Here is a 230686-nt window from a genome sequence, read left to right on the forward strand (position 1 = left end):
TATGCGGGCCTCGCCTATGTGAACCAGCATGCGGGACAGGAGACGCTCGCCGCGCTGCCGGCACCGCTCAGCCTGCTGGGCACCGAGCACTTCATTGGCTCGCTCGCGTACCGGCTGGGGATCGTGAACTTCCAGTTCAACTACTCCTATAACCGCCCGAAGGACGCGCCGGCGAGATCGCTGGCCGCGCGACTCGGCACGGCGCACTCACTCAGCATCGCCGAGCTGGGCGCGACGATCCAGGTGACGGCGGCCGACGTGATCCAGATCGCGGGCGTCGAGCGCGACGTGCGCGGCGCGCACGACAACACGCCGGGCATCGAGATCGGTGCTGAACACTCGCTGTCCAAACGGACGAGCGTCTACATGCGCGCGGGTTACATGAAGAACAACGGCGCCGCGACGGTCAGCTGGCCGGGCGTTACCGTGACCGAGGGTGGCACGAACCAGGTGATGGCGACGGTGGGGATGACGCATCGCTTCTGAGTTTCTGGTTGAGCACATCGTGAGCGGACGGCATCCGGTGGGTCCCGTTGCGGGAATCGCCGGATGTCGGCGTGTCTGTCATATGCACCGGAACACGAGCGACATGTGCCGCCACGCACTGCGCAGCAGTATCTACCAGGCTCGCGAACCGGAGAACGGCGCCAGAGAGTGAGCGCGTTTTGTTCCGACTCGCCAGCGCATCTCTCATCCAGCGTCTTCTGGATTGAGCCGCGATGTCAGCACGTGATCAGCCCACGATCCATTGATCTTCAGATACGAGCGGGCGAGCCCTTCGTACTGGAAACCTGTTCGTTCCAGCAGGCGCGCACTGCGCGTGTTCTCCGGACGATAGTTCGCCATGACGCGATGCAGCTTCAGATGCTGGAAGACATGATCGAGTGCACACGTCAGCGCTTCATGCATCAATCCCTGACCTTCCATGTGCTTCGCGATTGAAAAGCCCAGATGACACGCCTGAAACGGTCCGCGAACGATATTCGTGAAGTTGCAGTCGCCGAGGATCTCGTCGCTCCCGCTGTGACAGATCAGCAGGAAAAGCGCGCTGCCCGAAGCGTTGTGCTGCGCCATCGAGCGCAGTCGACTGGCGATTGCCCCGGTTTCGAAGAAGCTGTCGGGTCGCGACGGCTCCCAAGGCTGGAGGTGCGCGCGGTTTTCCTGGTAGTAGCGCTGCAGGTGTGCGGCATGGCGATCGCTCGCAGGCCGAAGCTGCAGACGTGCGGTGAAGAGGCCGTCGGCCGGAAAGTCTGATGTCGGTACGTTCATACTCTTGTGCTCAGGCTGACCTGGGGCGCTGAGTATAGCGGGATATCGTCGGACGAATATCCGCATATCCGGCGGTGTTTAACCCCATGCAGCGTTCTGCAACACGATGCGATAGCCGTCGGGATCTTCGAACGTCATGCCATGGTGGTCCCAGTAGGGATTTTCGGATCTGACCGGCGTAACGCCGAGCGCGTGCAGGCCTGCGACGGCCGCGTTCCACTCATCCCGGTCCGGCAGGTAGAGCACGAGTAGATGCTCCGTTGTCGGGGCATCGTCCACCATCACGTCGTGCTGATGCGTGAACTCGATGTGCCACTGGCAACCCGGCCGGCCGACGATGACGCCGTCGAAGCCATCGTGATCCTCGAAGTGCGCCAGCACGTCGAAACCCAGCCCGGCGGTATAAAAGTCGGCCACGCGTTCGATGTCGTTGGTGGGGCGGGCTACCCGCAGGATGGGTTGCGACATTTCATGGTCCCCTGGTGGATACAGGTATGCGGGTTTGTAAACGCAGCATATCGTGCGAAGCGTATTTCTGCGGATAACCCCGGTGTACTCGCGGGCATTCGTCTGACCTCGGGGTGCGCCACGCGAGCGCTTTAAGCGGCTTGAGTCGCGACTTTGACGGATATCGACTAGACATCCACGCATCCATTTTCGGCGTACTCTCGTAGATGAAGTAAGCACTCGAGCAGCGCAAGGCCGCTCTGCGCCTGTAGCCCGGGTGCGTACTTTCACGCTTGAAGGAAGGACGCCATGATTAGCAGCCAGAAGAGCATGTTTCTTGCAGGTCTGGTTCTCAGCGCGCTTGCGATTACCGTCTCTGTGCTGCGTTCGGGCAAGGCCGAGCTTTCGGCGAGCCAATCCAGCTTCGAGCACTATGGCGCTTCGACTTCAGGAGCGGTCGACGAAGCGCCGGCGCCTTCTGTCAGATCAGGTCCGGTTTCCGCAGACAATAGCGCGGACACCGACGTTGCTCAGGTGCTTCAGGCGGTGCGGGACAATCTGCAACGCAACGATCCCGTTTCCGCAAAGCAGCTGCTTGACGCGGTGCACGCGCTTCACAAAGACAACGAACAGGTATTGGCGCTTCAGCGGTCACTGGAGACGCTCGAAAGCAAGGCGAAACACGCGGTGCCTGTTGCACAGACGGACTGGCCCGAGAGGAAACTGGAGTCGAACCGGTCTGCATCCCGGTCGATGGCGATGGCCGGTCATTCACGTGAGCGCGCGGCGCCAGTGCGCGAACACGCGACCAGCCCTGAACGTGGCGCGCCGGCTACAGGTGCGGGCCAGGTGAAGATGGGGCTTACCGACGCCGCGCATGTCGACGCCGCGATTCCGGCGTCGGGAGGTGGCGAGCGGGTTGCGATCGCGTTGCCCGCAGCGTCAACCGTAGCCGACGCGCCCGCAGCGTCCCCAGTTGTCGAAAGGGCGCAGCCGCAGGTCGAAACCGCACAGGTCGCGCAGCCAGATCCGGTAGCGGCCGATACCGATCGAGGGCCGAAGACCCGCGCGCAGGTACGTGCGGAGCTGGACCGTGCGCGCACGAATGGCGGTCTTCCGCGCTTTGGCAATCCCGACCCGAAGGGGCCAGGGGGCGCGCCGAGCACCACCGTCCTGACGACGATGCCCAGCCGGTAGCGCTCAGGCGAAAGTCACGACTGGTTGCGTCTCGCCGGTGGCGCAGGAGGCGCTTTGGGGGCGACGGCGGGCGCGGGCGTGACGGGTGGGACAGGCGTAACAGGCGTAACACCTGACCCATCGGGTGATGTACCAGACGGCGCCGCACTCGCATCGGCTGGAACGGTGATCTCCTTTGGCGACGCCGGCGGCCTGCTCGTGCTTTGGGCCGAGAACATCCATCGCTCCACATTCAACGCGCGTCTGTCGATAGGCGGTGGCGCCGCACCGTCAGCCGCTCTGGCGGCGAGCACGGCTGCCGCCGGTTGGGGTCCCGCTGTTTTTCTTTGCTGCTCCTGCTGGACAAGTTCGGCGTATGAAACGAGCGCGGTCTGCGCGTCGTGGAAGCTCGACGGTACATCGGCAACGGCCGCGGCCATCTGTACGACGCCTGTAGCGGCAATCGTCGCGGGTGTATCCGTGCGCGGCCTGTCGAGCGATATCGTCGATGCGAAATTGCCAATCGGGTTCAGGCCGGGTCCGGACATCGTCCTGCGGCACAGATGTGGCAACTGCCATTTATCGCATGCGTAGCGCAGCACGCTGGTGTGATCGTAGACGGTGTGATCGACGCCCACGCCTACCCACGGCGACACGAGAATCGCAGGAACGCGCACGCCCAGGTGGTCGAATGCGTAGTTGGCGGTGTTGTCATCGGGCGGGGTCGCGGTGGGCGGCTGGACGTGATCGTAGAAGCCGCCGTGTTCGTCGTAGGTGACGATGAGCAGCGTCGATTCCCACAACGGCTGGTTTGCACGGATCGCGTTGTACACATCGGCGATCAGCTGCTCGCCGGCCGCGATACCCGCCGGTGAATGCTGATCGTTTTCGACACCGTCCACGCCCTTGAAATAGCACGGCTCGATAAACGCATATGACGGGAAAGCGTCGGCCTGACCTTTGCAGTCCGTGAAGAAAGCGGCCATGCCCTGATAGTGGCTCGTGAAGAGACGCGCCTTCAGGGTGTTCAGCACGATCGATTGCGGAACGCCGCCGTGGTAGATCTTCCACGAAATGTTTTTGGTGTCGAGCTGGTCATAAAGCGTGGGCTGACCATAGCGGCCAAAAAACATCCTCACCGTATCGAATGCACCGTCGGGCATCAGCACGTCGCCGAGCGTCGTTCCACTGTGCACGAAGAGACGGTTCGGCCACGTCGGTCCGGGCATCGACGAAAACCAGCGGTCGCACACCACGAAGTTCTTCGCCAACGTGTGCAGTGCGGACAGTTCGCCATCCTTGAAGTACGCCATGATCTGGTCGCCATCTGGGACCGGTGCATCGGGACTCATCCGTCGATACTCATCGACGAAATGCGCCATGCCGTCCTTGACCTGCGCCTGCACATTGTCAAACTCATGCGGCACCTTGAAGTCATTGCGGACGAACTGCGCGGCGATGGGTTGCTGCGTGAACGTGACGTTGTTTTTTGCGTCGAGGTTCGTGCCGGGGCTGGACGGGTCGACGCCATCGATCGCGTGATTGAACGACTCCCGTAGCGCGCCGAGCATATGATCGAACGAACGGTTCTCTAGCATCAGCACGACAACATGTTTGATCGGGTCGGTTGGCGAGCCGGCCGTCGACGCGTTCATCGTCGGTACTTCGGCTGCATGGACGCCGGTCGCCTTACCGTTGCCGGAGGTGGCGCCTGTCGTGGCGGTGGAGATCGTGTCGCGCAGGACCATCCGTCCACTGCGACTTTGCGTTTTCAACTGAAAGCGTCTGGCCGCTTTCGGGTCGTGCGCAAAGAATTGCTGGTTCCGCCCCAGGACCGGATCGAAGAATCCGATATATCCGCCCGGGTTCACGCTGAACGAAACGAGGCCAGTGCCGCAGAAGTCGTTGCGCGCGCCGGCTTCTTCGCCGGCAGTGAAGTAATGCGGCAACACGAAGTTGGAGACCGACACCCCATCTATCTCATAGCATTGCGACTGCACGGCGTCGCACATTTCGAAGAAGTGGTAGACGGTGCGATCGGGCGCATCAGGATTGGGGCCTTGCACCAGCAGATTGCATTGCGGATCACCAATCAGTTCCAGCGCTTCGTGCGATAGCGTGGTCGACCATTCATCGCCCAGTGACTTGCAGAGATCGAGAAACACAAAGCCATACGGGATGCCGGACAGATTGCGAGCGTGGTAGCCGAGCGCATCGTTGGAGTCGGCCGAGTCGAGCACGTAAAGAATCGCATCGCCCCGCAGCTCGCTCAGCTGTTGAAGGTCGGCGCTCGCGCCCGTCGGTCCCTCGACGCGTAGCCGGCCGCCGAACGCCCAATACGGCTCGAAGTCTTCGGCGACCTGGCGGTTGATCGCGCGAACAACGCGATGCATTTCCCGTTCTGCGATGCTGCTCGTGCGATTGACGACAGAGATCTGGAACATGGGGCGCTCCGATGTTGTGCCTTGAGTCTGTGCCTCGAGTCGCGACGTTGACGGTAATGGCACGCCGCGCGGGTGTACGACCGTTCGATGTCTTCGGCCTCTTCTGAAGACGAATCACAAGGTCGAAGATTAAGCGCCACGGGAAGCGTTGATCAAGTTCTGTCGTTCAATACGTCAGATATCGCACGGAGTCCGGCTTGCGGTATGCGGCATGAATTAAGAAGGTCAGGATTAAAAAGGCGGCGCGCGGATAGCGTCATTCCAGCTTATGCATGAGCTGAAATCCCTCGGGCCAGGCGCCCAGGTCGCTGTTCGCGTTGCCCAATGCACGACGGCGAGACACCCAAGACTGTGCGCGACGATGAGCGTGTCCTTTCCGTGGGGCGCTACCTGTTGTTCTATCGCCGATATCCACTCGTCACAAACGACGCGATCCCAATCGTCGACCGTGAGACGCTCCCACGCTGGATGAGACGCCTGCCACACGCTCTGCCAATGCGTGGGCCCCGAGTTGCCGATACCGGGTACGACGAGGACGGGGTAATCCATAAGCGAAATCTCCAGGAGTCAGCGGATAAGTGGTGTTCATCAGTGTAAAAGTCCGCGAACTCGGGCAACATCGTTAAACAAATGAATTGACGGTCGCCCACCGACGAATCGACGGAAACTTGAGGCTCTTTCAAATGAAACCTAAGCAGATCGTGCTGGATCGCCTGGACTGGCGAATTGTGGAGGCACTTCAGCGCAATGCCCGCGTCACCAACACGGAGCTCGGCAAGCAGATCGGGCTTTCACAACCGGCTGTCACCGCGCGTATCAGAAGACTCGAAGAGCAGGGCGTCATCGAGGGCTACGCGGCGCGGATCAATCCAGGACTCGTCGGGCGAGGTATTGCGGCGTTCGTCCGGATACGGACCAGCCATGCTGAAATCAAACACTGCCTGAGCGCGTTCGAAGCAATGCCCGAAGTGATCGAGGCCCATCGGATTACGGGCGAAGACTGCTTCATCGTTCGGATTGTGGTCGAAGAGATGACGCAGCTTGAAGCGGCGATCGATGCGCTAGCCCGATTCGGGCCTGTGACGACTTCGGTTGTTCTGGCGAGTTATCCGCCTAAGGCGATTTGCTGAGTGGGGTCTGGAGGGGTTGCTTCGGGCGGGGCGTTCAGGGATTGATCGAGGGCTGGAAGGTCGTCAATCCGTCGCGGCTTCAGATTCCGCCCACAGATCGTCTATCGAAAGCTTTGAAAACTTGCAGGTTTCGTCCGTGCCCGGCACCGGACGCTCGCGGATTTTAAAAGTTGCGCTACACTTGAAACCATCCTATAACCATCCATATGGATGGTAACAAGAGGTAATCGATGAAAAAACTAGCAGCAACGGATCTGTCTCGACCCAAGGGCGGCGACACCGAAAAGATCACGATCAACCTCGGCCCGGTCGATCTTGGGCAGATCGATCTGCTGGTCGAAGAAGGCTTTTATTCGAACCGTACCGACCTGATTCGCACCGCGATCCGTAACCAGCTTGCGCTGCATGCGCAGGTCGTCCACGAAACGGTGACGCGCCGCGCGCTTGTGCTCGGGTTGCAGCACTTCTCGAAGCTGGATCTCGAAGCCGTGCGCGCGGCGCACGAACGTCTGAACATTCAGGTGCTCGGACTGGCCAGTATCGCCGCGGATGTCCCGGCGGAACTGGCCGCGGCGACGATCGAAAGCGTCGTCGTGCTGGGTGCCTTTCACGCTTCTCCCGCCGTCAAGGCGGCGCTGGCCGGAAAAATCCGCTAGCGTCCCCGACGGCCCACCGACAGTCTGCCGATCAACCGGATCACGACAATGAAACTGAAGGAAGGTTTTCTGCACGCGATGCATGATGCGATGACGTTGCTGCGCAGCCACGGCGTTGCTGAAGCGACGGAGGCGATCCAGCGCGCGTTGCGGGGTGAAACAGCAGAAGCGGCCCATACAGCCGATGCGACGGTTCGCCGGAACAGCGAAGCGCGGCACACGATTTTTCCGTTCGCCGATGTTTTCGGCGCCGGTAATGCTGCCGGCGCCGCGGATGCGAAGTCAAGGACAGACACGAAGGACGAATCCGCGACGCGGGAATCACGGCACGCCCGTGAAACGCGCACTGAAGCGGAAGACCGCGGACACTTCAGCACCTATATGTATGCGAATGCTGCCGGCCGCCGTCGATACCGGCTGTATGTGCCTTCCGGCACCGCGGGCGATCCGCTTCCGCTGATCGTGATGCTCCACGGTTGCACGCAGGACGCGGACGATTTCGCCGCAGGCACGCAGATGAATGCGCTGGCCGAACGCCAGCGATGCCTCGTCGCGTATCCGGTGCAGCCGCGGCAGGCCAATCCGTCGAAATGCTGGAACTGGTTCAGGCCGGACGACCAGCATCGCGAGCGCGGCGAGCCGTCGTTGATCGCGGGCATCACGCGCGAAATCGTCGCCACGCACAATGTCGATCCAGCGCGCGTGTATATCGCCGGCATGTCGGCGGGCGGCGCGATGGCGGCGATCATGGTCGATGCGTATCCCGAACTCTATGCCGCCGCCGGCGTGCATTCCGGGCTGCCCGCCGGCGCCGCGCACGACCTGCCATCCGCGCTCGCCGCGATGAAAGGCGGCCGACGCACCGGCGCCGGACGGCGCGCCGCAAAAGAGATGCATGCTGTACACGCGCCTGCGGCACAACGACCGCTTATCGTCTTCCACGGCGACGCGGATGCGACGGTCCACGTCGTGAACGGTCAACGGATCCTGCATGGGTTCGAGCCGCGTCCGGACGCATCAGCCCAACGCACGTCGATACCCGGACGACGCGCCTCGACGGTGACGCGGCTCGTATCGAATGACGGTATCGACGCGGAATTGTGGACGGTGCATGGCGCGCCGCACGCCTGGTCAGGAGGCAGTTCGCTCGGCAGTTACACGGACCCGGACGGGCCCGACGCCAGCGCGGAAATGCTGCGCTTTTTTCTCGATCATCCGCAACGTCATTGATCTTCGACTTCCCGCTGCCATCCACGCGCGATGATAAGCAGGCGATAGACCTATCCGCGCTTGATGAACGCGGAACGCGGCAGCGGAATACGGCGGGCGCCGGCAACGCGTCATCCGCCATGCGTGCCCGCTTGCGATCAGGATTTTCTGGCGTCCCTGTCCGCGTTGGCCCGGTTGCCAGCAGCCTCGTGGGTGGCGGGAGAGGGGTGATGGCCCGCGGCTTCGTGAACAGCATGGTTGTGACTGCCGCCCTGCGGATGCTGTGCGACCTCATGCGGGCCGTGGTCGTGTTCATGCCCATGTTCGTGCATTGCATCGTGATGCCCGGCTTGATGATGCTGTTCGCGCATGGCGACTGACTCACGATGTTCTTCATGACGCACCGCTTCGCGATGATGTTCGTCGCGCGCATACCGGTCGGGTAAATGACCATTGTGATGCGCCATCACCTCACGCAGATGCGCCCTGCGACGGAACACGTCCTGACGATGATCGCCATGCGCGTAGAACTGCCGGTGACGCATGCCGTCGGAACCGGTGATCCAGATATACGTGCTGCCGTTGATGTACAGCACGTCACGGTCGACGACAGCCGCGATATACACATCGTAGCGCGCGGGCACGTACGTCTCGCGTACGACCGGTTGCGCAACTACGACGGGCGGGCGCGGACGCGGAGGCGGCGCGACGACGACGGTCGTGGGTGCCGGTTGCGGCGCCGGCTGGACAACCACTTGCGCGCTTCGTGGGGTGGTGACGCATCCGGCCAGCGTGATGGAAAACGCGATTGCAGCAACAGCGCAGGCTAGCCTCGAATTGTTCAAACCGTGCTCCGACGTCAGATTGAAGGGATGTCGTGGATAACGGATCAAACGGGGCTTTACTTGAATTGCGTGTGACGGACGGGCAGTTGCACCACCGTCGCGTTACCGGCGTTACCGGCGTTACCGGCGTCGCCGCCGGCCGCGGGAATCGCCGGCAACAACTTCCCCTGCACCAACAGGCTGACTGTCTTCACGATAAAGATCCCGATCACGACATTGGCGATCACGAACAGCACGGGTGCGAGCCATTCCACCGGGCCGGTGGCGCCGCGTTCGACCATCCGCATCGCCATCGTCGGCAGGGCGCCGACGCCGAAGCTGAAACCCCACCAGGACGGCGTGATCGACTGCGTGCGGATCCATGGCACGAGCCGCAGCAGCAACAACGCCTGAAAGAGACCGTAGCCGAGCAGGATCTGCGCGAAGAGGTCAGGTGTGCCGGTGGTCAGGCTCATCCACGCGATGCCGCCGACGACCGGCGGCGCGAGCTGGATGCCGAGCGTCGGCCGCAGCGCGTCGGGCAATGGATCGTGAACCGCGGCGCGGAGCAGGATCAGCGATTCCAGCGCGAGCCACGACAGCATGCCCGCCCCGAAGAACAGCATGCCGGCCTGCGGCCAGCCGAAGGCCGCGAAGCCGGCGCCGGCGACGAAGCCCGGCGCAACGGTTGGCAGATAGATCGCGGGCGTCACCAGTTCAGGCGGACGTCCGCCCTGCCACAAGCGGCCTTGCAGAAAGACGCCCAGCGCAAGCTGGGCGACGACCGCGACGCCGAACAGGGCGAGCGCGACGGGACGGTCGTAGCTGATGAGTGCAATCGCTGCCAGCATGCTCGACACCGGCCCGAGCGCCGCAAACGAAGATTGCACCGGATGCCGCATTTCAGCTTGCGCTTCGGCGCGATGCAGCAGCCACTTGCGCGCATACGTCAGCAGAATGACGAGCCACGTCGCAATCGCGGCGAACGTCAGCACATCGACAACGGCTTCGGGAACCGGCCAGAGCCGGGCTGCCACGCGCCACGCGTTGACGAGCGCGAGCGATCCGACTGCAATGCCGAAAAAAGCGACTGGCATGGGACCACGCTGGATTTTCATGTTGACCTCCTGAAGTTGCATCGCGTGCCAGCTTTGCTGCACTGGCACATCGTGAGAGGCACTTTAGGGGGCGGGATGAAAACCGTGAATGCCGCCTGGGCGCAACAAGATGCTCATTCGGCTCATCTGCCGCTCTGCAAACCCTTTTCCTTTTGCGGTTTTGACCTCATGCTAGAAGTTCTGCACCGCTCCGGAGAGCCACTATGGACGAGCAGCAGGAACATCGCGGTTTCACGATCACCGTCAGCACGCGCGATGATCGCGCCGGTGGTGCGTTTGTGACGTTGCTGATCGAGCGCGCATCGACGCCCGGACATGACGCGCGCAGTGCGGCGCCTCGTTCCGAGCCGGAGCATTACCGCTCGGTGCGCGCGGGGCCGGCTGCGGTAGGCGAAGCGATGGACCGCGCGCGGCGTGCCATCGACGACGCGCTCGGCGAACCCGATCCGCTTGGCGACTGAAGCATCACCGGCGGCCCGGTGGACCCATCTTCACCGCGCCCGCGCCTCGCGCTCATGAAAACACATCAAAACAACAGGACGCTGCCATGCAGTTCGACTACAAGACATTTCATATCGATTGCCGTGCCCGGCACGACGAAGATGGTCATTACGTCGCGCGGGCGAAGATCACGGTGCCGGCCGTGGGAGCAGGGCGCGTCACGACGCACGATTCCGGCGATATCGATTCCTTCGTGAACGAGTCCGACGCCATTTCCTGCGCAAAGGCGTGGGCCATCGAATGGTGTGACGAAAACTGGGACTGAGCCGGGCGCGGCGGTTCCGCGCACATGACGATGGAGACCGACATGCCGCGTGAAGCCAGAACGGAACAGGAACTGCTCGCCCTCGTGACCGCAGCGCTCGAAGCGAATCCGGATACGACCGGCTGGAGCCCGACCGCCATCCAGGAGCAGGAGGAAGATTCCGAAGGCTGCAACTGGGATATCCACTATCTGCGCGGCAACAGCGAAGCTGCCGAGGTGAAGGACGTCGTGATGCCTGTCGCCGCCCGCATCATCAACACGCTGCGCAGTCGCTACAGCCTGCTTTAGCGTCGTACGCGCAACGCCTTGTGGGGAGCGCGCCTCGCGATCATCCGCAATGATCGCTTCGCCGGAAAGAGGAGTCCCTCCAGCCGCGTCCGGCTGGAGGGACTCCTCTTTCAATTTCGGGCATGACGAACGTCCTAGAGGTAGGCTCCGCCGATGCGACCTTCGAAGATGCCGATATTGATGTCCCAGTCGTCCACGGTACCCGTGGACGTGCCGTCGACACCAACGCGCACTGCGCGGCCTCCGGTCAGAAGTTTCATCTGGTCTGCGGTGAGGGTGGCTTCGTGGCGGGTGTCTTCGACGGTGGGCGTGAGGTCCTTGATGACGACAGAGGCTTTCATGGCAGTTCTCCTGAGGGTGGATGAGCACGGCGGTGTGCTCGTCCCTCGTTCTGCAAGGGATATGCCACTGGGTCGACGCGTGCGGAAGCATCCGTATCGCGCGCTGTGAGCTGCGTACGAACGTGCGGTGGAAGGGCTGAGGGCCGGTGCTTCGATTGCGGACTCGCGCACGTGCGCCGTCCGCTGCGCGCAATGTGTCGGCGCGAGCCGGACAGGTGGCCGGATGCTGTTGGTTGCGTCGCGCGTCGTATTCCCGGCGGCGCGCATGCGGGCAGGCGCTATTTGCGCAGCACGGAAGGCGACGCTGCGACGCCGCCGGTATCGGATTCAGTCAGTGGCGCCTGCCGGGCAGCGGGAAACCCCGGCGGCCAGTCGATGACACGCGGCGCGTCGGGTGCCGGCCGGGCGATGTGATGCGCGCCGATGCGCGTGCCGCCGACGATGGCGGCCATGGCCTGCCTGTCGAGTTCGACGCTTTCGGTCAGATCGGTGACGACGAGGAGAGTCATGTCGGTCCCAGAGAATCCAGTTATTCCTGGAAAGCGAAGCGCGACAGTCGATGCAATCGACTGTCGCCCGATGGTTGCCGATGCGGATAAGGCATCGCACAACCAGTATAGGAAATTCGCCTCTACCCCGTATGCTGCGCTCTGTTTTTTAACCGGCCGTAGCAGGAGCCCCCGGGCTGTCTGCTACGGCGCGGGTTCAAACTGTGGCGTTGTTGCTGGCCCACTGCGTCGGATTCACTTCGAACCCGAGCGGGCCGAGGTTCGCACCGAGCACGCCGATATGGTTCAGCGCTTCGACGTTGACGTATTGCAGTTGCTGGATGCTCTGGTTCACATTGACGTTCACGGTGGGGCTCGCAACCGGGCCCTTGCCTTGCAGCCAGGGGTTGCTGCCGATGCCCGTGCCGCCGCGCACGGCCGACATGGCGCGACGGTCGAGGTCGCGGGTCTGGGACAGATCCTGAATCATGATGGATGACATGGTGGTTCTCCAAAGGTGTCGAGAAAAGGGAGGCAGGCGCAGAGCCCGCATCGGACCGGTGGGTCGTCGCGGTGCGCCTGCCAGCGCTTTACTTCACGTTGACCGTGTTGCTGGCGTACACCGTCGGGTTCACGTTCGAGGTGACGTGGTCGAGGAACGCCGAGCCGTTGCCGGTTTCGACTTGCACATTCATCAGCGTCGCGATCGACTGATCGGCGTTGACGTGCTTGCTTGCATCGATCGTGATCGGCGAGAAGTTGAAGTAGTTGCTCGTCGGGAAGACGTAGCCGCCGCGAACGGCACGCATGGCCTTGCTGTCGAGTTGTTCGGTGAGCGACAGGTCTTTGATGATCAGCGTTTTCATTTCGGGTCTCCTGAGAGAAAAAGAAGTCTTGCAGCCGGGTTCGAGCATCTTGTTTGCTCGGGGGACACTAACGCACAGGCTGTGCCAGTCCTTGACTCGCGCGCTGAAAAAATCGCGCAATGCCTGCTGGGCAAGGCGCAACGCGAATTCCGCTGGATCCATGGAGCGGATGCGAAGCGCGCAGATCGGCGGACGATGGTGGACAGCGGCCAACTACGCCCGCTACGGAGTTGGCCGCTTTGCGACACACACGCTGTGCGTGCGTCGCGGGGCAATCCTGGTTTGCGAAAGATTCACGTGCGGGCTAGTATCGAAACAGCACATGTAACTGGTTACGACAGGTTTTTCTCCGGCCTCTTCGCGGTTCCGTGCCGCTCCTGCCGGCCCTACGGGAGCTCGTCGCTTCGCACATATGGCTAGCCTTGCGCATGTGATTCGCGATTTCCAGAGCGGCGGACTGACGCGCGATGAGTTCATCGCCCAGCTCGATAGCACGCTGACGACGGATGGCCTGAGTCCCGCGCGGCTGATGGAAGTCCTCAGTGAGGCGCACGCCCGGTCGCCGCTGCCTGCGGATCTTCATGTGGAAGTGCGTCGCAGGATCGAGCAGCTGCCGGTCTCGAATCTCGCCGGCGGCGAGGAAACCCGTTTGCAGACGCGCGTGGACGCGCCATCGCTTGCATCGTCGGGCATGAGCACGCCAGGGCCGCTCCCGGGCCACGACCAGATCAAGGGCACCGGCGACACGCTCAATAACCGCTTCGTGCTCGAAGAGTGTCTGGGTGTCGGCGGAATGGGCACCGTCTACAAGGCGCTCGATCTGCGCAAGCTCGAAGCCTCGGATCGCAAGCCGTATCTCGCGATCAAGGTGCTCAACGTCCAGTTCCGCGGTAATCCGAAATCGCTGATTGCGCTGCAGCGCGAGGCGCGCAAGGCGCAGGTGCTCGCGCACCGGAACATCGTGACGGTCTACGATTTCGACCGCGACGGCGCGATCGTGTATCTGACGATGGAGTACCTGTCGGGCAGGGCGCTCAGCCAGATTCTGCGAACCGAGGATTTTCACGGCATGCCCGTGCGCGCCGCGCTGCCGATTGTGCGCGGCATGTGCGGCGCGCTCGCGTACGCACATGAACGCGGCTTCGTCCACTGCGATTTCAAACCCGCCAACGTGTTTCTGACCGACACCGGCGAAGTGAAGGTGATCGACTTCGGCATCGCGCGCGTGTTCCAGCGTCCCGAAGAGGAAAGCGACGCGACGGTCTTCGATCCGGGCACGCTCGGCGCGCTCACGCCCGCCTATGCGAGTCCGGAAATGCTCGAGCATCGCGAGCCCGACCCGCGTGACGATATCTACGCACTCGGCTGCATCACCTATGAACTGCTGACAGGCCGTCATCCGTTCGACCGTCAGTCGGCGACCCAGGCGCGCAGTTCGGGCCGCAAGCCGGAGCGGCCCGAGAATCTCGGCACGCGGCAATGGCGTGCGCTGCGCTCGGCGCTCTCGTTCGACCGCACTACGCGGATGCCGACCGTCGCGCGTTTCGTCGAGGAATTCGGCGCCGAGGAGAAAGTCGCCGCGAAATCGGGCCCGCGGATGAAGGCAGGTGTCGCGGCCGGGCTGGCTGTGCTGGTCGCTGCGGGCGCGGGTGTGGCGGTGTACCGGGCGTCTTCGGGTGGACATGGCGAAGCGGTGACGACAGGTGGGGTTGCGTCGCCGGTTGCACCTCTCGCGTCGGTTGCTTCTTCAGAGCCTGTTGCGCCTGTATCCGCTGCTTCCGTGACTTCGGTTACCGAGGCCGCGTCTTCCCCTCCGCCGCCGCCCGCTGTGCCTGTCCCGGCGCCGAAGCCCACGCTATCGATGTCGGCTGTGACGCCCTTGCTCGTGCAGGTGCCGTGTTCGGCGCTCGTCGCCTCTGCAACTGATCACACGTTGCATGTGCAGGGATTCGTGCCGCAGCGTTATGGCGTCGCGCAGCTGAAAAGCACGTTAGGTGCGGTGCCGGGCGTCGATACGCTGAACCTCGATGTCCAGTCGCTCGCCGACGACAAATGCGACGAGATGAAGACGCTCGCGCCCTACTGGGTGAAGAACTGGCAGACGGGTCGCGCGACGTCGCTGCATGTGCGTCCAGCCGGAGGACAACTCAGCGAAGGCGATCCACTCATCGTCGATGTGACGACACCGGGCTACGACTCATACGTCAATCTCGACTACTACCAGCTGGACGGCAACGTCGTGCACATGGTGCCGGGCCCGCGCGCGAAGGACAATCAGGCGCCGCCGCACTATGCCGCGACCATCGGTGGCGGAGGTGACTGGGTCATCTCGAAGCCGTTCGGATCTGAACTGGTTGTGCTGACGATCACGCCTGTTCCGCTCTTCGACAAACTGCGGCCGGAAAGCGAATCGCGCGCCGACTATCTGCACGCACTCGATACGCGGCTGTCGCAGATCGCAGGCAAATACGGCCGCGACCGCATCGCCGTCGACATCGCGCAGATCACGACGAAGACCCGCGCGCATTGAGCGGGGCATTGATCGCTGCTGCGCGTCCTTTCGCTGACTTTAGCCAGCGCGAACGCAACACTCACTTGAGATCTTTAGCGACGCGGAACCCATCCTGCGACTGACGCACGCTTGCGCTGTACTTGAAGCGTGTCGACGTGAGCATATAGTTCGCGCCTTCGCGCCACGACCCGCCGCGGATCACGCGCATGTTGCAGCCGGGTGCGTCCCACGTGCGGCCATCGGAGGGCGCGCCCTGATAGGAGTTATGCCAGCAGTCGCTGACCCATTCCCAGACGCTGCCGTTCATGTCGTGCAACCCATACGGGTTTGCCGCGAATGTACCGACGTTCTCCGGTCCTTCCTTGTGCCACGGGTCGCCGCACTCCTTGCAGTTCGCCATGCCCTTGCTCATCCTGTCGCCCCACCAGTATTGCGTCGATGTGCCACCACGGTCGGCGTATTCCCACTCCGCCTCGGTGGGCAGACGGTACGGTTTGCCCGTGGTCTTCGCCAGCCACTTCACATACAACTGCGCGTCGTCCCAGCTCAGATCGCGCGCCGGCGCGGTTTTCGACGGATTGTTGTCGCTTGAGAGTGCGGGGCAGGCTTTCGCATCGACACATGCATTCCATTGCTCGACCGTGACCTCGTATTTGCCGATCGCGAAGGGCGCTTCGATCGTCACGTGATGAACGGGCTTTTCTGAGGGATCGTCGGTGCTGCTGCCCATCGCGAACGAGCCCGGCGACAGTGAAACCATCGTCGGGCAGGCCGCGCAGTCCTTGCTTTCGCCGTTGTTGGTCACGCGGCCGATGGTCTTTTCAGGCGTGGGGGCGGGCGCTGGCGCGGCCGGCGTGATCGCCCTGGCAGGTGACGCTGCTGCAGCTGCGGGCGCCGGTGTGGGTGCAGCCATCGTGCGCGGTTTCTCCGGCGGCAGGGGCGGCACGGCGGACGCCGGCGCGGCATGCGTGGCTTCGGGCGCGGGTTGCGCCTTTGGCGCGGCGGCGCGCAAACGCTCGATGCGTGCGTGCGCGAGCGTCGCGAAGCGGCCGTTTGGATAGGCCTTCAAATAGGCTTCGTAATCGCTGGGGTAGGTGCTGTCCTTGATGGAATCCCAGAACGTCAGTTCGTATTGTTCGCTGCTGTCTTTCGGCAGAATGCCGCGACTGTGCAGCGTGACGACGGCTTCACTGTTCGCTGTGACGAAGGGTGTTGATCCCGCATCGTTGCGCGCGGAAGCAGCAAACGCAAAGCCGCCTTCAACCGACGACGCTACCCATGGCCGCTGTTCGCCGTGCGTATCCGCACGAACGTTCGCAGCGACACGCGCAAAGAGCAGGCGCGCATCCTGTGTGGGCGTATCGGCCAGCGCCTGCAACAACGCATGCGTATAGACGCCGCCGTGCACACCATCCGCCGCGAACCCGCCAGGCGCGGTCGCGTACGCAATCAGTGTTTGCACGGGAAGGGCAGGAAGCGCGGTGGTGCCCGGATTCGCAGCATCGAAAGGATTGTTCAGACAGGTATCCAGAACGACAAGATTGAGTTTGTGCGGACGTGGCGCGGACATTGCCGCAAGCGCGTCGGCCAGGTTGACGCCATCCGTCACCAGCGATGCGGGCAAGCGTGCATCGACGCCCGACGGCATCAGCATCGTGTCGTTCGCCACCTGAAAACCGTGTCCGGCGAAATAGAACACGCCGGTCCCGCCACGCTGTAAACGCCGTGCAAATTCGGCCAGTGCCAGCTTCATGTCGAGTGGCGTCGCGTTGGTTCGCGTGATCACCTCGAAGCCGAGCGAGGCGAGCCTGTCGCTCACATTTTTCGCATCGCGGGTCGCGTTCGTTAGCGCCAGACCGGGATAAGCGCCGTTGCCGATGACCAGCGCCACGCCGCGACCAGCCTTGATTTCGTCGGGAAAATTGACCTGTACGGCCGCGGTAGCCTGTGGAAATCCGGTCGTGGCGAAAGCGTCGATCCATTGTGCCTGGAGGGTACCGACCACGCATACGAGCAGGAGTTTTCGCCACATTTTCAAATCCTGTTTGTTCTGGACCGAACTCAGGTTTCCGATGACCGGCGCTCCGGTATCGGCCGCTGCCACGCATGGCGCGGCAGTGTCTCCGCACGACCCCGCCTGCGTATTGATGTATGCCGGCCGTTATAAACAACGATAGCACGCAGTTCACGCGTCAGAACGTTAACGAGAGTGGCGTATCTTTTTGGCAAGTTCCGTCCTAAGCTAATCCATAAAGCAGACAACAGGGATCGGGGTTTTTTACCGGTCGTTCCGACACGCACGTGTGCACACGCCTCGCCAGAGCGCGTGAGCAGGCTCTTTTTTGCACAGCAGGGGCGACCCGGACAATTCTTCGGGAGAATGCGCAATGCCAAAAAGAATAAAGCTGGGTGCGCTGTATGCTTTGACCTCGCTGTTCCTCGCGAATGCGCCCGCGCTAGCGGCTTCGACGCCGTCGCCGCCCGGCGCCGAGGAATACATCATCTGGCCCGCCGACGGCACCGTGATTCATGGCGGCAAGCTGTGGGTACGCATGGGGTTGCGCAATATGGGCGTTTGTCCCAAGGGCGTCAACATCGCGAACACCGGGCACCATCATCTGCTGATCGACACCGACCTGCCGCCGATGGATCAGGAAATCCCATCGGATCGCAATCACCTGCATTTCGGCGCGGGCGAGACGGACGCGCGTATTGAACTGCCGCCGGGCAAGCACACGCTGCAGCTGCTGCTCGGCGACTACAACCACGTGCCGCACAGTCCGCCGGTGTATTCGAAGAAGATCACCATCATCGTGCAGTAAGAACGCGCGGCCGCTTCGGCCTGTCAGGACGGAGAGCACCATCCATGAACAAGATCATCGCTGTCGCTGCGTTCGTTGCGCTGACATCCGTTGCGACCGCATCGGCTTTTGCGGGCATGACGCCATCGCCCGCCGGCGCGTATGCCTATATCGGCTATCCGAACGACGGCCAGGTTGTGCCGGCCAACAAACCGTTTCGCGTGTGGTTCGGGCTGCGCTATATGGGCGTCGCCCCTAAAGGCGTCAAGTATCCGAATACCGGCCACCACCATCTGCTGATCGACACCGATCTGCCGCCGATGGATCAGGAGATTCCATCCGATCGCAATCATCTGCATTTCGGTGCGGGCCAGACGGAGACGACGATCGAACTGACCCCCGGCAAGCACACGCTGCAACTGCTGATGGGCGACGACATGCATATTCCGCACACTCCGCCGGTGTATTCGAAGAAGATCACAGTCATCGCGAAGTGATGGGACGTGATGGGACGTGATGCGACGTGACGTGACGTGATGCGACAAGGCCCGGCATGACGCTGCTTTGGCGGGTTGCGGCCATCCCTTTGTTGCGGCGCATTGCTTAGGTTCAGCGCTAAAGACATCGCGCTCAAGCAGATGTCTTTAGCCACCCAACACTATCCGGTGTGTTGTCTGCCCCGAGCCATCACCTTCTGCCTGCCCATCTCATCCTCTGTGCGGTTCGCCCTGAGCGATACAAGCCGCACACCCCAGTGTTTTCAGGGCTCCGCAGGTTTTCTTCGATAAAGATCACGTGCCTGGCACAGCCCATGCATTAGTGACACCCGAGCAGACAAGATGCTCGAAACCAATCGCAAGACCTGACCTTTTCCTCTTTGGAGACCTATCATGACAACGCTGATGATCAAAGACCTCTCGAACGCTCAAGACCTCGACAGCAAGAAGATGAGCGCCGTGCGCGGTGGCTTCGCACCGTTCCCGTCGAACAACTTCGTCAACATCATGCCGATCACGTTCGATTACAGCAAGACGGCCAACGTCAAGCAACTCAACGAGAACCAGCTCGGCTCGCAGATCGCTACCGGCAACGGCTCGGCTTTCCTTGACAACGTCAAGACGTATTCGGATCCGTATATCGAAAGCAAGAACACCGTCAACATGTAAAGCGTGACGGGGAGACCACCACGGAGGCCTCGACGCCTCCGCGGAAACAAGCCGGCTGCGCCATCGCGCACGCCGGCCCTCATGAAAAACAGCCTGCATCCAATCGTTCTTTCTTTAAACATCGCCGCACCGCACCTACCCCCGCGCCGACCGCCAGCCACACTTCGATTAAAGAAGCTGTGCAGGACGTGCTTTGCCTGATGACGCGCGCTCGAATGCTGTGCCGCCGGATTCACCGGAGACTATCGTGTCAGCGTTGCTTCATTTCCCTGTCCGTCGCAACTGGCGCATCGCGTCAGCGAACCGCCACGTAGCGGACGATGGAGCGGGCGCCGGACGCCTTCCTGCCGCTACGCGTGCATCCCGGATGACGAACGCATCCACCACGATCAGGACATTGAGCGCAGTGGCGCTGTGCGCCGTGCTGCTATCCGCGTGCGTCGATGTCAGCATGCCGGACTACAAGCGTCCGGACACACCCGCGAAAGCATCGTGGTCGGACAAGACCGGCTCCATCGTGTCGCCCGCCGATACGATCGATCCCGACTGGTGGAAGACTTTCCAGGACCCCTACCTGAATACGCTCATCGCGAAAGCGATCGCCGGCAACTTCGATATCAAGGTACTGGCTGCGCGCATTGATGTGGCCGGCGCGCAGATCGCCGAAGCGCAGGCCGGTGCACTGCCGACCATGGACCTCGGCGCAGGCGCGAATTTCCAGAAGATCACGGGGCAGCCGTTTACCCATCAGTACAACCTTGGCACCCAGGTGAACTGGGACATCGACATCTGGGGCAAGGTGGAAAAGGGCGTGCAGGCGCAGAAAGCCGAATTTCACGCAACCGAAGCCGACTGGCGCGCGGGCTATCTGGAACTGGTGTCGAACGTATCCAGCACGTACTTCCAGATCCTGCAGTTCGACGATCAGATCGAACAGCAGCAGAAGACACTCGCCACCAACCGGCAGATACTGTCGATCTATGAGGGCATGAGCCGCAACGGTATCGTGCCGAAGACACAGGTGCTGCGTCAGCAGGCGGAAATCAATCGTCTGACTAACGAGCTGCTGGAACTGCGCCGCTCGCGCGACGTAGCGAATAACGCGCTCTCGACGCTGCTGGGCGTTCCTGCCGGCGAATTCAGATTGCCCACGGGCCATCTTCAGCAACGTGTGCAGTTGCCGCCGGTGCCCGCGGGCCTGCCTGCGCAATTGCTGTCGCGCCGGCCCGATGTGGTTGCATCCGAATTCCGCGTGCTGGAAGCGTACAACCTCGTCGGCGAGGCCAAGCTCGCGCAGTTGCCGACGATCAGCCTGACCGGCCATGGCGGCACCGCCAGCTTCGCGCTGACCGATCTGCTGAAGTCGTTCACGTACGGCTTCATGCCGAGCATCAACATTCCGCTGCTCGATCCAGGCGTGCGGGCGCACGTGAAAACCACGCAGGCGCAGACGACGGTAGCCGAACAGCAGTATCGGAGCACCGTCATGGCCGCGTTCCAGGAAACGGAAAGCGCGCTCGTCAATCTCAACTCGCACCGTCAGCAGCGTGTCGAACTGCTACAGGAGGTGTCGCGCCTGCAGATCGTCGCCGACCAGATCGAAGCGCAGTTGAGGGAAGGTGTGGTGTCGCAGCTCGAAGTGTTCGAGACCGAGCGCTCGCTGCTGCTGGCGCAGCAGGACCTGCTTGCCAATCATCAGCAGATTCTGTCGGACACGGTGCTGCTCTACAAGGCGCTTGGCGGCGGCTGGCCGAGTGTGGACGTGCAGTTGCAGGTGAAGGGCCAATGAGCCGGCTGATCGGCGCACAACGCGCGGTGTGTGTTTGCTCGCCGCTGTCATCTCGCCGTGCCGGACAATTGACTACCGCCATGCGTGACTTACAATCTTTAAGTGATCGCGGCTTACGCGGTCGGGCCGAACACGGTTTATCCGCCGCCCTTCCCAGCGGCGCGCCTCTGACGCAATTGCGGCAGCGGGTAAACGCTTAGTGATCCAGACCATGACTCCAGGCGAAGCCCAGATTGCCGAGGTGCGCACGACACTGGACCAGGCGTTCGATGTGGTGCTGTCGCCCGTGTCGCATCCGGCGCTCGGCGCGATCCGGATCATCGACAGCCTGTTTGCCATCGGCCGCAGCGAACCCCCGTTTGCCGATTACCCGCGCGAGTTGCTCACCCGGCTGTCACGCCGTCACGCCCGCATCTTCACTGAGCATGGCCTCGTGTATGTAGCGGATCTCGACAGCAAGAACGGCACGACCCTCAACGGCAAGAACGTGCGGCAGACGCCGGGCCGCGTGCGCGCCGGCGACGAACTGTGTTTCGGCGGCGAGCTGTCCTATCGCGTCGGCATCGAGCCGCGCGCCCGAATCGTTGCCGCAGCGCAGGCGCCGCAGCCTGCCGGCCTCACGCTCGTGCCGGAGCGCGGCGACCTTGGTTTGCTACCCGTCGATGTGCGCGCGTTCCCGTTCCTGATCAGCAAGGCCGACGACGTCTTTGCGCGCTACAAGGAGCGCTATCCGCATCAGGTCAATTACATTTCGCGGCGGCACGCGCACATTTTCGTGAGAGCGGGCGACCTGTACGTCGAGGATCTGGGCAGCACGAACGGCACGTTCGTCAACGGCAAGCGGCTTGACGAGTCGGCGCATGCGTTGCAGGAGGGCGACGTCCTTGCATTTGGCGGCGATCACTTCGTCTACCGGGTGGAACTGCAGCAGACACCCGAATTCGAGCCGACCGTGACCCAGATGATTTCAGCCCCGCCGATCGATGACGTCGACGCTGACAAAACCACCTTCGTCGGCGCCGCGCATTCGTTCCTCGACATTTTCTGCGTCGACCAGGCGCGGCTGCGCGAAGACGAAGTCAACGAAGCGGCGCAACCGGACGCCGACGACACGAAGCGCGACACGCACGCGCATCACGCGCAACGGCGCTGGCGCGTGCTGGCTTCCGAGCTGTCGAGCGCGTTCTCAGGCGGCGAGCGTCTCGCGACGCGGCGCGCCGCATGGTGGGGACTGGCGGGCGTCGTCGTGGTGATGGGCATCGGCGTCGCACTGTATTTGAGGGGCGCATCGGAACGCGAACTGAAGAATCTGCTCGCGTCGGGCGACTATGAGCAGGCATTGACCGTCGCGAACGACGACGTCAAAAGCCACCCGGCGGACGCGCATCTGAAGGCGCTCGCCAGCGAGGCATTGCTGAAGGCGAAGCTGCCGGACTGGCTCGCCGCGCTGCAAAAGCGCGAATTCGATCGCGCGGACACACTGCTCGGCGACATGAAGTCGCTGAGCGCCGCAAATCCGGACGGCGCGTCACTCGTCGGCGAACTGAAGTGGGTGGGCGATCTCGAACGCTTCGTGGTCGGCCGCGGCGGCCCGGATGCGCCCATTCGCATCTATGCAGACGAATCCAGAATCAGCGATCTGCTGAAGCGTTGGGAAGACGATGCGCGCAGCCATCAGCGTGCGCTCGACCGGATCGCGTCCTACGTGCCCGCGTTCGCCGAGCCTTACGCACGGGCGTTGAGCCATCTGCGCAGGCTGCAAAGCGACGATTCCGCGTATCTGGCGGCCATCGACCGTCTGAACACGACGATCAACACCGAGCTCGCGCGCGACAAACCCGACGTGCTGCCGCCTGTACTCGACGACTATGCGCAGCGCTATCCGCGTCTGGCGGGTCTCGATCGCGTGCGCGAGGACCTGCGCCAGTACACCGAACTGCTGAACGACGCAGTCGCGCGAAAGCTCACCCTGTTGCTCGCGTCGCTCAAGCACGCGCATTTCACGACGCCCCCGTTCCAGGCGCAATTCGAGCGGCTTGCGGCGAGCCGTCTGCCGTCCACGGATGTGATCGAGCGACACGATGCGGTATCGGCAGCATGGCAGCACGGCGACGGGCTGCAGGCGCTGGCCGGTTTGCAGGCGATGCCCGCGGGCCCGTGGTCTGATGTACTGGCAGCTGAGCGGGCGCACAAGAAGGCTGTGCTGGACCAGTTCGCCGATCTGCAGAAATCCCGCGGCACGAAGGGCTATGACGAGCGGCTGTTGTCGTTCTACGCCGCGCTGGATCCGACGGAAGACGCCTGGTACATGCATGCGATCGAAGCGGACGTGTCCGCGATGCGCGACAAGGCGCTCGCGCGCGCACAGGATCTGTTGACCCGTGCGCAAGGCGAGTGGCGCCAGTATCGGGCGAACGGGGCGATCGGCGGCACACAGCGGCTCGAGTCGGGTATTTCGGGTGGCTTTCGCAGCCAGGCGCATCTTCTTTCCGACGCGCAGTCGCTCGCGCAGCAGGGCATGCGCATCTACACGCAGCTGAAGGCCGATCATCCGTCCGACTGGGACGCGCTCGTCGCCGACATCAACGCCGAAGCGGATATGCAGCGCCGCTCGTTGCAGGAACTGCGCATGGTGCTCGAACCTGAACTGTTGAAGTCGAAGCTGGCACTCATTGGAGGCGACAGCGGTGAAACGCGACAGTCACCCTAAGCCGCTGTCCGAGGCGCTGGAGGACCACAGCGCCGAAGGCATCGCGATCCTGATGGCCGAACCCGTCAAGCTCGCCCGCGCGCTGATTCTGGCGATGGCGGGGCTGGTCGTCGTCGGGCTTCTCTGGTCGTTCGTCGGCCGCGCTGATGTGATCGTGAGCGCACCGGGCACGCTCTCGCCGGAATCGGACGTGCGGCGCTTCTACGCACCCATCGATGGCGAACTCGCCGACGTTTACATCGCGGAAGGTCAGCCCGTTTCGAAAGGCGACGTGCTCGCGCGGCTCAATGCGCGAGGGGCCATCGAAGCGGCCAGCAACGCGCTTCAGGCGCAACTGAAGCTTGAAGATGCCGAGCGCGAATGGAAGCAGTTTCCCGAGAAAAAGGCGCTGATGCAACGTAAGGTGGCGGCGTTGAAAGAGCAGGTCGACGTGGAAGCGCGTCAGCACGAAACGCGCGTGGCCGAAGGCACCACGAAGCTGGCCGAAGGCCAGAAAGCCGAACTCGACGAAGCGCGCAGCATCCTCGACAACGCACGGCGTTCGCGCGATGCGGCGCGCCAGGAGCTGGACAGCTATTCGCGCCTGTTTGCCCAGCCAGGTGGTGGCGGCATCGCGGAGCTTCAGGTCGAATCGAAGCGGACCGCCTATCTGGCGGCAGAAAACGCGTATCGCGTCGCGCAGTCGAAACTCGCTGAACTGGACTTCCGCCTGAGCCACGAATATACGCAGGCGCATGCGCAACTCGAAACGAGCGGGCAGGAAACCACCAATCTGCAGATCCAGTACGACGCCGCGGTGCGCGAAATCACGACCACCGAAGACAAGTTGCGGTTGCAACTACAAACGGCGCGTCTCGTGGCCGACGCCGCCGCGCGCATCCGCTTCGAGAATATCGACAAGGACAATTTCCTGCTGATTCTCGCGCCTGCTTCGGGTGTGATTACCGAGGTCACATCGACGCAGCCGGGCGACAAGATTCAGGCGAACGCACCACTCGGTGGCATCGCGCCTAAAGATGCGCGCCAGGTGCTGAAGATCGAAATCCCCGAGCACGATCGCGCGTTTCTGCACGAAGGCCTGCCGGTGAAGATGAAATTCAACGCGTTTCCGTATCAACGTTACGGGCTGATCAGCGGCACGCTCGCCTACATTTCGCCGGCGACGAAACCCTCGGCGGTGGACAAGCAGCCCGTCTACGAAGGCCGCGTCACGCTGGACAAGAACTACTACCAGATCGCCGACACGCGCTATCCATTGCGCTATGGCATGACGGCGAATGCGGAGATCGTCGTGCGTGAACGTCGGCTGATCGACCTGGGCCTTGATCCGTTCCGGCAGATCGCGGGCTGATCGCGGACTGATCGAAGTGGGAAGTCGCAGTACCGAGAAGAACCGAAGGTCGTGCGTTCGATGCGCGGCCCAACCTGAGGAGCGGATGAGATGACCGCGATAGTGCGAATCGATGAAGAAGTCGTGGACGTCGCCGAATTCATTCGGTTGCTGAAACTGACTGGCCAGTTCGAAAGCCTGATCGAACAGCTCGTGCGCGACAAGCTCACCGTGCATGCGGCGAAGAAGCAGGGCATTACCGTATCGGCCGACGAAATCCAGCAGCGCGCCGACCAGTTTCGCCGCGTGCGCGGCCTGCATCGCGCCACCGATATGAACCAGTACCTCGACGCGCTCAATGTGAGTCTCGACGAGTTCGAAGCGTTCATCACCGACGGGCTATATCAGGAGAAGATGCTCGACCAGGTCGGCAACGAAGCCGCGATCGAAGAATATTTCTCGCTGAATTCTCCGAAGTTCGACGCGATCGAAGTAAGCCACATCGTGCTTGACAGCGAAGGCAAGGCGAAGGAAATGATCTCGTATCTGCACGACGATCCCGGCAGCTTTGCGGAGATGGCGCGTGAACACTCGATCGCGGATACGCGCGAAGCGGGCGGCGTGATCGGCAAGGTGCTGCGAGGCTCGCTCAAGCCCGATATCGAGGCGAAGATTTTCAACGCACAGGTAGGCGATCTGCTTGGGCCGTTCCCTTCGCCTGACCGCTCCTGCTACGAAATTTTCGCGGTGACGGCGAAATATCCTGCGACGCTCGATGCGGATGTCGCCGCTGAAGTGCGGCGTCTGCTGCGCGAAGGCTGGCTGATTGCGCGGTCGCAGGAACACGTGATCGAGGCCCGCTAGGCACATGGACGCGCCCCAGACCACGCCTTCGGCGGCAGAGTTCCTGTCGACGGTCGAGATACTCTCGCCCTTCTCGCGCGAGGAACTTGAACGTCTTGCGGAGCACGCGCAGGCCCGCTTCTATTCGTTTGGCGAGACCGTGTGCAACGCGGGCGAGCCGGCGGAAGGCCTCTTTGTGATCCGTTCTGGTTCGGTGCGCATCTTTACCGAGGAGCACGGTAAGGAAATCAGCATGGGCGTACGCAAGGCGGGCGAAATCTTTGCCGATATCGCGATGCTGCGCGCGTACATGCATGAATCGTCGGTGCGTGCATCGGCTAAAACCGAATTGCTGTTTATCCCGCGCGGTGCGATCGAACCGGTGATCGCGGGTAATCAGGCGGCGATGGCGTTTATCGCGAGCTATGTGGCGATCAGTTCCGCGGGCGGCTTCGTCGCGCAGCTCTTCGATCTGCGCGGCAAGCTGAACAAGGCTGAACTCGAAGAATATGTGCGCAGCGTCGGTGTAAAGCGGGTCGCCGCCGGCAAGGAAATCCTCAAGCAGGACGCGCGCGATGACCGGCGTCTTTACGTCGTGCGGCAAGGCGAAGTGCGGATCGTACGCAACGAGGACGGCAACGACTACACGCTCGCGACGCTCAAGGAAGGCGAGATCTTCGGCGAGAAGGCCTGCCTGATGCGTCAGGAACAGATGGCATCGGTGGTGGCGACGACCGATACGCGCCTGCTCGTGATCCCTGAACGCACGGTCCACTTCATTCTCGAGCGCAATCCGAAACTGCGCGAGGTGCTCGACGAACGGATTCGTTATAGCGATCGCGAACTGCAACGCCAGAAGCGCATCGAGCAGCGCCGCAAGCTGCCGATGATGCTCGATCTTCACACGAAGCCCGAGTTCGGTGAAAAGGTCATCAAGCGCTTTGCGCTCGTCGAGCAGGCGGAGGAAATGGATTGTGGCGCGGCGTGCCTCGCGATGGTGTGCCGCCACTACAGCATCCCGATGACGCTCGGCAAACTGCGCGAACTGGCCAATGTGACGACGCAGGGCGCGACGCTCGATAGTCTCGCTCGCGCCGGTGAATCGCTTGGCTTTACTGCTCGCGGCGTGCAATGCACGTTCGATTCGCTGCGCGGCTTCGACCTGCCGTTTATCGTGCACTGGGAGGGGTATCACTACGTTGTCGTGTACGGGCTCTCGAAAGACTACGTGTGGGTCGCCGATCCCGCACTCGGCTTCAGAAAGCTGACTGTCGAAGACTTCGAGCGCGGCTGGAGCGGCACGTGCCTCGTGTTCACGCCCGGTCCGAATCTCGTGCAGATATCGGCGTCACGTTCGCCGTGGATACGTTTCGTCGGTTATCTCACGCCGTACAAGAAGATTCTCGCGCACCTGTTTCTTGCCACCTTTGTGATTCAGGTGCTGGGCGTGATTCCGCCGCTCATCATCCAGAACATTCTCGATGGCGTGATCGTGCATCAGAATGTGAGCCTGCTGCACCTGCTGATCGTCGGCCTCATTATCTCGAACGTGTTTTCGCAACTGATGTCGACGATCCGTGCGTACCTGGCGAATTTCATGGTTCGCAACATGGACTTCGCGATGATGTCGCAGTTCTTCAAGCACACGATGTCGCTACCGTTTTCATTCTTCGCGAAGCGCAAGACCGGCGATATCTTCGCGCGCTTCCAGGAGAACCAGACAATCCGCGCATTCCTGACCGAGTCGACGGTGACCACCGCGCTGAATCTGCTGATGGTGTTCATCTACTTCTCGATCATGTTCTTCTACAACGTGAAGATGACGCTGGTGCTGATCGCGTTCGTGATTCCGATCATGGCGCTCACCGCCATTGCCACGCCGAAGATCAAGAACTATGCGCGCGAATCATTCACCGCGTCGACGGATTCGAAGTCGTTCCTGATGGAAGCGCTCGCGGGCGTCGAAACGGTCAAGGGCATGGGCATCGAGCGGCCGGTTCGCCTGCGCTGGGAAAAGAAATACGCCAGGGCGCTGGAAGTGCAGTATCGGGCACACGCCTTCAGCATTCTCGTGGGCCTTGGCAGTCAGCTGCTGAATGCGGCGACGACGATTGCGATCCTGTGGGTGGGCGCGAATCTCGTGCTCGCGCGCGAAATGACGATCGGCCAGCTGATCGCGTTTAACGCCTTCATGGGCAGCGTGTTGAGCCCGTTGATGGGTCTCGTCGGCCTGTGGAGCATGCTGAACGATGCGGGCGTCGCGATGGAACGGCTTGGCGATGTGCTCGATATCGAGCCGGAGCAAAAGCCGCAGGACCTTGCCTCGCGCGTGATGCTGCCGGACCTGCAGGGCGAAATCAGCCTGAACGGCGTGTATTTCCGCTACGGCGACAGCGAAAGCGCCTACGTGCTGGAGAACATCAGTTTCGATATCAAGCCGGGCGAACTGGTGGCCATCGTCGGGCGCAGCGGGTCGGGCAAGACGACGCTTGCAAAGCTGCTGGTCGGTTTCTACGCGCCTTCCGAAGGCAGGATGTCGGTGGATGGCTACGACCTCAACGTGGTCGACAAGGCGTATTACCGCGCGCAGATCGGCTATGTGATGCAGAGCAATCTGCTGTTTTCCGGCACGATCGCAGAAAACATCGCGAGTGGCGACGATACGCCGGACCGTCGTCGTATCGAGGAAGTCGCGAAAATGGCCGACGCCCATGCGTTCATCGCCAGGATGCCGCTTGGCTATGAGCAGATCGTCGGCGAACGGGGTATCGGTTTGTCGGGCGGACAGATCCAGCGGCTGTGCATTGCGCGCGCGCTGTATCACGACCCGCGTCTGCTGGTTTTCGACGAAGCGACGTCAGCGCTCGATTCGCAGTCGGAGAGCAATATCCTCGGCAACATGCACGATATCCTGAAGGGGCGCACGGCGGTCATCATCGCGCACCGGCTCAGCACGATCATGCGCGCGGACAAGATTCTCGTGCTGTACGAAGGCGCGATTGTCGAACAGGGGCGTCACGAGGAACTCGTGCAACGCAAAGGTATGTACTACCAGCTCGTTCAAAAACAGTTGAGTGCGTGATGCAGATACTCGACCAGCCCGAAGAAGACAGCAGCCCCGCGATCTCGTATGCCGCATTGATCGAGAAGATCGAAATCCTGCGCTCGACGCTGCGGTGGTCGTCGCGGCTCGAACGGGCGGATATCGAGAAGCTGTTGCGGCAGGCCAACACCTTGCGAGACGAGGTCATGCAGCTGTCGCACAAGGAGCGCTTCGTGCAGGCCGCGGTCGCCGAACCGGTGCGCGTCGACCAGTCACGCCAGGCGCGACGTCAGGCTCTGCTTGAACGCAGCTTTATTTTCGAAGGCACGTTCGGCGATAACCCGCGTCTGCTGGAAGCGCTCGAAATCGCGGAGAAAGCGGCGCCGACGGATTTGCCCGTGCTGATCGATGGCGAAAGCGGTACAGGCAAGGAACTGATGGCGAAGGTCATCCACGCAAATGGCAGCCGCGCCGACAAGCCGTATATCTCGGTGAACTGCGGCGCGATTCCGGACAACCTGCTGGAATCGGAACTGTTCGGCCACCGACGCGGTGCGTTCACGGGTGCTTCGAGCGATCGCAAGGGCAAGTTCGAGAGCGCGCATACCGGCACGATCTTCCTCGACGAAATCGGCGAGTTGCCGCTGGCGGGCCAGGTGAAGCTGCTGCGTGTGCTCGAAGCGCACGAGATCCAGCGCGTCGGCTCGGATGAAACGATCGCGGTCGATACGCGCATCGTCGCGGCGACCAATCGCAATCTGCGGCAGTTGAGCGAAGAGGGCAAGTTTCGCGAGGATCTGTTTTACCGGCTGAGTGTGATTCACGTGACGTTGCCGCCGCTGCGTGAGCGGCGCGACGAAATTCCGCTGCTGTTCTCCTGGTTTGGCGACGAAGCAGCGGGCGTGCTCAAACGACGCCCGGTCCGCCTGACGCCGCGACTGCGTGATTTTCTGTTGAACTACGCGTATCCGGGCAACATCCGTGAGCTGCGCAACGTGATGTACCGCGTCTCGTGCCTTGCGGGTGAAACGGCGGATATCGAACATCTGCCGGTCGATATGCGGCCCGCAGCGACGACGTCAGCGGCACACGGCAGCGCCGCGCCGCGTACGTCCGTGAACGATGGTGCGAGTGTGGCGAACCTGATGTCGCTCAGCGACGCGAAGCGGGCCGCCAGCGATGAGGCCGAGAAAGCGTTTCTCGAACGCGGCCTTCACGAAGTGGGCGGCACGGTGGCGGAACTGGCGCGGCGCGTCGATATGAACCGTTCGCACCTGCAGATGCTGTTAAAGAAACACGGCCTGCATTCGAAGGATTTTCGCAATCACGGCGGGAAAGACAACCGGAATGATGGCGACGAGAAGGAGGCGGGGAACGTCTGAGGCGTCGTCAACGCAAACGCGAACGCAGACGCGAACGCGCTGGAAAAGCAGTCAGGGTGCCGGATTCAACAGCGTTTTATCCGACGCAGCCGGATCTTCAGCCTGCACCACCACCGCCGTGATGTTGTCGCGGCCGCCGCGTGCAAGCGCAATCTCGACCAGCTCATCGGAAGCGTGCAGGCAATCGACCGACTCGAGCGCCACCAGGATTTCCTGATCGGTGACTTCGTTGCAGAGGCCGTCGCTGCATAGCAGGAAGATGTCGCCATCGGCGACCTCAATGACGGCTTCGTCGAGGTCGAGCTGGTCCATCGCGCCGACCGCACGCGTAATCATGTGCTGCGCAGGATGATTGCGCGCTTCCTCATCGGTGATATGGCCCATCAGGCGCAGTTCCTCGACCTGGCTGTGATCGCGCGTCAGTTGTCGCAACTGGCCCGCCCGCAGCAGATAGATGCGGCTGTCGCCCGCCCACAGATAACCGCAGAAACGGTCGCATGCGAGCAGCACGACGACTGTGCTGCCAATGCGTTGTACGTGCCGTCGCGCTGCTTCTTCCCGTAGCTGTGTGTTCGCCACCTGCAGGCGTGCGCGTGCTTCCGCGATAAAGCGCTTCATGCTCGCGGGCGGGGAGAGCTGGCTTAATGTATCGATGACGAGCTGGCTCGCGAGATCGCCCACTGCGTGTCCGCCCATCCCGTCGGCGACGGCCCAGCGTCCGAGCCCGGACTGATCGAGGCAGGCATCTTCGTTGATCTCACGGACGCGTCCCACATCGGAACGCGCCGATGACGTCCATCGAAACTGGCTTCTGCAGGTCACGACATTTACACCGCATTGTTTTTGCTGCGAGCGTCGGGAGAAACAGTGATGTTCGAATTCGAGCCGGTGTTGTTGACGTCGACCGACTGGAACGTATTGATCATCTGGTTAGCATAGAAGCTGTTCGAGATCTCGTACAGGTTAACGGTCGGGCCGAAGCTCGGCGTTTCGCGAACGTAGGGCTGGATCCAGCCGTACACCCACGGCGCACCGCCGCCGCCCCGAATCGCTGCCATGGCCTTGCGATCGAGCGCGAGATTCAACGAGAGGTCATTCACCGTGATGGAAGCCATGTTGGGTCTCCGGTTGGCCGTCTGGCACGGCCGGGTCAAAAGAAGTCTAAGCCCTTAGGCGCAAGGGTCATGCCAACACTTCACCGGTGCAACGTGCATCGCGTAAGCCATTGATTGTTTGAAGGTTAACTGTGTGCTCGCGCACACGGCGCCTGCATTTACCCCTCTATTCGTTGGCTTCACCCCAACAGACGCCCACCCGGACCGGTGGTCGACCCAACACCTCGAATCAGCGCGCCGGCTCTTCGGAGCCGCGTCAAAGTGGCGGTCGTGCGCCAACAGATCGAACCGGAATCTGTCGGTTATCTGCGCACATACCGGCCAGTCTGCAGCAAGCAAAGCGCAAGAAAATATATACAAATCAATGAGTTAATAAACATGGCCCGGTTGATGCGAAACACCTGGCAGAAGTGTTGGCCATCGGATGCAAGCGCCGCTTGCAGCAACCAGACGAAATCGGGGCAGCCATGAACAGCAACCAGCAACCGGCGAAGAGCGAAGGGTGGGGAAAGGACCCCATCGTCGTGTCGATGTCGCCTGACCTTCCGCTCAAGACCTATAACGAACTTCCGCTTGGCGCGCATCTCGTTACCGAACGCCGCGGCTATGAACATCACGGCATCTACGTCGGCGAAGGAATGGTTGTTCACTACGCGGGTTTTGCCTCGTCGGCACATCGCGGGCCGGTTGAAGAAGTCACGCTTGAGCACTTCGCCGCCGGGCACGCGGTCATGGTGCGTCCTTATCCGCACGCCCGCTACGGCAGCGAAGAAGCCGTGCGCCGCGCACGCTCCCGCCTCGGCGAAAACCGTTATCGCCTGCTGACCAACAACTGCGAACACTTCTGTGCGTGGTGCCTGCTTGGCAAGAGCCATAGCGAACAGGTGCAGACCTGCCTCACGCATCCGCGTGCCGGCGTGCGCGCACTGGTGTGCCTCGTCAAGGCATTTGTCGAAGGTGGAAGAAACGATGCGTATCTCGCGGCCCACGCTGCCTGACGCAGTCCCGGATACGCTGTAAGGAGACCATCATGAACGCCGCAGAAAAATCGTTGCACTGGGCCGTCGACAAATGGCTGGCGCCGACGCCCGCGATGCCCGCCCGTGTTACGCGCTTTTGTCACGGCGGCGCTGAGCGGCGCCGCTATGTGTGCGTCGAGGCGTTACGCCCGGGCGGTCTGCTGTCGATCTTCTTCTTTCGCCACGCCGACGGTTCATGGAACGTTTTCCCGCCTGCCGACGCCCGTCCTGCCATGGACGGCCACCGGCTGGCGGCGTGAAGGCCGCTGCGGGACGCCGTTGGCAGCGGCTGGCAGCCCGACTGCAAGGCGGCTTAGGGTGTGTGACACTGGCGGCTAGCGTACATACGCCTCGCGCCTTCGCGTGAGAGCGTGACACGGTAAAGGAAACGGCATCGCTACCATGAGAAAGGTCGCTGTCCACGCGCTGATTGTGCTTGCCGCCGGCGGCGCCATGCTCGCACCCGCGCTGTGTCGCGCCTACGAACTCGATTCGCAACTCGACTGCAAATCGAACCCGCACGACTACATCTCACAGCTCCTCAACAGCCAGTACATCGAACCCGAGCCCATGCGCGTCGAGGCCAACTCGATCAACGCCTTTCGACCCATCCGCGGCAGCAACCTGACGGCGTTCGGCTTTCGCGTCTACGCCGTGCTCGGCTATGAACGCAACGACGCGATATTCAGGAAGGGAAGCGGCGAGCCGATCAGCAATTCGGCCTATGGCGCAGTCGTCAATGGTCCCGCTGAGACTGTGGAGTCGCGTGTGCGGGCAACGGGCAGCACTGCGATCGTCAAACAGGTGGTTCCCCTGCTGATTACCGCGGTTCTGTGTGACGGGCAATAGGCTGGCTTCTGCAGTGGGCTCAATGCCCGGCGCCTGTCATCGGAATGCAGCTCAATACGAGCGTACTGCCCGCGCCGGCCTCGGGGCTTACCTCGGCCGTGTGCCGCTCAGCGCTACCGCACGACCATTCGGCAAGGAAGTTTTTCTGGCAACCCACCGCAGGCTCGCCGATGCGTGAGCGGTCAACGACGTAATCGCATGCATCCCGGTTGTTGCAATGAAGGGCGAGATCACCGGTCGCGTTGCCTCGCCGCACGCCGCAGTTTTCGCCGTATGTGCCTGACAGTATCCTGATCGTCTCCGCATGGGAGGTCGCGCATGCGCACACCAGGATCATCGTCGCAATCGTCCCGGGTCTCATGATTTCGACGCTCCGTCCGCAACCGGACCCTGTTTCAGCCGATGATCAATCTGCGCGACCTGGCGCATCGGCGCTTGCGTAACCCCGGTGATCCGCGCAAGCACAGTCGCCACGATCCGGTCGCAGTGCGCGCCACCGAATTCGAAGGCGTCGCGTGCGGCGACATCGACTTCCTGCGCCAGCGCGTCGCGCAACAGGTGTTTTGCGCGGAAGTGCCGGCTGCGCACTGTCGCTTCCGGAATGTCGAGACAGTGGGCCGTCTCCTCGATACTCATCTCTTCCACCGAACGCAGCACGAACACGATGCGAAACGCCTCCGGCAATGTATCGAGCTTACGCTCGATCAGTGCGCGCATCTCGGCGCGCGCGAGGGCTGTATCCGGGGAGGGGATCGCGTTTGAGTCTGCGTGTGCGGCCATGGCGTCAAGATCGGGTTCAGTGTTCGCATCAAACATCGGAATCACCTTCTGGCGGCGGGCAGCCCGGCGCAAACGTCCAAAGCACTCGTTGAGCACGAGGCGGGAGAGCCAGGTGGACAGCGTGGACTCGCCACGAAACTGCGCAATCGAACGGTAGGCCGAAAGATAGGCCTCCTGCAGCGCGTCCTCGGCTTCCGCGTCGTTGCGCAGTGTCGCCCGCGCCAGGCGATACAGGCGCCGGTTATGCCGGCGCATCAGCAACTCGAACGCGGAGCGATCGCCCGCGACGACACGCGCGACGATCGACAGTTCGTCGTCCGTGCGAGGTGTTTTTGCTACGTCAGGGGCATTCATCGGATGAGCCTCGTCGAGGTTGTGTCATCGCACGACCAGTGTGCCACGCATGGCCGGATGGAAGGTGCACAGATACGGATAGCTGCCGGCCTTGCGCGCGACGTAATGCCATGAGGCGTTCGGCGCGATGCTGGACGAATCGAACGCTTTCGAGGTTGCGCTTGCCGTGTGCGCAAACAGATCCTTGTTAACCCAGACGATCTGGTCGCCACGGTTCACGGTCAGCGCGGGCGGGTTGAATCGCATCTGCTCGATGGCGATCACGTATGTTTCCGCACGAGCATCTGCGATTGCGCCCGTCGCCATCGCGAAACCCATGACGCATGCGCGGAGTGCGCGACGAACATCCGCAGGTGCTGCACGCCTTCGGGGACCACGCGGTTTCACGTGACGTTCAGGCACCGCTCTTCTCCAGCGAAGCCTGCAATGCTTTCGCATGCTCGAGGTGCGCGACGAATGCCGGCCTGACCTTCACCAAGAGCGCCTTCAATTCAGCGTTCTGCGCGTCCGGGATTAACGTCTTGTCGAGCGCCTGCAGCACATTCTCGTGATATGTGACCTCATGATCGATATAGGCACGGTCGAATTGCGCTCCCTTGAGTGTGCGGAGATTCGTGAGATTCGCGTCGCCGCCCTGTTTGAGGCTCTGGCTCGTGGCGTTGTCTTCCGGCGTCACGCCGAGCTTGTGAACGAGATCGACAGCCGCCTTGTTGACGCCACTGTGATCGGCGATCATCAGTTGCGCAAACGCCTTGACGTCCTTCGATTTCGTTCGCGATTCCGCAAGCCGGCCGGCGTCGATGTCGACCTGATTGGCTGTCACAACGATCGCCGCGATCTGTGGATCGGTCGGGCCGGCGTTCTGCGCGCGAACGGTTGCGCTGGCCAGCGCCAGTGCACCGCAGAGTACTGCGCTGATGAATTTCATGGGCCATCTCCTGTTCGAGAGCGGCGGGCCGGAGTCGACCCGCGCGCGTCGGGTCTCTTTCGACCTTCGACAGGCAATTGGATGTCGCGTGTGTGCGCGCTGTTCCCGTTTCCCGTACGCGCGCGCTTCGCTTCGACGACGGCGCCGGCTACTGCTCGATGCCGCCCGATCGACGCACAGGCGGGAAGTGGCGCTTCCCGGGTTTCAGGCGTAGACGACGGAAGCGCTCTTTCTTCTGCTCTTCCTCGAAGTGTGCAATCGACGGCTTGACGAGATCGCTGCGCGACACAATGCCCACAAGACGCCGGCTTTCAAGATCCGTCACCACGGCCAGCCGTTCGAGACCGTGCACCGCGAGCCGCGTCGCGACAACGCGGCACGTCTCGTCGGCCAGTGCGAATACCGCTGAATGATCACGAAGTGCGTCGGCGAGCTTCAGGTCGAGCGTGTTGCCCGGTTCATTGTCGCGAAGCTGTTCGAGCATCGCGCGGTCCACCACGCCCAGCACGGCATCGTTCTGCACGACGGGATACGCACGTCGCGCCTGCGTCGCACCGAACCACGTGAGGAGCGCATCGCGCACGGTCAGGCTCGCATCGATGGCGTCCACCGTGCGCGTCATCACTTCGTCGACGTAATGGCGTTCGAGCGGATCGACGCCGTACTCACGATAGATGTGGTAACCGCGACGCGCGATTTTCTCGGTCATGATCGAGCGCTTCATGACGACGGTGGCGAAGCCGTGCGCGATCAGCGTGGCCGCGAGCAAAGGCAGCAATGCGTTGCTGTCGTGCGTGAGGCCGAATGCGAACATGATGGCGGTCAGCGGTGCGCCCAGCGTCGCGCCGAGCGTGGCGGCCATGCAGACGAGCGGCCACAGTGCCGGCTCGCCGCCCGGCAGCCAGTGCGCGAGCACGGTGCCCAGGCCCGCGCCCAGCATCAGGAGTGGCGCGAGCACGCCGCCCGACGTGCCCGAGCCGAGTGCGACGACCCAGATGACCGCTTTCACCACGAGAATCGCAATCGCGACCTGCAACACGATGTGCTGGTGCAACAGATCGCCGATCACGTCGTAACCGACGCCCAGCGCGCGCGGCTCGATCAGCCCGCCAATGCCCACGACAAGACCGCCGATCGCCGGCCACCACATCCAGTGAATGGGCAGGCGGCCGAACAGGTCCTCGGTCTTGTAGAGCGCCGCCGACAGACCCGATGCCAGCGCCCCGGACAGCAGGCCCGCGATCACGCATGAGACGAGCGACCAGGCGTCCGGCGGCGCGGTCACGAGCGGAAAGAGCGGCCCGGTGCCGAAGAACACGGCGCGAGCAAAGCCTGCGACAGCGCACGCGAGCGCCACCGGCAGAAAGCTGCGCGGACGCCATTCGAACAGCAGCAGCTCGACGGCAAGCAGCACGGCCGCGACCGGCGTACCGAACACGGCGGTCATGCCCGCTGCAGCGCCGGCCACCAGCAGCGTCTTGCGTTCTGCTGACGTTACCTTGACGCACTGCGCAATCAGCGAACCGAGCGCACCACCGGTCATGATGATCGGTCCTTCCGCGCCGAACGGACCGCCACTGCCGATCACGATGCCCGACGATAGCGGTTTCAGCACGGCTACTTTCGGCGACATGCGGCTCTTGCCGAAGAGAATCGCCTCGATGGCTTCCGGGATGCCGTGACCGCGGATTTTCTCCGAGCCGAAGCGCGCCATCAGCCCGACGATGAGGCCGCCCGCTGCCGGAATCACCACGACCCACGCGCCGAGCGTATTGAGTGCCGGGGAGCGATCGGCGAACGAAAAGCTGCCGAAGAAGAACAGGTTCGTGAACAGATGAATCAGGCTGAGCAGCGCGAACGCGGCGAGCGTGCTGAGTGCACCGATTCCCGCTGCAAGCGCGGAAATACCGGGCAGCCGCGCATTGATCGAGAAGTCGCGCTTGTGCGTATCGTGGTTCATGACGGGTTACAAATCGATCTGTGGAATCGTGAACGCGCCCTTGAGCGACTTGAGTTCGGCACGATGCAGTTCCGCGAGCCGCGCGAGCACTTTCTCGCCCGCTTTCAGCAGATGCACTTCGACCTGACGCCGGTCAGTCTCGCTGATCTTGCGCGTCACCAGTTCCAGCGCCTCGCAACGCGAGACCAGCGCGACCACGCCGTGATGCTGCGCCTGCAACCGCTCGGCCAGTTCGCCGACAGTCGCCCACTCGCGATCCGGGTAGCCCTTGATGTGCAAAAGCAGCAGGTATTGCAGCGGCGTGATGCCTTCGCCCTGCGCGGCCTGCTCGGAAAAGCGCTCGAAGCGCCGCATCTGGTAACGAAATTCCGACAGCTGTTCGAAGTCTGCTTTCGCCAACCCGCGTGTGATGACTTTCATCCGTGATCCGCCATTGATGAAGACAGGTTAAACGGCGAATATATCACAAGGTGATACATATTTCGTCGTTAGACAATCATGCAACCTGTCTTTGCTGGGCCTGGGTCTGCCGGTACAGGCCGGAGATCAGGTCTGCCTGCGTGATGATGCCCGCGAGCTGGCGCCTGGCGTCGAGCACGGGAATGTGATGGTGGCCGTAATCCGCGAAGAGGGGCACCAGTTCGACGATCGGCGTCGCGGCCTCGATCGAGCAGACATCGGTGCTCATCACCGTATCGACTGTCGCATCGGGGTTGGGCGTGCCGGTGAACCAGCGCGCGGACAGGCTTTCCGTCGGGCTCTTTCGCGCGCCCGTCGGGTTGCCCGCCAGGTCCGCGCGGGTGACGATGCCGACCACCTGTCGCGCTGCGTCCGTGACCGGCAATGCCTTGATGCCTTGCCGCTTCAGCAGGTTCGACGCAGCTTTGACCGTGGTAGTGGGCGAGATGCTGATCACGCTCTTCGACATCACGTCGGCGCAGAGGGTCTCGCTGAAGGTGCGTGCATAGGTGCGCATCTCGGCTTCGCGCAGCAGCGATTCCAGATCGTCCGGATCGATCGCGAGCAGCTCGCCGCGGCGGTTGAGCACGGCCTCGATGTCCGCTCGGGTGACGCCGCCGCGCGTCTGTTCGCTGGCTGTAGCCGCGTCGGTGCCCGAACGGATGTGGACGACATGTGCTGCGTGCGGATAGCGATGACCCGTGATGGCGTGATAGACGAGCGCGGCCGAGAGCAGCGCCGCCGACTGCATGGCAATCGGCGCCAGCACGAAGCCGTAGCCGAGCGCGTGCACGGCCGGACCGCCGAGCACCGCGGTCAGCGCAACCGCGCCCGAAGGCGGATGCACGCAGCGCAGCGCGAACATCGCGCAGATCGCAAGCGAGACTGCGAGCGCAGAGGCGACGACCGGGTCCGCGATCCACTGCGCGCACAGCACGCCAACCGTCGCCGACACGAGATTGCCGCCGATGATCGACCACGGCTGCGCCAGCGGGCTGGAGGGCACGGCGAACAGCAGCACGGCAGACGCGCCCATCGGCGCGACCAGCAGCGGATTGCTGCCGACCGGACCGAGCAGCAGATGCATGACCGTGCCGGTGAAGCCGATCCCGAGCAGTGCGCCGACGCAAGCGCGCATACGCTCTTCCCAGCGGACGGTGAGATTACCAGGCGTAAAGCGGGCAAGCCAGGACAGTGTGCGAACGAGTATCGAGCGGAGCAAGGTCGGTTTGGTCAGAAGAAAGCGACGCCAGTTAAAAGAGTCGTCACCTTAAATGAAAGCTGGAATTAAGGGAAAGAACTTGTTCTCATGAATGTATGCGATCGTGATATAAATCGACGATTGCCGGAGAGGGCTGCCGGTCTGGATACCGCCGTGAAAGCGCGTCCGCGCGCGTAAGAGCGCCATCTGGAGTGCCCAAGCCAGGTCCAGTTACATCTCACGAGGTGATATAAGTACTCGTGGAAAACCCCATGAGAATCCGGGTTTTCGCGCACTGCGTCACCGGTTTTTTTGCCGCCGTTTTCTGCGCCGCTTCCCTATACTTCAGCAACACGGCCAGCACGCAGCACGACCTGACACTCCTGCAAGATTCGGGCTCGCGCGGCACAACCGGAACGACAATCCGTACCCACGCGGGCAAAGCGCGCAGCGCTGCGCGGCTTCTGCCGGCGCAGGCGTACGTCTGGAGGGAGACGTGGGACTGCCAGCATCCGCTGCACCGGCCCCCGGGCATGTCGGCGCGCCGAGTCCGCATAGGCCGGCGCTGTTCGCCCTTTCGCTCGCTGCGCTCGGCGTCGTGTACGGCGACATTGGCACGAGTCCGCTGTATACGCTGAAAACCGTTTTCGACCCGGCCAACGGACTTCCGCTCGACGCGGGCAACGTCATCGGTATCGTCTCGCTGATCTTCTGGTCGCTGACGGTGGTGGTTTCGCTGAAATACGTGGCGCTGATCCTTCGCGCCAACAATCACGGCGAAGGCGGAATCATGGCGCTGCTGGCGCTCGCCGCTTCTTCGGTGGCAACGCGGCCGCGTCTGCGTCATACGCTGCTCGCGATCGGTGTGATGGGCGCGGCGCTTTTTTACGGTGACGGCGTAATCACACCCGCGATCTCGGTGCTGAGCGCCGTGGAAGGGCTCGAAGTCGCGACGCCGCTGCTGAAGCCTTACGTCATCCCCGTCACGCTGGTTGCGCTGATTGCGCTCTTCGTGATGCAAAAGCACGGCACGGCGGGCATCGGCGCGGTGTTCGGCCCGGTGATGGTCGTGTGGTTCGCGGTGCTCGCCGGTTCGGGTGTCGTCAACATCATGGACGCGCCGCACATCCTGTACGCGCTCGATCCGCTCGCGGGCCTCGCGTTCTGCCTGCATCATGAATGGCTCGCGTTCGTCGCGCTCGGCGCCGTCGTACTCTCGCTGACCGGCGCCGAGGCGCTCTATGCGGACATGGGCCACTTCGGCAAGCGTCCGATCCGGCTCACGTGGTTCGCCCTTGTGTTTCCGGCGCTCGCGCTGAATTACCTTGGGCAGGGCGCGTTGCTGCTCGCCAGTCCTTCGGCACTGGAAAATCCGTTCTATCTGCTGTTTCCGCAATGGGCGTTGTATCCGATGGTCGTGCTGTCGACCGTCGCGACCGTCATCGCGTCGCAGGCCGTGATTTCCGGCACGTACTCGATGACCAAGCAGGCGATGCAGCTCGGGTTCCTGCCGCGCATGAACGTCGTCTATACGTCGGCGAAAGAGATCGGGCAGATCTACGTGCCCGGGATCAACTGGAGCTTGCTGATCGCGGTGGTGGCCGCCGTGCTCGGCTTCGGTTCATCGACGGCGCTTGGCTCGGCTTACGGCATCGCGGTTACTGGCACGATGCTGATCACGACAGTGCTGACGTTTTTCGTCGTGCGCTATGCATGGCATTACAACTGGTTTCTGTGCGTGTTCGCGACGGTGTTTTTCTTCATCATCGATGCGACGTTCTTCTCCGCCAACCTGCTGAAGATCGCGCAGGGCGGCTGGTTCCCGCTGGTCATCGGGATGTTGATGTTCACCGTCATGGCAACGTGGGGACGGGGCTGGGAAATGATGCTGGTCGAAGCGCGGATTCGCGCGGGCACGACGCCGCTGAAATCGTTCCTCGCCTCGTTGCTCGCGCGTTCGCCTGTGCGCGTGGGCGGTACCGCGATTTTCATGTCGACGGATCCGAACGTCGTGCCGCATGCGTTGCTGAACAACCTCGAACACAATCGCGTGCTGCATGAGCGGGTGGTGTTTCTGACCGTGAAGAACGCGGAGATTCCGTGGGTGGCGGAGAGCGCGCGCGTATCGCTGCATCCGCTCGAATCCGGCTGCTATCAGCTGACCATCACGTACGGCTTCAAGGACGAAGTCGACCTGCCACGCGCGCTCGAAGCCTGCAGGTCGGCAGGACTCGATTTCGAGCCTGCGCAGACGTCGTATTTCCTGAGTCGCGCGACGCTCGTGCCGAAGCGTGGCCAGGGCATGGCGCTGTGGCGCGAGCGGCTGTTCGCGGTGATGTTGCATAACGTCGGCAATGTGGCCGCGTATCTGAAGCTGCCGACCAACCGCGTGATCGAACTGGGCGCGCGCGTCGAAATATGTGACCCGAATGGGCCAGATCCGGCGCATTAGATGAGGTGCGAGCGAAAAATCGGCCAGTACGGCATTCTGACGCGATGACCCGTACCGCTGACGTTTCGACATCCCGCCGCTCGACCTGGCTGCTTGCCGCGACGTTCACCGTGCTTCTGGTCGTTATGGCCCTGGCGCTGGCGTTCTGGATGCTATTGCGGGCAAGCCTGCCGCAACTCGATGGCGCGCACGCTTCCTCTTCTCCGCTGCTTTCCGCGCCCGTGACGATCGCGCGCGATGCGCTCGGTGTGCCGACGCTGCGCGGCAACGCGCGTACCGACGTCGCGTATGCGACCGGCTTCGTGCACGCGCAGGACCGCTACTTCCAGATGGATCTGTTGCGTCGCGTCGCTGCGGGCGAGATGTCCGCGCTGGTCGGGCCGGCCGCGCTCGAACTCGATCGCCGCAACCGGCTGCACCGGTTTCGCGAGCGCGCACGGAGCACTTTCGATTCACTGCCCGCAGGCGAGCGCCAGTTGATCGAACGCTACGTGGCCGGCGTCAACGACGGGCTCGCATCGCTTTCAGCGCGACCGTTCGAGTATGTCGTGCTGCGCACGCGTCCGGCACCGTGGCGTGCGGAAGACACGTTGCTGGTGGTCTACGCGATGTACTTCGATCTTCAATCGCAGGAGGTGCGGCGGATCCTGTCGCGCGCGGCGTTGCGCGACCTGTTGCGCGACCCTGTACCAGACGGTCTGCTCGCATTCCTGCTGCCGAAGCAAAGCCACTGGGACGCACCGTTCGATGATGCCGTGCCCGCGCATGACGAACCCCCAACGCCGCCCGCACTACGTCCGGACTGGCTGGCGGCCGCATCGTCGCCAACGACGCTGGCGCGTGCTGAAGACGCATCGCTGACCGCCACGGATGCGATGGTGGGCAGCAATGGCTGGGTCGTCGATGGCGCGCACAGCATGCATGGCGGCGCGCTACTCGCGAGCGACATGCACCTTGGCCTCTCGCTGCCGAACATCTGGTACCGGCTTTCGCTCGCGTGGCCGGGCGCGCACGGAAAGCCGGCGCATATCACGGGCGTGAGCCTGCCCGGTGCACCGCTCGTGATCGCGGGCAGCAACGGACAGATCGCATGGGGCTTCACCAACAGCTACGGCCATTTCATTGATCTGATCGAGTTGCAGCGCGATCCCGCCGATCCGTCGCGATATCGCGCGACCGGCGGCACGTGGGAGCGCGCGGTTGTCCATCATGAATCGATCGAGGTCAACGGCGGGGCAGCGGTCGATCTGCCGGTGGGCGAGACGCGCTGGGGACCGCTGATCGTCGTCGGGTCGCGCGCGTACGCGCTGCGCTGGGTCGCGCATGACCCTCAGGCGGTCAACCTGAACCTGCAGCATCTCGAAGACACCGCGAATGTCGCAGACGCACTGCACGTCGCGCAGACGAGCGGCATTCCCACGCAGAACTTCATGGTCGCCGATGCGAAAGGCACGATCGGCTGGACGCTGGCCGGCCCGTTGCCGGAGCGGGATGCCGGGGCGCCGGGTCCAGACGGCGCGCCAGAAGACGATCTCCCGTTCGATTCATCGACGTATCGCGGCTGGCAGACGTATCTGCCGCCGCAGGCGTATCCATCGCGCGTCGATCCGCCGCTGGGCCGGCTGTGGACCGCGAACAACCGCACGCTGCCGCTGGCTGAAGCCGCGCGCATCGGCGATTCCGGCGCTGACGTCGGCGCGCGCGCCTCGCAGATTCGCGATGATCTGCTCGCCCTGTCGCATGCGGGTGAACGCGACATGCTGTCGATCCAGACCGACGACCGCGCGTTATGGATGGGCCGCTGGCGCGACATCGCGCTCGCTGCGCTCGATGCCGACGCGTTGAAGGACCACCCGCAACGCACGACCTTTCGTCGGCAGATCGAACAGTGGAACGGCCGTGCGGATACCGATGCGATCGGCTACCGTCTGCTGCGCGCTTTCTATTTCTCGTTGTACGACGCGTGGTTTGGCCCGCTCGACGTGCGGCTCGCGGCGATCGATCCGCAACTGGGCTATCGCGTCGCGAGCTCACGCTACGACGCGGTGATGGAATCGCTCGCCACGCATCGTGCATGGGTGCCGGCGGGTTTCGCCGACTGGCGCGCGTTCATGCTCGACCGCGTCGACCACGCCATTGCGCAGCTGCCGCCGGGCACGACGCTCGACACCGCGAACTGGGGCGAGCGCAATCGCGCGGCGATCGGGCATCCGTTGGCGAGGAGCGTGCCGTCATGGCTCCCGTGGATGCGTGGCTGGCTCAGCGCGCCGCGTGATCCGTTGCCGGGCGACATCAACATGCCGCGCGTGCAGTCGCCGAACTTCGGTGCATCGGAGCGGATGATCGTGTCGCCGGGGCGCGAGCAGGACGGCATCTTCGAGATGCCGGGCGGACAGTCAGGTCATCCGTTGTCGCCGTATTTCCTCACGGGGCACAGAGCGTGGGTGCGGGGGGACGCGACACCGTTCCTGCCGGGTGCAACGGTGCATCGTCTGGAACTGACGCCCGCCGCTCGCTGAGTGTCGAACGCAGGGAGCCGAAAGCCCAAAGCGTTTAACCGGGTTTGCCGTCCGCACGCGGCCGGCAAAGCGGCAACGCCGCACCGGGGCGTGGCAAAGATGCTGCAATGCAAAATGCGCGGGTATCCCGGCGTGTTGTCGCCGCTAAGGACTTCATCTACTTGTTCATGTCTTCCTTCGACTGCATGCTTTTGGCGTCGCGCCGTGTGTCGCGGCATGTGTCGACCGCGAGGAAATGCGACATCGTGTCCCGCCCGCCCGAAACAACGCGCGTTAGCAGCAGAATCCGTATCGCGTCCATGCTGCTTTGCACGAGCCTTGTTGTGTGTGCCACCGGATCGGTTGCGCAGGCAACGGGTGAGCCCAGATCGATCGTGCTCCTCAACTGCTCGCTGATCGACGACAATGCCGCCTATAACGATGCCGACACGACCCGCGTCCAGCAGACTCGCATTGGCATGATCAGCGATCAACTCCGCGACGAACTGCGCGAACGCGGGCTATACCACGTCGCGGACAACGCGCCTGCCGCCGATATGATCGCGTCGCTTCAATCGACGCAGGACCTCAACGCGTGCAACGGATGCGAACGTGAAGTGGGCCGCAAGCTGAACGTCGATCGCGTCGGTGTGTGCTGGGTGCAGAAGATCAGCAACCTGATCCTGAACATCAATCTGCGTGTCGAGGATGTGACGAACGGCACGACCGTGTTCCAGCGCTCCGTCGATATTCGTGGCAATACGGATCTGTCGTGGCAGCGCGGCGTGAAATCGCTGGTCGATCTGCTTGCTGCGGAAGGTCAGTAGCGGATAACCGCTGTCGCTGTTGCCCCGTCCATTTGCCCAGATCGAAGCCGGCGCCGAATTCGGGAAATTCTCCTGCCCGCATTGATTGCCAGACAAAGGGCCAATGGGCTAAGTTGAGTATCGGGCTTCCGTTAAGTAAAACCCGAAGTAAAACCGGAGCAAAACCCGAAAGCCCGCACGTCAATAGAATGCCGGAGACAATCATGCGTTTTAGACAAACGGCGGCACATCTCGCGCTTTTATCCGCCATTGGGGCGACCGCAATGGCCGCGGGCACCGCGCTGGCCGCCACGCCGATGGCTTATGTGACGAGCGAGACGGCTGGCGTCGGCGTCATCGATCTGGACCAGATGACGCTTCTGAACACCATCTCACTCGGCGACGATGGTCCCCGAGGACTCAGTCTGACCGCTGACGGCAGGCATCTGCTCGTCGCGAACAAGAAAACAGGCGATCTCGTGGAAATCGATACGTCGACGGGCAAGGTCGTGCGGCGAGCGAAGATCGGCAAGAATCCCGAGTTCGTGCGCGTGCATCGCGGCTACGCGTATGTGACATACGAGCCCGGCGAAAGCAGCGGGCCGCCGGGGCCGCCGGCAGCGTCAGGTACGCCGGGTGCATCGGGACCGCCGGAGCAGCACGGGCAGGGCGGCAAGGATGACGACGAAGGCAACTCGCCGCCCGCCGAAATCGCGATCGTCGATCTGAAGACCCTGAAGGTGATCCGCTCGGTGAAGAGCGGTCACGAAACTGAAGGCGTCGAGTTCTCGCCGGACGGCAAGCTGCTGCTCGTGACGAATGAAGGCGACGATACGGTGTCCGTGTATCGCGTCGGCAGCGGCGCGGCGGTGCGTACCGTAAAGTTGGACAAGGGCTCGCGGCCACGCGGCATTCGCGCGTCGCCGGATGGGAAGCAGTATGTCGTCACGCTGGAGAACACCAACAAGTTTGTCGTGCTCGATGCGGGTGACCTGAAGACGGTGAAGACCGTCGACACGAAGCTCGGTCCGTACGGCGTCGCGTTCGATCCGTCGGGCAAGCATCTGCTGGTGGCCGCTGCACGCGACAAGACGCTCCAGGTGTTCGATGCAAAGACTTACGAGCATGTCAGCGATGCAGCAGTGGGTCAGCGTTGCTGGCACTTCAGCTTTACGCCTGACGGCTCGAAGGTGCTGCTTGCGTGCGGCCGTTCGAATGCGGTGTACGTGCTCGATGCTTCGAACTATCAGACGATCAAACAGATTGGCGAGTTGCCGCTTGCATGGGGCATCGTGACCTATCCGGCCAGTCCGGGTTCGATCGAATCGCATTGAGCGCGGGCAGGGCAGCAGGCTCACGCCACGTTCGCCACTCGCGCATAAAGCTAAAGGACGCGACAACCGTCGCGGCCTTTAGCATTCGTTCAACTACTTCCACGCATACCGCATCCCGACCCAGAAGCCGCGCGGCGCGCCGAGTCCGAGAAACTGCTCGTTGACCGGATTCGCCCCGTCGAACGTATGATTCGGCCCGTTGAAGAAATTCTCGCCGACGATGCCGAACGTCGAGTACTTCTTGTCAAGCAGGTTCTTGATGCTGCCGAATATCTGCAACTGCTTCGTGACGTTGTACGTCGTATCGAGGTCGATCAGGAAATAGCCGGGAATCTTGCCGTTCACGTCCTGATTGTTTTCGTCGCCGCGGGCGAAGATGCTGCCGCGATACGACAGGTTGGTGCCGATGTTCCACTTCGCGAACGGCGAATAGTCGATCCGCAGCTTGACGGTGTTCGCCGGAATGCCTGGAATTTTGTCGCCCGATTTGACCGTGATGTTGCCGTTGGCATCCGCGCTGGAGTTGCTCGCGCTGTTTTCCGTCCACGTCGAACGATAGGTCGCATCGACATAGCTATAGCTCGCCGTGAACCCGACCGGGCCGTATTGCGTGCGTCCCGCCAGTTCAAGCCCTTGCCTGCGCGTCTTGCCGACGTTCTGGAAAAAGCCGAGCGTGCTTGCCGCGCCGTTGCTGCTGACGAACTGGATGTCGTCGTTAAGCGTCGTGCTGTAGATCGCGGCGCTCCATGTCGTCGCGCTGCCGATGTGGCCCCGTGCGCCGATTTCGAATGTCTTCGAGACCACAGGTTTGAGGTCGGGGTCCGCGACGAAGTCGTTCGGCAGCGAGCAGGGCGCGGCGGGATCGGCGCAGGCGAGTTCGATCGCCGTCGGTGAACGCATGCCTTCGTTATACGTCGCGTACGCGGTGAAGTACGAGGTCGGATTCCAGTTGATGCCGACAGCCGGGTTGAAGCGCGAAAACGTGTGGCTGCCGTCGAGCAGCGGCTGGATGCCACTCTCGTCGCCGATCACGGCTTTCGACCAGTTATAGCGCCCGGCCAGCGTCATCGACCACTGCTCGGTAAACGTCAGCGTGTTCTCGAAGTAGACGCCGAAAGTCTGGTTGCGCGTCTTCGCATCCGTCTGCGGCTGAAAACCGCCGATGCCGATCGTCGCGCGTGAGTCAGTGAAAAACGCATTCTGCGATTGCTGTGTGAAATGCGAGTTCGCAAAGTCTGCGGCGGCACCGAGCACGAGCTGGTTGTCCATACCGGCCAGCCGGTTCAGCAGTGTAAGTTGCAGGCTGCCGCCGTAGCTGTCGGTGATGATCACCGACTGGTCGTTGGTCGCCTGAATCGTATCGACGTTGCCCTGATCGTCGACACTGCCGAAGTCGTTGTTGACGTTGCTGCTGGTGTTCGTGTTGCGATAGTGCCGGTAGTACAGGTTGCCCGTGAGTTCGACGTTCGGTGTGAAGTAATGCTCGCCGGAAAGCGTCAGGTACCCGACGCTGTTTTTGTTCGTATCCGGATACGTGTACGCCTGGCTGCGGTTAAAGAGGAACGATTTAGGAAGGGTCTGCGAGCCGTTCAGCGTATTGTCGGCGCCGCCCATTGAGAGCGAAATCGTATTGTCAGAGTCGTGATAGCGCAGTTTGCCGAACGCCTGGCGCAACTGGCTCGAATTGTGATCGGCCCAGCCGTTATCGTTCGTGACGTTAGCCGTGAAGTAGTAGTCGAGGTTGGAGCCAATCGCGCCACCCTGTTCGATCTGCGCGATCTTGCGGCCAAATGAGCCGAAGCTGACTTCTGCGTTGCCGCCAGGGTTCGTGTTGCCGTTCTTCGTCGTAATCGCGATGGCGCCGCCCAGCGTGTTCAACCCGAAGCTCGGGTTCGAGCCGGGAATCAGCTGGATCGTGTTGATGGCGGCCTGCGGAATCAGATCCCAGTTGACCACGTCGCCGAAGGGTTCGTTGATGCGCACGCCGTCGAGAAACACCGATAACCCCTGTGGCGTGCCGAGCAGCGGCGAGGCGGTGAACCCGCGATAGCTGATATCGGCCTGCGACGGGTTGCCCTGCGCATCGGTGATGTTGACGCCCGGCAGGTTCGCCGCGAAGTAACCGGCGAGGGTGACGGGATGCTGCTTTTCGATGTCGCGTCCGCGCACGGTCTGCACATTTGCCGGTACGCGTTCGAGCGGCGTGCCGACACCCACGAGCGGTGTGGTGCCGATCACGATAATCGGCGGCAGTTCTTTCACGGCCGCTTCGGTGGCGGATGAAGCAGGAGCGGAGGGCGTGGCCTCCTGCGCCCAGGCTGCGACCGTGACGCTTGCGAGGGCGCCGCCAAAGCACAGACGCAGCGCAGCACGGGGTTTGAACCGATGCGCCCGGTATGGCTTGTGCGGCATGCTCGTCATCGTTGTCTCCTGCCGGTGCATTCGCTATCGTTGCCGGTATCGTGTTTCGTGTTTCATGCGGCTCGGGCGCTAGCGCGAGACACAGGCTCGGAACCGTACAGATAGCGTCGCACAGGGCGATCGCGAATGCCCCGGGAAGTTCTCCCGATCGTGCTGGGAAGCGTTCCCAAATGCCATTTCCGTTGCGCGCGCATGCAGTTGCATGCGGGTTCGATGAGTAGAATAGGTTTGTGATGTCACCCGATCCCCTCCCTCCCTCCGCTGCACGCAACGGCGCTTCGCCTCACTCGACGGTGCGGCGCGATCTGGCGTGCGTCGCGCTGATCACTGCTGTCGCGGCGGCGCTTTGCGCGATCTTCGATTTCGGCGAACTGTTCTATCGCTGGACGCGCAGTGCTGAACGCTTCCAGCTGGACGAACTGCCGCCCACATTATTCGTGCTGGCGAGCGGCCTCGCGTGGTTCGCGTGGCGGCGCTACCGCGAATCGCAACGCGAGTTGATTCGAGGCCGGGCGCTGGAAGAAGAAGCCGAACGGCTCCTCGCCGATAACCGCCGGCTTGCGAGTCAGGGCATCGATACGCAGGAAAACGAGCGGCGTCATCTTGCACGCGAACTGCACGACGAACTCGGGCAGTACCTGAACGCGATTTCACTCGACGCGGCCCGTATCCGCGATCTGTCGGCGAAGCGCGAACCGGAGATCCACCGGGTGTCGCTGACGCTGATGCAAAGCGCGCATCACGTGTATCGCGAGATCGGCGGCATGATCCGCAAGCTGCGTCCCATTGGACTCGATGAATTCGGCCTGCCGGGTGCACTGGAACATTGCGTCGAGGGCTGGCGCGAACGGCTGCCGGGCGCGTCGTTCACATTGACGGTAGAAGGGGATTTCTCCGCACTCACCGACGCGCAGAACATCACGCTCTACCGTCTGGTGCAGGAGGGGCTGACCAACGTCTCGAAGTTCGCGCGCAATGCACGGGTGGAGATCTATCTGGTGCGCACGGTGGGCGAGGCCGGCGAGATTGTCGTGACGATGGCCGACGACGGTCCGGGCGTCGATCTGTCGATTCCGCGCAAGGGCCTGGGCCTGATCGGCATGCGCGAGCGCGTCGAGGCGCTCGGCGGCGAGTTTCACATCGCGAGCCAGCCAGCAGGCGGCTTTCTGTTTTGCGCGCGTGTGCCCGCTCAGGCGAGCCGCGTTGAGCCGAATGGGCCAGGCGTTCCTGCGGGCGCAGCGGCGAATTCAGAAAAGTGAAGGCCGAGGCGGTTCGCCATCTGCGCGAGCTGCACGCCATTGTCCGCGCCGAATTTTTGCCGGATCACCGACTGGTGATTGGCAACCGTCTTCTGGCTCAAGCCCAGCCGTTCGGCGATGCTCGGCAGCGTGTAGCCCTGTACGAGCAGCCGCAGCACCTCGAATTCGCGGGCGGATAGCTGCCGTCCGGGCGGCCCTTCCTGGAACGTCGTACGCAACGCAAGCGCCTGCGAAACATCGGCGCTCAGATAACACACGCGTTTAGCCACCGACCTTACCGCTTCCACGAGCACATCCGGCGCGCTCGCCTTCGTCACATAACCGCGTGCGCCGGCATCGAGCGCGCGACGCACGAAAAGCGTCTCCTCATGCACGCTGAAGATCAGCACGTGCGCATCGGGTTCGCGTGCGAGCATGCGCCGCATCGCCTCGATGCCACTGGCGCCGGGCAGCGCAAGGTCCATCACGACGACATCCGGCTGCAACGCGCAGAAGCGCTGATAGGCCTGCGCGGCGTCGCCGGCCTCGCCCGCAACCTGCACATCGGGACTGAGTTCGAGCAGCCGGCGATAACCTTCGCGGACCACAGCGTGATCGTCCACCAGCAGGACGGAGATGGGGGCGGTCGTCATATGCGCTCTCCTCGACGGATCGGGCGGTCCGGTGGGGGGCCATCGCCTGCCAAAGCGGGTTGTCCTGCGGGTTGTCCCGCGAGCTGCCGTGAATTGGCGTCGTTGCGGAACAGCACGGGCTGTTCGTTCGTGCGATCGTCCGGCGCGCGCCTTGCCGCAGCACGCACGATCCGCACGACACGCTCGTGCTCCGGCGACTTGTCGCAGACGGGATCGGCGTTCGCCGGGTCGCCCGTCAGCAGATATGCCTGACATCGGCAACCGCCCAGGTCGCGCTCTTTTTCATCACAACTGCGGCAAGGCTCCTTCATCCAGCCAAAACCGCGAAAGCGGTTGAAGGCGTCGCTGTCGTACCAGATCTCGCGCAACGGCATTTCGGTGACAGCTGGAAACGTGAGACCCGGCAGCGAGCGCGCGGCATGACAGGGCAGTGCCACACCATCCGGCGCGATGCCGAGAAATACCGAGCCCCAGCCATTCATGCAGCGCTTCGGGCGCGTCTCGAAGTAGTCGGGCACAACAAAGTAAATCGTGCAGCGGTCGCCGATTTCTTTTCGATAGCGGTTCACGACCGCTTCGGCTTCCTGCAACTGCTCCGCGGTGGGCATCAATTGCGCGCGGTTCGTATGCGCCCAGCCGTAGTACTGCGTGTTCGCGAGTTCCAGGTATTCGGCGCCCATCGCGAGCGCCATGTCGATGATTTTATCGACGTGGGGTAGATTGAATCGATGCAGCACGCAGTTGAGCACCATTGGAAAGCCGTGCGACTTGATCGATGCGGCCACACGCTTCTTCAGATCGAACGTGCGCGTGCTGCTGAGGAAGTCATTGAGTTCCTGGGTCGAGTCCTGAAACGACAGCTGGATGTGATCGAGTCCCGCCGCCTTCAATGCATCGAGGCGCGCGTCGGTCAGACCGACGCCCGACGTGATCAGATTCGTATAGAAGCCGAGTTGCCGCGCTTCGCCGACCAGCACTTCGAGGTCGTCGCGCAATAACGGCTCACCACCGGAAAACCCGAGCTGCGCTGCGCCGAGCGCACGGGCCTGACGCAGCACATCGATCCACTGCGCGGTGTCGAGTTCGTTGTGGTGATCCGTGTAGTTCGTCGGGTTGTAGCAGAACACGCAGTGCAGCGGACAGCGATAGGTCAGCTCCGCCAGCAGCCACAGCGGCGGCGAGACCGCAGGTGCGCCCGCTTCGGATAGTGTTGCGGTCTGCGCGATCGTGTCGGGACGGGAAAGGTCGGTCATGCTGTCTATTCCAGCCAGCCACGCGTCTGCGCGTGGTCGACGAAGGTCTGCACTTCGGGTGCGAGGCCGGTTGCGTTGAACGCCTGCTCAAGGTCGGCGACGAGCGTCGGCAGATCACGCGTGCCGTCGCAACGCAGCAGGATCTGTGCGGCGCTCGGGTTGAGTTTCACCATGCCCTCGGGGTAAAGCAGCACGTGCGCATCCTGTGCCGGCTCCCATTGCAGGCGAAACAGTTTTTTCAGCCGCGGATGCCACGCGTTACCCGTGGCCTGCATGTCGTTCGCTGAGGAGGCGTTGTCGTTCATGTCGGGAAGGCCTTTTCGATGGCATCCAGCATGCTCCACAGGATGTCGAGCTTGAATTGCAGAATCTCCAGCGCACGTTCCTGCTGTTCGCGCGTCTTGAAGTAATCGAGCGTGACCGCAAGACCGTGCTCCACGTCGCGCTGCGCGAGCGAGATGCGCGAGCGGAAATACGTGAGGCCAGCGGGCTCGATCCACGGATAGTGTTCAGGCCACGTCGCGAGCCGGTCGCGATGAATCTGCGGCGCAAAGATTTCAGTCAGCGACGAACACACCGCTTCCTGCCACGGCGCGCGTCGCGCGAAATTCACGTATGCGTCCACCGCAAAACGCACGCCAGGTGTGACGTGTTCGAGCGACCAGAGTTCGTCGCGCGTGAGGCCGACTGCGTCGCCGAGACGTGCCCAGGTTTCGATACCGCCTTCGTCTTCGCCATAGCCGTCGTGATCGAGAATGCGCAGCACCCACCGCCGACGCGTTTCGCGATCCGGGCAGTTCGACATGATCGCGGCGTCTTTTAGCGGAATGTTGATCTGGTAGTAGAAGCGGTTCGCGACCCAGCCGCGAATCTGTTCATGCGAACAGCCGCCACCGTTCATCTTCACGTTGAACGGATGATGGATGTGATAACCCGCGCCTTTCGCGCGCAGCTGCGCTTCGAATTCCTCGCGCGACCAGGCGGGTTTCGCGTTGGCGTCGTGCGTGGCGTCAACGTTTCTGCTGGAAGGGAAGGGCACTGTATTCACGGGCAGGTCTCCATCAATCGGTTCACGTGTCATGCGTCAGAGTTCGAATGCCATGCCATCGAAGGCGACTTCGATGCCGTGTTCGGCCAGCACGCGACGCTCGGGTCCATCCTCGACAAGAATCGGATTCGTGTTGTTGATGTGGATCAGCACCTTGCGCACGTTGGGGGTAACGATCGAATCGAGCACGTCGATCATGCCGCCCGCGCCGCTCTGCGCGAGATGCCCCATGTCCGCAGCGGTTTTCTTCGAAAGACCGAGCTGGATCATTTCGTCATTGGTCCAGCAGGTGCCATCGATCAGCAGCAGATCGGCGCTACGCATCGCCGCCAGCACATGCGGCTCGATCGCGCCGAGGCCCGGCGCATAGAACGCGCGCTTGCCCGTTTGCAAATCGACGAAGGAGAGACCGATGTTGTCGCCAGGCTGCGGCGCCTCGCGATGCGGCGAATACGGCGGTGCCTTGCTCGACAGCGCGAGCGCTTCGATGCGTACACCGGGCAGCGCCGGAATCGAGAACCCGTCGCCTTCGAAAGGCACGCTGTGTCGCTCGACGCCGCAGTAATGCGACAGGATCGACGTCACCGGGAAACCCGTGCTCAGGTCCTGCCAGACGACATCGGTCGTATAGAGCGGCAACGGCGTATCGCGCTCGCGCAGCATCAGGAGGCCGGTGACGTGATCGATCTGCGCGTCCATCGTCAGCACCGCGGCGATGCCGCTGTCGCGTGCGCGGCGCGCCGGTTGCAGTTCACGATGCGCGGCAATCTGCGCGAGGATATCCGGCGACGCGTTGACGAGCAGCCAGTCCTCGCCATTCGCGCTGACGATGATCGACGACTGCGTGCGTGGCGTCGCCTTCAACGTGCCACGACGCACGCCGTCGCAATTGCGGCAGTTGCAGTTCCATTGCGGAAAGCCGCCGCCCGCCGACGAACCCAGTACGCGGATTTTCATCGGGCGCCTCCATGCTGCGGCAATGCACCTGAACGCATATAACGAGCCCTCATGGCAGCATCCTCGCAATCAATCCATCGCGGTCGATCAGCTGATGCTTGAGCACACCTGCGATATGCAGTGCAATCAGCGCGATCATGGTCCATGCGCAGATTCCATGAATGCCGAAGAAGAAGCTGCGCAGGCCTTTATCGTCCCAGCCCCACTCCGGTAGCAGGATGCCCCAGAAACGCGTGCCGTATGAATTGAACGATGAGCCGAGATAACCGCTTAGCGGCATCACGATCATCCCCACGTATAAAAGAACCTGCGTAATGCGCGCGGCGGCGCGTTGCCACGCTCGCATCGGCGGCAGGGCCGGTCGTCCGACGGCCCTGCGCACCCCCATGCGGATCAGCACCAGCAGGAAAACTGTCATCCCCAGCGACTTGTGGAAGTTGATCAGCGTCGCCTTGAAAGGCAGACCTTTCGGCAGGCCGACCATATACAGACCGACGCCCAGCATCGCGATGATGATGAGGCCGATCAGCCAGTGCAGCGCGATCAGCGACGGCGCAAAGCGCGGCCCGTGTGCACGGAGATTCCGTGTTGCACCTGGCGAATGCGCAGTGTTCATGCCTGCCTCCATTTGTTCTTCTTGGACGTCGCCTTGACGAACGCGTCGCCCACTTTCTGTTTGTTCCTGTCGCGCGTCGGGTGCTATCGGGTTTTACCCAGGGCCCGGCCGTTCCACCTGATCGTCGTCGACGCTACCGGACGATCAACAGTTCGCCCCTGCCATCCACCGCCAGATCGCCCGCATAGCGCCGCGGTAATGCTGCGCTGCGCAACGCCGTCGAAAACGGCGCGATCTCCTGCGCGAACGAACGCACCAGCAGTGACCAGAAAACATCGAAGCCGCGTCCGCCCTCGGTGAACGTCGGCGGCAGCTGCGCGGGCGTTTGCATCAGCAGCAGGGTCCCGCGCCGCATCCCATAACCGCAGTGCGCGCCCGTGTGCCCTGCAATGCCCACGGTACCCGCCACCATCCGCGACGCCGCGCATTCGCCCGCATCGCCGCCGACCAGCACGAGGCCGCGCCGCATGCGGTCGGCAAGGCGCGCGCCCGCATTACCATGGATCGTCAGCGTGCCGCCCGTCATGCCTTCCATGTCGCCCGGCAGCGCGCCCGCAGCGAAGTCGCCGCTGTGGCCCGTTACCGTCAGGCGCCCGCCGCTCATCTCGCAGCCGGTAAAGCGGCCCGCATCGCCTTCGATACGCACTAGGCCGCCGTTCATCCGGAACCCGGTGTAATCGCCGCACGAACCGTGCAAGGTCAGGGCGCCTTCCGCGAGATGCGCGCCGACATGGTCGAGCCAGCACGCGTCGCCTTCGATTTCCAGCGCGACGTGTTCGCTGTCCGCGCGCGCGAGGTCGAACAGATCGCCGACCACGCAGGTTTCGTTGCCGGCGGGCAACCGGATGCGGGCAACTTCCGCGACCGGCAACGCGGCGAGCGCCACGGGCAGCAGGCGCGCGGCATCGACCCGAAAACCCGGCGCGTGCTTTACGCGCAGCGTGGTCGTGGTCGCGCTCATGCGGGGCTCCGCCCGGCGGCCGTCGCCAGTTCGCGCAGATGAAAGTGATAGGGGCCGAGCTTGCCGCCGTAGTTGCCCGCCGAAATCCGCAGCACGCCGGCAGCGCGGCCGCGCGCGGTGGCGGCTGCGATGCCGGCCGCCATCGCCGCGCCGACGTCGCTGTCGGTCAGGCCGTCGATCACGATCTCCATCACGCAACCCACTTCCGCCGTCAGCTCGCTTTTTTTCGCGAGGCCGGTGAGGGTGGGGCAGAACGCGTCGTTGGTCGATGCCGTTGCGCCCGCGTATTTCGAGCCGATCTTCGAGCCGGAGCGCACCACGCCACCTGGAAACGGCATGATCACGTTCGGCAGCGCCCGCATCGCGGCGGCGGCGGCTTCGGCGGCGGCGAGCGCGGTGTCGATGTCAGTGCCGAGCAGCAGCAGATTGCCGCCGCCGACCGCCTTCACCGTCACCGTCGTTTCCTCGCAGACGAACTCGCCATCCATCACCGGCACGCGCCAGTAGCGCGTGTTGCCGATCATCTTCGAAATCTGCCAGCCGTCGCCGAAGAAACGCAGATTCTTGCCGAGCGCAGCGGCGTCCGAGAGCGGCGCGCGGCTCGTAGCGGGGTCGATGCCGCTATAGATCGCGGTAGTCGGGCACGTCAGCACACACTGGCCGACGCGCCGTTCAATCTGTTTTGCCAGTTCCTTCGACGACACCGCGAACAGCAGCACCGCGATACCGGGCCGTCCGTCCGGCGTTTCGCCGCCGGTCAGTTCACGCTCGATGGCGGCCTCGCAGCCGCATCCGATCACTGAAGTTGCGAATCCGGTCAGCGATTGTGCTGCGTACTTCGCCCAGACCGCAGTGTGCGCGGTGATGACCAGCCGCGTCGCCTTCATCGGGAACGCTTCCGCGAAGGTGTCGTCGATCAGGGTGCCGTTGATCTCCATGGGCGTTGAGGTCGAAGCGGTCGTCATGGGTTCACCGCCGTCAGGCATTCGACAGGCAGCAGGCGGCCACCGCGACAGCACGCGCAGATTTCGTCGTCGCTGATCGCGGCGTGCGCGAAATTGCCGACGAGGTTCGCGTCGCTATACGCGCGCAGCGTCTTTTCGATGCCGCGATCGAATTCGGGCGACACGTAGTGAATGCCGCCTGTCGGTGTAGCCACTAACGTGCCGTCGCGCGCGACAATCTGGCCGTCCTTGAACACATAGGCGGGCGACGAAAACATCCGCTCGCGATCCGCCGCGTCGCGATAGACGGCGATATCCGCCGCCGCGCCTTCGCCCAGATGGCCGCGATCCTTCAGGCCCAGCAGACGCGCCGGACCGGCCCGCGTGATGATCGCGATTTCGTAGAGCGACAGTTCGCGTGTGAGCTCGGGCAGTGAACTCGCCACCTGCGCCTCAGGATGCAGCTTTGCGATCTGTTCGTCGCGAAAGCCTTTATCCATCAGAAGCCGGATCAGATGAGGGTAGCTCGTGAACGGGCCGCCGTTCGGATGGTCGGTGGTCATCGAAACGCGCCACGGGTCGTCGATCAGGAGAAAGATCTCCAGCCCGATGATCCATTGCAGTGCATTCACATAACTCTGCTCGCGATAGCGGAACGGCACGATGCCGCAGCCCGCATCGCATTCGATATCGCCGACGATCCACTTGCGCGGTGAAGCGAGCGGCGCGTTTTTGAACTGCATCATCGTGTCGCCGGAAGCGGTGACGGTCTGCCCGAAAATGATCTGACCCACGTCGATCGATACGTTGGGGCGCGCGTTCACGGCTTCTGCGATGGCACGTGCGCCGGAGGAAAACCTGCGCGGGCCTTCGATGCCATAGCTGTGGAACTGGATGTGCGTCAGGTGGATGGGCAGGCCGTCGGCGGCGTCCATCGTGGCGATCGTGGAAGCGATATTGCCCGGCACGCCGAGATTGCTCGCATGCACATGCAGCGGATGCGGCACGCGCAGTTCGGTCAACGCGCGCGACAGGGTGCGCAGCACGTCGCGCGGCGTGATGCCATAGTGCACGTGCGCTTCGTCGACATCGAGCGAGCGCTGGTTGAACTTGAACGCCGAGATGCCGCCCGGATTCACCACTTTCACGCCGAGCGCCTTGCTCGCGTGCAAGGTCCAGCCGACGTAATCGCGCAGACGCTCGAAATCATCGCGCGCGGCGAGCATTTGCAGCAGCAGTTCATCGTTGCCGAGCATCACGTAGGCACCGTGATCGATGATCGGCGTGTCGCCCATTTCCAGATGCGTGTGACGCGCATTCGAAGGCATCATCGCCGGCTCGAACGCTGCGGTGTAGCCCATTTCAGCGTATCGATAGCCCGTCGCGAGCGTGCCTGGTGCGCAAACGCCGCACGACGGCATGCGCAGATAGCGGCCCTCGGTGTCCGTTGCCGATTCGTAACCGGCATCGCGGATCGGGTCGTTGCGATGATCTTCCGGCAGCAGCAGTCGCGACAGGTTCGTTTTGCCGCCGCCGATGTGTGAGTGCAGATCGATGCCGCCCGCCATCACGATCATGCCGGTGGCGTCGTAATCGTGATCGACCGTCGCGCCGGAAGTGGGTTGCGCGACGATGCGGCCGTCGCGGATATAGAGGTCGCGTCGTTCGCCGTCGACGCCGTTCGCCGGATCGTAGACGATGCCGCCGGTTAGCCGCGTGAGGCTCATGGCGCGCTCCGCTTGACGTCGTTCAGGCCTTCCGCAAGACGCGCGGCGATCGTGGCGACTGTCGGCAGACCGGCGTCGCGGGCGGCGAAGAGCGGCACGACGACGGTGCTGTCGGTGCGGAACAGGTGGCCGCCGCTGTCGATGCCTGGCGTCGCCACAGGAACAAAGACCGTCGGTCCGCGACGGGCGCTGCCGACTGTTGCGGCCGTTGCTGGATGGCCCAGCACGATGGCGGGTACATCGGGATCGAGCGTGTCCGGCAGCGGCTGCGGTGAAAAGCTCGATATCCACAGCAACGCGTCGATCTCCCGATCTGCGAGCAGCGACCCGGTGCGAAAGCGCGTGGGGTCGTATTCGAGCGACGGCTGTTCCGCGAGACGTCCCGGCATCCCGACGCGTATGCGCAAGGGGAAGCCCGATAGCCACGTGATCGTCTGATTGACGCTCAGCGCGCCATCGTCGCCGCCGAGCGGCAGGCCGCCGGCGCGCGAGGTCCGGTTAACGGCCTTGATGATGCGGTTCAGCGCTTCGATGAGCAACGCAGCATGCGGCCCGGGCAACGCGCCGGGTTCATACACGAACACGGTGTAACGCGCGGCGTGAATGGCTTCGTTGAGCGTCGCCAGTTCGCGCGCGGTGCCGCTGCCGTCGTGTAGCGCTTCGACGCTGCGGCCCTCCAGCAATGCTGACCATAGCGCGAGCAGGTCGAACAGATCCGCATTGCCGAGGACGGATGCGCTGACATGATCGCCCGTGTTCACCGCTGGATCGATTTCACAGGCGACGAATTTCAGCGTGCGTGCCGGGACGTCGCTGTCCGTCGCGCCGAACGCGCGCTCGTAAAAGCGCGGATATCGGGCGGACGGCTGGCACGCGAACACCACAACCAGATCAGCGCGTGCCCGTACTTCGGAGAGTGTCGTAAAGAACGCGCCGCGATCCTGCAGCGCAAGCGTCGACGCCACGAGTGCGTCGCCATGCAGATGATCGACGATCGCGCCGCACCCGGCAGCGAGTGCATATAGCGCCCGTGCGCCCGCGATATCGGTGGCCATGCCGCCGAACAGCGGCCTGCGCGCACCCGACAGAATATCGACGGCACGCGCGAGCGCAGTGTCGAGGTCGGTTTCCTGTCCATCGATCGACGCCTTGCAGCTCGCGTCGGCTGCGCCGTACAGCGTGAGCGCCCCGGCAAGCCGGGGACAATGGGTGGCGGGCGCGCTCAGGCTGCCGTCGCTGTTCACGCCTGCCGTGATGTCATCGCAGAGCAGCGGGCAGAAAGGGCAGGTCCAGTCGGACGTGACGGACGCGGACGCGCCCGTCTGGCCGGCACTCGACGGATGGGTGGACGAACGGTGCATGGTGGCGTTTTCAGCAAGGACCGTGCCGGTTTGCGTGCGCTGCGGCGCCGCATGCGGTTCGCAGTATCGCGTGTCGAACGGATCCGCGCGAGATGCGGATCACGGGCCGTTCACATTTCGGCATCGACGATCGTCTGCCGTAACGTGCCCTGTGCAAGGGCGCGCAGAAGCAGCACGTCCGCACAGCACAGTATGTGCTTCGTTCTGAAACACTGTGTCACCCGATTGCTGCGCGCTGCAACACCCCGCCTTGCCAACGCATTACACCTGGATTGTTCCGTGCCCGCGTGGCACGGATATTGTGTCGTGCAGAGGCGCTGGGCCCAGAGCGGCGTGACGCGCGGATCTACGCGCCATACACGCCCCGGATCTCACCTGCATGGATGACCTCCCGTGACCAAGCTATTTGTGTACGAGTACCTGACCGGCGGCGGCATCGATCCGGACCTGGCCGGCGAGGGGAGTCTCGCTGACCTGAGCGCGCTGATCGTCGAAGGCCGCGCAATGCGCGATGCGCTTGTCGCCGATCTGCGCGAACTCGAAGGCGTGCACGTGACGTTCGCGAGTTCGCGCTTCGAGCACATCGATGCGTCAGTCGCGCATTGCCGCGCGGCGCCTGGCGAAACCATGAGCCACTTTGTTGCGCGTGTGGCCCGCGAGCACGATTACGCGTGGGTGATCGCGCCGGAATGCGATGGCTTGCTGCGTCAGTTGCACGATGCCGTGGGCGCGGCGCGCTGGCTTGGCTGCACGGAGCAGGCGATCGACATCGCGTCGAGCAAGCGCGCGACGGCGGCCTGTCTCGCGGCGCATGGCATCGCTGTGACACCCGCGTTCGCCCCTGAACACGAACACGCTGCGCCATCGGAAGGAAGCGGCTGGGTCGTCAAGCCGGATGACGGCGCGGGTGGCCTCGATACGTTTCTCTTCGACCGCTTCGACGACGCCTGCGCCGAATATCACGCACGCGTCGCATCCGGGCGCAACCCGGTGCTTCAGGCGTGGGTCGAGGGCGAACCGCTCAGCCTCTCGCTGATCTGCGGCGAGGACCGTGCCGAACTCATCAGCATCAACCGGCAGCAGATCGGCATACCCGATATGCCTTCACCCGGTCACGCTGAACGCGTGATCGAGTTCAGCGGCGTACAGGTCGACCAGATCGATCGTCGAGGCGAGCAGGGTCGTGCACTCGATGCGCTGGCGCAACGTGTTGTCGCCGCGTTGCCGGGCTTGCGTGGCTTCGTGGGGATCGACCTCGTGTGGCATCCGCAGCGCGGTCCTGTCGTGATTGAGGTTAATCCGCGTCTGACGGCGGCCTATGCGGGGCTGTCGGCGCGGCTCGGGCGCAATCTCGCGGGCTGGCTGCTGGAATCGCATGGCGTGACGGTGAGGTCTGCCGGCGTTGACGCGGCGTCCGTTTCGGCGCGCCATGCCGGGATGGGCGAGCGCAGGGTCGCGTCATGAACGGCGTGCACATCCCTTCGCCCGTTCACGCGCCGACCTTTGGCTGGGATGTAGGCGGCGCGCACGTGAAGGTGTCGATGATCGACACATCGGGTGCGTTGTGCGATGTCGCGCAATGGGCGTGTCCGCTGTGGCAGGGGCTCGATCACCTGGAGCGCGCGATCGATCACGTTTTCACACGCTGGCCCGACGCGGGCGCTGCTGCTGCGCAGCACGCATTGACGATGACGGGCGAAATGGTCGATCTGTTCGCCGATCGCGCAACCGGCGTACGTGCATTGACCCGCGCGCTCGCGGCACGTCTCGGCCCGCAGACGCGCTTTTTTGCAGGCGCCGAGGGCTGGCTGGACGCCGCCGCCTGCGCGGGCCAGTGGCGCGCGGTGGCCTCGGCGAACTGGCTGGCGACGGCGCAATGGCTCGCGACGCGCGTGCCCGACGCAGTACTCATCGATATCGGCAGCACGACCACGGACATCATTCCTGTCGTCGGCGGCCGGGTGGCGGCGCAAGGCGCAAACGATGCCGCGCGGCTCGTCAGCGGTGAACTGGTCTATCAGGGCGTGGTGCGCACGCCGCTATGCGGCGTCGCGCACCAGATCCTGTTTCGCGACCAGACGACAAACGTCATGAACGAATGGTTTGCTACCACCGCCGACGTCTACCGGTTGACGGGTGAACTGTGGCCCGCGCACGACCAGCACCCGAGCGCGGATAACGGCCCGAAGACCGAAGCGGCCAGCCGCGTGCGGATCGCGAGGATGATCGGCCGTGACGCCGCCGACGCCACCGAAACCGAATGGCGGCGCTTCGCGCAGCGCTGGCGTCACGAGCAGCTCTCGACCATCGCGACGAACCTCGCGCGCGTGCGGGTTGCGCACCCGGCCCTGGCGGCAGCGCCACTCGTCGGCGCGGGATGCGGACGTTTTCTCGCGACGGCGCTCGCGCAGCAGGACGGGCGCGGATATATCGATTTCGCCGTGCTGGCCGGCGTGCCGCCTGCGAACGCTGAACTGGCCGAATGGGTCGCGACGTGCGCGCCGAGCGTCGCGGTAGCACTGCTGGCGCACTCGGGGGCGCGCGTGGAGGCCGCCCAGACTGCGTGAAACGGGATTGCGGGACACAACACGGAGCGCGTCGGCCCGAAGCAGAAAAGGAGCCGTCGATGGCGTCAACCTGGAGCGAGGGTATCGGTCATGTGGGTGGTGAAAATCGGCGGAAGCCTCAGTCACGACCCGCTGCTGCGCGAATGGTTGACGCAGCTCTGGGAGCTCGGCGGCGGGCGCGTGGTGATCGTGCCGGGCGGCGGCGATTTCGCCGACCAGGTCCGCCAGTATCAGAGCGAGTGGCACTTCGACGACCTCGCGGCTCACAACATGTGCCTTCTGGCGATGACACAATACGCGATCCTGATGCAGGGCGTTTTGCCCGAACTGGTCCTGGCCGCCAACGAGGAGCGCATCCGCCGCGCGCTGCGTGACGGGCAGGTCGCCGTGTGGGTGCCGACCGGCCTGATGCGCGACACGCCCGACGCGACGACCAACTGGGACACCACATCGGACAGCCTCGCCGCGTGGCTTTCGACGACGCTCAACGCCGAGCGCCTGATCGTCGTGAAATCGTGTGAGGTGGAGGCGGGCACGCCTTTGGCCTCGCTGAGCCTGGATGGCGTGCTCGACGCGCGCTTCGTGAACTACGTCAGCGACGCAAACTATGTCGTCGAGCTGTTGAACCGGCGCGATGTGGCGCTGATGCGCGACCGGTTACTGCACGTACCGGCCGCGTAGGCAGAGCAATGTTCAGCGGTCTGCGGGGCTTGACGCGCGTTGTCACATCACATGCGTTTCGCGCGGCGCATGATGCAGCGCCTCGGCCCACCGCGCGACGTAGCCGGGATCGAGCCGGGCCGAGCGTCCTTCGGCACACAAGGCCGTGCGAAAACCCGCGATATCCGGCTTGAGCGCGTGAATCTGCGCGAGCTGCGCCCAGCCGAGCGAACCTGCGACGCCCGTCATTGCGCCGCGCGCGGCGATCACGGAAAGGCAGCGCGCCAGCGTCGCCATGTCGACGCGGTCGAATAGCGTGCGGCCGTCCTTGCTCGCCGTATCGAACACGATGCCCGCGAAGCCCAGCCCGGCCGCATAGTCGGAGAGCGCCGCATCGACGCCTTCATCGCAGAGCAGCACTGGCACCACCGTCGCGGGCAGGCTCGCAAGATGCGCAAGGCACGCGCGCGCCGACGATCCCGCCGTGACGCCTACCTTCACATAATCGACGCCGGTGTCGCTCACGCCAATCACGCGTGCGGCGATGTCGTCGAGCGCGTCGTTCGGCACGTCGCCGATCGCCGCGCTGATCGGCTTCACCGGATAGTGCGCGCGCAGTGCCCGCACGATGCGCGCAATTTCGTCGACCGGTACGCCACCGAGCGCGCCATCGCGCGGTTCTTTCAGATCGATGAGTTCGGCGCCGGCCTGCGCGGCGTCGAATGCTTCGTCATAGGAGCGGACGCTCGCGAGCAGTGCGGTCATGGAAGTCTCCAGAAAAGGGCGGCTTTGCTGCAACGCGTCAGGCGGCGCGTGACGTATTCGATGACGGGTTCGGCGACGGGTCCGACGAGGCTTTCGATGATGCAGCCGGCGACGTGCCCGCCTGTGCGCGATAACGCGCGATTGCGTCCATCAGCCAGCCCCACGCGACGCGTTCAGCGTCGCCCGCGGTTTTGTCGATGGCGATCTTCAGATAGGCGACTTCGTTGTCCACTTTCGCGGCAGGCAGCATGAAAAGCCGGCTGACGAGAATCGCGCCTTCAACGACTGCTGCCTGGGCGCGATTGAAGCCGGGAAACGGCGCGTGCATTTCCTGGTGCACGCAACGCATGTGCAACGCAGGGCGCTCGCCATCGTCGCGCACTTCGTCGAGTTCGAGTTCCGTGTGCGCAAGCGCGCCGTCGAGTCGCACGCTTGCCACGCGCGTAGCGGGCGATGTGGGCCAGTCAAACGCATAGCCTGTGACGCAGCCGGCGAAGACGCGCACGTCGTTCGTGAAATTGATGACAGCGGCGCGGGTGGCGAGGATGTTGTCGAGCGTGGTGGAAGGTCTGAACGGCGCGAGGATTGCGCGTCCATTTTCAAAACGCACACCCATCGGCGCAATGTGAGGCCGGCCGTCGCGCGCCACAGTCGTAACGATCGTTTCGTAAATCATGGCGAGGAACGCTGAACGTTGCGGCGTACTACGAGCCGGCGGGGTTGCCAGCGCTCTGCTGGCTGGAGCATTGCCGCACGGCAGCCGCGCGAAGGCGGCGCGTGCGGGATTAACGGGTTGCGATATACATCGTGATTTCGAAACCAAAACGCATATCGGTGTAACTCGGTGTCGTCCACTGCATAGTCATCCTCCAAGGTTGGTTGGGGCTTTCGCCGCCGACACATCGAGCCGCGCCGGAACGGATCAGCACCGGAAATCACGCAAGCGCCGTGCCAGAAGCAGCACAGTGAAGCGGACACTGGAACCTCGCTGCGAACGCCACGGGTTGCACGGATTACTGTCGCAGAAACGCAGCAAAGTGTTTCACCATCATACGAGTTTCTGGCAGTTGTGCACGCACTGATCTCAACGTGAGCCAAAGAATCGCTTAGGGATGGCAAAGAAATTCGTGAATTCCCTTCGACGAGGGGCGCGCCTACATTGCGGACATGGACGCAGGCTGACAGCCGCCGCCCCTTCTGCTTCGCCTGGCGCGTATCCAACCACCGAGGACATTTCATGAACGACTTCAGCAAGGCCGCCATCGAGCCCGCATCGCACGAACGCAATAGAGCGGATCCGCGTTCCCGCTATGCGGCCGGTGTCATGAAGTATCGCGAGATGGGCTACTGGCAACCGGATTACACACCGAAAGATACCGACGTTATCGCGCTCTTTCGCATTACGCCGCAACCGGGTGTCGAACCGGAAGAAGCCGCGGCCGCTGTGGCCGGCGAATCGTCGACGGCGACATGGACAGTCGTCTGGACCGACCGGCTTACTGCGTGCGACATGTATCGCGCGAAAGCGTATCGGGTCGAACCGGTGCCTGCGTCGAGCGCAGCGGAGCCGCAGTTCTTCGCTTATATCGCTTACGAACTCGATCTGTTCGAGGAAGGCTCGGTCGCGAATCTCACTGCATCGATCATCGGCAATGTGTTCGGCTTCAAGCCGCTGAAAGCGTTGAGGCTCGAAGACATGCGCATTCCGGTGGCCTATCTGAAGACGTTTCAGGGACCGCCGACGGGCATCGTCGTCGAGCGCGAGCGGCTCGACAAGTACGGGCGTCCGCTGCTTGGCGCGACCGTCAAGCCGAAGCTTGGGCTGTCGGGCAAAAACTACGGGCGCGTCGTTTACGAAGGGCTTAAAGGCGGGCTCGATTTTCTGAAAGATGACGAGAACATCAACTCGCAGGCCTTCATGCACTGGCGCGACCGGTTTCTGTTCTCGATGGAAGCGGTGAACCGCGCGCAGGCCGAAACCGGCGAAGTGAAGGGCCATTACCTGAACGTGACGGCCGGCACGATGGAAGACATGTACGAACGCGCTGAATTCGCGAAGCAGCTGGGCTCGTGCATCGTGATGATCGACCTGGTGATCGGCTGGACGGCGATCCAGTCGATGTCGAAATGGGCACGCAGGAACGACATGATCCTGCATCTGCATCGCGCGGGGCATGGCACGTACACGCGCCAACGCAATCATGGCATCTCGTTTCGCGTGATCGCGAAGTGGCTGCGCATGGCGGGCGTGGATCATGCTCACGCGGGTACGGCGGTCGGCAAGCTCGAAGGCGATCCGCTTTCCGTGCAGGGCTATTACAACGTGTGCCGTGCGTCGCATAACGAGGTCGATCTGTCGCGCGGGATTTTCTTCGACCAGCCCTGGGCCGGTTTGCGCAAGGTGATGCCGGTGGCGTCGGGCGGCATTCACGCGGGACAGATGCACCAGTTGATCGATCTGTTTGGCGACGACGCGATTCTTCAGTTCGGCGGCGGCACGATCGGGCATCCAGCGGGCATTCAGGCGGGCGCGGTGGCGAATCGCGTGGCGCTCGAAGCGATCGTGAAAGCGCGCAATGAAGGGCGCGACATCGTCAACGAAGGGCCGGAACTGCTCGAAGCCGCCGCGCGCTGGTGCACGCCGCTCAAGCAGGCGCTCGATACGTGGCGCGACGTGACGTTCAACTATGCGTCGACCGATACACCCGATTTCGCTGCTACGCCGACTGCGGCTTAAGCATCACTCATCGCTGGTTCGAACGAAGAGGTCCACCATGCGCATCACTCAAGGCACATTCTCATTTCTGCCGGAATTGACCGACGAGGAAATCGGCCTGCAGATCGACTACGCATTACGCGAGGGTTGGGCATGCTCCGTCGAATACACCGACGACCCGCATCCGCGCAACACGTACTGGGAAATGTGGGGCTTGCCGATGTTCGATCTTCACGACGCCGCGGGCGTGTTGCAGGAGGTGAACGCGTGCCGCAAATCGTATCCGCAGCACTACATCAAGATCAACGCGTTCGATTCGGTGCGCGGCTTCGAGACGATGCGCATGTCGTTCATCGTCAACCGGCCGGCGGTTGAGCCGGGCTTCCGTCTCGATCGACAGGAAGCGCAGGGGCGGGTGCAGCGCTACAGCATGAGGAGCTACGCGTCGGATCGTCCTTCGGGCGAGCGCTACGTGGATTCGCAGTGAATTTCGACGCGTGCATGCAACAGGGAGATCACCGATGACCGTCGAAGCTGAACTCGATCTGCCGGCTGCGGTGGCCAATGAGGTGGGCAATGAGGCGCCCAATGAGCTGCCTCGCACCAGCCCGCCAGCAACGCATGCCACGGTCGACCTTGTTGGTCTCTTTCGCGATTCGGGCATCGGCGACGTGCTCGCCGAACTCGATCGGGATCTGGTCGGGCTTGTGCCGGTGAAAACCCGCATTCGCGAGATTGCCGCGCATCTGCTGGTCGAACGTGCGCGCGAAACGCTTGGCATCGCAAGCGGTGCGCCGACACTGCATATGTGTTTCTCCGGCAATCCGGGCACCGGCAAGACAACTGTTGCGCTGCGCATGGCCGAAGTGTTGCATCGTCTCGGCTATATTCGCCGCAATCATCTGGTTTCGGTAACGCGCGACGATCTCGTCGGCCAGTACATTGGCCATACCGCGCCTAAAACGCGTGACGTGCTCAAGCGCGCAATGGGCGGCGTGCTGTTCATCGACGAAGCGTACTACCTGTATCGCCCCGAAAACGAGCGCGACTACGGTCAGGAAGCTATCGAGATCCTGCTGCAGACGATGGAAAACCAGCGTGGCGACCTCGTGGTGATTCTCGCGGGCTATGAATCGCGAATGGAGACCTTCTTTCAGAGCAATCCCGGTTTCCGGTCGCGGATTGCGCATCACATTACGTTTCCCGACTACGACGCCGCGGAACTGCTCGACATCGCCGAACGCATGCTGGCGACGATGCATTACCGCCTCGACGGCGCGTCACGCCTTGCCTTCAGCGAATACCTGGATCGCCGCATTCATCAGCCGAACTTCGCAAACGCGCGCTCGGTGCGCAATGCGCTGGACCGATCGCGACTGCGTCAGGCGAACCGTCTCTTTGCGGATGCGCTCAAAGGGGGCGCGCCCGCGGATGCCGTTGCGCTAACGCTGCTAACCGCCGCGGATATCCGCGCAAGCCGCGTATTTAACGGAGCAGTGCACGCACCGCCCGAGCCGACCTGATTCGTTTCCCGAGGAGATTGCCATGCAGGACGGACGCACCACGCTTTCGAAGTTCCTCATCGACACGCTCGACCGCAAGCCATCTCTTGTATCGGCGGCGGGCCTGTCGGCGTTGTTGATCGATGTTGCGGCATCGATCAAGACGATCTCCGCAGCACTCACCAAAGGCGCGCTAGGCGGAAACTACGGCTCGGCGGAAACCGTCAACACGCATGGCGAGGAACAGAAGAAGCTCGACCTCACCACTAACGACATCTTCCTGCAGCACTGCGAGTGGGACGGTTTGCTCGCGGGCATGGTGTCGGAGGAAATGGAAGAGGTCTACGCGATTCCAGAAGCGTATCCGCGCGGCGAGTATCTGCTCGCGTTCGATCCACTCGATGGTTCATCGAATATCGACATCAACGGTGTGGTGGGGTCGATTTTTTCCGTGCTGCGGGTTAAAGACGGACGACGCGACGCCTTGATAACCGGGAGCGAATTCCTGCGCCCCGGCTATGAACAGGTCGCAGCGGGCTATGCGATCTACGGACCCTCGACGATGCTGGTGCTTTCCGTTGGCAACGGCACGCATGGCTTCACGCTGGAACGTGACGTCGGCAACTTCGTCCTGACGCATTCCGATATCCGCATTCCCGAAGATACCTGCGAGTTCGCGATCAACGCATCGAACGAACGTTTCTGGGAGCCACCCGTGCGTCGTTATGTACAGGAGTGCAAGGACGGCCGCAGCGGTTGCCGCACGCGCGATTTCAACATGCGCTGGATTGCATCGATGGTCGCGGAGGTGCATCGCATTCTGATGCGTGGCGGTGTTTTCATGTATCCGCGCGATTTCAAAACGCCCGCGATGGAAGGGCGGCTGCGTTTGCTGTATGAAGCCAGCCCGATGAGTTTTCTCGTCGAGCAGGCGGGCGGGCAGGCCATCACCGGACGCGAGCGGATTCTCGATGTCGTCCCGCAGAAACTGCATCAGCGCGTGCCGGTGATTCTCGGCTCGAAGAACGAAGTGGCGCGCATTGGCCGCTATCACAGCGAATACGATCGCGGCGAAGACAAGCCATTCACGTCGCCGCTCTTCAACGAACGCTCGCTGTTTCTGCCGGAAACGCCTGCATAACGCGTTCTTCAACGGGCTTGAGCATCATACGGGCAGATAGCAGACTCAGGGAGACGCGCATGTCAGTCAGACACCCGATCATTGCCGTGACCGGTTCGAGCGGCGCAGGCACGACCACGGTCATGAAGAGCTTCACGCATATTTTCCGGAGGGAGCGCATCAATGCACAGATCGTTGAGGGCGATGCGTTTCATCGCTATGACCGCAAAGGCATGCGCGAAGCGCTCAAGCAAAGCGAGCGCGACGGTGAGCTCAATTTCAGTCACTTCGGTCCAGCGGCTAACCTGCTCGAAGAACTCGAACAGCTGTTCGCGAGTTACGGCGAGGCGGGTAACGGCAAGTTCCGCCGCTACGTTCACGACGACGCGGAAGCGGCGGCATGCAATCAGGACGCGGGTACCTTCACGCCGTGGATGGATGTTCCCGAGAAAACGGACCTGATGTTCTACGAAGGCCTGCACGGCGCGGCGGTTACGGAGAAAGTCGACGTCGCGCGGCATGCGGACCTGCTGGTCGGCGTTGTGCCGATCATCAACCTCGAATGGATCCAGAAGCTGCATCGCGACCAGACGATGCGCGGCTATTCGCACGAAGCGGTCGTCGACACGATCCTGCGGCGCATGCCGGATTACGTGAACTACATCTGTCCGCAGTTTTCGCGCACACACGTGAATTTTCAGCGCGTGCCGACCGTCGATACGTCGAATCCCTTTACTGCACGTGAGATTCCGAACGCCGACGAAAGCTTTGTCGTGATCCGTTTCGCGCGGCCTAAAGGCATCGACTTTCCGTATCTGCTAACGATGCTGCACGACTCGTTTATGTCACGCCCGAATGTGATCGTCGTGCCCGGCGGCAAGATGGGGCTTGCGATGCAGCTTATTTTCACGCCGATGATCCTGCAGCTGATCGATCGCCGCGCGCGCGCCTGACGAACCCGTTTCCGATCGACCTCAAGGAGTCTGTGATGGCTTTCATCGCCTTGCGTCAACTGCTGGATCACGCCGCGGAGCACAGCTACGGCGTGCCCGCATTCAACGTCAACAACATGGAGCAGATTCAGGCGATCATGCAGGCCGCCGATGCGACCCGCAGCCCGGTGATCCTGCAGGCGTCGGCAGGCGCGCGCAAATACGCGGGAGAGCCGTACCTGCGCCATCTCGTGCTGGCCGCGATCGAAGCGCATCCGGATCTGCCCGTCGTGCTGCATCAGGATCATGGGGCGAGTCCGTCGGTATGCCAGCAGGCGATCCGTTCTGGATTTACCTCGGTGATGATGGACGGCTCGCTGTTGCCGGACCAGAAAACGCCGGCCGCGTATGAGTACAACGTCGAGGTGAGCCGCCGCGTGGTGGAGGCGGCGCATGCGGTCGGCGTGTCGGTCGAAGGCGAGCTCGGCTGTCTCGGTTCGCTTGAAACCGGTGAGGCTGGCGAAGAAGATGGCGTAGGCGCGCAAGGCAAACTCACGCGCGAGGACCTGCTGACCGATCCGGAACAGGCGCACGCGTTTGTGGAAGCAACCGGTGTTGACGCTCTCGCCATTGCGATTGGCACGTCGCACGGCGCGTACAAGTTCAGTCGTCAGCCGACCGGCGATATTCTCGCGATCGACCGCATCGTCGAGATTCACAAGCGGCTGCCGGACACGCATCTGGTGATGCATGGGTCGTCGTCGGTGCCGCAGGAATGGCTCGCGACGATCCGCGAATACGGCGGCGACATTCCCGCGACATGGGGCGTGCCCGTCGAAGAGATCCAGCGTGGCATCGCAAACGGTGTCCGAAAGGTGAATATCGACACGGATATCCGTCTCGCGATGACGGGTGCAATGCGCCGGGCGCTGGCATCGGCACGCACGGAATTCGATCCACGGCACGCGTTGAAAGCGGCGACCGTGGCGGCACGTGAGCTCTGCATTGAACGCTTTCAGGCGTTCGGTTGTGCGGGGCAGGCGGATCGCATCAAGCCGCTGACACTCGATGCAATGGCGCGGCGGTATCACTGAGCGCGCCAGCCAGCAGACGCTTTCATGTTTTTCACGAGGAGGGTGCGCCAGATGCGTGATGAACTTGCCGGCGTGAACGAATTCGCGGCTGGGCGTATGCTGGCGGATCAAGACGGCGGCTATTGAAGTCGCCGGTTTCAGGAGCGCACGATGGCTACCGAATCTCCCGCTGGTGAACTGGGCACACAGGCGCCCGCGTTTTCCCTGCCCGCTACCGACGGACGCACGCTTTCACTCGACGACGTTCGCGGCGAGCGCGGCCTCGTGGTGGTGTTCATGTGCAACCACTGTCCGTATGTGCGGGGTGCGCTGCCGCATCTTGTACGGGACGCACGCGAGCTGGCTGAGATCGGCGTCAACGTGGTCGGAATCAGTTCGAACGACGGGTTGACCTATCCGGAAGATTCGTTTGAGCACATGGTGGAATTCGCAGCGGAATGGAAGCTTCCGTTTCCTTACCTGTACGACGAAACCCAGCAGATTGCGCACGCATACGACGCGGTGTGTACGCCCGAATGCTACGGCTTTGATGCGGACCTGACGCTGCGCTATCGCGGGCGAGTCGACGCGTCGCGGAGCGCGCCCGTCCCTGATGCCCGACGCGATCTGTTCGAGGCGATGCGGCAAATCGCAAAAGTGGGCGTCGTATCGGATCAACAGTATCCGGCGATGGGCTGTTCGATCAAATGGAAAATGGCGCCATGACCTTCACCGTTTCTTAAGCGTCACGCCCGGCGCGTGCCAAGCGCTCAGATCTTCTTCAGGGCGGTCAACCTCGCAGCCCCAGTCCAGCGCCGTGTCCTGATCAAAGCGCTTTCCCAGTTGCCACGCAATTTCCGCGCGCGCCAGCTGCACGCCCATATAAAACGCGTGACCGCCGTCGGCTTCGAGCTTAAGCCCTGGGTAAAGCGCATACGGATCTTGAGCCGTTTGATGCCCGTCCCGGTTATAGACGTGAATGCCATCCGCCGCGACCTGTACACGAAAATTCGGATCGCGCACCGCGCTCGCCACCTCGTCGATTTCGTGCGCGTCATACGGAAACGGTCGCTTTGCGTGTAGCGCGGAAAGGTCACCAGAGATGCCCTTGGGCAGCACCTGCGCTTCACGCGCCGCGTGCATCACACGTCGCGCGACGTCCGCTTCGCGTATCGCGCGCCGCGCGTGCAGGCTGACCGATGTCGTCAATACCGCGCTCACGCGCAACTCCGCGGCCATGCCCAGCAGCACCGCATTGATCCCGCTCGTATCCGCTTCGGTGAGTTCTGTGACGTTGCCGATGCCCATCATGATGCCGATCTGCGGATAACGCTCGCGCAACCCGACATAGCGCGCGATCGATGCCGCGAGCCCAAACGGAATCGGATCGAGAATCGGATCGGCGAGGAACGCGCGGCCGCGCTGGCTCATCGCATCGATTGCCGCATCGAGCGATGCGGGATCGCGCGGCTCACGTGCGACCAGAATGGGCGTTGAAGGCACTTCATCGGCGATCCACAGCGTATCGAGGTTCAGACTCATCAGATAGTCGGCGCCCGCACGGCCGCCACGCACGAGTTCGTCGGTCTGCATCGAATCGACGCTCACGCGATAGCCCTGTTCCTTCAGCATCCGCACAGCGTCGTCGAGATGGGGGAAGGGCGTCTCAGGCAGGCAGCCGATATCGATCACGTCCGCGCCCTGATCCGCATAGAGCCGCGCGCGGGCCGCGATGCCGTCGAGATCGAGCCGCGGCGCATCGACGATTTCCGCGAAGATCTCCGTCTCATAGTGCGACAGATCGAAGTGCTGTGCTTCGCGCCCAAAGAACTGCGGCAGATCTTTCACCTCGTCAGGGCCGCGTTCGACCGGTACGCCGTAATGTGCGCGCAACGCATCGAGGTCGCCGCGACATCGCCCCGGCACGATCATCCGGCTCGCGGAGAGCGGGGTCTGCACACGACGCAGAATCAGGTCGGTTGTCATCAAACCCGCGACCTGTAGCCCGATTTCGCGGATTTCCCACGTGAACGGCGTGGGCGCCATGCCTTCCAGCACCTGCTTCAGGCTTTTCTCGGCCAGTCTGCCGGTCAGGAAGACGATGTGGTCCATGCAAGCTTAAGGTTGGTCAGCCGTTCTTCGAGCGCCGCCTTGAGTTCATCGAGCGAGCGCGCCACCGTCGTGAACTCGATCCGCGCGAGCCGCTCCACATTCTCGAGTTCGATCGTGCGTGGGCGCACCTCGACCCATTCGTGCGGCGTCTGCGTAATGACACTCGGTGCCGTATCGCATGCGAAAACAATGCCTGGTACACATTGCTTGCCGGCCTGCGCGAAGAGGTTCGTCGGCAACGTATCCGAAATGCCGAACGCACATTTGGCGACCGTGTTGCTCGTTGCGGGCGCAATGATGACCGTGTGGTATTCGCCGTTATAGATCATGCCGACGGGCACGCTGCTCGCGCTGTTATCACGTACCACACGAAAATGCTCACGCAGCTTCGGAATCGTCCAGCCATAGAGCGGCAGCACTTCCTCGCCGGCCGCTGACAAAAACAGGTCCACGCCCGGCAGTTTCCGGGCGAGGTCGATCGATTCTTCGAGCATGTGACCCGAGCCGGTCACGCACCACGCGAACCGCGCGTCGGGCTTGAACTCGTCGAGCCGGCGAGCGGGCACGGGTGCATTCATGTGTCGGCGGGAGGCGGCGAGCCGTCGTGAGACAGACGGATGTGCAGTCTGTGCATCTTCCGGTACAGCGTGTTACGGCTGATGCCAAGACCTTTCGCGACGTTGCTGACATTCCAGCGATGCTCGTCAAGGAGTGCCAGCACCGTTTCGCGCTCTTTCAGCTGGATTGCGTTGAGCGTGGAGATGTCCGCCTCGTCGGCAAGGTGGAAGGGCGCGGCGGCGTTCGATACCCCCGACCCGCGCGCCACGCTGGCGGCGCCTGTTATACCTGCGGTGCCCGTCGCGCCGGATGCACCGCGGCCGATATCCACCGGCAGGTGCGCACAACGAATTTCCGCGCCGTCGCACAACGCCATGGCCATCTGCAGAACATGGCGCAGTTGCCGGATATTGCCCGGCCACGCATAGCTCAGCAGTGCACGCTCAGCTTCTGCGCTGAGCGCTGGCGGATCGTCTGCTTCGCTTTCCAGAATATGATGGATGAGCGCAAGCGCATCCGCGCGATCGCGCAGCGCCGGAAGGTTAATCTCGATGCCGTTCAACCGGTAATACAGGTCTTCGCGGAACTGGCCGTTTTGCACGAGTTCCATCAGATTGCGGTGGCTGGCGCTAATCAGCTGGAAATCGACCTTGACGGTGACTTCCGCGCCAAGCGGTGTGACTTCCTGCTCCTCGATCACGCGCAGCAGCCGCGCCTGAAGCGCCATCGGCATATCGCCGATTTCGTCGAGAAACAGCGTGCCGCTGTTCGCCTGCACGATCTTGCCGCGTCGTCCCTCACGCTGCGCGCCGGTGAACGCGCCCGCGCGATAGCCGAACAGTTCGCTTTCGATCAGGTTCTCCGGCAGCGACGCGCAATTCACTGCGACAAACGCGCCCGCGCTATTCGGGCTGATGCTGTGCAATGCAGTCGCGAACACTTCCTTGCCGGTTCCTGTCTGCCCGCGCAGGATGATCGGAATCTTTCGCTGGATCACGCGCGCGGCGAGCTGGATCTGCGAAGCGATGCCGGGATCGCCGAACTCCAGATGCGAGAGTTTGTCGAGACGGCTGGTCTGGTCGCGGGCGTCGCTTATATTGCGCGTATCGCGGGCATTGCGGTTATCCCTGCTATCGCGCTTGATGCTCCTGCTGCGTGCCGCGGACGAAAAATCGCGCGCGGTCGGATCGGTCATCAGGATGCGCGTCGCCGTGTCCGTGGCGTCGCGCGGCGTCTGCGCGATCAGGAAGAAGCGGTTGTTGGCGTTCGCGCTGTACACGGTCACCGGATGGAACGAACCGCGAATGCTGCGCGCGATCATGTCTTCGAGCGACGAGTTGAACGCTTCCTCGATGCGTTTGCCGACCAGTTCCGCGTGCGAGCGGAAATCGAGCTGGAAGAGGGCGCTGCGGCTCGCGGCGAGTACGACGCCTTCATCGCTGACAGCGAGCTTGCCCGCGTGCAGCGTGCCGACGAACTCGGGGCGGCTATGAAAGTGGATCATGTGCGCGCGACGGTAACGCGCGTCGATCAGGCGGTTTTCGATCATCTGCCGCGACATGCCGACGAGCACCAGCGAATGCTGCTGCAACAGCTTCGAGTGGCTCGTGACATCGAGCACACCCGCCACCACGCCGCGATCGTCGAAGATCGGCGCAGCGGAGCACGTCAGCGACGTGTAACGCGGATAGAAGTGTTCATGCTGGTAAACCGCGATGCATTCGCGTTCGGCAAGACAGGTGCCCATGCCGTTCGTGCCCGCTTCGCGCTCGCTCCACAATGCACCGACGCGCAGACCATCCGCGGCAACGGCTTCGCCGAACGGCACCGACGACACCTGATGCACGATCACGCCTTCCGCATCCACGAGCACGACGGCCAGTTCGGGATCGGCGAGCTGCTGATACAGCGTGGTCATCTCGAGCTTCGAGCAGGCGATCAGGTCGCTCGCGGCTTCGCGTCGCGCGGCCAGTTCCTGCTGCGTGAGAATGGGCGGCATCACGAAATGCGCGGGATCGAGCCTGAATTCGTTCAGGCAGCGCGTCCATGACTGGGCCACCGAGGCGCTGGTGGGCCGCGTCGCCAACTGGTTGTTGACGGTACTGAGTACTTCCCTGACATGCGCATTGATGTCTGCAAGCGACGACATGGGGCGTTGTCTCCGTGGCGTCCGGCGCATGCACCACAAGGTTCGTGGCGCCTCCCCGGCGCGTATCTGTGTATGTTTCCCCTTGCGTTGCGCTTTCTGGAAGCGCGCATACGCCTGAATCAGGCCCATCCTGTCATGCGACAACCGGTGGAGTGTGACGTTTGCAGCCGCTGTCTGCAAACATCACACTCCACCCTTTCAAAACTCTACAACCGATAGCGCCCGTATTCAATAAATAGTCACGTCAGATACGCATCTGCGCCCTGAATTTGCTTTGCTGTGCAACACCCTTTCGGAAGACGGACGATCCAGCGATACGCGCCCTATCCGGCGCACTATGTTCGCGTCACGCCCGAAGGCCGCCTGGTCTGCCGGAACGCGCAGACTGTCACACGCTAAAGGACACACCATGGACCGTTTCGACGCGATTCGCCATAGCGGTTTTTCCGCAGTTTCCCCGGTTTCCGATGCGGCGGTGCAGCATGCCGCATTCAGTTTTTCCGCGACTGACGCGCGCCCGGCGCCGCTCGATATGGTCTATATCGAGGGATTCACGGGCCAGACCGTGATCGGCATCGACAAATCGGAATTGCATGCGCCTCAGCCTGTTCGCATGAGTCTCACGATTGGCGTTCCGTCGATTCGCGCGTGTGTGACCGATCGTATCGAAGACACCATCGACTATGCGGCGGTACGCGTAGCGTTGCACGGCCTGCTCAAATCGCACGGCGTGCAGTTGCTTGAAGCGCTCGCGGAAAAGGTCGCGCAGCTGGTGATCGCGGATTTCGGCGCGCACTGGGTGCGGGTTTCGCTCGCGAAACCCGCTAAATTCGACGACGTCGAATCAGTGGGCGTGCTGATCGAGCGCCGGCGCGAAGAAGCGTATACCGCTCACGCGACGTGGGCTTCGCTTGGCGAAGGGCTGATTCCTGACTGAATGCATTGCGACGCGCAACAAGGACGCGGTGCGGAAAGCGCCGCGCCGGTTTGCTGACCGCCCAGCCCAAGGCGATCTATTTCGCAGGCGCGGCGGCGCCCGCGGCTGCAGTCTTGCTGACGCCACAGGCGCGATACGCCTCGGCCTGCAACGTGAGGAATTTCTTCGACTGTGCTTTCGCACGATCGACGCGGAATTCCCCGCCGCCTTCACCGCCGAGCGTCGCGTATTTCGCAAACGTCGATTGCTCGACGAAATCGTCGTAGGGCAGCACGGCGGCGATATGGTCGATGGCACATGAGCATTTGTAGACGTTGGCGAAGTCGTGCCCGTTGTCGTCCATGCAAGTGAGCACGTATTCGACACGTCCCTGCGTGGGATAGTCGTGGCCTTGTGCGGGATTGCCGGCAGTGGCAGGCGCATCCTGCGCGAGCGACACAGTCGGGGCCAGCGCGCAACACGCAAGAACCAGCAGCGCGCGACATCGTGAAGTCATGCCGGAACCTCGTTGTCAATGCATCGATCTGCGTTCGCGACGGCAAGGCTCGATGCGCACCTCGCCGTCGCTACCTCGCGTCGCGAGTCAGTCAACGAGTTAGTTAGGCGCGAACGGGTGCGCCACGGTGGCCTTCTTCGCGACAACCTCCGCCGCGCTCGGCTCTCCGGCTATCGCGCGCTGGATGGCTTCGCGTGTTGCCTTGTAGTTGAACTCCTGAATCTTCTTGTCGTCGTCGGCCTGCCAGTGGATGAAGACGCCGACGCAGAGAAACAGGTCATCGGCTTCGTCCTTCGGGATCGTGCCGTCTTCGACGCTATCCGCCACCGCCAATGCGACGGCGTGCTGTGCCGGCCCGAACATCTGAACGGCCTGTTTCGCGCCCTTGATCGTTACCTTGTTGAAGAGGATGGTGTTCGGCTTGGTAAGCAGGTTCGGCGCGACGACAGCCAGCAACGACGTGAAGCCGTCCTTGTTGTTGGTGAGCGCGTGGCAGAACGCAGTCTCGGCAGCAGAACCTCGCGGTCCGATCAGCAGATCGATGTGAGCGACCTCGTTGCCTTCGCCGACCAGCGACTCTCCTACCATGACGCGGTTGATCTTGGCCATGCTGTTCCTCCGGTGATTGTGTACGGGTGTGTCGGACTGCGTTCACTCGCGAAGCCGCGACTACGGCCGCGCAAGACGTGGATGAGCGGATAGCTAAGCGTGGTGTTCCTAACATGTTCCGTGCCAATGCAGGTCCGAGTGCCTGACGCCGCGCGTCACGGGTTCGTTTCAGACGCCGTTTAGCACACCGCCGACGAAGAGCGTCGCGACCGTCAGATCGGCGCTCGTGCCCGGATTGATGCCGCGCGCCTTGAGTTCGGCGTCCCATCGTGCGATTCCGCTCCCGGGCGTTCCGTCGATCCCGCTTTCCGGATCCGCCAGTGAGGCGCGCCACAGCGCGTGCTGCCGCTGTGCTTCGCGCGTGACACTTTGCGCCACCGTCTCACCGTGCTTGCGCACTATGTGCGAATCGGGCCTGCGGCCCAGGTACGTGAGGAAGACGTCGAGCGTGATGATGGCCGGCGGCGTTTCGCGTGACCATTTGCTTAGCGTGGTGATGTATGTGTCGAATACATCGCAAAAGCCTTCGGCATATTGACGCGCGATGCTGTCGCGCGCGGCGGCAAGTTTCATTGCAGCGCGCAGGTCGACCGTGGGTTCGCCGTGGACGGTCTGCTCCGGCGCGTCGCCGAGGCCGCCCGGGTTGGCGAGTGCGATGGCGCGGTATGCGGTGCGGGCGTCTTCGATATCGAGCCTGGACAGCGCGCTTTCCGTCGCGGCGCGCCATGCTGCTGCGTCTGGAGGATCACGTAGCGTGTCGAGCGCGGCTGCGAGCGGCGCGACCAGCAGCACGATTCCCAGATTCGTATTGCAGCCCACGCTTTCACGCGTCAGTGTGACCGCGTCGAGAATGCGTTGGCCGATTGCTGCACTGCGCCTGAAAAGTGCGTTCGCGGCCGCGTCCGCGCTCGCGATGAACTGCGCGGACGTCATGCCGTGTCCCGCACTTTCCACGCTGACGTTGCCCGGTTTCGCCGTTTCGACATCGAGCCGGCAGGCGCGCAGGAAGGCCGCGCGTGCGCGTGCGAGCGTGGTGCTGTCAGCCGCCTGCATGGCCGCCACCGACTAGCGGCGCAGGCGCAATCGACGCAGCGCGTGAAGCGGCGAGCTTGCGGTCGAGCAGATCGGCGACCAGCGCGTCGGCGATATCGAGTGACGTGACCGATTGCAGGCCGCGCCACGCGGCGACGCCGTTAACTTCGAGCACGAGCGGCCGGGCTGCATCGTCAGGATCGGGAATCAGGTCGACGCCTGCGTAGTCGAGGCCGAGCGCTTCGGTGGCGCGCACGGCGCTGTCGGCGAGGGTGTCGTCGAGCGCGGCAGGTTCGCATGCGGCGCCCTGCGCGAAGTTGTGAATCCAGCCCTTGCCGCCGACGCGCCGCATCGCCGCCACCGCGCGCCCACCGACGACAAGCACGCGCCAGTCGAAGCCACGCCTTCCGCCGTCGACATAGCGCTGCAGATACGCGACATGCTGATACGTACGCAGCGACGGTAGCGGCTTGAGCATGCTGGTGGCCGAGGCTGCTGTCCGAGCGCTGGCGCCGAGCCGGCGCAGGCCTTTGCCCTGCGAGCCGAATAGCGGTTTGAGCACGACCTGACGGCCGAGAGCGGCTTCGCGCATCAGCACGCGCTGCGCGTATGCGGTCGATTCGCCCGCCCACGTCGGCGGCGTTGGCACGCCGTAGCGGTTGAGCAGGAAGCTCGTCATCGATTTGTCGACGCTGCGCTCGATCGCGCGCGCGTCGTTGTAGACGGGCACACCGCATTCGCGCAACGCATGCAGGATGCCGAGGCGCAGTGTCACCTGTTCGAACGTGCCGCCCGCGATGCCGCGCACGAATACCGCATCGGGCAGCGCATGGCCGAAGCCGGGCAGGGCAAGGCCGTACGGCGCCCACGTCGTATCGATGCGGCAGTCGGCAAGATCGACGCAACGGGCTTCGACACCGCGCGCGCGAAACGCGCGCTTCAGCCGCGCGGTGTGCCAGCCGGTTTCGTCAGTCATGATCGCGACGCGCAGGCCATCCGATGGCGTCATAGCGCGCGTATCGAGCCTTTCGTCGCCACTCACGGCGCGCTCCCCGCGCCCCATTGGGCCTGCAGCAACGCAGCATCGACGCGTCCGCCGTGATACGTCGCGCCGCTTTCGAGGCTGCTGACCCACACCTCGGCGGGCGCAAAGAGCGCTGCATCGATCTGGTAGAAGTCATAGTTGAACGACGCGAAGATGTCGGCGAATGGACGCCCGTAATCGCGTGCATTCGACGAAGGCAGTTCCGCCGCCAGCCGGCGCGCGACAGCGTCCTGCTTCACCGTGAGATGAACGCGGCCGCCGTACAGGATCGCATCGTTGGTGCGGCCCATCGCCTGAATGCCTTCGGGCGCGGGCGGCGGCAAGGGCGCAGAGCCGCTCCCCTCGACGATTTCGCGCAGATCGACGCCGAGCACATGTGTCTTGTGCAGCGCAACTTCGACCACGCGTGCGACGACCTGCACCGTCCCCGCGACAGAGTGTGTCGGCGTGATGACCAGCGTCAGCCGGTCGGGTGCGAGGCCGCAGTCACGCACGATCTTGTCGATGACGATGTGCGGCGGCATGCGGTCCACTTCGAGCACCAGTGCGCCGCAGTCGTGATGGTCGCGATAGTCGAGTTCCGTGAACAGGTCTTCCTTGCCCGCGAGCGCACGGGCAGGGCCTGAGCCGAGCGAAAAGAACTTCTTGCCGCCGGTTTGTTCCTTCGTCGCCGAGAGGCTCCAGCCCGCGTATTGACTGCCGAGGCAGGCCAGCACCGGCGACGAGGTCCGCACGTCGATCGTGACGGGCCACAACGGGTCCGCCTCCGCGCTCATGCGGGTCGTGACGTGCCCAAGGCCTCCCATGCAGATGCGGGCGACCAGCACGCCCGCGTCGATGCTGCCCGGCGCCGCCACGCCCGCATCGACGATGACGGTGCCTTCGTCGGTGCGCGAATGCGCGATACGCAGCTGCGCCGCTTCGTCGATGAGCTGGGCGACGAGCGGCGCGCTGAGTGCGTTCACGCTCAGCGCGGGCAATGGTGCGGTGCCGGGGGAACTAGCCGGGGATGGCGTCATGGTGGGACTCGTCGCTGATTTCGATGCGGTGCAGAAGACGCTCACGTTCGCGTTCCAGCGCGTCCGGCACGTCCTCCACGGAAGGTGCGGTCACGACGAGCGTGCAGACCGGCTGACCCGTTTCGATGCGCGTGCCGGGCTGCGGGACGTCGTGACAGACGGAGTCGTCGAGGCATGCATCGCTGAATGCCTGCGTGACCGTGAAGTCGTACGGCGCGAACAGTACACGCTGCCCGGCGCGGCGCCGCGGCGCCGTCTGGCGGCGCATGGCGTCGGGGAGCTTGCCGTTCAGGCACGCGTCGATGTGGCAGGCGATCAGGCCGCGCGGCCATTGCTCAGGCCATACGGTTTCGTAAAGCGCCATCGTCGATGACGGACGCGCGTTGATTTCGAGCACCTGAAACGACTCGCCATCGAGCAGGAAGTCGATACTGTTCAGGCCCGTCAGCCCCGTGCGCGAAACGATTGCGTCGATCGCCGCGTGGAGTTTATCCACGACGCCATCAGGCAGATCGACAGGACCGATCGATCCCGCATGCACGAAGGGCAGATTGCCTGCTTTCACCGTGAGTTGTCTCGCGAACCCGATCACGACGGCATCCTGATGCGCAGCGATAAAAAGCGCCGACATCGACTGCCCGGGGTCAACGCGCTGAAAATAGACTTGCGGAGCGGCCTCGTTCTGCCCCCACGTATCAAGAGACTCGATATGCGTGCCGCCGCAACCCGCTGCGTACTTGACGAGCCAGCCAGCCGGATCGAAAGCAGGCCGCGCGAACGACACCGCCGGATGCGCGATATCGAGCTCATCGAGCAGCGCGAAGAAGCGTTGCGGATCGCGCACCGCGGTCGTCGCGTCTTCGCTGTTGCCGATCCAGCGAGGCAGATGCGGTGTGCGATAGAGGTCTTCCACAAGCGGCTCCAGTCCGCTGCCGGCGATCCACCCCAGCATGTGGGGAATGTGCCCCACGCGCTCCAGTGCATCCAGGATCCGTTCGCGATCGATCTTCAGCGCGCCGCTGCCCTCGCCCACGTCGAACCAGAATCGGGCGTAGTGCAGCGTATCGCGATCCCCGAACAGATCGAGTGCGACGACGTTCAGCCCCGCACGCGCGGCCGATTGCGCCAGCATCCTCGCCGACTGGCCCACCACCGCAACGTACGGCGCGCGCGACGACGCGGGCTGTGCGGACTTCACCGATGACCTCAGCGATGACATGGACGACGTCCCACCGTCACGCGCTGCCGGAGGTGATCGCGCGGGCTTCGTCGAACGCCTCGGGGAAGCCGAGATAGACGGGTTTGCCGCCGGTGCGCATCCGCAGGAAGAGGCGATGCTCGACCTGATATTTGACGTTGCCGATCGCGAGCGCGCCGATCCCGATTGCATCGTGGCGCGCGGCGCCGGCGAGCGGTTTGCCGTCGTCCATCACGTTGACGCCCGCGATGCCTTCCGGCGGCACGGCGTTGACGTCGGCGGCGATCAGCAGATGTTTTGCGTGCGCGAGATCCGCGGATGTCATCAACTGCACGCCCGCCGCGGCCGTTGCGAATATGATCTCCGCACGCGCAAGCGCAGCGTGCAGTTCGTCGGGCGAGCCGGCGGCCACGCCCGAGGTCGCGATATCGAAACGGCGATTGATTTCGTCGCTCACCTGCGTGGCGCGCGCGCGGCTTGTGTGGCTCGCGATCTGCACGTCCGCGCCGAGCGACGCTGCCATCGCTGCCGCAACGCGGCCCACCGCGCCCGTGCCGCCGAGTATCAGCACGCGTTTGCCGCCGAATTCGGCCTTGTGTTCCTTCTTCAGATGAGATTCGACCAGCGCGACAAGCGCCGCTGCTGTCGTGTAGGCACCGCTCGGGTCGGCGAAGACGGACACCTCGAACGGCGGCACCATGGCCTGGCGCGCGAGATCGAGCATATCGGCGGCGAGCATCACGTCGCGGCCGCCGATGAAGACGCCCGTGCGCGAGACGCCCTTCGGGCCGCGCGAAAAGATCGCGTCCTGGGTCAGCTGGACGACGCTTTCCTCGCCGACGTTGCAGTAGGGCACGACGATCTGATAACCGGCGTCGGCGGCCATGTTCACGTCGAACGGGCTCATCTGCGGCGTTGCCGTGAACATGTGCAGGATGTAGGGCCTTTCAGTGGCTTCGGGCATGGGCGTAGGCTCATTTCAGGTTGGCGTCACGCGGGTGGCGGGACGACGGAACAGGTTGGGCGCGGCGCCAGCAGCGCGCGTGAGGCGCACGTGGGCAGGGCCTGTGTCATTGCGCATCGATCCCGCATTGCTGCAGATCGACGGCGCGCAGCGAGGCGCCGCGATTGCGGCCCGTGACAATCGAACAGGCGATGCCGGACTTGCCGCGGCTCGCGTCCTGCGCAGCGGCGAGTGCGCGCGCCGCTTCTTCGGTGTTGCGCACGAATGCAAACCCGGTCGGTCCCCACGATGTCTGGCCGATGCCGGCCGTCTGCCGGGCGGCGACGGCTTCGAGCGTCGCGGCGACGGTCGGGCTCGAAAACACACCGCCCTGCACGGGCGCGAAGTATTCGCCGATCGTCTGCTGCATTTCGGTGATGCCGTCGGCGAACGCGTCAAAATCGCTTTCCGCGATGCCGGGCAGAATGCGCAACAGCACCAGATGACACAGATGCGCGGCAAGTGCCTGCGGAAAAGGCGCGAGCGATGCGAGGCCGCGTTTTTCAGCGTCGCCGTGCAGGCCTTCGCGGGTTGTATCGTCGACGAGCAGGATGCGCCACGCGTCGGGAAACGGTTGACGGAAGAGCAGCGGTGGCACGTCGGTATGAAAGTGGCCGCTGCCTTCCCCCGGATGCGCCGGTCCGCCATCGACAAGAAAGCCGCCATGGTCGAAGCCGAGCATGCCGATGCCCGAGCGTGCGCCGCGCCCGAGAATGCGTGCAATTTCCGCGCTGCCCGACGATCTGCCGGCGAGACGCGCGTAAGCCGTGCCGATCGCCAGCGCGAGCTGCGTGCCCGAGCCGAGACCTGTATGCGCACGCGGCGCGTGCTGCACGTCGATTGAGACCGGCGGCCCGCTCCACGTGGCGCAGAGCGCTTCCACGTAGCCTTCGACGCGCGCGCGTTCCGCATCGCTGCGCGTGCCGTCGACGCGCAGTGCGTCCGCCAGCCGCATCGTGATTCGGGTGCCGCGCTCGTCGATGGTGAGGCCCACGCTGCCGAACGCGCGGCCGAGCGAGCCGTTCGGGTCGAGGAAGCCCAGGTGCAGGCGCGCGGGCGCGTCGACCGTCACGGCCGATAGCGGGGCAAGGCTACCGGAATGGATCTGCATCGCGAGGGTTCCTCGTTCGCGGACGCTGGCCCGGCATGGATCGGCGTCAAAAGGCATCAAGGTCGTCGAAGACCCGCGCCAGGCGTGGGTCACGGCGCATGCCACCTGTCACGCGGGTGGCACGCCGGAGAGTGCAAGGCAAGAGCCGTACCAGACGCGTTCCTGCGCAGGCTCAACCGGCCGGCGTTCAGCCCTTCGGCGCGTCGTACTTGATGTAGCGAAAGCGCTGGTCGTCGGCAGGCGTGCCTTCGAGCGGGCCGCCTTCCCGACCGGGCTGCCACTGGATCACTTCCTCGATTTTCGTCGCGAGCGCGAAGTCCTTATCGGTGATGCCTTTCGCCGAATGCGTCTTCAGCTTCACGATGACAAACGCATACGAGACGGTCAGATCCGGGTGATGCCAGGCGGCTTCGGCAAGGTGGCCCACGGTATTCACCACCATCAGCGTGCCTTTCCAGCTCTCGGTCTTGAACTTGCGACGCAGCCAGCCTTCTTCCAGATACCAGTGCTGCAGCGGACCCTGCAGACGCTGCTGGATTTCCTCGTCGGAATACACGTGTTCAGCTTGAGTCATGGTGGCGGTCTCCGTCTGGTCTTCACGTTGAATCCAGTAAAGCTGCAAGCAATGCGCCAGTATTCCGAAAGCTTAGGCGGCTTCGATGGCGTTTTCCATGATGCGCCATGGATGCGGAAACCGGGCCGCCGCATCAGGCCCGCACGGCTGCGACGCGCGGGTCATGCTGCGTCGCGTCATGACAGCATGCGCACGCGGCCGGGTCGTGGCGCATCACGTATCGCGGATTTGACACAGTATGTGTCGCAATCCGAAGGATCATGTGTCGCACGCGCGGAGCCGTTGTGTCATTTCCCGTCGGGAAGCCAGCGCCGCGTGCCATGTCCCTTTCCGGCATGGAATATGCAAACGCTCTTCGGGAGCAAGAACCTGGCAATGAATCAGGCGAAGCACGGTCGTTACCCGCATTCGAGACAGGCGCACTCGGTGCAACACGGTAGCGCGGTCATTGACGAATCGGACGGCTTCATCAATCTGGAGGAGACATGAACGTACGCACCCTGGTTCTCGGACTGGCGGTGGTGGCGGCGACGGCACTGAATTCATTTGTTGCACAGGCCGATTCGCAGCTCGACACGCTGATCAAGAACCCCTCGAACTGGGCGGCACAGGCGGGCGATTACTCGAATCACCGCTACAGTCCACTCAAGCAGATCAACGAAAGCAATGTGGGCAAACTGCAGGTTGCCTGGACGATGTCGACTGGCGTATTGCGCGGTCATGAAGGCTCACCGCTCGTCATCGGCGACACGATGTACATCCACTCACCGTTTCCTAACAAGGTCATTGCCATCAACCTGAAGGACCAGACGTTCATCTGGCAATACGAACCGAAGCAGGACGCGCAGGTGATTTCGGTGATGTGCTGTGACACGGTCAACCGCGGCCTGGCTTACGGCGACGGCAAGATCTTTCTCCAGCAGGCCGATACAAAACTCGTCGCGCTGAATGCAAAGACAGGCGAAGTAGTCTGGACCGCGCAGAACGGCAATCCGAAAGCAGGTGAAACCAACACCAACGCGCCGCACGTATTCGGCGACAAGGTGCTCACCGGCATCTCGGGTGGCGAGTTCGGCGTACGCGGACGTCTGATCGCTTATGACATCAAGACGGGCAAGGAAGTCTGGAAGGCCTACAGCACCGGTCCCGACGCAGAAATGTTGATGGACCCCGACAAGACGATGACGTGGACGGACGGCAAGATGGTGCCGATCGGCGCGGATTCGTCGCTGAAAAGCTGGAGTGGCGACCAGTGGAAATCCGGCGGTGGCACGACGTGGGGCTGGTACGCGTGGGATCCCAAGCTCAACCTTGTCTACTATGGCACCGGTAATCCGGGTACATGGAACCCGACGCAACGTCCCGGTGACAACAAATGGTCGATGTCGATTTTCGCGCGCGATCTGAACACCGGTAAGGCGAAGTGGGTGTACCAGATGACCCCGCACGACGAATGGGACTATGACGGCGTCAACGAAATGATTCTTGTCGACCTGCCGATCGGCGGCAAGACGACACCGGCGATTGTCCACTTCGACCGTAACGGCTTTGGGTACACATTGAATCGTGTAACCGGACAACTGCTTGTCGCCGACAAATACGACCCGGCGGTGAACTGGGCCGATAGCGTCGATGTGAAGTCGGGTCTGCCGGTGCGCAATGCCACCTACTCGACGCAGAAAGCCGGTCCGGATCACAACGTCAAGGGCATCTGCCCGGCAGCGCTCGGTTCTAAAGACCAGCAGCCGGCGGCCTTCGATCCCGCCTCGAAACTCTTCCTCGTACCGACGAATCACGTCTGCATGGACTATGAGCCGTTCCAGGTGGAATACGTATCCGGTCAACCGTTCGTAGGCGCCACGCTGTCGATGTATCCAGGCCCGAACGAAAACGGCGCGATGGGCAACTTCATCGCGTGGGATGCGGCGAAGGGCAAGATCGCATGGTCGAAGAAGGAGAAATTCTCGGTATGGTCCGGCGCGCTCGCGACCGCAGGCGGCATCGCGTTCTACGGCACGCTCGAAGGCTATATCAAGGCCGTGCGGATCCAGGACGGCAAGGAACTGTGGAGGTTCAAGACGCCATCCGGAATCATCGGCAACGTCTTCACGTATGAGTACCAGGGCAAGCAGTTCGTCGGCGTCTATTCCGGCATCGGCGGCTGGGCGGGCATCGGCATGGCAGCGGGTCTCGAGAAGCCGACGGAAGGCCTGGGCGCAGTCGGTGGCTATCGCGAACTGGCGAAGTACACGGCGCTGGGCGGAACACTCTTCGTGTTCGCCATTCCCGGCGGCAAAGGCTGATTTTCCGGCCGTATGAAGTCAAGGAGACGCACGTCGCGCGTGGACCGCGCGGCGGCGTCCCGTCAGCGGCATGACTATTGCTGCAGGAAAGGTATTTTCGTTTCGCGATGCGTGGCGCAAAGCGTCATGTGAGCGGAACCCATAAACTGATGGAGACGAACGCATGAAAGGCCGATCACTCTTGCCGCTCGCGATAGCACTCGTTGTGCTGCCCTCATCATTTGCCCAGACCAGCGGTGGACAGATGAAGCCGGTGACCTACAAGGTCGTCGATGGCAACAAGGTCGATACCGAGACCCTGCAGGGATGGAAGACGTGGCGCGCGCTTGCGTGCGAGCGCTGTCATGGCGCGAAGCAGGAGGGGCTGGTCGGTCCCTCACTCGTCGATGCGTTCAAGACGCTCGACAAGAACGAATTTCACCGCACGGTATTCGGCGGACGCGTGGATAAGGGCATGCCCGATTTCAGCTCCAGCACGATGATGCAGAAGAACTGGGAAAACCTGTATGCGTATCTGAAAGGGCGCTCCGACGGCAAGATCAATCCCGGCGATCTGCAGGCCCTTGATGCAAAATGAGGCGACACGCGACGCAACGCGCGCGTGGAGTGTGTGCTGTTTCGTATCCTGCATCGTGCGCCGCGCGTCCCGTTCTTCCGGAGGTATCGATGTCTGATCGCAAGCTGACTCTCGCGACGCTCGTCCGCGTCGCCGTGTTGTGCTGTGCCGGTTCGGGGATGCACGCCGCGTACGCCGATCCTCCGCTGCCGAATAACGACGGCAACGACGGTGTACTGCGCGTCTGCGCGGATCCTAACAACATGCCGCTGTCGAACAACAAGGGCGAGGGCTACGAAAACCAGATCGCCAGCCAGATGGCGAGCGATTTCGGCTACAAGCTCGAATACACGTATTTTCCGCAGCGCATGGGCTTCGTGCGGCGCACGCTGCGCGACAAGGTGCCCGACACGGAGAACTTCAAGTGCGATCTGATCATCGGCGTACCGAAGGGTTATGACATGACGGCGACGACGCGTCCGTATCTGCACTCCACGTACGCGATGGTGTTTACGAAGCGCCCCGATCTGGCGAGTATCAACACGCCCACTGACCTGTTAAAGCTGCCGCCCGAAACACTCCACAAGCTGCGCCTCGGCATCTTCTCGCAGACGCCGGCCGTCGACTGGCTGCTCAGCAATAACCTGATTGAGCAGGCGGTGTCGTATCAGGCGCAGAGCGGCGACCCGGCTGCGTTTCCCGGCGAAATGATCGAACACGACCTGGCGTCGGGGACTGTCGATGTCGTCTTTCTGTGGGGACCGATTGCGGGGTATTTCGCAAAACGCGCCGGCGACAAGGTCAAGCTCGTGCCATTCCCGCCGACGCCCGGCATCCGCTTCGATTTCGAAATCTCGATGGGCACCCGTTACGGCGAGAAAACGTGGACGACGAAGGTCGATCAGTGGATTGGTCACAATCAGGCAAAGATCGACAAAATCCTCACGAGTTACGAAGTGCCGCTATTGCCGGTCGCGAGCGCGCCGACCGCTGCTGCGCAATGAGCCGCCGCATGCGGCACGCGATGCGCGTCGCGTGCGGCCTCCTCGTCGCATATGTGTGCCTGGGCGGCGCGGCGTTCGCGGCGAGCACCGCCACGAACGCCACCACCCCAGACGACATCGCGCCCGCGGAGAAGCTCATTTTCATGACGACGCATATGACCGGCATCGAGGCGCAGACGGAACTCGATTACGCGTTCAGTCTGTCCGGCCCGCCAGCGAAGATCAACGATACGGTTCGCGTGCTCGTTGTCAGTCCGGGCAACGCGAAGAGCGACGCGCACATCACCGATCGCAGCGGTAACGTGAACGTCTCCGGTGAAGGCCTGCCGTGCAATCCCGTAATCCTCTATTTTCTCGAGCGTGATATCGCCGAGATGGAGCAGCTCACCGGCGGCCAGCGCCGTTATTTCCAGCGCCGCGTGCGTCTCGCGCTCGCAGCCGGTCCGCCGATCACGCCGGTTGTGACCGAGGTTGGCGGAAAACCGGTCAAGGCGCAGAAGATCGTGATCCAGCCCTACCTCGACGACCCTAACGCAGCGCGTTTTGCGCAATACACGGGCAAGCGCTACACGTTCATCATCGCCGACGAAACGGTGCCGGGTCGCGTCATGTCGATTCGCACCGAGGTGCCGGGCGCAAACAACGATTTTGCGCATCCGTTGCAGACAGAGACCCTGAGTTTCACCGGCGCGCTGCACAGCCTCGCCGCGCCGTCGAAGCCCGGTCAACCCGCGCCGGTTAAATCGCCACAGGCGCCGCGTGCGAGTCGCTAGACATGAACTTCATCCGCTCACTGACACTGCGCCAGTTGCAGATTTTCGTGGTCGCGAGCCGCTATCCGAGTTTTGCGCGCGCGGCCGAGGAACTGCATCTGACGCAACCCGCCGTATCGATGCAGATCCGGCAGCTCGAGGATGTGGTCGGCCTGCCGCTGTTCGAGCGCGTCGCACGCAAGCTTGCGCTGACCGAGGCCGGTGAGCGTTTCTCGCATCACGCGAGCCGCATCATCGGCGAGATCAAGGATGCCGAAGATGCGATGACGTCGCTGACGCAGGCCGATAGCGGCTCGATTGCGGTGAGCATCGTGAGTTCGGCGACCTATTTCGCGCCGAAGCTGCTGGCGCTTTATTCGCAGCAGTATCCGAAAGTGGACGTGCACTTTTCAGTGGGCAATCGCGAAACGCTGCTGCGCCTGTTGCAGGACAACGCAACCGATCTCGCGATCATGGGCCGGCCGCCGCCTGAACTCGGCACGACCGCCGAGCCGATGGCGTATCACCCGCACGTGATCATCGCGCCGCTGTCGCATCCGTTGCGCGATGCGCGTCGCTTCGATCTGCAGGAGCTGGCGGGCGATACGTTTCTGCTGCGCGAGCCGGGCTCCGGCACGCGTGCCGTCGTCGAGCACACGTTTCGCCAGCATCTCTTCGTGCCGGCGCGCACGGTCACACTCGGCAGCAATGAAACGATCAAGCAGGCGGTGATGGCCGGGATGGGCGTGAGCCTTATTTCGCTGCACACGCTTGCGCTCGAACTGCGCACCGGCGAAATCGCCTTGCTGGATGTGAATGGCACGCCGATCGAACGGACGTGGCAACTCGTGCATTCGCGCTCGAAGCAGTTATCGCCGACCTGTCTCGCGTTTCGACGGTTTTTGCTCGAGCACGCGGAGCCGTTTCTCGAGAAGGAATACGCGCAGTTTGCGTTCAGGCCGCCGAAGCGCGCCGCTGAGCGGATACTCGAAGGAACGGTGCCGGTCGATCCGAGCCGTACAAAATGAACGGTGCGCTCCGGCGTGTGATCGCGGCGGCCGCCTGGCTGGGCTTCGCTTTCGCGCTGCTCACGACAGCGGCGCACGAGGCCGAGGCGGCTCAGGCAGCTCAGGCGGTGAGCGCGCTGAAAGTGCGGGAAATCGCGCCGGGCCTCTATGTACATCGGGGCCACGATGACGTCGCTACGCGTGCGAACAAAGGCGACATCGCGAATATTGGCTTTGTCGTCGGCACACGCTGCGTGGCGGTGATCGATACCGGCGGAACGGCGCAGGAAGGCCGCGCGCTGCGCGCCGCGATCCGCGCGGTGACTCCGCTGCCCATCTGCTACGTGATCAACACGCATATGCATCCGGATCACATTTTCGGCAACGTTGCGTTCGAGCGCGATCATCCGCAGTTCGTCGGCAGCGCGACGCTCGGTGAAGCGGAAATGTCTCATGCGGAGAGTTATCTGCGCGTGCTGCATCGCGAACTCGGCGCACTCGCTGACGGCAGCACCATCGTGCCGCCCACGCTGCCGTTTAGCGGCAGCATGACGCTCGATATCGGAAATCGTGTGCTGAAGTTACAGACGTGGAAAACAGCCCATACGAACAACGACCTGACGGTCTACGATGAGAGTAGTGGCACGCTTTGGCTCGCCGATCTGCTGTTTGTGCAGTGCATTCCGGTGATCGATGGCAGCGTGGTGGGCTGGCTCGCCGATATCGCGACGATCCGTCAGATGAATCCGCGTCGCGTGGTGCCGGGGCACGGGCCGATCGATACGCCGTGGCGCCCCGCGCTCGACGCCGAAGAAGCGTATCTCGCCGGTCTGGTCCGCGATGTGCGTGCAGCGATCAGGCAGGGCACGACGATGCAGCAGGCGATCGAGACGATAGGGCTCGATCAGCGAAGCAAATGGCGGTTGTTCGATATCTACCACCAGCGCAACGTGAGCGCCGCGTACGTCGAACTGGAGTGGGAACAGTAGGGCAAGGAAGCACGGAGGGACATCATGAAAACGACAACGCGAACCGCGATGAACGGTTTGCTGGCGGTGCTGGCGGCGCTTGCCATGCATGCGGTCTACGCTGTGCAACCGGGCGACGATCCCAACAAGGTGGCCCGCTGGCTCGATTTCAAGGAAGGCACGTTCAAGGATCGCCCGATCGATACGCATGGCGACGCCGTGATCAAGTTTGATGCACCCGCCCGCGCTGCCGATGCAGCCGTCGTGCCGATCGCGATCACCGCGCAGTTTCCACAGACGCCGACGCACTACATCAAGAAGATCTACATGTTCATCGACGAAAACCCGGAGCCGTATCTGGGGTGGTTCGAGTTCACGCCGGAGTCCGGGCTCGCGAGCCTGGAAACGCGTGTGCGTGTCGAGGATTACACGTATATGCGTGTGATCGCCGAAACGAACGATGGACATCTCTATAGCGCGGTGCGGTTTATCAAGGCATCGGGTGGCTGTTCGGCACCGGCGGGCAAGGACGATGCTGTCGCCGAAGCGAGCGCCGGTGCCGTCCGGCTGCAACCGGAAGGGCAGTCGACGCCCGGCAAGCCGCAACTCGTGCAGCTGATGGTCCGGCACCCGAATCGCACCGGCATGGCGATGAATCAGATAACGCGGCTGTATTCCTCCGCGTACTTCGTGCGCAAGGTGGCGGTGACGTACGTGGACAAACCCGTGATGACCGCGAACGTGAATTTTTCGATCAGCGAGAATCCGAACTTCCGCTTTTACTTCGTGCCGCGTGATGGCGGCCTGTTGAAGGCGCACATCGAGGACACGAAGAATAAACAGTTCGACAGCCAGGTCGCAATCGGCCCGCATCCGGCCGTGCAGCAGACGTCTGCGACGACGCCCTGATGGTTAAAGGGTCGTTTCGGGGGCGCGCCTGGGTGCTGGGGTGCGCAGTGCTCGTGGCCGCGCGCATTGCGCAAGCCGCGGCGGCTGACGCGTTGCCCGCGCAACCGGCGCTTTCGCTGGTGGTTCCAGCGCCGGTACAGGTCGCCCAGGGCGTCTACGTCATGCAAGGCAACGGCGACGCGGTTGCGCCTGCGAATCGCGGCATCGTCGCGAATAATGGCTTTATCGTCGGATCGGGCGGCGTGACAGTGATCGACACGGGTTCGTCGTATCGCTACGGCCGCGCGATGATCGAGGCGATCCACACGATCACACCGTTGCCGATCCAGCTCGTGATCATCACGCATCAGGCGCCGGAATTCGTGTTCGGCGCAGCGGCGTTTCGTGACCGCGATATCCCGATCCTCGCGCATCAGCGCGCGGCCGAACTGATCCGCGATCGGTGCGCGATCTGTCTGAAGAACCTGCGTCACACGCTCGGCGAGGAAGAGATGGCAGGCTCGCGTGTGACAGTGCCGGATCGCACGGTCGATGGCACGACGGCGATTGATTCCGGCGGTCGTGCACTCCAGTTGCTGCATTTCGGCCCGGCCAGCACGCCAGGCGATCTCGCGGTGCTCGATACGTCGACGGGCGTGCTATTCGCGGGCGGGCTCGTCAGCATCGGGCGAATTCCCGAATTGCGCAACGAAAGCATTCCCGGCTGGCTCGCTGCGCTCGATCAACTCGCGGTGCTCGATACGCGTCTTGTCGTGCCGGGTTTTGGGCCGCCCGTGCAGCGACAGGACATCATGCAGACGGGCGCCTATCTGCGCGAGCTGGATGCGGGCGTGCGCCGTGCCTATGCTTCGGGCGTGGGGCTGACGGAGGCGATGCGGACCGTCCAGGCACCGTCGTTCACGCGATACCGGCTCTATGCGATTGCGCAGCCGGCGAACGTCCAGCGGCTGTATCTTCAACTTGAAAAGCCGTGACGTCGCGAAACGTTGATGCAGAAAAGGCGTAACGTCGCGGCTGCGGCAAGCGGTTTTAACTGACTAACCACGGAGACAGGATCATGGCAAAACTCGTCGTACTGTACAAAAACCCGACCGACAAAGCGGCGTTCGACGCGTATTACGAATCCACCCACGTGCCGATCGCGAAGAAAGTGCCCGGGCTGAAGAAATACGAAATCAGCACGGGGCCGGTCAAATTACTCGGGGGAGAGTCGCCGTACCACCTCGTTGCCCTGCTGGAGTTCGCTTCGACCGATGCCCTGATGCAGGGGCTCGGCTCGCCCGAAGGCAAGGCCGCCGCGGGCGATCTCGCCAACTTCGCGCAGGCCGGTGCGGAACTGCTGGTGATCGACACGAAGGAAGTCTGAACTGGGCGCGTCAACGCGCTTCCAGCGAAGGCCACCGTCACGCGCTATCCTGCGAAGTCGACGTGTGGCCGGTTCTTTCTGAAGGGGTTCCCAGGCTGCTGCGGCTGGCGATTCCCGGCCCATAAGCGGCCCATGAGCGGCACCTAAGGCGAGCACGCAGCCACTGTCGGCAGGTTGGAAAACTGTATAAATATACAGTATAGTGTGCGATCGAAGCCCGTCTTGCCGGACCTCCGCCGAGGCGGCACGCACTTCCATTCGCGCGGCGGCGCACGCTGGCCGCGACACTGGCTAAACTCATTCAGACGGACAGATAAATTGTCATCTAATGGTACGAACCGCGGAACGATCCGCATCCGCGGCGCCCGTCAGCACAATCTCAAGAACCTCGACCTCGACCTGCATACCGGCGAAATGACCGTCGTGACCGGGCCGTCCGGTTCAGGCAAGTCGAGCCTCGTGTTCGATACGTTGTATGCCGAAGGGCAGCGGCGCTACGTCGAAACCTTCAGCGCGTACGCGCGGCAGTTTCTCGACCGCATGGACCGGCCGCAGGTGGACCGCGTCGACGGCGTGCCGCCGGCGATTGCCATCGACCAGACCAATCCGGTCCGCAGTTCGCGCTCGACGGTCGGCACGATGACCGAACTCAACGACCATCTGAAGCTGCTCTATGCGCGCGCGGCCGGACTGTACGACCGCAAGACCGCGCAGCCGGTGCGGCACGACACGCCGGAGACGGTCTACGCCGATCTGATGGCGCGCACGGCGGGCACGGATCCGCGGCTGGCTGTCACGTTTCCCGTAGAACTGCCCGAAACGGCAACGGAAGCCGAAGTCGAGCAGTGGCTGTCGGCGAGCGGCTACACGCGCGTGCAGGCGCAACGCGAAGTGGTGTCGCCCACCGGTCCGCGCAAGGTGCTGGATGTGGTCGCCGACCGCTTCCGTCTGCAGCAGACCGAGAAGGCGCGCGCACTCGAAGCAATCGAGGCGTCGCTCAAGCGCGGCGCCGGGCGCGTGAATGTGTACGTGCTGCCGCAGGTACCTGAAGAGAGCGCCGAGCCGCAGATCTGGCGCTTTTCGACGGGGCTTCACAACCCGGATAGCGATCTGCGTTACGCCGATCCGCAGCCGGCGCTGTTCTCGTTCAACTCGGCGTATGGCGCGTGCGAAACGTGCCGCGGCTTCGGGCGCGTGATCGGAGTCGACCTGGGCCTCGTGATTCCCGATGAGCGCAAAACGCTGCGCGGCGGCGCAATCAAGACAATGCAGACGCCGGCGTGGAAGGAGTGTCAGGACGATCTGATGCGCTATGCGGCAACGGCCGGCATTCCGCGCGATACAGCGTGGTCGGAACTGTCGGAGGCGCAGCGCGACTGGGTCATCAACGGCTCGCCCGACTGGGACGGCAAATGGCAGAAGCAGTGGTACGGCGTGAAGCGCTTCTTCGCGTACCTCGAATCGAAAGCGTACAAGATGCACATCCGCGTGCTGCTGTCGAAGTACCGCAGCTACACGCCGTGCGAAACATGCGGCGGCGCGCGGCTGAAGACGGAATCGCTGTTATGGCGGCTCGGCACGAAGCCGAACGCCGACGCCGTGCTCGAAGCAGGCCGCCGTTTCCTGCCGCGCGGTGTGGACTGGTCGCGCGCGCAGCTTGAAGCGCTGCCGGGTCTCACAGTGCACGACCTGATGCTGCTGCCGATCGAGCGCATCCGGCGCTTCTTCGATGAAATCACGCTGCCGAGCGTGCTGCTCGACGATGCATTGAAGCTGCTGCTTGCCGAAGTGCGCACGCGCCTCAAATACCTGTGCGATGTCGGCCTCGGTTATCTGACGCTGGATCGCCAGAGCCGCACATTGTCCGGCGGCGAAGTGCAGCGGATCAACCTGACGACCGCACTCGGCACCTCGCTCACCAAGACGCTCTTCGTGCTCGACGAGCCGAGCATCGGGCTGCATCCGCGCGACCTGAACCGCATTGTCGAAGCGATGCATCGTCTGCGCGATGCGGGCAATACGCTCGTGGTGGTGGAGCACGATCCGTCGGTGATGCTCGCGGCGGATCGTCTGATCGACATGGGTCCAGGCCCTGGCGAGCGCGGCGGCACGATCATTTACGACGGCTCGCCCGACGATATCCGTTCCGCGGGCACGCTCACCGGCGAATACCTCGGTGGTCGCCGGCATGTGGCTGACGCGTCGCGCTGGTCGCGCCGTCCGGTCGAGGCGAACGCGCCGCGCATCGTGCTCGAAGGCGCGCGCGAACATAACCTGCGCGACGTGACGGTGGAGATTCCACTGCGACGTCTTGTCTGCGTGACGGGCGTGTCCGGTTCGGGCAAGTCGACGCTGCTGCAGGACGTGCTGTATCCGGCGATGGCGCGGCATCTCGGTCGTGCGACAGAAACGCCGGGCGCGTTCCGGCGGCTCGAGGGCGCTGACCAGGTCAGCGATGTCGTGTTCGTCGACCAGTCGCCGATCGGCAAGACGGCGCGTTCGAACCCGGCGAGCTACGTCGGCGCATTCGACGAAATCCGCAAGCTGTTCGCGAAGGCGACGCTCGCGTCGCAACGCGGCTATACGGCGGGCATGTTCAGCTTCAACTCGGGTGACGGCCGTTGCCCGACCTGCGGCGGCTCCGGCTTCGAGCACATCGAAATGCAGTTCCTGAGCGACGTCTACCTGCGTTGCCCGGATTGCGACGGGCTCCGTTATCGCGCCGAGATTCTCGAAGTGAAGATCGAGCGCGGCAATCCGGCGCGCGCGTTGAGCATCGCGGATGTGCTGGAACTGACGGTGCACGAGGCGACCGCGTATTTCGCCACCGATGCCGAAGTGCTGCGCGTGTTGCAGCCGATCGTCGACGTGGGTCTTGAATACGTGAAGCTCGGGCAGCCGGTGCCGACACTGTCTGGCGGCGAGGCGCAGCGTCTCAAGCTCGCAGGCTTTCTCGCGGAGACGGCGCAGGCGCGCACGCCGCGCGGCGCGAAGCAGGCGGCCGCTACGGCGGGCAAGCTCTTTATGTTCGATGAGCCGACCACAGGCCTCCATTTCGACGACATCGCGAAGCTGATGCAGGCGTTCGGCAAGCTGCTCGCGGGCGGCCATTCGCTGATCGTGATCGAGCACAACCTCGACGTGATCCGCGCGGCCGACTGGCTGATCGATCTCGGACCCGAAGGTGGCGACGGCGGTGGCCGTGTGCTGTGCGCCGGTACGCCCGACGAAGTCAAACAGTGCGAGGAATCGCACACCGGCCAGGCACTGCTGCAATACGACGAATCGATGGGCGTGGAAGTCACGCCGGCTTCGCAAGGCGTGCCGCTGCAAACGGCGTTGACGGCGGCGCGTGCGCGTCGCGCGGTTGAAGGCGAGGACGTCGTGCGGATCGTGAATGCGCGCGAGCACAACCTGAAGTCGCTCGACGTCGATATTCCGCACGGCAAGTTCAACGTGATTACGGGCGTGTCCGGTTCGGGCAAGTCGACGCTCGCGTTCGATATTCTTTTCCACGAAGGCCAGCGCCGTTATCTGGAATCGCTGAACGCGTATGCACGTTCGATCGTGCAGCCGGCGGGGCGTCCTGAAGTCGACGCCGTGTACGGCATTCCGCCGACCGTTGCGATCGAACAGCGTCTGTCGCGCGGTGGGCGCAAGAGTACGGTGGCGACTACGTCCGAGGTGTGGCATTTCCTGCGGTTGCTCTATGTGAAGCTCGGCTTGCAGCATTGCATTCACGACGGCACTCCGGTCACCGCGCAAAGCGTCGAATCAATCGCCGCGCAACTGCTGCGCGATCACAAGGGCCAGCACGTCGGGCTGCTTGCGCCGCTGGTAGTGAACCGGAAGGGCGTCTATACCGATCTCGCGAAATGGGCGAAGGCGCGTGGCAATACGCATCTGCGTGTCGATGGCGAGTTCGTGCCGGTGGACCCGTGGCCGAAGCTTGACCGCTTCCGTGAACACACAATCGAACTGCCGGTCGCGGACATCGTGGTCTCGGCGGATCACGAGGCGCAGCTGCGTCGCGCGCTCGACGAGACGCTCGAAGTCGGTAAGGGCGTGATCCATCTGCTCGCGCCGCTCGACGGTCTGCATGACGCGATGAACGGCCGTGGCGTCAACGGGCACGTCGGCGAAGTGAAGGTGTTGTCGGTGAAGCGTGCGTGCCCGGTGTGCGGCACGAGCTATCCGGAACTCGACCCGCGGATGTTCTCGTACAACAGCAAGCACGGCTGGTGCACGACCTGCGTCGGCACGGGTCTCGCCTTGACGCGCGAACAGCGTGCGGCGTACGACGACACTGTGATCGTCGATGACAATCGCGGCCGCGAGCAGAGCTTGCCGTCGGAAGAGCAGGAACCGGAAGGCGTGGGTGACGAGCCGTGTCCGGATTGCAGCGGCACGCGGCTGAATCCGGTCGCGCGCGCGGTGACGTTCGATGGCCAGGCGATTGTCGATGTCGCGCAATGGACGGTGTCGGATACGCGTCAATGGATCGATTCGCTTGCACTCACAGGACGCGATGCGGGCATCGCGCGTGATGTTGTCAGCGAAATCGGCAGCCGGCTGCAGTTCCTCGAAGAGGTTGGGCTCGGCTATCTGAGTCTCGATCGCGCGGCGCCGAGTCTCTCAGGCGGTGAGGCGCAGCGTATCCGGCTCGCGGCGCAACTCGGCAGCAACCTGCAGGGCGTGTGTTACGTGCTCGATGAACCGACGATCGGGCTGCATCCGCGTGACAACCAGATCCTGCTGAGCGCATTGCGCAAGCTGGGGGAGAAGGGCAACACGCTGGTCGTCGTGGAGCATGACGAAGATACGATCCGGCGTGCCGATCACATCATCGATATCGGTCCCGGTGCGGGCAAGCGTGGCGGTAGTCTTGTTGCGCAGGGCGGCGTGAAGGACCTGGCGGCACAGTCTGACTCGTTGACCGGGCAGTTCCTCGCGCACCCGATTACGCATCCGTTGCAGCCGCGTCGTCCGGTTGTGCCGGCGCGCCGGAACACGGCGGTGCCTGAGAACTGGCTGACCGTGCACGGCGGCAAGCTGCATAACCTGCGTGACGTGACGGTGGGCATTCCGCTCGCGCGGCTCGTCGCTGTGACGGGCGTCAGCGGCTCCGGTAAATCGACCCTCGCACGTGACGTGCTGATGGCGAACATGCTGGATGCCGTGGGTCGCTCGGTGCTGTCGTCGCCGGCGACGAAGCGTGCGCGCAAGGCAGCGCAAACCGATGAACCCGCAACGAACCGGCGCTCGAGCGTGCTGGCACGCAGCGCGCCGCGGCCGTCGCTGAACGTGACGCACGCGTGGCAAGGTTGCGATTCGATGACCGGCTGGGAAACCATCGACCGTGTGCTCGAAGTCGATCAGACACCGATCGGCAAAACGCCGCGTTCGTGTCCGGCGACGTACATTGGCGTGTGGGATACGATCCGGCGTCTGTTCGCCGATACGCTCGAAGCACGGGCACGCGGCTACACGGCTTCGCGTTTCTCGTTCAACACGGGCGACGGTCGTTGCCCTGCCTGCGAAGGCCAGGGCGTGCGCACGATCGGCATGAGCTTTTTGCCGGACGTGAAGGTGCCTTGTGATGTCTGTCACGGTCAGCGCTTCAATCCCGAGACGCTCGCCGTCACGTGGCGCGGCAAGAACATCGGCGACGTGCTCACGATGGAAATCGACGAAGCCGTCGAGTTCTTCGCGCCGCTGTCGAACATCGCGCATCCGCTGCAGTTGATGAAGGACGTGGGGCTCGGTTATCTGACGCTGGGTCAACCCTCGCCGACGCTGTCAGGCGGCGAGGCGCAACGCATCAAGCTCGTCACCGAACTCAGCAAGGTGCGCGACGACATCACGCGTCGCGGGCAGAAGGCGCCGCACACGCTGTACGTGCTCGATGAACCGACGGTCGGTCTGCATATGGCCGACGTTGCGAAGCTGATCCGTGTGCTGCACCGGCTGGTCGATGCGGGGCATAGCGTGGTGGTGATCGAGCATGACCTCGACGTCATCGCCGAAGCGGACTGGATCATCGACCTCGGACCGGAAGGCGGCGTCGGCGGTGGCGCGATCGTCGCGGCGACACATCCGGAAGGGCTGATACAGGTCGCCGCGAGCCATACGGGGCGCGCGTTGGCGCCCGTGCTCGCGCGCGAGCGCAGCGAAGTGGCCGCGCCGGAGGAGCAGAGCGTGGCAAAAATCGGGTGAGCGGGATGAGTTCGTCCGGCCGCGTGGGTTAGCGGCCGATGATCAACCAGACAAGCAGCCCGATAAGCAGCCAGATAAGCACCGGGGCCGCATTCTTGATGAATGTGGCCCCGATGTCTTTGTAGCGTGCCGCGCGAATGCGTCGTTAAAGCGAGCCTTGTTTTGTAGCAGCGCACGCCGGATTCGGCACGCCATTCGCCGAGGCCTTCCCCGCCGCGCATTCACGCGCTGCAATCTGCTTGCGCCAGCCTTCTAGAATCGTATCCGCGAGGCTGTTGTAGTCGTGGCCGAAGTGATGCCCACCTGGCGTGCGCATGACGCTGGCGCCCGTTTTCGCAAGCGCCGGACACAGCGTGTCCTTTTCGTCCTCGCCGTAGATGCACTGCACGATGGCCGGCGGCACTTTTGCCACTTCTGGCATCGCGGGCAGCGCTTCGCTGCTGGCGGGCATGCCGAGCCAGCCGCTCACGCGGATCTGGAAGTCCGCGTCATGGGCGAAGCCGAGCAGCGCCATCTGCGAAACCTTCGCGCGCAGTGCTTCCGGCAGGCGGTTGTACGCGAACGGCATCACGTCCGCGCCGAACGAATAGCCGATCAGTGCAACGTGCTGCGTATGCCAGCGCGCGCCGTACGCCTGCATCACGCGTGCGAGATCGTGGCCTGTCTGTTCCGGCGACTTCGTGCTCCAGAAGTAGCGCAACGCGTCGATGCCGACCACCGATACGTCTTTCTTCTGCAGCGCTTCGGCGATCGTCTTGTCGAGATCGCGCCAGCCGCCGTCGCCGGAAATGACGATCGCGAGCATGTCGGTCGGATGTGCGGCGCGCAACTCGATCAGCGGCAGGTCCGACACATCCTGTTCGCCCGCATCATGCGGCCGCAGATGCGGCGAGAGCAGGGCGACCATTGTGTCGGCCGTCGACATATTTGCTGCGAAGCGCCGTACCGGCACCGGCTTGCCGCCGATGGGCGCGGGCGCGTCGACGGCAGCCGTCGTCGTGGAAGCGACTTCGACGAAGCCCGGCAGGCCGTTGCCACGGCTGATCGTCGGATCGGGCGGGCATGAGTTGAAACGCGCGTCGAGCGTTGCGTCGGGATCGACCGATGCCGCGCCGGAAAGCGTGTTCGACGGCGCCGTGGACAGCATGCGTGTAGCAACCAGGCCGCCTTCGCCCGTGCCGGCGACCATCGGCAGGAAGTAGCGGCTCGACTGTTCTTCGCGCTGCAACTGGTGGCTGATGTTTTCCACGTCGCCGACCAGGTTGTGGCAGACCTCCGGTTTGGTGAACGGCGTCGCGGCGTAGCGCGCCGTATCGACGCCGACGACCATGGCGCCGTTTTTCGCGAGCGCATCGGCGGCCTGCTGGTCGGTGGGGCGCCAGCCGTCAGCCTTCGAGAAAAGCACGACGAGGCCACGCATCGGGCCCGTCGGCCGGGTCACGGTAACGTCGCCGAAGCGGCCGCCCGACACCGTCGTGACGGAACCCGCAATAGCGCTCACCCTGGCGCCGGAAGGAGCGGCCGCGGCAGTGCCGGTGGCGGCATCAGCATCCGGCAATACGGAAGCAAAAAGGCCCGAGGACAATCCCAGGGCCAGTGCAATCTTCAACAATTTCATGAACGCCAGCCTTCGGCGAGAAGCGACAGGTCGGCGAGGGTCAGCACGACGCCGACCGAACCCGAGGCCGCGAGATAACGCGGCTCCCAGGTGGGCTGGAATTTGCTCTTGAAGCCCCGCAGACCGCGGAAGTTATAGAAGCGGCAACCAAAACGCCACATCAGACCGGCGAGACGGTGCCACGGTGAAGCCAGCGGCGTGGGGTTCATGCCCGACAGCGGCGCCATGCCAAGACTCAGGCTGCGGAAATTTTCCTGCTTCAGATGCAGCGCGAGCTTGGTGAACAGATATTCCATCGCATACGGCGACGCGTCGGGCGCGTGACGCATCACGCCGACGGTCGCGTCCAGATTCAGGTCGGTCGTCATGAACGTGACGAACGCGACCGGCGTGCCCTGCTGACGCACCAGCATCACGGATTGCGCGGCCAGGTAGTCGTCGGTGAAAGCGGCCACCGAGAAGCTCTTTTCCTTCGCGGAACGGCTGTCGAGCCACGCATCGGAAATGCCGCGCAGCGTCGGCAGCAGGCCGGGCACGTGCGGCGGCTCGTACATCTCGGCCGTCAAACCATCGCGTTCGCCGCGCTTTAACGCATAGCGCAGATGCGTACGGTGCGCGCCGGCCAGTTCGAAATCGCTCAGGACGATGCGGGCTTCCTCACCGAGCTTCATCAGCGAAAGGCCCGCGTCGAGATAGAGCGGCAGGGCGTCGGCGCGGACCTGATAGAACGCAGCGCGTCCGCCATGCGCATGCGCGAGTGCCATGAACTCGCCGATCAGTTCGACCCATTCCTCTCGCGGCCCGACCGGATCGTGCAGCGCGGCCCATGTGCGGCCGTGCTTCGCGTACATCAGGAACGCTTCGCGCGACTTCGAAAACAGGAAGCTCTTGTCGCCCATCAGCGCGAGGCCGGCGTCGCTGCGCTCCTGCGCGCGAACGATTTTCGCGGCGTCGGCGAGGTCGACCGCGGGCGGCATGACGAAACGCCCGGCGGCCGGACGCAGCAGTTGCCAGAAGGCGATGACGGTCGCGAACAGACACGCGCCGAGCGTCGCGCGCAGCGCACGCGGCGCGCGTTCGTCGAAGGCGAAATTCCACCACAGGTCGCGGCTGTACGGCACATCGCGGAAGGCAAAGAACAGCACCCACGACGCCACGATCATCACGATGCCGACCGACACCAGCCACGTCGCCGTGAAACGCTCGCTAAAGAGCGACGACGAACGGTTGAAGCGCTGGCGCGTCGTGGCCAGCAAGATGATCAGCACGCTCAGCACGCCGGCTTCGACGAACGCGAGGCCCTTGGTGAGCGAGAGCGCGAGACTGGCGAGCGCGAGCAGCATCGTGAGCCACCATGCGGCGTCGAGCCGGCGCAGCAGACCGCGTGCGACGAACAGCAGCAGCACGCCGAGCAGACTCGCGAGCAGTTGCGAGCCTTCGAGCACCCACAGCGGCAGCACGGTCTGCAACATCGCGAGACGGCGCCCGAACGCGGGCGTTGCACCGGAAATCACGAGCATGCCGCCGACCGCAAATGTGATGACGCTCAGAAACAGGGGCGCGAGCTGCGTGATGTGCTGCGAGTTGCGCGACGCAAAGCGCGCCTTGAGCGCCTGTCCTTCGAAACCGGCCAGCAGCGCGGAAGACACCAGCAGCGGCACGCCGAAGTAGATCACGCGATAGGCAAGCAGGGCGGCGACCATGGCCGGCGTCGGCATCGTGCCGCCGAGCGCGAACACCATCGATGCTTCGAACACGCCCAGACCGCCCGGCGTGTGGCCGATCATGCCGAGCAGCATCGCCACCGAGAAAATCGCGATGAAGTGGGCAAAGCCGATGTCCGTCTGCGGCAACAGCGCCCACAGCGCAATGCTGGCGGCGGCGACGTCGGCGGCGGCGAGCGCCAGCTGCGCGACCAGATCGCGGCGCGCAGGCACATCGAGCTTGAGCGGGCCGATCTGGATCTGGCGTGCAACCGGCCGGCACGCGCCGATCAAGAGCGCGAAGAGCGCGACGATGGCGAGACCGGTGCAGACCAGCAGCGTTGGCGAAAGATGGGTCATGCGGCTCATCGACGGCGCGGCGTACAGCATGCCAAGACCGGAGAGCAGAACCAGCGACAGACCCAGCGTGACGCTCGTGAACAGGGTGAGCCTGCCGACCTGCGCCGGCTTGATGCCTTCGGCGCCGTAGATGCGGATGCGCACGGCGCCGCCGGTCAGCGCGCCGAAACCGGTCGCGTTGCCGAGCGCAGACGCGACCGTGGCGCCGATCCACAACACCGGACGAGAGACGCGCGCGCCGAGCGAGCGCAGGCCGACCGCATCGCGGGCGACGAGGACAACATAACTGGCGGCAGTCGCGACGAGCGACGTGATGAGCGCCTGCGGCGACAGATGGCGCAGGCTGCGGACGACGGAGTGATAGTCGATGGTTTTCGACAGATGCTGGATGACCAGCAGGACGATGGTGCAGACGACAAGCGCAAGCGCGGGAACGGCGATGCGTCGCAGCGGGAGTGATTTCAGCCGCTGGATAGTGGACGCGCCGAACGCACGCGAGAAGCGTTCGGAGAAGCTCGGCCTACCTTGATGCACCGTGTCGGTGCGTGCCGACACATTATTTGAACCGATGCTGCCCACTTGCCTACCTCGTTGAAAGCCATGCGTATTATAACGGCAAGGTAGGCAGAAAGTTGACGCGGTCGGGGGCGAATTGGTGCAAAAACGCGCTAGATCAGGGAAAGCAGCAATGCGCCCGCCGGGCGGGCGCCCCGGGTGAGTCTATCCGTGCTGTTCGAGATGACGCTGGATGTCTTTGGGGGCCAGCTTGGAGATGTCTTCTGGAATCTCCTCGAAGACCAGTTTGCGGGTCTCGTCGCTCATATGCCGGCGCACGAGGCCGAGAAACCGTGGTTCGATCGCAAGACGGAGCCGGTGGAAGCGCTGCTGGATACGACCCTTGTCCAGATACTCGCCCAGCATGCGGGCAAACTGGTCGCGTGCGGTGTCGTTCGGGCTGTTCGGCGCGGGTTTTCCATTCTGGCCCGGCTCGCCGTTGCGTAGTTCGGGGTCGCGCGTGCGGGCCTGCGGATCGGTGAAGCCTTCAATTTCACGCAGTTCCAGCTTGAGCCCGTGGGTCTCGAAAATACGGGCGCGACTGCCGTCCGCAACAACAACCCAGGAAATCGTGGTCATGCTTTCCTCCTTTAAGGACGTGAGGGCGCACGAGGAACAATAGCGCCCATCGCACGCGCCTGCCGGGATTTCGCCGCAGGCCAGCGCGGGGCGGGGCGCACAGCGGCGCGCCCCGCAGGGGATTGAAGCGCTCACTTCAAAGATCTGCATCTGGCGAAACGGCGGGAGCGTAGGGCGTCGCGGGACACGATGGCTGCCTGACCGGTTGTGTGGCGCACGCGGGCCGTCAATCCCGCACGGCGACGATCGCTTCGATTTCGACGGTGATGTTGCCCGGCAGCGAGCCAACGCCGACAGCCGAACGCGAATGCCGTCCCGCATCGCCCAGGATATCGACGAAGAGATCGGAACAGCCATTGATCACGCGCGGATGCTCGGCGAAATCCGGTGTTGCGTTGACCATGCCGAGCAGCTTGATCACCTGTCTGACGCGGCCCAGATCGCCCAGTTCTGAATGCAGCACGGCCAGCAGGTTCAGACCGACGAGTTGTGCGTGCTGATAGGCTTCATCGGTGGTGACGGTTGCGCCGACCTTGCCGGTCATCAGCGTGCCGGCTTCGTTCAGCGGGCCTTGACCCGACAGGAACAGCAGATCGCCTTCGCGCGTGCAGTGGGCGAAATTGCCGATGGGCGTCGGCACCTGCGGGAGGGTCAGGCCGCGTGCGCGCAGCCGGTCGTAACAGTTCATCTGGGATAGCGTTTGCCGTAAGGCAGTAGTTCGGGTGTGTCCGACGATCCGGCCTGCGGAAGGGCCGCGTCGTACTCATGGTCGAAGAGAGGCCCGGCTCAAGGCGCCGCTTCGGGCGTGCGGTGCTGCCAGCCAAGTCGCGCCTCGATTCGCGCGGCCACGTCCTGCAGTGCGTGGGCAAAACGTTCCGCGCCCTGTTCCGCCTTCGACTCCGGCATCACGATCGAAATCGTGAATACGCAGTCGCCTGCCTTATCGAGGACCGGCGCCGCAAGGCACGCCACCGATGCATCCGATTCGCCGATCTGGATCGACAGACGCGACTGGAACGCATCGCGCGCGATCTGCGCGAGCACCTCGGGACGCGTCTCCGAGCGACCCGTCGGCGAGGGTTTCGCATGCTTCTGGAAGAACGCGACGCGCTCGGCGTCCGGCAAATGCCCGACCAGCAGACGCCCCGACGCTGTCCAGTTGAGCGGTACGCGGCTGCCGACACGCGACGTCACACGAAAATGGCCCGGACCTTCGGCCATCTGCAGCACGACCATCATGCCTTCCTCGAGCCCGCACACCTGCACGGTTTCTTCGACCTGTGCCGAAAGCCGGTGCATTTCCTCGTTCGCGACCGTCAGGTAATCGAGCGAACTCGCGTATGTCAGCCCGTAGCCGTAGAGCCGCGAGCCGAACCAGATCGCGCCTTCGAGCGTGCGCGCGAGCAGGTTCTTTTCCACGAGATCGTTAATGATCGAATAGACCGTCGACAGCGGTGCGCCCAGCGTACGCGCGACTTCATACGCGGTGACCGGGTGGTTCGCTTCCTGAAGCGCGTCGAAAATCTGCACGGCGCGATCGATCGCGCCGGTGCGCGTGCGCGGCGCGGCGGCGGTCGTTTCGGACGGCTGCGAGGCGTGTTCAGGCTCGGCGGGGCGGGGCGTGCGGGGCATCGTGCTCCTTGGAATCGGATTGTTTTTGGCCAGTTGACGCAGGGTTATTGTATGTTAGACTGATCCACAATTACAACATATATTCCATAACTAGGAAATAAAATTTCCGGAGGCGTCGCAATGGACATCCGCTCTCGATCTGGCTTACGCCCTGTCATCAATGTCTCGGGCACGATGACGAGCCTTGGCGCGTCCATCGTCGGCGAACCGGTGATCGAGGCGGTGGCGCAGATACTGCCGCAATTCGTCGAGATCGACGATCTGCAGAAGAAAGCGTCGACGGCGATCGCCGCGGCCTGCGGAAGCGAAAGCGGTTACGTGACCGCATCGTGTTCCGCGGCCATCACGCTGTGCATCGCCGCAACCATGACGGGCGACGATCACGGCCTGATCGAGCAGCTTCCGGACACGACCGGGTTGCGCAATGAAGTCGTGATCCAGACCGGTCACCTCGTCAATTATGGCGCACCCATCGACCAGGCGATCCGTCTTGCCGGCGCACGCGTGGTAACTGTTGGCGCCGCAACCGAAGCGCATGGTTATCAGCTGGCGACTGCCATTACAGAGCGCACCACAGCGGCGCTTTACGTCGTCTCGCATCACACGGTCCAGTTCGGCATGATCACGCTCGAAGAATTCATCGCGGTTGCGCATGGAAAGGGCGTGCCGGTGATCGTCGACGCGGCGTCCGAATATGACCTGAAGCGTTTCATCGAAGCGGGCGCGGATCTCGTGCTGTATTCGGCGCACAAATTCCTCGGCGGTCTGACGGCGGGCATCGTCGCGGGCACGAAAGCGCGGGTACGTGCCGCATATTTCCAGAACGGCGGCATTGGCCGGGGCATGAAAGTCGGCAAGGAAGGCATCGTTGGCGCGATCGCTGCGCTCGAAGCGTGGCAGACGCGCGATCACGTTGCGATCCGCGCACGCGAACGCGGTTACCTGACGCTGTGGCGCGAAGCGCTGAACCGCTTTGCCGGCGTGTGGGCGCAGCTCGATCCCGACCCGACGGGCAATCCGCTCGACCGTCTGAAACTGCATATCGATCCGCAGGAAGCGCGCATTACCGCATGGGATCTCGCCGATGCGCTCGCGCGTCCCCAGCGCGGCGGTGCGCCGGTGATCGTGCGCGACCACGAGGCGGAACTGCATTTCTTCTTCCTCGACCCGTGCAATCTGCACCCGGGCGAAGAACAGGTCGTGCTCGCGCGCATCGTCGACGAACTCGAACATGCGCGAAGCGCACCGCAACCCATCGTGACACCGTTCCACCAGCGCGACGCGCGCCGTGTGGCTGGACGCAGGAACTGGCCCGACTGACGCACTGATTTTCACCCCTTGAAGTTTGCCTGACCGGGCGCCGGAAATCTCCGGTGCTGCCTTGACTCGTCTGTTTAGTACTCCGTAGGGAGTCGGATGACCATTCTCATCCGGCGTTCGCTTTCTTTTGACTTGAGGAAACCATGAAATATAACAAGATCTTCCGTACGGCGATCACTGTCGCCGCCGCTGGACTCGCCACGCAGGCCGCGCATGCGCAAAGCAGCGTAACGCTGTATGGCATCGTCGACGCCGGCCTGACCTACACGAACAACCAGAAGGGCAAGAGCAACTTCCAGGCGACGCAGGGCAATGTGCAGGGCTCGCGCTGGGGCCTGCTCGGTACGGAAGATCTGGGTGGCGGCAACAAGGTGTCGTTCAAGCTGGAAAACGGTTTCAGCCTCGAAACGGGTGCAGCAGGTCAGGGCGGCCGCATCTTCGGCCGTAGCGCGTGGGTTGCACTGACGAACAACAAGGCCGGCTCGATCACGCTGGGCCGTCAGTACAACAGCGTGCAGGACTACCTCTCGAACCTGCAGGTTAACGGGGTCGGCGCGCTGAGCCAGTACGGCAACGCGGTCTACGATAACGACGACCTGAACAACACATACCGCACGAACAACGCGGTCAAGTACACGACGCCGACCATCGCCGGCCTGACCGCTAACGCGATGTACGCGTTCTCGAACGCGGCAGGTGATTTCTCAAACAACCGCGCGTGGAGCGTCGGCGCCGACTACGTGAACGGGCCGGTCCGCCTCGACGCGGCGTACTCGCTGACGGACCATCCGGCGACGAGCACAACCGGCGCGGCGCCGTCGGACAATTACTACAACACGGGCTCTTCGATCATCAGCAACGTCGCGCGCAACCAGGTGTGGGGCGCGGGCGGCCAGTACGTGTTCGGCCCGGCGATCTTCGCGCTGCTGTACACGAACTCGCAGTTCCAGCTGAACTCGGGCGGCCGCCTGCATTTCACGAACTATGAAGCGAGCGCGCGTTACCAGCTGACGCCCGCGACCCTGCTCGCGCTCGGCTACATCTACACGAACCAGACGAGCAGTTCGGCAATCGCGAAGAACGCCCACTACAACCAGTTAAGCCTTGGCGGCGAGTACTTCCTGTCGAAGACAACGGACCTGTACCTGAACGGCACCTACCAGCGTTCGTCGGGTTCGAAGGCATGGGTTGAAGGCATCTCCAATGCGTCGAGCAACAACGGTCAGTTCGTGACGGTTGCCGGCATCCGCCACAAGTTCTAAACGGACAGAGCCCCGCTCGTTGCGCTGAGCGCATCAAGGCATGCAGTGCGCAGCGGCAGCTCATCGCTCTACACAATCAGGAGAAGAAACATGGCGACCGTCCAGGGAAGTCTGTTGCTCGTCTATGCATTGATCGCCATCATCGCGCTCGTCGTGCTGATTGCGCGCTTCAAGATGAATCCGTTCATCACGTTGATGATGGTGTCGGTGGCGCTGGCGCTTGCCGTCGGCATGCCGATGACGTCGATTCTGAAATCGTTCGAAACAGGTGTGGGTGGCACGCTCGGTCACATTGCGATCGTGGTCGGTCTTGGCACGATGCTCGGCAAGATGATGGCCGAATCGGGTGGGGCGGAGCGTATCGCGCGCACGCTGATCAGCCTGTTCGGGCCTAAGAATGTGCACTGGGCGATGATGTGTATCGCCTTTCTGGTCGGCTTGCCGGTGTTCTTCGAAGTCGGCTTCGTGCTGCTGATTCCGATTGCGTTCAACGTCGCGCAACGGACGGGCACGTCGATGATTCGCGTCGGCATTCCGATGGTGGCGGGCCTTTCCGTCGTACACGGTCTGATTCCGCCGCATCCGGCCGCATTGCTCGCAGTGACGGCATACAACGCGGATATCGGTCACACGATTTTCTACGCGCTGATTGTCGGCATTCCGACTGCGGCGATTGCGGGTCCGCTGTTCTCGAAGCTCATCAGCCGCTTTGTCGTGCTCGATGGCATCAACCCGATGGCGCAGCAGTTCATCGAGCAGGACGCACAACGTGCGACGCAGGAACTGCCGGGATTCGGCATCACGTTGCTGACGGTGTTGCTGCCCGTATTGCTGATGCTGGTGGGTAGCTGGGCCGATGTCATTGCACCGGCGAAGTCGACGGCGAACAACATACTGCGTCTGATCGGTCACCCGGACATGGCGCTGCTGCTTGCGGTGCTGCTGAGCTTCTACACGTTTGGTGTGACGCGTGGCTTTGGGCGTGAGCAGATCCTCAAGTTCACCAACGAATGCCTGGCGCCGACGGCAAGCATCACGCTGGTGGTGGGCGCAGGCGCGGGCTTTGGCCGCATCCTGATCGACAGCGGCGCGTCGAAGGCGATTGTCGATGTGGCGACCGGTGCGCATGTGCCGCTGCTGATTCTGGCGTGGCTCGTGGCGGCGCTGATTCGTGTCGCAACGGGATCGGCGACGGTTGCAATGGCAACGGCTGCGGGCATCATCGCGCCGATCGCAGCGGCCGCGGCTGCAACGGGTGGGGTGCGTCCCGAACTGCTTGTGCTCGCAACGGGTGCGGGATCGCTGATCCTGTCGCACGTGAACGACGGTGGCTTCTGGCTCGTGAAGGAGTACTTCGGCATGAGCGTGCCGCAGACCTTCAAGACATGGACCGTCTGCGAGACGATCATTTCGATCACCGCTTTAGCCTTTACTCTGGGACTTGCTGCGGTGGTTTGATCGAATGAGATTGACCTGAAGCAGCAGGGAAGGGACGCGCATGAGCAGGTGCGCGTCCCTTTTTCTATTTGGCGCTGGCCGCTTTGGCACCGCACGCCCGAATCACTAGAGCGACGACCTGTTCGGTCGATTCGTCGAAAGCCTTCTTCGAGAGCGCACGCTTGCCGGCCAGCGCTTCGATCTGCGCGTCGAAATCCGCATAGTGCTGGGTCATCGCCCAGATCATGAAGAGGAACGTGCGCGCATCAATGGGCGCGAGCAGCCCGCGCGCGATCCAGTCGTTGATCACGACGACGCGCGTTTCCATCCATGGCTTCACGCGACCCGACAGAATGTCCTGCATGTGCGTCGCGCCGCGAATGATTTCGTTCGCCCACACCTTCGAAGCAAGTGGACGACGTCGCGACAGTTCCATCTTGGCGCGCACATAGCCGCCGATTGCCTCAACCGGATCGTCGCTGCGGTCGAACGTATCCGCGGCGCGGTACCACTCCTCGAAGATGTCATCGAGCACGCGTCGGTAAAGCGCAAGCTTTGTCGGGAAGTAGTAATGCAGGTTCGCTTTAGGGAGACCCGCACGTTCCGCGATCATCGCTGTGCTAGTGCCTTCAAGACCACGCTCTGCAAAAACGGCTTCCGCGCACGCGAGCAGATGCGCCTCGTTCGTGTTGCGGATGTGTGCCTTGCGCCGCCGCATTGGCTTTGCCGCTTCTTCGTCTTCGACGGTCATTGCTGGCGCATCGTCGCTTTTCATCATGGCCTCGTGTGGCTCGGGTGCCGCGTCGCGCCTCATTGTAGTCGCAATGCGGCCTGCAAACGCGTAGTGTCGTACACAGGCGAACGACGTGCCTTCCGGCATGTTGCAGCGCAATGGCACGCTTTTCGCTCAGTGAGAAGTCATTGAAATATAGCCGGTAATCGTCTACAACCTGTCCAACTGGACAGGATTGGTTGAGCAGGGAAAACACGTAGACGGTGAAGCTCGCCGTGTGCACCGCAGGCGGGCGCGATGCCCCACGACGTGTCGGCGATGCACCGCGTTTGCGTACGGAATGGCCCATTTGAATGTCCCGATTCGGTGAGGAGAGAGACTGATGAACGCAGTGACGGAAGCAGGGCTCGACGTGTCGATCAAGGTGAACGGCCAGCGTCTTTGGGACAGTCTCATGACGATGGCGAAGATCGGCGCGACGCCTAAAGGCGGCGTCTGCCGTCTGGCGCTAACGGATCTCGATCGCGAAGGGCGCGACCTGATCGTCAGCTGGGCAAAGGAGGCGGGTTGCACCGTCAGCGTCGATCAGATGGGCAACGTATTCATGCGACGCGCGGGCCGCAATGCATCGGCGTTGCCGGTGATGACCGGCTCGCATGCCGATTCGCAGCCTACGGGTGGTCGTTTTGACGGCATCTACGGCGTGCTCGGTGGCCTTGAAGTCATTCGTAGCCTCAACGATTACGGCATCGAGACCGAGCATCCGGTCGAAGTCGTGATCTGGACCAACGAGGAAGGCTCCCGCTTTGCGCCGGCGATGGTTGCATCCGGCGTGTTTGCGGGCGTGTTTACCCTCGACTACGGTCTTTCGCGCAAGGACGTCGACGGCAAGACGATCGGCGAAGAACTCAAACGTATCGGCTACGCAGGCGATATTCCGTGCGGCGGCCGGCCGGTTCATGCTGCGTTCGAACTGCATATCGAGCAGGGCCCGATTCTCGAAGCCGAACACAAAACGATTGGGGTCGTGACCGACGCGCAAGGTCAGCGCTGGTACGAGATCGTGCTTACCGGGCAGGAGGCGCATGCAGGTCCGACGCCGATGCCGCGTCGGCGCGATGCGTTGCTGGGTGCGTCGCGTGTGGTCGATCTCGTGAACCGCGTCGGGCTGAATCACGCGCCGTTCGGCTGCGCGACGGTCGGCATGATGCAGGTGTATCCGAACTCACGCAACGTGATTCCGGGGCGCGTGTTCTTCACGGTCGACTTCCGTCATCCCGACGATGCCGTGCTCGCGCAGATGGATGCGGAGCTGCGTGAGGGCGTCGCGCGCATTGCGGGCGAAATCGGCCTTGAAACGCAGCTCGAACAGATCTTTTACTACAAGCCGGTCGCGTTCGACGCGGCTTGCGTCAAGTCAGTCCGCGCGGCTGCCGAACGCTTCGGCTATCCCAATCGCGACATCGTGTCAGGCGCGGGTCACGACGCCTGCTATCTGTCGCAGGTTGCGCCGACATCGATGGTGTTCGTGCCGTGCGTCGACGGCATCAGTCACAACGAGATCGAAGACGCCACGATCGAATGGATCGAAGCGGGCGCGAACGTACTGCTGCACGCGATGCTGGAGCGAGCGTGTGAGCCCGCTTCGTAGCCGCTGCCCAACCCCTCTCTGCTAGACGCTCTTTGAAGATTGTTTCCTGATTTCGATGCTGGCCTGGCTTAAGCCAAAGCCAGCGGGTTCGTGTTGTTTCTCTTGTCGAAGGAACGCGCATGGCTACGAAGGAAACCGGCGATATCGCCGCAGGCCGACTACAGGCCGACCAGCTCGCGTGTCAGTTTACCGACGTCGCGCCGTTGCTTGAACCCGGCGCGGCGGCGATTGCCGCGAGCCGCTGTCACTACTGCTACGACGCACCGTGTGTGAACGCGTGTCCCACGCAGATCGATATTCCCGGTTTTATCCGCAAGATCGGCAACGGCAATCTAAAAGGCGCCGCGGTCGACATTCTCTCCGCGAATCCGTTAGGCGGTATGTGCGCGCGAGTGTGCCCGACGGAAATTCTTTGCGAAGGCGCTTGCGTGCGCAACCATCAGGACGAAAAGCCCGTCGCGATCGGTGCTTTGCAACGTCATGCAACCGACTGGGCGATGGCGCGTGATCTCAGGCTGTTCAGGCGTGCGGCGGAAACGGGTCGACATGTTGCTGTAGTCGGCGCGGGCCCGGCTGGGCTTGCATGCGCACATCGGCTAGCGCTTGGCGGTCATCGCGTGACGCTATTCGACGCGCGCCCCAAAGCCGGTGGCCTTAACGAATATGGCATCGCCGCTTATAAAACCGTCGATGAATACGCGCAAAGGGAAGTCGACTGGCTGCTTTCAGTCGGCGGCATCGAACTAGAGACGGGTGTCGCGCTCGGTCGAGATGTGACGCTCACTGAGCTTCGCCAGCAACACGACGCAGTGTTTCTCGCAGTCGGCCTAACGGGCGTCAAGGCGTTGCAGATCGAAGGCGAAGCGCTGGCTGGCGTCGAAAACGCCGTCGATTTCATCGCGCGCCTGCGTCAGGCGGACGATCTTTCGACGCTGCCGGTCGGCCGTCGCGTGGTGGTGATCGGCGGCGGCAATACCGCGATCGACGCGGCAGTGCAAAGCCGCAAGCTCGGCGCCGAAAGCGTTTCGATGGTGTACCGGCGCGGCCTCGACGCTATGAGCGCGACGTGGGCAGAGCGCGAATTCGCGCAGACGCAGGGTGTATCGATCGTGTTGTACGCGCAACCCGTGCGTTTGCTGGGTGACGGCAGGACGGTCACCGGCGTTGAATTCGAGCGCACGCACGAAGACGGCGGACGCCTTGTCGGCACAGGCGAGCGCTTCACCATCGCCGCCGATGTCGTACTGAAGGCAATCGGCCAGACACTCGTCGCGACAGGACTCGATGCTGAAATCCTGACAACGGACGGCACACGTATCGCAGTCGATGAAGAACGACGTACGTCGCTGGACAACGTCTGGGCAGGCGGGGACTGCGCGGCCACCGGTCTCGATCTGACTGTGCAGGCGGTGCAGGACGGCAAGCTCGCAGCGGCATCGATCGATCGCGTGTTCGCACGCACGGCGATGCGCGCAGCGTAACGACGGTACGAGCAGGGCGCGTGCCTCGATGCAACGCGCAGTGATAAAAAGCGATCACCCCACGGAGCCAGATATGGCCGATCTTCGTTGCACCATCGCCGGCATTACGTCGCCGAATCCTTTCTGGCTGGCCTCCGCGCCACCTACCGACAAGGCCTATAACGTCAATCGCGCATTCGAAGCGGGCTGGGGCGGCGTCGTGTGGAAGACCCTAGGCCTCGATCCGCATGTCGTCAATGTGAGCTCGCGCTACGGCGCGGTGCAGTGGAATGGCCAGCGCATCGCGGGCCTGAATAATATCGAACTGATCACCGATCGTCCGCTCGACGAGAACCTGCGCGAGATCGCACAGGTGAAGCGCGACTGGCCCGATCGCGCGATGATCGTTTCGCTGATGGTGCCGTGCAATGAGCGTGACTGGAAGTGGATCCTGCCGCTTGTCGAAGACACCGGCGCCGATGCGGTCGAGCTGAACTTCGGCTGTCCGCATGGCATGAGCGAACGCGGCATGGGCGCAGCCGTGGGGCAGGTGCCGGAATACATCGAGATGGTCACGCGCTGGGTCAAGGAAGGCTCGCGCCTGCCTTGCCTCGTGAAGCTCACACCAAACATCACCGACATCCGCCTCGGCTCGCGCGCGGCATACAAAGGCGGCGCGGACGGCGTGTCGCTCATCAACACGATCAACTCCATCGTCGCGGTGGATCTCGACGAAATGGCGCCGCTGCCGACCGTCGATGGCAAAGGCACGCACGGCGGTTATTGCGGCCCTGCAGTCAAGCCGATTGCGCTGAACATGGTTGCGGAGATCGCGCGCGATACTGAAACGCCAGGCTTGCCGATCTCGGGCATCGGCGGCATCACGACGTGGCGCGACGCCGCCGAATTCATGGTGCTGGGCGCGGGCAGCGTGCAGGTGTGTACCGCTGCGATGCACTACGGCTTTCGCATCGTCTCCGACATGGCCGATGGCCTGTCGAACTGGATGGACGAAAAAGGCTATGCAACGCTCGACGATATTCGCGGACGTGCCGTGCCGAATGTCACTGACTGGAAGTTCCTGAACCTCAGCTACGACATCAAGGCGCGCATCGATCAGGACAAGTGCATCCAGTGCGGCCTGTGCCACATCGCGTGCGAGGACACCGCGCATCAGGCAATCCTCCGCGAGAAAGATGGCGTGCGTCACTTCGAAGTGGTCGACGCGCAGTGCGTCGGATGCAACCTCTGCATGCACGTGTGTCCGGTCGATCAGTGCATCACGATGGAGCGCGTCGATGCGGGCGCGTATTCGAACTGGACCACGCATCCGAACAATCCTTCTGCAGTCACAGCAACAACCGACGAAACCGTAGCACCAGCACCTGTATCCGCACACGCGGCCTAGTGGTCTACACACGCTGGACGCATCGCACTTCACCACTTAACGACGATGCGCCAGTTTTTCGACGATGGGAGAGCCTTCGATGAATCAGTCTGCTGGAACCAGCGATTCGCTATTGCAACCGGGCGTACGCAACAGTTCGCTCTATAACGACGACCTCGCGCCGACCGGCAAGGCGCAGCGCACGTGGAAGTGGTATCACTTCGCCGCGCTGTGGGTCGGCATGGTGATGAACATCGCGTCATACATGCTCGCGGCCGGTTTGACGGAGCAGGGTATGTCGCCGTGGCAGGCCGTGGCGACGGTGCTGCTCGGCAACCTCATCGTGCTTGTGCCGATGCTGTTGATCGGTCATGCGGGCGCGAAGCATGGCATTCCGTATGCGGTGCTCGTGCGGTCGTCGTTCGGCACGCAAGGGGCGAAACTGCCGGCGTTGTTGCGGGCAATCGTCGCGTGTGGCTGGTACGGCATTCAAACGTGGCTGGGTGGCAGCGCGATCTACGTGCTGCTCAACATTCTCACGGGCAATGCGTTGCAGGGCACGCCGCTGCCATTCATCGACATTTCGATCGGGCAGGCCGCGTGTTTCCTCGCGTTCTGGGCGTTGCAGATCTACTTCATCGTCAATGGCACCGATTCGATTCGCTGGCTCGAAAGCTGGTCCGCGCCGATCAAGGTGGTGATGTGTATCGCGCTGGTGTGGTGGGCGACGTCGAAAGCGGGCGGCGTCGGTTCGATGCTGTCGACGCCTTCGCAGTTCGCTGCGGGCGGCAAGAAGGAAGGTCTTTTCTGGGTCACGTTCTGGCCGGGTCTTACGGCGATGGTCGGTTTCTGGGCGACGCTCGCGCTGAATATTCCGGACTTCACGCGGTTTGCGCGGACGCAGCGCGACCAGATGGTCGGTCAGGCAATCGGCCTGCCGGTTCCAATGGCCTTGCTGTCGGTGATCTCGGTGGTGGTGACGTCCGCGACGGTCGTGATCTACGGCAAGGCAATCTGGGATCCGATCGACCTGACGAGCCGTATGACAGGCGTCGGCGTGGGCATCGCGCTCATCATCCTGACGCTCGACACGATGTGCTGCAATCTTGCGGCGAATCTCGTCGGGCCCGCCTACGATTTTTCGAGTCTCTGGCCGAAGGGCATTTCATACAAGACGGGCGGCATGATCACCGCGACCATCGCGATCGTGATGATGCCGTGGAAGATTCTCGCGACCACGCAGGGCTATATCTTCACGTGGCTCGTCGGGTACTCGGCGCTGCTCGGTCCGGTAGCGGGCATCATGATGGTCGACTACTTCCTGATTCGCGGCACGCGTCTCGATCATCACGAACTTTTCGACGAAAACGGCGAATATGCGTACACGGGCGGCTGGAACATGGCGGCGGTCGTCTCGCTGGCGATCGGCGTGTTGCCGAATCTGCCGGGCTTTCTGCATACCGCGTTTCCCGCTGCGTTCCCGAACGTGCCGGAAGTGTTCAACACGCTCTATACGTATGCATGGTTTGTGGGTCTGGCGCTGGCGGCGATTATCTACGGCGTGTGGATGAAGCTCGGCAAGCGTGCAAGTCCGGGTATCGCGCGCGCCTGAACCGGCCGTTTCGATGCGTGTAGCGTTGAGAGTCAACCGAAGGAGACTGCAGCATGGCAACCCTGATTCGTGGCGGGACGGTGGTCGACGCCAACCAGACATATCGCGCCGACGTGTTGTGTCATGACAGCGCAGAAGGCGGGACCATCGCGCAGATTGGCGTCGATCTGGACGCACCCGCGGGCGTGACCGTGATCGACGCAGGCGGGCAATACGTGATGCCTGGCGGCATCGATCCGCACACGCATATGGAACTGCCGTTCATGGGCACGACAGCCAGCGACGACTTCTATAGCGGCACCGCTGCCGGTCTCGCGGGCGGCACGACCAGCATCATCGACTTCGTGATCCCGTCGCCGCGCCAGCCGCTGATGGCGGCGTTCAACGACTGGCGTGGCTGGGCTGAGAAGGCTGCGTCGGACTACGGCTTTCACGTCGCAGTGACGTGGTGGGACGAGTCGGTGCATCGCGACATGGGGACGCTCGTGCACGAGCATGGCGTGTCGAGCTTCAAGCACTTCATGGCCTACAAGAACGCGATCATGGCCGACGATGAGGTCCTCGTGAACAGTTTCGCACGCGCGCTTGAACTTGGTGCGCTGCCGACGGTGCACGCGGAAAATGGCGAGCTCGTGTTCCAGTTGCAGCGCCAGCTCCTCGCGCGCGGCTTTACAGGACCGGAAGCGCATCCGTTGTCGCGACCGCCGGAAGTGGAGGGCGAAGCGGCCAATCGCGCCATCCGCATCGCACAGGTGCTCGGCGTGCCCGTGTATATCGTGCACGTTTCCGCTAAAGATGCACTCGATGCCGTGATCCGCGCGCATAGCGAAGGCCAGCGTGTCTTCGCCGAAGTGCTCGCGGGACATCTCGTGATCGACGAATCGGTCTATCGCGATACCGACTGGGGACGTGCGGCGGCGCATGTGATGAGCCCGCCGTTCCGCACGAAAGAGCATCGCGATGCGTTATGGCGCGGGCTGCAGGGCGGCCATCTGCACACCACTGCAACCGATCACTGCGTGTTCTGCGCGTCACAGAAGGCAATGGGACGGGAAGACTTCACGAAGATTCCGAACGGCTGCGGCGGCGTCGAAGACCGCATGTCGATTCTCTGGCATCACGGCGTAAATACGGGGCGCCTGACGCCTAACGAGTTTGTGCGCGTGACATCAACGAACGCCGCGCAGATTTTCAATCTGTATCCACGCAAAGGCGCGGTCGAAGTGGGCGCCGACGCGGACCTCGTCGTCTGGGATCCGAAGGCGACGCGCACGATCTCCGTGAAGACGCATCACCAGAACGTCGACTTCAACGTATTCGAAGGGATGAACGTGCAGGGCGTGGCGACGCATACGCTGTCGCGCGGTCACGTGGCGTGGGCCAATGGCGATCTGCGCGCGCAGCGCGGCGCGGGACGCTATCTGAAGCGGCCACCCAACCCGGCATATTTCGAAGCGGTGCGCGTCGCCAATCGTTTGAAGGCAGTGGAGCCGGTAGCGCGTTGAGCGTGCGCGATTCTTCACTTTTTTTGTGATTATCTTTTACCGATGGAGGGATTTAAGCGGGCGAATGCTTTGACTATCCTGATCTCACGCGTTTCATACATGGTGTCTGAAGCGGTTCACACGGAAGATCTGGAGGTCGTTGTCATGAAAGCCCGTCTATATGGTGTCGCCGCTGCTGCCCTGACTGCTGCCACGCTGCTCGCCGCGCCGCTCGCATCGTATGCGCAGCAGTCGAACAACACGGTCACGCGCGCACAGGTGAAAGCCGAGCTTGTTGAACTCGAACGGGCAGGCTACCACCCCGGTATGAATGAGGTGAATTATCCGGTCGATCTTGAGACCGCTGAGGCGAAAGTGGCCGCAAACCACGCGGGTGCACCCGGCGACACGGGCTACGGCGCGGGTACGACCAGCTCGGCCCAGTCGGGCGGGCAGTAGGATCGAAAGCCTGAAGCCCGTTGTCCTCTACCGGCCCGTGTGGCGTCGATTAAACCGGATGTCCGTTTGTGGCATCCGGTTTTTTACGCGCGTGGACGCCGCTCGTTATAGAACAGCGTCTGAGGGGGTAAGCGTCGCCACCAGCACGGCAGCGATCGCTTCGATGCCGTCGCGGTCTTCTTCGGTGAAACGCGACGGGAGCGGGCTGTCGATATCGAGCACGCCAAGCAGCGCGCCATCGCGCATCACGAGTGGCACCACCAGTTCTGAGCGCGACGCTGAATCGCACGCAATGTGCCCCGCGAATGCGTTGACGTCCGGCACGAGTTGCGTCTCGCGGGTTTGCGCGGCGGTGCCGCACACGCCGCGGCCCATGGCGATACGCACGCATGCTGGTTTGCCCTGAAACGGTCCGACCACGAGCTCGCCTTCGACGAGAAAATAGAAGCCTGCCCAGTTCACGTCCGGCATCGCGTTGAACAGCAGCGCGGAAAGGTTCGCGGCATTGGCGACGAGATTCGTTTCGTCCGCGAGCAGTCCGCGAGCCTGTGCGGCCAGCTCGATATAGAAATCGCGCTTTGGCAACGCGGTGGAGACGGTTCCCTGAAACATGGCGGTATACCCTGCGTAGTCACTGCAAGAAAGACGCCTGCGTGGCGTCGGGCCGCAACTGACGCAGCCCGGGCCGTGATTCTCCCACCTTTGGCTCAATCCTGCCCGCGGGCACACCACACCGGTCGCGCCAGTCCGGGCACGTCCGCTGCCCGCAACGCGTTTATTCGTCAACGCATACAATAATCGGGCACGTATGCCCGCATCGGGACGCCGATATTCCTCACGTCACGGCTGCAGATGAATCGCCCCTGCGTGCGTCGAAGAAAGGACGCCCATGGATCACCTCGAATCGCTGCGTATCTTCTGCACCGTAGTCGAAGTTCGCAGTTTTACGCGCGCGGCGCGGGTACACGGTCTGTCGACGCCGGCCATTTCCCGCTCGGTGAGCGAACTCGAAACGCGCCTCGGCGTGCGCCTCTTTCAACGTTCGACGCGTCATATCTCGACCACCGAAGTCGCGGAGCAGTTTTTCAAGGGCTGTTCGCGGCTTCTGGCGGAACTCGATGCGCTGGAAGCGCAGGCGCGTCACGGTGTGAGCGAACCGACGGGTGTGCTCAGGGTGGTTGCGCACACAACCGCCACCGTGAACCTGCTCGTGCCGCTGATAGCAGGCTTCAAGAAAGAGTTTCCGACGGTGCATCTCGATCTCACGCTGAGCGAGCGACCCGTCGATCTGATCGAGGAGGGCTACGATCTCGGCATCCTGCTGCCGTTCATGCTGACGAGCGATCAGATGATCACGCGCCCGCTCACGCGCATCGCGATGGTCGTGGTGACGTCGCCCGCCTATCTGAAGACGCACGCGCGCCCCGACACGCCGGAAGACCTCGTGCGACATGATTTCGTCGCGCTGTCGCCGTCGATTCAGGGTTTGCCTCTGCGCTTTCGGCGCGACGACGAAGAAACGACCGTCGATCTGAACGTTGAGATCTCGTCCAACAACGCGTCGCTAAGAAAGGAGATGGTGCTGATTGGCTTCGGGCTGGGCGCATTGCCGCGCTCGTTGATCGAAGACGAACTGCGTGATGGCCGGCTCGTGCAACTGCTGGAAAACTACGAATTGCTCGACAACGATATTGAGTTGCGGCTCGCGTATAGCAACCGCAAATTCATGCCCGCGAAAGTGCGCGCGTTCGTCGACTATGCGACGGCCTTTTACGCAGCAGCGCCGATCGATAGCCCGTAGGCAGTCACGTTAGCGAAGCGGCGCGCTACACATCCGGGAGCAACTTTGAAAGCAACGGCCCGATAGGCGAACGTTCCGTCGCCGCAGTATCATTCTGCCCGCCGCGTGCTTCCTGCGGCTCAGCCTACCTTTTTATAACTATAAGTAATATAAATCGCCATCGAAATGCTTTGTGGAAATAAGGGGTCTTTGCTACAGTCCGCTGCGCTCTTCGGACCGGTAGCATTGCAAACACGCAAAGCGCGCCGAAGCCGGACCTACAACACCAAGAGGACTATTTGATGAAATCGATTCGCTCCATTCTGCTGGTCGGCCTGCTGCAGGCTGTCGTCGCAACCTCGGCCTTCGCCGCTGACGGACTCGCGCAGATCAAATCGGCGGGCGTGTTCAAGATCGGCACCGAAGGCACGTACGCACCGTTCACGTTCCACGATGCGTCGAACCAGCTGACCGGCTTCGACGTCGAAATCGGCCGCGCGATCGCGCAGCGTCTGGGCGTGAAGGCCGAGTTCATCGAAGGCAAGTGGGACGGCCTGATCGCCGGCCTGGATGCCAACCGCTACGACGCCGTGATCAACGAAGTATCGATCACCGACGCACGCAAGGCCAAGTACGATTTCTCGAGCCCGTACATCACGTCGCACGCGGCGCTGATCGTGCGTTCGGACAATACGACCATCAAGACCTTCGACGACCTGAAGGGCAAGAAGTCGGCGAACACGCTGACCAGCAACTTCGGCAAGATGGCGGCCGCACACGGCGCGGAAGTCGTGCCGGTGCAAGGCTTCAACGAATCGATCGACCTGCTGACGTCGGGCCGCGTCGATGCGACGGTGAACGATTCGCTGTCGTACCTCGACTTCAAGAAGCACAAGCCGGACGCGAAGGTGAAGATCGCCGCGCTGGATGAATCTTCTGAAAGCGACCAGTCGGGCGTGCTGATCCGCAAGGGCAATCCGGAACTGCAGGCTGCGATCAACAAGGCGCTCGCCGACATGAAGGCCGACGGGACCTACGACAAGATCTCGAACAAGTACTTCGGCAAAGACGTATCCAAGTAAAGCCTCAAAAGCGAGCCTGAATCATGCCGGTATGGCTGCATTTGATGGGTACGTCACTCTGGCCCCTGCTGTACGCGGGGCTGGTGTTCACGGTGCCGCTCACCCTGATTTCCTTCGTGCTGGGTCTCGCGCTGGCGTTTGCCGTCGCGCTGATCCGGCTCTTCGGACCGAACTGGTCCGTGGCTATCGTGCGGTTCTACGTCTGGCTGATTCGCGGCTCGCCGCTGCTTGTGCAGCTGTTTGTGATCTTCTATGGCCTGCCGAATGTCGGGATCGTGCTTGATCCGCTGACGGCGGCCATTATCGGTTTCTCGCTGAACGTCGGCGCCTACAATTCCGAGGTCATCCGCGGCGTGATCGAATCGATCCCGAAGGGGCAGTGGGAAGCCGCGTACTCGATGGGGATGACGCGCGGCCAGGCACTGCGTCGCGCGATTCTGCCGCAAGCGGCGCGCGTCGCGCTGCCGCCGCTGTCGAATTCGTTCATCGCGCTCGTGAAGGATACGTCGCTCGCCGCCGTTCTGACCGTGCCGGAGATTTTCCAGGCCGCGCAGCGCATCGCATCGGTGACGTATGAGCCGCTGATCCTGTACACGGAAGCGGCGTTGATCTATCTGGTGTTCAGTTCGGTGCTGTCGTCGGCGCAGGTCAGGCTCGAACGGCGTTTCGGGCGCCACGCGCTTTTCACGGGCGGTAACTGATGATCAGACTGCAGAAAATCGAAAAGTATTTTGGCGATCATCGGGTGTTGAACTCGGTCGATCTCGCGCTCGCGCAGGGCAATGTCACGGCGCTGATCGGACCGTCCGGCAGCGGCAAGAGCACGCTGCTGCGTTGCGTGAACCTGCTGGAAATTCCCGAAGCCGGCACGCTCGAACTCGGCGACCAGCGGCTCGAATTCAGCCGCACGGAAAAGCCCTCGCGCGATGCCGTGCTGGCCATCCGCCGGCGCACCGGCATGGTGTTCCAGAACTTTCAGCTGTTTCCGCACCGCACGGTTATCGAGAACGTGATGGAAGGGCTCATCACCGTACAGAAGTGGGACGCTGAACGCGCGCGCGTGCGGGCGCATGAACTGCTGACGAAGGTGGGCATTGCCCATAAGTCGGACGCGTGGCCGTCGACGCTCTCCGGCGGTCAGCAGCAGCGTGTCGCGATTGCGCGGGCGCTGGCGCCGTCGCCGGATGTGCTGTTGTGCGATGAGCCGACATCGGCGCTCGATCCGGGCCTGGCTGCCGAAGTGGTCGATGTGCTGCGGCAGCTCGCGAAGGAAGGCATGACGATGCTGATGGCGACGCACGATCTGCGGCTTGCCGCGTCGATTGCGCGCGATGTCGTGTTCCTGACCGACGGCGCGGTGATCGAATCGGGCCCGGCGCGCGATATCTTCACGCGCCCGAGGCAGCGGGAAACCGCCAGCTTCGTGTCGACGTTGACGCAGACACTGCCGGACAGCTGGGACGACTGATCATTTTCGTCGCGCGATTTTTCGCGCTTCTCCACCTTTCCCCAGCGGCTTGCCGCACGGCTAGCCCCAGTGGGTTCCGGGGGGAGAACCGGTGCTTACTGCGCCGGCTTCACAAACTTCAATGTCATCCGGTCCGATTCGCCGATCGCCGCAAAGCGCGCGCGATCGGTGTCGCCGCCCTCGTACGTCGGCGGTAGCGACCAGACGCCGTTCGGGTAGTCCTTCGTGTCGCGCGGGTTGCTGTTGACCTCGCTGCGTGCGGCCAGCACGAACCCGGCCGCCTGAGCGTGCTGGATCACATAGGCTTCGGTGACATAGCCCGTCGTGATCATGGTCTGCACCGACGTGTCCGGCCGCGCGCGATGCTCCTCGACACCCAGCACACCGCCCGGCTTCAGCGCCGCGTAGAAGGCGCGCAGGTTCGCGTCGATCTCGCCGTCTTCGATCCAGTTGTGAATGTTGCGGAACGTGAGCACGCGGTCGACGTTGCCGCTGGCCGGAAAGCCGCTGAACTGACCGCCACGCAACGTGCCGTCCACGACCTTGCCATAGACCGCTGGCGTCGCCGCAAGCTTCTTCTCGAATGCGGCGCGGTTGGCTTTCTCTTCCTCCGCGGCGGCGGTCGACGGGCTCTCGTATTGCGCCTCGTAGAGCGTCCCGCTGTCATGCAGATACGGTGCGAGGATGTCGGTGTACCAGCCGCCGCCCGGCGCGATTTCGAGCACCGTCTGCGACGTTTCAACGTCGAAGAACTGGAGCGTTTCCTTCGGATGACGGTAGACGTCGCGTGCTTTTGCCTTGTCGGTTCGCTGCGGGCCCGCGAGCGCGGTGTCGAGCGCGGCAGATGCGGTGCCTGAGGTCGGGCCGGGTGACGTGCATGCGGCGAGCATAAGCGCGGCGCAGAACGTTGCGGCGGTGCGCCGGAATGCGCGAGCCGGGGACGGGGACGGGAGTCGGGAATGGCGTGTCATGCTGTTCATTATCCACCCGCATGTGACCGGATTAAAACGTGCAGAAGGAAAACAGGTAGTCCTCGCACGTGTTTTCCATCGCCTACACTGGATGAGTCGATACACGACCTCGAAGGAGTCGAGCATGTCGCGACCACCCCGTTTGTTGTCTTTGGTCTTCTTCACTGCGTTGTGCGCGGCGACAGGATCGGCCTTCGCTCAGGGGCTTTCCGCGCAGGACGACATGAGCCTGCCCGCCAACAGTCCAAAGTTGATGCCGCACGCGCCGCTCGGCAGCGAGTATCCATCGCACGGCAACCAGCAGGCCGGTGAGATGAATCTGAATCCGACCGATCCGCGTGCGCAACTCGTCAATGGTCTGCCGAACAATACACAGTCGGGCGGGTACGGTTCGCCACTCGCAGGCGTGCGGACTTACGTGCAGCCGACGGGGCAGTGAAACGTTTCGAGCGCTTCGCCTGCGATGGCGGGCGTGGCGCGTGTGCGCCGGAGTCCCGTCGCGGTCCTGATATGATGGCTGTATAAACATACAGCTTTTGTGCGCATGCCCGTGCCGACGGCTTCTCCCGATCCTCACTACTATCTGCGCAACTTCCAGCGCGCGCTCGCGTGGCTCAAGGAACGTTACGACGACCTGCTCGATGCCGCCGGGCGGGATTTCCTGCGGTCGTTCGACGAACTGCCCGAAGCATCCCAGGCGCTGCTCGTGCGCATGCTGATGCGCAAGGGGCCGTTATTCCGTTCGAGCCGGCTCGCGTATGACGAGATCGGCTGCCCGCTCGATGCCGCGCAGCCGCTCGTCGCGCGAGGCTGGGTCGATCCCGATCCGCTTCTGACGCTCGACGAACTCTCTGGTCTCGTCACGCGTCCGGAACTCGCCCGCCTGTTTCCCGATCTTCCGGTGAAATCCGCGACCCGCAAGGCCGATCTGCTCGCTACGCTGCGCGAGCGATACGGCGAGGCACGCCGGTATTCCATGTGGGATCTGCAATCCGAAGAGCGCGTGTTGTGTGTCACCATCGCGCCGTTGTGCGATCGTCTGCGGTTGATGTTCTTCGGCAACCTGCACCAGGACTGGTCGGAATTCGTGCTCGCAGACCTTGGCGTGTTTCAGTACGAGCGCGTCGCGTTCGAGCCGTCGTCGCGCGCGTTCCAGCAGCGGGCCGATGTCGAGGTGTTTCTCGCGCTGCATGCGTGCCGCGATAGCCTTGATACGCTCCCCGATGTCCTGAACGAAGGCGACGCGCTCGATAACCTGCTGTCGGCCGTCGAGGCGTGCCGCAGTGACAACACATGGCTCGAAACGCGTCGCGCGAAGCTGCTGTTTCGTATCGGCCAGCATGCAGAGCGCCGGCACGACTGGGCAGTCGCGCTCTGTGTATACGAGCGTTGCGACTGGCCTGGCGCCCGCCATCGACGTATGCGCGCGCTGGAGCGGAGCGGCCAGTGCGATCAGGCGCTCGCGCTGGCGTTGCAGGCGGCGACCCAACCCGAAAGCGAGGAGGAAAGCCAGCGCGTCGCCCGGATGTTGCCGCGGCTGCGGCGGCAGTTGGGGCAGGCGGTCGCGCGCAATGCGAGGGCGCGGCCGGTTGCCCGCAGCGAACTGGTGCTGGCGCGACCTTCCGAACCGCGACCAGTTGAGTACGTCGTGCGCGACCATCTTGGCTGCGCGGACGCGCCTATCCACTATGTCGAGAACGGGCTGATCAATTCGCTGTTCGGGCTGCTGTGCTGGGACGCGATTTTCGCTGCGATTCCGGGCGCGTTCTTTCACCCGTTCCAGCGCGGTCCGGCGGATCTCCACGCGGCCGATTTCCAGTCGCGTCGCGCCGCGCTGTTCGATGCGTGTTTCGCGCAACTCGACAACGCAGCGTATCGGAGCACGATCCTGCGTCACTTCGAGACGAAGTTCGGCGTGCAGTCGCCGTTCGTGTTCTGGGGGCTGCTCACGCCCGAACTGCTGACGCTCGCGCTCGACTGCCTGCCGGCGCTGCATCTGAAGCGCTGGTTCGAACGGTTGCTGGTCGATATCCGGAGCAACCGCTCGGGGCTGCCCGATCTGATCCGCTTCTGGCCCGCCGAACAGCGATATGAACTGATTGAGGTGAAAGGTCCCGGCGACCGTTTGCAGGACAACCAGATCCGCTGGCTGGAGTACTGCGTGCAGCATGAGATGCCCGTGCGCGTAGTCGACGTGCGATGGGCTGACGGGCATGTTGATGCAGCGGGCGCTGTGGTTCCGCTCGAGGGCAAGGATGTCGCCGATCCGGCTGTCTGCATCGACGGGGCTGATGAAACGCCCATCGTTGACCGGGTCGACCTGGCCGGCAGAGCCAACGGATCAGCATGACCTACATCGTCGCCGTGCGGGCATTGTGCGAATTCGCGGCGAAGCGCGGCGATCTCGACCTGCGCTTCACGCCTGCGCCGACCGCGCTGGAAGGCATCGCGGGTCACGCCACGGTATCCGCGCGTCGCGCGAGCGGATACGAATCCGAGATCACGCTGACCGGCACGCATCGTGGCCTCACCGTCAGGGGCCGCGCGGACGGCTACGATCCCGTGCTGAACCGTCTCGAAGAAGTGAAGACGCATCGCGGCGATCTCGATACGATGCCCGCGAACCACCGTGCGCTGCATTGGGCGCAGGCGCGCGTGTATGGACATCTGTTGTGCCAGCAGCGTGGGTTGTCGTCGCTCGACGTCACGCTCGTGTATTTCGACATCGCGAGCCAGAAAGAAACGCTGCTCACCGAGCACCACACGGCGGCTTCGCTCGAAGCGTTCTTCGTCGATCAGTGCGAGCGTTTCAGCGACTGGGCCGCGAGAGAGGAAGCGCATCGCGACGCGCGTAACGCGGCGCTGGCCGCGCTGCAGTTTCCGTATCGCGCGTTTCGCAGCGGTCAGCGCGAACTCGCGGTATCGGTGTATCGCGCAGCCCGTGATGGCACATGTCTGATGGCGCAGGCGCCGACGGGCATCGGCAAGACGCTCGGCACGATCTTCCCGTTGCTGAAGGCGTGCGCGGCGGACCAGATCGACCGCGTCTTCTTCCTGACCGCGAAAACACCGGGTCGCGCGCTCGCGCTCGACGCTATCGAAACGCTGCGTCAGCAGGGTGATCCGCTGCCCCTGCGCGTGCTCGAACTCGTCGCGCGCGACAAGGCCTGCGAGCATCCGGACAAGGCCTGTCATGGCGAATCGTGCCCGCTCGCGCGCGGCTTCTACGACCGGCTTGCCGACGCACGCAGCGCGGCGCTCGCATCCGGGCGACTCGACCGGGCGTCGGTGCGCACGGCGGCGCTCGCGCACGATGTCTGTCCGTACTATCTCGCGCAGGAACTGGCGCGCTGGAGCGATGTGGTCGTTGGCGACTACAACTATTACTACGACAGCAGCGCGCTGCTGTACGCGCTCACGCAGATGAACCCGTGGCGCGTGGCCGTGCTCGTCGACGAAGCGCATAACCTGCTCGAGCGCGCGCGCCGCATGTACACCGCGAGCTTCGATCAGACCGCATTGCGGATCGCGCGTAAGACCGCGCCCGCAGCGCTGAAAAAGCCGCTCGAAAAACTGTCGCGCGAATGGAATGCGCTGAACCGCACGCAAACCGAAAACTACGTGGTCCACGCGGCCGTGCCCGCGCGTCTGCAACTGGCCGCGCAGAATCTGATCAGCGCGATGACGGAGCAACTGGCCGAAGCGCCCGACACGATCGATGGCAATGAAACGCTGCTGCGTTTCTATTTCGATGCGATGCATTTCACGTCGCTCGTCGAGCAGTTTGGCGCGCATTCGATCTTCGACGTCACGCTCACAACCGAACGCTACGCGGGCCGCGCGACGGTCAACTCGGTCCTGTGCGTGCGCAATGTGATTCCGGCGCCGTTTCTCGCACCACGCTATGCGGCGGCGCGCACGACGGTGATGTTCTCCGGCACGCTGAGCCCGCATCATTTCTATCGCGACACGCTTGGGTTACCGGCGGAGAGTGGCTGGCTCGATGTCGATGGCCCGTTCCGCGCGGAGCAGTTGACGGTGCGCGTCGCGGGCAACGTGTCGACGCGCTGGCGCGACCGCGAGCGCTCGCTCGTGCCGATCGCCGATCTGATCGCCGCGCAATACGCGGCCCAACCGGGCAACTACCTCGGCTTTCTGAGCAGCTTCGACTATCTGCAACAGGTGGTCGCGCTGATGCGCGAGCGGCATCCCGAACTGCCGGTGTGGGCGCAGGAACCCGGCATGGACGAAGCCAGCCGCGACGCGTTTCTCGCCCGCTTCACGACAATGGGAAAGGGCGTCGGCTTTGCGGTGCTGGGCGGCGCGTTTTCGGAGGGCGTGGATCTCGTCGGCGAACGGCTGATCGGCGCGTTTATCGCGACGCTCGGCCTGCCGCAGATGAACGCCGTCAACGAACAGATGCGGCGCACCATGGAAGCGAAGTTCGGCAGGGGCTACGACTATACGTATCTGTTTCCAGGTTTGCAGAAAGTCGTGCAGGCCGCCGGTCGCGTGATCCGTACCGAGGACGACGCGGGCGTCGTGCATCTGATCGACGACCGCTATCGACGCGCCGAAGTGCGGCAGTTACTGCCGCGCTGGTGGCAGGTGGGATGAGCCGTTGAACGTGTAGCGTGCGCGGCAGGCGGGACGCTAGCCGCCCGCTCCGGTGAGCTCGCGACGCAACGTCGCGATATCGACTGGCTTCGGCAATAGCAGCGCACCGGGGATTTCATCGCCGATCACGGTCGAATCGCCGTATCCCGACACCAGCACCACACGAATACCCGGCTGCACGCGACGCAGTGTGCGCGCGAGATCGCTGCCCGACATGCCCGGCAGCGTGATGTCGGTCAGCAGCACGTCGTAACGCTGCGCGGGCACGAGTTCGATGGCTTCTTCGGCGCTATGGACGGCCGTGCATTGCAGGCCGAATGCAACAAGCAGGTCGCGCATCGCGGCGCGTGAATCGGGATCGTCTTCCACGAGCAACACCGATACCGCCGTGCCGTTTACGCGTGTGGGCTCCGGCGCTGATGCTTCTGCGTTGCCGTCGTGCGCAGGCGGCGCCTGGATCTGTTCCGCCTGCCGCCGCCGGTGCGCATCGAGCACGCCGCGCACCTTGCGCGCGAGGTCGTCGCGTCGATACGGCTTGCCGAGCAGCGTCACGCCGGGATCGAGCTTGCCCTGGTGAAAGATCACATCGCGTGTATAGCCCGACGTGAACAGAACGGGAACCGGCGTGGGTAGCGCCGACGCCCGCTGCGCCAGTTCGGCGCTGTGGATCGTGCCGGGCATCACGACATCAGTGAACAGCAGGTCGATATGCACGCCGGTATCGAGCAGTTCGAGCGCACTGTCGCCGCCCGATGCGGTTAGTACCTTGTAGCCGAGTTGCGTCAACATCTCGACGGCGGTCAGACGCACATCTGCATCGTCCTCGACGACGAGAATGGTTTCGCGGCCACCGACCGGCGCCGCGACCTCAACCGGCAACAGCGGTAATTCCTGCTCGTCGCATCGCGGAAAGAAGAGCTTCACCGTCGTGCCGCGCCCGACCTCGCTCGTGATCGTCGTGTGGCCGCCGCTCTGTTTCACGAAGCCGAACACCATGCTCAAGCCGAGACCCGTTCCGCGACCGTCCGGCTTCGTCGTGAAGAACGGCTCGAACACATGTTCGAGCACTTCGGGCGGCATGCCGACACCGGTATCGGAAACCGAAAACGTCAGATAGTCGCCGGGCGACGCTTCCGGTCGCGCGCGGCAGTCTTCGGCGCTCAGCACGACATTCGATGCCGCGATGGTGAGCGTTCCATCGCCTTGCATCGCGTCGCGGCCGTTGATCGCGAGGTTGAGCAGCGCATTCTCCAGCTGGTTTTGATCGACGAGCACATTCCACAGGTCCTCGCCTAGCGATGTATGGATACGCACCGTTTCGCCAAGCACCCGATGCAGCATTTCGTCCATGCCGTCGAGCAGCCGGCGCGGATTCACCACCGCCGGCGACAGCGGCTGACGTCGCGCGAACGCGAGCAGTTGCGCGGCGAGCTTGCCGCCGCGCTGCACGGCGTCGGTCGCGGCGCGAATCCGGCGCTGCGTGGCCGCGTCCCCGCCGACGGTGGCCGCGAGCATCTGGAGATTGCCGTTGATCACCTGCAGCACGTTGTTGAAGTCGTGCGCGACGCCACCCGTCAGGCTGCCGATCGCTTCCATTTTCTGCGCCTGACGAAGCTGTTCTTCAGCGACGGCCTGCGCGGCGAGTGCATCAGCGACCCGTTGCTCCAGCGTTTCGGTCAGCTGGCGCAATGCATCTTCGGCGATCTTGCGTTCGTGGATATCGATCAGCACGCCAGGAAAGCGATAGGGCGCGCCCTCGCGATCGAACTCGCAGCGGCCGTTGGCCTGTATCCACAGATAGCGGCCGTCCGGCTGCTGGATCCGGTATTCGACCTTATACGGTTCACCCGATTCGAGCGACGCGTGGATCGCGCGATCGATCCGGTCGACGTCGCCAGGATGAACCGTGCGATTCATGCCGGCACGCGGGATGCCTCGCGTGGTCGCGTCGAGCGGCAACATGAAGGTGCGTGCGAAGCGTTCGTCGCCGCGCACGATGTCCGACTCGATGTCCCACACCCACGTGCCCAGCACGGCGCCCGCGTTGAGCGCCAGTTGCAGCCGTTCGTTGGTGTCACGCAGCGCGGCTTCGGCGATCTGCCGGTGACGCTCGATGAGCACACGGCGCGTGGTTTCCACGACGACCGCGATCACGCCTGCGGGCGCGCCGTCGTCATCGGCGACGGGGCTGTAGTACAGGTCCATCCAGACGTTTTCGGGCTGGCCGTTACGCAGCAGGACGAGTTCCTTGTCGTGATAGGAGAGTGTGGCGCCGCCGAGGCAGGTGTCCATCACGTGCCGGTTGAATGAGGCGATTTCCGGCCAGCCCAGTTCGACAGGCGCGCCGAGCAGGTACGGATGACGACCGCCCGCGAACTCCGCATACGCGTCGTTGTAGATCATGTAGCCGCGCTGGCCCCACAGCATCACGAGCGGAACAGGCGAGGCCAGCAGCAGTTTCACGGTTGCGCTCAGGCTGCGCGTCCAGGTGTCGATCGCCCCGAGTTCGGTATCCGACCAGTTGAACGCGCGAATGCGCCCGGCCATTTCACCTCGCCAGCCGGGACAGTCGTGGTCTTCTGTCAGGAAAGCCATGAATCCGCTCCACACATGTCAGATCGCGTTTCGAACAGGATCACGAAGTGGGACCGCCACGCGCGGACGGGGTTCGCGCAGGTACGCACGTGGTTCGCATCGGGTTTGCACGGTTCGTGCCCGCCTCGCAAACGCCATGGTGATCGCGAGGCGACGACGGTCCGGCCGTTGGGTCGTGTGTATGCATTGTGACATGCCCCTGGTTTAACGGGAGCCGGTTGGGGCGTTTCGTCGAGGAAAGCGGCAACTGGCCTCACCGCCCCCACCGGGTGCTGCGAAGCCTTGCCTGTGGCGGCGCAGCAATCCGGCGGCGCGTTTTCGGGAAGTAAATAACTACCGCAGGAACGGTCGTTGCTAACACAGGATTATGTATGAGCACGCATCAAGGCGTCGGGAGTTCCATGTGCACTGTTTTATTGGCTGATGACAACGCCCACGACATCGAAGCACTTAAGCTCGCTCTCGAACAGGAGGGGCATCGGGTCGTGACGGTCGAAAACGGGTATCACGCGCTGCTCGCAGCACGGCGCGAGCGGCCGGACGTCGTGATCACGGACTGGGAGATGCCGTGTATGGACGGCGTCGAACTGTGTTTTCAGATGAAGCGTCAGCCTGCACTGGCGACAATTCCGGTGATGCTGGTCTCGGCGTCATCGCCGCCTGGCGTCGGCGTGGTGCCATGGGCCGCGTTTTTTCGCAAGCCGGCTCCGCTAAGGCGGCTGATCGATCTGGTCGGTGAGCTTGCTCCTCCGAAGGCGGCACGCGGCTGACGAGGTTACGTTTCCATTTTCCGGTAGACCGGTTTTTCGTAGCAGGCCAATTCCGGTCGCGGGCGGGGCATGCGTGTCGCGGTCGTACGATACAATTGCCGGCGGCCTGAACAACGGAAAACCAATGAAGATTCGGACTCTATCTCTCGCATGTGCGACGTCTGCTGCGATGCTCTCGGCAGGATGTACGGCTGTCTACAAAAATTCGGACGCATGCGAGCAGATGACGCGCGATAAGTTCGCTGAGAAGTATCCGCAGAAGCTGACGATCTCGCATACAGGTGCGGGCATTCGCGGTGAGCGCGTGGTGGTCGAAGGGCAGTTTGAAGCGCCCCCAAAAGTTGCAACTGATACGGCTGGGGCTTCGGGCGTGGTGGTGGGGCATGCGGGCGCCGGGGCTGCGGCCCGCGTTGGCGCGGGTTCTCAGGCGGGTCCGGCACCGGGTGGAGCAGGCTCTGCTTCGGCCTCCGGCGCTGTCCTGTCAGCGGGTGTGCCGGGCGCTTCGGCTGCTTCGGCTGCTTCAGTTGCGTCAGCACCTGCTGCTGGGGCGAGCGGTGCTGTGGAGGCGGGCGCGCCGGCTAAACCTGTGACGGGAAAGAAAAAGAAGGTCTATACCGCCGCTGCCGCCGAGTGCACATTCTCCGGACTCGATCTGACAGCCTTCCACTGGCTCGCGCCATCCGATCTGGCCAGTCCGGCGGGCGAAGCGTCGGAATAGATACTGTAGAGCCGACAACGCGCGCCTGCCGGTGCTACGATAAAAACATCGCCGACCAGGAGGACCCGTGATGGACGGCTTTGTCAGACATCAAATCGAAGGCGCGTCGGTGGACATCGACGTCGTGCCCGTCAACCCGCGAGGCTTCTGCGCCAGGTTCCGCATTTTTCGCGACGCTACCGATCAGCCTGAGTGGCATCACGTCCACGTCTCAGGAAGTGTGTTCGAGACGGCGGAAGATGCCGAAGAGGCGGCCCGCTCAATGGCGCTCGAAAAGGTGCTCGCCAGCGGATCATAGTGCGTCCTGCGTCGCGCGCGATGCGCTTGCTGCGCGTCTCTGCTGTACGTGCTGCGCCAGCCGCTCGCCCAGCTGCTCCGGACGTCCTGCGAAAAAGCAGTCGACCGCTTTCGCCTCGATCAGCCGTCTGCGCAGCGCTTCGCGTTCGTCATGTTCCGTTGCCATGCGCAGAGCCGCGGCAATATAGGCGTCAACCGTTTCCGTCACCGTCCACGATGGCATGTTCGCGCGCGCGAACATCGCGCCATCGATATGTTCGAACACCTCGGGACCTGTTTTGCAGACGCCCGGCAAACCAGCTGTCAGCGCGTCGACGATGCCGTTCGTATTGCCGAACGGGAACGGGCTGATAAACATGTCCGCGTTGTTCACGCGTGCGAGATAGGCACCGTAGTCGTGAAGGCCGTGAACTTGCGCGTCCGGCACGGCTCGCGCGATGACCTTGCGCATATGCGTGAGCTGCAAGGCGTTGCGTGTTCCCGTCATGAAGTGAAACTGCACGCGCACACCCGCTCGCGCCTGAATCTGACCGCAGGCTTCGAGAAAGCGCGGATTGATCTTCATTGCGCTCGCCGTGACGACGATATCGACCACATCGCGCCGTGCGGGTACGCGCGGCGCAATGCCGGGCAGGCCCGCTGACGGCCGGTAGGGTTGCCCGTCAGCGGGAAGGATCAGCAGTTCTTCGCTGAAGCATTCCGGGTCGCCGACGTAATCCTCCTCGACGCTCACATAGTCGATCTGCCGGGAATGCGTCGTGGCCGGGTGGCCGAGCCCGGCCACCTGAAGCGGCGCGACACGCAGATTCGACAGGAATACCGTGAGCACGAACATGCCGACACTCGGCATATACAGCACGTCCGCCTGTTCGTTCCGGGCAAATTCGCGGATCGTGGCCAGACATTCGCCGATGTATTCAGGTTCCGCCAGCTCGATGAACCGGTCGAATACTGCGCGCCCCGCGGCGTCGACGGCGTAGCCAAAGCCGAACCCCACGACCTCGAAATGCTGCCGCGCCGCTTCGATCGCGCGCGAGTGCGTCCGATAGATCGAATGCCCGCCCGAAAACCATTCCACGACGACGATCATTAACGGCTTCTTCCGGACCCGTCCGCGCGATGCGACCGGAGGCGGTGGAAGGTCGTCCAGCCCGAGCTGCGCGAGTTTGCGCCGCACGAGCGCATTGATGTCCTTCCTGATCGCGTGTCGCGTGGGGGAATCTGCATAACTGCAATACATATAGACGTTGTGCAGGACCCCGGTGGGCAACGAATCGAGATCGTCGATCTGGGCGAGCCTGCCGGGCAGCCACGCGAGCAACGCTTCCCGCTTGTCGTGCGCGGTTCGCGAACCCTGAAACTCAGGCGAGAGCAGGGCGAGTGCGAGGCCGGCGGCAAGTGCCCTGTCGTGCATCCAGAGCGATTCGAGATCGAGCGCGAGGTCTGACTCGTTCGAGTAGAGCAGGCAGCGCTTTGCGCCTGCCGGGTCTGGCTGAGCGAGGTCGCCGCCGGCACCGCACGGGCTCATATGGCGTGCGACGTGATCCGCGTTGCCGAAAGCCGTCGCTGCGTAGATCGCACCTATCCACGCGTGCAGACCAAGAAGTGCGCTGGTCTGCGACCGCGTCGGCTCGAAGCCTGGATGTACCAGGAGCGCCGAAATGGCACTCGCCAGACGAACCAGAAAGCGGTCGTGCTGCGCGGCAACGGGAAGGCCCTCCATCGACGACGCGCAGAAATCGCCGTCCAGCTCGCCTTGCTTCATGCGTAGATGGGCGAGGAGCTTGACGAGCGGGTCGAACGCGCGACCGGGTTCGCCGGAGTGAACGTGTTGCTCGAGAAAGTCAAGGGACAAGGGCGGAAACATATTCATCAATCTTCAAAAAAATACGGATGACTAACCATGAGGCGAAATCTGCGCGTCACTGATTCTCGCAGAAAACCAGGCCGGCGGTGAGCACGATTCCGGATTTTGGGAGTTTTCTTGTATCTCGAAGTAGACCCGATTCGTAGGATTCGACTGTCGTATGTGTAGGGCAATTCTGTCCGACATGTAGGAGTGGCACTTTCGGGCACGTCACGCATTTGCAACGCGTGGGCGGGGAGTGGGACGTTGAGCACACAGGATGTCGGTGTGCCTCTTGATGATCTCTTTTATCTCCCTGTCATTTCGGATTGCGAATGAGATGTGTATCTGGTGCGGCTTTTCAATCCAGGCAAGCCGCGTTGAAGCCGGCGCTCAGCCAGGCAGTCATTACTCGTCTTAAGGTCTCAAATGAATAAATCGCATCGCGTCGTCTGGAACGACGTCACGAAAACCTGGGTTGCTGTATCTGAACTCGCTACGGCAAGACGTAGTAAGGCATCGAGGCGGGCGGGAGTGGCCGTGGCGATGGTCGGGCTGGGTGCGATGGCGTGCATGCCTGCGGCCTGGGCAACCGATGCCGCGGAAACGGCAAACAGCAAACAGATGCAGACGGTTCTCGCCGGCCTGCTCAGTACTCAGGCTGCGCAGGCTTCGGTTGCACAGCCGGTAGTGCTCACGGCTGCACCTGATCCGACCGTCTACATTGCGGTGAGTCCTAACGTGACGCAGGGCAATGCGACGTACGCCAGTTCGGCGACGAACGCAATGGCCATCGGTCCGGTGTCGTCCGCTGTCGGCGAAAATTCCAATGCGATTGGAGCGGGGTCGTTCGCGGCCCGGGATGGTGCGACGGCTGTCGGCTCGACGGCGGGCGCGCTCGCCTTGAATGCGACCGCGATCGGGAATAGCGCCACAACAGGATTGGGGGCCGAAAACTCAGTGTCGATCGGTTACCTCGCCAGAACATACGGCGCAAATTCGCTGGCCGTGGGAACGGACGCCATCGCGCACGGCGACGATTCTTCGGTGCTTGGCTCGAATGCCTTCACCGCGGTCGGCGCCGACCGGTCGCTGGCATTAGGAGCGGGTACCTCTGCAAGCGTGAATGACGCAGTGGCGCTTGGCGCTGCATCGGTGGCCGATCGCGAGTTCACCGTCTCGGTGGGCAACGGCACGATGAAGCGGCAGATCGTCAACGTGGCAGCGGGGACGGCGAATAACGACGCGGTGAACGTCACGCAGTTGAAGGACGTCATCAACGCGATGGGCGGCGGAGCGGCCCTGAATCCGGACGGCACGATGACGCCGCCGTCCTATACCGTTGGCGGTGACACCTACACGAACATTGGCGACGCGATCACGCATGTTGACGGCGCGGTCACTAACGTGACGAATGTTGTCAACAACATCGAGAACGGTGCAGGCATCAAGTATCTGCATGTGAACTCGACGCTGGACGATTCGACTGCCGGAGGTGCAGGGACGGTCGCTATTGGTGGCAATGCCAGAGCGACGGCTGATCGCTCCGTCGCGCTCGGTGAGAACGCACTGGCCGATCGCGAAAACACAGTTTCGATCGGTGCTGCTGGCAATGAGCGTCAACTGGTCAACCTCGCCGCCGGCACGGCTGATACGGACGCGGTGAACATGGGGCAATTGCGCCAGGCCGGCATGAACACGGATGGCAATGGCAACGTCACCAATGCTTTCGTGACCTACGACGACACGTCGAAGGCGCATATCACCCTGGGCGGCGCTGACGCGGCCGCGCCAGTCGGCATCTCGAACGTCAAGGCGGGCGCTGTCACGGAAAGTAGCCTCGATGCGATTAACGGCGGCCAGTTCCATGGACTTGCCAGCAGCGTCGCGGACGCGATCGGCGGGGGCGCGAGCGTCAATCCGGACGGCACCATGACGGGCCCGACCTACAACATTGGGGGCGACACCTACACGAACATTGGCGACGCGATCACGCATGTGGACGGTGCGGTCACTAACGTGACGAATGTTGTCAACAACATCGAGAACGGCGCAGGCATCAAGTATCTGCATGTGAACTCGACGCTCGACGATTCGTCCGCTGAGGGCCCGGAGGCCGTCGCAATCGGCGGCAATGCCCGGGCCACCGCTGATCGTTCGGTCGCGCTCGGCGCCAATGCGCTGGCTGACCGTGCGAACACGGTTTCCATCGGTGCTGCTGGCGATGAGCGCCAACTGGTCAACGTCGCTGCGGGCTCGGCGGATACCGACGCCGTGAACATGTGGCAATTGCGCCAGGCTGGCATTAACACTGACGGTAACGGCAACGTAACCAACGCGTTTGTGACTTACGACGACACGTCGAAAGGACACGTGACGCTGGGCGGCGCGGATGCGAAGGTGCCAGTCGGAGTCTCGAACCTGAAAGCGGGCGCTGTCGCCGAAAATAGCGGGGACGCAATCAACGGTGGGCAACTGTATGGCCTCGCGAATAGCGTCGCCAATGCGATGGGCGGGGGCGCGGCGGTCACACCTGACGGCGCAATCTCGCCGCCTGCCTACACGGTAGGGGGTGACACTTACACGAACGTGGCGGATGCAATCACGCACATCGACGGTGACGTGACCAACGTCATGAATGTGGTCAACAACATTCAGAACGGCGCCGGCATCAAGTATTTCCAGACCAACTCCACGTTGGCCGATGCGGTGGCGAGCGGAGCGGAGTCAGTGGCGATCGGCGGTAACGCGCGGGCAAGCGCGCTGAACTCAGTCGCACTCGGTGCCAATTCGACGACGACAGCCGACCTCAGCCAGCCGGCGTATCGACCGGGCAACGGTACGGTGGCGGGTGCAGTGCCTGCGGGTGAAGTGTCTGTAGGGTCGGCGGGCGAGGAGCGTCGCATAACGAACGTTGCGGCGGGCGCGGCAGATACCGACGGCGTCAATGTCAGCCAGCTGAAATCAATCGTCGCCGGCAGCGTCGCGAATGCCGTGATGTATGACGATGCCAACCACTTGAGCGTCACGTTGGGCGGGTTCGGTTCCACGACACCGGTGCGGCTGGGTAATGTCGCGCCCGGCGTGGTCGCGGCCAGTAGCACGGACGCGATCAACGGCGGCCAGATGTACAACCTCGCGAGTACCGTGGCCAATGCGCTGGGCGGCGGGACCTCGGTCAATCCGGACGGCTCCATTACCCAGCCGATCTACTACATCGACGGCAAAACGTATAACAGCGTCGGCGATGTAGTGACAAACATCGACGGGCGCGTGACGAACAACACGAACTCGATCACGAACCTTACGCAGATCTTGAACAACATCACGAATTCGAACGTCGGCGTCAAGTACGTGCATGTCAATTCGAAACTCGATGACTCGGTCGCGACAGGCGCTGACGCCGTCGCAATCGGTGGAAATGCGCAGGCGACTTTCGATAACTCGATTGCGATAGGTGCAAATTCGTCGACGGATCGGGCCAACTCCGTATCCGTGGGGTCGCTCGGGCACGAGCGGCAGATCACCAACGTCGCCGCGGGTACCGCGGATACGGACGCAGTCAATGTCGCGCAGCTGAAGCAGGCTGGTGTCATTGATGGCAATGGAAACACAAAGACTGCGGTCACGTATGACACCAGGGACGGTGCGACCGATTTCAGCAATGTCACGCTTGGCGGCGGTATCGCGGGCGGCACGGTCCTGCATAACGTAGGCACGGGCACGCTCGCTTCTGATGCGGTGAATGTCGGGCAACTGAACGATGCGCTGGGAAAAATCTCGAACGACATCGCAAGCGGCGGCAGCCCGTTCCTGAGCGTGAACGGCGACCGTGACAACGAGCCTGCGCTGGCAAGCGGAACGCACGCTGCTGCGCTGGGCGCGAATGCCGTAGCGAATGGAACTGACGCAGTTGCGTTCGGTGCGAACGCAGCCGCTACTGGAAACGGCGCGACCGTCGTCGGGTCCAGCGCGAGTGTGCGTGCCACCAACGCGACCGCACTCGGCTGGGGCAGTTCGGCAACAGCAGATGGCGCAGTGGCGCTCGGCGCGGGATCAGTGGCGGATCGGACCAATTCGGTTTCGGTGGGTAGCGCCGGCGCTGAGCGGCAGATCACAAACGTGGCGCCGGGTACACAGGGCACCGATGCAGTGAACGTCAATCAGCTGAACGCTGCGCTCGGACAAACCAGTCAGTCGATCCAGGATCTCGACAGAAGTACGCGTAAGGGGATTGCCGCAGCCTCTGCGTTGCAGATCGTGACGCCGTATCTGCCCGGGCGCACGACGCTGAACGCGGGCGTGGCGGGGTACCGCGGGCAGGCCGCGCTGGGCCTTGGTGTATCGCGCTGGAATGAGAAAGGCACGATCAACTTCAACGCCGGTGTCGCGTCTTCGGGCAGCTCCAGCACGATTGTGCGTGCCGGCATCGGCATCGTTCTCGGCGACTGATCGAATCCGGGCGTCCGTCACTGTGTGAAGGAACGGGCGGTCTGGTACGTCGATCGCCGATTGCCCGTTCCGAAGGAAAGACATGAAACACTCAATTCTCGCGGCGGCCATGGCTGCCGCGCTTACCGGTTGTGCGGGGTCAACTTCGCGCGATCAACTGAATATTCAGGATCCGACTGTTCTGCAGCGTGGTTTCGGTGCACCGCAGGATGTCTCTTCCGGTGCGGCTACAAAGCAATGGACCGACGTCTACACTCAGATCAAGCACCGTGGCGATGTGCTGGATACCCTGCAAGCCAGGCTCGATGCTTCCGGGCCACGGAAAGACACCTATGTGGGCGCGAAAGCGCAGTGCTGGATCAACGCGGGCAAGGAAGCGTTCGCGGCCCATGACGACTGGGGTTTCGTTGAAGAGGCGATTGGCGAGGCAGCGCGGCTGACAGCGAGTCTGGATGCTGGCGATAGCGGGACCCAGTCTGCCGCTCAATCCCAGGCTCAGACGGACCCCTCGCTTCGAACAGTGGCAAAGGTGCGTCCGGACCTGTGGGATCAACTGATGAGGGTCCGGGTCGACCCGAGATTCGCCTGGTGTCCGCAGGCGCGAAAGCTCGTCGCATGTTCCGAAGTGGAATTGATGTACGCGGGCCACGAAGCCTGGACGCGCGCGTTCGACAAGGCGAAACAACGCACTGACCTGCTGCAGGAGCAGGTTCACGCTAGCGAGCAGGCGCTGTCGACTTGCGTGGTTCCTGCGCCGCCGCAACCGCCGCTGCCGAAACTGGTTTCCCTTTCCGCGGATGCGTTGTTTGTTTTCGATCGCGGTGATGTGTCAGCAATCACGCCGGAAGGACGGGCGCGACTTGACGATATCGCGAACCGGCTACGAGGTAGTGGCTTGACCGACAGGATCGTTGTGTCGGGCTATACGGACAGACTCGGCAGTGCGGCCTATAACCTCAGGTTGTCGCGGCAGCGTGCCGACTCAGTGAAACAATATCTGGTCAGCAAGGGGGTGACGATTCCGATCGACGCGCAAGGCTATGGCAAGGCCCAACCGGGTACCGTGTGTGCTGTGCGTGGCCGGAAAGCCTTGATCGAATGTCTGGCGCCGGACCGGCGCGTGGACATCCGGTTCGTCGGGCAAAAGGCAGTCGCTCCATCGCAGTGAGCAGGCAGCGCATCGTCATGCCGCGATCGATCCGCGCGGGCGTCGCGACTTGATCGTCGGCATGGCGGGGCTAAAACGCGTAGTACGGCCCGGGGCCCCCCGGCGTCGGACGGGAATCGATCGCGGTAAAGACTTTGCGTCCGAAGAAAAACGGCAGGCCCCAGTCGAAAACATTCCCGGCGGTACCGGCGAGATTGTTGAACGCGTAGTTTGAAGTCGCGAACAACATTTGAGCGTTGCCGACCGGGAACGACAGGATGTTTGTCGCGCCGTCCGTGCCTTTGATCGTGGCAGTCGATGTTTGCAGCGACGTCGGGCAGTACCAGAGTCCACACACGCTCAATGTCGTACTGGCGAAGAAGAGTCCGTTGGAGCCGCTATCGAAGAAGCTTTGCGTATAGACCTTGCCGTCGACGGTCGTCGTGACGTAACCCGTACCGGTATTCGCTTTGAGAACGGTTGCGCCATCCGGGACATTGTTCGCCTGTGTGCAGATGCCGAAAATCAGCGAACCGGACACGGACGGAGAGCCAGTGTCTGGTACAGCAGGCAAGTCAATGACGACGCCATTGTTGTCGAACGCAAAGCGGCTGACCGGGTTGGTGACCTGGGATGCGACGGGCTGCGTGCTGGATGTGCACGTGCCACCCGGCACGCAGTCGTAGTACCAGCGCGGTAGCGGACTGTTCGCGCAGGCGCCGCCGCAATCTGCGGCGAACAGTCCGACGCCCAGAATTCCGTTGGCGCGAAGTGCGCCCGTCGACATCATTGCGAGTCCAGAGCGTCCGCAGTCCGCCGGCACAGTTGGAACAGATGCATCGGCGATGATGTGAATAGGTAACGCGGCGGCGATTTCGCCGGCCATGCGCACGTCGGCGCTGCGCACGGCGCCCCATATGTAGCCGGTCCCAAACACCGCGCATTGGCCGACGGTGCCGTTTGTGGACGGTATTGCGGGCAACGCCAGACCTGCCGGCAATGCTGAAGCGAGCACGCGCAGTCCCTGCGAGCCCGTGTCGACCTGAACGTTGTCGATGGTCGCGCAGTGGTCGGTGCCGGGTTCGCATAGTGTGACGCTCGTCATCAGCATGTTGCGCGTGAGGCCCGGTGTCGCGCTGACGGTGACCGGTTGCACGTTGGGCACCGTCGACTGCTGTACCGGAACCTTGATGGGCGTGCTCGCGCCGACTGGCGCGCTGGCGGGCGGCGTCGCTGAGGTCGGTGCGCTTGCGCCAGTATTGGCGGTCTCACCGCTGCCCCCGCCGCCACAACCGGTGATGGCAGCGCTAAGGAGTAGCGCGCAAAGCAACTTCGTCGGCATCGCGCGGCTCCGTCAGTGCAGATCGTCGGCCGAGACGCCGGCGGGCAGCGCGCCGGGCAACCAGGCGCGCCCAACGTAGCTGCGCATCATGCCACCCGATTCGACAACGACGTCGGACCGCGTGACGCGTGTCGAATGAAGGCTGCTCACCGGTGTCCGATCGGACGTGGCACCGTCGCGCCATGATTCGTAGAAGTTGCCGAGCAGTGTCTGCAGATCTGGCATCGTCGGGCCTTGCCAGGTGTACGCGAATATCCGGCCGGCGCTGGACGAATATTCGTTGATCGTTGTGCCGCCCTCGTCGGTCATTGTCCGGACCTGAAACGGGCCGTTTTGCAGCGAATGCACGACGGCGCCGCCTGTAGCGCGAGTTGACGTCGCTGTACCGCCCAGTTCAGCGTGGGACGCGCAGGGTGCACTCATCGCGCTGACGAGCACCGATGCGCACGCGGCGTGAAACAGGATGACCTTGCTCATTGACTTGTCCAGGAGAGTCTCTTCAGGTGTTTTGGGACGTTAATTTCAAGATAACACCTGGGTTTCCTAAATGAACTGAAATGCCCTCTGATAGCACGGGGCGATCTCGTAAAAGTCGATCTAAATATTGTGAAAACGTCTTATAAAACATAAGTTTAGGGTGCGTTCTGATGTGGTCTTAATTCAGCTTAAAATGGTTATCAACTGTTAAATTTCGAAGGCGTCCAAACCCGCGAACATCCGGATCGTCGTCGCCCGAATTCACCTCCGAACTGGCACCCAATTCACACCCGAACACCGGTTTTTGCACTTCCTGGCGCGGGACCGGTAAAATCACGGGTTGATCCACGGAAACTTGCCGTGGCGTAGCGGAAGGATTCCCTGAACATGACTGATCTTCGTCTTACCTCGCGGTTCGCAGCATTGCTGGTGGCAGGCGGGCTCGTCGCCGGCTGCAGCGCGCCGTCGCCTACTAAAGTCGATTACAAGAGCGACTCGAAATCGAAGGAAACGTCACTGGCCGTGCCACCGAACATGATCGAAGAAACGTCCGATCAGCGGTCCCTGCCGCCGCAGGGCGGCGAAACGTCACTGTCGACCTTGAAGCAGGTCCAGGACACCGCGCCCGTCACGAACGCCGTGGTGCCCACGGTCGCGAACATGCATATCCAGCGGGATGGCACGGAAAGCTGGCTCGTGATCGACAACAAGTCGCCCGATCAGGCATGGCCGCAGATTCGCCGTTTCTGGCAGGAGCAGGGTTTCCTGCTGGTCGTCGACCAGCGCGACAAGGGCGTGATGGAGACCGACTGGAACGAAACGCACGCGCAGATCAGCGACGGCCTTATCCGTAACACGCTGTCGAAGGCGCTGGGCAACTCGTACGTGACGTCCGAGCGCAACAAATATCGCACCCGTCTCGAAGCCACGCCGAACGGGGGCACTTACGTGTTCGTCAGCCAGAAGGGCATGCGTGAAGCGCTGACCGGTCCGAACAACGATTCGAGCCAGTGGCAGCCGAAGCCTAACGATCCAGGCCTCGAAACCGAATACCTGAAGCGTCTGATGGCATCGCTGTCGCTGGCTGATTCTCGTGGCAAAGCGGGGGATTTGCAGAGCGCCGCGCTGTCGCCGGCTGGGGCTCAAACCGCGCCTGCCGCCGCTACCGGCGCGTCCGGTGCGAAATCCGCCGCGGCCGCAACCGCTGCGCAGAATGTCGCGCTCGCTGCGCAGGTGCCCACGGCGGAAGAACGGGATGCTGCAGGTGGCAGCCAGTACACGTCGACGGAACTGACGCTCGGCGAGCCGTACGACCGCGCCTGGCTGCGAGTGGGTCTTGCGCTCGACCGGAGCAACTTCACGGTTGACGATCGCGACCGTACGCGTGGCCTGTACTTCGTGCGCTACGTCGATCCGAAGGATATGAGCTCGGCTGAGCAGGGTTTCTGGAGCCAGGTGTTCCACGGCAAGAAGGAGAAGGTCGCGAAGCAGTACCGCGTCAATGTCCGCGCTGTGACGCCGAACCAGACGCGCGTGGCTGTCGTCGATGACAAGGGCGAGATCGATTCGTCCGCGCCGGCGAAGCAGATCATGGCGCTGGTGGTCGACCAGCTGCACTGATCCGCGGTTTTCGCGCGATAAAAAACCCGCCTGGTGTGATCACAGGCGGGTTTTTTCATGTCTGTTGAATCCGTCCAGTTTGGCTGATGGCGCCGCGCGGGCATTCTGGTCAGTCGCGTCTACGTGACGTTTCGCCGTAACACGCCCCGCAAGTCTTCCCTGTTAAGTTGCAGGGACATAAAAACCGATAAAAATCAAGGGCCTCGCTGGCCCGTCGCCTGTCCTCGCAGGGTGACGGTTTCGCCCGCGTGCCTCCACCACGGCACGCGGACAACTTTCTTGCGCCACACAGGGCGGGCTCGTGCCGGCTGATGCAGCTTCGAGGTTACGCGTTCTGAACCCGGAGACGCGGTGGACTACTTCCGTGGCTGGCGCCGTCCCGACAGCACTGCTCGCCGCTGTGCGAGCCCACGTCAGGTCAACCGGCTTCGCGGCTTCGCGTTCCGAAGCCGGGAATGCGCTTGATGACGCCGGTGGCCAACGCCGTTCCGACGAGGATCACGGCACACCCTTCGACCATGCCGGCCGACACCTGCTCGCCGAGAAAGAGCGCTCCCCACAGGATGCCGAAGATCGGGATCACAAACGTGACGCTGACGGCCCGGGCTGGCCCGGCGACCGCGATCAGATGGAAGAACAGCATATAGGCGACGCCTGTGCAGGCGACCCCGAGGGCGATCTCGGCGGCCCATGCGTGCACGGAGATCGGAGTGGCCGGCCAGGTCGCGATGGCGATCGGCAGCAGGAGGAGGGTGGCGCCCGTCATCGTGCCTGTCGCAACGGTCAGCGAATCGACACCGGTCAGATGGCGCTTTGCATAGTTCGCCGCAATGCCATACATGAGCGTCGCGGCGAGGGCGGCGGCCGCGGCGAGCGCGGTGGTCGTGGGCGTGGCGCCGGCGCCTTGTGGCGTGGCGATCTGATCCCAGACGAGCGTCAATACGCCGACGAAGCCGATCACCATGCCGAGGCTGCGCGGTGCGCTCAGCCGGTCCTTGAGCCAAAGGAAGGCGACGAGCGCGCCCCAGAGTGGCGTGGTCGCGTTGATGACCGACGTGACGCCTGCGGAGAGCGTCAACTCGGCGTACGCGAAGAGGCAAAACGGCGCCGCCGAATTCAGCACACCAACGACGAGGAGTGGCCACGCGCGGCTGCGCAGCGTGCCGAACGCTTCGCGGGCGGGGCGTCGTGCAAGCAGGACGACGAAGAGGAACAGCGCACCGATGCCGACGCGCAATGCCATCAATGGCGCGACGCCGAAATCGGTTACGCCGACACGAATAAAGAGGAACGACGCGCCCCACAAGGCGGCGAGGATGAGGAGCTGTATGAGATTTTTGATGGCCATCGGAGGTGCGTCGCGCGCAGTTGGGTCGCGACTCGCAGGCATGGTAGCACCGGTCTTTTGGAGATGTTTCAGGCTGGAGTGAAACAGCAAGGTTTGCGCGGGTCGAGCGTTTTGTATTGACGCTGCGGGTGCCGCCCCGCACCGGGCGGCACTCACAGACCGATACGAACACAAGGAAAGGTCAACAAAAAACCGCGCCACCCCGCCCGGATGCCCTTCACGAGAAGCAAAAAAGCCGGCCCCGGGCAAAACAGAATCCCTAATGAGGAATCATCCCCGTCAAAACATTCTGCTGCAGCCAGACAAGAATCCCGAGCAGCACAGTCAGGAAAATTGAGTGCTTGAAGGTTTTGGCAAACACAACCCCTTCCTTCCCCTTAAGCTCGGTCGTAGCGACGCCAGTCGCGATATTCTGTGGCGAGATCATCTTGCCCATCACGCCGCCCGACGAATTGGTCGCGGCCATCAGCACCGGGCTCAGGTTCAACTGGTTCGCGGCCACCACCTGCAGGTTGCCGAACAGCGCGTTGCCGGACGTGTCGCTGCCCGACAAAAACACCGCCACCCAGCCCAGAAACGCCGACACCAGCGGAAAGAACGCACCCACCGAAGCCACACCCAGCCCCAGCGTGTAGTTCAACCCCGAGTAGTTCATCAGATACGCAAGACCGACGATCGTCGCCACGGTCAGAATCGCGATGCGCGTCTGCACCCATGTATCGACGATCGCGCTGCCGAACTCGCGCGCGGGCAGGCCAACCACGAACGACGTGATAATCGCGGCGACCAGAATGGCCGTGCCGGTCGCGAGCGGCTGGAAGTCCCACACGGCGCCATACGGCGTGTTGTACAGCGTGATGAAGACAGCCTTGTCGAGACCCGGCCACGGAATCTTGACGTCGCCGATCAGGAACACCTTCGCAATCGTCCAGATGATCACCACCGCCGCCACGATCAGCCACGGAACCCAGCCCTGCACGCCGCTCACCTTGCCGCGCGCCTCGCTCGCGCGGTCGACATTGATCGAGAACTGCGGATCGACAGCCGGCTTCCAGACGCGCAGAAAGACAATCGTCACGATCAGCGAGACCAGTGACGACAGCACGTCTGTCAGGCTGTAGCTGATGTAGTTCGACGTCACGAATTGAGTGAGCGCGAAGCTTGCGCCCGAGACCAGCAACACCGGCCAGATCCGCAGCATGTTGCGAAAGCCCGCATACACGCCGATCACATAGAACGGCAGCAGCAGCGCGAAAAACGGCAACTGCCGGCCGACCATTTTGGCGAGCGCGTCGGTGGGCAGGTGCGTGACGGCGCCGAGCACGGTGATCGGCACACCGAGTGCACCGAACGCGACCGGCGCCGTGTTGAAGATCAGCGTGAACGTCAGGGCTTCAAGCGTCGGAAAGCCGAGCAGGATCAGCAGCGAACTCGTGATCGCGATCGGCGTCCCGAAACCGGAAATACCCTCGAGCAGCGCGCCGAATGAAAAGCCGATCACTACCAGCACGATGCGCCGGTCGTTCGGCAGGTTGTCGATCATCCACATGCGAAACGCGGCGAAGCGTCCCGACTTCACCGAGATGTTGTAGAGCAGGATCGCGGCGAACACGATCCACATCACCGGCCAGCACGCGAACACGGCGCCGGCTGCCACCGAGTCGAACGCGAGCCCCACCGGAAACTGCCAGCCAAAGATCGCGACCAGCAGGCCGATGATGAGTCCAGCCAGTGAAGCCTGCCACGCAGGCCTCCGCGCCCAGCCAAGGAGGACGAGCACGACGATGATCGGTAGCGCGGCGACAATGAACGAGGGCAACAGGGCGTTGCCGATGGGAGTCAGTAGCTGGTGGAACATCACGTCTCCTTCGTTGTTGTAGGAGTCGACGCGGATTTACTGCCTGTACGCCGCGCCGCTTGAGACAGGACGGACCGACGCGGCATTGCGCGTGAGCGCGACACCGGATCGCGTAATTAAACGGATAGTTCGTGGAGCAACCGCCAGCATAGAACCCAGAATGACGCCGTCAAGACGGGAAACTACCGGAGCCGCGATTTTTGTCTGCGGAAAACCACCGGAAGTCCGGTGGCCTGCCTCGGCGCGTCGTCAGACTCGACTGCCACCCAGTGAACGCGCGAACGCCATGCTAGTGACCGCGGCCGCCACCGTGGTAGTAGCCGCCACCGCCGTGGTAATACCCTCCGCCGTGGTAATAGCCGCCACCGCCGTGATAGTAGCCACCGTGGTAACAACATCTACCGCCCCAGAATCCGAAGCCGATCGATACGGAAGGGCCCCACCATGCCGGGTAGCCGTAATAAGCCGGATACGCCGGGTACGCCGGATACGCCGGGTACGCCGGATACGCCGGGTAATAGGCCGGTACTGCGTAGACCGGCGGCACCGGTGGCGGGACATAACCTGTCGACGCTGCGTTCTGCTGGACGGGCGGCACCGCTTGCGTGTACACGCCGTTCTGGTCGGGCTGTTGTCCGGCGGGCACTTCCTGCTGGGTCGCGGCGGTGGGGACGGCGGGATAGCCGTAGTACCCATACGGGTAATAGCCGTACGGGTAATAGCAGCCCGTCAGTGCCAGCAACAAGGCGGCACTGGCAAGGCGGAAGGTTGCGGAGACGGGCTTCATGACGCACTCCTTGACGGGCCACCACGCGCCACACGCTATCTGCGCGCGGCCGCACGACCACTGCGCCGCCTCGCATGGCGGCGCGATGCTTTGAGCTTACGCCGCCGTCGCGCGCGTCGGGTTAGAAAGCAGTTACCGCATATTTCAAGGCCGCGTCATTCACACGCGTCGATCCGTCCGTTACTTGCCGACCTGATTCCCGATCACGCCGCCTACCGCTGCACCGCCAAGCGTCGACAGCGCGCTGCCGCCGATCACCGCACCCGCTGCGCCACCGACACCTGCGCCGATCGCTGTGTCTCGCGTACGTGGGCTCATCCCGTCACAGGCCGACAGACTGGCGACAACCGTCACAAGGACTGCAATCGCGCCCATTCGCTGAACCGTTTTCATGATGACGACTCCTCTTATTGGATGATGAAACGGGGAAGCATTCCGCGTTCCTGATGCTCCTCACGACTTCAGGATATCGCCCGAACCCGTCTTCAGTTGTGTGCGATTGTCAGGCGTCTGTCGGTTTCGTAATCAAATGTATCGTTGCTGGTCAGCCCAAAAAAGAAGCCCGCCGAAGCGGGCTTCCTTACCTGCTGCCTGTGCGCCGCGACGGGCGCATCCGGCAGTTATTGCCGTTGATAGATCTCGGCGCCTTTTTTCATGAACTCGATCGACTTCACTTCCATCCCTTTCTTCAGGGCTTCGTCGTCGCTGATGCCTTGCTGCGCTGCGTATTCGCGCACGTCCTGCGTGATCTTCATCGAGCAGAAGTGCGGTCCGCACATCGAGCAGAAATGCGCGACCTTCGCGGAATCCTTCGGCAGCGTTTCGTCGTGGAATTCGCGTGCCTTGTCCGGATCGAGGCCAAGGTTGAACTGGTCTTCCCAGCGGAACTCGAAGCGCGCCTTCGACAGCGCATTGTCACGTACCTGCGCGCCCGGGTGGCCCTTCGCCAGATCGGCGGCGTGCGCGGCGAGCTTGTACGTGATGATGCCGGTCTTCACGTCGTCCTTGTTCGGCAGCCCAAGGTGTTCCTTCGGCGTCACGTAGCAGAGCATTGCCGTGCCGAACCAGCCGATCATTGCCGCGCCGATGCCCGACGTGATGTGGTCGTAGCCAGGCGCGATGTCGGTCGTCAACGGTCCGAGGGTGTAGAAGGGTGCTTCGTCGCACCATTCCAGTTGCAGGTCCATGTTCTCCTTGATCAGCTGCATCGGCACGTGGCCCGGGCCTTCGATCATCGTCTGCACGTCGTGCTTCCACGCGATCTGCGTGAGTTCGCCGAGCGTCTTCAGTTCGCCGAGCTGGGCTTCGTCGTTGGCATCGTAGATCGAGCCGGGACGCAATCCGTCGCCGAGCGAGAACGCAACGTCGTACGCCTTCATGATTTCGCAGATGTCTTCGAAATGCTCATACAGGAAGCTTTCCTTGTGGTGAGCGAGGCACCACTTCGCCATGATCGAGCCGCCGCGCGACACGATGCCGGTCATGCGCTTCGCCGTCAGTGGCACGTATTGCAGACGCACGCCCGCGTGAATCGTGAAGTAATCGACGCCCTGCTCGGCCTGCTCAATGAGCGTGTCGCGGAAGATTTCCCACGTCAGGTCTTCGGCACGGCCGTTGACCTTCTCCAGCGCCTGATAGATCGGCACCGTGCCGATCGGCACCGGGCTGTTGCGGATGATCCACTCGCGCGTTTCGTGAATGTGCTTGCCGGTCGACAGATCCATCACCGTGTCGCCGCCCCAGCGGATCGCCCACGTCATCTTGTCGACTTCCTCGCCGATCGAAGACGTGACCGCCGAGTTGCCGATGTTCGCGTTCACCTTCACAAGGAAGTTGCGGCCGATGATCATCGGTTCGCTTTCCGGGTGATTGATGTTGTTCGGGATGATCGCGCGGCCACGCGCGACTTCCTCGCGCACAAACTCCGGCGTGATCGCCTTCAGTGCGTCCGGACCGAACGCGCTTGCGCCGAACGCCTGGCCCGGATGCTGACGGCCCATCATCGCGGCGAGCTTTTCGCCGTTCGGGCCGCTGGTGCGCAGGCTTTCCAGATACTCGGCGCGGCGCTGGTTCTCGCGGATCGCGATGTATTCCATCTCCGGCGTGATGATGCCCTTACGGGCGTAGTGCATCTGCGACACGTTCTTGCCGGCAATCGCGCGACGCGGCGTGCGATGCAGTCCCTGGAAGCGCAGCTCGGCGGTGGCGGCATCGGCGGCGCGTTCGCGGCCGTAGTCGCTCGTGAGACCCGCGAGCGCTTCCGTATCGCCGCGTGCTTCGATCCAGCGCTGGCGCAGCGCGGGCAGACCCGCGCGGATATCGATCTGCGCGTCCGGGTCGGTGTACGGGCCCGACGTGTCGTAGACATAGACCGGCGGATTCTTTTCGCCACCGAAGCTGTCCGGCGTGTCGGATTGCGTGATTTCGCGCATCGGTACACGGATATCCGGCTGCGAGCCGGTCACGTAGACCTTGCGGGAATTCGGCAGCGGCGCGACAGCAGCGGCATCGACGTGAGCGTCGGCAGAAAGAAACTTCGGATTGGCGTTCATGCGAATCTCCTGTGTCGACCAGAGTGGGTGCAGAGCGCTTACCCTGGTTCTATGCAAAGCAATGTGAGGAAGCCAGGCAGGAGACGAGACGGAAGGAGTCGGATTTCGGTGTGGCGTGAAGCAGGTGAGGCGGCGAAATCCGTACGCTTCCCTGCGCTGGCATTATCCAGATCAGGTTCAAAGGGTATTTCTCACCCGCGAAGCACACCGACCATCGTTCGATGCGCCACGCAGGACCCCCGCGTTAGCAGCGCACACGATACACCGGGTTTCAGGCGCCTGGCAACCCGTCGCGAAAAAAAACGGTTCATTGAGCAGCGTCGGGCTGTCAGCGTCGAATCGTCTGATGCTTCGGGTTTCAGGCTGTCTTCGGAACCTGACGGGCGGTTGATCGCATCGCGCCGGCGCGTGGGATGCGCGGTAACCTTTTCGTAAGAAATCTGGCGCCAGACCGCCAGGTCCCCAGGCGATGCGCTAGCATTGAGGAAGAGATCCGCCCGATCCTCGTTTGGCCACCGTCTGATCTTCCATGGCCCGCTGTGGCCCGACCTCACGCGGCGTGAGTGGCGTGGCTGCCTCGCAGGCAGGTTCGTAGAAGCCCGTTCCGGCGCCGCGCATGCCGCTTTTTCGCCCGGACGGCCGCGCCTTTCCCCTCGCTCGCACATCGAAAAAAAATTCAGGCGCGCTGTCATAACCGCGAACGTGCCGCGACAAACGTGCAGATTTCCAGATGGAGCCTGCCATGCAAACGCAATCACGCCGGTCATCGACGCCACGCGAACCGGTACGACACACGCGCACCCTTCGCGGTTTCGCGCTGGCCGTCGCGCTGGCGACGAGCGGTGTCGCGCAGGCGGCCACGTCGATGTGCACCGCGCACAGCCCGGCCCATCGCGTCGCACTCGTCGAGTTGTATAGCAGCGAAGGCTGCAACAGCTGCCCGCCGGCCGACCGCTGGCTCGGCCAGTGGAAGGGCAGTGGCGTGCCGGACAGCGTCGTGCCGCTCGCACTGCACGTCGATTACTGGAACAGCCTCGGCTGGATGGACCGCTTTTCGCAACATCGCTTTACCGAGCGGCAGCAAAGCCTGGCCGACCGCGCAGGCGGCCATACGATCTACACGCCCGAAGTGTTCGTCTCGGGACGCGAACTGCGTAGCTGGTCGCAGCGCGACAGTTTCGACGGCCGTGTCCAGAAGGTCACAGCCGAGCCCGCGCAGGCCGACGTCGCAATCGAACTCGCGCCGCGTGGATCCGGCACGGCAGACGCGCTCGACGTCAACGCCCGATTCACGGCGCGCGCTGCAGGTAGCGAGAATTTGAACGCCTACGTGGCAGTTTACGAAAACGATCTGACCTCGCAGGTGCGAGCGGGCGAAAACAATGGCGCAACGCTGCATCACGAGCGGGTCGTGCGGCAATGGATCGGACCGGTGCCGCTCGTCGCCGGCAACGCGCGGATTCATCAGGATGTCGCGTTGAGCGCTTTTGATAGCAATGCCAACGCTGGCGCGTCGACGTCCACATCCGCGGAGCGGTTCGGTGTCGTCGCCTTCGTTGAGAATGCAACGACCGGCGATGTGCTGCAGGTGGCCGATCTCGCCGCCTGCCGCTGAGCCGTCGAACAACGCGTCGCTGAACAACTGAATGGCTGAATAGCTGGATAGCGGAACCCAAGGAGCGTTCGATGAACACGTCCCGTCTTCACGTCAACACCGCGCCGCCGCCGGCACCCGCGGCTGGCGCGATTCATCCGGTCTGGGTGCGCATCACCCACTGGCTCAACGCGCTCGCGGCAATCATCATGATGCTGTCGGGCTGGCGGATCTATGATGCATCGCCGATTTTCAAGGGCTTCATGTTCCCGCCGTCGCTGACGCTCGGCGGCTGGCTCGGCGGCGCGCTGCAATGGCATTTCGCCGCGATGTGGCTGCTGGTGTTCAACGGCCTGCTGTACCTCGCGCTCAACCTCGTGAGCGGACGTTTCTGGCGCAAGTTTTTGCCGCTCTCGCCACGCGCGATCCTGAGCGATTTCGTCGCCGCGCTGACGGGCAAGCTCTCGCACGCGGATCTGCGTCAGTACAACGCCGTGCAGAAATTTGCGTACCTGTTTGTCATTTGCGACCTGATCCTGCTCGTGCTGTCGGGGCTCGCGATCTGGAAGTCGGTGCAGTTCCCGTTGCTGCGCGAAGTGATGGGCGGCTATGACACGGCACGCATCGTCCACTTCACCGCGATGTCGTTGATGGCGGCGTTTATCGTCGTGCACGTCGTGATGGTCGCGCTGGTGCCGCGCTCGCTGCTCGCGATGTTGCGCGGCCGTTAGGAGAATTCCATGACCACGAAACCAGAACGCAAACCCGCGATGAAACTCGACCGCGAGTCGATCCTGATCGACGCCCGCCGCGAACTCGCGATGCCGTCACGGCGGCTCTTCGGCAAACGTCTGCTGACACTCGGCGGCCTTACGATGCTCACCGGCTGTTCGCTCACGGACAACGATTCGGTGAACACGTTCCTCACCGCTGTCTCGCGACTGAACGATCGCGCCCAGGCCTTCATCTTCGATCCGAACCAGCTGGCCCCGACCTACACCGAAGCGCAGCTCACGCGACCGTTTCCGTTCAACGCGTTCTACGGCATCGACGAGGTGCCCGAAGTCGACGCCTCCGACTACAAGCTCCAGCTAAGCGGCCTCATCACCGGAAAGAAGACGTGGACGCTGCCTGAACTCTACGCACTGCCGCACGCCGAGCAGATCACGCGACACATCTGCGTGGAAGGCTGGAGCGCGATCGGCCGCTGGGGCGGCACGCCGTTCGGCGATTTCCTGCGACGTGTGGGCGCGGACACGTCCGCGAAATATGTCGGCTTCAAATGCGCGGACGACTACTTCGAAAGTATCGACATGCCCACGGCGCTCCATCCGCAGACGCTGCTCACGTTCGAATACGACGGCGAGCGCCTGCCGCCGAAATACGGTTTCCCGATGAAGCTGCGTATGCCGACCAAGCTTGGCTACAAGAATCCGAAGCACATCGTGGAGATGTTCGTCACGAATACGTACCCTGGCGGTTACTGGGTCAATCAGGGCTACAACTGGTTCGGAGGCTCCTGACGCGCGCGGGTCAAATATGCCGAAAGCATGACCCCGGACGGCAGAAGCTTCGGAAATACCCGGCACAGGCCGGTTCATCGTTAGATAACAAAACGGAGTAATCCCATGAAAAAACCCGCAATCGCAGCAATCGCGGCATTGGCAGTGATGTTCCTCGCTGGCGGCACACCGGCATTCGCGCAGGAAGCAAGCGGCGCGATGTCCAACGGCGCAATGTCGCACGACTCGATGTCCAAGGATTCAATGTCGAAAGACTCGATGTCCAAGGATTCCATGTCGAAAGACAAAATGAGCCACAGCAAGATGAAGAAGGGCAGCGGCTCGACTGGCATGAAGCATGAAGCCTCGGGCGCGATGGCCAACTGATTGGCACCTATGGTTTCTGCGATAGCCGCAGGTATCTGCGGTATCGACGTGAGAAAGGCCGGGTTCACGTGAGCCCGGCCTTTTCATTTGCCGTATCGATAATTTACGTTTGCTTTCAACGAGAACGGCTTGCGGTATTGCATAATGCTGCCGATGCGCGCGTAACCCGCGCGAAATCGCCTCATTTTCCGCAAGCAAACGTTTTTCGTTGTTCTACTGCCATGCCGTCCTGTTTCGCCCGCCAATCCGCATCCACAGTGCGACGCACGCCATTGCGCCTCATTCTTTCCGAATGGCATGCGGCACCCTCAACGGTGCGGGCGGGTTGAGCGCATGTCGTTCCAGTTTCCTGACGCTTTCCCGTTTCGCGCACCCCATTCATCTCAAGGACGGATCGCGCTTGCGCTGACCGTCGTCTATATCGTGTGGGGCTCGACCTACCTGGCGGTGCACGTCGCGCTGGGGTCGTTTCCGCCGCTGTTGCTGTCGGGCCTGCGGAACCTGTTCGCGGGCATTGGCCTCTTTGTCTTCGCGGTCCGACGCCAGCCCGTCCGGCCGACCGCTGCGGAAGTCCGCCATGCCGGGCTGGTGGGCACGATGCTCGTCGGCCTGTCGAGCGGGATGCTGGCCTTCGGGATGCGCACCGTCGGCACCGGCACGGCCGCCGTCATGGTGGCCACGGTGCCCCTGTTCGCGACGGTCATCGCGGCCATAGCGGGCCGCAAGATCGGCCGTGGCGAGTGGTTCGCGATCGGCCTCGGCCTTGTCGGTATCGCGATACTCAGCCACGGCGACTCAACGCCAGGTTCCGCGGGCGGCAGTCTCGCGATTCTGTGCGGCGCGCTTTTCTGGGCGGGCGGCGCGCATCTGGCCGGCCGGTTGAAACTGCCGTCCGACCTGTTTCTGTCGACTTCGCTGCAGATCGGCCTCGGCGGCGCGATGTCGACGATCGTCGCGTGGGCGTCGGGTGAGCGGATGCTCGACGTGCACTTCCTGCCGGTGGTCGCGTTTCTGTACCTGATGCTGGTCGGCACGATGGCTGCGTACGTCGCATACGGCTATCTGATCCGTCACACGAGCCCGATCATCGCGAGCAGTTGCATGTATGTGAATCCGGTTGTCGCGGTCGCGCTCGGTGCGCTGCTGCTCGGCGAGCCCGTAACGCGTTCGACCGTGATTGCGACCGTGGTGATTCTCGCGAGCGTCGGCCTGTCGTTCTGGTTCGATTCCCGGCGGCGTGCGGCTGTTTGAACCAGCCGCTGGGTTCGCAGGCTGCAATGGCGCGAAGTTAACGGCGGGCGTTCGTTAGCGGATGTGTAACAACCAGAAACTAAAGCCGCGCGGCGAGTTCCGCGCCTTCTCGAATCGCGCGCTTAGCATCGAGTTCGGTGGCGAGCGCTGCACCGCCGATCACGTGATAGCGCGGGCCATCGGCGGCCGGCGCAGCGGGGTACAGATCGCGCATCGATTCCTGCCCCGCGCAAACGACGATTGTCTCGACCTCCAGCCACTGTTCCTCGCCGTTGCGCGCGATGCGGATGCCGCGCGGGCCGATCTCCAGATACGACACGCCATCGAGCATCCGCACGCCGTTGCGGATCAGCGTTGCGCGATGCACCCAGCCAGACGTCTTGCCGAGACCCGCGCCGGGTTTGCCCGTCTTGCGCTGCAGCAACCAGATGTCGCGCGGCGGTGTTGTGGCTTCCACTGGCTTCAAACCGCCGCGTCCGCTTACCTCAAGATCGACGCCCCATTCGTCGAGCCACGCGTCGCGTGTCTGCGGCAGCGGTTCGCCGGTACGATGCAGCAGAAACTCGCTGACGTCGAAGCCGATACCGCCCGCGCCGATCACCGCGACGCTGTGGCCTACCGGCGCGCCGCGCAATACATCGACGTACGAAAGCACATTCGCGCCATCGATGCCCGGAATAGCGGGCCGACGTGGCGCGATACCCGTCGCGAGAATTACGTCGTCATAGCGCGATGCCGAGAGCAGCCGTGCATCGACACGTGTATCCAGCCGCACGTCAACCTGATGCCGTTCGAGCTGGCTCTGGAAATAGCGGATTGTCTCGGCGAATTCTTCCTTGCCGGGAATGCGCATGGCCAGATTGAACTGGCCGCCGATGGTTGCGCCCGCATCGAACAGCGTCACGCGATGACCACGCGAAGCGGCGACCGTCGCCGCCGACAGACCTGACGGACCCGCGCCGATCACCGCCACCGAACGCGCTCGCTCAGCGGCCGCGAGCGGCCGGTAGACGAGTTCGGTTTCGCGTCCCGCGCGCGGATTCACAAGACATGTCGCGCGCCGGTTCTGGAACGTGTGATCGAGGCACGCCTGATTGCACGCGATGCAGGTGTTGATTTCGTGCGTGCGACCTTCGGCCGTCTTCACGACGAATTCGGGATCGGCGAGCAGCGGCCGCGCCATCGAAACCAGATCACCTGCGCCTTCGGCGAGCAGACTTTCTGCCACTTCAGGCGTATTGATCCGGTTCGACACGATGACCGGCACACGCACCGCTGCCTTCAGACGCGCGCTCAAAGGCGCGAATGCCGCGCGCGGCACCGAAGTCACGATGGTCGGCACACGCGCTTCGTGCCAGCCGATGCCGGTATTGAACATCGATACGCCGGCGGCTTCGAGCGCCTCTGCGACCTGCACGGTTTCTTCCCACGTATTGCCGCCTTCGACCAGATCGATCAGCGACAACCGGTACACCACGATGAACTGTTCACCACAGGCTTCGCGCACGCGTTCGACGATCTCGCGTGCTAACCGCATGCGGTTCTCGATGCTGCCGCCGTAGCGGTCCGTGCGCTGGTTGGTGCGAGGGCAGAGGAACTGGTTGAGCAGATAGCCTTCGCTGCCCATGATCTCGATGCCGTCATAGCCCGCGCGCTGCGCGAGCCGCGCGCAACGCGCATACGCGCGGACCGTTCCTGCAATGCCCGCTTCGGTGAGTGCGCGTGGCTTGAATTTTGAAATCGGCGATTTCAAGGCCGATGCCGACACAACGAACGGCTGATAACCGTAGCGCCCCGCATGCAGGATCTGCAGCGCGATCTTGCCGCCTTCCGCATGGACTGCTTCAGTCAGTTTGCGGTGATTGTGCAGATCAAAGACCGAGTTGAGCGTGCCGCCGAACGGCAACAGCCAGCCTTCGCGATTCGGTGAGATGCCCCCGGTAATGATGAGACCGACGCCGCCCTTTGCCCGCTCACGAAAGTACGCGGCCAGCTTTGTGTAGTTCCAGAAGCGATCCTCCATACCGGTATGCATGGAGCCCATCACGACGCGATTACGCAGCGTTGTGAAGCCGAGGTCGAGCGGGGCGAGCAGATGGCGGTAAGACATGCAGGGTCGCTTGTAAAGTCGGGATGCCGACGAACGATACACGGTGCGGCGTGTGCAGTGCCGCAAAACTGTCGAAGAAAAATTCTACGCTCGCGAAAGCATTGAATCGCGAGTGTTTCGTTGCGTTGTCCACTTGTTCACGGGCCGTGGCACAGCGATTGCTCGATGGGGTCGTCCGAACGACGCGGACGCTCGTCGCGCAAGGTGGCAACACGACCACGCCCGCAATCGAGCTGAACGACAGTCTCACCGGTCTGTAGGTCTGTAAGTGTCCGGAACAGGAATAACGCAGGTGGCATGGCAGGGGGAGGGCGCGACGGTGATCCACGAAAGTGGATCGCCGTTTTGCTTTGGGCGCTCCCGAAGGAGTGCGCCTGCAGCGGGATTATTTGGCCTTTTCCGCTGAGTTCGAAATGGCGTTGCCGCCCTTGGAGATGTCTTCGCCCGCGCCCGCAACGGTATTGCAGCCGGTGGCCAGCATCGCGGAACCTGCGAGCAGAAGCAAAGCGATCAGTCGAGTCATGAGTGTTCCCCTTATGAAGTGGCATCGACAAACGCGTCGTGTGGTTCGACGCGCGCTATCTATCGTCCGACCGGGCGATAAAGCAAGCCGATCCGGTCTGATTGCATGTTAAAAAAAGGGGCGGGCCGACGCTGTCGGTGCGCTTGCGATTTTCCTGTAGGCGCAATCCGGTGTTCGCGTCAGCGGAGTCCTACGTGGAGATGCCGGGTGTTGAAGCGTCGGGTGTCGAGGCGGGCGGCAGTGCGTCGGCGGCAGGCGTGAGCGTGATGGCCGTTGGCATCGTGACGCGGATGTCAGTGCCGCCGGCCGTGCCGCGCCGGATATCGAAGTGCCCACCGCGCGCGGCGACCCGCTGGCGCATGCCAAGCAGGCCGTGCGTATGCGTACGCTTCAGATCGGCCGGCGTGATGCCGATGCCGTTGTCGGCGATATGCAAAGCCACCTGGTCCGCTAAAACCGTCAGGCCGATCGACACGCGCGACGCGTTCGCGTATTTCGCCGCATTCGTCAGCGATTCCTGCGCGACGCGAAAGAGCGCGATCTCGATCTGTTCATCGAGCTTGATATCGTCATCGGGCAACTGCTGGTCGAGCACCCAGCCGTTGCGCTGCGCGGCTTCGCCGGCGAGCGTGCGCAGCGCGGTGACGAGCCCGAAATTGGCCAGCACCGTCGGCCGCATGTCTTCGATGATGCGGCGCTTGAGCGCAATACCCTGATCCAGATTGGCGAGCGCGCGTGTGAGCTTTTCGGAGATCGCAGGCTCGCTGTCCTTCAGCTTGCGGTTCGCCCACGCGACATCCATCTTGCTCGCCGTGAGGATCGCACCCAGTTCGTCGTGCAGTTCGCGCGCGAGCTGGGTTTTCTCGTTTTCGCTGACGGCCTGCAAATGCCAGCCGAGTGCTTCGAGCTGACGTGTGCGCTCGATCACGAGCTGGTCGAGTTCTTCCTGCTGCGTGACCAGTTGACGCTGGACGCGCGCCTGCCGTTCGAACTGGATGCCCAGATTGCGGAACAGCAGGATGAACAGCACGATATTCAGCGCCGACAGGCCGCCCGCGATGAACGTCGAGATGCGCTGGTCGGCGCGGCTTGCATCGAGCGCGTGCTGCGCGCGGCGCTCTTCGTTGTCGCGCAGCAAGGCGAGGGTGCTTTCGACCAGTGCCGCATCGACCGGGCGTGCTTCTGCGGTGACCGGGCAGTGCGACAGATCGGCATCGGGCGCCGCATGTTGCAGCGCATCGCGGCCCGCGCCCATGCGCGCCTCGATTAGCAGCGCGATCTGGCTGAAGCTCGTCTGCTCCGCGCTATCGGCCTCGCGACGGAAGTAGGTGTCGAGTTGCTGTGAGGTCTGACGAATGTGCGCGGCGGTCGTGCAGTAGCCGCTCGACCATAACTCCCGCTTCGTCAGCAGGAACGTGCTTTCGTCGGCGGTAAGCTGCGCAAGCTGCGCGGCGAGCGCGCCTAGCTGCACGGTCGCGCTTTTCGCTTCGAGCGCGGTTTCGTATTCGCCCGCGATGCGCTGACGTCCAGTTTCGAGAATCACCAGCCCGCCGACCGTGATGACGATTGCTACCGTCATCGCAATCGCCCAGCTGCGGTTGCGTACCCAGTCGTTGAATCTCGCCGCTGTGTCCAAGATCGCTCCTGAATTGACGCGTCAGTGTAGCGGTTGCCGCGCGTCGCGCCTTCTCCCCATGCAGCTGCAACACAGAGGCGGAGGAGAGGAGCGCGCAAGTAAAGCTCCCGTAATCGCGTGTAAGCGGATTCTCACACGAAAAACGGCGCGCACCGGAGTGTCAACGCCGACGCGCATCTCTACGATGAGAGTCAGTCCAGTCTTAATCCGGAGGAGACTGTTCTGCAGCCCGCTTTTCTAACAAAGACCAGCAGTCACAGGGAGAATTGCCATGCTTCACTATGCACTCGTATTTTTCGTCATAGCGATCATCGCCGCCGTGTTCGGTTTTACCGGCATTGCGGCTGGCGCAGCAGAAATCGCCAGGATTCTGTTCTATATTTTTCTGGTCGTCTTCGTCGTCACGCTGTTGCTCGGCGTGTTTCGAACGTAGCGGCGACATGGGCCCATAACACAGGTGTTCTGGACAGGCCACCCCAGCACGGATGGGAACCGATGATTCGAGTCTTGATAGCGGACGATCACGCAATCGTACGAGGCGGATTCAGACAGTTTGTCGCCGATGAGCCGGACATGTGTGTCGCGGCGGAAGCATCCACCGGCGATGAAGCGATCAGTCACGTCCGCGAGCAGGCCTTCGACGTGGTGTTGCTCGACATCGCGATGCCCGACAAGAACGGCATCGATACGCTGCGCGTCATCAAGCAGGTGCGCCCGGAGCAGGGCGTGCTGATTCTCTCCGGCTATCCGGAGAGCCAGTACGCGATCAATCTGCTGCGCGCGGGCGCCAACGGTTATCTGAACAAGGACTGCGAGCCCGAAGAGATTGTCCGGGCGATCCGCGCGGTGGCGCGTGGACATCGTTATTTATCGGAGACGGTGGCCGATACGCTCGCCAACAAGCTCGACAGGCCGACCGCGGGCCAGCCGCACGAGCAGCTGTCGGAACGGGAATTCCAGATTTTCTGCAAGCTTGCGGCAGGGCAGAATCCCACCGATATTGCCGAAGAACTGCATCTCTCGGTCAAGACGGTCAGCACCTATCGCGCGCGCGTGCTGGAGAAAATGCATCTCGCGAACAACGCGGATCTGACGTATTACGCGATCAAGAACGGCCTGATCGAGTAAGACACGCAATGGCAACGAGTCCAATGAGCCGCGAAACCGAACCCCTTTCCGACGAACCCCGCAACGCGCCGCTACGCGTGCTGCTGATCGAGGATTCGGCACTGATCCGGCGCAGTCTGGTCGAAGCAATCGATGCCTCTGGGACGCTTCAGGTGGCCGCGTACGCCGATACCGCCGACGAGGCTATCGCACTACTCACCGACGATCAGTTCGACGCCGTGATCGTCGATCTGCAGCTCAAGCATGGCTCAGGCGTGCCAGTGCTGGCCTATCTGCAACGCGAGGGATTGATCCACACCACCTTCGCCGCTGTGCTGACGAACCACGCCTTGCCTGCCTATCGCGCGCGCTGCGAGCAATACGGCGTGCGGCACTTCTACGACAAGTCGTTCGAGTTCGATCGTGTGATCGACGCACTGCACGACTATGCGCGGACGCGTGGCACCGGGCCCACCTGATTTTCGTCTGGCAATCACCGTCTCGCATGTGCGGGGCGGCTTCAGGAAGCTGTCACCGCGGCCGGACGTCCACGCGCATGATTCCATGCCGCGAGCCCCGCGCACAGTAACCCTGCAACGGATACGCCAATCCATCCGAACGCGTGCCAGGCGACAGCGCCCACCGCGGAGCCTGCAGCACCGCCGATGAAATAGCACACCATGTAGACGGTATTCACGCGACTGCGTGCTTCCGGCTTCAACGCGTAGATGCGAGACTGGTTCGAAATCTGCGCAGCCTGCACGCCGACATCGAGCACGATCACGCCGGCGACCAGCCCGGCGATACTCGCACCCGATACGCCGAAAATCACAAACGATACCGCGACCAGTCCGATCGCGAGCGAGATGATCGAGCGGGGTCCGCGCCGGTCGGAGAATTTGCCGGCAAGCGGCGCGGCCAGCGCGCCCGCCGCGCCGACGATGCCGAAGAGTCCGGCCGCCTGCGGTCCCAGATGAAATGGCGGCCCCGCGAGCAGCAGCGATAGCACTGACCAGAAGATGCTGAACGCGGCAAAGAGCGCCGCGCCGGTAAGCGATGCTTCGCGCAGTCCGCGATGCTCGACCGTCAGATGCCACATCGACACAAGCAGCTTGCCGTAGCCAAGCGTCGATGTGGGTTTGCTGTGCGGCAGACGCATCACGATCACAACCGCGAGTCCGAGCAGCGCAACGATCGAAGCGAAGAACACCGCGCGCCAGCCGAGGTATTCGGCGATAAAGCCGGCGGCCGTCCGCGCGAGCAGGATGCCGAGCAGGAGGCCGCTCATCACGGTGCCGACGGCGTGTCCACGAGCGGACGGCGGCGCGAGTTCCGCGGCGAACGGCACGGCCTGCTGCGCGATCGTTGCGAGCACACCGATCGCCAGACTCGCGACGATCAGCACCACGAGGGTCGGCGCGGTGGCGGCCACGAGCAGCGAGACGCACATGCCGGCCGTCTGCAGCAGGATCAGGAGACGCCGGTCGAAACGGTCGCCGAGCGGCGCGAGCAACAGCATCCCGACCGCGTAGCCGAGCTGCGTGACGGCCGGCACCGCGCCGATCCACGACGCGCTGTGCGGAAACGATCGACGGAAATCGTCGAGCAGCGGCTGGTTGTAGTAGATGTTGGCCACCGCGACGCCGGCGATCGTCGCGAGCAGCAACAGCAGGCTGCGCAGCGAAGCAGGGGACGGGGCGGTGGCGCCTGGATCAGGTGTGGACATGGGAGTACGCAGCGGCGAACGGTATGAGCGCAGACAGCAGATCATTCCGCGGCTCGGACAGGGTCGGGCAGCGGGTCGGACAGTGAATCAGAACCGCGCCCCTGAGCGTGCCGATCATACCGGAGCGCGCCATACCTTGCTGGGCGCGCTTTCGCACCGGGGGGCGCACGGCCTCCCCTGTACGTTCAGTCGATCAACGCGCCCTCCGGCTCATAGAACGGATACGGACCATCGGCGGCATCGACATACGCGTGATGCGTGACGATGCCAGTGGCCGGTTCGTAGCGATGCAGCGCGAAAGCGGGCGGTTCCATCATGAAGGCGGACGGCGCATCGTCACGCAGATCGAGCGCGACCTGATGCGCGGGCGCGGGCACAGCCGATGCAATCGTGCCGCCGAAGCGCACGAACATCGGGCGATGTACGTGGCCGCAGATCACGCGTTCGACATTCGGATGTCGCGCGATCAGCGCCGCGAGACGCGCGGAGGCAGGCGGATCGAGGCGCACGCGGTCCATGTGACCGATGCCGCACTCGAACGGCGGATGATGCAGCGCGACGATCACCGGCTTGCCGTGTGCGGCGTCGAGTTGCGCGGCGAGCCATGTGAGACGCGCGTCGCATAGCTGCCCGGCGCTCTGCCCCGGTTGCAGCGAATCGAGCGCGATCACACGCACCGGACCGACGTCGAGCGCGTATTGCACGAAGTCGCCGCCTTCAAAGAGTTCTGCCCGTTCGGGAAACACCTCGCGCACTTCATCGCGCCCGTCGTGGTTGCCGAGCATCAGGTAATACGGAATGTCGAGTGTGGCGAGCAGCGACTTCAGATGGCGATACTGCCCGACCGTGCCCTGATCGACGAGATCGCCCGTCATGAGCACCGCATCCGGGCGTGGGACCAGCGCGTTGAGCCGCGCGATGCAACGCGTGAGCGCGGCCGCCGTGTCGACGCGGCGGTAAGCGAGCACGCCCGGGTTCTTGATGTGCAGGTCGCTGATCTGGGCGATGAGCATGGGAAATGTCCTTGCGTGTTGGGTCAGACGATTGAACACTAGTATCGCATCGTCAGGGCAGAGCGATCAGCGCATCCTGCGCGATCGACAGCCCGACGGGCGTACCGCGTGCCAGTTCGACGCGTCCGGCGACATCGACGATGAGCGCATCCGGCGCGGCGCCGCGAATCGTGAGCCGCGTACGTTCGCCGAGGAACGACGCGCCTTCGATCGTGCCGCGTAGCTGTGCGTGCGCAGGATCGGCGAGGTACGCATCTTCGGGGCGGAAAAACAGTTCGCGCATGCCGGCGTCATACGGGCGTGAGGTTGGCACGGCGCCGCCGGTCGTCGTCAGCGTGCCGTCGCGCCATTCTCCTGCAAGCCGGTTGATCGTGCCGACGAACCCGGCGACCGCCTTGTTAGCGGGCCGGTAGTAGATGTCGCGCGGCGTGCCGATCTGTTCGATGCGCCCCGCGCTCATCACGACGATGCGATCACCGAGTTCCATCGCTTCGGCCTGGTCATGCGTCACGTAGACCGTCGTCACGCCGAGATCGCGCAGCAGCGTGTTCATCTCGCTGCGCAATGCGTCGCGCAGACGCGCATCGAGAGCAGTGAGCGGTTCGTCGAGCAGCAGGACGCGCGGCTGCAACGCGAGCGCGCGGGCCAGTGCGACGCGCTGGCGCTGGCCGCCTGAGAGCTGGTCGATGGGTTTGTCGGCGTGATCGGTGAGACGCATCATCGCGAGCAGTTCGTCGACGCGATCGCGCAACGTCCGGGCCGCGACGCGCCGGATTTTCAGGCCGTAGCCGATATTGCCGCGCACGTTCAGGTTCGGAAACAGCGCGTAGCTCTGGAACACCATGCCGACCTGGCGTCGTTCGATGGGCAGCGCGGTCACGTCCTCGTCGCCGAACAGGACGCGGCCGCCGGCGTCCGGCGTTTCGAGGCCGGCGATCATGCGCAGCGTCGTGGTCTTGCCGCAGCCGGACGGCCCGAGCAACACGAGCGTTTCACCCGCTTCGATCGAGAGGTCGAGCGGTTCGAGTACGCGTGTATCGCGAAACGTCTTTGAGCAACGGCTCAACGTGATGGGAACGGAGGCGAGTTTCATGGCGTGTTGTCCGGGCGAATCGGTGTAGCAGGCGGGGAGGGCAGGCGTTGTGCGCGGCGTTTCGATGCGGTACGACGTTGCCCCGTGGCGTCGACGCCGAGCCATTGCATGGCGATGAGAAGCGGCATCGTCATCAGGAAGAACAGGATCGTGTACGCACTGCCGATTTCGATGCGCAGCGACGCGTACGTGTCAGCGAGCCCGACGGGCAGCGTTTTCGTGTCGGGCGTATGCAGCATCCACGTGAGGTTGAATTCGCCGATTGACAGCGTGAGCACTGCGAGCGCGCCCGCGACGATGCCGGGCTTCGCATTCGGCAATACGATTGTGATGAAGCGCTGAAAGAACGTCGCACCAAGGCTCGCCGCGCCTTCTTCAAGCGTGCGCAGATCGGAGCCCGCGCATACGGCGGAGACCGCGCGCACCATGAACGGCAGCGTAAACACCACATGCCCGACGACGATAAACGCGACGCTCATGCGAAACATCGTCCATCCGCCGTACACGACGAGCAGCGCGAGCGCGGAAGCGAGACCTGGCAACGCAACGGGCAGCACGAGAAATTCTTCGATGACACGCGACAGACGCGTCTTGCTGCGCGCAAGCGCATAGCCTGCAGGGACGCCGGTCAACAGCGTGATCGCCAGCGTCGCCGCAGCGACTTCGAGGGACAGAAACACTGACGCGTGATATTGCGTCCACACTTCGACGAGCCAGCGTAGCGTCAGACCGCTCGCGACGCCCTGAAAATAGTTGACCGTCAATCCCGCGACAATCGACATCACGACGGGCACGATCAGGAACGCGCACAGCAGCAGTGTGACGAGCCATTGCCCGATGGCGAGCCATGTGCGCATGGAAGGAAGCTTTGAAACGCGCCTTTGAGCGGGCGTAGGGTCTGTCGCGGCGTTTTGAGTGATGGAGTTCATGGCGTGCCGATCCTCCTGCATCACGCGGTAGCGGCGACAGCCGCGCCGGTCGCACTGCGCGCCAGCGCCAGCACCAGCCACGTCACGACGCCGAGCACGATCGACAGACCTGCCGCCGTCACCATGTTCGCATTGAGCGTGAACTCGGTGTAGATGGTCATCGGCAGCACATCGATGTCGGTGGCGAGCGTGAAGGCGGTACCGAACGCGCCCATCGCGGTCGCAAAACACACCGCACCCGCGGCAATCAAGCCTGGCGACAGTGCAGGCAAAACGACATCGCGCATGATCTGCCAGGGCGATGCGCCGAGCGAACGCGCGGCTTCTTCGAGCGAAGCGTCGAGCTTCGTCGCGGATGCCATCACCGTCACGATCACGCGCGGAATCGAGAAATACAGGTAGCCGAGAAAGAGCCCGCTTATCGAGTAGGCAAAGACCCAGCGGTCGCCTGTGAGCTTCATCGAGAGCGCGCCGATCAGACCTTGCCGTCCCGCTAGCATGATCACCATGAAGCCGACGACCACGCCCGGGAACGCAAGCGGGAACGTCAGCAGCGCAAGCAGCGTGCGCTTGCCGGCGAATTCACGACGCGCGAGCAGCAGACCCGAAATCACCGACAGCACGAGCGTGGTCAGCGTGACTGCAGCGGACAGTGTGACCGTCGCGCCGAGGCTGCGCATATAGCGGCCGTTGATGAGGAGCATGCGGTACGTTTCGAACGCGTGACCATCAGCGCTGACCTGCAGCAGCGCAACGATCGGCAGCAGCCAGAACGCGATGAAGACCGCGAGCGCGGGCGCGAGCAGCGCGATGCGCCAGCGCAGCGGAAAAGTGATGTCGTGCATGACGGGTTCTGGAAGCGCGTGAACAGGGTGCAATGCGACCCGGGCGTGCCGCGCGGGTCGCACCTTCACTTAATGCATGATCTGCAGATAGCGTTCGCCAAAGCTGGGCTGCTTTTCGGCCATCTTCGCGAAGTCGACCGGCTGCGCGCGAGCGTAGTCGCTTGCCGGCAGGAATTTCGAAGCCGCCTCGGCGCTCATCGCGCCTGCACGCACCGGACGCAGATACGCATTCGCCCACAGCTTCTGGCCTTCGTCGGACAGCACGAAATCAAGTACCTTCTTGCCGTTCGCGTCGTGCGGCGCGCCCTTTACGAGGCTCATCACATACGGTACCGAGATCGTGCCTTCCTTCGGGATCACGAATTCGACGTTCGCGTGATCCTTGTACTTCGCGCGATACGCGTCGAAGTCATAGTCCAGCAGGATTGGAATCTCGCCGGACAGTACGCGCGCATAGGCTGTCTGCTTCGGCACGATCGGCGCGTTCGCCTTCAGCTTGCGAAACCAGTCGAGGCCCGGCTCGAAGTTATCGAGCGTGCCGCCGAGCGCCTGATTGACCGCGACCGCGCCGGCATAGCCGACGAAGGCGCTCGACGGATCCAGGTAGCCGATCATGCCCTTGTACTCAGGCTTCAGCAGATCGGCCCACGAACGCGGCACCGGTTTGCCTTCGAGCGCGTCCTTGTTGACGAAGAAGCCGAGTGTGCCCGAATGGATCGTGAACCAGTAGCCCTGCGGATCCTTCAGGTTCGCGGGGATGTCGTCCCAGTGCGCCGGTTTGTACGGCTGGATCACGCCCTTGTCCTTCGCCTGGAAGGCCGACGAGACGCCCAGATACACGACATCGGCGACCGGGCTTTTCTGTTCGGCCATCAATTGCGCAATCGACTGGCCCGAGTTCTTGTTGTCGTACGGTACGCGAATGCCGGTCTTTTGCTGGATCGCTGCGATCTGGCTCGCCCAGTCGGCCCATTCGGGCGGGCAGTTGTAGCAGATCGCGGTTTCTTCGGCGTGAGCAATGGGCGCGGCGAACAGGGCGGCCGATGCGACCAGCGTTACGCCCGCCACGCTGGTCAGCCGGCGCAGCAGTGAATCGATGAGGAAGGGACGACGGATCACAACAGGTCTCCTTTCAGGGGAAAAGTAAAGGCGCATGGATGAAGCGTGGGTTGTGTGCTGGATTTCATCGGCCGGCCTGCGGCAGCGCACGTGCGGGGGTGACGTCGCTTGCGTTTGCGATGGCGGCGATGGTCGCGCCTTCGCGCAAGGTGTGCGGCAGGGTCAACGACAGCGACGCATCGCTTTCGTACGTGCCTTCGATGCGGCCCGTGAGTCTTCGCCACGCCGCGCAGCCGATCTCGCGATTCGGCGCGCAGATGCTTGCCAGCGGCGGCGATAGCAGTTCGCCGACCGCGAGCCCGTCGAAACCGAGAATCGACATATCGCGCGGCATGTCGACCTGCGCGCGGCGCAGGCCGCGCATCACGACCATCGCGAGCAGGTCGTTACTGCAGAAGAGGGCAGTGGGGCGCGTCGGACCATTCGTCAGATGCGCGAGCACCGAAGGCGCCAGTTCGTCGGCGTTGAAATCGATTTCGAGCGCGGGAGCCGGCTGAAGGCCGGCCTGCTGCATCGCCTGCGTGTAGCCGACATGGCGCAGCCGCGCACGGTCCGACGCCGCGAGCGTGCCGGCAAGCATCAGGATGCGGCGGTGTCCGTGGGCGATCAGCATGCGCACGCCGTCGAGCGCGGCGAGCCGGTTGTCGACCGATACTGACGGACGGCGCACCGTATCGTTGTGCATCAGCACGTAGAGCGAACCGTCGCGGTCGAGTTCGTCGAGGGCGGGGTGCGTATCGGCGTCGGCGACGGTCAGGATCAGGCCTTCGACACGTTGCGTGCGCAACGTTTCGATCGCGTGGCGTTCGCGGTCGGCGTCGTATTGCGTCGTCATCAGCATCAGGCGGTAGCCTTGCGCCGACGCGAGTTCGTCGATGCCCTGCAGGCATTCGGCGAAGACCGGATTCGCGAGCGTCGGCAGGACGACGCCGATGAGGCGTGATCGCTCGCCGCGCAGCTGGCGGCCGAGCGGGCTTGGACGGAAGTGGAGGGCGTCGATGGATTGACGCACCTTGTCGAGCGTGACGGGATTGACGGTGTGCGGCGCATTGATCGCGCGCGAGACCGTTGCAATCGAGAAGCCCGCGTGCGCCGCGACATCCTTGATCGTAGGAATCATTTTCCGCCCCGTGTTGTAAACGTTTTCGTCGAGCGGATTATCTGGAAGCTTTGTGACCTTGCGATGACGCTATGGGTACGCTGGGGCGGCGTTTGGGGAGCTTGCAGTCTGGCCGGGGCGGTGACCGGTAATGGTAGAATCGCGTCCGCGTTGCCGGGGTGATGAAATTGGTAAACATAGCGGACTTAAAATCCGCCGCTTAACAGCTTGCCGGTTCAAGTCCGGTCCCCGGCACCAGGCATTCTTCCGACAGATTCCGACGGCGTCTAAAAACCCGCGACAGCACGAGGCTTCGCGGGTTTTTTATTTCCAGAGCTGAAGGCCGGCGCACAGATCCTCCAGATCGATGCGCTCACCGGTTCATTCGACGAGGTCTGCGCAGATGTCTCGTTGAATGGTCCATGGCGGACGTGGATTGAACGCGGCGATGAGAAAATCGGTCATGACCCGCACCTTTGCCGGTGGTGCCCGATCCGGCGAGCGAACCAGGTGTATGCCTCCGAGGTCCGCAGTGCGGACGTCGAGCGTGACCTGCTCCAGTTCACCTCTCCGGATGGCGTCGGCAACGATGAATTCGGGCTCGTAGAGAACCCCGAGGCCGGCGATGGCAGCCGCGACGAGGGCATCGCCGTTGTTGGTCCGCAAGGTTCCCTTTACGGCGACGCGCCTGTCGCCGTCCTTGCCGAACCGCCATTCGTCGGGCCGCGAGATGCTGGAGAAAGAGACGCTCAGGCAATTGTGAGCGGACAGATCGGGCCAGAGCGCTGGACGTCCGTGCTGCGCCCAGTAGCCGGGAGCAGCACAGACGATCATGGCGCTTTCGGCCAGCCTGCGGGAGACGAGACGGTTGTCCTTCAGGCGCCCCACCCGGATCGTCAGATCCCAGCCTTCCTCCATGAGATCGACGACGCGATCGTTCAATCCGAGATCAACGGTGACCCCAGGGTGTTGCTTGCTGAAGGCCGGGATGAGTGGTGCCACGTAGCGAACACCGAACGAAAGGGGGGAATTCAGCCGGAGCAGCCCACTCGCATCGATCCGCTGTGACGCGATCAGGGCCTCCGCTTCCTCCAGATCAGGGAGGAGCCGGTTGCACGTTTCCAGATATTGCTGGCCCGCTTCGGTGAGCGTGAGCTTGCGGGTGCTGCGATGAAACAGGCGCACGCCCAGGCGCTGCTCCATTGCATCCAGGTGCTTTGTCGCCATCGCCGGAGACAGGCCGAGCTGCCTGGCGGCGGCAGACAGGCTTCCCGCTGTGGCGGCACGGGAGAACACCTGCATTCCCGTAATACGATCGAGCATTGCGATTTCCTGCTCTGGTTAAAAACTGAATCGCCTGGTCGACAGATTATCAGTTCAGAGATGGAACCGTACATTAGCCTCATTCAGTTGATTGGCCGCATATGCGGCAAGAATGGGCAATGAAAACTTCGACATATGGTGAGCGGGGATTTTCCAATCGCACTTCGCCGCGCAGTCTGCGAGGCGGTGTGGTGAAGGCTTATCAAATCCAGGCCGGTGCTGGCATTGCCGGACTTGAACGTGTCGAACGCCAGAGCGAGGACCCCGGTGCCAGCGAAATCAGGGTGCGCGTTGACGCTGCCGCACTGAACCACCGTGATCTCAGTTTCGCGCGGGGCCAGTTCTATAGCCGGCCCGGCTATCCGATCATCCCGCTCGTCGACGGATACGGCGAAGTCATCGCCGTCGGGGAAGCGGTCACTCGTTTCAAGGCAGGCGATCGCGTCATCACAAGCTACTACCCTCGATGGATCGACGGTGCGCTCTCCCCCAGCAAGACAGCCGTGTCCTTCGGCGCCCAGTTCGACGGCACGCTCGCCGAAGAGATCGTGGCCAGTGAGGAGGCGTTCGTGCTGGCGCCACGCAGTCTCGACGCCATTACAGCGGCAACGTTGCCTTGCGCAGGCGTGACGGCATGGAATGCGTTGTTCGTCGCCGGCGCAGTCAAACCTGGCGGCAGCGTGCTTCTGCTGGGAACAGGCGGTGTCTCGCTTTGGGCGCTACAGCTTGCCAGGGCCGCGGGCGTCTTCACGATCGTGACCTCATCTCAAGACGAAAAACTTGAGCGTGCACACTTGCTGGGCGCGAGTGCGACCATCAACTACCGGACTACGCCCGAATGGGAGAACGAAGTCTTGCGGCTCACGGAGGGTGCCGGGGTCGACGTCGTGGTCGAGGTCGGTGGCGAGGGCACGTTGGCGCGCTCCCTGAAGGCGGCGGGGCCCAGTGGGACTATCGTCGTGATCGGCCGGGTCAGCGGCGGGGGTGGCGTCTCGATCGAGCCCGGCGCGCTCATCGGCGGGGCAAAGCGCCTGGTCGGCATTACGGCCGGTAGCCGCGCGATGCTCGAACAGCTCGTCCGTTTCGTCGACGTCAACAAAATCCATCCTGCTGTCGACAAAGTCTTCCCGTTCGGTGAGGCTCCGTCCGCCTATGAGTATCTCGCGGGCGGGCGGCATTTCGGCAAGGTGGTGATAGACATGCGCGCATAGCAGGACGTTCGTCTTCGTTCCGGTAACAGGGGTTTTTCACGCGTAGTTTGGCTGCGATCGCTAGTGAAGCGGTCAGCAAAGGAGTCGTGTATGAGATTGGTGTCAGCGTTGCTAGCGATGGGATTTGCGATTGCTGTTAGCCCGGCACTTGCGGTGGAGCCCATTCGGATCGGTGTCACAACCATCTTGAGCGGCCCGAATGCCGATCGCGGACAGAGCGAGCAGTACGGTGTCGAACTGGCATTAGAGCGCATCAACGAGTCCGGCGGCGTGCTCGGCAGGCCTGTTGAAGCGTTCTACGCTGATAACGCTGCCGATCCGGCAACAGGTGCTGCGGTGGCGAAGCGACTCATTGAGCAGCAGCATGTTTCTGTGCTGCTGGGCGCGCTGGCGACACCTGTCACGCGTGCCGTGATGCCGGTAGCGAATGCGGCGAAGGTGCCGTTTGTGATCGATATCTCGGCCGGCCAGGAATTCGTCGACGCTGCCGGGTCCGGTGGTTACGATTACGTTTTCAAAACCAGCCCATCCGATGGCGATGTTGCGACTGCGATGATGCAGTGGCTGAAGGCCCGGGACGTCAAGCGAATTGTCATCCTGGCGGATGACAATGACTTCAACCGCGCCAACGCAGTGGCTATGGAAAAGGCTGCGACGGCCGCGCGTATCCAGACGTTGGCCAGCGAGACCGTTGCGAAGGGAACCACGGACCTTGCTCCTTCCCTGGAGCGATTGAAGGCGCTGCAGCCAGATCGCATCGTTACACTTCTTGGCGTGTCCAGCGGGGCGTTTTTCCGTGCTTATGAGCAAACCGGCGGAGAGACGCCTATAGCTGGCCGCGTTGATTTCACGGCGGCGATGGCGAATTTGTCGCCCCAGTTTGTGGCGGCTGGCGAGCTCGATCGGGCCGCAGGGATTTCAGTATTTACACCCTCGGCGCCCGAGTCCGGCGTGCAGGCGTTCACGGCTTCTTATCGAGAGAAATACGGGCTCGCTCCCACCCAGCGATCGATCTTCGCGTTTGAGGCGACGGAGCTTGTGATCGACGCGATCCGCCGCGCGAAGTCGGATGATCCCGTCGCGGTGCAGCAGGCACTGCGATCGACACAGATGCCATCGATGCTAGGCGGGACCTTTGCGATGGATGATCACAATCATTCCCACGTCATGATGCAGATCGTCGGTATGCGGGGCGGCAAGCTCGCAGTTCTCGAGCGGGTCGGGAAGTAGTCTGCCTGGACCGTGTGCGTGTGCTGCACCGGTTTGCGTGTCACATACACGGGCTATGCAGACGGTTTTTTACCGGGTAGCCAGTTCCGGATGCTGCGGCGAAGGCTGATTGCGTGTCGCGTCTTCCAGGCTGACAATCGATTGAGCGATGGCTTCCGTCGTTGCGAGCGTGTTGATCGCGCCTGTGCGCAAAGCGCCCAGGACGGCGGTTGTCTTCGTATTTTCGCTGGCTACCGCAATCACGTTCGGAATGCGCTTCAGGTCTTCCAGGCTAAGACCAATGACCCTGTCGCGAACGGGCGTGACAACTGGACGGCCCGCAATGTCGATGAAGTGGTAGCCCATCAGGTCTCCGACTGCTCCGCACTTGCGGAGCTCTGCGATCTCGTCCGGCGAAAACCAGCCGGTGCGGACCATGTTGCTATCTTCATTGATGTCGCCGACCCCAACGAGCGCGATGTGTGCTCTACGTGCCTTGTCAAGCGTGGGTTTGACCGCGTCGTTGTGAAGCAGACCCTCACGGACGTTGGGGTCGCCCACCAGCGCCGGCGCGTAAAGCGTCTCGCTGCCACCGCCAAAGCGGGCAGCAAGCCGGCGGCTGATGTGGTCGGCATTCATGACCTCGCCGCCCCGGTAGAACCCGCCGATGGCGCAGACGAAGGTCGGAGAGCGCTGCGTCGACGAGATCGCATGCTCCGAGATCGCGTTGATGTTGCGACCGATACCCACGGCAACGATCATGTCATTCGTGAGAATGCGATCCAGATGACTGGCGACCAGGCCGGCAAGCAGTTCGCGCTGCTTGTCCTGGTCCTTGTGATTGATGGACACGATCGCCTTTTCGATCCCGAACCGGTCGATCAACTCGCGTTCGAGGTCCCGCGTGTCACGTGGATGGTGCCTTACGCGAATTTCAACGATGCCTTCTTCCTGCGCACGCTTCAGAAGACGGCCTATCTTGGCTCGAGAAAGCGAGAACTGCTTCGACAGATCTTCCTGCGTCAGTCCGTCGACATAGTAAAGCGTCGCCAGACGAGTCAGTTCGTCGGTGGTCATATGATTTGTCTCATTCCCATTCGGCTGGATATAACGTGGCCTGCCGCTGAGCCGGTGGGCTATGGACTGATGACCTGGTCAGCCAGTTCATGCAGTCTTGTTGTTGCGGGGTAACAGGTGGCCATCCTCATATTCCTTGATGCGGTTCACCTTCGGGACGGAGCGACCGCCATCGAAGCTCGCACCAAGCCATGTGTCGACAATTGCCTTCGCGAGTTCAGGGCCGACAACGCGAGCGCCAATTGTAATGATTTGCGCGTCATTGCTCCTGCTCGCGCGCTCTGCAGAGTAAGTGTCGTGGCATTGCGCAGCGCGAATGCCGTGCACCTTGTTAGCGGCGATTGCCATGCCAATCCCTGTGCCGCACATCAGAACAGCACGATCAAACTCCCCTTGCGCAACCTTTTCGGCCACTGCGAACGCAATGTTCGGGTATTGAACCGGTTCCGCCCCGTGTGTTCCGAAATCGGTGACGTCCAGTCCCTTGCCGGTCAAATGTTGCTTGATCAGTTCCTTCAGGTCAAATGCGGCTTCATCGCATCCGATTGCCAGCTTCATATTTAACTCCAGTTATCCGGGATTGCTCAATGCACGATTGAACAAATGTCCATCGTTGATCAAATTCTCATTCGTGCGCGTGTGAATGTCAAGGCCGCAGGTATGCGTTTTTTCTACGGCCGATCCGGACGCGAACGGCTGTCATCGCCGCGCTGCAGCAGATCTGGTAATGGAGCTTTATTAGGGGTAAACCACGTGTTCGCAGCAATTGACAGGTGTGGAACGCGAATCTACGATGTGATCCAACTGCTCAAATGTTCAACAACGAGCAAATGTTAGGAGACAAAGTGGACGACCTTCTTGTGGAAGCCAGTGGTGTACAGAAGGCATTCAATGGCGTGCGGGCGCTCGAGGATGGCCGTCTGAGCCTGCGGCGCGGGAGTGTTCACGCGCTGTGCGGCGGAAATGGCGCCGGCAAATCGACCTTCCTCGGCATCGTCATGGGCATTACCCAGCGCGATGCTGGAGAAATCCTCTTCAAGGGGCGAAGCGTCAATTTCCAGACGCCGGCCGAAGCGCTCGACAATCGCATCGCGATCATTACCCAGGAGCTTTCGCCGATTCCCGGCATGACCGTCGCCGAGAACCTGTATCTCGGTCGCGAGCCCCGCAGGGCGGGTGTGCTGGTCAGATTTGCGGCGCTTGCGAGGCAGGCGCAGGAACTGCTGGACCGGCTTGCTTTTCCGGTCGACGCGCGGGCACGAATGTCATCGCTGAGCCTCGCGCAGATCCAGCTGGTCGAGATCGCGAAGGCATTCAGTCGCGACTGCGACGTGATGATCATGGACGAGCCGACTTCAGCGATCGGCGAGCGCGAGACCGAGGTGCTGTTCAACGCGATCCGCAACCTGACGGCGCAGGGGACCGGAATCATCTACGTGAGCCACCGGCTCTCGGAAATATTCCAGATTGCCGACGACTACACGGTCTTTCGCGACGGACGGTACGTCGACAGCGGGCGTATCGCCGACATCGACCGCGCCTGCCTGGTGAGCACGATCGTTGGCCGCAAGCTTCAATCGGCCGGGAAGGTTCGCAGGCCTGTCGGTGAGCCCGTACTGGAGTCGACAGGCCTTTCGCGGGCGTCGGAATTCCGCAATATCTCGCTCACCGTTCACCAGGGAGAAATTCTTGGCATATACGGACTGATGGGCGCGGGCCGCAGTGAATACCTCAACTGCATGTATGGGCTGACCCGTCCCGATAGCGGTGAAGTCAGGCTCAAGGGCCGCGCATTGCCGGCTGGACATCCCCGCAAGGCCATCCAGGCAGGGCTGTCGCTCGTAACGGAGGACCGCAAGGAGACGGGCCTCGTGCTGTCCGCGTCCGTGCGGGACAACATCTCGTTCTCCGCGTACAAACGCCTGTCGCGCCTGTCTCTGATCAACCGTCGAAAGGTGAAGACCCTCGTCGATACGATGGTCGATCGCATGCGGATCAAGACGAGCTCAGTGTCGCTTCCGGTCTCGTCGATGAGCGGGGGAAACCAGCAGAAGGTTGTACTCGCGCGTTGTCTTTCCACCGAGCCCACGTGCCTGCTGTGCGACGAACCGACCCGGGGCATTGATGAAGGTGCCAAGCGCGAGGTCTACAAGCTGCTCGACGACTTCGTATCGAAAGGGGGCGCCGCCATGGTGGTGTCTTCCGAGGCACAGGAAATTCTGGATGTCAGCGACCGCATCGCCATTTTCAAGTCGGGGCAGTTGGTCACCGTGATCGACGGCCATACCACCACTCAGGAAGATCTTCTGCACCTCGCATCATGAATACTCATACCACTTCCCTGAAAGCCCCGGCGAGCCAAAGCCGTTCCACCCATATGCGCGATATCTACCGGCGCTACGGCATCGTCGCAGTGCTCATCGTCCTGTGCATCGTGCTGTCTTTTGCGAACCAGTACTTTCTGACGCTTGGCAACATCGCGGACATCCTGCGGCAGACCTCGATCAACGGCATCCTGGCCGTGGGGATGACTTATGTCGTTCTCACGGCGGGCATTGACCTGTCGGTCGGGTCCACGCTCGCTCTCGCCGGCATCATCAGCGCCAGTCTCGTGACAGGTCCGCATCCGCACGGCGCGGCATTCGGACTGATGGCAGGGCTTGCCACAGGCGCTGCGGTTGGCGCAATCAACGGCTTGCTCGTTGCCCGTCTCTCGATTCCTCCGTTTGTTGCAACGCTCGGCATGCTGAGCGCGGCGCGGGGACTGACCTATATCTATAACGATGGCATGCCGGTGACCGACCTGCCGGACGCATACCTGACCATCGGCACGGGTGCGATTGCCGGGATACCGGTGCCGATCATCGTTTTCGCACTCGTCGTCGTGCTGTTCTGGTTTGTCCTGCGCTATACGACTTACGGCCGCTACGTTTATGCAGTGGGCGGCAACGCAAGGAGCGCCAAAACGAGCGGTATCTCGACCGGAAAGATCCTCTTTTCCGTCTACGTGATCGGCGGGCTGCTGGCCGGTCTCGCCGGAATTATCCTCGCCGCGCGCACGACATCGGCTTTGCCGCAGGCCGGCATGTCATATGAACTCGATGCGATTGCGGCCGTCGTGATTGGTGGAACGAGCCTTTCGGGCGGCACGGGGTCGCTCGGCGGAACCGTTGTTGGCGCGCTGCTGATCGGTGTCATCAATAACGGACTGAATCTGCTGGGCGTGTCGTCGTATTACCAGCAAGTTGTGAAGGGCGTCATCATCGTCGGTGCCGTCCTGCTCGATGCTTCGCGCAAGAAGCAATAACCTCAACCCCAAAAGAAACAATCTGCAAATATTCAGGAGACTTCGATGATTTCGTGGAAAAAAACCGTGCTGGCCTGCGCAGTGTTGGGCCTCACCTGTACCGTGGCGCAGGCCAAGCCCATCCGTATTGGCGCGGCGGTGTATGGCCTCAAGGGCGAGTTCATGCAGATGTGGACCAACGCGCTTAAGGCACAGCCCGCGGTCAAGGACGGCACGGTGCAGCTCACGGTATTCGACGGCAACTACGACGCGCTCACCCAGAGCAACCAGTTCGACACGATGATCACGCAGAAATACGACGCGATCATTTTCGTGCCGATCGACAAGGCGGCGGGCGCCGCCGCCGTGGCGAAAGCCGCCGCGGCACACATTCCGGTTATCGGATCGAATACCCTGGTGTCCGGCGACAAGCTCACGTCCTATGTTGGTAGCAACGACGTGATCGCGGGACAGATGGAAGCGGAGGCGATCGTCAAGGCAATCGGCGGCAAGGGAAATGTGGTGATCCTCGAGGGTCCGATCGGTCAGTCCGCGCAGATCGATCGTTCGAAGGGCATCCAGGACGTGCTGTCGAAGACGCCGACCGTCAAGGTGCTCGAGCATAAGACGGCGAACTGGTCGCGTGCCGAGTCGCTGGCGCTGGTCGAGAACTGGCTGACCGCGCATCCGGGGCAGATCACCGGCATCATTGCGGAGAACGATGACATGGCGCTCGGCGCTATCCAGGCCCTGAAATCGAAGGGCCTCGATCCGAAGAAGGTCCCGGTCGCCGGTATTGACGGAATTGTCGACGGTATCGCGGCAGTCAAGCGCGGCGAAATGACAACCTTCTTCCAGGACTCGCAGGCGCAGGCGCAAGGCGCACTGGACGTCGCGCTGCGTACAGTCGTCGGTTCGTCTTACAAGCCGCGCTCGGACGTCTGGGCGGGATACGGCGCGAAGATGCCCTGGGACGACGGTACTGCGAAGTCCTACGCGGTGCCCTGGACGCAGGTCACGCCGGCAAATGCCCAGGAGATTCTCAACAAGATTCCCAAGAGTAATTAATCAAGGAGTGGAGCGATGTCGGTTAATTCAACGACCCCTTTCGATATCACGGACCGCATCGCGGTCGTGACCGGTGCGGCAAGCGGTATCGGGCTTGCCGTTGCCGGGTGCCTTGCCGCCGCGGGTGCGCGCGTCGCACTGCTCGATATCAACCCGGCCGTCGAGGCCGTCGCCCGGACGCTGCCCGGTGGCCCCGACCGGCACGTGGGTATCGCAGCGGATATCACCGCCGCTGGGGCATCGGACAACCTGGTGCGGCGCGTGACCGAAGCGTTAGGCCCTGTCGACATCCTGGTCAACAATGCCGGCGTCGCTCTGCTTGAGAACGCGGAAACACTGTCCGAAGAAGCCTGGGACCGCACGATGACGATCAACCTCAAAGCGCCGTTCCTCCTTGCGCAGGCCGTCGGCAAGCAGATGCTGGGCCGTGGCGCTGCTGGCCGGATCGTGAATCTGGCTTCCCAGGCGAGTGTTGTCGCACTGGAGCGTCATGTGGCGTACTGCGCGAGTAAGGCGGCAATCGTCGGTATGACAAAGGTGCTCGCGCTCGAATGGGCGAAGCACGGCATTACGGTCAACGCCGTTTCGCCCACGGTCGTCGACACCGAACTGGGCAGGAAGGCCTGGGCGGGTGCGGTGGGCGAAGCGATGAAGGCCAAAATTCCTGCAGGGCGATTCGCACGCCCCGACGAAATCGCCGCGTTGATCCTGTATCTGGTCAGCGACGCGGCGGCCATGGTCAACGGCGAGAACATCGTGATTGATGGCGGCTACACCGCCCAGTAACACTACTCAAGATGTAAAGGAACGGTATGAATCGCGTCATTAACAACCCTGATCTCGTTGTCGAGGACATGCTCCGCGGCATCCTCGCGGCACACCCGGAGCTGCGCGCCGCACCGGAGAATCCTCGCGTTGTATCGCATGCGCACGCTCGCCAGAAGAACCGCGTGGGTATTGTGACCGGAGGGGGATCAGGACACGAACCGGCTTTCATCGGCTATGTCGGGCGCAACCTGGTGGACGCCGTGGCCGTCGGCGAAATCTTCTCGTCGCCGACTGCGAAATCATTCTTTGACGCTTTCAAGGCGGCCGATAGTGGCGCAGGCGTAGCGTGTCTTTACGGCAATTACGCCGGCGACAATATGAATGTGAAGATGGCGATGAAGCTGGCCGAGCGCGAAGGCATTCGCGTGCGCACCGTTGTCGCAAACGACGATGCCGCATCGGCGCCGAAAGACGAGATCGAAAAGCGGCGCGGCGTTGCCGGTGAAATCGTGATGTGGAAGGTTGGCGGCGCGCGGGCGGCCCAGGGTGGCACGCTCGATGAAGTGATCGCCGCGGCCCGCAAGGCCGTGGACTCGACCCGCTCGATCGGTATCGGCCTGTCCGCCTGTACGATCCCGGCGGTCGGCAAGGCCAACTTCGTCATCAAGGATGGCGAAATGGAAGTCGGCATCGGTCATCATGGAGAGCCTGGTATCCTGGTCCAGCCTACTGTTCCCGCGCGAGACATGGCGAGACTGATGCTCGACAGGCTGCTGCCGGATCTGCCGTTCGCCACAGGCGACAAGGTATCGGTCCTGTTGTCCGGTCTTGGCGCGACGCCGGTGATGGAGCAATACATTCTGTATGGCGAGGTCGCCGACTATCTGCGCGAAGTGGGAATCGACATCCAGTTCTCGTTCGTCGGCAATCTGTTCACCTCCCTGGAGATGATGGGAGTAACGCTGACCTTGACGAAGCTCGACGATGAACTGAGCGCCTGCCTCGCGCATCCATGTCAAAGCATCGGACTCAATGTGGGAGACGCACGATGACTGAAACCGTTAAATTGGCCGACGCTGGCGGAGTCGTCGTCGATCTCGTTCGCATCATCAATGCGAATCGCCAGTATCTGAGCGAAGTCGACGGCGCCATCGGCGATGGCGATCATGGCATCAACATGAGCAAGGGCTTCACCCAGTGTGGTGAACATCTTGCCGCACGCGGAGCGGTACCGTCGCTCCCGGTGGCCCTGGGTGATCTGTCTTCGGCGCTCATGGAAGGGATTGGTGGTTCGATGGGGCCGCTCTACGGGACTTTCTTTCTCGGCATGAGTGACACGCTTGCGGACCACGCCGAGCTCGACAAGTCCCTTTTCTATCGGGCGCTCGTTGCCGGTATCGCCTCCGTAGAGGAGATCGGCGATGCGAAGGTCGGCGACAAGACACTGATCGACACGCTGGTTCCTGCGCGTACGGCGTATGAGGCGGCGCTGGAAGAGGGTAAGAGCTTCCGGGAATGTATCGGTGCGATGGTGATTGCCGCTGAAGCCGGGATGAATTCGACCCGCGACCTGCGCGCCCGTATCGGACGGGCAGCCCGGCTGGGCGACCGTTCGATTGGTGTGCTGGACGCCGGTGCGTGTTCCTGCTTCCTGATCCTGCGCAGCATGGGCGAATCGATCACGCATCTGCTGGACAGCACGGCAGTGCCCGCTGCCTGACGTCGTAACCGTACCCGAAGACCAGATGCCGGAGCCTCGTCGAGAAAAACGCGCGAGGCTCTAATATATTAATTTAGGTATACGAAATAGTGGTGATTCATGCCTCATGCTAATCCGACCCGGACCGAACTTGCTAACGCAGTGCGGTTTCTGGCTATCGACGCCGTCCAGGCCGCGAATTCCGGACATCCCGGTATGCCGATGGGAATGGCGGATATTGCCGAAGTACTGTGGCGCAAGTATTTGAAGCATGATCCGGCGGCGCCGGATTGGGTTAACCGGGATCGCTTTGTGCTGTCAAACGGTCACGGTTCGATGCTGCTCTATGCGGTGCTGCATCTGAGCGGTTACGACCTGTCGATCGATGATCTGAAGCGATTCCGGAAATGGCAGTCGGTCACACCCGGGCACCCCGAACGGGGCTTGACGCCTGGTGTCGAGACGACCACCGGCCCGTTAGGGCAGGGTCTTGCCAATGCCGTCGGCATGGCGATGGCTGAACGGTTGCTGGCGACCGAATTCAACGAGCCGGGATTCGATATCGTCGATCACCACACCTATGTGTTTCTCGGCGACGGCTGCCTCATGGAGGGCGTCTCGCATGAAGCGTGCTCGCTCGCCGGCACATGGCATCTCGGCAAACTCATCGCGCTTTATGACGACAATGGCATTTCGATAGATGGCCATGTCGATGGCTGGTTCACCGACCAGACCGCGATGCGGTTCCGCGCATATGGCTGGCATGTCGTCGAAGGTGTGGACGGACATGATCCGCTGTCGATCGAGCAGGCGATCGAGGCAGCGCATGCGGAGCGTGACCGGTCGACCTTGATCTGCTGCAGGACGGTGATCGGACATGGCTCGCCCAATCGGGCCGGCACTCACGACGTGCATGGCGCCCCGCTCGGCGCCGACGAAATCGCGGCCACGCGAGCGCATCTTGGCTGGAATCACGCGTCATTCGAGATTCCCGAACCCGTTCGCAGCGCATGGGATGCGCGAGCAGCGGGCCGTGAACGCAACCTGGCCTGGCGCACGCTGTTCGAAGCTTATCGCACCCGCTTTCCGGAAAAGGCCGATTACTTCGAATCCCGTATGCACGGCAGTCGCCGCGAGCGATCCGCCGAAGTGATCGAACGCCTGCTGGAGGGCGGTGACTGGTTCGAGCAGAAGATGGCGACCCGCAAGGCGTCGCAGAAATGCCTTGACCTGCTGGTGGGTCGACTGCCTGAACTTCTGGGCGGCTCGGCAGACCTGGCGCCGTCGAATCTCACCATGGTGCCGGCTTCCCGTGCGGTCGTACCCAACAGCACGAATGGACCTGGAAACTACATCCACTACGGCGTTCGCGAATTCGGCATGGTCGCGATCATGAACGGTGCTGCCCTCCATGGCGGTTTTCTTCCGTATGGCGGAACCTTCCTGGTGTTTTCCGACTACGCGAAGAATGCGCTTCGTATGGCGGCGCTGATGCACCTGCAATGTGTCTATGTTTTCACCCACGATTCGATTGGTCTCGGCGAGGATGGGCCCACCCATCAGCCGGTCGAGCATGCGGCGATGCTGCGCCAGATTCCGGGGATGAACGTATGGCGACCGGCGGACACGGTCGAAACGGCATTTGCATGGGCGGCAGCACTGGAGACCACTGACGCGCCGACCGCGCTGCTGCTTTCGCGCCAGAATCTGCCGCCGCTTTCCCGCACCGCGCAGGCGAGGGCGCAAATCCGGCAAGGCGGTTATGTGCTGTCGGAGGCTGTCGGCGGCAAGCCGGACATCGTTCTGATCGCGACGGGTTCCGAAGTGGAGCTGGCGCTGAAGGCGCAGACTGCGCTCGCCGATCAGGGCATTGCCGCACGGGTCGTTTCGATGCCGTCGACCACGACCTTCGATAACCAACCGCTTGCGTACCAGCTTTCCGTTCTGCCGCCAAAGATCCGGCGCGTGGCAGTTGAAGCGGCAGCTGGCGATTTCTGGCGGAAGTACGTCGGCTTGAGCGGCGCCGTGGTTGGGTTGTCGCACTTTGGCGAGTCGGCTCCAGCCGAGACGTTGTACGAAGCGTTCGGTATTACGGTGGACGCGATCGTGGACGCGGTGAGCCGCACGCTCGAGCTGGAACAGGGGATCGTTGATTAGCCGCAGCGCGCGCGATAGCGCCAGAACGGCCGACGCCAGAACGATGTCGTGATCGTTCACGAGATCAATTTAACGACGTTCGCCGCACGGCGACATTACTTCCTGGAAACGACATGGCGCTGATTTCATTGCGGCAGTTGCTGGACCACGCAGCGGAGCACGCGTATGGCGTGCCGGCATTCAACGTCAATAACCTCGAGCAGGTTCAGGCGATCATGCAGGCGGCCGCTGACTGCGATAGTCCGGTCATCATGCAGGCTTCCGCCGGCGCGCGGAAATACGCAGGCGAAGCGTTTCTGCGGCACCTCGTCGTTGCGGCGATCGAGACTTACCCCGACATCCCGGTCGTGATGCATCAGGACCATGGGGCGTCGCCGGCTGTTTGCCTGGCCGCGATCCGCAGCGGATTCAGCAGCGTGATGATGGACGGTTCACTCATGCCGGATATGAAAACCGTTGCGACCTACGACTACAACGTTGAGGTGACGCGGGCCGTGGTGGAGATGGCGCATGCCGTCGGGGTGTCAGTCGAGGGTGAGCTCGGATGTCTCGGTTCGCTCGAATCGGGCATGGCGGGGGAGGAGGACGGCTCCGGTGCCGAAGGCATGCTGACCCACGACATGCTGCTGACCGACCCCGAGCAGGCCGCCGGTTTCGTGCAGCGTACCGGGGTCGACGCGTTGGCCATTGCGATTGGTACGTCGCACGGCGCCTATAAATTCTCCCGCAAACCGTCGGGCGATATTCTCGCGATCGACAGGATCAGGGAGATTCATCGCCGCCTGCCCAATACCCATCTGGTCATGCACGGATCGAGTTCGGTGCCGCAGGAATGGCTTGAGATCATCCGCGAGTTCGGCGGCGAAATCCGGGAAACGTACGGTGTTCCGGTGGAAGAGATTTGCGAGGGCATTCGTCATGGCGTACGCAAGGTCAACATCGATACGGATATCCGCCTCGTAATGACCGGAGCAATACGGCGCTCACTCGCGCAGCGTCCTTCTGAGTTCGACGTTCGGCGATTCCTCACGGACGCACTTGGCGCGGCCCGTGACCTGTGCCGTTCCCGCTTCGAGGCATTCGGCAGTGCCGGACAGGCACACAAGATCAAGCCCGTTGCGATGTCTGCGATGGCAGGGCGCTATGACCACGTGCATCACGGGTAATGGATTGCGCTGGCACGAACGTGCGATGCGTTCAGCGGACTCAGGAATCTCGTTGGGATCAGATCAATGAAAGCACAGTTATTGGTGATTTTTGGCGGCACGGGAGACCTTGCCATGCGCAAGCTTCTTCCCGCGCTGTATCAGAACCACCGGGAGGGAACGCTCCCGGACGGCATGCGCATCGTTGGCGTCGGCCGGGAGGGGTTGGAACGAGGCGGCTACCTCGAAAAGGTACAGGATGCCTTGCGTCAATTCCTGCCCGTCACCGACTTCGATGACGCACATTGGACCACTTTCTCGTCGCGCCTTGAATTCGTTCAGATGGATGCGCTGGTGTCAGCGGACTACGCACGGCTCGCTGCAACATTGCGATGGCAGGACAGCCGGGCGCAGATCTTCTACCTTGCCACGCCTTCGGAACTGTTCGTTCCGATATGCGCCGGGTTGAACCGGGCAGAGCTGGTTTCTGCCACATCGAAGGTCGTTCTCGAAAAACCGCTAGGCCATGATTTGCCCTCCGCTCAACAGATCAACCGGGAGGTCGGTGCGATATTTCGCGAGCACCAGATCTACCGGATCGATCACTACCTCGGCAAGGAGACCGTACAGAACCTGTTTGCGCTGCGGTTTGGCAATGGCATGTTCGAACGTCTCTGGAACCGCGACGGGATTCGCGATGTCCAGATCACGATTGCCGAGCAGGTGGGCGTCGAGGGGCGCGGCGCGTTTTACGAGCGCACCGGCGCAATGCGGGACATGGTCCAGAATCATCTGCTGCAGCTACTGTGCATACTCGCAATGGAGCCGCCGCTGAGCCTCGAAGCGGACGCGGTGCGCGACGAGAAGCTCAAGGTTCTTCGCTCGCTCAAGCCGCTCAGCGCGGCCGACGTGGCACGGCAGACCGTGCGTGGTCAGTACACAGCCGGCGAGATGCATGGTGCTCCGGTTGCCGGCTATCTGGACGAGCCGGACATTGGTGCCGATAGCCGGACGGAGACATTCGTCGCGCTGAAAGTGGAGCTGAATAACTGGCGCTGGGCAGGCGTGCCCTTTTACCTGCACACCGGCAAGCGCCTGCAGAGTCGCGTCGCCGAGATCGTCGTCAATTTCAGGGATGTGCCGCATTCGGTGTTCGGCTCGTCCACGACGGCCAGTCACGGTAACCGTCTCGTGATCCGGCTGCAGCCGGACGAAAGCCTGAAACTCTATCTGATGACCAAGGCGCCGGGTGATGAGATGACGGTCAGGCCAGTGAGTCTGAATCTCGAATTTTCTTCGGCATTCTCGACGAGACGAAGGGATGCCTACGAGCGGCTCCTGCTCGATGTGATCCGGGGCAGACTCACACTTTTCATGCGAGGCGACGAACTCGACGCAGCATGGCAATGGGTCGACCCGGTGATCGACGCCTGGCGCGAGCAGGATCCTCCCGCGCCCTATGCCGCAGGAGGCGCTGGCCCCGATGCAGCCCTCGCGCTAGTCGGGCAAGGTAGCGTCGCGCCATGCGACGCGTGAGATTTCATCGCTGTTGTATGCATGTCGACGGAGCCTCCTCAACCCCGTTGATTCCACCGATCACGAGTAGTTCCTGCCAGGCGGACCGAACATGACCCACATAGCTAGCACTGAGCACATCACGCTGTCCTCGTTTTTCGCGAACGCAGCACGTGATGAGCGAGCCCCGGCGGCGCTCGTCACGCTCATCGAAGCCGTTGCCGATGCGTGCTCGTCCATCGCAACCGCTGTCGAGCGAGGCGTTTTCGACGGCGCATCTGGAAATGCCCATTCCGAGAACGTGCATGGAGAGGCACAAAAGAAGCTCGACGTCGTGTCGAACGACATCATGATCGACGCGGTCGGGTCGGCTAGCTGTCTTCGCGGACTGGCGTCGGAAGAGCTCGAGTCGGTTCAGGTGACCGGGCATGGGCAATCGGCGGATACCTCCGGTTATCTGCTCCTTTTTGATCCGCTCGACGGCTCCTCCAATCTTGAGATCAACGGCATTGTCGGAAGTATCTTTTCCGTGCTTGCTGCTCCGGCGTCGGGCGCCGTAATCGACGAGCGCCATTTTCTGCAACCGGGCGTGAAGCAGGTCTGCGCGGGGTATGCGATCTATGGTGCGACGACGATGTTCGTGCTGACCACGGGGCACGGCGTCGACGGGTTCACGTTCGACAGGCAATCGGCATCATTCGTTCTGACCCATCCACAGATCCAGATCCCGGAAAATACCCGCGAGTTTGCGATCAACATGTCCAACGAGCGCTACTGGGAAGCGCCTGTGCGCCGCTATGTCCGTGAGTGTGTCGCGGGCGCGTCGGGGCCTCGACAGACGAATTTCAACATGCGATGGATTGCATCCATGGTCGCGGAGGTGCATCGAATCCTGATGCGTGGGGGCGTTTTCCTCTATCCGCGGGACAACAAGAATCCCCAGCTTGCCGGACGGCTGCGGCTGACCTATGAGGCCAATCCGATGTCGTTCATCGTCGAACAGGCCGGCGGGTTGAGCACGACGGGCGAGACCCCGATCATGGAAGTCCAGCCGGACGATGTCCATCAGCGCGTTCCCGTCATCCTCGGGTCAAGGCTTGAAGTGGAGCGCCTGCTTCGATACCACGACGAGGTCGCGGCCGTTTGATCGCCATGAAAATACCCTTGCAACCCGTTCGGCCAGTGGGGCGTCGAGCTCGGCATTGATTGCCAGGGCGCGTGCCAGACTGTGCGGATAGAACCGCTCCGTGGCGGTGTCGCTCCTGCCGGTTTCCTGGCTGACAGATGCGGCGACTGCTCGCAAGCGGTCGCCGTCTGCTTCTTCCTTCAAACTTCTAACGCTGCGCGAGGTGGATTCCCGCGAGCATGCAACGCACGGATCCTCCGGCCATTTCGATCGTGGGCACGCGCAACGGCAGCAGTTGCGCCGAGCGCTCGATGAGCGCTTTTTGTTGCGCTGTCAGCGAGGACACAGCCCGTTCGGACAGCGCAAGGACACGGCCGTCCTTTCCCGACAGCTCCAGTGCATTGCCCGCAAAATTGCCGATCTGCGAACCGTCCAGCGTGATGACAGCGCGGCCGCTTTCCAGCAGGCGTTTTCGTACCTCGTCGCGTCGACGCTCGTTCTGGATCAGATCGAGACCGATAAGTGCAAATTCGGTCGCGACGCTCATCATCACGTTGGTGTGATACACCGCACGACCGGCCGGATCGGCCGTGTCGAAGCACATCGGCTCGAAATTGAAATGCGTGCAGAACCGTTCGAGCGCCACTGGGTCCGCGCGGCGCGAGCGCGCCGCATACGCGATGCGCGCGATGTGATCCAGCACCATGGCGCCTGTGCCTTCCAGAAACACATCGTCGTGTTCCAGGCCCGAATAGTCGATGACGTCCTGCACGCGGTACCCGGTCTTCAACATTTCGATCACGTCGGTCCTGCGTTCGCGTCGCCGGTTGATCGAATGCATCGGATAGACCGCGACGTGTCCGCCTGGATGTGTTGAGAACCAGTTGTTCGGGAACACCGAATCAGGCGTCTGGTTCTCGCCGTAATCGTCGAATACGTGAACGCGTACGCCTGCCGCCTCCAGCGCTGCCGCAGCGGCGCTAACTTCGTCGCGCGCGGCCGCCGCAAGCGATGCACCTTCGGCGTGGCTGCGGATCTCGCCGGAACGCTGGAATGCGTTGTCGGTGGCTGTTTCCGGGTTGGGGTGGAAGCAATGCGGCCGGATCATGACTACGGCGGCCGGCGCCTGAATCGACAGGAGGCTCATGAAATTTCTGATGGATGGCAGGAGTACGGGGCTGGAACGGGCGTGGGGCTGTTGTGCCTATCGGGAGAACGCTAACGCGTCGGCACGTGCTGGCGCGGTAGCGGCCGTAGCCAGTTCGCCGAAGAGATCCTTCGGATCGGCGGCCGGCGGAATCAGTGCAACGTCGATGCCGACGTCGTGCTCCTGCGCGAGCGCGTGCAGATAGCGAAGCGCGGAATAGTCCTCGAGCGCAAAACCGACCGAGTCGAATACGGTGACCTGAGCGGCGCTCTCCCTGCCGGCCGTTTCGCCGCGCAGCACTCGCCACAGTTCGATGACGGGCGAGTCGGCGGGCAACTGCTGGATGTCGCCCTCGATGCGGGTTTGCGGCTCGTACTCGACGATCACGCGGCTCATCCGCAGCACGTCCGAGTGCAGTTCGGTCTTGCCGGGGCAGTCGCCGCCCACGGCGTTCAGGTGCATGCCGGGCTCGATCATGTCGGGCGTGACGATCGTCGCGCAGGTCTTGTCGGCCGTGACCGTCGTGACGATATCGGCGCCTCGCACCGCCTCAGCGGTCGACGATGCGCGAACGATCCGCAGCGCCGGCCATGCGGACAGGTTGCGGATCAGCTTGTCGGTTGCGCGCGCATCGACATCGAACACGCGAATCTCATCGATGCCGAGCAGCGTGTGAAACGCGATTGCCTGGAATTCGCTTTGTGCGCCGTTGCCGATCAGCGCCATGCGTCGCGAATCGGGGCGAGCAAGGGTGCTTGCGACGAGCGCCGAGGTTGCAGCGGTGCGCAGGGCGGTGGTCAACGTGAGTTCGGAGAGGAACAGCGGATAGCCGGTATCGACCGATGCGAGCGCGCCGAACGCCATCACCGTGTGAATGCCGCGCTCCGCGTTGATGGGATGCCCGTTGACGTATTTGAAGGCGAACAGCTTCGAGTCGGCAACAGGCATCAATTCGATCACGCCCACCTGGGAATGACAGGCGACACGCGGGGACTTGTCGAAATCGCTCCATCGAAGATAGTCCGCGCGAATGGTGTCGGCGAGTTCGCTCAGGAATCGCGGCACACCGATATCGGCGACGAGTCGGCAGGTGGCGGGTACGTCGAGAAAGCGGGTCATGGTCATGCCTCCGTTGTTGATGTGGGCTCCAGCTCGGGAGCGATAACGGAATTATTCCGTCGGACCTCGCCAACAAAAAGATGACAAACCTCGCAAATTTTCCGGTGCAAGTGTCAAAATGCTAAGGCTAAATGGCGTTTTGTACATAACGGGCGCGGACGTTGCGCTGAGCGACGCGGAAAAACGCAAAACGCCGTGACCGGCAACACAAAATGGCAACAGGAAATGATCAATCTCGATGACATCGACAGGCAGCTCATCGCGCTGTTGCGCGACAACGCGCGCATGTCGGTCGTGACGCTCGCGAAGCACTTGCGCGTTGCGCGTGCGACGGTGCAGAACCGGCTGACGCGCCTTGAGGAAAGCGGGGTGATCGTGGGCTACACGGTGCGGCTGAAACCGGCGGCGGAGGCGCACCGGATTCGCGCGCTGATGTCGATCGCCGTCGAAGGCAACCGCGCGGCCGACGTGCTGAAGGTGCTACGCGGGCATCCGAATGTCGCGACGATCCACAGCACCAACGGGCGCTGGGATCTCGTCGCGGAACTGCGGGCGGATTCGCTGGAGAACTTCGATCGCGTGCTGGGTGCGATCCGGTTGATTGACGGCATCGCGAGTACCGAGACGAGCATCTTTCTTTCGACGCACAAGATGTGAGCCGGCAGTCTTCGCTTCGGCGACTTGACCGATGCGCGTTCGCACGCGCATCGACGCCTTCACGGTCCGCGTGTTCGATACGACGGGTCGAGTCCTGTCTGATCAGGTGGTGACCGATTCGCTGGCCGGGATCGTGCTGATCGTCGGTAGTTCGATCGCGATTGCGATCCGGCGCAAGGAACCTGAAGCGCTCAACGTCTGACCGGCCACACGACGCACGGGTAGCGCGTCACAAGCCATTCACGGCTCCGCACAGACAAAACTGCTCGCGCGGTTCACATTTCCCTTGCCGCTATAACGCGGAAACATCGGATACCGGCATAGCGGACGCGAGCGGCCATTGGTCGCTGCGGCGATATCGATGGCGGTCAGCGTCTCCGGAGAAATATCGTGCGTGACCCAGTTGTCGAGCGCGCCGAGCAGATCCGTCGACGGAATGAATACGCCGCTGCCGTGCTGGAATCCCGGCACCATGTAGAGCCGCATGAATGAAGCGACCCTGTCGATACCAAAGCGGTCCACGAGCGCTTCGTAATACGCAATCGTCTGGTTCGGGCTGATGACTTCGTCGGCGAGCCCGTGCAACGTGATCAGCTTGCCGCCGCGCGCGATGTAGCGGGAGAGGTCGGTGCTCATCGCGCCGATGGTCTGTGAAAGCGCGACCACCTGGCGCTGATAATTGCCGGGATGCTGCACGTCGAACTTCAGAGAATCGAACGCCGGGTCACGCGTGATGAAGTACCTCACGTAGCCGTCGCCCTGTGAGAACAGATAGCCGTTGGCGATGATCGCCGGAGACGGTCCATGCCTGTCATCGTGCGCAAGCCCGAGCGTGCCGGTGAACTGCGTGCCCTGAAACACGTTGTAGCCGCGATAGCGGTTCACATTCCACGCGAGCGAATACGGCAGCGAGAGCCCGTCGCGCAGCACCGACAGCGTCGCCAGTTGCGCAGCGGAAAGACAGTCGTCGTTCGCGATGTACGCTTCGCTCGCGGGGCAACGCAGCGATTCGATGATCTCGGCCTCGTGCCGGCGACATGCGGTAACGTCACTCACGATGCCGTCCGCTGCGCCATCGAGCCTGTCGCACACTTCAAGCGTGCGCTGGTAGACGCGCTGGAGTAACGGAGGCGGCACGAAGCCGCCCGGTGTCGCGTATTCAGTCTGGCCGACTTTCACCCCAAGCAGACGCACGCCGGAAAAATTCAGCGCGGGCGAGTTGGCGATGACGCCATCGTAGTCGTCCGGGAAGCGCTGCATGACGGTGTAGCCTTCACGTCCACCCGTCGAGCCGCCCGCAAAGTACATGCGCTCTGGTCGCCGTCCGTACGCGTGCTCGATCAGTGCGAGCGCGACGTCGTGGGTCTTCTTCAGATGCGCGTAGCCGAAATTGACGACGGCTTCGTCGACGAGGCCGAACACCGCCAGCGCCGAATTGCCGACGTGGCCGGAGTCGTCGCCGAAGGTGGCGTAGCCCTGCGCCAGCGGCGCGCGATTCGGCGAGAAAGGCATCACCCCCGTGCCGCTGACCACGACGCCGTTATAGCCACCGCCGCCCACCTGCAACGCGCGGCCGTTCCAGCGGCGCGGCAGATTCAGATCGAAGCGGATATCCGGCGTGCCGACCTTCAGCGCCTTGATGCTGCCCGTGATCCGGCAATACTCGCCGTCCTGGTTGTTACGGGCGGTCGCCGCGATCATCTCCGCGGTGTCGATCTGCGCGCCGCGCGTCGGCAATCCGATGACTTCGGCAGGCACCGTCAGGCCGGCGAGTTGCGTGCACTGCACAGCGAGGTTCGGCCCGGTCGGGGCTGCCGTTGCGTCGACAGTGGTCAGCAGAAGTGTGGAGCACACGAACACGAGGACGATCGCGCGCGCGGCGCGGGGTAGAGCGATCCGCGCGCTCATCCGCAGCCGGCACTGTTGACGGCTGCGCGCGACTGCTGTCCCTTCCAGTCGTTCCAGCCGCGCGCGATGACGAGCACGGCCGTGATCGCGACAAGATCGCCGGCGAGCGCGACCATCGTGCCCTCCAGGCCGTGAAGGCCACGCGGCGTCGCGGTGTCGACGATCATCGACACCAGCGTGCCCGTCACGAAACACACGAGCCCGGTGCGTCCGACCGTGACCACGGCCGGCAGCCGCCGCGCGAGGCGCGCGATGCTGCCGGTGTGCACGAAACGCGCGGCAAGCCATGCAATGACAAGAAAGTTGATCACACGATCCATCGAAAGATTCTGTTTGAGATGACCCGGCAAGGCCTGCGTCAGCACGAACAGCCTGATAACGGCGAACGCGAGCACGGCGGCCACCGCAATCCGCGTGAGCCAGCGCGCGGCGCGCGATGTATGGAAGCGGTCGCCCACCGGCTGCACGCGGCACAGGATACCGAGTACGAACATCAGTTGCCATGCAAACGGATTGAAAGCCCAATCGCCGACGTCGTCAATGCTGAAAAGCGAGGCTAGCGGCCGCGCTAAAGCCCAGATCGCGAGGCTCAGCGTCATTGCGGAAAGCGCCGAGCGTCGCGCGAGCGGCACGGCGAACGGCACGCACAGCGCGAAGATCACGTACATCGGCAGGACGCTCGATAGATACGGCTGACGCCTGAGCAGTGCGATATCGAGCGACTCACGCAGCGGTTCGCTGGAAAAGAGCGGCCAGCCAGTCAGATCGATCATCGGCCGGTTCAGATGCAGGAGCGCGAGCGCGGCGCCTGACACGAGCGTCAGCACGGCAGTCAGCAGATACGCGCGATAGATTTCCCAGCAGCGTCTGAGAAAGCGCTTCTGTGCGGCACCGGGTCCGCGGTGTTCGAGTACGGCCGTATAGGCAGCCGCCGATGCATAGCCGCCCAGAAACACAAACACTTCCGCCGAGTCGCATAGTGCGTACGTGTGCAGCATCAGATGCGACAGCACGCTGCCGGGAATATGGTCCAGCACGATGACGATCAGCACGATCCCGCGGAAGAAATCCACTTCGATCGAGCGTCCCTGATGCGAATTCATCGACGTTCCCGCGCGCGTTTTAGCTCTCTGTAGGAGAGACATAAAAGAGGATCGTTCCGCGTAAGCACGAGGCGTGTCAATGGAAATCGCGTGACGTTTGTGCGTTGGCAGCTAACTGAAATCAGCCTGTTGGCACGTGGTAATCCATCGTCGCGTAGCGAGGCGAATCGACTCCGTCTTGACTTCAGTGATCAGGCGCGTGGCAGGCGCGGCCGTCTGCTGCGAGAATGGAAGAAGGCGCACGGCGCCGACGGAAAGCAGGTCCCATCAAACCGCGAACAGGGTCCAGTCATGAAAGCAACGCGTCGCAGCTTTCTCATTCTCAGCGCCAGCGTGGCGTCATCGCTGGCGTTATCCCGTGTGGCTTCCGCCGACGAAGCGAAACTCAGCGAAGACGACCCCGCCGCGCAGAAGCTCGGCTACCGGCTGGATGCGTCGAAGGTCGACAAGTCGAAGTTTCCGGCCTGGGCTGCCGGGCAGACCTGCAGCAACTGCTCGCTGTATCAGGGCGGCGCCAGCGACCCGTACGGAGGCTGCGCGCTGTTCGGTGCGAAGCAGGTCGCGGCGCGCGGCTGGTGTACGTCCTGGACGAATGCGTAGGCGGGCCGCGGCGGCGCCGGAGCGGGCCGCGAGTGCGATAATGCCGGTTTGCCGCCTGGTATGTCGCAACCCGCTTTACGGAGAATATCTTGAGCCGCCTGGACAACCCTTTGCACGATCAGGAAGCCGGCCGCGCCGACTCGACGCAGGACACCACCCGCATCGACGACACCCGCATCGGCGCCGTCCGTCCCCTGATTTCCCCGGCGCTGCTGCAGGACGAGCTGCCGGTTCCGCCGGACGTCCAGACGCTCGTCGAGGAAAGCCGCTCGGCAATCGCGGATATCCTGCACGGTCGCGACGACCGTCTGGTGGCTGTCGTCGGCCCCTGTTCGATCCACGACCACCAGCAGGCGATGGATTACGCGCATCGTCTGAAAGCCGCCGCCGATGCGCTGAAGGACGATCTGCTGATCGTGATGCGCGTCTACTTCGAAAAGCCGCGCACGACGGTCGGCTGGAAGGGCTATATCAACGATCCGCAGCTCGACGGCAGCTTCCGCATCAACGAAGGGCTGCGCCGTGCGCGCGAACTGCTGCTGGACATCAGCAGCCTCGGCCTGCCGACCGCGACTGAGTTTCTCGATCTGCTGAGCCCGCAGTACATCGCGGATCTGATCGCGTGGGGCGCGATCGGCGCGCGCACGACGGAAAGCCAGAGCCATCGCCAGCTGGCGTCGGGTCTCAGCTGCCCGATCGGCTTCAAGAACGGCACCGATGGCGGCGTGCAGATCGCCGCGGACGCGATCGTCGCGGCGCGCGCGAGTCACGCCTTCATGGGCATGACCAAGATGGGCATGGCGGCGATCTTCGAAACCCGCGGCAACGACGATGCGCACGTGATCCTGCGCGGCGGCAAGAAAGGGCCGAACTACGACAGCGCGGGCGTCGAGGCGAGCTGTGCGGCACTGCGCGAACTGGGGCTGCGTGAGCAGGTGATGGTCGACTGCTCGCACGCGAATTCGGGCAAATCGCACCTGCGGCAGATGGACGTGGCGGCGGACCTGGCCGGGCAACTGTCGGCGGGCGATCGCCGCATCATCGGCGTGATGATCGAGAGCCACCTCGAGGAAGGGCGCCAGGACCTGAAGCCGGGTGTGCCGCTGCGCTACGGCGTGTCGATCACGGATGCGTGCCTTTCGTGGGCGCAGACCGCGCCAGTGCTCGACAGGCTGGCCGCAGCTGTCCGGGCGCGTCGCGCCGGCTGAATTCGGGGCTGGCCCTACCACGGATTGCTGACGCGGCAACGCCCGGTGATGTCGGGCTGATGCCGGAATAGTGCCCGAATAATGCCAGCCAGCGTGTCGCCGGCGCCGGCGGAATACGCCCGAAACCCCTCGCCAGGCGCCGCCGGAACGCTGACGAACGCCCGCCAGATCAGGCCCGCGCCCCGCCGAAGCCCGTCCACCGGGCTTCTGTCGATTGTTCGAATCCACCGACAAGTGACTTCGCGTTCTGCCCATTTATCCGTGGACGCGTCCCTCCTAAAATTGCTTCCATCGAAACATTGGATGCAGTGCCCCACCGAAACAGTCGGGCGAAGGAGTGGACATGAGAGACCTTATCGAACGCCAGCTATATCACCCGGCCGTGGTGTTGCCGATGGTGTCGCTCATGCAATTGATGGTGTCGCTCGATTTCAACCTGAGCCAGGTTGGTTTCGTCGTCGCGACAAAGGGCGCGAAGGCGGCACTCGACCGCTCGCGCGAACTGATCTGCCACGTCTACTGCGACGCCTGAACCCACCCTGGTTCACGCGTGAACCACGCGTGAACCACGCCTGAACCAACAGTCCGCCAGAGGCCCGCGAGACCGCACAGCAAAAGAGTCACGTGTAAGATGGCACGACCCCATACCGGCTCCCCGGAGGTCTGCCATGCCCCAGCATTTCGACGCAATCGTGATCGGCACTGGACAGGGCGGCTCGCCGCTGGCGGTCCGCCTCGGTGAAAACGGCCGCAAGACGGCCGTTATCGAACGGGCGACGTTCGGGGGCACGTGCGTGAACGTCGGCTGTACGCCGACCAAAGCGTACGTGGCATCTGCGCGGGCCGCACATGTAGCGCGCCACGCGGCCGCCTGGGGCGTCCAGATCACGGGCGACATCACCGTCGATCTCGCACGCGTGAAGGCGCGTAAGGACGAAATCATCGGGCAATCCAGACGCGGCGTCGAAAAGTGGCTGCGCGGCGCCACAAACGTCAGCGTCTTCAACGGCCACGCGCGCTTCGCGGGTGCGCACTCGGTGCGCATCGAAGCGCGCGACGGCCAGCCGGCCCAGGACCTCGAGGCCGACGAGATCTTCATTAACACGGGCACTCGCCCGGTCATCCCGACGCTTCCCGGCATCGAGGACATCCGCTACTTCACGAATTCGACGCTGCTCGATCTGACGACGTTGCCGGAGCATCTGGTGGTCGTCGGCGCGAGCTATATCGCGCTGGAGTTCGCGCAGGTGTTCCGCCGCTTCGGCAGCCGGGTGACCGTGATCGTGCGTGGCGAGCGCGTGCTGACCCGCGAGGACGCGGACTTCGCGAAAAGCCTGCAGGACGTGTTCGTGCGTGAAGGCATCGAATTCCGCTTTGGCGCCAATCCCACGCGGCTTGAAGCACTGGGCGGCCGCGGTGGCGACGGCACGGCGGTGCGCGTTCATCTTGCGGGCGATGCGCCGCCGCTCGACGCCTCGCATCTGCTGTTCGCGACGGGTCGTCGTCCGAACACCGACGATCTGGGTCTCGACGCTGCGGGCATCGAAGTCGACAAACACGGCTTGATCCCCGTCGACGGCGAACTGCGTACGAAGGTGCCCGGCGTGTGGGCCATTGGCGATGTCAACGGACGCGGCGCGTTCACGCACACGTCGTACGACGATTTTCAGGTCGTCGCGGCCAATCTGTTCGAGGCGGAGCGCACGGGCGAGCGTCGCAGCGTCGACGGCCGCACCATGGTGTATGCGGTGTTCGTCGATCCGCCGCTTGCGCGCGTGGGGATGTCCGAGACTGAGGTGCGCCAGTCGGGACGCAAGGCGTTGATCGCGACGATGCCGATGTCGCGTGTTGGACGCGCGCGCGAAAAAGGCGAGACGGCCGGCTTCATGAAGACGCTCGTCGATGCCGACACGAAGCAGATTCTCGGTGCGACCATCCTCGGCGTGGACGGCGACGAAGCGATCCATACCATCATCGACACCATCAAGGCCGGCGCGCCCTACACCACGTTGATGCGCGCGATGCACATTCACCCGACCATCAGCGAACTGATTCCGACGCTGCTTGAAGGGCTCAAACCGATGGTTTGACTTCGGTCCGTCAAACGAGGCACGCGATGAAACCCGAGACCGGCAATCTCTTCGACCTGGCGGGACCGCACGGTCCCGATGAGCAGTTCGATACGCTGGTCGATCGCAAAGGGGTGCGTGTCGAGCGGATCGTGTCGACGGGGCAGGCGAGTCCTGCTGACTTCTGGTACGACAGTCCGCACGAGGAATGGGTCGTCCTGCTCGCGGGCGCAGCGGCGCTGGAATTCGATGAGGGATGCGAAGGCGGGCCTGAAGGCGCGGTTGAAGGCGCCGCGCAGCTGCATACGATGCGGCCCGGCGATTATGTGCAGATTCCCGCGCATTGCCGGCATCGCGTGGCATGGACGCATGCGAGTGAGCCGACGTTCTGGCTCGCGGTGCATTACGAAAGCAGTGGGCCTGCTACGTCGTGATGAACCCGTTTCAAAGGCTCGGGTGGCGGCCAGTAAATATCGGCTTAAGACAGTCGACATTCTGTTGAACCCGGTCGCCGCAAAAGGGCAGGTAGCTGGCAAGACATGCTTGTCGACGCTGTGCTCAATCTGCTAAAGCGCGTTGCTCACGAAGAGATGCAGTTTGTGCGGACCTTCGAACGTGCAGTACATTCCGGGTACCGGCTCGAAGTTTACCGACACGGCGATCTGGAACACCGGCGGCCTGGTGGTGCATTACAAGCCAACGACGCAGGTGGATCTCGCTGCGGGCTATAGTTATACGCGCGCGACGACCTCGAACGGCATCCATAGCGCCGCGCAATATCAACAGTTCAACCTGTCCCTGTACCATGCGCTGTCGAAGCGTACGGGACTGTATGCGCTCGAGGCGTATCAGCGTGCGAACGGGCAGACGCTGGGCACCTCGGGAAAGGGGAATATCATCAATGCAACGGCGAGCGTGGGCGATGGCTACCAGTCGGCGCCTTCGTCGTCGCGTAGCCAGTTCGCGGGTGGCGTTGGTATCATCACCCGCTTCCACGCTGTTGCGTATCGCCGTCTCCGGCGATGTGCGACAGCATCGATATTTGAAGTTCTGACATAGACAGTTCAAGGAGTCCCGCAATGATCAGCGGAAAAACGACGCTTATTGCACACCTCGGCTTTCCGACCGAAGCGTTCAAGGCGCCCATGATCTACAACCCGTGGTTCGAGAAAAAAGGCATCGATGCCGTTGTGATGCCGATGGGCGTGATGCCCGATGACTATGTGTCATTTCTGCCGCTGCTGTTTCGAATGAGCAATATCCGCGGCGCCCTCGTCACGATGCCGCACAAGGTCACGACCGTCGCACTCGTCGACGATCTGACGCCGACGGCCAGCATCGCGGGCGCGTGTAATGCGATTCTCAAACGCGAAGACGGCACGCTGCTTGGCGACCAGTTCGATGGTGCGGGTTTCGTGCGCGGCGTCGAGCGTAAGGGCCGTGTGTTGAAGGGTGCGCGTGTGCTGGTACTCGGTAGCGGCGGCGTGGGTTCGGCGATTGCAGCTTCGCTTGCGGGTGCGGGCGTGGCGGAGATGGCGCTGTTCGATACCGCTGAGGCGTCGGTGGAGGCGCTAGCAGTTCGTCTGCGCAAGCACTATCCGCAGCTCGTCGTGACTACCGGCTCAAAAGATCCGGCCGGCTTCGATGTGATCGTCAATGCGACACCGCTTGGGATGAAGGATGGCGATCCGCTTCCATTCGACATCGATCGTATTGCGCCTGCGACGTTCGTCGGCGAGGTCGTGATGAAGTCGGAATACACGCCGCTGCTGCGCGCGGCGAAAGACAAGGGTTGTCCGGTGCAGGTGGGCACCGACATGCTGTTCGAAATGATTCCGGCCTATCTGGAGTTCTTCGGATTCGGAACGGCGACGCCCGACGAGTTGCGCGCGGTTTCGCAGATCAGGCAGTAGGGATCAGGACAAACCCGTACTTTCGGCGAAAAGTGAAAGTCAGAAAGCATTGAGAAGGGTTTGCACGCCTAGAATTTCCGCGCAAGGCGCTCATGAGACGCCATCCCGTTCGCGGGACATAACAGACACCTCGCGGAGACATCGCAATGAACCATGTCGTCGGCCGCGCCGGCCGTACTGACGGCGTTGCCGTTGCAGCGTCCGCTGCGCCTTCTCGTTCAGGCGCGCGCTAATGGTCAAAAGGGAGGAACGACGTACCGTGTTTCCGGGGAGCCTGCGTGGCCGCCTCTTGTGGTGGCTCCTGCTGCCCCTGGCGGCGTTCGTCTCGGTCTCCGGCCTGATTTCGTTTCGCGACGCGATGGCCACGGCCGACCTCGTCCAGGACAACGCACTCGCTTCGTCGATGCGGATTATCGGGGAAGACATCGACTGGGATAACGGCAACGTCGTCGTGCAGATTCCGCCGGCGGCGCTCGAGCTCTTTGAATCCCCCGAGCAGGACAGCGTGTTCTACCGCGTCGAGGCGAGCGGGCATCGTCTGCTCGCGGGCGGTGCCGAACTGCCGCTGCCGCACGGGTCTGTTGCCGCGCCCAGGCTTTATTCGACGCGCCTCGAGGACGGCCGTGTGGTGCGTGCCGCGGCCTATGTGCGTCAGCTGTACGACTCGGGACGCACCGAGGAAGTCATCGTCGTGGTCGCGAAGACGGAGGCCTCGCGCGATGCGATGGTGTGGCAGCTACTGCGTCCGCAGCTCTTCGGCGAGGTACTGACGCTGCTGCTCGCCATGGTTTTCGTCTATCTTGGCCTGACGTTCGAACTGCGGCCACTCATGAAGGTGAAGGACGACGTCGCCGATCGCAACCCGTCACAGCTGCAACCGCTGCGTGTGGCGCGGCTTCACGTCGAGTTGCGTCCGATCGTCGATGCCATCAATCAGTGCATTGCGCGTATGAGTCAGCAGACCGCGGCCCAGCGGCAGTTCATCTCCGACGCCGCGCATCAGTTGCGCACACCGCTGACGCTGCTCGATGCGCAGATCCAGTTTGCGCGACAACGTGAAAACCGCGACGCCAGGCTGGCCGAAGCACTGACCGGCATGCACAAGAGCAGTCGCCGGATGACGACGCTGACCAACAAGCTGCTGCTGCTCGCGCAGGCGGAGTCGGCCGCGCCTTCCCATACGGAGGAATGCGTCGATCTGGTTGCATTGATCGCGAATGTGCTGGAAGAACTGATCGCGTTCGCACAGGCGCGCGAGATCGATCTGGGCGCGGAACTCGATGACGGTCTGTATGTGACGGGCGACGAAGCGCTGACTGCCGCGCTCCTCACCAATCTGGTCGACAACGCGCTGCGTTATACGCAGACAGGCGGTCGTGTGACCGTGCAGGCGCATCGCTCGCACGACAGGGTGATCGTGCGTGTGATCGACAATGGGCCCGGTATCAGGAACGAAGCGAAGGCTCGTGTGTTCGAGCGCTTCTATCGCGCGTCGAGCAACGCCGACGGCACGGGTCTCGGTCTGCCGATCGTGCGTGAGATTGCGCAGCGGCAGGGCGGCACCGTCACGCTCGAAACGGGAGAACACGGCATCGGTCTGGTCGCGACGGTGGAGATGCGTGTCTGGCAGGCTGCCGCCAGGCCAGCGACAACGAGGGAAGAAACATGAAACTGCTGCTTGTCGAAGATGACGCCGATCTCGCGCGCTGGGTCATCAATCTGATGCAGGTTGAGAATTTCGCACTGGACTGGGCCCAGGATGGCGAGCGCGCGGAAACGCTGCTCGGTCTGCAGCGCTACGACGCGGTACTGCTTGATCTGCGTCTGCCGGGCATCGGCGGCAAGGATGTGCTTGCGCGCCTGCGCCGCAAACGCGACAACGTGCCGGTGCTGATGCTGACCGCCAATGGCTCGACCGACGACAAGGTAGCGTGCTTCTCGGCAGGCGCCGATGACTACGTCGTCAAGCCATTCGATGCCCGCGAGCTGGTCGCGCGCATCAAGGCGCTGATCCGGCGGCAGGCAGCCGGTGACAAGGGACAGTCCCTCGATTGCGGCGATCTCCACTATCTCTTCGACACCCGCGAATTCGTGCTGCATGACGAGCCCTTGCCATTGCGTCGTCGCGAACATGCGATTCTTGAGGCACTGATCCTGAAGCAGGGCAAGACGGTTTCGAAGGCGGTGCTGATGGATAGTGTCTTCAATCTCGACGACGAGCCGAGCGCCGATGCGATCGACATCTATATTCACCGTCTGCGCAAACATCTTGCGAACTCGAACGCAAAGATCATGACCTTGCGTGGCCTTGGATACATCCTTCGCGAAGAAGAACCGCGCGAAGCATTCGCAGGAGCCACTGTCGCGATGTCCAGTTAGTGCTTTTACGCGTGTTTCTTCCGGTCAACCGTTCGGTGCCGGAAGTTGCCATTCATCGCACCGTCTAAGGGTTTGTTAAGGATTCGCTCCTTATCCTGTCTACATGCATCGTCTGGATTCGCCGGACGATCGTGTTCAAGGAGAACCCGCATGAAAGGCCTTATCTCATCGCTTGTCGTTGCAGGTGCGCTGATTGTTCCTGCCGTGTCGTTCGCCCAAACCGGCAGTAACGACCCCGTCACCCGTGATTCTGTCCGTGCCCAGGTCGTGCAGGCAGAGCAGCAGGGTGTCCTGCATCAATCGAAGACGCACTATCCGCAGTACGACACATCCGCGCACGCTGTGGCTTCCGGTGTCGCGTCGACGGGCAATGTCGCGGGCAATGTCGATTACGGCCCCGCGACTTATGGATCAACGCAATCGGGTCAACCGGCAACCTTGCCGCACTACGCTGTCAGCCATTCAATCTATTCGGGTCATTGAGTAATCCGCCTGATGCTGAAAAGGGGCGCCAGACTGGCGCCCCTTTTCAGTTTGCAGACACGGAATGCGTCGCCGATCCAGTCGCGGACCCAGCGCGGGTCCGCTTGCGTTGTGTTGAATCAGGTGGTTTCCGACGGTTCGCTGCGCTCCGGGTTGCGTTGCTTCATCAGCAGTTGCAGCAGCACCGGCAGCAACAAAAGCACGAGCGGCAACTGCACGATGAGCCCGGAGATGATCGCGATGGCAAGCGGCTGCTGCATCGCGGAGCCCTGGCCCAGTGCGAATGCAAGTGGCAGGAGCGCAAGAATCGCCGCGATCGTCGTCATCGTGATAGGCCGCAGACGGTTGCGCCCAGCCTGAATCAGCGCCTTTTCGAACGGCACGCCTTCATCGCGCACCAGCGCCTGCAATTCCGACACGTAGAAGATCGCCACTTCGGTCACGATCCCGATGATCATCGTCATGCCCATCATCGCGGAGATGTTGAGTTCGATGCCCGTCACCCACAGGCCGACAAAGACTGCGCCCGTCGCAAGCAGCGGCATCGCCATGACAGCAATCGCCACGCGAAACCGTTCGTACAGGAACAGCAGCAGGCCGAACACAAGTGCGATCGCCGCGCCGAATACGATGAGCAGGCCCTTGAACGCAATCTGCTGCTGCTGATAGAGACCGCCGAGTTCGTAATACACGCCTGTGGGCAGCAGGTTCGGGTCAGCGAGTGCTTTCTGCACATCGGCGATGGTGGAGCCGAGATCGCGACCGTCGATGCGCGCCGTCACCGCGACCATCCGCTTCAGGTTGTCGCGGCTGATTTCCGGTTGGCCGGTCACGGCCACGCGGTCGGCCACGCGTTTGAGCGCGAACAGATGGCCGTCGGGCGCGCGGATCTGCAACTGGCCGAGCTGCGTGTCGGTGAGCCTGAGCGCGCCGGCAACCCGCACGCGCACGCCGACTGTCTTCGGCCCGCTCTGGAACTGTGTCGCAACGGTGCCTTCGACCATGTCCGACACAGCCTGCGCGATCGACTGCGGATCCATGCCTTCCGCAGCCGCGGCATCGGGGCGGATATGCAGTTCGAGCGCGTCGCCGGCCGGGTTGATGCCGTCGTTCACGTCGACGACGCCCTGGATCTTGCCGATGCTCGCCGCCACTTTCTTCGCGGTAGTGTCGAGCGTCTCCTGATCGTCGGAATAGATCTTGATCTGCACCGGCTGCGGCACAGCAGTCAGGTCGCCGATCAGATCTTCCATCAGCTGCGCGAGTTCGATGTTGACACCCGGTACCTGCGTCTCGATCTTCGAGCGGACCTCTTCCATCACGGTTTCGATCGGCTCCCGGTTGGCCGATTTGAGGCGCACGAAAAAGTCGCCGCGATTCGGTTCCTGCAGATCGCCGCCAAGACCCGTCCCCGTGCGACGCGAGTACGTCGCGATGTTCGGATTCGCACGAATGATCGTCTCGACCTGCCGCATCAGACGATCGGTCTCGGTAATCGATGTACCGGGTTCGGTGTGATAGTCGAGCACGAAACCGCCTTCGTCCATCGTCGGCATGAAGCCGCTGCCGACGCGCGTAAAAGCGAACGCAGCGACCACAATGAGCGGTACCAGTCCGACCAGCACCAGCAGCGGCCGCGAAGTGACGTGCTCGATCAGCCAGGCATAGCGACGGTTCATCCACAGTGCGAAGCGCGTCTCGCGATGTTCTTCCGCGTCTTTGGGCTTCAGCCAGCGGTCGCACAGAATCGGCACGGCGAGCCACGTAACGAGGAACGAGATGAAGAGCGCGCTTGCCATCGTGACCGACAGCGCCTTGAAAAACGCACCCGTGACACCCGACAGAAACGCGAGCGGCACGAAGATGATCAGCGTAGCCGCCGACGATCCCGCCAGCGGTCGCGTGAATTCGAGCGCCGCCGACATCACGCGGCCATGAAACTTGTGTGCGCCAGCTTCACGCATGCGTCTGACGATGTGCTCGATCATCACGATCGCATCGTCGATAACGAGGCCGACGGCGGCGGCCATCCCGCCGAGCGTCATGATGTTGAAGCCCATGTCGAACACGTCGAGCAGCAGGATCGTCGCTGCCATCACGACAGGCACCAGCGCGACGGCAATCGCGGTGATTTTCCAGTTGCGCAGGAACACGAACAGCGTGAAGGCCGCGAGCACGACGCCGATCATGATCGCGTCGCGCACGCTGGTTGCCGATGCAATCACGAGTTCGCTCTGGTCGTACCAGTTCGAGAGGTGAACGCCTGGCGGCATCTGATGCTGGAAGGCCGCGAGTCTCGCACGGATCGCCCTGGCCATCGCAACGCTGTTCGCGCCGGGCTGCTGGAAAATGTTGATGAGGACAGCGTCCTGTCCGTCAGCGGTGACGCGCATCCATTGCGGCACCACGCCCTGGCGCACGTTGGCGATATCACCCAGGCGAACCTGTGACGTACCGTTCGCCGATACGACGACGTTCTTCAATTCGTCGATACGCGTGACCGTGGTATTGGCAATCACCAGGTACAGCTTGTCATGGTCTTCGATGCGACCGGTTGCCATCAGTACGTTGCTCGCGCCGATCGCCTTCGATACATCAGAAAGCGAAAGCTTCCAGGCCGCGAGCCGCGCCGGGTCGATCGCAACTTCGAACTCGTCCTGCGCACCGCCCGTGATATCGACACGCGCCACGCCTTCAACGGACGACAGCAACGGACGCATCTGGAACTGCGCGAGATCGTGCAGTGCCGAGAGCGACTGCTGGTTCGAAGTCAGGCTGTAGGCGAGCACCGGAAAGACGGTCGGGTCCATCCGGCGCACCTGCATCGACGTGCCCTGCGGCAACGTGGCAAGGATCTCGCTGATCGCGGACTGCGCCTGCAACGTGGCTTGCGCCATGTCCGTGCCCCAGTCGAAATTGATCGAGATCTCGGCCGAGCCGCGGCTCGTCTTCGATTCAACATCACGCACATTCGGCACGCGGCGCAGTGCTTCTTCGACGGGCATCGTGACGAGTGTCGTCATCTGTTCGGCGGGGCGATCGCCGGCGTCGAGCGAAACAACCGCGCGCGGGAACGCCACATTCGGGAACAGCGAGATTGGCAGACGGAACGCGGTCAACGCGCCCGCGATTGCCAGCAACGCGATCACGAACAGCAGCGAACGTCGGTGCCGTTGCATCCATTGGCCGAAATTCATCGTGCGGCGCCCCCAGCGGCCTTGCCACCCGTCTGCACGGCCATGCCGTCTTTCAGCTCATAGTTGCCGGATACGACGAGGGGAAGCGTGCCGTCGATCATGCCGTCGACGCCATAGCGGCGGTCGTCTTCCACTCGGGTGACGACGTTCACCCGGCGCGCCTTCCTGGCGGACGTGATCTGGAACACGTATTCGCCATTTTCGTCTTTCAGCACGGCGTTGCGCGGCACGATCCAGTGCGTGCCCGTGCTGGTCGCAATGTCGGCGCTGACGCGTGTGCCGGGAATGAAGGCGGTCTGTCCGAGCGGCACATTGGCACCGATATTCACAAGCTGGCTTTGCGTATCGACCGATGCGCCGACCATCACAACGCGTCCCGGCACCGCGGATTTCGCGAGCGCGGCGGAAAGGCCATGCAGCGTGACGACATCGCCTGTGTGGATTGAGGCGGCGTCCGAAGGCTCCACGCTGAGCGTGACGTTTGCGCGCGCATCCTTGCCGCTGCCGCCCGCGGCCAGCTGCAGGATCGCCGCGCCGGCCTGCACCTGGTCGCCCTGTGCGACGGACACCTGCAACACGACACCGTCGACCGGCGAAGTCAGCGTGCGTGCGCCCGAAGCGATGCCCATCTGATCCTGTGCGGCGAGCGCCTGCTGCGCATCCTGTGCGGCCTTTTTCGCGGTGGCCAGTTGCGACTGCGTAGCGAGCCCCTTGTCGTACAGCGACTGCGTGCGCGCGACTTCGCCCTGCGCGAGCGTCAACGTGCTCCTTGCCTGCGTGGCGGCAAGCACCGCTGCCGGATCGGCCTGCACGAGCGCGAGCGGCGTGCCCCGCGTGACGCTCTGACCGGCCTGCACACGCATCTGCGTGATGCGGGCGACGTAAGGCAGATTGATGGTGGTCACATTCGACGCCGATGCAGCGACGATGCCATACGCGCGTACCGGTTGCGCAATCGTGTCGCGGCGCACCTGAACGGTCTGCACGCTGACGACGGGTTCTTCGTCGGCGCGCGCCGCGATTTGCCAGAAGACGGATATGACGGCGACGCAGACCGCAGCGCGCCGGGCCTGCATCGAAAGGCGGTTAGTTCGCATGGTTTTCGGTGAAAGTCTGATCGGAAGAGAAAGCATCGGGAATCGCGCTGCCGAGGAGCGCCTGCAGCCCGATCCGCTGTTCAGCGAGCGATTCGCGCAGCGTCGCGACGTCGACGCGCTTGCTCAGCGCCGCGTTTTGCGCGTCGGCGTATGCGCCGAGCGTGAGGTTGTGGTCCGCGTACGCCTGCCGCGCGTGCCGGGCGGCGAGCTCGACATCGGGCAGTGCCGCTTCAGTCTGCTGGAGCTGACGCGTGAGGATCGCGCTGTCCGCGCGCATGTGCGCGACGTCCGAGTACGCCTGGTTCAGACGGTCCTGATATTCGTCGCGCAGACGCTGACGGGTCGCCTTTTCGATGGCGACGTTGCCCTGGTTGCGGTTGAAAATGGGCAGGCTCATGTTGATCTGGAAGCCGCTCGTGTAGATGTTCGACGTATCGCGTGCCCGCACGAAGCCGACCGACAGGCTCGGGAACTGGGACAGGATCGCGGCGCGATATTTCTGCTCCTGTGCTTCGTAGCCCGCCTTTAGCGCGAGCAGGTCAGGACGGCGCTTCGGCAGCGTCGCAAGGGCGGCATCGATGGTTGCGTCGTCAACGGGTGCGCTTTCGTTGTCGTCGGTCAATTGCAACTGCACGTCGGGCGCGAGACCGAGCAGGGCGTTCAGATCGTGATGCGTCTGTTCGGCGGCGCGTTCGGCGTCGGTGTACTGCTTGCGCGCGTCGTTGTATGACGTGAGTGCGGCGGTGAGGGTGTCTTCGGCCAGATTGCCATCGCGCTGTGCCTCGGCCATGCGCTCGTAACGCGTACGCGACAGTTCCCGCTGCTGCTGGAGGAGCGGCAACGTCTCGTCCTGAAAGCGTGCCTTCAGGAACAGCTGCTTTGCCTGCGCGACGATCTGCCATTCCTGCCAGAGCAGACCGAGATCGGTTTTCACATACGTTGCATCGGCGGATGCCTTGTTCGCGCCGCGCGTCACGATCGCCATGACGTCGATGCTCAAGCCATAATTGAAGGCGCGGGTCAGGCCTTCGGCGCCGGGATAGTCGCTGGCAATGCTCAGTTGCGGATCGGGCAGCAGCCCCGCGGAAAACGCCTGCGCGCGGGCGATGCCAAGATCGTCGCGGGTCAGTTTCAGGTCGGGATTGTTCACAACCGCGAGCATCGCGACTTCCTCGATATCGAGCCCGTCGGACGGATCGAAGCGGTGAGCCGCCAGTTCGGGTAGCGGCATGGTCGCAGGGTCGACCTGAATGCGCTCCAGCGTGGCGGCGGAGGTCGAGGTCTCGCGCGGCGACAGCGGTTCGCGGTGATACCACGTGCAACCCGCGAGCAGCGCGGCGCAGACGGGCACGACGGCGCGCAATGCCGCGCCGGACCGGAAGCGGAACGGAGCGGCTGAAGGCGCATCAGGCAGGGCGGGGCCACGCACGCTTCTCGACGGCTGCGGCCTCGATCCCGACCTTGCTGCGTGAAAGATAGACAAGTCCTGCTCCTGGCAAAAAGAAGCGGACGCGCCAGTGCTCAGGCGATGGCGCGTCCGGATAAGGGGCGATTTTCGCGATCGGCAGCTTAAGTAACGCTTAAGCGAGCGTTAAGCTTCGGGCAGTGACAATGCAGATATACATAGAAGACAGAGGAGTCACCGGATGCGTCTGCTACTGGTTGAAGACGACGAGATGATCGCAGAAACCGTGCTGGAATCGATGCGCCGCGTCGGCTACGCGATCGACTGGGCGGAAGACGGGCGCGCCGCGGATCTGTCGCTTGGCAACGGTGTCTACGATCTTGTGCTGCTCGATCTGGGTCTGCCGAAAAAAGACGGTATCGCCGTGCTGAACACCTATCGCAAGGCAGGTGGCGCCGCACCCGTCATCATTCTGACCGCGCGTGATGCGGTGGAGGACCGCATCCGCGGCCTCGACGCGGGCGCCGACGACTACCTGATCAAGCCGTTCGATCTCGACGAACTCGCGGCGCGCGTGCGCGCGCTGCTGCGCCGGCGTACCGGCCAGAAGCAGCCGGTCTACGCGCACGGCGAACTCACACTCGATCCGGCCGCGCACGAAACCACGAAGAACGGCGAGCTGGTGCCGCTCGTGCCGCGTGAATTTGCCTTGCTGCAGGCGCTGATCGAAGAACCGTCACGCGTATTCACGAAAGCGGAACTCGAAGAAAAAATGTACGGATGGGGAGAAGAAGTGGGCAGCAACACCATTGAAGTCCATGTGCACAGCCTGCGCCGCAAGATCGGCGCCGAGCAGATCGTGACGGTCCGGGGCGTCGGCTACCGGCTGAAGAGGGCTGAATGACGTCCATCCGGCGGTGGCTGCTGGGCTGGCTCATCTTCGGTCTCGCGGCGGCGTCGCTCGTGGCGGGCTACGGCATCTTTCACACCGCGCGCGAGGAAGCGAGCGAACTGTTCGACTACGAACTGCGCGCCGTCGCGCTCTCGTTGCCGGCCAATCTGGAAAGTACTGAAAGCGTGCAGCGCACGCGCCCCGATTTCGAAGGGATTTCCGAGGATCGCATCGTCATCGCGATCTGGGACAAGGACGGCGCCCTCGTCTATCAATCGTTGAGCGCGCCGGACCTGACGCGTTTTCCCGCTGGCATCCGTACGATCGAGCGCGGCGAACATCACTGGCGCGTGTTCGGGCTGCAAGAGGCCGGGCGTTTCATTCAGGTCGCACAGCCGGTTTCCGTCCGCGAAGAACTCGCGCTGCGGCTTGCGCTGCGCACGTTGTGGCCGCTCTGGTTGCTGATTCCCGTGACGATCGCGCTGGTGCTGTTCGTCGTCGCGCGCGGGCTGGCGCCGATTGGCGGGCTGTCGCGCGCGTTGTCCACGCGCTCGATCGATTCGCTTGAACCGGTGCGGCTGGATGGCCATGGACGTGTGCCCGTCGAAATCCAGCCGCTCGTCGAGGCGCTGAACGATCTGCTACATCGATTGAACGCGGCGTCGCAGGCGCAACGCACGTTCGTCGCGGATGCCGCTCATGAACTGCGTTCGCCGCTTGCCGCGCTGAAGCTGCAATTGCAGGCCGCCGTGCGCGATGGCTCGCTGGTGGCGCACGGTCAGACGATGGAGCGCATCGAAGGGCGCCTCAATCGTCTGATTCATCTGGTGCAGCAACTGCTGACGCTTGCGCGCGAGGATGCGCAGCCGGCAACTTCGATGGCGCCCGTCAGTCTGCGACGGGTGGGCGAGCAGTCGGTTGGCGATTTTTCGCTGCTGGCCGAAGCGAAGGGTATCGATCTCGGTCTGGAACTGTCCGCGTCCCGCACGCCGGGCGACGCCTATACGGTTCTCGCGGAGCAGCATGCACTCGGCGTGCTGCTGGACAATCTGGTCGACAATGCGATCCGCTATACGCCGCCGGGCGGCAAGATCGACGTGATTCTGAAGCGGGATGGGGGCAGGGTGGGCTTCGACGTGGTGGACAGCGGTCCCGGCATTCCCGAGGATGAACTCGCCCGCGTGCTCGACCGTTTCTATCGTGTCGCTGACGCTGAGGGGCAGGGCAGCGGGCTCGGTCTTGCGATCGCGTCGCGCATCGCAGAGCGGCATCGCGCGGTGCTCACGATTCGCAACAACGCGGATGCACCAGGACTGTCTGTCTCTGTGACCGGATTGCAGCCACGCTGACTGATCGCAGCGCAGCAATTCCTGGTCTTAAGATTTCCTTCAGGTATCGCCGGTAGTATTTCCCTCGCACATACCCTAACAGACGGCCACGGACGATGCGCGAAGCGCACATCGTAAGGTGGCCGTCAGATCAATGAAAGCACGGACTGCACGCGCCCAGTCCCTCGGACTGCCGGGTGCGGGCATTGTCACGCTCGCTTGCCGGAGTATTCATGAAGACGTTGTTCTTGCAGGCGCCGTCGTATGACGGTTTCGACGGTGGTGCAGGCTCGCGCTATCAAGCCAAACGCGAAATCCGCTCGTTCTGGTATCCGACGTGGCTTGCACAGCCCGCGGCGCTGGTTCCGGATAGCCGCGTGCTCGACGCACCTGCAGACGGGTTGTCGGTCGACGCCACGCTCGATATTGCGCAGCACTATGACCTCGTCATCATCCACACAAGCACACCCTCGTTTCCCACCGATGCGCTGTTCGCGGAAGATCTGAAAAAGCGCAAGCCATCGGTGCTGATCGGCATGGTCGGCGCGAAGGTCGCGGTCGATCCGCACAACTCGCTGACGGCTACCGAAGCCATCGACTTCGTGTGCCGCGAGGAATTCGATTTCACCTGCCAGGAAGTCGCCGAAGGCAAGCCGTTTTCGCAGATTCTCGGGCTGAGCTATCGCGCCCCCGACGGCTCGATCGAACACAACGCCGCGCGCCCGATTCTCGAGAACATGGACGAACTGCCGTTCGTCGCGCCGGTATATCAACGCGATCTGAAGATCGACAACTACTTCATCGGTTATCTGAAGCATCCGTACGTGTCGATCTACACGGGGCGCGGCTGCCGCTCGAAATGCACGTTCTGCCTGTGGCCGCAGACGGTGGGCGGTCACCGTTACCGCACGCGTTCCACCGAGAACGTGCTGGAAGAAGTGAAGTGGATTCGCGACAACATGCCTGAAGTCAAGGAGATCATGTTCGACGACGACACGTTCACCGACTTCAAGCCGCGCGTCGAGGAAATCGCACGCGGGCTCGGCAAGCTCGGCGTGACGTGGTCGTGCAACGCGAAGGCCAACGTGCCGTACTCGACGTTGAAGATCATGAAGGAAAACGGCCTGCGTCTGCTGCTGGTGGGCTATGAATCGGGCGACGACCAGATCCTGCTGAACATCAAGAAGGGCCTGCGCACGGACATCGCGCGCCGCTTCAGCGAGGATTGCCGCAAGCTTGGCATCAAGATTCACGGCACCTTCATTCTCGGCCTGCCTGGCGAGACGAAGGAGACGATCGAAAAGACGATCGAGTACGCGAAGGAAATCAATCCGCACACGATCCAGGTATCTCTTGCCGCGCCTTATCCGGGCACGACACTGTATAACCAGGCGGTCGAGAACGGCTGGCTCGAAGAGAACAAGGTGATCAACCTCGTCAGCAAGGAGGGCGTGCAGCTGGCCGCGATCGGCTATCCGCACCTGTCACGCGACGAGATCTATCACCACCTGGAAACGTTCTACAAGCGCTTCTATTTCCGTCCCTCGAAGATCTGGGAAATCGTCCGCGAAATGCTGATGAGCTGGGAGATGATGAAGCGCCGGTTGCGCGAAGGCGTCGAGTTCTTCCGTTTCCTGCACGCGCACGAAGCGTGAGCGAAGTGCGTCCCGCCCGTGTCCGCGTCCGTCGCATAGATGGACCGGACTTCAGGCGGCTCGCATCGCGGCTGTGCTGTGTAGCCGGCGTGATGGGCATCAGCGCACTGATTACCTTCGATGGTCCTGCGCGCACGGCGCATCTGCTCTTCGCCGCGCTGACCCTTGCGTGCAGCGCGTGTGCGCTGCTCGGCGTCGGCTATACGCTGCTCGCCGCGACGTTGATCGGGCGGTTCTTCGGACGATCGAGCGCGCAGCCGGACAGCTTTCCACCGGTGACGATCGTCAAGCCGCTGCACGGCAATGAGTGGGCGTTGCACGGCAACCTGTCGAGCTTCTGTCAGCAGGACTATCCTGGCGTCGTGCAATTCCTGTTCGGTGTGCACGATTCAGCGGATCCGGCATTGAAGGTGCTGGACGATCTGCGTCGCGCACATCCTGACGCGGATATCACGGTGATCGCCGATACGCGTCTGCACGGCCCGAACCGCAAGATGAGCAACATCCTCAACATGCTGCCGCATGCACGACACGACGTGCTCGTGTTTGCCGACAGCGATGTCGGCGTCGAGCCGACGTATCTGCGCAATGTGATCGGCGAATTGCAGAAGCCGGGCGTCGGCCTGGTGACCTGCGCCTATCGCGGCGCGCCCGATCCGGGCTTCTGGCCGCGGCTCTCGGCCAAAGCCACCAATTACCAGTTTCTTCCGGGTGTCGTGACGGGTCTCGCGCTCGGTCTCGCGCGGCCGTGTTTCGGGCAGACCATCGCGATGCGCCGTGACACGCTGGAGAAAATCGGCGGCTTTGCGCCGTTCGTCCATCATCTGGCAGAAGATCACGCCATTGGCGAGGCGGTGCGCATGACGGGCGAGAAGGTCGTGATCCCGCCGTTCACGGTTTCGCATGCCTGTGTCGAAACCAGCGCGGCCAAGCTGATCGCGCACGAACTGCGCTGGAGCCGTACGATACGCCGCGTCGATCCCGTCGGCCATTTCGGCTCCGTGCTGATGCATCCGGTCGCGTTCTCGATGCTGGGCGTCGTGCTGTCAGGTGGCGCACGCTGGGCATGGGCTTTCGTGGCGGCGGCGCTGTGTGCGCGCATGGCGCTCAAGTGTCTGTCGGACCGCGCGTTGAAACAGGCGCCGCGTGGCCTGTGGCTGCTGCCGGCGTGGGACGTCGTGGCGTTCGCGATCTTTGTGGCAAGCTTCTTTTCGTCCCGCGTAATCTGGCGTGGTTTCAGTTTTAATGTGGACGGCGACGGACTGCTGTCGCCGGTTCAGGATGAGTGACAATAATTCTTCGGTTGTAAAACGTGCGGCGCTGACCAGGCATCTGGGTCGGCTCACGGCGCTCGCCGGTCTCGTGATCTCGCTGGTGCTGGTCTACCAGGAGCATCCGGGCGCGGTATTCGGACTCATGCGCGACGCCGGCGTCGGCCTCGTGCTGGCAGGGCTCGCGCATGTGTTGCCCATGCTCGCCAATGCACGCGACCAGCAAACGCTGATCCGCGGCGCGAGGCGTCCGCGGTTCGCCAACATGGTGCGTCTCGTGTGGATACGCGAATCGGTGAACAGCATGCTGCCCGTTGCGCGTGTCGGCGGCGAGATCGTCTCGTTCCGGATGATGCGTCGCTGGGGCGTGAAACCGTCGACGGCAGTGGCGAGTCTGATTGTCGATATGCAGCTCACGGTCATCAGCCAGCTGATGTTCACGATGGTCGGCATCGGTTTTCTGTTCGCGCACGCGCAGTCGGGCACGTTGCGGCTTGCAAGCGATCTTGCGTGGGGCGTCGTGGTGCTCGCGCCGCTGCTGGTGCTGTTCGCGATGGTGCAGCACGCGAGCCCGTTTGAACGCGCCACGCGCATGCTCAACCGGGTGACGAGCGGCAAGCTCGCCGCGTTGACGGGGCAGTCGGCGCAGATCGACCAGGCAATCAAACTGGTCTGGCGCAGACGTGCAACCGTGCTGCGTTATCTGTTCTTCTGGCAACCGCTGCAGTGCATCGCGACTTCGCTGGAAATCTGGCTCGCGCTGTATTTTCTGCACGCGCCCGTGAGCTTCGCCGAGGCGGTCGTGATCGAATCGTTGATCCAGGCCGTGAGCAGCGCGGCCTTCTTCGTACCGGGCGGACTCGGCGTGCAGGAGGGCGGGTTCATCCTGATCGGCGGCGCGCTGGGTCTCGACCCGGCAACGTGCCTTGCGCTGGCCGGCGCGCGGCGGCTTCGCGACCTGCTGATTTTCGTGCCGGGCCTCATCGCGTGGCAGTTCGCTGAATCCGCGCGCGACGGTGCGGGCGGCGGACGCGGCGCCATGTTCTGGCTGTCCGCGTCACGCCGCAACGAACGGAACCGTCAGGCCGCCGGCTCGTAAGCGGGAAAAGCAATCTCGGTCGCGAGGCCGCGATTGCCGATCCCCGCGCCGAACGTCAGGCGCGCGTCGAAGTGCTCGACGATCCGCGCGACGATCGACAACCCGAGACCGCTGCCACTCGCCTCGTTCCCCGTAGCCCGGAAAAAGCGGTTCGTGAGGTTCGCAAGATCGGCGTGCGCAACGCCCGGACCATCGTCGCGGACGGTCAGCAAGACGTGTCGGGCGTCGCGGCGCACGACCACTTCGATGGCGCCGCCGGACCGGCCGTATTTAATCGAGTTATCGATCAGGTTGTCGAGCAGGATACCGATCAGCACAGGCTCGGCGGTGATCTCCGCGTGCAGGTCGCCGGTCAGCGCGACGGTCATGTTCTTTTGCAGCGCGTTCTGTTCATTGGCGAGCACTGCATCACGCGCGACGACGCCGGCTTCCAGCGGCGACGTCGACACCTTTTCGCGTTCGTCGAGCCGGGCCAGCAGCAGCAACTGCTGTGCGAGCCGCGCGCTGCGATCGACGCCCTGTACGACGCGCTCCATCGCGAGCCGTTGCAATACCGGATCGGATTCGCCCAGCGCGACCTGCGCCTGCACCTTGATCGCCGCGAGCGGCGTTTTAAGTTCATGCGCGGCGTCGGCGGTGAATGCGCGCTCGCGCTCGATCGAATTCTGAAGGCGCGACAGCACGTGATTGATCGCGTCGACAAGCGGACGCACTTCAGTCGGCGCGCCGCCCATATCGATAGGTTCGAGTTTATGGATATCGCGCGCGCGGATTGCCTTCGACAGCGTTTTGAGCGGCGCGAGGCTCAGGCCGATGCTGAACCAGACGAAGAGCGCAAGCACTGGCAGCGCGATCACGATCGGCCCTCCGATGCGCCGCGCGACACCGCTCACGAGATCGCTGCGCGTGTTCGCCGGTTCGAACACGCGCACGCTGTGGCCGGGCGCGGTGCCGCGCAGCGTGAACGTGTGCCACGACCTGCCGCCGAGGACCATCGTGCGTGCACCACTGGTGGCGGGCAGAGGCAGATCGGCGGCATGCAGCGCGACGAGTTGCGGGCTGGCGGCCAGCACGCGGTTGTCGGCATCGCGCACCTGGAAGAGCGCATCACGCGGCAGCGAATCGTCGTCATCGTCCTGGCTGGCGCCGGGGTCGCCGCCTTTTTCTTCCTCGCGCACATCGATATGCGCGTTGGCGAGCGTGACCAGATTCTTTTGATCGAGCAGCGCCAGAATCTGCGCCAGTTCGGCAAGGCGCGCGCTCTCCCAGTCACCGACTTCGCCGGAGGCCTGTTGATAGCTCGACACGAGCGCGAGGCTCCAGACGAGCGCGATGCTGGCAAGAACGAGCAGCATCAGGCGACGACGGATCGAACCCAGAATCATGGTTTCTCCACGACGTAGCCGATACCGCGCACGGTCGTGATCAGCGTCGCGCCGAGTTTTTTGCGCAGGTTGGAAATGTGCACTTCGATCGCATTGCTCTCGACTTCCTCCTGCCAGCCGTACAGGCTTTCTTCGAGTCGCGAGCGCGATTGCGGCACGCCGGGATTCGTCACCAGCTGATGCAGGATCGCCCATTCGCGGGAAGTGAGCGGCACACGGTTTCCATCGACTGCGGCGGTTCGCGCGACGGGGTCCACGGTCAGAACACCGTGGCGGATCAATTCGACGCTGCGGCCCTGCGCGCGTCGCAGCAATGCGCGGCAGCGCGCGATCAGTTCGGTGAGATCGAAGGGCTTGCCGAGATAGTCGTCGGCGCCTGCGTCGAGACCGTCCACGCGGTCCGCGACCGTGCCTTTCGCGGTCAGTACAAGCACCGGTACATCCTTTCCGGCGCTGCGCAGCCGCCTCAGCACTTCAGTACCGGAAATTCTCGGCAGGCCAAGATCGAGGATGACGAGCGCGTAGTCGGTGGTGGAGAGGGCGAGGTCGGCCTTGTGGCCGTCCCGCGCCCAGTCCACGGTGAAGCCAGCCTGACGCATGCCTGCTTCGACACCGCAGCCGATCAGGTCGTCGTCTTCAACAAGGAGAACACGCATGGGAAAAATATCCGTTTCAGAGAGGCTATGACGTTGCAGTGGGCGCCCGGTCGTTTCTGCGGCCTGCGAATTGCAACTTGCAGGCAGTTTAACGGCGACAGCTTCGCCGAAGGCATATTACGCCGCCTTGCGCTGGTTTTCCCCGGATGCCGCATCAGGTTTCCTTCAGGTCGGAACGTTACCATCGCTGGCGGTTCATGCGTGCCTTCGTCCCGGTTCGCGTTTTCTCTCTTATGTTTTTTCATATGGAACGCCCGGTCACGTCATGAAACCAGTCATCGTCGACATGCTACGCGCCCATCTGATCACGGCGTCGCTGGCAGCGATGTGCATTCAGGTCATTCTTCTGCTGTCGCTGCCGCTCTTCGATGTCTCCGAGTCGTCGCTCGAATCCTTGCCGTTCCGGCTGGCCGCGATGGTGAGCATTGTCTGCGGGGTCGCGCTGACGCGACAGATTGCATCGATGTCGTTCAGTCGCGCGCTGCAAAGCCATCACGCGACGTTTCGCACGCCGGCCTCGAAGGGCGCAATGGTATCGGTTGCATCGAACTGCCCGCTGCGCGAGCTGGTGATCCTGCATCTACGGTTCAGCGGCAGGTCGTTCGAGCTCGTGAAGGCCTGAACCACGCTGGCGTCGCGAATCGCGCACAGCGGTGAGTGTCGTCGGCGTCATGTCGGCCGTGGCGACTCGTCGAACGCCAGGTGTGCGTGACCTACGCGGACATCTCGTCCTGTTCTCCCGCCTCGCAAATCGAAGTGTTCTCCACGCGTGCCCGGGTGGTTTGAAAGGGCACCGCCGGTGGGCCTTGCGTGGCGCGATAGAATGAGCGTCCCGCGCCTCAAGGGATAGCGCGCATGGCAGGCGGCGCGGAGAGAGGTAGAGAACCGGAGAACGCATATGAGCGCGCCGACGAAAAGCCTCTTCATCACTCGCGTCCGCGTAGCGTGGCTATGGCTGGCAATGCTGCTACTGCTGGTATGCCTGCCAGGTCGAACGCTGCTGGCGCAGGGCTCGGACGACGCCGCGAGCCTGCGCGAGCACTACCAGAACCACACGCAGCAACTCGACCACAATCAGTTTCATCGACAGCTGTATATGGATTCGTCGGAATCGCCGACGAATCTCAAGGGCGATATCTACGCCGTCGTCGACTATCCGTTTGCGACGGTCAGCGGTGCGTTGAACGATCCGGTGAAAGGGCCGGCCAACTGGTGCGATGTGCTGATCCTGCATCTCAACGTGAAGTACTGCCACGCCGCGACAAACAACGGCGTCGCGCAGCTCAGCGTCAATCTGGGCAAGAAGGTCGAAGAGAAGCTGTCGTCCACCTACCGGGTGGAGTTCAACTACCGCCCGGCGGTTACCAGTGCGGAGTATTTCAGGGTGGAACTGAATGCGGACACGGGCCCGCTCAGCACGAAAGACTATCGGATCGTGCTGGAGGCGATACCGGTCAGCGGTAACCGCACCTTCCTGCATCTGATCTATGCGTACGGATACGGCCTCGCGGGACGTGTGGCGATGAAAACCTATCTGTCGACCATCGGCCGCGACAAGGTCGGGTTCACGACCGTGAACGATCCGTCGTCCGGACAACCTGAATATATCGGCGGTGTGCGCGGCCTGCTGGAGCGCAACACGATGCGCTATTACCTCGCAATCGACGCTTACCTCGCCGCGCTATCGGTTCCGGCCGGCGGACGCCTGCAGCAGCGTCTGATCACGTGGTTCGACGCGACCGAGCAGTATCCGCGGCAACTCCACGAAGTCGATCGCGATGCGTATCTTCAGATGAAAAATAACGAATACACGCGTCAGCAAACGGCGCAGTAGCGGGGGCATTGGGGGCGTTTTGCCTCGGATTAGCCCTTCAAGCGCGCAATTCCGGCTGGCCCGGTTCATTCGGCCGCGTGGTCGCTGGTTATTCTGACCGCGGCCGTTGCATGGATATCGGCTTGCTACACTGAATGGGTATTCCGGCCCGCTCATTTCCCGCGCAGGAGCAACGACAGTGCCGTCGCCGGTCCAGACCGAACCCCGCGTGGGCCGACGCGCCCGGAACCGGTCATCTATTGCGTTCCCGGGATCGACCCGGAGGCTCCTCATGTCCAGGATATTGCGTTTGGGTTTATCGGGGACCGTTGCGGTTGCTGTCCTGTGCCTCGCGACGACCGTGGCGCTGGGCGCGCGGGCACAGCGGCCGCCCGATACGATCCCCTCACAGCTCTTGAGCGACGACGAACGCGTCGATTTCTGCGCGCAGATGCAGCGTGCTTCGACCCAGGCGGAGCGTCAGGCCGTGTTACGGAGTCTGCGCGATACGCTGACACCGCGCGCGAGCGCGCAGGATGTCGCGCTGCCGTCGTGGCTGCTGGACGCGCGTGGCGCCAGCGTACCCGGCGGCGCCGGCGACAGTATTCCGGGCCTCGGTTGCACACAGCGGTCGACCAGGCCCGCTGCGCCGGCCGCGACCCCGGCTCCGGCCCGCGATGCACCCGTACGCGGCGCTGCCGCCGCGAGTCCAGCGTCGGCCCGCAATACGCCGGTGGCTGATGCACCCGTCCCGAAGACGCCGGTCAATGAAGCCCCCATTTCCGCCACGGCAGCGCCGGACGCAACGCGCAATGGAGTACCCGTGGGGCACGACCGCGGCGTCGACTATGTAACGGGCGGCGTCGGCCAGGACGAAGCCGCCGCGCTCCGCCAGCTCGCGCCCAGCTACAACATGCGGGCGACGTTTACGCTGGGAAATGGCGAGTACCTGTCGGGTGTCGGGGTGCAGGTGTCGCGGCCTGATGGAACGGTCGTGCTGGCGGCGCGGTCGGAAGGTCCGTATCTCTTTGCGCGGCTTCCGTCCGGGCGTTATCGTGTGGTCGCGACCGTCGATGGCGTCGCGCGCTCCCGCGAACTCTACGTGCCATCGCGAGGCAGCGTGCGCTTCACGCTGACGTGGCCCCACGCTTCGACGTCGGCCCGATGATCACGACGTCCCGCGTCGGGGTGCGTATCGTGCATACCGTCCGTATCGGCCTGATCTCCGACACGCATAATCTGGTGCGTCCTGAAGCGCTCGCGCACCTGGCCGGTTGCGACGCGATCATTCACGCGGGCGATATCTGCGGACAGCCCGTGCTCGATGCGCTTGCGCAGATCGCGCCCGTCACCGCCGTGCGCGGCAATAACGATGCCGGCGACTGGGCGGAATCGTTGCGCACGCACGAGCGGATGAGCGTGCAGCAGACGAAGATTCTCGTCGTCCACGATATTGCCGATCTGAACGCCGATCCACTCGAAGAAGGGATCGGCGTCGTCATCACCGGCCATTCGCACAAGCCGCGAATCGAAACACGCGATGGCGTGCTGTACGTCAATCCTGGCAGCGCGGGTCCACGGCGGTTCAAACTGCCTGTTACAGCGGCAATCCTGCTGATCGATGGTGCGCATGCTGAAGCGTCGCTGCATCGGCTGATCGAATAAAAAAGGCCAGCGCGAGCTGGCCTTCTCTTCAAGCGATGCGTTGCAGAGACGTTCTGCGTTCCCGGAACGCCGCGCTTTAGCGCTGTACCTGCGCTACATCAGGCGCGGGCCGTCGCAGCTGACGCGTACGCTTCATCCATCTCCGCAGCTTCGCGTTCGCCGCGCAACACGGCATGCGCTTCGGCACGCGTCGCGACGCACGGACCCGAGCCCAGCAGTGGCTTCTTCGCCGTTTCCTTCAACGCGAGCACCGACACGATCCCGATCAGCGATGCGCCCATCAGGTAGTACGCGGGCATCATCAGATTGCCGGTTGAATTGACGAGCCACGCGGCGACGAGCGGTGTCGTGCCACCGAACAGCGACACCGAGATGTTGAAGCCGATGGCGAGCGCGCCGTAACGGATCTTCGTCGGGAACAGCGCCGGCAGCGCCGACGGCATGACGCCCGTGAAGCACGACAGCAGGGTACCCAGAATCAGCAGGCCGAAGAAGACCGGCAGCAGCGCGCCCGTACGGATCAGCAGCAGCGACGGAATCGACAGCAGCAACAGACCCACGCAGCCCGCCAGCATCACCGGCTTGCGGCCGATCGCATCCGACAGACGACCCGCATACAGCGTCATGGGCATCATCAATACCATCACGACCAGCACGAGGAAGAGGCCGTGCGTTTCGTTGAAGTGCAGCGTCGCCGACAGATAGCTCGGCAGATACGACAGCGCCATGTAGTCCGTCACGTTGAAGATCAGCACGAGGCCGACGCACAGCAGGAGCGCCTTCCAGTGCTGCGCGAGCAGATCGCGGAACGACTGCTTCGGCACCGCCTTGTCTTCGGCTTCACGCTGTTCGGCCTGCTTTCTGAACGCGGGCGTTTCTTCGAGCTTCATCCGGATGTAGAGACCGACGAGACCCAGCGGACCCGCGATCAGGAACGGGATACGCCAGCCCCACGACAGCAGGGCGTCTTGCGACAGCGTTGCCGTCAGCACGGCGACCGTGCCCGCGCCGAGCACGTAGCCGATCAGCGTGCCGAATTCGAGGAAGCTGCCCATGAAGCCGCGTTTGCGGTCGGTCGAGAACTCGGCGATGAAGGTCGCCGCGCCGCCGTATTCGCCGCCGGTCGAGAAACCCTGCACGAGACGCGCGACGAGCAGCAGCACCGGCGCGAAGATGCCGATCGAGCCGTAGTCCGGAATCAGACCGATCGCGAAGGTGCCGAGCGCCATCATGATCATCGTCATCGCGAGCACGCGCTGACGGCCGATGCGGTCACCCAGCGGGCCAAACACCATGCCGCCGATCGGGCGCACGAGGAACGCGGCCGCGAACGTGCCGAACGTGGCGATCAACTGGGCGGACGGACTGCTCGAGGGAAAGAACACCTTGCCGAGCGTGACGGCGATGTAGCTGTACACGCCGAAATCGAACCATTCCATCGCGTTGCCGAGCGCCATGGCGCCGACGGCCCGCTTGAGGAGGGATTTATCGACGATCGTGATGTCGTCGAGGGTGAGGCTGTGTTCTTTTTTGTGATGTCGCCAGAAGCCGTTGCTGGAAGCGGTCAAGGTTGATACTCCAATGACTGCGGCTGAAACGCATGAGCGATCCGCCACGGTTGCCGGGGAAGTGCAGTTTCGCGATGACGCTGTGGGCCTGGGACCACGCACGGACGAAAAAGAAACGCCCGTGCCTCGCGAGGGTGGTCGCGAAAGTGCACTCGTTCGAGTTGCTGCTGACTGTTGCACCTGCGTGGCCGTGGAAGGGGGGCAGATGCATGAGGACGCTGAACCGGACAGGTTGCCCGCCCGCGCCACTGAAAGGCTTGAAACGAAAAAGGCCGGTGATTTATCGCGACTCCGCAGAGGAGTTGCGAAGCGACCGACAAGCCTTCTTGTATAAAAACTATTCAACCCTGGCCGGTTGGCCCCTGATCTTCTCAGGTTGACCGGTTGCGAATTGAACGCGAATGAAGGTGGATTGCTGTTGAAACGAGGTACATAGTAGCACGATAGCAGCGGATCGTGCAAACACCCCGGCTTTCGGAGGGGCGAGGAACCTTGCTCAATCCCATGCCTGGCGGGGGATGCGGCGGATTGAGAGGGTTTGAAAAAGCGGCTTAAAACCGGCGCCGTGAGACGCTCGTGCGGGCGAAGAATTGCTCGCTGAGAGGGGAAAAAGCCGGGTGAAAAGCGTGGCGAAAGAGGCAAAAAAAATCCGCGCAACGCGCGGATTTTTTCACCGAAGGCGGAAGGAAATCAGCCTTGCGACGGCGGCACGTAGCCCGAAGCCTGATCGGCGCCTTCGCCGAAGAAGAATTTTTCGGTCTGCTTCATCAGGTACTGGCGTGCACGCGGATCGGCCATGTTCAGGCGGTTTTCGTTGATCAGCATCGTCTGCTGCTTGAGCCACGCCTGCCAGGCTTCCTTCGAGATGCCTTCATAGATGCGCTTGCCGAGTTCGCCCGGCAGCGGCGGAAAATCGAGGCCTTCGGCTTCCTTGCCGAGCTTCGCGCATTGAACCATACGAGCCATGCTGTGCTTCTCCTGTAATCAGTGTGGGGCGGCAGTCGCCTTATATGGGGCCGCTCAGAGCTGTTTCATCAGCACGAGCGACTTGCGCTGCCAGTTATAGAGCCGGCGACGGTCTTCGGGCAGGTCGTCGACCGTGACCTTCACGAAGCCGCGCTTCAGGAACCAGTGTTCGGTGCGTGTCGTCAGCACGAAAATGCGCGTGAGGCCGCGCGCGCGGGCGCGCTGCTCGATGCGCTTCAAGAGACGCTCGCCGTCGCCGGAGCCTTGCGCTTCCGGTGCGACCGTCAGGCACGCCATTTCGCCGATGCGCTCCTGCGTGTACGGGTAAAGCGCCGCGCAGCCGAAGAGCACGCCATCGTGCTCGATCACCGAGAAATGATCGATGTCACGTTCGATCTGGTGGCGCCCGCGACGTACGAGTGTGCCGTCCGATTCGAGCGGCTCGATCAGCGTCAGGATGCCGCCGACGTCGTCCGGCGTGGCCTCACGCAGGCTTTCGAGGTTCTCGTACGAGATCATCGTGCCTACGCCATCGTGCAGAAACAGTTCGAGCAGCAGGCTGCCGTCGAGCGCGTAGGGCACGATGTGCGCCCGTGCGACGCCACCGCGGCACGCGCGAATGGAGTGCTTCAGATAGAACGCTTCGTCGCCCTGAAGTTCGCCGCTTTCGTGCAGCTTGTATGCGTCGTCGAGCGAGAGTTCGCGGATGAGCGAGCCTTCCTCGTCCATCAGGCCCGGCGTTTCAGTCAGGAACACGATCTTGTCGGCGCGCAACGCGATCGCGGCGGCTGACGCGACATCTTCCATGTTCAGATTGAACGCTTCGCCCGTGGGCGAGAAGCCAAGCGGCGAGAGCAGCACGAGCTTGCGGCTCGCGAGCGAATGGCGGATCGAATCCGCATCGATCTTGCGCACGACACCCGTGTGCGCGAAATCGACGCCGTCCAGAATGCCGACCGGCCGCGCCGTCACGAAGTTGCCCGACACCACGCTGATGTGCGCATGCGCCATCGGGGTGTTCGGCAAGCCCTGGCTGATCGCCGCCTCGATGTCGAGACGCACTTCGCCGGCGGCTTCCTTCGCGGATTCCAGCGCGCGGGCATCGGTGATGCGCATGCCGTGCGAAAACTCCGATTCCACGCCGTGCAGGCTCATCTGCTCCTCGACCTGCGGTCGCGAGCCGTGGACGAGCACGATCTGGATGCCCATAGCCTGCAACAGCGCGATATCGGACACGAGCGCGTTCAGGAGGCCCTGATGCACCACTTCGCCGCCGAACCCGACGACAAACGTCTTGTTGCGGAACGCGTGGATATACGGGGCGACCGAACGCATCCAGTCGACGAATTGCGCGTGCTGGGCGAGATCTTCCGCTGCGCCGGTCGGGGCCGGAGCGCTTGCGGGCGCGGGGACGAGGTCGGTTTGGGAATTCATGCCCGGGATTATAATGCGCCCCCATGTCGAATGTACCCAAAAGTCCCGCTTCGGCGAACGTGAATCAGACGCCTGAGGGCGGACCCGGCCAACCAGCGCGGACGCGCGGCGAAAGTGCGGGCGGCACGCAGGCGCGCGGGACGGACGCGCTGGAGCAGTTGCGTCAGCAGCTCGCGAGTCAGAAACCGCCGCAGGGCCCCCAGCAGAAGGCGCAACCAAAGCCCTCGAATACTTCGCAGCAGTCGCAGCGCCGTCCGCATCAAGTGGCCGCTGGCGACGCGCTGCGTGCGGAAAAAAACATTCCGTCGGGCAAGCAGGGTGACGCGCGCGCGCAACGGCCGCCGCGCGATGGCGGACAATTACTCGACGCCGGTCAGCCTCGCGACGCGGGACAGCCACGTAAGGGCGAACAATCCCGCAGCGCCGGGCAACCGCATCACGGCCGGCAACCGCACAGCGCCGGGCAGCGGCGCAACGCCGACCAGCTGCGCAGCGGCCAGCAAACACCCAGCGTGGAACCGCCCCGCAACGAGACCGCCCCGCGCGAAAAAAAACCGCCGCGCGCGCCGCGCATCGTCGAACCAAACCCGATTCCGCCGATTACCTTCCCTGAAGCGCTGCCGGTCTCCGGCCGCCGCGATGAGATTGCACGGACGATTTCGCAGCATCAGGTCGTGATCGTGAGCGGCGAGACGGGCTCCGGCAAGACGACGCAGTTGCCAAAGATCTGTCTGTCGCTTGGACGCGGCCTCGGCGCGGGTGGCTCAGGTCTGATCGGTCACACGCAGCCGCGCCGGATCGCGGCTTCGGCAACCGGGCGGCGTATTGCCGAAGAACTCGGCACGCCGTTTGGCGAAGTGGTCGGCTACAAGGTGCGTTTCACGGACAACCTCGCGCCCGGCGCGTCGGTGAAGCTGATGACCGATGGCATTCTGCTTGCCGAAACGCAGACCGATCCGCTGCTCAAGGCCTACGACACCATCATCATCGACGAAGCGCACGAGCGCAGTCTGAACATCGATTTCCTGCTCGGCTACCTGCGCGAAATCCTGCCGAAGCGGCCCGATCTCAAGCTGATCGTGACCTCCGCGACCATCGACGCAGACCGTTTCGCGCGTCATTTCGGCAGCGACGAAAAGCCCGCGCCGGTGATCGAGGTGAGCGGACGTCTGTATCCGGTCGAGGTGCGGTACCGGCCTGTGGTCGAAGACAGCCCGGCCGTGAAGTCCGCCGAAGGCACGTCGTCCGGTCGTGAACGTGCGGACCGTCCGGAGCGGCAGAAATCACAACGCGACGCCGACCGCGATCTGATGGAAGCGATCGTCGATGCCGTCGATGAGCTCTGTCGCGAAGGCTCCGGGGACGTGCTCGTGTTTCTGCCCGGCGAGCGCGAAATTCGCGACGCCGCGGAAGCGCTGCGCAAGCACCATCCGCCGCACACCGAGATCCTGCCGCTGTTCGCACGTCTCTCGGCCGCGGAGCAGGAGCGCGTGTTCAAGCCATCGAACGCACGCCGCATCGTGCTCGCGACGAACGTCGCCGAAACGTCGCTGACGGTGCCGGGCATTCGCTATGTGGTCGATACCGGGCTCGCGCGCGTGAAGCGCTACTCGTATCGCAACAAGGTCGAGCAGTTGCAGATCGAGTCGATCTCGCAGGCGGCGGCGAACCAGCGGGCAGGGCGTTGCGGCCGTGTCGCCGATGGCGTGTGTATTCGTCTCTACGAAGAAAGCGATTATCAGGGCCGTGTGCGATTTACCGATCCGGAAATCCTGCGCTCGTCGCTGGCGTCCGTCATTCTGCGGATGAAATCGCTGCACCTGACCGCGATCGAAACCTTCCCGTTTATCGAACCGCCGCCGGGCCGTGCGATTGCCGACGGCTATCAATTGCTGAATGAACTCGGCGCCGTCGACGACGACAACGATCTCACGACGCTCGGCCGCGAACTCGCGCGCCTGCCGCTCGACCCGCGCGTCGGCCGGATGATTCTCGCTGCGCGTGACCAGCAGGCGCTGCGCGAGGTGCTGATCATCGCAAGCGCGCTGTCGGTGCAGGATCCGCGCGACCGGCCGATCGAAGCGCAGGAGCAGGCGGACCAGGCACACCGCCGTTTTGCCGACGAGCGCTCCGAGTTTTTGCAGTGGCTCAAAATCTGGACGTGGTTCGAGGAAGCGGTCGCGCACAAGAAGTCGAACAGGCAGCTCGTCGACGCGTGCCGCGCGAATTTTCTGTCGCATCTGCGGCTGCGCGAATGGCGCGATGTGCATTCGCAACTGCTGACGGTGGTGCGTGAACACGGCTGGCGGCTGAACGAAAGCGAAGCCACGTTCGAGCAGATCCATCTCGCGCTTTTGACGGGCCTGCTCGGCAACATCGGCCTCAAGGCCGACGACGAACCGTATTACCTCGGCGCGCGCAGCATCAAGTTCTATCTGTGGCCGGGTTCGGCGCTGGTGAAGAAAGCCGGCCGCTGGGTGATCGCGGCGGAACTGGTCGAGACGAGCCGTCTGTACGCGCGGTGTATCGCGAAGATCGAGCCCGAGTGGATCGAGCAGATCGGCGCGCATCTGCTGAAGAAATCGTTGTCCGAACCGCATTGGGAAAAGCGCGCGGCGCAAGTGTCGGCGTACGAGCGCGCCGTGTTGTACGGGCTGCCGATCTACCACCGGCGGCGTGTGGGTTTCGGCAAGCAGGACCCGTCGCGCGCGCGCGAACTGTTCATCCGCGGTGCGCTGGTCGAGGGCGAGTTCGACACGAAGCTCGCGTTCTTCGCGCACAACCGGAAGCTGCTTGCCGACATCGAGCAACTGGAGCACAAGTCGCGTCGTCAGGATGTGCTGGTCGACGATGAACTGATCTTCGGTTTCTACGATCAGGCGATTCCCGAAGGCATCTACACCGGCGCGTCGTTCGAGCGCTGGTACAAGGACGAAGTCAAAAAGAGCGGTCAGCCCGAGGACAAACTGCGTCTGCTGTATCTGTCGCGCGACGATCTGATGCGGCACGAGGCGGCCGGCGTCACGACCGATCTCTTCCCGAAGCGGATGACAATGTCGGGCGTCGAGATGGCGCTCACGTATCACTTCGAGCCGGGCTCGCCGCGCGACGGTGTGACGGCGGCGGTGCCGCTCTACGCGCTCAATCAGGTCGATGCGCGTCGATGCGAGTGGCTCGTCCCGGGCATGTTGAAAGAAAAGACGCAACTGCTGCTGAAATCGCTGCCGCAGAAGCTGCGTCGCCATTGCGTGCCGCTACCGGAATACGCGGCAGGTTTTGTCGAGCGCACGCGTGGTCCGCGTTTCGGCGCGGGCGGTCTGCTCGAAGCGCTGATCGCGGATGTTCGCGAAGCGACGCAGGTCGCGATGAAACAGTCCGACTTCAAGCTGGAGACGCTGCCGCCGCATCTCTTCATGAATTTCAAGGTCATCGACGAGCATGGCCGGCAGCTCGCGATGGGTCGCAATCTCGCGCAGTTGCGCGCGGAACTCGGCGGCCAGGCTCAGCAGCATTTCCAGAAGATCGCGGCGGGTGCGGCGCTGGGTGGAGCGGCCGGTTTGTCGAATGCGGCTTCCGGCAGCGCTGCGGCGCTTTCATCCGATTCGCGGACAGGGGCGGCCGATGCTGGGTCGGCAACTGCGTCTGCGAAGAGCGGCGCGCGCGGGCAGGGCGGGACTGCACCTCAAACGTCGGCGAGCGGAACCGCGGCCACCGCGCTGTACGAAAACCTTACGACGTGGAACTTCGGCAAGCTCCCTGAGCTGCTCGAAATCCGCCGTGGTGGCCAGACGTTATTCGGCTACCCGGCGCTGGTCGATCGCACGACGCATTGTGACGTCGAAGTGTTCGACTCGCCCGAAGAAGCCGCGCGGATCCATCGCGCGGGGTTGCGTCGTCTTTTTGCGTTGCAGTTGCGCGAACCGATCAAATATCTGGAGAAGAACCTCCCGGGTCTGCGCGAAATGTCGATGCAGTTCATGCCGCGTGGCACGCAGGAAGAATTGCGCGATCAGCTGGTCGACACCGCGCTGGATCGCGCGTGCCTGCAAGATCCGCTGCCCGACGACGACGGCAGTTTCCATACGCGTCGCGACGAAGGACGCGGTCGCCTGACGCTGCTCGCGCAGGAAATCGCACGGCTCATCGGACAGGTTCTGGGCGAGTACGCCGCAGTCACGAAAAAGCTCGTTCAGGCGAAGTCGTTCACAGCAGCGTACGCGGACATGCAGAGCCAGCTGGATGCGCTGGTGGGTAAACGCTTCGTCGTCGATACGCCTTATGTGCAGCTTGCACATTTCCCGCGTTACCTGAAGGGCATCGCGTTGCGCATCGACAAGCTGAAGGCCGACCCGACCCGTGACGCGCGACAGTTCGCCGAATTCCAGCCTCTGTTGCAGCACTATCAGCGCGCTATCGCGCAGCGTGGCGGCGTGATGGATTCAAGGCTGACCGAATTCCGCTGGCTGCTCGAGGAACTGCGGATTTCGCTCTTCGCGCAGGAACTGCGAACGCCAATGCCCGTTTCGGTGAAGCGCCTGCATAAGGTGTGGGAATCGATGCAGCGTTAAGTGAAGGAGTGCGTATTCACGGCGTTGGCGTATTGCGCTACCAGTGCATGCCTGCGCCGATCGACGCGCCGAATTCACCGCGTGAACTGGTCGTGCCTTGAACCTTGTACGCCCATTTACCCGTTTCGGAGAGTTGCGACACCCCGAGCGCAATGGCGGACTGACCGCCATAAGTGCCGGCCGCGGCCGCAACCATGCCGCGACCGGGCAGCACCGCCTGAGGCAGTCCGGCAACCGCCAGAGCGGATGCTGTGCCACCGTATGCATCGCGGCGACTGGATCGCACCTGATCGTCGGTGTAGCTATTCGCCTGGTTGACGGCGCCGCTCATGCTCTGGGTCAACTGGTTCAGATTGACCGCATCCGTTCCCTGAACGCCGGGCGCCACGTGCGCGATCTGCCGCTCCTGACCTGCCGAGCCGACCGAAACCGTATTCGCACGATCCGCAACCGAACTCTGGCCGAGCGCGACCGCGTTGTCGGCGCTCGCGCTCGCCCCGGCGCCAAGCGCGACCGCGTTGTTGCCGCTGGCGACTGAGTTGACGCCGAGTGCGATCGCATTGGTGCCGCCTGCGACAGCGTTGGCGCCGAATGCGGCGGCGTTGTTCGCGCTCGCGCTCGCCCCGGCGCCAAGCGCGATCCCGTTGTTGCCGGTGGCGACGGCACTCGCGCCGAATGCCGTCGCGCCGTTAGCACTCGCCCGGGCGTTTGCGCCGGCCGCGATGGAGTGTGTTCCAGCTGACTGCGCTGCCTCGGTATCGCGATCACCGTCGGCGCTGAAGAGCGGATTCGCGGTGTTCACTGCGACGTGGCTGATCGCGTCGCCGACCGCGGCGTTCAGCTGGCCGACATTGACCGCGTCGTGCGGATCCGTCCCGTCAGCGACGTTATGGATGATTGTGCCTCCGTTCGCAGCGCTGCCAGCGAGTGTGATGCTGTCACGGTTGACGGTGGCATCCGGGTTTGCGTCGTAGGTGACCGCACCCTCGACCCGGCTCGCCGTCTGATCTGCCTTGCCGCTCACCGCCTTCAACTGCGCGACGTTGACGGCGTCCTGATCGTCCGCGCCCGCTGCGACGCCACTTATCGTGCGATTGCCGACATTGACCTCTCCCGACGAATGTTGAGGCGCGGAGAGTGCGAACGCGAAATACCCACTCCGCGCACCGAAGACAGTCGCCGATCCGGCGCCGAGCGCGATGCTGTTGTCAAATGTGGCTCGTGCGCCGCTGCCGATGGCGATGCTGTTGTCGCGCATGGCCTGCGTGCCGTTGCCGAGCGCCAGCGACGACACGCCTGCGGCGTTCGCGCCGGTGCCGATTGCGGTCGCGTCGGCGCCGGCTGCGCGCGCGAAAGCGCCGATAGCCGTTGCGCCGGAGCCAACGGCGTTGGCGAACGCGCCGAACGCGCTGGAACCGTCCCCCGGCGCATCCGCGCCGTGTCCGACCGCTATGGCATCGAGGCCCCCAGCCGACGCGGCGGCGCCCGCTGCGACAGCGTGCGTGCCGGTTGCGGCGCTGGCGTCATCCGAGCCGTCACGGGTGCCGTCGGCTTTGAAGTAATGCAGCGAATCGCTGCCAGCGAGGGCGTCGAGCCTGTCGTCGACAACTTTCAACTGGCTGACGTTGACCGCGTCGTGGGCGTCGACGCCGTCCGCGACGTTGTGAATCACCGTTCCGCCGTTCACCGGGTCGCCGCCGAGTGTGAAGCTGTTGCGGTTGACGGATCCGTCCGCGTTGCGGTCATAGAACACGGCGCCGTCGACCTTGCTATCGAGCGCCTTTAACTGGCTGAGATTGACCGCGTCGGTGTCGCCGGCGCCGGCAGCGACGTTGGTGATACGCCGCTCCGCGCTAGCGGCGCCAACGGAGACTTCGCCGGTTGCGGTGGCGGCCTTGATCATCAGGCTGGCGCCGACCGGCGTGAACGCCAGCGCGGCCAGATTCGCGTACGTCGTGGAGTCGGTGCCGAGCGCGACGCTGTTCGTGCGCGTAGCCTGGGCGCCATTGCCGAGCGCCACCGACGACGTGCCGCTGGCGCTTGCCGCCGCGCCGATAGCGGTGCCGCGGGAACCGGTCGCGGTTGCGTAGATGCCGGCGGCCGTGGCGAGATCCACGGCTTTTGCCTGGTAGCCCGCTGCGAACGCGCCGTTGCCGCTGGCGCTCGTGTCCTTGCCGATCGCGGACGCGCCAAGTCCGCTGGCGCGCGCATTGCCGCCGATCGCAATGGCTCCCGTGCCCGCCGCGCCAGCGCCGTCGCCGATGGCGACCGAATCCGCGCTGGCAGCGCTTGCGGTGTTCCCGATTGCGACAGCGGCGATGCCGGTGGCGCGTGCGTTCGCGCCGGCAGCGACGCTTTTGGAGCCGGCGGCGGCGACGGCGTTATCGGAACCGTCATCGATCCCGTCGGCCTTGAAGTAGGGCTGGGCGTCGCTGGCGGCTGCAACGGTCACAAACGGGCCTGCTGGTGCGTCCATCTGTCCGGCTTGCGGTGCCGTTGGGTGCCCGGTACCGGACCCAGCCGCACACACCGATGGCAAGCCAGTCATTGTGATTAGCGCGACCGTGATTAACCGGATGGAAAGCTCTGCTCGCAACTGACGCGAATCAGCTGTAAGGCGCGTGCCTGAGGGGGCAAGATTTTCGTTGGACAGGGGTGTGTTAAATGAGTGCATTCCTAAAATACTCTGCCATGTTAAGCCCGCGATCTTTATCAGTGAGCATGTTTTTGAATCGAATGCATGCTCTTCAGCTTTCCTTTGCACGCCAGGAAAGGAGTTCCCATGGCTGCTTACTGTTTCAGCGCACATGAGAAAACCTCGGAAGAAGCGGCGCGACGCGTCGATTTCTCACTGATCGGTTCACGGGATCGTTGCGGGAAAATGATTTGATCTGATTTTCCCGGTCGACAGATTTGGCAGGTATGAGTTAACTCTTAAATTCTCGATGGCTAATCGGCATAGGATGGTTGTGGATATTTCCCCGGAACGTTAAATGTAAATGGATTTACTCTTCAATAATTAGGAGTCTATTTTTGATAATGCGGGTGGCTCTTATTTTCTCGGGCGAAAACTCAAAAAAATAGGATTCACATATTCACTGAGCGCGATCCCCCAGCAAAATCTACGACGATTCCGGCTTCCCAATCGCGCCAGCCGCCCGCCAAAGCGTGCGCCACCGCCCCCGATTTTTTGCTGCGAAAGCTCGACCTGCGTCAACCGCGCGTACTGGCAAACGTTCTACAATGACGCTCGTTCTCCGATGTGAGTTTTCATGCGCAATTTTTTTCTCTTCCGTCTGACTGGCGCGCTGGCAGCGGGCGCGGCGCTGGTCGCCGCAGCAGGCTTTTTCTCTCCGCTGGCGCACGCAAACAATGTGATCGTGCTCAATTCTGGCGAGGCCACGCTCAGCCTGATCGATGAAACGACCCATCAGGTTGTCAGCACCATCCCCACGGGTAAGGAACCGCACCACTTGATGGCGACGCCGGACAATTCGTCGCTGATCGTCGCCAATTCGGTCTCGAACAACCTGATGTTCGTCGATCCGAAATCGGGCAAGGTGCAGCGCTGGGTTGAGGGCATCGAAGATCCTTATCAGATCGGTTTCTCGCCAGATCACAAATGGATGGTCACCACGGGTCTGCGGCTCGACCGGCTTGACATCTATCACTACGACGGCCACAACATGGCGCTTGCGAGCCGTCTGCCGCTCGCGGTGATGCCGAGCCACATGGCGTTCACGAGTGACAGCAAGACGGTGTTCGTCACGCTGCAGGTATCGGGCGAACTGGCCGCGGTCGATCTCGACACGC

The 230686-nt window shown here is 63.0% G+C and carries 201 protein-coding genes, 1 tRNA gene and 1 pseudogene (1 of these 203 cut by a window edge); 114 read left to right on the forward strand and 89 right to left on the reverse strand.

What is annotated here, in order from left to right; all coding sequences use genetic code 11:
- Positions 1-486 (forward strand): porin (locus P3T16_RS04995; protein WP_429341413.1); only part of this gene is annotated, 486 nt, incomplete at its 5' end.
- Between the two features lie 204 nt (positions 487-690).
- On the opposite strand, the gene P3T16_RS05000 is transcribed toward P3T16_RS04995, so the two are convergent.
- Both P3T16_RS05000 and P3T16_RS05005 read right to left on the reverse strand, forming a co-directional pair.
- Positions 691-1269, reverse strand: coding sequence for a GNAT family N-acetyltransferase (locus P3T16_RS05000; RefSeq protein ID WP_429341414.1), 579 nt, complete (start codon positions 1267-1269; stop codon positions 691-693).
- Between the two features lie 78 nt (positions 1270-1347).
- Positions 1348-1737, reverse strand: coding sequence for a VOC family protein (locus P3T16_RS05005; RefSeq protein ID WP_429341415.1), 390 nt, complete (start codon positions 1735-1737; stop codon positions 1348-1350).
- A gap of 288 nt (positions 1738-2025) precedes the next feature.
- Here P3T16_RS05005 and P3T16_RS05010 point away from each other — a divergent pair, with 288 nt between their 5' ends.
- Complete coding sequence (locus P3T16_RS05010) at positions 2026-2913, forward strand: hypothetical protein (protein WP_429341416.1); 888 nt, start codon at positions 2026-2028, stop codon at positions 2911-2913.
- 14 nt (positions 2914-2927) lie between these two features.
- Here P3T16_RS05010 and P3T16_RS05015 read toward each other — a convergent pair whose 3' ends face one another.
- Together P3T16_RS05015 and P3T16_RS05020 are read right to left on the reverse strand one after the other, a co-directional pair.
- Positions 2928-5336, reverse strand: a complete 2409-nt coding sequence (locus tag P3T16_RS05015; RefSeq protein WP_429341417.1) for an alkaline phosphatase family protein — start codon at positions 5334-5336, stop codon at positions 2928-2930.
- Between the two features lie 231 nt (positions 5337-5567).
- Positions 5568-5885 (reverse strand): RBBP9/YdeN family alpha/beta hydrolase, encoded by a 318-nt coding sequence (locus P3T16_RS05020; RefSeq protein ID WP_429341418.1) that lies wholly within the window; start codon positions 5883-5885, stop codon positions 5568-5570.
- 134 nt (positions 5886-6019) lie between these two features.
- Here P3T16_RS05020 and P3T16_RS05025 point away from each other — a divergent pair, with 134 nt between their 5' ends.
- The 3 genes from P3T16_RS05025 (at position 6020) to P3T16_RS05035 (ending at position 8352) form a co-directional block, all read left to right on the forward strand.
- Complete coding sequence (locus tag P3T16_RS05025) at positions 6020-6466, forward strand: Lrp/AsnC family transcriptional regulator (protein WP_429341714.1); 447 nt, start codon at positions 6020-6022, stop codon at positions 6464-6466.
- 230 nt (positions 6467-6696) lie between these two features.
- Positions 6697-7122 carry a CopG family transcriptional regulator gene (locus P3T16_RS05030; protein ID WP_429341419.1) on the forward strand — a complete coding sequence of 142 codons (426 nt, stop codon included), beginning with the start codon at positions 6697-6699 and terminating at the stop codon, positions 7120-7122.
- 48 nt (positions 7123-7170) lie between these two features.
- Positions 7171-8352, forward strand: coding sequence for an extracellular catalytic domain type 1 short-chain-length polyhydroxyalkanoate depolymerase (locus tag P3T16_RS05035; RefSeq protein WP_429341420.1), 1182 nt, complete (start codon positions 7171-7173; stop codon positions 8350-8352).
- 137 nt (positions 8353-8489) lie between these two features.
- Here P3T16_RS05035 and P3T16_RS05040 read toward each other — a convergent pair whose 3' ends face one another.
- Complete coding sequence (locus P3T16_RS05040; protein WP_429341421.1) at positions 8490-9176, reverse strand: hypothetical protein; 687 nt, start codon at positions 9174-9176, stop codon at positions 8490-8492.
- A 56-nt stretch (positions 9177-9232) separates the two neighbouring features.
- Positions 9233-10273 carry a dicarboxylate transporter/tellurite-resistance protein TehA gene (tehA, locus tag P3T16_RS05045; RefSeq protein ID WP_429341422.1) on the reverse strand — a complete coding sequence of 347 codons (1041 nt, stop codon included), beginning with the start codon at positions 10271-10273 and terminating at the stop codon, positions 9233-9235.
- A 203-nt stretch (positions 10274-10476) separates the two neighbouring features.
- Between tehA and P3T16_RS05050 the strand changes: the two genes are divergently transcribed.
- From P3T16_RS05050 to P3T16_RS05060, 3 genes are all read left to right on the forward strand, one after another.
- Positions 10477-10734, forward strand: coding sequence for a hypothetical protein (locus tag P3T16_RS05050; RefSeq protein ID WP_429258691.1), 258 nt, complete (start codon positions 10477-10479; stop codon positions 10732-10734).
- 86 nt (positions 10735-10820) lie between these two features.
- Entirely contained in the window at positions 10821-11039 is a 219-nt protein-coding gene (locus P3T16_RS05055; protein WP_429258692.1) for a hypothetical protein, read from the forward strand.
- Between the two features lie 42 nt (positions 11040-11081).
- The gene (locus P3T16_RS05060; RefSeq protein ID WP_429341423.1) at positions 11082-11327 is read left to right on the forward strand and encodes a hypothetical protein; all 246 of its coding nucleotides are present in this window, start codon (positions 11082-11084) and stop codon (positions 11325-11327) included.
- Between the two features lie 134 nt (positions 11328-11461).
- Here P3T16_RS05060 and P3T16_RS05065 read toward each other — a convergent pair whose 3' ends face one another.
- The 4 genes from P3T16_RS05065 to P3T16_RS05080 form a co-directional block, all read right to left on the reverse strand.
- Entirely contained in the window at positions 11462-11668 is a 207-nt protein-coding gene (locus P3T16_RS05065; RefSeq protein ID WP_429258694.1) for a hypothetical protein, read from the reverse strand.
- Between the two features lie 278 nt (positions 11669-11946).
- Positions 11947-12177 carry a hypothetical protein gene (locus tag P3T16_RS05070; RefSeq protein ID WP_429258695.1) on the reverse strand — a complete coding sequence of 77 codons (231 nt, stop codon included), beginning with the start codon at positions 12175-12177 and terminating at the stop codon, positions 11947-11949.
- A gap of 196 nt (positions 12178-12373) precedes the next feature.
- The gene (locus P3T16_RS05075) at positions 12374-12658 is read right to left on the reverse strand and encodes a hypothetical protein (protein ID WP_429258696.1); all 285 of its coding nucleotides are present in this window, start codon (positions 12656-12658) and stop codon (positions 12374-12376) included.
- A gap of 88 nt (positions 12659-12746) precedes the next feature.
- On the reverse strand, positions 12747-13022 hold the full coding sequence (locus P3T16_RS05080; RefSeq protein ID WP_429341424.1) for a hypothetical protein: 276 nt from the start codon (positions 13020-13022) through the stop codon (positions 12747-12749).
- Between the two features lie 412 nt (positions 13023-13434).
- Here P3T16_RS05080 and P3T16_RS05085 point away from each other — a divergent pair, with 412 nt between their 5' ends.
- Complete coding sequence (locus P3T16_RS05085) at positions 13435-15552, forward strand: protein kinase domain-containing protein (protein WP_429341425.1); 2118 nt, start codon at positions 13435-13437, stop codon at positions 15550-15552.
- Between the two features lie 61 nt (positions 15553-15613).
- On the opposite strand, the gene P3T16_RS05090 is transcribed toward P3T16_RS05085, so the two are convergent.
- Positions 15614-17566 carry an SUMF1/EgtB/PvdO family nonheme iron enzyme gene (locus P3T16_RS05090; protein WP_429341426.1) on the reverse strand — a complete coding sequence of 651 codons (1953 nt, stop codon included), beginning with the start codon at positions 17564-17566 and terminating at the stop codon, positions 15614-15616.
- 355 nt (positions 17567-17921) lie between these two features.
- Between P3T16_RS05090 and P3T16_RS05095 the strand changes: the two genes are divergently transcribed.
- From P3T16_RS05095 to P3T16_RS05135, 9 genes are all read left to right on the forward strand, one after another.
- Entirely contained in the window at positions 17922-18356 is a 435-nt protein-coding gene (locus P3T16_RS05095; RefSeq protein ID WP_429258700.1) for a DUF4399 domain-containing protein, read from the forward strand.
- A gap of 44 nt (positions 18357-18400) precedes the next feature.
- Positions 18401-18832, forward strand: a complete 432-nt coding sequence (locus tag P3T16_RS05100; protein ID WP_429341427.1) for a DUF4399 domain-containing protein — start codon at positions 18401-18403, stop codon at positions 18830-18832.
- 393 nt (positions 18833-19225) lie between these two features.
- On the forward strand, positions 19226-19501 hold the full coding sequence (locus P3T16_RS05105) for a hypothetical protein (RefSeq protein WP_429258702.1): 276 nt from the start codon (positions 19226-19228) through the stop codon (positions 19499-19501).
- 367 nt (positions 19502-19868) lie between these two features.
- The gene (locus P3T16_RS05110; protein ID WP_429341715.1) at positions 19869-21290 is read left to right on the forward strand and encodes an efflux transporter outer membrane subunit; all 1422 of its coding nucleotides are present in this window, start codon (positions 19869-19871) and stop codon (positions 21288-21290) included.
- 211 nt (positions 21291-21501) lie between these two features.
- The gene (locus P3T16_RS05115) at positions 21502-24000 is read left to right on the forward strand and encodes an FHA domain-containing protein (protein ID WP_429341428.1); all 2499 of its coding nucleotides are present in this window, start codon (positions 21502-21504) and stop codon (positions 23998-24000) included.
- A complete protein-coding gene (locus P3T16_RS05120; RefSeq protein WP_429341429.1) occupies positions 23978-25351 on the forward strand; it encodes an HlyD family efflux transporter periplasmic adaptor subunit in 1374 nt (457 codons plus the stop codon). The genes P3T16_RS05115 and P3T16_RS05120 overlap by 23 nt, the downstream gene beginning before the upstream one ends.
- A gap of 90 nt (positions 25352-25441) precedes the next feature.
- Entirely contained in the window at positions 25442-26194 is a 753-nt protein-coding gene (locus P3T16_RS05125; RefSeq protein WP_429341430.1) for a peptidylprolyl isomerase, read from the forward strand.
- A 4-nt stretch (positions 26195-26198) separates the two neighbouring features.
- Positions 26199-29255 (forward strand): peptidase domain-containing ABC transporter, encoded by a 3057-nt coding sequence (locus P3T16_RS05130; RefSeq protein WP_429258706.1) that lies wholly within the window; start codon positions 26199-26201, stop codon positions 29253-29255.
- Complete coding sequence (locus P3T16_RS05135) at positions 29252-30598, forward strand: sigma-54 interaction domain-containing protein (RefSeq protein WP_429341431.1); 1347 nt, start codon at positions 29252-29254, stop codon at positions 30596-30598. The genes P3T16_RS05130 and P3T16_RS05135 overlap by 4 nt, the downstream gene beginning before the upstream one ends.
- A gap of 51 nt (positions 30599-30649) precedes the next feature.
- Here P3T16_RS05135 and P3T16_RS05140 read toward each other — a convergent pair whose 3' ends face one another.
- Together P3T16_RS05140 and P3T16_RS05145 are read right to left on the reverse strand one after the other, a co-directional pair.
- Positions 30650-31420 (reverse strand): PP2C family protein-serine/threonine phosphatase, encoded by a 771-nt coding sequence (locus tag P3T16_RS05140; RefSeq protein WP_429341432.1) that lies wholly within the window; start codon positions 31418-31420, stop codon positions 30650-30652.
- Positions 31421-31425: 5 nt separating this feature from the next.
- Complete coding sequence (locus tag P3T16_RS05145) at positions 31426-31713, reverse strand: hypothetical protein (RefSeq protein ID WP_429258709.1); 288 nt, start codon at positions 31711-31713, stop codon at positions 31426-31428.
- A 467-nt stretch (positions 31714-32180) separates the two neighbouring features.
- Here P3T16_RS05145 and P3T16_RS05150 point away from each other — a divergent pair, with 467 nt between their 5' ends.
- From P3T16_RS05150 to P3T16_RS05160, 3 genes are all read left to right on the forward strand, one after another.
- Positions 32181-32711: a lecithin retinol acyltransferase family protein gene (locus P3T16_RS05150; protein WP_429341433.1), complete on the forward strand. Its 531-nt coding sequence runs from the start codon at positions 32181-32183 to the stop codon at positions 32709-32711.
- Between the two features lie 32 nt (positions 32712-32743).
- Complete coding sequence (locus tag P3T16_RS05155; RefSeq protein WP_429258711.1) at positions 32744-32992, forward strand: hypothetical protein; 249 nt, start codon at positions 32744-32746, stop codon at positions 32990-32992.
- Between the two features lie 142 nt (positions 32993-33134).
- Positions 33135-33581: a hypothetical protein gene (locus P3T16_RS05160; RefSeq protein ID WP_429258712.1), complete on the forward strand. Its 447-nt coding sequence runs from the start codon at positions 33135-33137 to the stop codon at positions 33579-33581.
- Positions 33582-33600: 19 nt separating this feature from the next.
- Here P3T16_RS05160 and P3T16_RS05165 read toward each other — a convergent pair whose 3' ends face one another.
- The 7 genes from P3T16_RS05165 to P3T16_RS05195 form a co-directional block, all read right to left on the reverse strand.
- Positions 33601-33942, reverse strand: a complete 342-nt coding sequence (locus tag P3T16_RS05165) for a hypothetical protein (protein ID WP_429341434.1) — start codon at positions 33940-33942, stop codon at positions 33601-33603.
- Positions 33939-34715, reverse strand: a complete 777-nt coding sequence (locus tag P3T16_RS05170) for an RNA polymerase sigma factor (RefSeq protein ID WP_429341435.1) — start codon at positions 34713-34715, stop codon at positions 33939-33941. The genes P3T16_RS05165 and P3T16_RS05170 overlap by 4 nt, the downstream gene beginning before the upstream one ends.
- Positions 34716-34739: 24 nt before the next feature.
- Entirely contained in the window at positions 34740-35033 is a 294-nt protein-coding gene (locus P3T16_RS05175; RefSeq protein ID WP_429341436.1) for a cupredoxin domain-containing protein, read from the reverse strand.
- A gap of 76 nt (positions 35034-35109) precedes the next feature.
- Entirely contained in the window at positions 35110-35643 is a 534-nt protein-coding gene (locus P3T16_RS05180; protein ID WP_429341437.1) for a DUF4142 domain-containing protein, read from the reverse strand.
- A 148-nt stretch (positions 35644-35791) separates the two neighbouring features.
- Positions 35792-37603: a chloride channel protein gene (locus P3T16_RS05185; RefSeq protein WP_429341438.1), complete on the reverse strand. Its 1812-nt coding sequence runs from the start codon at positions 37601-37603 to the stop codon at positions 35792-35794.
- Positions 37604-37609: 6 nt separating this feature from the next.
- Entirely contained in the window at positions 37610-38023 is a 414-nt protein-coding gene (locus P3T16_RS05190; protein WP_429258717.1) for a MarR family winged helix-turn-helix transcriptional regulator, read from the reverse strand.
- 76 nt (positions 38024-38099) lie between these two features.
- Positions 38100-39284, reverse strand: coding sequence for an HPP family protein (locus tag P3T16_RS05195; RefSeq protein WP_429341439.1), 1185 nt, complete (start codon positions 39282-39284; stop codon positions 38100-38102).
- A gap of 481 nt (positions 39285-39765) precedes the next feature.
- On the opposite strand from P3T16_RS05195, the gene P3T16_RS05200 reads away from it, so the two are divergent.
- The 4 genes from P3T16_RS05200 to P3T16_RS05215 all read left to right on the forward strand — a co-directional run bounded on the left by P3T16_RS05200 (position 39766) and on the right by P3T16_RS05215 (position 46353).
- On the forward strand, positions 39766-41715 hold the full coding sequence (locus tag P3T16_RS05200; RefSeq protein ID WP_429341716.1) for a potassium transporter Kup: 1950 nt from the start codon (positions 39766-39768) through the stop codon (positions 41713-41715).
- A gap of 44 nt (positions 41716-41759) precedes the next feature.
- Positions 41760-44234: a penicillin acylase family protein gene (locus P3T16_RS05205; RefSeq protein ID WP_429341440.1), complete on the forward strand. Its 2475-nt coding sequence runs from the start codon at positions 41760-41762 to the stop codon at positions 44232-44234.
- A 323-nt stretch (positions 44235-44557) separates the two neighbouring features.
- On the forward strand, positions 44558-45040 hold the full coding sequence (locus tag P3T16_RS05210) for a DUF3280 domain-containing protein (protein WP_429341441.1): 483 nt from the start codon (positions 44558-44560) through the stop codon (positions 45038-45040).
- A 188-nt stretch (positions 45041-45228) separates the two neighbouring features.
- The gene (locus tag P3T16_RS05215; protein ID WP_429341442.1) at positions 45229-46353 is read left to right on the forward strand and encodes a cytochrome D1 domain-containing protein; all 1125 of its coding nucleotides are present in this window, start codon (positions 45229-45231) and stop codon (positions 46351-46353) included.
- Positions 46354-46446: 93 nt separating this feature from the next.
- On the opposite strand, the gene P3T16_RS05220 is transcribed toward P3T16_RS05215, so the two are convergent.
- Positions 46447-48774: a TonB-dependent receptor gene (locus tag P3T16_RS05220; RefSeq protein ID WP_429341443.1), complete on the reverse strand. Its 2328-nt coding sequence runs from the start codon at positions 48772-48774 to the stop codon at positions 46447-46449.
- 233 nt (positions 48775-49007) lie between these two features.
- Between P3T16_RS05220 and P3T16_RS05225 the strand changes: the two genes are divergently transcribed.
- The gene (locus P3T16_RS05225; RefSeq protein WP_429341444.1) at positions 49008-50033 is read left to right on the forward strand and encodes a histidine kinase; all 1026 of its coding nucleotides are present in this window, start codon (positions 49008-49010) and stop codon (positions 50031-50033) included.
- Here P3T16_RS05225 and P3T16_RS05230 read toward each other — a convergent pair.
- The 10 genes from P3T16_RS05230 to P3T16_RS05275 all read right to left on the reverse strand — a co-directional run bounded on the left by P3T16_RS05230 (position 49964) and on the right by P3T16_RS05275 (position 59532).
- Positions 49964-50665 (reverse strand): response regulator, encoded by a 702-nt coding sequence (locus P3T16_RS05230; protein ID WP_429341445.1) that lies wholly within the window; start codon positions 50663-50665, stop codon positions 49964-49966. The genes P3T16_RS05225 and P3T16_RS05230 overlap by 70 nt on opposite strands.
- Positions 50662-51918: a pyrroloquinoline quinone biosynthesis protein PqqE gene (pqqE, locus tag P3T16_RS05235; protein WP_429341446.1), complete on the reverse strand. Its 1257-nt coding sequence runs from the start codon at positions 51916-51918 to the stop codon at positions 50662-50664. Before pqqE ends, P3T16_RS05230 begins: the two co-directional genes overlap by 4 nt.
- Before the next feature lie 5 nt (positions 51919-51923).
- A complete protein-coding gene (pqqD, locus tag P3T16_RS05240; protein WP_429341717.1) occupies positions 51924-52193 on the reverse strand; it encodes a pyrroloquinoline quinone biosynthesis peptide chaperone PqqD in 270 nt (89 codons plus the stop codon).
- A 26-nt stretch (positions 52194-52219) separates the two neighbouring features.
- Positions 52220-52957: a pyrroloquinoline-quinone synthase PqqC gene (pqqC, locus tag P3T16_RS05245; RefSeq protein ID WP_429258806.1), complete on the reverse strand. Its 738-nt coding sequence runs from the start codon at positions 52955-52957 to the stop codon at positions 52220-52222.
- Positions 52958-53002: 45 nt separating this feature from the next.
- Positions 53003-53923: a pyrroloquinoline quinone biosynthesis protein PqqB gene (gene pqqB, locus P3T16_RS05250; protein WP_429341447.1), complete on the reverse strand. Its 921-nt coding sequence runs from the start codon at positions 53921-53923 to the stop codon at positions 53003-53005.
- A gap of 49 nt (positions 53924-53972) precedes the next feature.
- Positions 53973-54539, reverse strand: coding sequence for a cytochrome b (locus tag P3T16_RS05255; RefSeq protein WP_429341448.1), 567 nt, complete (start codon positions 54537-54539; stop codon positions 53973-53975).
- A gap of 133 nt (positions 54540-54672) precedes the next feature.
- On the reverse strand, positions 54673-55500 hold the full coding sequence (locus P3T16_RS05260; protein ID WP_429341449.1) for a formylmethanofuran dehydrogenase subunit C: 828 nt from the start codon (positions 55498-55500) through the stop codon (positions 54673-54675).
- Positions 55497-56465 (reverse strand): formylmethanofuran--tetrahydromethanopterin N-formyltransferase, encoded by a 969-nt coding sequence (gene fhcD / locus P3T16_RS05265; protein ID WP_429341450.1) that lies wholly within the window; start codon positions 56463-56465, stop codon positions 55497-55499. Before fhcD ends, P3T16_RS05260 begins: the two co-directional genes overlap by 4 nt.
- A complete protein-coding gene (locus tag P3T16_RS05270) occupies positions 56462-58171 on the reverse strand; it encodes a formylmethanofuran dehydrogenase subunit A (RefSeq protein WP_429341451.1) in 1710 nt (569 codons plus the stop codon). The genes fhcD and P3T16_RS05270 overlap by 4 nt, the downstream gene beginning before the upstream one ends.
- Positions 58168-59532, reverse strand: coding sequence for a formylmethanofuran dehydrogenase (locus tag P3T16_RS05275; RefSeq protein ID WP_429341452.1), 1365 nt, complete (start codon positions 59530-59532; stop codon positions 58168-58170). The genes P3T16_RS05270 and P3T16_RS05275 overlap by 4 nt, the downstream gene beginning before the upstream one ends.
- A 393-nt stretch (positions 59533-59925) precedes the next feature.
- Between P3T16_RS05275 and P3T16_RS05280 the strand changes: the two genes are divergently transcribed.
- The 3 genes from P3T16_RS05280 (at position 59926) to P3T16_RS05290 (ending at position 62780) form a co-directional block, all read left to right on the forward strand.
- The gene (locus P3T16_RS05280) at positions 59926-60996 is read left to right on the forward strand and encodes an ATP-grasp domain-containing protein (protein ID WP_429341453.1); all 1071 of its coding nucleotides are present in this window, start codon (positions 59926-59928) and stop codon (positions 60994-60996) included.
- Positions 60993-62099, forward strand: coding sequence for a hydantoinase/oxoprolinase family protein (locus tag P3T16_RS05285; protein WP_429341454.1), 1107 nt, complete (start codon positions 60993-60995; stop codon positions 62097-62099). The genes P3T16_RS05280 and P3T16_RS05285 overlap by 4 nt, the downstream gene beginning before the upstream one ends.
- Before the next feature lie 90 nt (positions 62100-62189).
- Positions 62190-62780, forward strand: a complete 591-nt coding sequence (locus tag P3T16_RS05290) for an aspartate kinase (protein ID WP_429258735.1) — start codon at positions 62190-62192, stop codon at positions 62778-62780.
- A gap of 42 nt (positions 62781-62822) precedes the next feature.
- Here P3T16_RS05290 and P3T16_RS05295 read toward each other — a convergent pair whose 3' ends face one another.
- The 3 genes from P3T16_RS05295 to pqqA form a co-directional block, all read right to left on the reverse strand.
- Positions 62823-63524, reverse strand: coding sequence for a (5-formylfuran-3-yl)methyl phosphate synthase (locus P3T16_RS05295; RefSeq protein WP_429341455.1), 702 nt, complete (start codon positions 63522-63524; stop codon positions 62823-62825).
- 37 nt (positions 63525-63561) lie between these two features.
- Positions 63562-64200 carry a DUF447 domain-containing protein gene (locus P3T16_RS05300; RefSeq protein ID WP_429341456.1) on the reverse strand — a complete coding sequence of 213 codons (639 nt, stop codon included), beginning with the start codon at positions 64198-64200 and terminating at the stop codon, positions 63562-63564.
- 109 nt (positions 64201-64309) lie between these two features.
- Complete coding sequence (gene pqqA, locus P3T16_RS05305) at positions 64310-64384, reverse strand: pyrroloquinoline quinone precursor peptide PqqA (protein ID WP_013342881.1); 75 nt, start codon at positions 64382-64384, stop codon at positions 64310-64312.
- 377 nt (positions 64385-64761) lie between these two features.
- On the opposite strand from pqqA, the gene P3T16_RS05310 reads away from it, so the two are divergent.
- From P3T16_RS05310 to P3T16_RS05340, 7 genes are all read left to right on the forward strand, one after another.
- Positions 64762-66261 (forward strand): form I ribulose bisphosphate carboxylase large subunit, encoded by a 1500-nt coding sequence (locus P3T16_RS05310; protein ID WP_429258738.1) that lies wholly within the window; start codon positions 64762-64764, stop codon positions 66259-66261.
- A gap of 37 nt (positions 66262-66298) precedes the next feature.
- The gene (locus P3T16_RS05315; RefSeq protein ID WP_429341457.1) at positions 66299-66727 is read left to right on the forward strand and encodes a ribulose bisphosphate carboxylase small subunit; all 429 of its coding nucleotides are present in this window, start codon (positions 66299-66301) and stop codon (positions 66725-66727) included.
- A 34-nt stretch (positions 66728-66761) separates the two neighbouring features.
- Positions 66762-67763 carry a CbbX protein gene (cbbX, locus tag P3T16_RS05320; RefSeq protein ID WP_429341458.1) on the forward strand — a complete coding sequence of 334 codons (1002 nt, stop codon included), beginning with the start codon at positions 66762-66764 and terminating at the stop codon, positions 67761-67763.
- Positions 67764-67785: 22 nt separating this feature from the next.
- Positions 67786-68883 (forward strand): class 1 fructose-bisphosphatase, encoded by a 1098-nt coding sequence (locus P3T16_RS05325; RefSeq protein ID WP_429341459.1) that lies wholly within the window; start codon positions 67786-67788, stop codon positions 68881-68883.
- A gap of 59 nt (positions 68884-68942) precedes the next feature.
- Positions 68943-69815: a phosphoribulokinase gene (locus P3T16_RS05330; protein WP_429258742.1), complete on the forward strand. Its 873-nt coding sequence runs from the start codon at positions 68943-68945 to the stop codon at positions 69813-69815.
- A 35-nt stretch (positions 69816-69850) separates the two neighbouring features.
- Entirely contained in the window at positions 69851-70888 is a 1038-nt protein-coding gene (gene fba / locus P3T16_RS05335) for a class II fructose-bisphosphate aldolase (protein ID WP_429341460.1), read from the forward strand.
- Between the two features lie 150 nt (positions 70889-71038).
- Entirely contained in the window at positions 71039-71593 is a 555-nt protein-coding gene (locus P3T16_RS05340; RefSeq protein WP_429341461.1) for a thioredoxin family protein, read from the forward strand.
- Between the two features lie 3 nt (positions 71594-71596).
- On the opposite strand, the gene P3T16_RS05345 is transcribed toward P3T16_RS05340, so the two are convergent.
- Genes P3T16_RS05345 through P3T16_RS05355 form a run of 3 tightly spaced genes read right to left on the reverse strand, consistent with a single transcriptional unit; the run spans position 71597 to position 75686 of the window.
- Positions 71597-72979 (reverse strand): DUF6513 domain-containing protein, encoded by a 1383-nt coding sequence (locus tag P3T16_RS05345; protein WP_429341462.1) that lies wholly within the window; start codon positions 72977-72979, stop codon positions 71597-71599.
- Complete coding sequence (locus P3T16_RS05350; RefSeq protein ID WP_429341463.1) at positions 72958-73557, reverse strand: flavoprotein; 600 nt, start codon at positions 73555-73557, stop codon at positions 72958-72960. Before P3T16_RS05350 ends, P3T16_RS05345 begins: the two co-directional genes overlap by 22 nt.
- Complete coding sequence (locus P3T16_RS05355; RefSeq protein WP_429341464.1) at positions 73554-75686, reverse strand: sigma-54-dependent Fis family transcriptional regulator; 2133 nt, start codon at positions 75684-75686, stop codon at positions 73554-73556. The genes P3T16_RS05350 and P3T16_RS05355 overlap by 4 nt, the downstream gene beginning before the upstream one ends.
- 409 nt (positions 75687-76095) lie before the next feature.
- Here P3T16_RS05355 and P3T16_RS05360 point away from each other — a divergent pair, with 409 nt between their 5' ends.
- Positions 76096-76623 carry a dihydroneopterin aldolase gene (locus P3T16_RS05360; RefSeq protein WP_429341465.1) on the forward strand — a complete coding sequence of 176 codons (528 nt, stop codon included), beginning with the start codon at positions 76096-76098 and terminating at the stop codon, positions 76621-76623.
- Positions 76624-76699: 76 nt separating this feature from the next.
- Here P3T16_RS05360 and P3T16_RS05365 read toward each other — a convergent pair whose 3' ends face one another.
- The 9 genes from P3T16_RS05365 to P3T16_RS05405 all read right to left on the reverse strand — a co-directional run bounded on the left by P3T16_RS05365 (position 76700) and on the right by P3T16_RS05405 (position 84710).
- Complete coding sequence (locus P3T16_RS05365; RefSeq protein ID WP_429341466.1) at positions 76700-77119, reverse strand: hypothetical protein; 420 nt, start codon at positions 77117-77119, stop codon at positions 76700-76702.
- Positions 77120-77218: 99 nt separating this feature from the next.
- Entirely contained in the window at positions 77219-77728 is a 510-nt protein-coding gene (gene fae / locus P3T16_RS05370) for a formaldehyde-activating enzyme (RefSeq protein ID WP_429258750.1), read from the reverse strand.
- A 168-nt stretch (positions 77729-77896) separates the two neighbouring features.
- Entirely contained in the window at positions 77897-78781 is an 885-nt protein-coding gene (locus tag P3T16_RS05375) for a triphosphoribosyl-dephospho-CoA synthase (protein ID WP_429341467.1), read from the reverse strand.
- Positions 78768-79769, reverse strand: coding sequence for an ATP-grasp domain-containing protein (locus P3T16_RS05380; protein ID WP_429341718.1), 1002 nt, complete (start codon positions 79767-79769; stop codon positions 78768-78770). Before P3T16_RS05380 ends, P3T16_RS05375 begins: the two co-directional genes overlap by 14 nt.
- Positions 79770-79798: 29 nt before the next feature.
- On the reverse strand, positions 79799-80824 hold the full coding sequence (gene mch / locus P3T16_RS05385) for a methenyltetrahydromethanopterin cyclohydrolase (RefSeq protein WP_429341468.1): 1026 nt from the start codon (positions 80822-80824) through the stop codon (positions 79799-79801).
- Positions 80805-81956, reverse strand: a complete 1152-nt coding sequence (locus P3T16_RS05390; RefSeq protein WP_429341719.1) for an ATP-grasp domain-containing protein — start codon at positions 81954-81956, stop codon at positions 80805-80807. Before P3T16_RS05390 ends, mch begins: the two co-directional genes overlap by 20 nt.
- Before the next feature lie 103 nt (positions 81957-82059).
- Entirely contained in the window at positions 82060-82986 is a 927-nt protein-coding gene (locus P3T16_RS05395) for an NAD(P)-dependent methylenetetrahydromethanopterin dehydrogenase (protein WP_429341469.1), read from the reverse strand.
- 106 nt (positions 82987-83092) lie between these two features.
- The gene (locus P3T16_RS05400) at positions 83093-84136 is read right to left on the reverse strand and encodes a beta-ribofuranosylaminobenzene 5'-phosphate synthase family protein (protein ID WP_429341470.1); all 1044 of its coding nucleotides are present in this window, start codon (positions 84134-84136) and stop codon (positions 83093-83095) included.
- Between the two features lie 187 nt (positions 84137-84323).
- Positions 84324-84710: a 4a-hydroxytetrahydrobiopterin dehydratase gene (locus P3T16_RS05405; RefSeq protein WP_429258756.1), complete on the reverse strand. Its 387-nt coding sequence runs from the start codon at positions 84708-84710 to the stop codon at positions 84324-84326.
- A 342-nt stretch (positions 84711-85052) separates the two neighbouring features.
- On the opposite strand from P3T16_RS05405, the gene P3T16_RS05410 reads away from it, so the two are divergent.
- The 11 genes from P3T16_RS05410 to uvrA all read left to right on the forward strand — a co-directional run bounded on the left by P3T16_RS05410 (position 85053) and on the right by uvrA (position 99791).
- The gene (locus tag P3T16_RS05410) at positions 85053-85199 is read left to right on the forward strand and encodes a hypothetical protein (RefSeq protein ID WP_429341471.1); all 147 of its coding nucleotides are present in this window, start codon (positions 85053-85055) and stop codon (positions 85197-85199) included.
- Positions 85196-87013: a methanol/ethanol family PQQ-dependent dehydrogenase gene (locus P3T16_RS05415; RefSeq protein WP_429341472.1), complete on the forward strand. Its 1818-nt coding sequence runs from the start codon at positions 85196-85198 to the stop codon at positions 87011-87013. Before P3T16_RS05410 ends, P3T16_RS05415 begins: the two co-directional genes overlap by 4 nt.
- A gap of 163 nt (positions 87014-87176) precedes the next feature.
- On the forward strand, positions 87177-87590 hold the full coding sequence (locus tag P3T16_RS05420; protein ID WP_429258759.1) for a c-type cytochrome: 414 nt from the start codon (positions 87177-87179) through the stop codon (positions 87588-87590).
- A gap of 89 nt (positions 87591-87679) precedes the next feature.
- Complete coding sequence (locus tag P3T16_RS05425) at positions 87680-88573, forward strand: substrate-binding domain-containing protein (protein ID WP_429341473.1); 894 nt, start codon at positions 87680-87682, stop codon at positions 88571-88573.
- Between the two features lie 8 nt (positions 88574-88581).
- Positions 88582-89346 carry a hypothetical protein gene (locus tag P3T16_RS05430; protein WP_429341474.1) on the forward strand — a complete coding sequence of 255 codons (765 nt, stop codon included), beginning with the start codon at positions 88582-88584 and terminating at the stop codon, positions 89344-89346.
- A gap of 2 nt (positions 89347-89348) precedes the next feature.
- Positions 89349-90353, forward strand: a complete 1005-nt coding sequence (locus P3T16_RS05435; RefSeq protein ID WP_429341475.1) for a LysR family transcriptional regulator — start codon at positions 89349-89351, stop codon at positions 90351-90353.
- Positions 90350-91321, forward strand: a complete 972-nt coding sequence (locus tag P3T16_RS05440) for a quinoprotein relay system zinc metallohydrolase 2 (protein ID WP_429341476.1) — start codon at positions 90350-90352, stop codon at positions 91319-91321. The genes P3T16_RS05435 and P3T16_RS05440 overlap by 4 nt, the downstream gene beginning before the upstream one ends.
- Positions 91322-91345: 24 nt before the next feature.
- Entirely contained in the window at positions 91346-92209 is an 864-nt protein-coding gene (locus tag P3T16_RS05445; protein ID WP_429341477.1) for a quinoprotein dehydrogenase-associated SoxYZ-like carrier, read from the forward strand.
- Positions 92209-93183, forward strand: coding sequence for an MBL fold metallo-hydrolase (locus tag P3T16_RS05450; protein ID WP_429341478.1), 975 nt, complete (start codon positions 92209-92211; stop codon positions 93181-93183). Before P3T16_RS05445 ends, P3T16_RS05450 begins: the two co-directional genes overlap by 1 nt.
- A gap of 83 nt (positions 93184-93266) precedes the next feature.
- Positions 93267-93575, forward strand: a complete 309-nt coding sequence (locus P3T16_RS05455) for an EthD family reductase (RefSeq protein WP_429341479.1) — start codon at positions 93267-93269, stop codon at positions 93573-93575.
- Positions 93576-93893: 318 nt separating this feature from the next.
- Positions 93894-99791 (forward strand): excinuclease ABC subunit UvrA, encoded by a 5898-nt coding sequence (gene uvrA / locus P3T16_RS05460; protein ID WP_429341480.1) that lies wholly within the window; start codon positions 93894-93896, stop codon positions 99789-99791.
- 145 nt (positions 99792-99936) lie between these two features.
- Here uvrA and P3T16_RS05465 read toward each other — a convergent pair whose 3' ends face one another.
- The 5 genes from P3T16_RS05465 to P3T16_RS05485 form a co-directional block, all read right to left on the reverse strand.
- Positions 99937-101409: a virulence factor family protein gene (locus P3T16_RS05465; protein ID WP_429341481.1), complete on the reverse strand. Its 1473-nt coding sequence runs from the start codon at positions 101407-101409 to the stop codon at positions 99937-99939.
- Positions 101406-103946 carry a bifunctional lysylphosphatidylglycerol flippase/synthetase MprF gene (gene mprF, locus P3T16_RS05470; protein ID WP_429341720.1) on the reverse strand — a complete coding sequence of 847 codons (2541 nt, stop codon included), beginning with the start codon at positions 103944-103946 and terminating at the stop codon, positions 101406-101408. The genes P3T16_RS05465 and mprF overlap by 4 nt, the downstream gene beginning before the upstream one ends.
- Positions 103947-104192: 246 nt before the next feature.
- Positions 104193-104606 carry a host attachment protein gene (locus P3T16_RS05475; protein ID WP_429258769.1) on the reverse strand — a complete coding sequence of 138 codons (414 nt, stop codon included), beginning with the start codon at positions 104604-104606 and terminating at the stop codon, positions 104193-104195.
- A gap of 226 nt (positions 104607-104832) precedes the next feature.
- A complete protein-coding gene (locus tag P3T16_RS05480) occupies positions 104833-105294 on the reverse strand; it encodes a RidA family protein (RefSeq protein ID WP_429341482.1) in 462 nt (153 codons plus the stop codon).
- 98 nt (positions 105295-105392) lie between these two features.
- The gene (locus tag P3T16_RS05485) at positions 105393-106238 is read right to left on the reverse strand and encodes an IclR family transcriptional regulator (RefSeq protein WP_429341483.1); all 846 of its coding nucleotides are present in this window, start codon (positions 106236-106238) and stop codon (positions 105393-105395) included.
- 120 nt (positions 106239-106358) lie between these two features.
- On the opposite strand from P3T16_RS05485, the gene P3T16_RS05490 reads away from it, so the two are divergent.
- The 3 genes from P3T16_RS05490 (at position 106359) to P3T16_RS05500 (ending at position 110278) form a co-directional block, all read left to right on the forward strand.
- Complete coding sequence (locus P3T16_RS05490; protein ID WP_429341484.1) at positions 106359-107558, forward strand: aminotransferase class V-fold PLP-dependent enzyme; 1200 nt, start codon at positions 106359-106361, stop codon at positions 107556-107558.
- Positions 107559-107701: 143 nt separating this feature from the next.
- Positions 107702-108820 (forward strand): porin, encoded by a 1119-nt coding sequence (locus P3T16_RS05495; RefSeq protein WP_429341485.1) that lies wholly within the window; start codon positions 107702-107704, stop codon positions 108818-108820.
- Positions 108821-108910: 90 nt separating this feature from the next.
- Positions 108911-110278, forward strand: coding sequence for a gluconate:H+ symporter (locus P3T16_RS05500; RefSeq protein ID WP_429341486.1), 1368 nt, complete (start codon positions 108911-108913; stop codon positions 110276-110278).
- 64 nt (positions 110279-110342) lie between these two features.
- On the opposite strand, the gene P3T16_RS05505 is transcribed toward P3T16_RS05500, so the two are convergent.
- Complete coding sequence (locus P3T16_RS05505) at positions 110343-111071, reverse strand: TetR/AcrR family transcriptional regulator (protein ID WP_429341487.1); 729 nt, start codon at positions 111069-111071, stop codon at positions 110343-110345.
- Positions 111072-111372: 301 nt separating this feature from the next.
- On the opposite strand from P3T16_RS05505, the gene P3T16_RS05510 reads away from it, so the two are divergent.
- The 6 genes from P3T16_RS05510 (at position 111373) to P3T16_RS05535 (ending at position 119043) form a co-directional block, all read left to right on the forward strand.
- A complete protein-coding gene (locus P3T16_RS05510; RefSeq protein ID WP_429341488.1) occupies positions 111373-112641 on the forward strand; it encodes a Zn-dependent hydrolase in 1269 nt (422 codons plus the stop codon).
- Between the two features lie 119 nt (positions 112642-112760).
- Entirely contained in the window at positions 112761-114122 is a 1362-nt protein-coding gene (locus tag P3T16_RS05515) for an NAD(P)-dependent oxidoreductase (RefSeq protein WP_429341489.1), read from the forward strand.
- A gap of 73 nt (positions 114123-114195) precedes the next feature.
- Positions 114196-115509, forward strand: a complete 1314-nt coding sequence (gene preA, locus P3T16_RS05520) for an NAD-dependent dihydropyrimidine dehydrogenase subunit PreA (protein WP_429341490.1) — start codon at positions 114196-114198, stop codon at positions 115507-115509.
- 79 nt (positions 115510-115588) lie between these two features.
- Complete coding sequence (locus P3T16_RS05525; RefSeq protein ID WP_429258779.1) at positions 115589-117100, forward strand: NCS1 family nucleobase:cation symporter-1; 1512 nt, start codon at positions 115589-115591, stop codon at positions 117098-117100.
- Between the two features lie 53 nt (positions 117101-117153).
- Entirely contained in the window at positions 117154-118605 is a 1452-nt protein-coding gene (hydA, locus tag P3T16_RS05530) for a dihydropyrimidinase (RefSeq protein ID WP_429341491.1), read from the forward strand.
- Positions 118606-118749: 144 nt separating this feature from the next.
- Positions 118750-119043: a DUF4148 domain-containing protein gene (locus P3T16_RS05535; protein ID WP_429341492.1), complete on the forward strand. Its 294-nt coding sequence runs from the start codon at positions 118750-118752 to the stop codon at positions 119041-119043.
- A gap of 105 nt (positions 119044-119148) precedes the next feature.
- On the opposite strand, the gene P3T16_RS05540 is transcribed toward P3T16_RS05535, so the two are convergent.
- Positions 119149-119655, reverse strand: a complete 507-nt coding sequence (locus P3T16_RS05540) for a GAF domain-containing protein (RefSeq protein WP_429258782.1) — start codon at positions 119653-119655, stop codon at positions 119149-119151.
- Positions 119656-119932: 277 nt separating this feature from the next.
- On the opposite strand from P3T16_RS05540, the gene P3T16_RS05545 reads away from it, so the two are divergent.
- The 4 genes from P3T16_RS05545 (at position 119933) to P3T16_RS05560 (ending at position 123373) form a co-directional block, all read left to right on the forward strand.
- On the forward strand, positions 119933-120844 hold the full coding sequence (locus P3T16_RS05545; RefSeq protein WP_429341493.1) for a LysR family transcriptional regulator: 912 nt from the start codon (positions 119933-119935) through the stop codon (positions 120842-120844).
- Between the two features lie 281 nt (positions 120845-121125).
- Positions 121126-121905, forward strand: a complete 780-nt coding sequence (locus P3T16_RS05550; RefSeq protein WP_429258784.1) for an amino acid ABC transporter substrate-binding protein — start codon at positions 121126-121128, stop codon at positions 121903-121905.
- Between the two features lie 23 nt (positions 121906-121928).
- Complete coding sequence (locus tag P3T16_RS05555) at positions 121929-122606, forward strand: amino acid ABC transporter permease (protein WP_429341494.1); 678 nt, start codon at positions 121929-121931, stop codon at positions 122604-122606.
- Entirely contained in the window at positions 122606-123373 is a 768-nt protein-coding gene (locus tag P3T16_RS05560; protein ID WP_429258786.1) for an amino acid ABC transporter ATP-binding protein, read from the forward strand. Before P3T16_RS05555 ends, P3T16_RS05560 begins: the two co-directional genes overlap by 1 nt.
- Before the next feature lie 95 nt (positions 123374-123468).
- On the opposite strand, the gene P3T16_RS05565 is transcribed toward P3T16_RS05560, so the two are convergent.
- Positions 123469-124344: a class I SAM-dependent methyltransferase gene (locus tag P3T16_RS05565; RefSeq protein WP_429341495.1), complete on the reverse strand. Its 876-nt coding sequence runs from the start codon at positions 124342-124344 to the stop codon at positions 123469-123471.
- Between the two features lie 124 nt (positions 124345-124468).
- On the opposite strand from P3T16_RS05565, the gene P3T16_RS05570 reads away from it, so the two are divergent.
- From P3T16_RS05570 to P3T16_RS05580, 3 genes are all read left to right on the forward strand, one after another.
- On the forward strand, positions 124469-124783 hold the full coding sequence (locus P3T16_RS05570) for a hypothetical protein (protein ID WP_429258788.1): 315 nt from the start codon (positions 124469-124471) through the stop codon (positions 124781-124783).
- 105 nt (positions 124784-124888) lie between these two features.
- On the forward strand, positions 124889-126694 hold the full coding sequence (locus tag P3T16_RS05575; RefSeq protein WP_429341496.1) for a VRR-NUC domain-containing protein: 1806 nt from the start codon (positions 124889-124891) through the stop codon (positions 126692-126694).
- The gene (locus tag P3T16_RS05580) at positions 126691-128961 is read left to right on the forward strand and encodes an ATP-dependent DNA helicase (RefSeq protein ID WP_429341497.1); all 2271 of its coding nucleotides are present in this window, start codon (positions 126691-126693) and stop codon (positions 128959-128961) included. The genes P3T16_RS05575 and P3T16_RS05580 overlap by 4 nt, the downstream gene beginning before the upstream one ends.
- A gap of 36 nt (positions 128962-128997) precedes the next feature.
- Here the strand turns inward: P3T16_RS05580 and P3T16_RS05585 are convergent, their stop codons facing one another.
- Positions 128998-131556 carry a response regulator gene (locus P3T16_RS05585; protein ID WP_429341498.1) on the reverse strand — a complete coding sequence of 853 codons (2559 nt, stop codon included), beginning with the start codon at positions 131554-131556 and terminating at the stop codon, positions 128998-129000.
- A 371-nt stretch (positions 131557-131927) separates the two neighbouring features.
- Between P3T16_RS05585 and P3T16_RS05590 the strand changes: the two genes are divergently transcribed.
- The 3 genes from P3T16_RS05590 to P3T16_RS05600 all read left to right on the forward strand — a co-directional run bounded on the left by P3T16_RS05590 (position 131928) and on the right by P3T16_RS05600 (position 133342).
- On the forward strand, positions 131928-132326 hold the full coding sequence (locus P3T16_RS05590; protein ID WP_429341499.1) for a response regulator: 399 nt from the start codon (positions 131928-131930) through the stop codon (positions 132324-132326).
- 223 nt (positions 132327-132549) lie between these two features.
- A complete protein-coding gene (locus tag P3T16_RS05595) occupies positions 132550-133044 on the forward strand; it encodes a hypothetical protein (protein ID WP_429341500.1) in 495 nt (164 codons plus the stop codon).
- A 70-nt stretch (positions 133045-133114) separates the two neighbouring features.
- Positions 133115-133342, forward strand: coding sequence for a hypothetical protein (locus P3T16_RS05600; RefSeq protein ID WP_429258794.1), 228 nt, complete (start codon positions 133115-133117; stop codon positions 133340-133342).
- Here the strand turns inward: P3T16_RS05600 and P3T16_RS05605 are convergent.
- Positions 133337-135214, reverse strand: coding sequence for a glycosyl transferase family 1 (locus tag P3T16_RS05605; RefSeq protein ID WP_429341501.1), 1878 nt, complete (start codon positions 135212-135214; stop codon positions 133337-133339). The two genes, P3T16_RS05600 and P3T16_RS05605, sit on opposite strands and share 6 nt — an antisense overlap.
- A 402-nt stretch (positions 135215-135616) precedes the next feature.
- Between P3T16_RS05605 and P3T16_RS05610 the strand changes: the two genes are divergently transcribed.
- Complete coding sequence (locus P3T16_RS05610; RefSeq protein WP_429341502.1) at positions 135617-139639, forward strand: YadA-like family protein; 4023 nt, start codon at positions 135617-135619, stop codon at positions 139637-139639.
- A gap of 82 nt (positions 139640-139721) precedes the next feature.
- Positions 139722-140807, forward strand: coding sequence for an OmpA family protein (locus P3T16_RS05615; RefSeq protein WP_429341503.1), 1086 nt, complete (start codon positions 139722-139724; stop codon positions 140805-140807).
- A 70-nt stretch (positions 140808-140877) separates the two neighbouring features.
- Here P3T16_RS05615 and P3T16_RS05620 read toward each other — a convergent pair whose 3' ends face one another.
- Both P3T16_RS05620 and P3T16_RS05625 read right to left on the reverse strand, forming a co-directional pair.
- Positions 140878-142128 carry a DUF3443 domain-containing protein gene (locus P3T16_RS05620; RefSeq protein ID WP_429341504.1) on the reverse strand — a complete coding sequence of 417 codons (1251 nt, stop codon included), beginning with the start codon at positions 142126-142128 and terminating at the stop codon, positions 140878-140880.
- Between the two features lie 12 nt (positions 142129-142140).
- The gene (locus tag P3T16_RS05625) at positions 142141-142605 is read right to left on the reverse strand and encodes a DUF2844 domain-containing protein (protein WP_429341505.1); all 465 of its coding nucleotides are present in this window, start codon (positions 142603-142605) and stop codon (positions 142141-142143) included.
- Between the two features lie 387 nt (positions 142606-142992).
- Between P3T16_RS05625 and bamC the strand changes: the two genes are divergently transcribed.
- A complete protein-coding gene (gene bamC, locus P3T16_RS05630; RefSeq protein ID WP_429258800.1) occupies positions 142993-144225 on the forward strand; it encodes an outer membrane protein assembly factor BamC in 1233 nt (410 codons plus the stop codon).
- A gap of 418 nt (positions 144226-144643) precedes the next feature.
- On the opposite strand, the gene P3T16_RS05635 is transcribed toward bamC, so the two are convergent.
- The 5 genes from P3T16_RS05635 to thiC all read right to left on the reverse strand — a co-directional run bounded on the left by P3T16_RS05635 (position 144644) and on the right by thiC (position 150770).
- Positions 144644-145573, reverse strand: coding sequence for a DMT family transporter (locus tag P3T16_RS05635; RefSeq protein WP_429341506.1), 930 nt, complete (start codon positions 145571-145573; stop codon positions 144644-144646).
- 259 nt (positions 145574-145832) lie between these two features.
- Complete coding sequence (locus P3T16_RS05640; protein ID WP_429341507.1) at positions 145833-147431, reverse strand: L-lactate permease; 1599 nt, start codon at positions 147429-147431, stop codon at positions 145833-145835.
- Positions 147432-147720: 289 nt separating this feature from the next.
- A complete protein-coding gene (locus P3T16_RS05645) occupies positions 147721-148218 on the reverse strand; it encodes a hypothetical protein (RefSeq protein ID WP_429341508.1) in 498 nt (165 codons plus the stop codon).
- 180 nt (positions 148219-148398) lie between these two features.
- The gene (locus P3T16_RS05650; protein WP_429341509.1) at positions 148399-148611 is read right to left on the reverse strand and encodes a glycine zipper 2TM domain-containing protein; all 213 of its coding nucleotides are present in this window, start codon (positions 148609-148611) and stop codon (positions 148399-148401) included.
- Between the two features lie 227 nt (positions 148612-148838).
- A complete protein-coding gene (gene thiC, locus P3T16_RS05655) occupies positions 148839-150770 on the reverse strand; it encodes a phosphomethylpyrimidine synthase ThiC (RefSeq protein WP_429341510.1) in 1932 nt (643 codons plus the stop codon).
- A gap of 742 nt (positions 150771-151512) precedes the next feature.
- Between thiC and P3T16_RS05660 the strand changes: the two genes are divergently transcribed.
- The 5 genes from P3T16_RS05660 to P3T16_RS05680 all read left to right on the forward strand — a co-directional run bounded on the left by P3T16_RS05660 (position 151513) and on the right by P3T16_RS05680 (position 155504).
- Entirely contained in the window at positions 151513-152385 is an 873-nt protein-coding gene (locus P3T16_RS05660) for a DUF1223 domain-containing protein (RefSeq protein ID WP_429341511.1), read from the forward strand.
- A gap of 71 nt (positions 152386-152456) precedes the next feature.
- The gene (locus P3T16_RS05665; RefSeq protein WP_429257784.1) at positions 152457-153095 is read left to right on the forward strand and encodes a cytochrome b/b6 domain-containing protein; all 639 of its coding nucleotides are present in this window, start codon (positions 152457-152459) and stop codon (positions 153093-153095) included.
- Positions 153096-153104: 9 nt separating this feature from the next.
- On the forward strand, positions 153105-153887 hold the full coding sequence (locus P3T16_RS05670) for a molybdopterin-dependent oxidoreductase (RefSeq protein WP_429341512.1): 783 nt from the start codon (positions 153105-153107) through the stop codon (positions 153885-153887).
- 105 nt (positions 153888-153992) lie between these two features.
- Positions 153993-154253, forward strand: a complete 261-nt coding sequence (locus P3T16_RS05675) for a pentapeptide MXKDX repeat protein (protein WP_429341513.1) — start codon at positions 153993-153995, stop codon at positions 154251-154253.
- Positions 154254-154586: 333 nt separating this feature from the next.
- Positions 154587-155504, forward strand: a complete 918-nt coding sequence (locus tag P3T16_RS05680; RefSeq protein ID WP_429341514.1) for an EamA family transporter — start codon at positions 154587-154589, stop codon at positions 155502-155504.
- Positions 155505-155583: 79 nt separating this feature from the next.
- On the opposite strand, the gene P3T16_RS05685 is transcribed toward P3T16_RS05680, so the two are convergent.
- From P3T16_RS05685 to P3T16_RS05695, 3 genes are all read right to left on the reverse strand, one after another.
- Positions 155584-157614, reverse strand: coding sequence for an FAD-dependent oxidoreductase (locus P3T16_RS05685; RefSeq protein ID WP_429341515.1), 2031 nt, complete (start codon positions 157612-157614; stop codon positions 155584-155586).
- Between the two features lie 385 nt (positions 157615-157999).
- A complete protein-coding gene (locus tag P3T16_RS05690) occupies positions 158000-158137 on the reverse strand; it encodes an entericidin A/B family lipoprotein (RefSeq protein WP_429257779.1) in 138 nt (45 codons plus the stop codon).
- A 190-nt stretch (positions 158138-158327) separates the two neighbouring features.
- Positions 158328-159716 carry a sensor histidine kinase gene (locus tag P3T16_RS05695; protein ID WP_429341721.1) on the reverse strand — a complete coding sequence of 463 codons (1389 nt, stop codon included), beginning with the start codon at positions 159714-159716 and terminating at the stop codon, positions 158328-158330.
- A gap of 328 nt (positions 159717-160044) precedes the next feature.
- Here P3T16_RS05695 and P3T16_RS05700 point away from each other — a divergent pair, with 328 nt between their 5' ends.
- From P3T16_RS05700 to P3T16_RS05710, 3 genes are all read left to right on the forward strand, one after another.
- Positions 160045-160206: a DUF1328 domain-containing protein gene (locus P3T16_RS05700; RefSeq protein WP_429341516.1), complete on the forward strand. Its 162-nt coding sequence runs from the start codon at positions 160045-160047 to the stop codon at positions 160204-160206.
- A 62-nt stretch (positions 160207-160268) separates the two neighbouring features.
- A complete protein-coding gene (locus tag P3T16_RS05705; protein WP_429341517.1) occupies positions 160269-160901 on the forward strand; it encodes a response regulator in 633 nt (210 codons plus the stop codon).
- 8 nt (positions 160902-160909) lie between these two features.
- Positions 160910-161359, forward strand: coding sequence for a response regulator (locus tag P3T16_RS05710; protein WP_429341518.1), 450 nt, complete (start codon positions 160910-160912; stop codon positions 161357-161359).
- A 41-nt stretch (positions 161360-161400) separates the two neighbouring features.
- Here P3T16_RS05710 and P3T16_RS05715 read toward each other — a convergent pair whose 3' ends face one another.
- The 7 genes from P3T16_RS05715 to P3T16_RS05745 all read right to left on the reverse strand — a co-directional run bounded on the left by P3T16_RS05715 (position 161401) and on the right by P3T16_RS05745 (position 168725).
- The gene (locus P3T16_RS05715) at positions 161401-162606 is read right to left on the reverse strand and encodes an MFS transporter (RefSeq protein WP_429341519.1); all 1206 of its coding nucleotides are present in this window, start codon (positions 162604-162606) and stop codon (positions 161401-161403) included.
- Positions 162607-162791: 185 nt separating this feature from the next.
- Entirely contained in the window at positions 162792-163619 is an 828-nt protein-coding gene (locus tag P3T16_RS05720; protein ID WP_429257774.1) for a phosphodiesterase, read from the reverse strand.
- A 52-nt stretch (positions 163620-163671) separates the two neighbouring features.
- Positions 163672-164712 carry an ABC transporter ATP-binding protein gene (locus P3T16_RS05725; RefSeq protein ID WP_429341520.1) on the reverse strand — a complete coding sequence of 347 codons (1041 nt, stop codon included), beginning with the start codon at positions 164710-164712 and terminating at the stop codon, positions 163672-163674.
- Positions 164709-165641, reverse strand: coding sequence for an ABC transporter permease (locus P3T16_RS05730; protein WP_429341521.1), 933 nt, complete (start codon positions 165639-165641; stop codon positions 164709-164711). Before P3T16_RS05730 ends, P3T16_RS05725 begins: the two co-directional genes overlap by 4 nt.
- A 20-nt stretch (positions 165642-165661) precedes the next feature.
- The gene (locus P3T16_RS05735) at positions 165662-166486 is read right to left on the reverse strand and encodes an ABC transporter permease (RefSeq protein ID WP_429341522.1); all 825 of its coding nucleotides are present in this window, start codon (positions 166484-166486) and stop codon (positions 165662-165664) included.
- 69 nt (positions 166487-166555) lie between these two features.
- Complete coding sequence (locus tag P3T16_RS05740) at positions 166556-167641, reverse strand: ABC transporter substrate-binding protein (protein ID WP_429341523.1); 1086 nt, start codon at positions 167639-167641, stop codon at positions 166556-166558.
- Positions 167642-167669: 28 nt separating this feature from the next.
- Positions 167670-168725, reverse strand: a complete 1056-nt coding sequence (locus P3T16_RS05745) for a LacI family DNA-binding transcriptional regulator (RefSeq protein WP_429341524.1) — start codon at positions 168723-168725, stop codon at positions 167670-167672.
- Between the two features lie 152 nt (positions 168726-168877).
- On the opposite strand from P3T16_RS05745, the gene P3T16_RS05750 reads away from it, so the two are divergent.
- Positions 168878-168962: transfer RNA gene (locus tag P3T16_RS05750), tRNA-Leu, on the forward strand.
- A 123-nt stretch (positions 168963-169085) separates the two neighbouring features.
- On the opposite strand, the gene P3T16_RS05755 is transcribed toward P3T16_RS05750, so the two are convergent.
- The gene (locus tag P3T16_RS05755; RefSeq protein ID WP_429341525.1) at positions 169086-170027 is read right to left on the reverse strand and encodes a LysR family transcriptional regulator; all 942 of its coding nucleotides are present in this window, start codon (positions 170025-170027) and stop codon (positions 169086-169088) included.
- A gap of 191 nt (positions 170028-170218) precedes the next feature.
- Between P3T16_RS05755 and P3T16_RS05760 the strand changes: the two genes are divergently transcribed.
- Together P3T16_RS05760 and P3T16_RS05765 are read left to right on the forward strand one after the other, a co-directional pair.
- Complete coding sequence (locus P3T16_RS05760; RefSeq protein WP_429341722.1) at positions 170219-171238, forward strand: zinc-dependent alcohol dehydrogenase family protein; 1020 nt, start codon at positions 170219-170221, stop codon at positions 171236-171238.
- A gap of 90 nt (positions 171239-171328) precedes the next feature.
- The gene (locus P3T16_RS05765) at positions 171329-172468 is read left to right on the forward strand and encodes an ABC transporter substrate-binding protein (protein WP_429341526.1); all 1140 of its coding nucleotides are present in this window, start codon (positions 171329-171331) and stop codon (positions 172466-172468) included.
- Positions 172469-172537: 69 nt separating this feature from the next.
- On the opposite strand, the gene P3T16_RS05770 is transcribed toward P3T16_RS05765, so the two are convergent.
- On the reverse strand, positions 172538-173524 hold the full coding sequence (locus P3T16_RS05770; RefSeq protein WP_429341527.1) for a sugar-binding transcriptional regulator: 987 nt from the start codon (positions 173522-173524) through the stop codon (positions 172538-172540).
- 87 nt (positions 173525-173611) lie between these two features.
- Positions 173612-174082: a ribose 5-phosphate isomerase B gene (gene rpiB, locus P3T16_RS05775; protein ID WP_429257766.1), complete on the reverse strand. Its 471-nt coding sequence runs from the start codon at positions 174080-174082 to the stop codon at positions 173612-173614.
- Positions 174083-174369: 287 nt separating this feature from the next.
- Here rpiB and P3T16_RS05780 point away from each other — a divergent pair, with 287 nt between their 5' ends.
- The 10 genes from P3T16_RS05780 to P3T16_RS05825 all read left to right on the forward strand — a co-directional run bounded on the left by P3T16_RS05780 (position 174370) and on the right by P3T16_RS05825 (position 186309).
- Complete coding sequence (locus P3T16_RS05780; protein WP_429341528.1) at positions 174370-175848, forward strand: sugar ABC transporter ATP-binding protein; 1479 nt, start codon at positions 174370-174372, stop codon at positions 175846-175848.
- Positions 175845-176831: an ABC transporter permease gene (locus P3T16_RS05785; protein ID WP_429341529.1), complete on the forward strand. Its 987-nt coding sequence runs from the start codon at positions 175845-175847 to the stop codon at positions 176829-176831. The genes P3T16_RS05780 and P3T16_RS05785 overlap by 4 nt, the downstream gene beginning before the upstream one ends.
- Positions 176832-176876: 45 nt before the next feature.
- Entirely contained in the window at positions 176877-177878 is a 1002-nt protein-coding gene (locus P3T16_RS05790) for a substrate-binding domain-containing protein (RefSeq protein WP_429341530.1), read from the forward strand.
- 15 nt (positions 177879-177893) lie between these two features.
- The gene (locus tag P3T16_RS05795) at positions 177894-178664 is read left to right on the forward strand and encodes a GolD/DthD family dehydrogenase (RefSeq protein ID WP_429341531.1); all 771 of its coding nucleotides are present in this window, start codon (positions 177894-177896) and stop codon (positions 178662-178664) included.
- A 26-nt stretch (positions 178665-178690) separates the two neighbouring features.
- Complete coding sequence (locus P3T16_RS05800) at positions 178691-179698, forward strand: dihydroxyacetone kinase subunit DhaK (RefSeq protein ID WP_429341532.1); 1008 nt, start codon at positions 178691-178693, stop codon at positions 179696-179698.
- Complete coding sequence (gene dhaL, locus P3T16_RS05805; protein ID WP_429341533.1) at positions 179695-180366, forward strand: dihydroxyacetone kinase subunit DhaL; 672 nt, start codon at positions 179695-179697, stop codon at positions 180364-180366. The genes P3T16_RS05800 and dhaL overlap by 4 nt, the downstream gene beginning before the upstream one ends.
- Before the next feature lie 99 nt (positions 180367-180465).
- Positions 180466-182502, forward strand: coding sequence for a transketolase (gene tkt, locus P3T16_RS05810; RefSeq protein ID WP_429341534.1), 2037 nt, complete (start codon positions 180466-180468; stop codon positions 182500-182502).
- Positions 182503-182615: 113 nt separating this feature from the next.
- On the forward strand, positions 182616-183668 hold the full coding sequence (gene fba / locus P3T16_RS05815) for a class II fructose-bisphosphate aldolase (protein ID WP_429341535.1): 1053 nt from the start codon (positions 182616-182618) through the stop codon (positions 183666-183668).
- A 66-nt stretch (positions 183669-183734) separates the two neighbouring features.
- Positions 183735-185183, forward strand: coding sequence for a glucose-6-phosphate dehydrogenase (gene zwf / locus P3T16_RS05820; protein WP_429341536.1), 1449 nt, complete (start codon positions 183735-183737; stop codon positions 185181-185183).
- Between the two features lie 91 nt (positions 185184-185274).
- The gene (locus tag P3T16_RS05825) at positions 185275-186309 is read left to right on the forward strand and encodes a class 1 fructose-bisphosphatase (protein WP_429341537.1); all 1035 of its coding nucleotides are present in this window, start codon (positions 185275-185277) and stop codon (positions 186307-186309) included.
- A 187-nt stretch (positions 186310-186496) separates the two neighbouring features.
- Here P3T16_RS05825 and ctlX read toward each other — a convergent pair whose 3' ends face one another.
- Positions 186497-187435 carry a citrulline utilization hydrolase CtlX gene (gene ctlX / locus P3T16_RS05830; RefSeq protein ID WP_429341538.1) on the reverse strand — a complete coding sequence of 313 codons (939 nt, stop codon included), beginning with the start codon at positions 187433-187435 and terminating at the stop codon, positions 186497-186499.
- Positions 187436-187492: 57 nt separating this feature from the next.
- On the reverse strand, positions 187493-188554 hold the full coding sequence (locus tag P3T16_RS05835) for an ornithine cyclodeaminase (protein WP_429341539.1): 1062 nt from the start codon (positions 188552-188554) through the stop codon (positions 187493-187495).
- Between the two features lie 225 nt (positions 188555-188779).
- Between P3T16_RS05835 and P3T16_RS05840 the strand changes: the two genes are divergently transcribed.
- Complete coding sequence (locus tag P3T16_RS05840; RefSeq protein WP_429257798.1) at positions 188780-189211, forward strand: Lrp/AsnC family transcriptional regulator; 432 nt, start codon at positions 188780-188782, stop codon at positions 189209-189211.
- Between the two features lie 31 nt (positions 189212-189242).
- A complete protein-coding gene (locus P3T16_RS05845) occupies positions 189243-189413 on the forward strand; it encodes a hypothetical protein (RefSeq protein WP_429341540.1) in 171 nt (56 codons plus the stop codon).
- A gap of 38 nt (positions 189414-189451) precedes the next feature.
- On the opposite strand, the gene P3T16_RS05850 is transcribed toward P3T16_RS05845, so the two are convergent.
- Positions 189452-191119, reverse strand: coding sequence for a tannase/feruloyl esterase family alpha/beta hydrolase (locus tag P3T16_RS05850; protein ID WP_429341541.1), 1668 nt, complete (start codon positions 191117-191119; stop codon positions 189452-189454).
- The gene (locus P3T16_RS05855) at positions 191116-192222 is read right to left on the reverse strand and encodes an OpgC domain-containing protein (protein ID WP_429341542.1); all 1107 of its coding nucleotides are present in this window, start codon (positions 192220-192222) and stop codon (positions 191116-191118) included. The genes P3T16_RS05850 and P3T16_RS05855 overlap by 4 nt, the downstream gene beginning before the upstream one ends.
- A gap of 291 nt (positions 192223-192513) precedes the next feature.
- Between P3T16_RS05855 and P3T16_RS05860 the strand changes: the two genes are divergently transcribed.
- The 10 genes and pseudogenes from P3T16_RS05860 (at position 192514) to P3T16_RS05905 (ending at position 200874) form a co-directional block, all read left to right on the forward strand.
- Entirely contained in the window at positions 192514-192822 is a 309-nt protein-coding gene (locus P3T16_RS05860; RefSeq protein ID WP_429341543.1) for a high-potential iron-sulfur protein, read from the forward strand.
- 89 nt (positions 192823-192911) lie between these two features.
- The gene (locus tag P3T16_RS05865; protein WP_429341544.1) at positions 192912-194030 is read left to right on the forward strand and encodes a 3-deoxy-7-phosphoheptulonate synthase; all 1119 of its coding nucleotides are present in this window, start codon (positions 192912-192914) and stop codon (positions 194028-194030) included.
- A gap of 343 nt (positions 194031-194373) precedes the next feature.
- Complete coding sequence (locus P3T16_RS05870; RefSeq protein ID WP_429257748.1) at positions 194374-194562, forward strand: hypothetical protein; 189 nt, start codon at positions 194374-194376, stop codon at positions 194560-194562.
- Positions 194563-194698: 136 nt separating this feature from the next.
- Positions 194699-196120, forward strand: a complete 1422-nt coding sequence (locus tag P3T16_RS05875; RefSeq protein ID WP_429341545.1) for an FAD-containing oxidoreductase — start codon at positions 194699-194701, stop codon at positions 196118-196120.
- Positions 196121-196146: 26 nt separating this feature from the next.
- Positions 196147-196533, forward strand: a complete 387-nt coding sequence (locus P3T16_RS05880) for a cupin (RefSeq protein WP_429341546.1) — start codon at positions 196147-196149, stop codon at positions 196531-196533.
- 175 nt (positions 196534-196708) lie between these two features.
- Positions 196709-197092, forward strand: a pseudogene (locus tag P3T16_RS05885) (porin); the annotation flags it as partial.
- 86 nt (positions 197093-197178) lie between these two features.
- The gene (locus P3T16_RS05890) at positions 197179-198012 is read left to right on the forward strand and encodes a shikimate dehydrogenase family protein (protein ID WP_429341547.1); all 834 of its coding nucleotides are present in this window, start codon (positions 197179-197181) and stop codon (positions 198010-198012) included.
- A gap of 232 nt (positions 198013-198244) precedes the next feature.
- The gene (locus tag P3T16_RS05895; protein WP_429341548.1) at positions 198245-199681 is read left to right on the forward strand and encodes a sensor histidine kinase; all 1437 of its coding nucleotides are present in this window, start codon (positions 198245-198247) and stop codon (positions 199679-199681) included.
- Entirely contained in the window at positions 199678-200391 is a 714-nt protein-coding gene (locus P3T16_RS05900) for a response regulator (RefSeq protein ID WP_429257743.1), read from the forward strand. The genes P3T16_RS05895 and P3T16_RS05900 overlap by 4 nt, the downstream gene beginning before the upstream one ends.
- A 150-nt stretch (positions 200392-200541) precedes the next feature.
- The gene (locus tag P3T16_RS05905; protein ID WP_429341549.1) at positions 200542-200874 is read left to right on the forward strand and encodes a DUF4148 domain-containing protein; all 333 of its coding nucleotides are present in this window, start codon (positions 200542-200544) and stop codon (positions 200872-200874) included.
- Between the two features lie 119 nt (positions 200875-200993).
- On the opposite strand, the gene P3T16_RS05910 is transcribed toward P3T16_RS05905, so the two are convergent.
- From P3T16_RS05910 to P3T16_RS05920, 3 genes are read right to left on the reverse strand one after another with little or no spacing between them, the layout of a single operon-like run.
- Positions 200994-204071: an efflux RND transporter permease subunit gene (locus P3T16_RS05910; protein WP_429341550.1), complete on the reverse strand. Its 3078-nt coding sequence runs from the start codon at positions 204069-204071 to the stop codon at positions 200994-200996.
- Positions 204068-205168: an efflux RND transporter periplasmic adaptor subunit gene (locus tag P3T16_RS05915; RefSeq protein WP_429341551.1), complete on the reverse strand. Its 1101-nt coding sequence runs from the start codon at positions 205166-205168 to the stop codon at positions 204068-204070. The genes P3T16_RS05910 and P3T16_RS05915 overlap by 4 nt, the downstream gene beginning before the upstream one ends.
- Entirely contained in the window at positions 205158-206597 is a 1440-nt protein-coding gene (locus tag P3T16_RS05920; protein WP_429257739.1) for a TolC family protein, read from the reverse strand. Before P3T16_RS05920 ends, P3T16_RS05915 begins: the two co-directional genes overlap by 11 nt.
- Before the next feature lie 217 nt (positions 206598-206814).
- Between P3T16_RS05920 and P3T16_RS05925 the strand changes: the two genes are divergently transcribed.
- From P3T16_RS05925 to P3T16_RS05945, 5 genes are all read left to right on the forward strand, one after another.
- On the forward strand, positions 206815-207477 hold the full coding sequence (locus tag P3T16_RS05925) for a response regulator (RefSeq protein WP_429257738.1): 663 nt from the start codon (positions 206815-206817) through the stop codon (positions 207475-207477).
- A complete protein-coding gene (locus P3T16_RS05930) occupies positions 207474-208814 on the forward strand; it encodes an ATP-binding protein (RefSeq protein ID WP_429341552.1) in 1341 nt (446 codons plus the stop codon). The genes P3T16_RS05925 and P3T16_RS05930 overlap by 4 nt, the downstream gene beginning before the upstream one ends.
- 212 nt (positions 208815-209026) lie before the next feature.
- On the forward strand, positions 209027-210448 hold the full coding sequence (gene hpnJ / locus P3T16_RS05935) for a hopanoid biosynthesis associated radical SAM protein HpnJ (RefSeq protein WP_429341553.1): 1422 nt from the start codon (positions 209027-209029) through the stop codon (positions 210446-210448).
- 92 nt (positions 210449-210540) lie between these two features.
- Positions 210541-211737 (forward strand): bacteriohopanetetrol glucosamine biosynthesis glycosyltransferase HpnI, encoded by a 1197-nt coding sequence (gene hpnI, locus P3T16_RS05940; RefSeq protein WP_429341723.1) that lies wholly within the window; start codon positions 210541-210543, stop codon positions 211735-211737.
- A gap of 31 nt (positions 211738-211768) precedes the next feature.
- Positions 211769-212818: a lysylphosphatidylglycerol synthase domain-containing protein gene (locus P3T16_RS05945; RefSeq protein ID WP_429341724.1), complete on the forward strand. Its 1050-nt coding sequence runs from the start codon at positions 211769-211771 to the stop codon at positions 212816-212818.
- Here P3T16_RS05945 and P3T16_RS05950 read toward each other — a convergent pair.
- A complete protein-coding gene (locus P3T16_RS05950; RefSeq protein ID WP_429257735.1) occupies positions 212800-214203 on the reverse strand; it encodes an ATP-binding protein in 1404 nt (467 codons plus the stop codon). The genes P3T16_RS05945 and P3T16_RS05950 overlap by 19 nt on opposite strands.
- Positions 214200-214859 (reverse strand): response regulator, encoded by a 660-nt coding sequence (locus P3T16_RS05955; protein ID WP_429341554.1) that lies wholly within the window; start codon positions 214857-214859, stop codon positions 214200-214202. Before P3T16_RS05955 ends, P3T16_RS05950 begins: the two co-directional genes overlap by 4 nt.
- Before the next feature lie 265 nt (positions 214860-215124).
- Here P3T16_RS05955 and P3T16_RS05960 point away from each other — a divergent pair, with 265 nt between their 5' ends.
- From P3T16_RS05960 to P3T16_RS05975, 4 genes are all read left to right on the forward strand, one after another.
- Positions 215125-215481 (forward strand): hypothetical protein, encoded by a 357-nt coding sequence (locus tag P3T16_RS05960; protein ID WP_429341555.1) that lies wholly within the window; start codon positions 215125-215127, stop codon positions 215479-215481.
- A 339-nt stretch (positions 215482-215820) separates the two neighbouring features.
- Positions 215821-216693, forward strand: a complete 873-nt coding sequence (locus tag P3T16_RS05965) for a hypothetical protein (RefSeq protein WP_429341725.1) — start codon at positions 215821-215823, stop codon at positions 216691-216693.
- A 271-nt stretch (positions 216694-216964) separates the two neighbouring features.
- Positions 216965-217840, forward strand: coding sequence for a hypothetical protein (locus P3T16_RS05970; RefSeq protein ID WP_429341556.1), 876 nt, complete (start codon positions 216965-216967; stop codon positions 217838-217840).
- Positions 217837-218337 carry a metallophosphoesterase family protein gene (locus P3T16_RS05975; protein ID WP_429341557.1) on the forward strand — a complete coding sequence of 167 codons (501 nt, stop codon included), beginning with the start codon at positions 217837-217839 and terminating at the stop codon, positions 218335-218337. Before P3T16_RS05970 ends, P3T16_RS05975 begins: the two co-directional genes overlap by 4 nt.
- 98 nt (positions 218338-218435) lie before the next feature.
- On the opposite strand, the gene proP is transcribed toward P3T16_RS05975, so the two are convergent.
- From proP to argA, 3 genes are all read right to left on the reverse strand, one after another.
- Positions 218436-219905 (reverse strand): glycine betaine/L-proline transporter ProP, encoded by a 1470-nt coding sequence (gene proP / locus P3T16_RS05980; protein ID WP_429341558.1) that lies wholly within the window; start codon positions 219903-219905, stop codon positions 218436-218438.
- Between the two features lie 690 nt (positions 219906-220595).
- Positions 220596-220871: an oxidative damage protection protein gene (locus P3T16_RS05985; protein WP_228877117.1), complete on the reverse strand. Its 276-nt coding sequence runs from the start codon at positions 220869-220871 to the stop codon at positions 220596-220598.
- Between the two features lie 54 nt (positions 220872-220925).
- Complete coding sequence (gene argA, locus P3T16_RS05990; protein WP_429257728.1) at positions 220926-222305, reverse strand: amino-acid N-acetyltransferase; 1380 nt, start codon at positions 222303-222305, stop codon at positions 220926-220928.
- 23 nt (positions 222306-222328) lie between these two features.
- On the opposite strand from argA, the gene hrpA reads away from it, so the two are divergent.
- A complete protein-coding gene (hrpA, locus tag P3T16_RS05995; RefSeq protein WP_429341559.1) occupies positions 222329-226873 on the forward strand; it encodes an ATP-dependent RNA helicase HrpA in 4545 nt (1514 codons plus the stop codon).
- A gap of 37 nt (positions 226874-226910) precedes the next feature.
- Here hrpA and P3T16_RS06000 read toward each other — a convergent pair whose 3' ends face one another.
- Positions 226911-229349: a YadA family autotransporter adhesin gene (locus tag P3T16_RS06000; protein ID WP_429341560.1), complete on the reverse strand. Its 2439-nt coding sequence runs from the start codon at positions 229347-229349 to the stop codon at positions 226911-226913.
- Positions 229350-230145: 796 nt separating this feature from the next.
- Between P3T16_RS06000 and P3T16_RS06005 the strand changes: the two genes are divergently transcribed.
- A protein-coding gene (locus P3T16_RS06005; protein WP_429341561.1) for a beta-propeller fold lactonase family protein crosses the window boundary here: on the forward strand, positions 230146-230686 show its 5' portion. It continues 473 nt past the right edge of the window; the window shows 541 of its 1014 coding nt (coding positions 1-541); it begins with the start codon at positions 230146-230148; the stop codon falls past the right edge of the window.

Origin of the sequence: Paraburkholderia sp. GAS42 (assembly GCF_050436565.1) — a bacterium.
Taxonomy (GTDB): domain Bacteria; phylum Pseudomonadota; class Gammaproteobacteria; order Burkholderiales; family Burkholderiaceae; genus Paraburkholderia.

Coding starts and splice junctions, on each gene's coding strand:
- P3T16_RS05000 (WP_429341414.1), bottom strand. CDS start 1,269: ATGAACGTACCGACATCAGACTTTCCGGCCGACGGCCTCTTCACCGCA.
- P3T16_RS05005 (WP_429341415.1), bottom strand. CDS start 1,737: ATGTCGCAACCCATCCTGCGGGTAGCCCGCCCCACCAACGACATCGAA.
- P3T16_RS05010 (WP_429341416.1), top strand. CDS start 2,026: ATGATTAGCAGCCAGAAGAGCATGTTTCTTGCAGGTCTGGTTCTCAGC.
- P3T16_RS05015 (WP_429341417.1), bottom strand. CDS start 5,336: ATGTTCCAGATCTCTGTCGTCAATCGCACGAGCAGCATCGCAGAACGG.
- P3T16_RS05020 (WP_429341418.1), bottom strand. CDS start 5,885: ATGGATTACCCCGTCCTCGTCGTACCCGGTATCGGCAACTCGGGGCCC.
- P3T16_RS05025 (WP_429341714.1), top strand. CDS start 6,020: ATGAAACCTAAGCAGATCGTGCTGGATCGCCTGGACTGGCGAATTGTG.
- P3T16_RS05030 (WP_429341419.1), top strand. CDS start 6,697: ATGAAAAAACTAGCAGCAACGGATCTGTCTCGACCCAAGGGCGGCGAC.
- P3T16_RS05035 (WP_429341420.1), top strand. CDS start 7,171: ATGAAACTGAAGGAAGGTTTTCTGCACGCGATGCATGATGCGATGACG.
- tehA (WP_429341422.1), bottom strand. CDS start 10,273: ATGAAAATCCAGCGTGGTCCCATGCCAGTCGCTTTTTTCGGCATTGCA.
- P3T16_RS05050 (WP_429258691.1), top strand. CDS start 10,477: ATGGACGAGCAGCAGGAACATCGCGGTTTCACGATCACCGTCAGCACG.
- P3T16_RS05055 (WP_429258692.1), top strand. CDS start 10,821: ATGCAGTTCGACTACAAGACATTTCATATCGATTGCCGTGCCCGGCAC.
- P3T16_RS05060 (WP_429341423.1), top strand. CDS start 11,082: ATGCCGCGTGAAGCCAGAACGGAACAGGAACTGCTCGCCCTCGTGACC.
- P3T16_RS05065 (WP_429258694.1), bottom strand. CDS start 11,668: ATGAAAGCCTCTGTCGTCATCAAGGACCTCACGCCCACCGTCGAAGAC.
- P3T16_RS05070 (WP_429258695.1), bottom strand. CDS start 12,177: ATGACTCTCCTCGTCGTCACCGATCTGACCGAAAGCGTCGAACTCGAC.
- P3T16_RS05075 (WP_429258696.1), bottom strand. CDS start 12,658: ATGTCATCCATCATGATTCAGGATCTGTCCCAGACCCGCGACCTCGAC.
- P3T16_RS05080 (WP_429341424.1), bottom strand. CDS start 13,022: ATGAAAACGCTGATCATCAAAGACCTGTCGCTCACCGAACAACTCGAC.
- P3T16_RS05085 (WP_429341425.1), top strand. CDS start 13,435: ATGGCTAGCCTTGCGCATGTGATTCGCGATTTCCAGAGCGGCGGACTG.
- P3T16_RS05090 (WP_429341426.1), bottom strand. CDS start 17,566: ATGTGGCGAAAACTCCTGCTCGTATGCGTGGTCGGTACCCTCCAGGCA.
- P3T16_RS05095 (WP_429258700.1), top strand. CDS start 17,922: ATGCCAAAAAGAATAAAGCTGGGTGCGCTGTATGCTTTGACCTCGCTG.
- P3T16_RS05100 (WP_429341427.1), top strand. CDS start 18,401: ATGAACAAGATCATCGCTGTCGCTGCGTTCGTTGCGCTGACATCCGTT.
- P3T16_RS05105 (WP_429258702.1), top strand. CDS start 19,226: ATGACAACGCTGATGATCAAAGACCTCTCGAACGCTCAAGACCTCGAC.
- P3T16_RS05110 (WP_429341715.1), top strand. CDS start 19,869: ATGACGAACGCATCCACCACGATCAGGACATTGAGCGCAGTGGCGCTG.
- P3T16_RS05115 (WP_429341428.1), top strand. CDS start 21,502: ATGACTCCAGGCGAAGCCCAGATTGCCGAGGTGCGCACGACACTGGAC.
- P3T16_RS05125 (WP_429341430.1), top strand. CDS start 25,442: ATGACCGCGATAGTGCGAATCGATGAAGAAGTCGTGGACGTCGCCGAA.
- P3T16_RS05130 (WP_429258706.1), top strand. CDS start 26,199: ATGGACGCGCCCCAGACCACGCCTTCGGCGGCAGAGTTCCTGTCGACG.
- P3T16_RS05145 (WP_429258709.1), bottom strand. CDS start 31,713: ATGGCTTCCATCACGGTGAATGACCTCTCGTTGAATCTCGCGCTCGAT.
- P3T16_RS05150 (WP_429341433.1), top strand. CDS start 32,181: ATGAACAGCAACCAGCAACCGGCGAAGAGCGAAGGGTGGGGAAAGGAC.
- P3T16_RS05155 (WP_429258711.1), top strand. CDS start 32,744: ATGAACGCCGCAGAAAAATCGTTGCACTGGGCCGTCGACAAATGGCTG.
- P3T16_RS05160 (WP_429258712.1), top strand. CDS start 33,135: ATGAGAAAGGTCGCTGTCCACGCGCTGATTGTGCTTGCCGCCGGCGGC.
- P3T16_RS05165 (WP_429341434.1), bottom strand. CDS start 33,942: ATGAGACCCGGGACGATTGCGACGATGATCCTGGTGTGCGCATGCGCG.
- P3T16_RS05170 (WP_429341435.1), bottom strand. CDS start 34,715: ATGAATGCCCCTGACGTAGCAAAAACACCTCGCACGGACGACGAACTG.
- P3T16_RS05175 (WP_429341436.1), bottom strand. CDS start 35,033: ATGGGTTTCGCGATGGCGACGGGCGCAATCGCAGATGCTCGTGCGGAA.
- P3T16_RS05180 (WP_429341437.1), bottom strand. CDS start 35,643: ATGAAATTCATCAGCGCAGTACTCTGCGGTGCACTGGCGCTGGCCAGC.
- P3T16_RS05185 (WP_429341438.1), bottom strand. CDS start 37,603: ATGAACCACGATACGCACAAGCGCGACTTCTCGATCAATGCGCGGCTG.
- P3T16_RS05190 (WP_429258717.1), bottom strand. CDS start 38,023: ATGAAAGTCATCACACGCGGGTTGGCGAAAGCAGACTTCGAACAGCTG.
- P3T16_RS05205 (WP_429341440.1), top strand. CDS start 41,760: ATGACCCGTACCGCTGACGTTTCGACATCCCGCCGCTCGACCTGGCTG.
- P3T16_RS05215 (WP_429341442.1), top strand. CDS start 45,229: ATGCCGGAGACAATCATGCGTTTTAGACAAACGGCGGCACATCTCGCG.
- P3T16_RS05220 (WP_429341443.1), bottom strand. CDS start 48,774: ATGACGAGCATGCCGCACAAGCCATACCGGGCGCATCGGTTCAAACCC.
- P3T16_RS05225 (WP_429341444.1), top strand. CDS start 49,008: ATGTCACCCGATCCCCTCCCTCCCTCCGCTGCACGCAACGGCGCTTCG.
- P3T16_RS05230 (WP_429341445.1), bottom strand. CDS start 50,665: ATGACGACCGCCCCCATCTCCGTCCTGCTGGTGGACGATCACGCTGTG.
- pqqE (WP_429341446.1), bottom strand. CDS start 51,918: ATGACCGACCTTTCCCGTCCCGACACGATCGCGCAGACCGCAACACTA.
- pqqD (WP_429341717.1), bottom strand. CDS start 52,193: ATGCAGGCCACGGGTAACGCGTGGCATCCGCGGCTGAAAAAACTGTTT.
- pqqB (WP_429341447.1), bottom strand. CDS start 53,923: ATGAAAATCCGCGTACTGGGTTCGTCGGCGGGCGGCGGCTTTCCGCAA.
- P3T16_RS05255 (WP_429341448.1), bottom strand. CDS start 54,539: ATGAACACTGCGCATTCGCCAGGTGCAACACGGAATCTCCGTGCACAC.
- P3T16_RS05260 (WP_429341449.1), bottom strand. CDS start 55,500: ATGAGCGCGACCACGACCACGCTGCGCGTAAAGCACGCGCCGGGTTTT.
- fhcD (WP_429341450.1), bottom strand. CDS start 56,465: ATGACGACCGCTTCGACCTCAACGCCCATGGAGATCAACGGCACCCTG.
- P3T16_RS05270 (WP_429341451.1), bottom strand. CDS start 58,171: ATGAGCCTCACGCGGCTAACCGGCGGCATCGTCTACGATCCGGCGAAC.
- P3T16_RS05275 (WP_429341452.1), bottom strand. CDS start 59,532: ATGCACCGTTCGTCCACCCATCCGTCGAGTGCCGGCCAGACGGGCGCG.
- P3T16_RS05285 (WP_429341454.1), top strand. CDS start 60,993: ATGAACGGCGTGCACATCCCTTCGCCCGTTCACGCGCCGACCTTTGGC.
- P3T16_RS05290 (WP_429258735.1), top strand. CDS start 62,190: ATGTGGGTGGTGAAAATCGGCGGAAGCCTCAGTCACGACCCGCTGCTG.
- P3T16_RS05295 (WP_429341455.1), bottom strand. CDS start 63,524: ATGACCGCACTGCTCGCGAGCGTCCGCTCCTATGACGAAGCATTCGAC.
- P3T16_RS05300 (WP_429341456.1), bottom strand. CDS start 64,200: ATGATTTACGAAACGATCGTTACGACTGTGGCGCGCGACGGCCGGCCT.
- P3T16_RS05310 (WP_429258738.1), top strand. CDS start 64,762: ATGAACGACTTCAGCAAGGCCGCCATCGAGCCCGCATCGCACGAACGC.
- P3T16_RS05315 (WP_429341457.1), top strand. CDS start 66,299: ATGCGCATCACTCAAGGCACATTCTCATTTCTGCCGGAATTGACCGAC.
- cbbX (WP_429341458.1), top strand. CDS start 66,762: ATGACCGTCGAAGCTGAACTCGATCTGCCGGCTGCGGTGGCCAATGAG.
- P3T16_RS05325 (WP_429341459.1), top strand. CDS start 67,786: ATGCAGGACGGACGCACCACGCTTTCGAAGTTCCTCATCGACACGCTC.
- P3T16_RS05330 (WP_429258742.1), top strand. CDS start 68,943: ATGTCAGTCAGACACCCGATCATTGCCGTGACCGGTTCGAGCGGCGCA.
- fba (WP_429341460.1), top strand. CDS start 69,851: ATGGCTTTCATCGCCTTGCGTCAACTGCTGGATCACGCCGCGGAGCAC.
- P3T16_RS05340 (WP_429341461.1), top strand. CDS start 71,039: ATGGCTACCGAATCTCCCGCTGGTGAACTGGGCACACAGGCGCCCGCG.
- P3T16_RS05345 (WP_429341462.1), bottom strand. CDS start 72,979: ATGGACCACATCGTCTTCCTGACCGGCAGACTGGCCGAGAAAAGCCTG.
- P3T16_RS05350 (WP_429341463.1), bottom strand. CDS start 73,557: ATGAATGCACCCGTGCCCGCTCGCCGGCTCGACGAGTTCAAGCCCGAC.
- P3T16_RS05355 (WP_429341464.1), bottom strand. CDS start 75,686: ATGTCGTCGCTTGCAGACATCAATGCGCATGTCAGGGAAGTACTCAGT.
- P3T16_RS05360 (WP_429341465.1), top strand. CDS start 76,096: ATGGACCGTTTCGACGCGATTCGCCATAGCGGTTTTTCCGCAGTTTCC.
- P3T16_RS05365 (WP_429341466.1), bottom strand. CDS start 77,119: ATGACTTCACGATGTCGCGCGCTGCTGGTTCTTGCGTGTTGCGCGCTG.
- fae (WP_429258750.1), bottom strand. CDS start 77,728: ATGGCCAAGATCAACCGCGTCATGGTAGGAGAGTCGCTGGTCGGCGAA.
- P3T16_RS05375 (WP_429341467.1), bottom strand. CDS start 78,781: ATGCAGGCGGCTGACAGCACCACGCTCGCACGCGCACGCGCGGCCTTC.
- P3T16_RS05380 (WP_429341718.1), bottom strand. CDS start 79,769: ATGACGCCATCGGATGGCCTGCGCGTCGCGATCATGACTGACGAAACC.
- mch (WP_429341468.1), bottom strand. CDS start 80,824: ATGACGCCATCCCCGGCTAGTTCCCCCGGCACCGCACCATTGCCCGCG.
- P3T16_RS05390 (WP_429341719.1), bottom strand. CDS start 81,956: ATGCTGGCGCAATCGGCCGCGCGTGCGGGGCTGAACGTCGTCGCACTC.
- P3T16_RS05395 (WP_429341469.1), bottom strand. CDS start 82,986: ATGCCCGAAGCCACTGAAAGGCCCTACATCCTGCACATGTTCACGGCA.
- P3T16_RS05400 (WP_429341470.1), bottom strand. CDS start 84,136: ATGCAGATCCATTCCGGTAGCCTTGCCCCGCTATCGGCCGTGACGGTC.
- P3T16_RS05405 (WP_429258756.1), bottom strand. CDS start 84,710: ATGACTCAAGCTGAACACGTGTATTCCGACGAGGAAATCCAGCAGCGT.
- P3T16_RS05410 (WP_429341471.1), top strand. CDS start 85,053: ATGCAAACGCTCTTCGGGAGCAAGAACCTGGCAATGAATCAGGCGAAG.
- P3T16_RS05415 (WP_429341472.1), top strand. CDS start 85,196: ATGAACGTACGCACCCTGGTTCTCGGACTGGCGGTGGTGGCGGCGACG.
- P3T16_RS05420 (WP_429258759.1), top strand. CDS start 87,177: ATGAAAGGCCGATCACTCTTGCCGCTCGCGATAGCACTCGTTGTGCTG.
- P3T16_RS05425 (WP_429341473.1), top strand. CDS start 87,680: ATGTCTGATCGCAAGCTGACTCTCGCGACGCTCGTCCGCGTCGCCGTG.
- P3T16_RS05430 (WP_429341474.1), top strand. CDS start 88,582: ATGCGGCACGCGATGCGCGTCGCGTGCGGCCTCCTCGTCGCATATGTG.
- P3T16_RS05435 (WP_429341475.1), top strand. CDS start 89,349: ATGAACTTCATCCGCTCACTGACACTGCGCCAGTTGCAGATTTTCGTG.
- P3T16_RS05440 (WP_429341476.1), top strand. CDS start 90,350: ATGAACGGTGCGCTCCGGCGTGTGATCGCGGCGGCCGCCTGGCTGGGC.
- P3T16_RS05445 (WP_429341477.1), top strand. CDS start 91,346: ATGAAAACGACAACGCGAACCGCGATGAACGGTTTGCTGGCGGTGCTG.
- P3T16_RS05450 (WP_429341478.1), top strand. CDS start 92,209: ATGGTTAAAGGGTCGTTTCGGGGGCGCGCCTGGGTGCTGGGGTGCGCA.
- P3T16_RS05455 (WP_429341479.1), top strand. CDS start 93,267: ATGGCAAAACTCGTCGTACTGTACAAAAACCCGACCGACAAAGCGGCG.
- P3T16_RS05465 (WP_429341481.1), bottom strand. CDS start 101,409: ATGAAATTGTTGAAGATTGCACTGGCCCTGGGATTGTCCTCGGGCCTT.
- P3T16_RS05475 (WP_429258769.1), bottom strand. CDS start 104,606: ATGACCACGATTTCCTGGGTTGTTGTTGCGGACGGCAGTCGCGCCCGT.
- P3T16_RS05480 (WP_429341482.1), bottom strand. CDS start 105,294: ATGAACTGTTACGACCGGCTGCGCGCACGCGGCCTGACCCTCCCGCAG.
- P3T16_RS05485 (WP_429341483.1), bottom strand. CDS start 106,238: ATGCCCCGCACGCCCCGCCCCGCCGAGCCTGAACACGCCTCGCAGCCG.
- P3T16_RS05490 (WP_429341484.1), top strand. CDS start 106,359: ATGGACATCCGCTCTCGATCTGGCTTACGCCCTGTCATCAATGTCTCG.
- P3T16_RS05495 (WP_429341485.1), top strand. CDS start 107,702: ATGAAATATAACAAGATCTTCCGTACGGCGATCACTGTCGCCGCCGCT.
- P3T16_RS05500 (WP_429341486.1), top strand. CDS start 108,911: ATGGCGACCGTCCAGGGAAGTCTGTTGCTCGTCTATGCATTGATCGCC.
- P3T16_RS05505 (WP_429341487.1), bottom strand. CDS start 111,071: ATGAGGCGCGACGCGGCACCCGAGCCACACGAGGCCATGATGAAAAGC.
- P3T16_RS05510 (WP_429341488.1), top strand. CDS start 111,373: ATGAACGCAGTGACGGAAGCAGGGCTCGACGTGTCGATCAAGGTGAAC.
- P3T16_RS05515 (WP_429341489.1), top strand. CDS start 112,761: ATGGCTACGAAGGAAACCGGCGATATCGCCGCAGGCCGACTACAGGCC.
- preA (WP_429341490.1), top strand. CDS start 114,196: ATGGCCGATCTTCGTTGCACCATCGCCGGCATTACGTCGCCGAATCCT.
- P3T16_RS05525 (WP_429258779.1), top strand. CDS start 115,589: ATGAATCAGTCTGCTGGAACCAGCGATTCGCTATTGCAACCGGGCGTA.
- hydA (WP_429341491.1), top strand. CDS start 117,154: ATGGCAACCCTGATTCGTGGCGGGACGGTGGTCGACGCCAACCAGACA.
- P3T16_RS05535 (WP_429341492.1), top strand. CDS start 118,750: ATGAAAGCCCGTCTATATGGTGTCGCCGCTGCTGCCCTGACTGCTGCC.
- P3T16_RS05540 (WP_429258782.1), bottom strand. CDS start 119,655: ATGTTTCAGGGAACCGTCTCCACCGCGTTGCCAAAGCGCGATTTCTAT.
- P3T16_RS05545 (WP_429341493.1), top strand. CDS start 119,933: ATGGATCACCTCGAATCGCTGCGTATCTTCTGCACCGTAGTCGAAGTT.
- P3T16_RS05550 (WP_429258784.1), top strand. CDS start 121,126: ATGAAATCGATTCGCTCCATTCTGCTGGTCGGCCTGCTGCAGGCTGTC.
- P3T16_RS05555 (WP_429341494.1), top strand. CDS start 121,929: ATGCCGGTATGGCTGCATTTGATGGGTACGTCACTCTGGCCCCTGCTG.
- P3T16_RS05560 (WP_429258786.1), top strand. CDS start 122,606: ATGATCAGACTGCAGAAAATCGAAAAGTATTTTGGCGATCATCGGGTG.
- P3T16_RS05565 (WP_429341495.1), bottom strand. CDS start 124,344: ATGACACGCCATTCCCGACTCCCGTCCCCGTCCCCGGCTCGCGCATTC.
- P3T16_RS05570 (WP_429258788.1), top strand. CDS start 124,469: ATGTCGCGACCACCCCGTTTGTTGTCTTTGGTCTTCTTCACTGCGTTG.
- P3T16_RS05575 (WP_429341496.1), top strand. CDS start 124,889: ATGCCCGTGCCGACGGCTTCTCCCGATCCTCACTACTATCTGCGCAAC.
- P3T16_RS05580 (WP_429341497.1), top strand. CDS start 126,691: ATGACCTACATCGTCGCCGTGCGGGCATTGTGCGAATTCGCGGCGAAG.
- P3T16_RS05585 (WP_429341498.1), bottom strand. CDS start 131,556: ATGGCTTTCCTGACAGAAGACCACGACTGTCCCGGCTGGCGAGGTGAA.
- P3T16_RS05590 (WP_429341499.1), top strand. CDS start 131,928: ATGAGCACGCATCAAGGCGTCGGGAGTTCCATGTGCACTGTTTTATTG.
- P3T16_RS05595 (WP_429341500.1), top strand. CDS start 132,550: ATGACGCGCGATAAGTTCGCTGAGAAGTATCCGCAGAAGCTGACGATC.
- P3T16_RS05600 (WP_429258794.1), top strand. CDS start 133,115: ATGGACGGCTTTGTCAGACATCAAATCGAAGGCGCGTCGGTGGACATC.
- P3T16_RS05605 (WP_429341501.1), bottom strand. CDS start 135,214: ATGAATATGTTTCCGCCCTTGTCCCTTGACTTTCTCGAGCAACACGTT.
- P3T16_RS05610 (WP_429341502.1), top strand. CDS start 135,617: ATGAATAAATCGCATCGCGTCGTCTGGAACGACGTCACGAAAACCTGG.
- P3T16_RS05615 (WP_429341503.1), top strand. CDS start 139,722: ATGAAACACTCAATTCTCGCGGCGGCCATGGCTGCCGCGCTTACCGGT.
- P3T16_RS05620 (WP_429341504.1), bottom strand. CDS start 142,128: ATGCCGACGAAGTTGCTTTGCGCGCTACTCCTTAGCGCTGCCATCACC.
- P3T16_RS05625 (WP_429341505.1), bottom strand. CDS start 142,605: ATGAGCAAGGTCATCCTGTTTCACGCCGCGTGCGCATCGGTGCTCGTC.
- bamC (WP_429258800.1), top strand. CDS start 142,993: ATGACTGATCTTCGTCTTACCTCGCGGTTCGCAGCATTGCTGGTGGCA.
- P3T16_RS05635 (WP_429341506.1), bottom strand. CDS start 145,573: ATGGCCATCAAAAATCTCATACAGCTCCTCATCCTCGCCGCCTTGTGG.
- P3T16_RS05640 (WP_429341507.1), bottom strand. CDS start 147,431: ATGTTCCACCAGCTACTGACTCCCATCGGCAACGCCCTGTTGCCCTCG.
- P3T16_RS05645 (WP_429341508.1), bottom strand. CDS start 148,218: ATGAAGCCCGTCTCCGCAACCTTCCGCCTTGCCAGTGCCGCCTTGTTG.
- P3T16_RS05650 (WP_429341509.1), bottom strand. CDS start 148,611: ATGAAAACGGTTCAGCGAATGGGCGCGATTGCAGTCCTTGTGACGGTT.
- thiC (WP_429341510.1), bottom strand. CDS start 150,770: ATGAACGCCAATCCGAAGTTTCTTTCTGCCGACGCTCACGTCGATGCC.
- P3T16_RS05660 (WP_429341511.1), top strand. CDS start 151,513: ATGCAAACGCAATCACGCCGGTCATCGACGCCACGCGAACCGGTACGA.
- P3T16_RS05665 (WP_429257784.1), top strand. CDS start 152,457: ATGAACACGTCCCGTCTTCACGTCAACACCGCGCCGCCGCCGGCACCC.
- P3T16_RS05670 (WP_429341512.1), top strand. CDS start 153,105: ATGACCACGAAACCAGAACGCAAACCCGCGATGAAACTCGACCGCGAG.
- P3T16_RS05675 (WP_429341513.1), top strand. CDS start 153,993: ATGAAAAAACCCGCAATCGCAGCAATCGCGGCATTGGCAGTGATGTTC.
- P3T16_RS05680 (WP_429341514.1), top strand. CDS start 154,587: ATGTCGTTCCAGTTTCCTGACGCTTTCCCGTTTCGCGCACCCCATTCA.
- P3T16_RS05685 (WP_429341515.1), bottom strand. CDS start 157,614: ATGTCTTACCGCCATCTGCTCGCCCCGCTCGACCTCGGCTTCACAACG.
- P3T16_RS05690 (WP_429257779.1), bottom strand. CDS start 158,137: ATGACTCGACTGATCGCTTTGCTTCTGCTCGCAGGTTCCGCGATGCTG.
- P3T16_RS05695 (WP_429341721.1), bottom strand. CDS start 159,716: ATGACGGTAGCAATCGTCATCACGGTCGGCGGGCTGGTGATTCTCGAA.
- P3T16_RS05700 (WP_429341516.1), top strand. CDS start 160,045: ATGCTTCACTATGCACTCGTATTTTTCGTCATAGCGATCATCGCCGCC.
- P3T16_RS05705 (WP_429341517.1), top strand. CDS start 160,269: ATGATTCGAGTCTTGATAGCGGACGATCACGCAATCGTACGAGGCGGA.
- P3T16_RS05710 (WP_429341518.1), top strand. CDS start 160,910: ATGGCAACGAGTCCAATGAGCCGCGAAACCGAACCCCTTTCCGACGAA.
- P3T16_RS05715 (WP_429341519.1), bottom strand. CDS start 162,606: ATGTCCACACCTGATCCAGGCGCCACCGCCCCGTCCCCTGCTTCGCTG.
- P3T16_RS05720 (WP_429257774.1), bottom strand. CDS start 163,619: ATGCTCATCGCCCAGATCAGCGACCTGCACATCAAGAACCCGGGCGTG.
- P3T16_RS05725 (WP_429341520.1), bottom strand. CDS start 164,712: ATGAAACTCGCCTCCGTTCCCATCACGTTGAGCCGTTGCTCAAAGACG.
- P3T16_RS05730 (WP_429341521.1), bottom strand. CDS start 165,641: ATGAACTCCATCACTCAAAACGCCGCGACAGACCCTACGCCCGCTCAA.
- P3T16_RS05735 (WP_429341522.1), bottom strand. CDS start 166,486: ATGCACGACATCACTTTTCCGCTGCGCTGGCGCATCGCGCTGCTCGCG.
- P3T16_RS05740 (WP_429341523.1), bottom strand. CDS start 167,641: ATGCGCCTTTACTTTTCCCCTGAAAGGAGACCTGTTGTGATCCGTCGT.
- P3T16_RS05745 (WP_429341524.1), bottom strand. CDS start 168,725: ATGATTCCTACGATCAAGGATGTCGCGGCGCACGCGGGCTTCTCGATT.
- P3T16_RS05755 (WP_429341525.1), bottom strand. CDS start 170,027: ATGCTCGATCGTATTACGGGAATGCAGGTGTTCTCCCGTGCCGCCACA.
- P3T16_RS05765 (WP_429341526.1), top strand. CDS start 171,329: ATGAGATTGGTGTCAGCGTTGCTAGCGATGGGATTTGCGATTGCTGTT.
- P3T16_RS05770 (WP_429341527.1), bottom strand. CDS start 173,524: ATGACCACCGACGAACTGACTCGTCTGGCGACGCTTTACTATGTCGAC.
- rpiB (WP_429257766.1), bottom strand. CDS start 174,082: ATGAAGCTGGCAATCGGATGCGATGAAGCCGCATTTGACCTGAAGGAA.
- P3T16_RS05785 (WP_429341529.1), top strand. CDS start 175,845: ATGAATACTCATACCACTTCCCTGAAAGCCCCGGCGAGCCAAAGCCGT.
- P3T16_RS05790 (WP_429341530.1), top strand. CDS start 176,877: ATGATTTCGTGGAAAAAAACCGTGCTGGCCTGCGCAGTGTTGGGCCTC.
- P3T16_RS05795 (WP_429341531.1), top strand. CDS start 177,894: ATGTCGGTTAATTCAACGACCCCTTTCGATATCACGGACCGCATCGCG.
- P3T16_RS05800 (WP_429341532.1), top strand. CDS start 178,691: ATGAATCGCGTCATTAACAACCCTGATCTCGTTGTCGAGGACATGCTC.
- dhaL (WP_429341533.1), top strand. CDS start 179,695: ATGACTGAAACCGTTAAATTGGCCGACGCTGGCGGAGTCGTCGTCGAT.
- tkt (WP_429341534.1), top strand. CDS start 180,466: ATGCCTCATGCTAATCCGACCCGGACCGAACTTGCTAACGCAGTGCGG.
- fba (WP_429341535.1), top strand. CDS start 182,616: ATGGCGCTGATTTCATTGCGGCAGTTGCTGGACCACGCAGCGGAGCAC.
- zwf (WP_429341536.1), top strand. CDS start 183,735: ATGAAAGCACAGTTATTGGTGATTTTTGGCGGCACGGGAGACCTTGCC.
- P3T16_RS05825 (WP_429341537.1), top strand. CDS start 185,275: ATGACCCACATAGCTAGCACTGAGCACATCACGCTGTCCTCGTTTTTC.
- ctlX (WP_429341538.1), bottom strand. CDS start 187,435: ATGAGCCTCCTGTCGATTCAGGCGCCGGCCGCCGTAGTCATGATCCGG.
- P3T16_RS05835 (WP_429341539.1), bottom strand. CDS start 188,554: ATGACCCGCTTTCTCGACGTACCCGCCACCTGCCGACTCGTCGCCGAT.
- P3T16_RS05840 (WP_429257798.1), top strand. CDS start 188,780: ATGATCAATCTCGATGACATCGACAGGCAGCTCATCGCGCTGTTGCGC.
- P3T16_RS05845 (WP_429341540.1), top strand. CDS start 189,243: ATGCGCGTTCGCACGCGCATCGACGCCTTCACGGTCCGCGTGTTCGAT.
- P3T16_RS05850 (WP_429341541.1), bottom strand. CDS start 191,119: ATGAGCGCGCGGATCGCTCTACCCCGCGCCGCGCGCGCGATCGTCCTC.
- P3T16_RS05855 (WP_429341542.1), bottom strand. CDS start 192,222: ATGAATTCGCATCAGGGACGCTCGATCGAAGTGGATTTCTTCCGCGGG.
- P3T16_RS05860 (WP_429341543.1), top strand. CDS start 192,514: ATGAAAGCAACGCGTCGCAGCTTTCTCATTCTCAGCGCCAGCGTGGCG.
- P3T16_RS05870 (WP_429257748.1), top strand. CDS start 194,374: ATGAGAGACCTTATCGAACGCCAGCTATATCACCCGGCCGTGGTGTTG.
- P3T16_RS05875 (WP_429341545.1), top strand. CDS start 194,699: ATGCCCCAGCATTTCGACGCAATCGTGATCGGCACTGGACAGGGCGGC.
- P3T16_RS05880 (WP_429341546.1), top strand. CDS start 196,147: ATGAAACCCGAGACCGGCAATCTCTTCGACCTGGCGGGACCGCACGGT.
- P3T16_RS05890 (WP_429341547.1), top strand. CDS start 197,179: ATGATCAGCGGAAAAACGACGCTTATTGCACACCTCGGCTTTCCGACC.
- P3T16_RS05895 (WP_429341548.1), top strand. CDS start 198,245: ATGGTCAAAAGGGAGGAACGACGTACCGTGTTTCCGGGGAGCCTGCGT.
- P3T16_RS05900 (WP_429257743.1), top strand. CDS start 199,678: ATGAAACTGCTGCTTGTCGAAGATGACGCCGATCTCGCGCGCTGGGTC.
- P3T16_RS05905 (WP_429341549.1), top strand. CDS start 200,542: ATGAAAGGCCTTATCTCATCGCTTGTCGTTGCAGGTGCGCTGATTGTT.
- P3T16_RS05910 (WP_429341550.1), bottom strand. CDS start 204,071: ATGAATTTCGGCCAATGGATGCAACGGCACCGACGTTCGCTGCTGTTC.
- P3T16_RS05915 (WP_429341551.1), bottom strand. CDS start 205,168: ATGCGAACTAACCGCCTTTCGATGCAGGCCCGGCGCGCTGCGGTCTGC.
- P3T16_RS05925 (WP_429257738.1), top strand. CDS start 206,815: ATGCGTCTGCTACTGGTTGAAGACGACGAGATGATCGCAGAAACCGTG.
- P3T16_RS05930 (WP_429341552.1), top strand. CDS start 207,474: ATGACGTCCATCCGGCGGTGGCTGCTGGGCTGGCTCATCTTCGGTCTC.
- hpnJ (WP_429341553.1), top strand. CDS start 209,027: ATGAAGACGTTGTTCTTGCAGGCGCCGTCGTATGACGGTTTCGACGGT.
- hpnI (WP_429341723.1), top strand. CDS start 210,541: ATGGGCATCAGCGCACTGATTACCTTCGATGGTCCTGCGCGCACGGCG.
- P3T16_RS05950 (WP_429257735.1), bottom strand. CDS start 214,203: ATGATTCTGGGTTCGATCCGTCGTCGCCTGATGCTGCTCGTTCTTGCC.
- P3T16_RS05955 (WP_429341554.1), bottom strand. CDS start 214,859: ATGCGTGTTCTCCTTGTTGAAGACGACGACCTGATCGGCTGCGGTGTC.
- P3T16_RS05960 (WP_429341555.1), top strand. CDS start 215,125: ATGAAACCAGTCATCGTCGACATGCTACGCGCCCATCTGATCACGGCG.
- P3T16_RS05965 (WP_429341725.1), top strand. CDS start 215,821: ATGCTGCTACTGCTGGTATGCCTGCCAGGTCGAACGCTGCTGGCGCAG.
- P3T16_RS05970 (WP_429341556.1), top strand. CDS start 216,965: ATGTCCAGGATATTGCGTTTGGGTTTATCGGGGACCGTTGCGGTTGCT.
- P3T16_RS05975 (WP_429341557.1), top strand. CDS start 217,837: ATGATCACGACGTCCCGCGTCGGGGTGCGTATCGTGCATACCGTCCGT.
- P3T16_RS05985 (WP_228877117.1), bottom strand. CDS start 220,871: ATGGCTCGTATGGTTCAATGCGCGAAGCTCGGCAAGGAAGCCGAAGGC.
- argA (WP_429257728.1), bottom strand. CDS start 222,305: ATGAATTCCCAAACCGACCTCGTCCCCGCGCCCGCAAGCGCTCCGGCC.
- hrpA (WP_429341559.1), top strand. CDS start 222,329: ATGTCGAATGTACCCAAAAGTCCCGCTTCGGCGAACGTGAATCAGACG.
- P3T16_RS06000 (WP_429341560.1), bottom strand. CDS start 229,349: ATGGACGCACCAGCAGGCCCGTTTGTGACCGTTGCAGCCGCCAGCGAC.